This is a genomic window from Corallococcus silvisoli (genome assembly GCF_009909145.1).
Taxonomy (GTDB): domain Bacteria; phylum Myxococcota; class Myxococcia; order Myxococcales; family Myxococcaceae; genus Corallococcus; species Corallococcus silvisoli.
In genome coordinates, this window is sequence record NZ_JAAAPJ010000007.1 from 56,615 (window position 1) to 281,653 (window position 225,039).

Genomic DNA, 225,039 nt, shown 5'->3' on the forward strand with positions numbered 1-225,039 from the left:
GCTCCCATCCACCCAAGGAACGCACGCCGTCCCGCCAACACGCGCGGCGAGGTTTGAAGGGATGCGGGGAGAAGCCTCACGCCAGGAAGCATAGCAACCGCGCCCCGCACCCCGGTGTCCCCCAGCGCATCCGGCGGCCATGAGAGGAATCTTCAATCCCTATTTAAATTGCCTTAATGCGTTAAACGTCAATTTCGTGAAAAGCGAGAACTTCACTTGACGTATGAGTGCCTTTGGCCGTATCCAGAACAGACAACCCTCCCGCCTTCCCTGGCGCTTGGCGTGTCTTCGCCAGCGTCTCCAGAGGTGTCGCATGGTGACTGTCGAGCTGGATATCTTCTCGGGGCGTCCCAATCCGCGGTGGGCGTTGACGGAGCGGGAGGCACGGCAGTTGACCGAACGCATCCGCGCGGACCCCGGGCTGTTGTTGCCATTGGGTGCTGACACGGGGGGTCTGGGTTACAGGGGCTTCATCGTCCGCGCCGAGGACACCGGCATGGCGGACGACTGGAAGCGTCTGGGATTGCCGCCGGTGGTGCGCCTGGGCGGCGCGTTCCAGCCGGAGGCCGCGGAGAGCTCGCGCTTCCTCCTGCACTCCGCGGAGAGCGCGCGGCTGGACCTGCGCGACCCGGGCCCGGTGCTGGCGGAGGCCGAGTCCGTCATCCTCCAGTCCCTGGACGTGCAGGGCGTGATGACCCTCTGCAGCCCGGCGGCGCTGACCAGCGACACGGACTTCAGCTTCTGGAACGGCGCGGCGAACCTCGCCTACAACAACTGCTACAACTTCGCGAGCAACCTGCGCACCAACACCTTCGCGCAGCCGGGCCGCGCGTCCGGGTCCATGTACACCAGCATCGACTGCGCGGCGGTGGGCGGCGGGGCGGTGCGCGACGGGTGGCTGACGACGTGCCGGGCGGATGCCAATTACAATGTCTGTCTGGTCATCTGGCCGAACTATGACTACCACTGGTATCGCTACTGCGCGAACAGCCACTGGTGCCACAAGCCGGGCCAGACGGCGGCGCGCAACTACGACAACTCCAACCAGCTCATCCTCAACCCGGAGACGTGCAACCGGGGCGGCTACACGGTGTTCTGCGGTTACTACCGCGGCTACAACGTGACGGTGTCGTGAAGCGGGCATCGCGAGGCGCGTGGCTGGCGGCGGGCCTGGGACTCCTGGGAGGCTGGGCGTGCGCGACGGGCGGCGCTCCGTCCGACCCGCCGGTGGCGGAGGAGCGGTCCATGGCTTCAGCGGCACGGGCGAGCGTGGATGTCTTCAGCGGCCGCGAACCGCCCAACTGGGCGCTGTCCGCGGACGAGTCGCGCGCCCTGCGGGAGGCGGTGGACGCCCTGCCCGCGGGGACGCGGCCCCTTCCTGACGTGGGCCTGGGCTATCGGGGCTTCACGGTGACGTGGGCGGACGGCGCGAAGGCGACGGTGTACCGCGACGTCGTGGAGCTCGCGGTGGGGGGCCGCACGCAGCTGCGTGAGGACGCGTCGCGGGCGGTGGAGGAGCGGTTGTTGTTGGGGTCCAAGGCTCACCTGGACCCGGAGCTGTTCACGGTGGTGGCGTCACAGGTGCAGGCAGCGCAACCCTGAAGCCCGCGAGGGCGGGACTCTTCAAGCGAAGGAGCGTGTCATGTCGGGAGACTCGAACCGCCGGAACTTCCTCAAGGCAATGGGTTTGACCGCCGTCGCGTCCGTGGTGCCCGTGAGCCTGGGCGCCGCAGGCGTGGCGGTGGCGACCCCGGCTGCGTCCGGTGGCTCGGGCGCGCTGGAGCTGTGGCTGCTGGACACTGGCGCGGGCGCGCTGGACGCGGGCCTCTACGGCTCCGCGCGCCAGGGCCTGGTCACGTCCATCCAGGAGCGCGGCCAGTCGCTGCCGTACTGAGCGGGGCGCGAGGCGCCGCTCACAGCGCCATGTACGCGCGGGCTGCCGGCACGGAGTAGAACTTCCCTTCCGGCAGCACGTACGCGGTGAGCTTGCCGCCGTAGACGCAGCCGGAGTCCAGGCCCACCGCGAAGGGATGCCTTTGCAGGCCGCGCATGGCGTCGTGGCCGAAGATGACCAGCTCGGGGCCCTTCCACAGGCTGCCCCAGGGCTCGCCTGCCTCCAGCCGCTTCGACGGCGTCCCATCCGCGGAGATGCTGCGCAGGTTGAGCAGGAACTCCTCCCGCTGCTCCGCCAGCGGCACCCCTGGCACCAGCCCCGCGTGCACCGCGAGCACCTTCAGGTCCGGGAAGTGCGCGTAGGCGGGCAGCGTCTCCAGATAGGCCCAGTCCTCCGCCGTCAGCGTGTCCATCACCTGCCGGTGCTCCGGCTTGAGCTTCTTGCCCTTGGCGGCCCGGCCCGCGTGCCAGCGCAGCACGTGCGCGTCGTGGTTGCCCTTCACCGCCAGGAAGCCGTGTTCGCGCGCGCGGCGCACCACGCCCGCCGAGTCCGGCCCCTTCGCCACCAGGTCGCCCACCAGCACCACCCGGTCCGCGGGCGTCCAGCCACACGCCTTCAGGAGCGCATCCAGCTCGCTGGAACAGCCGTGCACATCCCCGATGAAGAGCGTTCGCATCTCCCCACTCTTTAACGCACTGTCCGCGAATGCCCTGCCGGGATTCTCGGGCTCCTCGCGGGCGGACGGGGCCTCGCGCGCCGCGTTACTCGGAATGCGTGCGCAAAAGCCGGCTCAGGCTCACGTCCAACTGACTGGAGATGAGCCGCAGCACGCTGTCCAGCTGTGAGCGCGTCAGCCGCAGCCGCTCCGTCAGCCGCTGCCGCGTGCCCTCCAGCAGCTCCTCCTGCGCGCCCACCACCCACCGCGCCGCCGTGGAGCGGTGCACGCCGTAGAGCGCGCCCAGCTGGTCGATGCCCAGCCCGTCCAGGTACTTCAGCCGCAGGAAGTTGCGCTGCCGCGCGGACAGGGCCGCCAGCGCCGCCTGGAAGGACGCGGTGAACTCCGCGCGGTACGTCTGCTTGAGGTACGCCAGCTCCGGGTCATCCCCCGGCGCCACCAGCATGGACAGGTCGCCGTCCTCCGACTGGGCCTGCCCCGAGCGCTGCCGCTGCCAGTCCAGCGCCAGCCACAGCGCCGCCGCGCGCACCCAGCCCGCCAGCGGACCCGTGCCCGGGTACGCCGCCAGCCGCGCCGGGGCCTCCGCGCTGCCCACCAGCATCCGCTGCCGCAGCGCCTGACGGACCTCGTCCAGCCCGGCCGGCGGCAGCTTCAGGCGCGCCACCGCCGCGTCCACCTCCGGCATCAGCCGCTGCTCGAACGTCGCCAGCGCCGCGGGCAGCCCGTCCGCCGCCGCGCGCGCCAGGTAGACGTCCGTCATGTGCAGCCGCCCCCACGTCTCCTCGTTGCCGTCCGCGGGCACCAGCCGCGCCAGGTGCGCCGCGAAGCGCGGGCCCTCCAGCGCCACGCCGGGCCACGATTGACGCGCTGTCTCCAGGGCCGTGGCCAGCCGCTCCTGGAGGATGGAGAGGGCGCCTGCCGGCTCCGCTCCTCCTCGGGCGGTCATGAAGGCCTGGGCTAGGGGCAGATCCGGGGCGGCCACGAGGAAGGACACTAGCACCGGCCCCTGTCGCGCCGCCGTGTCACCCTTCACGTCGCGGCCGTGCTCCCACCTGTCAGGTGTCCCCCGGGATACGCTCCGGCCCGCGCGTGTCCACCCGCGCACGCCCCCCTGGCCGTGCGGGGCGCCCGGCCTCCACCTCGTCCGCCCGAGCGGCGAACGGCCCACTGTGGCTCTCCAGCCACGGCCGCCCATGGCCCACGCTTTGCTGGTAGAGGCGGATGGACGCAGGAAGGCGCGGAGGTGTGAACGTGGAGCAAGTCGGTGGCGGGCCTGGGGACGCGGTGCACTCCTCGTGGTTGGAGGTGAGCGCGTCCCACCTCCAGCACAACGTGGCGGCGTTCCGCGCGCTGGAGTCATCCGGCCCGGTGCCCCGGGCGCTGGGCGTGGTGCTCAAGGGCAACGCCTATGGCCACGGGCTCGCGCAGGTGCTGCCCCTGGTGCACGCGGGCGTGGACGTCCTCTACTTCATCGCGCCCCAGGACGCGCTCCAGGTGCGCGCGCACGAGGCGGCCCATGGGCTGCCGGCGCGGCAGGTGCTGGTGCTGGGCGCCGTGTCGCCGGAGGAGGCCGTCGTGCTGGCGCGCGAGGGCATCGACGTGGTGGTGGCGGACCGCTCCTGGGCGGACGCGGTGCCGGGCCTTCGCGCCGCGAGGCTCCCGCGCCCCCTGCGCGTGCACGTGCACGTGGACACGGGCCTGGGCCGCGAGGGCTTCACGTTGGATCAGCTGCCCAGGGAGACGGCGTTCCTCGCGGACGCGCCGGACGTGTTCGAGCCGGTGGGCGTGCTCAGCCACTTCGCCAACACGGAGGACGTGACGGAGCAGGGGTACGCGCTCGCGCAGCTGGACGCGTTCGAGACGGCGCTCAAGCACCTGGACGCGCAGCTGAAGCCCGCGAAGCCGCTGCAGCGCCACATCTCCGCGAGCGCCGCGGCGCTGGTGCTGCCCCGGGCGCGCTACGAGGCGGCGCGGGTGGGCATCTCGCTGTATGGCCTGTGGCCCTCTCCGGAGACGCGGCTGTCCGCGCGGCTGGTGCTGGGCGAGCTGCCGGTGCTCAAGCCGGTGCTGTCATGGCGGTGCCGGAGCCAGGTGGTGAAGTGGCTGCCCGCGGGGAGCTACGTGGGCTACGGCTGCACGTACCGCTGCCCGGAGCCCACGCGCCTCGCGGTGCTGCCGGTGGGCTACTACGACGGCTATCCGCGGCTCGCGTCCGGCAAGGCGCACGTGCTGGTGAACGGGCGGCGGTGCGCGGTGCTGGGCCGCGTGATGATGAACCACCTGATGGTGGACGTGACGCGCGCCGCGTCCGACGAGCGCCCGGTGACGGCCACGCTCCTGGGCCGCGACGGCGAGGAGTCCGTGTCCGCCGAGTCCCTGGCCGGCTGGGCCCAGACCCTCCACTACGAGCTGCTCACCCGCCTGGGCGCGCACCTGCGCCGCGTGGTGGTGGAGTAGCGCGCTCCTTCGGCGCCGGGCCCTCGGTGAGGCCGGGCGCCGGAGGCTGCACCTTCCAGCGGCGGTGCAGCCACAGCCACTGCTCCGGGTGCCGGCGGATGGCGCGCTCGAGCGCCGCCGTCACGCGCGCGGTGTGCTCGGTGATGGGGTCCGCGCACTCGCCGGGCGCGGGGGGGAGGATGGGGCCCTCCATCTCCAGCTTGAAGCGGGCGCCCGGGCCGGGCGGACGCACGCCCATCACCACGAACACCGGCACGCCCGTGCGCTCGGCGGCCACCGCCATCGCGGGCGTCGTGGAGGCGGGCCTGCCGAAGAAGGGCACGAACACCGCGGACTTCGCCGGCAGCGCCTGGTCCAGCAGCATGTACGCGGACTCGCCCCGGTTCACCGCGTCGGTGATCTCCTGGATGGCGCCCTTCGGGTAGATGAGCCCCGCGCCCGCGCCCAGCCGGTTCACCGCGATGCGCGTGTTCAGCGCGCCCTTCAGCGGACGCACCAGCGCGTTGAGCGGCACGCCCCAGCGGATCAGCATCTGGCCCACCAGCTCCCAGTTGCCGAAGTGCGCCGTCACCAGCAGCGCGCCCTTGCCCGTGGCCACGTGCGCCTTGAGCGCGGCCCACGCCTCCTCGCCTTCGATGCCCTGCTGGTCCCAGTCCGGCGTCATCCGGTCTCCGGACGGAAGGGACTCCACCACCACGCGCGCCATGGTGATGTACGCGCCGCGCGCGATGTCGCGGCGCTCCTGCTCGCTCTTCTCCGGCAGCGCGTGCGCCAGGTTGTCCAGCGCCACCCGGCGGCGGATGCCCAGCGTGTACGCCAGGTTGCCCACGAAGCGCGCCAGCGCGTCCCGCGCGCGGGGCGACATCGCCGTGAGCAGCGCCCAGACGCCGCGCGTCAGGAATGACACGAGGGGACCTGGCGGCGAACCGATGATGCGGCGCAGGTGCTCTGGCGGCTTCCTTCCCTCGGGAGGGGTGTTGGTTTGCGGTGGGGACGGATGCGAGGAGAGGGGGGCGGACACGGCGGCGCACTCCATCGCGAACACGACCTGACAGCAAGGCCACGCATCGCATGCGGGTCGCTACCTTGCCCGGCTGCTCTGGTCCACACTGCGCGGCCATGCCCAACCTGCTCCGTCCGGTGGCGCTGGCCACCGTTACCTTCCTCGCGGCATGTGGTGCCCGTCAGGGCAACGCCCCCGCTCCCGGTGCTGCGGAAACGCCCCCTGTCGCCGCCGCGCCCGCCGCGCCCACGCCGCCGGAGCTGCGGCTGCCCGGCGACGTGCGTCCCACGAACTACTCCCTCGTGTTGAAGATGGATCCGAAGGTCGCGGCCTTCGAAGGCACCGTCGACATCACGCTGGACGTGGCGAAGGTGACGAGCGTCATCTGGCTGCACGGCAAGGACCTCATCGTGAAGGAGGCCACCGTCGAACAGGCCGGCGTCACGCGGGCGGTGAGGCCGTCCTCCGCGGGCGAGGACTTCCTGGGCCTGTCGCTGGACAAGCCCCTGGCCGTGGGCGGCGCGAAGCTGCGCATCGCGTACACGGGCACCGCCTCCGAGCGCGAGGTGTCCGGCGCCTTCCGCGTCAACGAGGACGGCGACTGGTACGTCTACACCCAGTTCGAGGCGCTGGGCGCCCGCCGCGCCTTCCCGTCCTTCGACGAGCCCGGCTTCAAGGTCCCCTTCCAGCTCACCTTCCACGTGCCGGATGGCAACGTGGCCGTCACCAACACGCCGCAGCTGGCGGAGGAGAAGGGCGCGGACGGCTGGCACATCCACCGCTTCGCCCCCACGCAGCCGCTGCCCAGCTACCTGGTGGCCTTCGGCGTGGGCCCCTTCGACTTCCTGCCCGCGCGCGACGCGGGGCAGAAGCACGTGAAGACGCGCATCATCACGCCGCGGGGCCGCGCCAGCGAGGGCGCCTGGGCCGCGAAGGTGACGCCCGAAATCCTGGAGCGCCTGGAGCACTACTTCGGCATCCCGTACGCGTTCGAGAAGCTGGACGTGCTCGCGGTGCCGCTGCTGGGCGGGGCCATGGAGAACCCGGGCCTGGTGACGTTCAACTCGCGCCTCATCCTGTCGAAGCCGGAAGAGGACACCGTGCTCCGGCAGCGCGCGTTCGCCGACGTGCAGGTGCACGAGCTGGCGCACCAGTGGTTCGGCGACCTGGTCACCATGGCGTGGTGGGACGACCTGTGGCTCAACGAGTCCTTCGCCTCGTGGATGACCCCGCGCATCGTGGAGTCGTGGCAGCCCACGTGGGACGCGCCGGTGGAGCGCGTGCAGGAGCGCAACGGCGCGCTGGACTCGGACAGCCTGGTGTCCGCGCGCTTCATCCGCCAGCCCATCCACGACTCCGGTGACATCCAGAACGCCTTCGACGGCATCACCTACGGCAAGGGCAGCGCCGTGCTGGCGATGACGGAGACGTGGCTGGGCCAGGACGTCTTCCAGAAGGGCATCCAGCGCTACCTGCGCGCGCACGCGGGCAAGAACGCCACCGCGAAGGACTTCCTGGACGCGCTGTCCGCCGAGTCCGGCAAGGACGTGGCCCAGGTGATGAACAGCTTCCTGGACCAGACGGGCGCGCCCTTCATCACCGCCGCCCTGACGTGCGACGGCGGCGCGCCGCGCGTGGCCCTCACCCAGCAGCGCTACCTGCGCCTGGGCTCCCAGTCCCCTGGCGCGCAGCTGTGGAAGGTGCCGGTGTGCGTGAAGTACCCGGACGCGGCCGGCAAGAACGCCACCGCGTGCACGCTGATGACGGAGGAGAAGGCGGAGGTCGCGCTGAGCGGGGCGAAGGGGTGCCCGGCGTGGGTGTTCCCCAACGCGGAGGGCGCGGGCTACTACCGCGTGCGGCTGTCGGATGAGACGCGCAAGAAGCTGATGAAGGCGGGCCTGTCGAAGCTGTCGCGCGCGGAGCGCGTGGTGCTGCTGGGGGACTCACTGGCCCTGGCGCAGGCGGGCCTGCTGCCCGCGACGGAGGCCCTGCCGCTGCTCACGGGCGTGGCGGAGGACCCGGACCGGCAGGTGCTGGAGGCCGGCCTGGACCTGCTGGACCTCGTGTCGCGGCGGCTGCTCACGGAGGCCCAGGACCCGGCGCGCTCCCGCTACATCCGGGACACCTTCGGCCCGCGCGCGCGCAAGCTGGGCTTCAAGCCGAAGGCCGGGGAGAGCGAGGACCTGCGCCTGCTGCGGCCGCGCCTGCTGGAGCTGGCCGGCAACGAGGGCGACGACCCGAAGCTCGTCGCCGAGGCGCGCACCCTGGCGGACCAGTGGCTGAAGGACCGCAAGGCGGTGTCCCCGGACGTGGTGACCGTGGTGCTCTCCATCGCCATGGAGCACGGGGACGCGGCCTTCCAGGCGAAGCTGCTGGGGGCGCTGCGCGCGGAGAAGGACCGCTACCATCGCCAGCAGCTGCTGGGCGGCCTGTCCCACGTCACCGACCCGAAGCTCGTGACGGCGAACCTGGACCTGCTGCTGGACCCGGGTCAGGACGCGCGTGAGAACCTGTGGCTGCTCTTCGGGGCGTCGCGCAACCCGGCCACCCGCGACACCGCTGTCGACTTCGTGAAGGCGCACTACGACACGCTGGTGGGCCCCGACGGCAAGTCGGGCCTGATGCCGGAGGGCATGGGCGCCCGGCTGGCGTTCATGGGCGCCGGCTACTGCGACGCGGCCAAGCGCCAGGAGGTGGCCGCCTTCTTCGAGCCGCGCGCCAGCAAGGTGCCCGGCTCCGAGCGCGTGCTCCGGCAGGTGCTGGAGGTCGTGGACCAGTGCATCGCGCTGAAGCAGGCCCAGGGCGCGAGCATCGGGGCGTTCCTCACGGGCGGCGGCGCGAAGGCCCCCCAGGCGCTGCCCGCGCCCCGCTAGGGCGCTGAAAACGGCACCGGGCCCGCGAGACATCCCGCGGGCCCGGTGGAGGGACTTCGGCGACGGGGGCGGAGGGCTACTTCCGGCCGCGCGACATGAAGGACATGAAGGCTTCCTTCGCCTCGTCCGAGTGCAGGCGCTGGATGAACTCGGCGCCTTCGTGCTTGAGGGTGGCCTCCACCTGCTCCCGCAGGGGGCCGCGGATGAGGCGCTTGGTCACCTTCAGCGCTTCGGCCGGACGCTGCGCCAGGGCGCGGGCGCGCTCGGTGGCGAACTCCTTCAGCTGCGCCTCCGGGACGGCCTTGTTGATGATGCCGGCGCGCAGCGCGGTGGCGGCGTCGAACGGGTCTCCGAACAGCAGCAGCTCCGACGCCAGCGCGAAGCCCGCCATGCGCGGCAACAGCAGGCTGCTGGCGCCCTCCGCGCACAGGCCCAGGTTGACGAAGGGCATGCTGAAGCGCGCCTTCTCCCCGGCCACCACGTAGTCACAGTGCAGCAGCATCGTGGTGCCGATGCCCACCGCCGCGCCCTCCACCGCGGCGAGCACGGGCTTGGCCATGCCGGACAGGGTGCGCAGGTACTGGAACACCGCGCTGTCCTCGCCCGCGGGCGGGTGCTCCAGGAAGTCGCCAATGTCGTTGCCCGCCGTGAACGCCCCGCCCGCGCCAGACAGGAGCACCACCCGGATGTCGTCGCGGCGGTCCGCCTCCAGGAGGGCCGCGGTGGCGGCCTCGTACATGGCGTGGGTGAAGGCGTTCTTCTTCTCCGGCCGGTTGAAGGTGACGGAGAAGACCCCCGCGTCGAGCTGCGTCAGAAGCGTGTCGGACATGGCCGGACAGCCTAACGCGCGTCGGGCCGGAGTGCGCGCAAGAGCAGCGGGGCCAGCGTCACCACCTGGTGGGGAAAGGGCAGGCCCTGTCGGGGCTCCACGCTGTCCGTGCTGACCAGCCGCTGGACGGGCACGCCGCGCAGGCGCTCCAGCGCGGGGCCCACCAGCAGGGCGTGCGTGGTGGCGAGGATGAAGTCGTCCGCGCAGCCCTCGCCCTTGAGCTCCTTCGCCGCCGCCGCCAGCGTGCCGCCGGTGGACACCATGTCGTCCACCAGGATGGGGCGCATGCCGCGCACCTGGCCCAGCAGGCCCAGCGTCTCCACGTCGTTGCCGCTCAGCCGCGCCTTGTGCACCACGGCCCACGGGCGGCCGAGCAGCTTCGCCAGCGCCTCCGCGCGCTTCACCGCGCCCAGGTCCGGCGCCACCACCACGGAGGTGTCGGAGACGTAGGGGCGCAGGGCCTCCGCCAGCAGCGGCAGCGCGGACAGGTGCTCCAGCGGGGCGCCGAAGCAGCCCTCCAGCGCCGGGTTGTGCAGGTCCACGGTGAACACGCGCTCGAAGCGGCCATGGGACAGCAGGTCGGCCACCAGCCGGCCGCCCAGGGGTTCGCCCGCGCGGGCCCGCCGGTCCTGCCGCGCGTAGCCCACGTAGGGAATCACCGCCTCCAGCGACGCCGCGCCCGCCCGCCAGCACGCGTCCGCGAGCAGCAGCAGCTCCAGCAGGTGCTCCCCCACGGGCGGCGTGGAGGTCTGGAGGACGACGACGCGGCGGCCCCGGATGGCCTCCGGGGGCACTTCGATGTGCAGTTCTCCATCCGGGAAGCGCTCCAGCTTCACCTCCACCGGGGCGGTGCCGAACGCCTGGGCGAGCGCGCGGCCGAGGTGGGGACTGGCACTGCCGACGACGAGGGCGGGTTCCGTCATGGGGCCCCACCCTAGCCCGGGACGCGCTCACGGTGCCCTGGCCTCCCGGGCATCCCGCCAGGGGAGCCGCTGTCCGCGTCTTCGCCGCCACATCCCGAGGGGACGACCACCTTCCGGGGGAGGGAGGCTGGCGATGCGTTTCCGGGACAGGGCGGAGGCCGGGCAGAAGCTCGCGGGGGTGTTGGCGCCCTACCGCTCCGGGGACGTGTGCGTGCTGGGGCTGGCGCGCGGGGGGCTGCGCGTGGCGCTGGAGGTGGCTCGGGCGCTGGAGGCCCCGCTGGACCTGTGGCTGGCGCGCCGGGTGCGCGTCCCCGGGCAGCGGGCCACGCTGGGCGCGGTGGCGGAAGGGGGCGGGCGCTACGTGGACCCCCAGGCCGCGCGCCAGGCCCAGCTGTCGTCGGACGCGCTCCAGCGCTTCGTGGACGCGGAGGCGGAGGACGTGGAGCAGCAGGCCCGGCAGCTCCGCGGCGGCCCCACGCCCCAGGTGCGCGGGCGCGTGGTGCTGCTGGTGGACGACGGGATGGTGACGGGCGCCACGGCGGCCGCGGCGCTCCTGGCGCTCAAGACGCAGGACGCCCGCCAGCGCATCGTGGCGGTGGGCGTGGCGACGCCGCGGGCGCTGGAGCTGAGCCGGAGCCGGGCGGACGCGGTGCACGCGCTCACGCTGTCGCCCTCGCTGCGGGAGGTCTCCGAGGCCTACGAGACCTTCCCCGCGCTGACCCAGGACGAGCTGCGGCGCTGGCTCACGCGCGCCCGGGAGGGCGTGCCCGCGCGGGCCCTGGGCGTGGCGCCCGACGTGGGCGGCGGGTGGTGGTTCTAGCGCGCCCCCGGGGCAGCGGGGCGCACGAACGGCAGGACACAGGAGAGGACCCATGGACGTTGAGTCAGTGCATGCGGAAGACCGCAGGCCCCGGGCGCACTGGGAGCACTTCACGCGCGAGGAGCTGCTCGGGGTGCGGGGCGTGGGCCGCTCCATGGAGCAGGCCTTCGAGATGGCGGCGCTGGCGCTCTCCGCGCTGGTGACGGACCCCGCCTCGGTGGAGATCCACGAGGAGCTGGAGGTGTCCTGCCAGTCGGTGGACCACGACACGCTGCTGGCGGACTGGCTGCGCGCCGTGGTGGGCGCGATGGCCGGACGGCGCCTGCGCTTCCAGAGCTTCGGGGTGCGCCTGGACGGGCTGAACCTCTTCGGCCACGGCTTCGGGGAGCGCGCCGGGGCCGCGCGCCACGGCGCCAACGTGGCGGTGACGGGCGCGGCGCTCACCCAGGTGTCCGTGCGTCAGGGGCCGGACGGGGTGTGGACCGCCGAGGCGCTGGTGGACTTCTAGGATGCCGGCCCGCGAGGTCGCGCTCCCCGGGGGCGAGGGGCGGCTGGAGCTGCCCCCCGGCGCTCCCGCGGCCAGCGCCGTGCTGGTGTCGTGCTTCGCGTGCCTGGGCCACTCGCCCGGGCCGGAGCGCCTGGCGCGCGCGCTGGTGTCGCGAGGCTTCGCGGTGCTGCGGCTGGACTTCACGGAGGTGCCCGAGAGCGCCCGCGCGCGGGGGCACCCGGACACGACGCCCAGCGTGGACACGGTGGTGGCCGCGTGCGCCTGGCTCGGCGCGCACGCGCCGGCGCCCCGGCTGCTGGTGGGCCACAGCCTGGGAGGCACGGCGGTGGCGGCGGCGCTGCCCCGGCTGCCGGACGTGGCGGCCGTGGCGCTGGTGAACGCCCCCGCGGGCGCGAAGGACGTGCTCGCCCTGCTGTCCCCGCGCGAGCGCGCCGCGGGGGAGGGCTCGCTGCGCCTGGAGCCCGGCCGGCTCAGGCTCCAGCGCGGCTTCGTCGCCGCCATCGACGGGGCGGCGGTGGCGAAGGCGCTGGGCGCGTTCCCGGGCGCGCTGCTGGTGATGCACGCGCCGGAGGACCGCTACGTGGGGTTGGACAACGCGCGCCGGCTGGTGACGTGCGCCCGCCGGCCCGCGAGCCTGGTGATGCTGGACGGGGCGGACCACTTCCTCGCGCGCAAGGAGGACGCGGCCTTCGCGGCGGACGTGCTGGGCCCGTGGGCCGCGCGGCACGTGGCGCGGGTGCGCGAGCGCGAGGAGCCGCTGCCGGAGGGACAGGTGGAGGTGCGCGAGGCGTCCGAGGGCGGGCTGGCCCAGGACATCCGCGTGGGGCCGCACTGGCTGCGCGCGGACGAGCCGCTGGCGCTGGGCGGGCAGGACTCGGGGCCCACGCCGTACGGACTGCTGGAGGCGGCGCTGGGGGCGTGCACGTCCATGACGGTGCGGATGTACGCGGACCGTCAGGGTTGGCCCCTCACGCGGGTGCGGGTGCGGCTGTCCCACGACCAGGTGCACGCGAAGGATGGCGCGGAGTGCGAGTCGCGGGTGGGGCGGGTGGAGCGGCTGGAGCGGCTCGTCCGGCTGGAGGGGCCCCTGACGGAGGAGCAGCGCGCGCGGCTGCTGCACATCGCGGAGCTGTGCCCGGTGCACCGCACGCTCGAATCCAAGGTGGACGTGCGGACGCGGCGGGACGATTCGTCCACGGAGTGAGTGCTCCGGGGCCCGGGGCTGCTATAGGGGCCTCTCCTCTCTTCGCGACCAGGATTCTTCGGACATGCATTCCCGTGACACCCGCCTTGTGTGGCTCGACCTGGAGATGACCGGCCTGGACCCCGAGTCCTGCGGCATCATCGAGGTGGGCGTCATCATCACCGGCCCGGACCTGCGCCCCATCGCGGAGTTCGAGCGCGTCATCTGGCAGCCGGAGGCGATGCTCCAGCGCATGGAGCCCGTCGTGCGCGACATGCACACGAAGAACGGCCTGCTGGAGAAGGTGCGCGCGTCCAACGTGTCCCTGCGCGTGGCGGAGCGCGACGTGACGTCCTTCATCGCGGACCACTGCGAGCTGGGCGAGGGCATCCTCGCGGGCAACTCCATCCACACGGACCGGCGCTTCCTCATCAGCCACATGCCCCTGCTGGACCGCTACCTGCATTACCGCATGGTGGATGTGACGAGCCTCAAGGTCCTGGTGCGCGCCTGGTATCCGGCGCTGGTGGAGCCGCGCAAGCCGCCCAGCGGCCACACCGCGCTCGCGGACCTGCGCTCCAGCATCAGCGAGCTGCAGTACTACCGGGACATCCTCTTCCGCGCGACGCCGGGCTGAGGGCGGGCCTCAGGCGCGGGGCCCGTCAGGGGGCAGCTGCTTCGCGAGGGTGCCGAGCAGGTCGTCCAGCTCGAAGGGCTTGGCGAGGAAGTGCGAGCTGGCGCGGCGCTCTTCCTCGGTGAGGCGGCCCGCGCTCATCACCACCACGGGCAGGTCGCGCAGGTCCGGGTGGGCGCGGATGCGGCGCAGCAGCTCGCCGCCATCCATCACCGGCATCATCAAGTCCAACAGCACGAGGTCCGGCTTCGAGGCCAGGAGCCGCTGGAGGCCCTCGTCCCCGTTGTACGCGGTGATGATGTCGTAGCCCTCCAGCGACAGGATGTCCTGGAGCGCCTCCACGATGGCGAGCTCGTCGTCGACGATGAGCAGCCGCTTCATTCCGTCCCCACCTCCGCGGTGCGCACGACGCACGCCTTCCCGTCCTGCCAGGAGGCAGGGGGCGCGTCGTTCAGGATGCGGACGGGGTGACACTTCACACGGGGCTCCCAAGTCTCTTGCCGCCAGAAGGTAGGTCCGCGCGCCACTTCGGCCAGGGGACGATGTGGGTTTTGTTGAGCGGGTGGCGGCGCGTGTGTTCTACGAAGCGGACAAGCGCTCCTTGAGGACATGCTTCTGGACCTTGCCCAGGGCATTGCGGGGCAGGGCGTCGGTGAAGACGACGCGGCGGGGCTTCTTGAAGGCGGCCAGGCGTTCGCGGCACCAGTCCACCAGGGCCTGGGCGTCGGTGGGGGCGCCGGGCGCGGGGACCACGACGGCGACGACCTGTTCACCGAAGTCCGCGTCGGGCAGGCCCAGCACGGCCGCTTCGGCGACGGCGGGGTGGGCGGTGAGGACCTCTTCGACTTCCCGGGGGTAGATGTTGAAGCCGCCGCTGATGATGAGCTCGCGGGCGCGGCCGGTGATGCGCAGGAAGCCGTCGGCGTCGTACTCGCCCAGGTCGCCGGTGCGGAACCAGCCTTCGGGGTCGAAGGCTTCGGTGGTGGCGTCGGGGCGGCGCCAGTAGCCGGTGAAGACGTGGGGCCCGCGCACCTCGATTTCGCCCGTCTCGCCGCGGGGCAGGGGCTGGCGGGAGCGCACGTCCACGACGCGGGCCTCCTGGCCGGGGAAGGGCATTCCCACGGTGCCGGGGCGGCGCTCGCCGTCGTAGGGCTGGGTGGTGTTCATCAGCGTCTCGGTCATCCCGTAGCGCTCCAGGATGCGGGCGCCGAAGCGCGCCTCGATGTCCAGGCACAGCTGGGGGCTCAGCGGAGCGGATCCGGAGACCCACAGGCGCAGCGCGCGCGGGGTGAGGCCGGCGCGGCGGGACTCCTCCAGCAGGCGGCCGTACATGGTGGGCACGCCGAAGAAGAGGGTGAGGGAGGGGTCGTCGTGGAGGGCGGTGAGCGCTTCGGAGGCGACGAAGCGGCGGCGCAGGTCCACGCTGGCGCCGGTGAAGAGCGTGCCGTGCAGGCCCACCATGAGGCCGTGGGTGTGGAAGAGGGGCAGGGTGAGGAGGAGGCGATCCGCGTCGGTCCAGCGCCACGCCTCGGTGACGGCGCGCACGTTGGCGAGCAGCTGGCGGTGCTGGAGCATGGCGCCCTTGGAGCGGCCGGTGGTGCCGGACGTGTAGCCCAGGACGGCGAGGTCCTCCGCGCGAGGGAGCGGCAGGGCCACGGTGGAGGCGGCGCCCTGTTCGAGCAGGGTGTCGAAGGCCACGGTGGGGAGGGACGCGGGGAGGTCCGGGGGCGGCGGCTCCACGGTGATGAGCCACCGCAGGGCGGGGAGCGAGTCGCGAAGGGGCGCGAGCTCGGCCGCGCCGGAGGTGCCGGTGACGCAGACCTGCACCTCCGCGTCGGAGAGGATGTGGGCCAGCTCCACCTGGCGGTACGCGGTGTTGACGAGCACGGCGACGCAGCCCGCGGCCTGGACGCCCAGCCACGTGACGACGAACGCATCGCTGTTCTCCAGGAAGAGGGCCACGCGCTCACCGGGCGCGAGCCCCCGGGCCTTGAGCCCGCGCGCGAACGCGGTGACTCGCTCCGCCAGCTGCCCGCGCGTGTAGGAAGCGCCCTCGAAGGAGAGCAGCGGGCGCGCGGGTGCGTGACGGGCGTGGTCCAGGAACACTTCGAGCAGGGAGGCCGGCATGGCGCGCGAGCCTAGCTGGGACGGGCTACGCTCGGCGCATGTCCGTGTGTCTGCGGGTCCTGCGGGTGTCAGGGGTGGTCGTGAGCATGTCCTGTTCCGCACCCCAGCCCACTCCAGGGGTGGTCCGGGGCAGGCCCGGCGAGAGACTGACCCGCCTCCCAGGTCCGATGCCTGGCTTTGGCCCGTTCGACAGCTTCTCCGACGCGTTGATCGCCGCGTGCCCCGTGATTCTGTCCAAGCCCCACGCGACCGCGGGCCGTCAGGGCCTCCAGGATTTCGATGTCCGCTGGCGCGTCTCGAAGGAGTACTGCGCCTGGCTGTATTACACGCCGGCTGGCAGGTATGAGATGAGCATGCTGACGGACCAGTCGGCGCAAGACGACCTGGACCGCCGGAGGAGCTGCCTGCTGCCAGAGACCGTCGACGACGCACGGTTTCCCGCAGGGAGCCTCAAGTACGTCTTCGCCCTGCACAACCATCCCTACGAGGGGCATCTCTCGGATGGGGACCTCCGGATGATTGTCTCCATGGGCCGGGTCCACGGGTGGGTCGTCGAAGCAGGCGGGATGAAGGTTCCCCTGTCGATTGTCGCGTTCTTTTCCAACTCAGGTGACCTGGAGCATCCCTCGTGCGACGGCTTCTTCCAGTACATCCCGGTGACAGGTGAACTGAAGAAGTGGACGGAGAGGGACCCGGGGAGCTGGCGCCAGGAGCTGCTGGGCACTGTCACCTGGCAGGATGAAGAGCACTACCGCATCGATGCGAAATAGCGTGCCCGGCCCCTTGAGTCCTGCCAGGAGTGAGGCGTGAAGAGGAACCCTTTCATCCTGGTGTCGGCGTTCTGGGTCGTGAGCTGCGTGAGAGCCGCCGCGCCCGCTCCCGTGAAGGTCGACGAGGATTCATCCATTGTCTTCCCCCCGTTCTTCGCGCAGCCCGCTGTCTCGGTGGGAACGGAAGGCACGGTGTACGAACTGGATGGCGACACCCTGCGCGCGCTCTCCATCGCGACACGGGACCTGCTTCCACCCCAGGACAAGCCCGTGTCCTGTGGAAGCCGCTGGGAGTCCCAGCGGTACCGGGTCGTCCGCCAGGGCGAAGTCATCTTCATTCGCATCGAGGAGGACCCCGGCGCCTGTGGCCGAACGCATCCCGCCCTGGACTCTGGCGCCAGCTACGCCATCCACCGGGACGGCAGGATCTTGCGGCGGCTCATCGATGGTCAGGCCGATGTCTCGGCTCCTGCGGATGCGGGCACGCCTTCCATTCCGGGTGACCCCGGGACTGCATCCCCAGAGGGACTGGGTGAAGGGCCCTCGCCGTTCCTCCCCCAGGCCTGGCAGGACGCGGGCCCGCCTGGCCCCGCGCCTGCCCCGGCGCGCCGTTAGAACAGCGACATGCCCAGCGTGATGCTGGTCAGGAAGCCGCCGTGCTGGGTCAGGTTCAGCGCGGTCCTCGTGAGGATGTCCTGCGGTCCGCCGTCGCGCACCGTCCAGTTGTCCTCACGCAGCCGGAAGCCCCAACCCACGCGCAGGCCCAGGTACATGGGGCCCATCGCCTGACGCAGACCCATGGCCACCGTCGCCACCGGCGTGAGCAGCCGGTCCGTGAACCGGACATCGCCTCCGTCGATCTCCGTGGTCGTCTCACCGCCCAGGTTGAAGCTCACGCCTCCCTCCAGGAAGGGGCTCGTGCGCACCTCGCCCAGCGGATACAGCCGCGCCAGTGGCCCCACGCGCCAGCCCCACGCGCCAGCGCCGGCGCTCAGGTTGAGCCCCAGCCACGGCGCCGCCCGGTACTCCAGCTCGCCGCCGAAGATGCCCGAGGGGCTGTTGAACCCCAGCGCCACGCCCAGGTCCAGGTTCGTCCGGCCTCCCCGGCGGCGCGGCCGCGAGTCCTCCCGGTCGCGCCCCACCGAGTCCTGGCCCAGGCCCTCCGCCTCCTGCGCGTCCTCCACCGCCCCCCCGCCCGCCGCCGTGGCTACCTCCGGGTTCGACGCCTCCTGGAGCAGCGCGTGAGCCATCGCCACCGAACCCCTGTCGCTCAGGGGCTCGAGGCCATAGCGCGTCCCCTCCGCCACCTTGGCCGCCGCGAGTCCGGTGGCCTCCACTTCACTCCCGACCTCCGTGAGGTGGAGGTGCACGGTGTCGGCCAGGGCGGAGAAGGGCAGAAGGGTGGCGGCCAGCAGCATGCTGGCGCGCACCCGCGAAGTGGTGGGGCGCATGGGATTCCTAGAAGTTGTGCGGGAAGTGAAGCGAGCAGGCAGACGGACCGACGCTGTTCCTATTCACCCCCAGCGCACCTTTCCGCGGTGTCCGTTCCTGGGACGCGCCTTTCGCGCAAGCGGTCAACGCCGCTCCGTCCCTCGAACCGTTCCCCCTGTTTCCAGGCGGTTGTCTCCGCTCCAGTCCCTGGCACGCGGCTCGCTATGGAGGCGACCCGTGGACATCCCCAAGGCTCGTGCACCTCGCCGCAAACCCTATCTCCTGGCCGCCCTGGGCCTGGGCCTGCTCGTGGCCGTGACGGTGGGCCTCGGCCGGCTGCGCCCCGCCGCCCCCACGGTGGAGCGAGCCTCGGTGTGGCTGGACACGGTGAAGCGCGGCCCGCTGGTGCGTCAGGTGAAGGGGACCGGTTCGCTGGTGCCCGAGTCCATCCGCTGGCTCACCGCCGACACCGCCGGCCGCGTGGAGCGCATCCACGTGCGCCCCGGCGCCACCGTGACCGCGGGCACGCTGCTCCTGGAGCTGTCCAACCCCGACGTGCAGCTCCAGGCCCTGGAGGCCGAGCGCCAGCTGGCGAGCGCGGAAGGCGACTTCCTGGAGCTGCGCGAGCTGCTCCAGACGCAGCGCCTGTCCCAGCAGGCCACCGTGGCCGCCCTCGCCGCCGAGGCCGCCGACGCCACGCGCCGCTCCCAGGCCAACGTGGCCCTGTTCGAGAAGGCCTTCGTCGGCGACCTGGAGACGCGGCAGGCGCGGGAGAAGGCGGAGGCGTCCGACCAGCGTCTGGAATTGGAGCGCCAGCGCCTGGACGTCATGACCCAGAGCCTGCGCCAGCGCCTGGCCTCCCAGCAGGAGCAGGTGGAGCGCCTGAAGGCCGTGGCGCGCTTCCGCCGCCAGCAGGTGGAGTCCATGAAGGTGCTGGCGGGCGAGGACGGCGTGCTCCAGGAGCTGCCCCTGGAGCTGGGCCAGTGGGTCACGCCCGGCGTGCTGCTGGCCAAGGTCGTGAAGCCCGAACGGTTGAAGGCGGAGCTGCGCATCGCGGAGACGCAGGCGCGCGACATCCTGCCGGGCCTGAAGGTGCAGGTGGACACGCGCAACGGCGTCGTCGAAGGCACCGTGGCCCGCGTGGCGCCCGCGGCCAGCCAGGGCACGGTGCGCGTGGAGGTGTCGCTGCCGGCCACGCTGCCCAAGGGGGCCCGGCCGGACCTCACCGTGGAGGGCACGGTGGAGCTGGAGCGGCTGGATGACGTGCTGTCGGTGGGCCGCCCGGCGGGGGCCCAGGCGGACAGCTCGCTGGCGCTCTTCCGGCTCGTGCCTGGAGGCGACGAGGCGGTGCGCATCCCGGTGAAGCTGGGCCGGGGCTCGGTGAACGCGGTGGAGGTGGTGCAGGGGTTGGTGGAGGGTGATCAGGTGGTGCTGTCGGACATGACCGCGTGGGACGCGGTGGAACGCGTGAGGCTGCGATGATGACGACGATGACGAACGACCTCGAGGCGAAGGTGGTGGCGCCCGGAGCGGTGCCGGGGAAGGCCCTGCTCCAGCTCGACGGGCTCACGAAGGTGTTCGAGACGGAGGAGGTGGAGACGCACGCGCTGTCCAACATCCACCTCACCATCCGCCAGAACGAATGGGTGGCCATCGTGGGCCCGTCCGGCTCCGGCAAGTCCACGCTGCTCGCGGTGCTGGGGCTCCTGGACACGGCCACGCGCGGCAGCTACCTGCTGGACGGACGCAGCGTGCTGGAGCTGTCGCCCACGGACCGGGCGAAGGTGCGCAACCAGCACATCGGCTTCATCTTCCAGAGCTTCAACCTCATCGGCGACCTCACCGTCTTCGAGAACGTGGAGCTGCCGCTCACCTACCGCGGCCTGCCCGCGGCGGACCGCAAGCAGCGCGTGGAGCGGGCCCTGGAGCGCGTGGGCATGGCGCACCGGGCGCGGCACCTGCCGGGGCAGCTCTCCGGCGGTCAGCAGCAGCGCGTCGCGGTGGCGCGCGCCGTGGCGGGGGATCCGCTCATCCTCCTGGCGGACGAGCCCACGGGCAACCTGGACTCGAAGAACGGCGAGGCGGTGATGCAGCTCTTGTCGGACCTGCACAAGGCGGGCTCCACGCTGTGCATGGTGACGCACGACCCGGCGCACGCGCGCATCGCCACGCGCACGGTGAGCCTCTTCGACGGCCGCGTCGTGCAGGACGAGCAGCTTCGCTAGGGCCCGGGAGCGCCATGGAACGCCTGCTCAACGACCTGCGCTACGCGTGGCGCTCCCTGCGCAACGCCCCCGGCTTCGTGGGGGTGGCGGTGCTGACGCTGGCGTTGGGCATTGGCGCGAACAGCGCGGTGTTCAGCGTGGTGAAGGGCGTGCTCCTGACGCCGCCGCCCTTCGCGCGGCCAGAGCAGCTGGTGCACCTGTCGAACAACTTCGACGCCTTTGGCCTCAAGGAGGTGTCCACCTCGTTGCAGGAGTACCGGGAATACGTCACGCACGCGCGGGCCTTCGCGTCGCTGGCGGCCTTCCGGCCCGACGACGTGACGCTCACCGGCACGGAGTCGCCCCGGCGCTTCCGCGTCGTCATCGCCACGGCCTCGTTCCTGACCACGCTGGGCGTCGCGCCAGTGCTCGGCCGCGACTTCACCGCGGAGGAGGAGACGCCGGGGCGGGACAAGGTGGTCCTCCTCACGGACTCCGCGTGGCGCACGCACTTCGCGAAGGATCCGGAGGTGCTGGGGCGAACGCTGCGGCTCGACGGGGAGTCGCGCACGGTGGTGGGCGTGCTGCCTCCGGGCGTGGCGTATCCGGAGGGCACGGAGCTGGTGCTGCCCTTCGCGCCCACGCCAGCGCAGCAGGAGGCGTCCCGGCGCGGCAACCGCTTCCTGTCCGTGCTGGCGCGGCTCAAGCCCGGGGTGACGGTGGACGCGGTGCGGGCGGACCTGGTGCGCCTGGGCAACGAGCGCGAACCCGACGTGGTGTCCCAGTATCGGGAGGCGGGCTGGTCCATCAGCGTGAAGACGCTGGAGGAGCAGGTGGTGGGCGGGGTGCGGGAGACGCTGTGGCTGCTCTGGGGCGCGGTGGGCTTCGTGCTGCTGGTGGCGTGCTCCAGCGTGGCCAACCTGCTGCTGGCGCGGGCGGTGGCCCGGAGCCGCGAGGTGTCCATCCGCGCGGCGCTGGGCGCGGGGCGGGGGCGGCTGGTGGCGCAGTTCCTCACGGAGAGCGTGGTGTTGTCGCTGGTGGCGGGGGCGCTGGGGTTGCTCCTGGCGCTGTGGGGCACGGACGCCCTGGTCGCGATGGTGGGCGAGGGCCTGCCGCGCGCCCACGGGGTGCGGCTGGACGTTCCCTCCGTGCTCTTCACGCTGGCGGTGTCGCTCTTCACGGGCGTGCTCTTCGGGCTGGTGCCCGCGCTCCAGGCGAGCCGCGCGGACCTGCACGTGGCGATGCGCGAAGGGTCCCGGTCCACGGGAGGACACCGCACGGGCCGGCTGCGCGCGGCGCTGGTGGTGGCCCAGGTGTCGCTCGCGCTGGTGCTGTTGGTGGGCGCGGGCCTGTTCGTGAAGAGCTTCCTCGCGCTCCAGGGCGTGGAGGCCGGCTTCCGCTCCGAGGGTGTGCTCACCGGACAGCTCGCGCTGCCCACGGTGACGTACCCGGACCGGGCGCGGCAGTCCGCCTTCCTGCGAGCCCTGCTGTCGAGGCTCCAGGGGCTGCCCGGCGTGGAGTCCGCGGGGCTCACGAACGTGCTCCCGCTGGGGGGCGCCATGGACAACAGCTTCGACATCGAGGGCCGCGCGCGGCAGCCCGGCGAGCTGTGGAAGGCGGTGGAGTTCCGCGCCGTCACGCAGGGCTACCTGCGGGCGTTGCGCGTCCCGCTGAGGCAGGGCCGGCTGCTGGAGGACGCGGACGGACCGGACGCGCCCTGGGCGGTGGTCATCAACCGGACCTGCGCGAACATCTTCTGGCCGAACGGCGACGCGGTGGGACACCGGATGAAGCTGCACGGCCAGGACATGCAGTGGGCCACGGTGGTGGGCGTGGTGGAGGACCTGCGCGAGTGGGGTCTGGACGCCCCGGTGCGCCCGGCCGCGTACTACGCCCTGTCGCAGCTTCCCTCCGGGTACCTGGGGCTGGCGGTGCGCGCGAAGTCGGGGGACCCGGAGTCGCTGCGCGCGCAGGTGGAGGCGGAGGTGCGCGCGGTGGACGGGGACCTGCCGCTGTTCGACGTGCGGCCCCTCACGCATCGGATGGATGAAGCCACGGGGCCCCGGCGGCTGTCGGCGCTGTTGATGGGGTTGTTCGCGGCCGGCGCGCTGCTGCTCGCGGCGCTGGGGTTGTCGGGCGTCATCGCCTTCTCGGTGGCGCAGCGCACGCGGGAGCTGGGCATCCGCATGGCGCTGGGCGCGGCGCGAGGGGACGTGCTCCGGCTGGTGTTGGGGCAGGGGTTGCGGCTGTCGCTCACGGGCGTGGCGGTGGGGCTCGTCCTGTCGCTGGGCCTGTCGCGGCTGCTGGGGTCGCTGTTGTACGGCGTGTCGGCGGACGACCCGTGGACCTTCGGCGGCGTGGCGCTGCTCCTGACGGGGGTGGCGCTGGGGGCGTCCTGGCTGCCTGCCCGCCGGGCGACGCGCGTGGACCCCATCATCGCGCTCCGGGCCGACTGACTCGCTTTCTGGCACATTCCTCCACCGTGGTGTCCCCCGTGTTCGATCCCGTTACCGCCCCGCCCCGCCCCGCCCGCATCCTCGTGGCCGACGACCAGCCGGACGTGCTGGAGGCGCTGCGGCTGCTCCTCAAGCGCGACGGCTACACCGTGGTGAGCGCCCAGTCCCCCGCGGGCGTGAAGGCCACGCTGGACGCCGAGGACGTGGAGCTGGTGTTGATGGACCTCAACTACGCGCGCGACACCACGTCCGGGCGCGAGGGCCTGGACCTGCTGGGGGAGCTGCGGGCGCGGGACGCGCTGTTGCCCGTGGTGGTGATGACGGCGTGGGGCAGCGTGGAGGGCGCGGTGGAGGCGATGCGCGCCGGGGCGCGCGACTACGTGCAGAAGCCGTGGGACAACACGCGCCTGCTGGCGACGCTGCGCACGCAACTGGAGCTGTCCCGTTCGTTGCGGCGCACCCGGCGGTTGGAGGAGGAGAACCAACACCTGCGACGCGAGCAGGGCGTGCGCTCTCCGCTGGTGGGCGAGTCGCGGGCGATGCAGCCGGTGCGCAGGCTCATCGAACGGGTGGCGCCGTCGGCCGCGCCGGTGCTCGTCACCGGGGAGCACGGTACGGGCAAGGAGGTGGTGGCGCGGATGCTCCACGCGGCGAGTCCCCGCGCGGACCGGGCCTTCGTCGCGGTGAACTCCGGGGGCCTGTCCGAGGGGGTCTTCGAGAGCGAGCTCTTCGGCCATGTGAAGGGGGCCTTCACGGACGCGAAGGCGGACCGCATCGGCTGCTTCGAGCTGGCGGACGGAGGCACGCTCTTCCTGGATGAGATTGGCAACATGCCGCTCACGCAGCAGGCGAAGCTGCTGCGGGTCCTCCAGACGGGGGAGCTGCACCCGGTGGGGTCGTCGCGCACGCGGCGCGTGGACGTGCGCGTGGTGAGCGCCACCAACGTGGACCTGGGCCGGGCGGTGATGGAGGGGCGGTTCCGCGAGGACCTGCTCTACCGGCTCAACACGGTGGAGGTGCAGCTGCCGCCGCTGAGGGCGCGGCGCGAGGACATCCCGCTGCTGGCCGCGCACTTCCTGGCGGCGCAGGGGCAGCGCTATGGCCGCTCCGGCATCCAGCTGGCGCCGGACGCGCTGGAGGCGCTGCTCGCGTATGCGTGGCCGGGCAACGTGCGCGAGCTGGAGCACGCGGTGGAGCGCGCGCTGCTGATGGCGGCGGGGGACCGGGTGGAGGTGGAGGACCTGCTGCTCAAGCGCTCGGGGCCCGCGGGGGTGGGGGCCGTGCGTCTGGAGGAGATGACGCTGGAGGAGGTGGAGCGCTACCTCATCGAGCGGTCGCTGGGCCGGCATGACGGCAACGTGAGCGAGGCGGCGAAGGCGCTGGGGTTGTCGCGCAGCGCGCTCTACCGGCGCCTCCAGTACTACGGAATCAAGGGCGCGCGGTGAAGCGCGGGTCACCAACGCCGCAGGGCCCAGGCGTCACGGAGACCGAGGTGGATCCCCGGCCATCAGCGCCGCAAGGCCCTGGCGTCACGGAGACCGAGGTGGATTCCCGGCCATCAGCGCCGCAAGGCCCTGGCGTCACGGAGACCGAGGTGGATCCCCGGCCATCAGCGCCGCAAGCCCCAGGCATCACAGCGCCCGATGTGGATCCCCACCCGCCCGCGCCGCAAGCTCCAGGCCTCACGGAGGTTGCGGTGGATCCCCGGCCATCAGCGCTGCAAGGCCCAGGCGTCAAGGAGTCCGCGGGGGCGCGCGGAGCCGGAACACCGACCGCCCCCGATGGCACGGACCGCCCAATGACGTGGAGGCTCCACGTCCCTCATGACCTACGGGTCACGGGTCTCGCGATCCTCGCGGGACTGCCCGCGGTCATCGTCGCGCTCTCGGTGCTGTGGACGGGGGACTTCGCCGCGAAGGTGCGCTGGACCCTGTCCGTGCTCGTGCTGGGCGTGCACGCGGGCGCCTGTCTGGCGATTCGCGAGCGCGTGGTGCGGCCGCTGCACACCGTCGCGGGCCTGCTGGCCGCGCTGCGCGAAGGTGACTACTCCGTGCGCGGCAAGGGCGAGCGCGCGGGCGACGCGCTGGGCGAGGTCCTCCTGGAGGTCAACGCCCTGGGCGACACCCTGCGCGAACAACGCCTGGGCGCGCTGGAGGCAGGCGCCCTGCTGGGCCAGGTGATGGAAGCCATCGACGTCGCCGTGCTGGCCTTCGACGCCTCCGGCACCCTGAAGCTGGTGAACCGCGCCGGCGCCCGCCTCGTCGGCCTCCCTCGCGCGCAGCTCCTGGGCCAGCCCGCGCGAGCGCTCGGGTGGAGCGACCTGCTCGAAGGGCCCGCGCCCCGCCGCCTCACGCGCGTCTTCGCGCAGCAGGACGGCGGCCCCTATGAGCTGTGGCGCGGAACCTTCCGCGAGGGCGGACAACCCCACCAGCTGGTCGTGCTCACCGACCTGCGTCTGGCCTTGCGCGAGGAGGAGCGCGAAGCCTGGCGCCGGCTCGTGCGCGTCCTCAGCCACGAAATCAACAACTCCCTCACCCCCATCCAGTCCATCGCGGATGCCCTCCGCGACACCGTGGCGCAGGTGCCGCGTCCCTCGGACTGGGAGGAGGACACCCGGCACGGGCTGGGCATCATCGCCCGCCGCGCCGAGGCCCTGGCGCGCTTCATGTCCGCGCACGCGAGGCTGGCCCGCCTGCCTCCGCCCATGCTCGGCCCGGTGGAGGTGGAGCCCTGGGTCCGGCGCGTGGTGGCGCTGGAGCCGCGCCGCTCCGTCGCCGTGCGTCCCGGCCCCGGCCTCACCCTGTCCGGCGACGGAGACCAGCTGGAGCAACTGCTCATCAACCTGGTCCGCAACGCGGTGGATGCCGTCCTGTCGAATGACGGAGGCACGGGCGGTGTCTGGGTCTCCTGGGCGGTGCACGTCCCCGGCGCCGTGGAGGTCTGGGTGGAGGATGAAGGCCCGGGCCTCGCGGACACCGCGAACCTCTTCGTGCCCTTCTTCACCACCAAGCCTCAAGGCAATGGCATCGGCCTCGCGCTCAGCCGGCAGATCGCCGAAGCCCACGGAGGCAGCCTGCGACTGGAGAACCGCACCGACGGCAGGGGCTGCCGCGCACGCCTCAGGCTCCCGCTGGACGCTCCTCGCGCGTGAAGTCCTTCTTCGCGTCCGCGGGCTCGGACGCCTCCGCCCCCGTGCAAGCACCCTCCAGCTCCGGGACGGGCGCGGCCAGCCGGTAGAGCAGCGCCGTGGCCGACCAGAAGAACAGCACGGTGAAGCCCACGTGCACCCAGCGCATCCCCGGCCACTGCTGGAGCGCGGAGGGCAAGACCTCCGCCGTGACGAAGCTCCCCAGCCACTGTCCCAGCCAGCACAGCGCCGTGACCCACGCCACCCGTTGCCAAGAGGCCACCCGCGAGGGCCCGAAGGCATACCGGTGCAGCGCCCACAACACGCCCACCCCGCAGCCCCACAGTCCCAGGCGGACGAGCGAGAACCCCTGGCGTGCAGACCCCAGGGGGTTGTGTTCCAACACCCCCAGGCTCGGCGCCAGGATGAGCACCTGCACCAGCAGCACCCGGCGCACCCGCTCCGTCAGTCCCTTGAGGAGCTGCCCATACGTCCAGGTCAGCGCAATCATGGGCCCTCCTCGGGCACACGTGGTGCGGTGCTGCACGAGAAGAACGGTGTAGCCTTTATTTCTTGATTTATTTGATTGGGAGGGTGGCCTGGGCTCCGCTCAACCCAAGCAATCTCCAGGGTTTGGCTGGGACCCTGCAAAGACTATTCAAAAATGGACACCTCGGAGAGTGTATAGAACTCAGCGGGTTGGGTGCTGCCATCGTAGGTAAGGGTTTCCACGGAGAGCCGGACGAAGCGCGTGGGGCCCGCATCCTCAAGCGTCACGTCCTTGAAGACAGGCGCCTTGGGACCCAGGCCCAGCGGGCCGTCGCCATAGGGGGAATCCCCACCGGTGGATTCGACGTAGGCGCTGTACTGCGCGGAGCGCAGGAGCTTCTCCCGCGAATCCAGGTCCCGCAGGACGACGCGCGCCAGCCGCTGCCAGTGCTCGCCGTCCGGGCTCCCCTCCAGGACGAGCCAATCCTTGCCTTCAAAGCCTTGCAGGTACTTGAGCCCCCGCACCACCGCGTGGCGGGGCCGTGCGGGGCGGGGGAGGGTGATGACGAGGCTGAACGCTCGGGGGTCGGTCTCCTTCTCGAAGAAGTCCACCGGGGTGAGCCGGCCATCGGTCCAGGGGCAGACGTCCGGGAAGGACGGCTCGCACGTGGCGTCGCGGCTGATGGGGCGCAGGCTTCCCTCGGGCAGGGGGGCGGCGCCGGTGCGCCACTCCAACTGGAACTGCACGGAGCTGTTCTCTCCGCCCAGGGGGGAGAACAGCCAGGAGCCCACGCTGGCGGCGCGCAGCTGGACCTGGGGCGCGGTGAAGTCCTCCAGCACGTAGGGGCCCGGCGACCACGGTGACGTCATGCCCGCCTCGCGCCACAGCAGCGCGCCGCCGGACGTGAGCCACAGCAGGGGCTCCGGGACGGTGGGCAGGAGGGGCTCCTCGTCTTCGAGGTTGTCGCCGACGCCCACCTTCAAGACCGTCGCCGTCTCGGGCAGCGGGAGCGCGGGGGGCGCGGGAGGGAAGGCCACGGCGGGGCCCTGGGCGCCGTCCTCCACGCGCGGGTGGGCGTCCCAGGGCTGGAGCGTGGGCAGCTCCACGTCGTCGTCCATGAAGAACGCGAGCGAGGCGCCGCTTCCATCCGGCTCCAGCGGCAGCGCCAGCCGCAGCCGGCTGTATTGCCAGGAGTCGCGCGCCGTGCCCACGGCGTCGCCGTAGAGCATCTCGAGCGCGTAGTCGCCGGTGGACTCGGTGGTGGTGGTGCTCAGGGGGGCGAAGCCGTCGCCGCCCTGGCGTTCGAGCGTCAGCGTCGCTCCGGCGCGCGGCGCGCCGTCCCGCTGGAGCGCGCGGCCATAGGCGAAGACGGGGTCTTCGGGATAGCGCTCGCAGCCGGCGGTGACGAAGGCCAGGAGCCCCAGGGAGGTGACGAGTGAGCGGCGCATGTCAGTAGGTCGCCTTGAGCCCGAGCAGCGGGAGGATGACGGGGATGCGGATGGGGTCCTTCACCGGTGTTTCACCCAGGCCATCGTCGGACCCGCCGCCCTTCGTCAGGTAGTCGTAGGCGATGACCTCCTGCTGCGCGGACAGGTTGAGCACGTCGAGCGACGCGTCCAGCGTGAAGTCCTGGTAGGCCCATGACTTCGCGATGCGCGCGTCCACGCGGAAGAACGGCGCCAGCCGGCCCGTGCGGTCCAAGTCCTGCCGCACCCATTCGTGCGAGCCGTCGTCGTTCGTCACCCAGCGCTGCGTCTGCGAGGTGCTCTGCCCCGTCTCCGGCCGGCCGGTGTTGAAGTGCACCACCGTGCCCACGGTCCAGTTGTTGCCGAACTTGTAGCTGAGCGCGGCGTTGAACGTGTGGGCCTGTTCGAAGGCGAAGGGCAGCGTGCCGTCCACCATGCCCTGCACCTGGTTGTCGTCACCGACGCGGGCGAAGCGCGCCTTCCGCTTGCTCTGCAGGAAGCTGTAGGACACCCAGCCGAACCAGTGGCGCCCCAGCGGGTGGCGGGCCATCAGGTCGAAGCCGTAGGCGTAGCCGGTGGTGGCGGGATCCGAGCCCAGGCTGCCCCGGCGCCGGCGGTTCTCCGCCACGTCCGCCAGGTCGAACTCCACCGCGCGGGACAGCGGGTTGAAGTACGCGTCCGCGCTCAGCTCCAGGCCCTCGAAGGCCCTCCACTCCGCGCCCACGTCGAGCTGCGCGCCGGACTGGAGGCCGTACCGCAGGCTCGCGGTGTCCACGGCGGGCACGTGCACCAGCACGGTGGGCGGCTGGTGGTACAGGCCCGCGCCACCCTTGAGCGTGAGCGTGTCCGTCAGCGTGTGGCGCACGGCGAGGCGCGGCTCCACCGCGGTGAACGTCATGCCCGGCACCAGGTGGTACGCGTCCACGCGCAGGCCCGGCGTCACCACCCACCGGTCGGAGGGCTTCCAGGTGACGGACGCGTACGCGCCGGAGAAGGTGGCGAGCGCGCTGGGCTTCTTGAGCGGATCCGCGTCGTCATCTCCGGGACGCCAGCCCGGCGGCCGCGCGGTGCCGGTGAGGGTGGTGGCGGAGCGGCGGTGCTCCACGTCCGCGCCCACGGCCACCTCCAGCGTGGCATCCAGCGCGCGGCGCCACCCGGTCCGCGCCGCGACGCTCACCTGGGTCAGGCCGTATTCGCCCACCTCCCGGCGGACCAGGGCGTTGCCCACGCGCTGGGTCTGCTCGCCGGTGAGGCCCAGCCCGTCCCAGCCCAGCGTCACCCCGACCTCGCCCTCGCCCTGGGCCACCGGGTGCGTGCCGCGCAGGTCGACGCGGTGGAAGCGCGAGGTGACGCCGCCGCCATCCGCGCCCAACGTCTCGGGGGGAGAGATGCCCACGTCGTCGGAGCTGCCCAGCGCGAACAGGCGCAGCCGGCCCTGGCCCACCTTCTGTTCGATGCGCGCCTGGTAGTCCCAGAAGCCCGCGCGCAGCCGCTCCGCGTCCGGGCGCTGGAGCGCGTTCGCCGCCAGCGCGATGAGCAGCGCGGAGTAGCTGAAGCGGCCGGCCAGGCTGACGCTGGTGCCGGTGGAGGCGAAGGGCTGCTCGATGAAGCCGCCCGCGTTGAGCAGGTCCGCGTACGCGGTGAAGTGCAGCCGGTCCTCGCGCGGACGGCTGAGGCGGCCCTCCACCGCGCCGCCCAGCACGCGGCCGTACTGCACCGGCGGCGCGCCCGGGTAGAAGTCCACGGTGTCGATGAAGTCCGGGTGCACCACCGCGGGCCCGAGCAGCAGGTGGTACAGCATCGGGATGCGCACGCCGTCCAGGAAGAAGCCGGTGGCGGCGGGCTGGCTGCCGCGCACCACCGGGTAGCTGATGCCCGACGCGAGGCTGCCCACGCCCGGCATCAACATCACCACGCGGAAGGGGTCGCCCAGCGTGCCGGGCACCTCGCGGATCTCCTGCTCGTGCAGGCTGATGCGGGTGACCTCGGTGCGCGGGCGCTCGTCGCGCACCACCGTCTCGTAGGGGTTCACCTCGCGCGGCTGGAGCCGGTAGACGACCTGGAGGGTCTGGCCTCGCGCCAGCGTCTCTTGGAACACCGTCGTCGCGTGGCCCGGCGCGCGGACCTCCAGCGCGTGCGCGCCCGGCGTCACGTCCACCGCGAAGAGGCCTCGCGCATCCGTGGTGGCCGCGGGCTCCTGCGCGCCGTCCAGGAAGAGGGCCGCGTCGGGCAGGGGCCTGCGCGTGCCGCGGGCGCGCACCTCGCCGGAGAGGCGCGTCGTGGAGGCGGGGACCTGCACCGGCGGCGTGAAGCGGTAGACGAAGGGCAGGCGCACCGCCACCGGGACACCGCCCAGCGTGGCCGGGGTGAAGCGAAGGCCCGGGGCGGCGGCGAGCGCCGCATCCGTGAGGCGCGGCTCGGCGGCGGCGCGCACCACCTGGAGCTCCGCCACGCGGCCCTCCACGTCCACCAGCAGCTCCAGCGCCACCTCGCCCGGCGTGCCCTCCAGCCCCTCCGGCCACGCGGCGGGTGCGTCGGCGGTGAGGGTGGGGGGCACGAGCGTCGCGTCGCCCGCGTCCGGGGAGAGGCCCAGGCGGGCGGCGTCCTCGGCGGAGAGGGTCGTCCCCGCGTCGGTGACGTGGACGTCCGCCTCCCACTGGCGGGGTTCGCTGGTGGCGGAGGGCACGCCCTGTGCGAGCGCGGAGGTCCCGAGCAGCAACACGAGGGCCGGCAGCACGAGACCGGCACGGGAGAATGACATGGGTGTCTGCTTCAACACCTGCCCCCCACGAAGCTGTCACCGGGGGCTCCCGGGGAGATGGCGCCGCTGTGCGGATTCATGGCTTCGGCTCGTGCCGTCTCGGAAAGGTCCCCCGGCCCAGGGTCGAAGACGGTCCGACGACTCCATACGGCCCGTGAGGGCGCTTCGCGCAGTGTTTTTTCGAACGAGGTGCCTGGGACCAGGGGCCCGCTGACGCCAGCGCCTGGCCGTCCTCGGCATTCCTCGCATGTTTCACCAGTCCGTCCGCGAGTGCGGCAGCGCTGTGCACACGCTCACGCGGAGGAGGGACCGAGGTGCCTCCCCCTGGAGCCGCGAACGGAGCGGTCGTTACACTTTTTCATGTCGAATGGAAGCCATGGCCAGGCTTCACGGGGGAGGGCGCATGCGCACGCCGAAGGATGAACTGCTGCTCCAGGCGATGGATCATGCGTTGTCAGCGCGGACGGTGGAGGCGGTGGAGACGCTGGCGACGCTCTACCGGTTGCTGGATGTGGAGCGGGTGCGCGAGGACGAAAGCTACGCGGTCTTCGCCACGGCGCTGTCGCGCAGGTTGGAGGGCGCGACGGGCGCGCTGCATCCGTACCGGGCCTCGGAGGTGGATGGAGGCGCGCCGCAGATTGAGTTGTTCCGGCGGTTGATGAAGCACCTGCCGCTGGCGTCGGCGGCGGACGCGGTGGCGAACACGCTGCTGGCGGACTTCCTCCGGGGTCACGCGGAGGCGACGCTGCTGGATGTGGGCATCGGCCAGGGGCGCCAGGAGTGCGGCCTGCTGCGCGCGCTGGCGAAGGCGGGGGCGCTGCCGAGACACCTGACGGTGGTGGGCGTGGAGCCCAGCGGGAGCAGCCTGAGGGAGGCGCGCGGCGCGGTGCTGGCGGTGGCGGAGGAGGTGGGGCTGTCGCTGGAGTTCGTGGCGGTGGAGTCGCTGGTGGAGGACCTGGATCCGGCGATGTGGGCGGCGCTGCGCGGGGTGCGCCGGCCGCTGGTGGTGAACGCGGCGTTCGCGCTGCACCACGTGGCGGAGCGGGAGCCCTGGGCGGGCGAGGCGCGCGACGCGGTGCTGGCGTCGCTGGCGTCACTGGCGCCCGTGGGGGTGGTGTTGTGCGAGCCGCACGTGGACCATCACCGCGCCCCGGCGCGTGAGCGGCTGGTCAACGCGTGGCATCACTTCTCCCGCGTGTTCCGGTTGCTGGATACGCTGGAGGTGCCGAGCGCGGAGCGGCGCGCCATCAAGCGGTTCTTCGGCCGGGAGGTGGATGACATCGTGGGCACGGTGAACGAGTCGGAGCGCTGCGAGCGCCACGAGCTCTCCACGGCCTGGTGGGAGCGGCTCTTGCGCGCGGGCTTCATGCCGCGAGGCGGGATGGGGGCGGTGCGTCCCGAAGGCATCCACCCGGCGGTGGGGCTGCGCGCGGAGGCGGGCACGGTGGGCATCACCTTCCAGGGCGACGTGCTGGTGGCGGTGCTGGGGGCGGTGCCCCGGGAGTGGCCATGAGCGAGCTGGAGGAGCTGGCGCCGCGGGTCATCGCGCGCTGCCGGGAGCGGGAGGTGCGGCTGGTGTTCGCGGAGGCGTGCACGGGCGGGCTGATGACGGCGGCGCTGACGGAGGTGCCGGGGGCGTCGGCGGTGGTGGAGCGCGCGTTCGTGCCGTACTCGAACGAGTCGAAGGGCGAGCAGCTGGGGGTACCGCTGGCGCTGCTCCAGGCGCACGGGTCGGTGAGCGCGGAGGTGGCGGGGGCGATGGCGGCGGGGGCGCTGGAGCGCTCGTGGGCGGACTGGGCGGTGGCGGAGACGGGCATCGCGGGGCCCGGAGGCGGCACGGAGGCCAAGCCGGTGGGGCTGGTGTTCATCGCGGTACAGCGGCGGGGGAGGGCGCCGGTGGTGGAGCGCCACCAGTTCAAGGGAGACCGGCGGCAGGTGCGTCAGGCCGCGGCGGCGCGGGGCCTGGCGGTCCTTCTGGCGCGGCTGGGCGTGGAGTCCTGAACAGGGGGCTCGTTCCGTGGGCCGTTGGCACGTGCGAGCCGGATGCGCGAAAACGGATTGCCGCAGCCTCACCAAGGGGGGGCCCGATGTATCGAATCGACGTGGACCGAGCAGCGTCCATCGTGAGCTTCGCGTTGGAGGGCTACATCCGGTTGGAGGAGATGGAGCGGTTCGTGGTGGACCTGCGGGCGGCGACGGATGCGGTGGCGGGGCATGCCATCAAGATCGAAGCGGACCTGCGCACGTTCCGTCCCGCGTCACCGGAGGCCGCGGACCTCATCCGCCGGGTGCAGGAGTACGGCCTGCGCTCCGGGGTGACGCGGGTGGCGGAGCTGGTGGAGAACCAGATCGTCGCGCTGCAGCTGAACCGGGTGGCGTCGGGAAGCGGGACGGACAAGATCCTCCGGCGCTTCTGGCAGGAGGGCGCGGCGCGCAGCTGGCTGCTCTACGGGGACGTGGGCATGAGCGCGGCGCTCCCGAGCTGAGCGGCGCCGCGGACGTCGCCGTCACCGCATCCCCAGCACCAGCAGCACGGCGAGCGCCGCGTACAGCGGCACGTTGAGCGCCAGCGTGAGCCGGTTGATGCGGCGGAAGCGCGCCTGCTCCGCGTCCGCGAACCACACGCCATCCTCGCCCGTGGTGCGTCCCTCCACGGCCCGGTGGAACAGCGCCGCGTAGGCCACCTCCACCCCCAGGCTCACCAACACCAGCCCCACGAGCCCCAGCGCCCACGCATCCCGGCCCGTGAGCGCCCCCGCCCACTTCTCGCCCGTGAGCATCAGCCCCACCCCCACCAACCCGATACACCCCAGGTCGTGGCCCACGCCGTACGGAGGCCGCCAGTTGCGCGACACATAGAGCATGTAGAGCTCCGCGCCCCCGCGCAGCCACATGGACACCGCGAAGGCCCCCAGCACGATGCGCGCCTCCGCCGGCACCGCCGGATCCAGCGCCACCAGCGGGCACACCAGGAACCAGAGGAAGACCGCGTACAGCAGCCACGCCAGCTTGGGCCCGGAGATGCGTCCTCCCCGCCCGCCCCCCGCGTTCTGCCGGCGCCGGAACCCCACCGCCGCGCCCGCGCACGCGAGCAACGCCAACACCAGACACACACGGGTCGAGGCAGAGAGCATCAGGAGGCGCGGGTCCGGGGATAGTGGTCGGGAAACCGCTCGACGTACCACGCGCGAAGCCGCGGCAGGTGCGTGAGCGCGACATGCGGATGCAGGTGATGCACCACGTGCAGCCCCACGTGCCGCGGCGCCAGGCCCAGCCGCCCCAGCCAGCCGAGCCCGTGGTCCCGTGTGCACGCGAACACGTCCTCCAGCGAGCGGCCGTGCGCGGGCACGGCGGTGTGCTCGGCGAGCAGCCGGTACGCGTTGAACCCCGACGCCACCAGCAACGGCAGCCCATATCCCCACAGCACCTGGGAGGGCCACCGCACCGCCAGCGCCACCACGCCCAGGTGGAACAGCACCTGCCCCACCTCCGCGCGAGCGCACGCGAGCACCTCCGCGTCCCGCGTGAGGTCCCGCCCGGAGCGGTCCTGGAGGAACACGCGCGCATACCGCGTGCGCAGCGCGGGCACGGCCCACGCGCAGAGCCCCACCGGCCCGCGCAGCACCCAGCCCGGAATCACGCCCAGGAGCAGCAGCCACCGCCACGCCGTGCGCAGCCGGCCGCCATCCGGAGGCTTGCGGTAGGGGTCCGTGGGCAGGCCCGCGTCGCGGTGGTGGCGCAGGTGGTGGTAGCGCATCGCCGCCAGCGTGGAGGCGATCGGGTATCCCGCCACGGCCTCCAGCAGACACAGTCGCCACTCGCGGGTTCGCACGGGCAGGTGGACCGCGTCATGAAGCAGCACGCCCAGCGCGTGCAGCCGTCCCGCGACGACGAGCACCGCCAGCGGCGCGAGCACCGGAGCCCACGCCATGACTCCCCACCCCAGGGCCATCCCCGTCCACTCCTGCGCCGCCAGGCGAAGCAGCCCGGCGGGCGTGGACGCGACGAGCAGCGCACGCGGCACCGCCGCGCGGCGTGGCAGGGAAGGGGACGGGTGGGCGCTCACGAGGGACCAGGACTCCACGCATGGGCGCTGGATGCAACCCTCGTGGAGATTGGACACCCGGAGACGGGCGCGGCACGCTCCGCGCGTGCACCGGGACGGTCAATCATGAGTGTGGATGCGCCGACGACGCCGGCCCTCGCGGGCACGCGCGTGGAGTGGGGCGGCTGGACGTTCCCCCGCTGGAACGACCCGAGGCTCCCCTTCGCGGCGCTGCTCACCCTCTACGGCGTGCTGGGCTTCACCTTCTTCGGCTTCAACCGGAGCCCCGGGCAGATGGCCTTCCTGGTCGTCTCCGGCACGCTGCTGGACGCGGCCCTGGGCTGGGTGCTCAAGCGCCAGAAGGTGGTGCCGCTCTCCGCGTACATCTCCTGCTGCTCGCTGGCGCTGCTGCTGAACTACTCGCACGCGAGCACGCTCTTGTGGCTGCCGGTGTGGCTGGCCATCGGCTCCAAGTACGTGCTGACCTTCCAGGGGCGGCACGTCTTCAACCCGTCGATGTTCGCGGTGGCGGTGTCGCTGCTCGTCACGCGCGAGCTCATCACCGCGGCGCCCGCCTACCAGTGGGCCAACGGCGAGGTGGCGCTGTCGGCCTTCATCGTGATGGCGGCGCTGGTGCTGTTCTTCTTCCGCGTGGGCCGGGGCTGGCTGGTGGTCAGCTTCCTGGGCTTCTACGCGCTCCAGACGGCGCTGCGCGCGTTCATCCTCCGCCACCACCTGCCGCCGGAGGTGCTGTTCCTGGGCACGCTGGGCGCGCCCTCGTTCTTCATCTTCGTCTTCTACATGCTCACCGACCCGGCCACGTCCCCGGGGACGCGCAAGGGGCAGGTGCTGCTCGCGCTGGCCATCACCTGCGTGGACCTGGTGCTGCACCTGAAGGAGAGCGTCTATACGTTCTTCTACGCGGCGCTCACCGTGGCCACCTGCCGCTTCGTGTTCATGCACGCGCGCGAGCTGTGGCGCACCCGGGGCGCGTCCGCGCGCCAGCTCCTGTCCCCGGACCGGCTCCGGCGCGTGGGCGTGGTGGGCGGGCTCGGCGCGGTGTTGGCCCTGGGCCACGGGGTGCTGGCGGCGCAGGGGCAGCGCTCGGCGCCGCTCGCGTTCCACCTGGACGCGCAGGACGTCACGCGGGCGGGGCTGTCCTCCACGATGGGGCACACGCTGGAGGAGCTGGATCCGCGCGTGGCCCACGTCGCCAAGTGGCTGGTCGCGGTGGGGGACGCGGTGGCCACCGGGGACTTCGACGGGGACGGCCGGCTGGACCTGTTCCTCACCCACCCGCTGGGCACGCCGGAGCACCACGCGGGCCTGTACCGCAACCTGGGCGACCTGCGCTTCGAGCGCGTCGACGTGCCCGCGCTGGAGCGCTTCGCCACCCGCTACAAGGAAGAGGGGCTGGCGGGCGGTGGGACGTTCGTGGACTGGGACGGGGACGGCGACCTGGACCTCGCGGTGGCGGTGGCCTTCGGGCCGGTGCGCCTCTTGCGCAACATGCTGCGCGAGACGGGCACCGCGAGCTTCGAGGACGTGACGGAGGCGGCGGGCGTGACGGACCACGCGGTGAGCCTGGGGCTCACCTTCCTGGACTACGACCGGGACGGGCACCTGGACCTGCTGGTGCTCAACGCGATGACGACACACCTGCCGGACTACCCGGCGCCCACGCCGCTCAACCTCTTCCAGCTCCCCGCGCCGGAGTACGAGGGCGACCGGCGGATGCTGCGCTTCATGCATGACGGCTGGCACAACGCGAACAACGGCGGGCGCAACGCGCTCTATCGGGGGCGCGGCGACGGCACGTTCGAGAAGCAGGATGTGGAGGCGCTGGGCCTGGGTGAGACGCACTGGTCGCTCGCGGTGAGCACGGTGGACCTGAACCACGACGGGTGGACGGACCTCTACGTGGCCAACGACTTCGGGCCGGACGACATCTACCTCAACGAGGGCGGGCGCCACTTCCGCCACCTCGTGGGCCAGCGCTTCGGGGAGATTGGCCGCGACACGTACAAGGGGATGAACGCGAGCGTGGCGGACTTCGACCGCAACGGCTGGCTGGACGTGTACGTGTCCAACGTGCACCACGCGCTCCAGGCGGAGGGCAGCCTGCTGTGGATGGTGGGCCCGGGCGAGGACGCGTTCGTCCCCAGTTTCAAGGACGAGGCCACCTTCCGGGGCGCGTTGAACGAGCGGCGCTTCGGATGGGGCGCGGCGGCGGGGGACCTGGATGACGACGGGTGGCCGGACCTGGTGCAGGCCAACGGCATGGTGGACGCGCGCCTGGACGCGCCGAAGTGGCGCATCCCGGAGGGTCAGCGCAACGACTACTGGTACGTGAACCACAAGCTGATGCAGTCCGGTCCGGAGGTGCACACGTACGCGGACAAGTGGGGCGACATCCGGGGCCGGGTGCTCTATCCGAACGAGGCCCGCCGCGTGTACCTCAACCTGGGGGACGCGCGTCCGGGGCACTTCGTGGACGTGGCGAAGGAGGCCGGCATCGAGGCGCCGGACAACTCGCGCGGCGTGCTGATGGCGGACCTGGACGACGACGGGGACCTGGACGTGCTCATCACCAACCAGCACGCGCCGGTGTCGCTGTACCGCAACACGCTGCGCGCCAGCGCCACGGACTCGAAGCCGGACGCGCACTTCGTGGGCCTGTCGCTGGTGGGCGACGGCCAGCGCACGCACCGGAGCGCGGTGGGCACGCGCGTGGTCCTCTCCTACGACGAGGACGGCAAGCGCGTGGAGCAGGTGCGCGAGGTGGGGTTGATGGGCGGCTTCTCCGCGTCCGCCGACCCCCGGCTGCACTTCGGGTTGGGCCGCCACGCGGGGCCGGTGAAGGCCACCATCCACTGGTACGGCGCACCGCCGCAGGAGGTGACGTTGGAGGTGGATCGCTACCAGGAGGTGCGGCAGCCGCCCGCGCCCACGGCGTCGCGGGGAGGGCCCTGAGCCGATGTTCTCCGCGATGAAGGGCACCACGGTGCGGCGCGAGGCCCTGGACGCCGGCACGCGGGCGCGGATGCTGGCGCTGATGCAGTGCTGCTACGTGGGCGTGAGCGCGGACCGCTTCCAGGCGGACCTGGACGCGAAGCAGTGGGTGTTCCTGCTGCGCGCGCGGCGCACGGGGGAGCTGGTGGGGTTCAGCACGGTGCGGGTGGCGGAGGAGGAGGGCGTGGAGGTGCTGTACTCGGGAGACACGGTCATCCACCCGGACTGGTGGGGCCACAAGACGTTGCAGGTGGTGTTCGGCCGACTGCTGCTCGCGCGCAAGCTGCGGCGGCCATGGAAGCCGCTGTACTGGTTGCTGCTGTCCGGCGGTTACAAGACGTACCTGCTGGCGGTGAACTACTTCCCGCGCACGCATCCCCGGAGGGACTGGACGCCACCGGAAGGGCGAGCCGCGTTCCTGCACGCGCTGGCGGCGCGGTGGTTCGGCGCGCAGTACGACGCGGCGCGAGGCACGCTGCGCTTCGACGGGGCGCACTACCGGGTGCGCGATGGTGTCTCGCCCATCGACCGCGACGCGGCGGCGCACCCACACATCGCCTACTTCGCGGAGCGCAACCCGGGCCACGGCGAGGGCGAGGAGCTGGTGTGTCTGGTGGAGATCCGCGGCTGGGACCTGGCGAGGGCGCTGGGGCGCAGCGTGTGGGGGCAGCTTCGGCGCTGGGCCCGCCGCGAGCGCGACGCGTCGCGGATCCGCGTGGGGACGTGACATGCGAAGGCTCGCACGCGCTGCCCACCGCGAAGGGGCGAGGGGCCATGGGGATGCGTGACGTGCGCGCTCCGGCCGTGAAGCCAGGGGCTTCCTCGGAGGCTGCGCGGTGCTGACCTCGCGAGGAATGCTCACGGCGACGATGGCCGCGCTGTCCCCGTCCGCGCTGCGCTTCCGTCACGCGCTGCGGAAGCCGGAGGCGGCCCAGGCGGAGTGCCTGACGCGTGTCCTCGGCGCGGTGGGCGGCACGGCGCAGGCGGACCGGGTGGCGGGCTTCGGACGCATCCGGACCGCACGGGAGTTCCAGGACGCGGTGCCGGTCTCCACGCCGGATGCCCTGGCGGCGGATGTGGAGCGCATCGCGAGGGGCGAAGCGCGGGTGCTCACGCGCGAACCCGTGCTGCGCTTCGAACTCTCGGGCGGCTCCTCCGGCGCATCCAAGCCGGTGCCCATCACCCGGGGGCTGCTGGGCGAATTCCAGAGCGCGCTCGCACCCATGCTGCACGAAGTGCTCCTGCGCCGCCCCGCCGTGCGCGAGGGCCCCAGCTACTGGTCCATCTCCCCCCTGGGCCGCGAACAACACCGGACGTCCGGAGGCATCCCGGTGGGCTCGGCGGAGGACAGCGCGTGGTTCCCGCGTCCATTGCAGCCGCTGCTCTCGCGCGTCTTCGCGGTGCCGGGCGCGGTGGGGCAGGCCCCGCATGTGGAGACGTGCCGCTACGTGACGCTGTGGTTCCTCGTGCGGTGCGCGAACCTGTCGTTGATCAGCGTGTGGAATCCCAGCTTCCTCACGTTGCTGCTGGATGCGCTGGAGCGGCACGGGGATCGGCTGGTGGAGGACCTGGAGCAGGGCACCTTGCGTCCCCCTGGCCATGTGGAAGGGCTGGGCCCATCCGCCTGGGACGCGCTCGTGCGAGGGCTCCAGGGCACACGGGACGCTCCCCGGGCCCGGGTGCTGCGCGCCGTCCTGCGAGAGGGATTGTCTTCCGCGCGCCCGCTCTGGCCGGGGCTCGCGCTCTTGAGCATGTGGACGGATGCCCAGGCGGCGCACGCCGTGGCCGCCGCATGCCAGCGCTTCGAGGGCGTGGAGGTGCAGGGCAAGGGGCTGCTCGCCACGGAGGGCGTCATCACCCTGCCGCTCTTCGAGGCACCCGCGCCGGTGCTCGCGGTGCGGAGCCACTTCCTCGAGTTCGCGGATCCAGAGCGTCCGGCCGCGCGCCCGCTCCTGGCGCACGAGCTGACGGTGGGCCGCACCCATGCGGTACTCCTCTCCACGTCCGGTGGGCTGCTGCGCTACCGGCTGGGGGACCTCGTCCGCGTGGAGGGGTTCGTGCACGCGACGCCCTGCCTGCGCTTCATGGGGCGCGCGGACGCGGTGACGGACCTCGTGGGCGAGAAGCTCTCCGCCGCGCGAGCGGGCACGGTGCTGGATGCCGCGCTGGGCACCCCGCGTCCGGTCTTCGCCATGCTCGCACCGGAGTGGGGGAGCCCGCCGGCCTACCGCCTCTTCCTGGAGTCGGACGCGCCGGACGCGCGGCTGGAGGCCACGGCGGTGGCCGTGGAGCGCGCGCTGGGCGAAGGCCACCATTACCGCTATGCGCGCGAGCTGGGGCAGCTCGGCCCGGTGCGCGCCGTGCGCGTGACGCACGGGGCCCGGCGCTACGAGGCCCGGTGCATCCACCTGGGACAGCGCGCGGGGAACATCAAGCCCGTGGACCTGCACCGCGAGCCGGGCTGGACGGACTGGTTCGCCAGGGGGACGCCGTGAACCACTCCACCGGGCCGCGTCGCACGGCCCCACTCATGACACGCGGGGACTCCCTCCGATGAGACAGCCTCACGACCGTGCCCCGGTGCCCGCGGTGGACCTGGAGTCCGAGGCGGACCTCTCCCGCTGCGGGGCGCTGAAGGACTTCTGGTACGTGGCGTGCCTGTCCACGGAGCTGCCCGCGAACCGGCCCCTGGCGCGCACCGTGTTCGGCACGGGGCTGGTCCTCTTCCGGGGGCCGGAGGGTGTGCCCACCGCGCTGCGCGACCGCTGTCTCCATCGCAACGCGCGGCTGTCGAAGGGCGACGTGTTCGGCGGGCGCCTCGGCTGCCCGTACCACGGCTGGGTATACGACGCGTCCGGCGCGGTGGTGGAGGTCCCCGCCCTGGGCCCTCCTCAGCGGGGAGAGAAGCTGGACGCGGGCGCCTGCGCGCACGAGGGCCTGAAGCCCGCGCCGTGCGACCTGGGGCGGCTCGCGCGCTTCCCCACGCGAGAACAGGATGGGCTCGTCTACGTCTACCTGGGCGAGGAGGTCGAGCGGGCCCGCGCGGAGCCCTTCCGCGTCCCGTACTGGGGCGAGCGCGGCTGGACCGTCTACTTCATGGTGACGCGCTTCGCGAACGGGGTGACGAACCTGGTGGAGAACTTCATGGACGTGCCGCACACGTCCTTCGTGCACCGGGGCTGGTTCCGGAACCCCACGCGCAAGCGGGTCCCCTCCACGGTGAAGCGCCACGCGGGCCGCGTGCGGATGACCTATCACCAGGAAGAGGACGCGCTCACGGGGCTGGGGCGCCTGTTCAACCCGCGCGGCCTGCCGCTGGTGCACACGGACGAGTTCATCGTCCCCAACGTCACCCGCGTGGACTACCGGTGGGGCGACAGCGGCTTCGCCATCAACTCGCAGTGCACGCCCATCGGGCCCACGGACACGCTCGTGTACACGGCGATCAGCTACCGGCTGCCGGTGGACGTGCCGGGCGCGTGGGTGGGCCGGGCGCTGACGCCGCTGGTGCGCTGGTACACGCGGCAGGTCATCCAGCAGGACGTCGTCATCATGGAGACGCAGCGCCAGGGCCTCATGGATGGCCCCGGAGGCGGCGTGTACTCCGGCACGGAGGCGGACCTGCACCACGCGGACATCGAGGCGTATCGCCGCTGGCTGCGCGAAGGCGCGCGGGGCCCCGGTCCCGAGGACGCGGAGCGCGACGTGGTCTTCTGGGTCTAGGCCGGGCCGACCTGCCCATCCTCCTCCGACGAGGACGAAGGCAGGTTCGCCAGCAAGTACCCGCAGAGGAAGGTCGCCACCAGGAAGGCGCCATGGAGCAGCCCCGGCGTGAGCGGGATGCGCGGCAGGCTGATGTGCTCCTGCAACCACTTCAGCGTCACCGGTGCATTCACGTCATGGCACGCCGCGGCCACGGCCAGGGACACGCCGATTTGCAGGACGATCAGGAACGCGTTCGCGGGGCTGTTCACCCACGCGGCCATGCTCCCCGCCCATCGAAGCACCTGGGGGTACACGGTCTTCCGGAAGAGAGCGCCACACAGGAGGCCCAACAGCAGGGGCCCTGCGATCTCAACCACCGAATCAACCGGACTCATGGCGCGTGACGATGCCCCAGCGCCTCCGGCCAATCAAACACCCCTCACCCCATCCGCCGCAGGCCCGGCAGGTCCTCCGGACGCAGCACCCAGCGGGGCGGCTCCGGCGGCGACGTGCGCGTGCCCACCAGCGTGGCCGGGAAGCCCTCCACCAGCGCGTAGTCCGGGAACACCGCGCGCGCCTTCACCAGGCTGCCGGCGCCCACGTGGCACCCCTTCCCCAGGTGGCTGCCCTCGCAGAGGATGGCGCCGGGCTCCACCACCGTGCCCGCGCCCAGCTGGCACGCGTGCAGCACGCAGCCCGGCCCCACGACTACGCCCTCCTCCAACACCAGCATGGTGTCCGGCAGCAGGTGCAGCACCGTGTTCTCCAGGATCTGCACCCGCGCGCCAATGCGGACCGGGCCGTTCATGTCGCCGGTGATCTTCACCCCCGCGCCAATGATGGCCCCCGCGCCGATGACGACGTCGCCGGACACCTCCGCGGAGGAGAAGAGGGTGGCGGTGGGGTGGACGAAGGGGTGACGGTCGCGGAAGGCGTACAGCTGTCCCATGGGGGCGTCCTCGGCGCGGTCCCGCGCGGAGAAGGAGGTCAGTGGAGGCGCGGAGAGGCTGAGGTCTCCGCCCCGGCGCTGCTGGAGGTGGGCCAGGTCCTCGGTGGAGAGCATCCGCAGCACCTGGCCGGGCCGGCCCAGCACCACGGATTGATCCGGCACCGTCATGCCCGGGGGCAGCACCGCGCCATCCCCCACCAGGCAGCGGTCGCCCAGCGTCACGCCGGGCATGAGGATGGCCCCGGCGCCGATGTCGCACAGCGCCCCCACCCGCGCACCCATCACCAGCGCGCGGGGGGCCAGCACGGTCTTCTCGCCGATGAAGGCGGGCCGCTCAGGGGTGCCCACCACCACCGCGTCCTCGCGCAGCGTGGAGAACGCTCCCAGCGTCACGGAGCCTCCCACCGAGCGCACGACCGCCCCCCGGGAGATGACGGCGCCGGGCCCCACCTGCGTGGTGCCCAGCAGGCGCGCGGATGAGGCCAGCGTGAAATGAGGACCCACCGCGGTGGGCGGGGACGGAGCGGTCGCGGACGAGGGACTCATCGGGATGCAGCAAGCTACTCCTCGCTCCCCCAAGGGCATGTTGTCCCCAGGCACGACGCCGCCGTCCTGCATTCGACGCTCGCCCGCCGGGCGACCGGGGGTGGGTGTGGCACCTCCTGATGTCAGGGGGCGTGGGGAGAGGACGTAGGAAGCCGCGCCAGTGGGCGGCGTCCGCCTCGGCGTTGCTGTAGGAAGTCCCCTCGCATCTGGAGGCTGTACCCCGTGCAAGAGACACCCCTGGTGGACAGGACCGTCGAAACCCCCGCGCCTCCGTCGAAGGGGCCGTGGGCGCTGGTGAAGGAGGCCCTGCACGGCACGGAGCTGGACCTGACGCAGCTGCCCCTCCGGCGCGCCATCTTCCTGCTCGCCGTGCCCATGGTGCTGGAGATGTGCATGGAGTCGGTGTTCGCCGTGGTGGACGTCGCCTTCGTCGGCCGGCTCGGCGCGGAGGCGGTGGCCACGGTGGGCCTCACCGAATCCATCCTCACCCTCATCTACGCGGCCGGCATGGGGCTGAGCATCGGCGCCACGGCGATGGTGGCCCGGCGCATCGGAGAGAAGGACTCGGAGCGGGCGGGGCGCACGGCGGTGCAGGCCATTGGCCTGGGCCTGGTCCTCTCCACGGTGCTGGCCGTGGCGGGCATCGTCTTCGCCCGGCCGCTGCTGGCGGCGCTGGGCGGCTCGCCCTGGGTGTTGGAGCACGGCGTGGGCTACACGCGCGTGATGATGGGCGGGGTGGTGAGCATCCTGCTGCTCTTCCTCATCAACGCCATCTTCCGGGGCGCGGGCGACGCGGCCATCGCGATGCGCGTGCTGATGCTGGCCAACGGCCTCAACATCGTGCTCGCCCCGTGTCTCATCTTCGGGTGGGGGCCCTTCCCGCAGATGGGGGTGGTGGGCGCGGCGTGGGCCACCACGCTGGGGCGCAGCGCGGGCGTGGTGTACCAGCTCTTCCGGCTGGCGCGGGCGAACGGACGGCTCCAGGTGCGGCGCGAGCACGTGGCGCTGGAGCCCGCGACCATGCTCGCGATGCTCCGGCTGTCGGGCGCGGGGATGGTGCAGGCGCTGGTGAGCACGTCCAGCTGGGTGGTGCTGGTGCGCATCGTGTCGTCGTTCGGCAGCACGGCGCTGGCGGGCTACACCATCGCCATCCGCATCACGCTGTTCGCGCTGATGCCCGCGTGGGGCCTGGGCAACGCGGCCTCCACGCTGCTGGGCCAGAGCATGGGGGCGGGGGACCCGGACCGGGGGGAGCGGGCGGTGTGGCTCGCGGGCCGCTACAACCTCATCGTGCTGGGCAGCATCGGGCTGGGGTTCTTCCTCTTCGCCACGCCGCTTTTGGGGGCCTTCACGACGGACCCGGCGGTGGTGGAGGCGGGGGCCACGGCGCTGCGCATCTTCAGCCTGAGCTTCCTGTCCTGCGCGTACGGCATGGTCATCACGTCCGCGTTCAACGGCGCGGGGGACACCCGGACGCCCACGCTCATCGACCTGGGCTGCCTCTGGGCGCTGGAGCTGCCGCTGGCGTGGGTGCTGGCGGAGCCGCTGGGCCTGGGCGCGGTGGGCGCGTACATCGCGGTGCCGGTGGCCTTCGCGGCGATGTCCGTGCTGGGCATCGTGCTGTTCAAGCGCGGCCGTTGGAAGACGCGCGTGGTGTAGCGCTCAGGGCAGGCAGATCTCAAAGCCGGTGCGTCCCCCCGGAAAGGTCCTGGGGGGGCGCGACGCGGGCGTGACGGCGTAGAGGTGGAAGTCCAGCCGCCGCTGGAGGAAGCCCTCGAGCGCGGGCGCCAGCGGGTCGCTGGCGTCCTGCTGCACGGTGAAGAAGTGGAAGCCCTGGCCGTGGAACGCGGCGTAGACGGCGTCGAGCAGCGCGCGGAAGACGGCGGGGTCCTCCGTGGGGACGCTGGTGTTGCAGAGGTAGAAGTAGCGGAAGTCGCCGCCGGGCGCGGGCAGGCGCGGCGCCCCGGTGACGGTGGCCAGCGCGTTGAAGCCCCGGCGCACCCACTTCATGGCGCCCCGGTACGCGAGCACGCGGTAGCGCTTCACGGCGGCGGGGTCCCACGCGGAGGTGCACCCCACCAGGCGCCCGGACGCATCGAACGCGAGGAACGCGTCCTCCACGCGGAGGCCCGGCCAGTGCGCGAAGCGGTGCTGCAGCTCCCCGGCGTCGTAGCGGTAGCCGAAGGGGCGCGAGCGGTGGTCCGCGTCCAGCAGCGCGGCCATGGCGGGCACGTCCGCGGCGGTGGCCCGGCGCACGGAGTAGGGGCTGGGGCGCGGCCGGCGGCGCAGGACGAACTGGAGGGAGACGGCGGAGAACGCGCGCATCAGGTGGTAGTGCGGCTGCGCGTCGCGGGAGGGGGCCCGGCGCACCAGGGCCTGGAGCGCGGCGGCGTTGGAGGCCATCACGGCGGTGAGGAAGACGTCCACGCCCAGGCGCTGGGAGGTCTCCTCCAGGACGGGGCCATAGAACCGGGCGAGCCCCCGGGCGCGTCGCGCGGAGAAGCGGGTGCGCAGGTCGCCCAGGTACCCCACCCGGCAGGGCCGGCCCTCCAGCCACCCGTCGCGGATGTGGATGGCGCCCATGCCGTCCAGCCGGGAGGCCTCCCCATGCGCCCAGACCTCCGCCTCGCCGCGCTGCATGGCGAAGAGGCCGAAGTAGTCCGGCGAGCGCTGGGTGCTGAGCACCAGGTCCCCGGTCATGGGCACGTCGCCGAACAGGTCCAGCAGCGCGGCGTTGTCGTCCCGGGTGGCACGTCTCAGGAGGCTCATGGCTTGCGCGACAGCGTATGCGACACGCAGACGGACTTCCGCCCCAACGCGCCCTGCGCCAGATTGCGGGCTCACCCGAAGCACGGGGAGGTCGTCATGGGCTTGTTGGGGTGGATCATCTTCGGCTTCTTCGCGGGCCTCATCGCCCGGGCCGTGCTGCCGGGGAACCAGCGCATGGGGTGCATCGGCACCACGCTCCTGGGCGTGGCGGGCGCCTTCGTCGGCGGCTTCCTCACGTCCCTCTGGCGGGGCACCAACTGGCGGGACCCCGAGCCCACCGGGTTCCTGGGCGCCATCCTGGGCGCCATCGTCCTGCTCCTGGTCTCCCACGCCGCCTTCGGCGGACGCTCCTCCCGGTAGGGCCCCACCTCCCGGCTTTCCCCGCCGGGAATCCCCGGCCGTCCCACGGGTTGAGGGGCAGGCAGCCGGTTGTCCTACCTGCCCGGGACCCCTTCCGGGGAAAGCACGGTTCCCAAGAGGATGCCGGGCGCGTTCTGTAGTACACCGCGCCCCGGGCATGCAGCGGGCGGTCGGCTGCCGCTGAGCCAAAGGAAAGGCGACGACATCATGAAGAAGACGATCCTGATTGCGGCAATGTTGAGCCTGACGGCGTGTCAGGGCCAGGGCGCCAAGCCGGGCGAGACCAGCGCCACGGGCTCCACCACGGCGGTCACCGCCGGCGCTCCTCAGACCGAGGAGCAGAAGACGTTCTACGCGCTGGGCCTGTCCATCGGCCGCAGCATCGGCGTCTTCGACATGACCCCGCAGGAGCTGGAGTTCGTGAAGGCGGGCCTCACCGCGCAGGTGACCGGCCAGAAGTCCGACGTGGACCTGGACACCTACGGTCCCAAGCTCCAGGAGCTCGCCCGCGAGCGTTCGCTCCGCAAGGCCACCGCGGAGAAGGAGAAGTCCGCCAAGTTCCTGGAGGAGAAGGCCAAGGAGCCCGGCGCCCAGAAGACCGAGTCCGGCCTCGTCTACAAGGAGACCCAGGCGGGCACCGGTCCCCAGCCCCAGGCCACCGACATCGTGAAGGTGCACTACAAGGGCACGCTCGCGGACGGCAAGGAGTTCGACTCCTCCTACAAGCGCGGTGAGCCCACGCAGTTCCCGCTCCAGGGCGTCATCAAGTGCTGGACCGAGGGCCTCCAGAAGATGAAGGTCGGCGGCAAGGCGGAGCTCACCTGCCCCTCCGACATCGCCTACGGCGACCGCGGCGCGCCCCCGAACATCCCCGGCGGCGCCGCCCTGGTGTTCGACGTGGAGCTGCTGGAGATCGTGAAGCCCCCCGAGACTCCTCCGGGCATGCCCGGTGGCATGGGCGCGACCCCGCCCCCCGGCTCCAAGGCGCCCCCGACCGCCAAGCCGCCTCCGGCCGCGAAGCCGCCCCCGGCGACCAAGTAGTCAACACTTCCTCCATCGCGCCCGCTCCCCGGGCGCGGTGAACCCAGGGCCGGACGCGAGGAGCACTTCCTCGCGCCGGCCCTCTTCGCGTTCAAGGGGACCGCTCGCCGCGCTGGCGCCCCCGCCCCCGCCGCGCTACGCCCGCGCGAAGGCACGCAGGCGGGTCCCCATGCCCGGACCCGGAAGGGACACGGACGACGATGAGGCCAGACATGAAGCGGCTCACGTGGGTGTTGGCGGCGGCGCTGATGCTGGGCGCCTGCGCGACGAGCAAGCCTTCGGAGGTGGCGCGCGCGCCGTCCCCCACGGGCGCCGTCTCCGAGGAGGAGTTCAAGGCCATGCACACCCTGCGCACGGACGCCGCGCCCGCGCGCAAGGGCCAGGAGGTGACGCTGTCCGACGGCTCCAAGGCCTACCTGAGCCTGCCGGAGAACGCGACGGGGCCCCTGCCCGGCATCATCGTCATCCACGAGTGGTGGGGCCTCAACGAGCACGTGCAGCACTGGACGGACCGGCTGGCGGCGGAGGGCTACGCGGCGCTCGCGGTGGACCTCTACCACGGCAAGGTGGCCACCAACTCCACGGAGGCGCTCGCGCTCGTGAAGGCGGTGGATGACGCCCAGGCCTCGAAGACGGTGCTCGCCGCGCACGCGTTCCTCAAGGGCGACCCGCGCATCCAGGCCCCTCGCACCGGCAGCATCGGCTGGTGCTTCGGCGGCGGCTGGTCGCTGGAGACCGCCATGCTGGTGCCGGAGCTGAGCGCGGCGGTCCTCTACTACGGCCACCCGGTGACGGACCCCGAGAAGCTCTCCACCATCAAGGCGCAGGTGCTGGGCATCTTCGGCACGAAGGACAAGTCCATCCCCCAGGAGACGGTGCGCGCCTTCGAGAAGGCGCTGGAGGAGGCGGGCGTGCGCAGCCGCATCGTGGAGTACGACGCGGACCACGCCTTCGCCAACCCATCCGGTCCCCGCTACGACGAGCGCGCCGCCGCGTCCGCCTGGGCGGAGACGTCCGCGTTCCTCGCGCGAACGCTCAAGCGCTGAGGCCCTGAGGTCCCGAGGCCGGCGTCCCGAAGCTCAGTAGGGGCGCTGGCCCACGTAGTTGCCCGGCGGCGCGTAGTTGCACACCCAGAAGTCCCAGGTGCCCGACCCGCCGAAGGGCGAGCCCGTGGTGCAGCGCTTCGTGGCGCAGCCCAGGCGGCTGCTGTTGCGCCACACCACCTGCGTGTAGTGGCCGCAGACCTGTCCCGACGCGCAGGTGTTCTTCGCGTAGTCGTAGTCCGCCGCCTCATCCACCCAGATCTTCACCGCGCCCTTCGTGTCCCAGACGCCCGGCGTGGCGGCGGCGATGTTCTCCCCCGCGTTGCCCCGGCCGGCGTTGTGCTCGAACTTGCAGTTGTCCGCCCACTTCCGCGCGACGTCCGCCACGGCCGGGTCCCACGTGAGCGGGCTGAGCGCGGGCGACGGCGTGGGCTGCGCGGCGGCGCGGGCCGCGTTGTGGGCCTCCAGCATGTCGGTGGCGAACGGGGTCAGCGTCCCCGCGTCGTCAGCGGCTCCGCCGTCGCCCTGGGTGCCCGCGTCGTCCTGCGCGCCCGCGTCCGGGGGCTGCTCGCCCGTGTCCCCGTCAGGGATGCAGGCGAGCAGGAGGAACGGCGTGAGCAGGAGGGCGGCGGACACGGGACGCAGGACGGGAGGGCGGCGCATGGGCGGGATTATCCGCGTGCGGATGGGTGTGCGGGCAAGCGGACACGGGGGCAGGGTGGATGGGGAGGCGTTGCCGCACCGTGCTAGGGTGCGGTGTTCGGTCAGGAGACGCGACATGAGCCATGACGAATCCCGCGCGCGGAAGGTCCAGACGGCGTTGGAGGGCAATGACGAGTTCAGTACCTTTTCAATCGACCCGGACATCAAGAAGCTGAAGATGAAGCTGGACCTCCAGGCGGAGGCGCAGCATCAGCAGTCCGGGCGCCCGGAGACGGCACCCAAGTCGGGCATGTTCATGCGGCTGTTCCACAAGATGTTCCGGGGTTGAGGGCACGATGGTGAAGGAGTCCTACCGCGCGCAGTGGGATCGCTCGCGGGCGTATCTGGAGACGGGGGACCTGGGCCTGGCGCTCCAGGAGCTGCGGGACGCGCTGACGCTGGCGCCGGACGACGCGGTCCTCTGGGAGGAGATCTTCAACCTCTCGCTCATCGGCGGGCTCCCGCAGAACGCCCTGGCCGCCGCGCTGCGGCTGCGCCAGCTGGCGCCGGAGAACCCCAACTTCATCGGCTTGCACGCCATGGCCGCGCTGCTCGCCGGCAAGCTGACGGAGGCCGTGCCCCTCTTCGAGGAGGTCCTCCAGCGGGAGCCGGAGTCGGTGGAGGCGCGCCGGCAGCTCGCGCGGGCGCTGGACATCGCGGGCCAGCGCACCCGGGTGCGCACGCTGCTGGAGGAGGCCGTCGCGCGGGCGCCCACGGAGACGGGCGCGGCCAACGACCTCGCGGTGCACTACCTGGACCACGTCCCCACGGAAGGCCCGGCGCTCGCGGCGCGCGTCCTGGCGCCGGTGCTGGAGGCCCATCCCGCGGACCCCACCACGCACTTCAACCTGGCGCTGGCGCTGCGCGTGAGCGACCCGGCCCAGGCACGCCACCACGCGGAGCGGGTCCTCCAGGGGGACGACAAGGCCCTGCGCGCCCAGGCGCAGCAGCTGCTCACCCTGCTTCCCGCCTGAGTCCCCCGGCGCGCGGGTGTCAGGGCGCCGGGGCGGAGGCCGTCCCGGCGCCATGGATTTCCATCAACAGACCCTGAAGACCCCCTGCGCCGTGTCCTCCCTCTGCTGGAGCGGCGACGCGCTCGTGGACCCGGTGGGGGGCGCCGTGCGCTACCACCTGGACGGTACGGTCTTCGACCCGCACGTCCGCTTCGCCTACCGCTTCGACCGCGCGGTGATGTCCCCGGACGGGCGCTTCAGCGTGCTCTACGAATCGCTGGGGACCACGGGGCTCCTGCTGGAAGGCACGCGCGTGGTGCGGCAGCTCACGCGCGACTTCTATCAGGCGCACGTCTACGACTACCCCGTCGCGCTGCACACCCTGCCCAGCGGCCGCACGCTGCTGGCCCACTGCCCGGAGTCATACTGCGTGCTGGAGCTGGAGGACGCCGCCACGGGCGAGCGCCTCACGAAGCGCGCCAACGACCCCGTGGACATCTTCCACTCGCGGCTCCAGTTCAGCCCGGACGGGCGCTACCTGTCGAGCGCGGGGTGGATCTGGCACCCGGTGGACGCGGTGAAGGTGTTCGACGTGGCCCGCGCGCTGGAGGTGCCCGCGTCGCTGGACCAGGACGCGCTGATGGACGCGGAGGACGGGGGCATCTTCTACCTGTCCGCGGCCTTCGTCGCGCGCGACACGCTCGCCTTCGTCCGCGTGGACGAGTCCCGCGACGGTGACACGTTCTATCTGGGGACGTACTCGCTCGCGGAGCGCAAGGTGCTGTCGGAGGTGGCGCTGGAGGACGCCGCGGGCCCGCTGATGGTCGTGGGTCCGGAGCACGTCGTGGACTTCCACCGCCACCCCAAGCTCCTGGAGCGCGCCACCGGCCGCGTCGTCCAGCGCTGGGAGGCCCTGGACACGGGGCTGGCGCTGGGCAGCATCCGCCACCACCTGCCGGCCCCGCCCCCGTTCGCGATGGACCCCGCGAACCGCCGCTTCGCGGTGGGCACGGCGGACGGCATCCAGGTCATCACGCTCGCGGCTCAGTAGGGCTTCTCACCCACCCAGTTGCCCGGCGGCGCGTAGTCGCACACCCACAGCTGCCACGTGCCCACGCTCGCGCCAAAGGGCGAGTTCTTCGTGCACAGCCGCGTCGCGCAGCCCACCGCCTTCGTGGTGCGCCACACCACCTGCGTGTAGTGGCCGCACATCTTCCCCGGCTTGCAGGTGCCGCGCGCGAAGTCGTAGTCGGCGGACTCGTCCGCCCACCCCTTCACCACCTGCGCCGTGGTCCAGGTGTCCGGCGTCGCGGCGGCCAGGTTCTCTCCAAAGGCGCCCCGGTTCGGGTTGTGCTCGAAGCGGCACTCCTTCGCGTACGCCTCCGCCTTGCGCGCGGCCTCGTCGGACCAGGTGAGCGCGGGCAGCGCGGGCTTCGGCGTGGGGCGCGAGGCCTGGGCGCGCGCCGCGTTGTGCGCGGCCACCATGTCGCGCTTCAGCTCCGCGGCGGACGGCACCGGCTTGCGGGCGCCCTCCGCCGGCGCGGGCGTGGAGGCCTTGCGCGCGGCGGCGGTGGCGGAGGCCTTCGTGGAGGCGGACACCGGGCGCTGCGCGCTCGCGCTGGAGCCACACCCGGTGAGCAGGGCCAGCAGCAACGCGGCGGGCCCGCGGCGGAACAGAGGAAGAGCCATGCGCGACATCATCGCCGCACCGGACGCCGCCGCGCAGCCGGGGTGGGCGGGGCAGGCGGCCTGGCCCTAACCGTCCAGGCCGGTCAGGGGGCCCGTGCCGTCGTCGCCAAAGGTGGTCGTGGGCACGCCGAGCATGGTGAGCAGGGACGCGTAGAGGTTCGCGAGCGGCACCCCCGGGTAGCGCACGTGCCGGCCCGGGGAGATGGCGCCTCCCGCGCGGCCCGCGAGCAGGATGGGCAGGTTCTTGTGCTCGTGCATGTTGCCGTCGGCGATCTCACTGGAGAAGTACGCCACGCTGTGGTCCAGCAGCGTCCCGCCCTCCTCCAGCACGCCCTTCATCCGCTGGAGGAGGTAGGAGAACTGCTCCACCTCCCACTTGTCGATCTTCGCCAGCGCGTCGTAGTTGGCCTGGGCCCGCTGGTGGTGCGAGTACGCGTGGTGCTCGCCGGAGAGCCCCAGGAACGAATACACGCGCTCGCTGCGCGCGTTGCCCAGCATGAAGGTGCACGTGCGGGTCAGGTCGCACTGGAACGCGAGCACGATGAGGTCCAGCATCGCCTTCGTCTTCTCGCGCACGTCCACGGTGTCCGCGGGCGCCGCCACCGCGCCGCACTGCGGACCGATGCCGTCCATCGCGTTGACGCGCAGCTCCAGCTCGCGCACGCCGGTGAAGTACTCGTCCAGCTTGCGCCGGTCGGTGGTGCCCAGCTTCCCCTCGAGCGCCTTCGCGTCGGAGCGCACGGTGTCGATGATGCTCAGGCCATACGCCTTGCGCTTCGCCAGCTCCGCCTGGGTGGCGCCCGGATCGAAGTCCGCGAAGAGCCGGTCGAAGGCGGCGCGGGGCTTCGTCTCCTTGGGCACGGGCGTGGCCGGCCCCGCCCACGCGATGTTGTTCGCGTACGGGCACGCGTAGCCGGAGTCGCAGTTGCCAATGCCCTTGCCCTGGTCGATGCCCAGCTCCAGCGACGGGAAGCGCGTGGCCTTGCCCACGGAGTTCGCCAGCACCTGGTCCATGGAGATGCCGGTGCGGATGTTGGTGCCTTCGGTCTTGTAGGCCTTGCGGCAGCTGAGGAACGCGGCCGTCGCGGCGGCGTGGTGTCCGTCACCGTCCGGCTTCCCCGGCAGGTTGTTCAACCCGCTCAGCACCAGCACGTCGTTCTTCACCGGCGCCAGCGACGCCAGCGTGGGCGTCAGGCCCCAGCCCGCGCCCTCCGCCTCCGGGGTCCACTTGGGCATGTGGATGCCGCAGGGCGTGTAGAAGGTCACGAAGCGGCGGGGCGCGGGCGCGGCGGCGCGGGCCACCCGGGGACGCATGACGTCCAGCAGGGGCAGCGCCAGCAGCGTGCCCATGCCCCGCAGCACGGTCCGGCGGGACAACACAGGGATGCGGCTCATGGCTTGGAAACCTCCGCCTCGCCATGCCGTTGCAGGAACGCGCCGCTGCGGACGATGGCGAGAATGTAGTCAGTGAAACGGCCCCCCTGGGCCTCGGCTTGCTGGGAGATGTCGCGCACGGTGCAGCGGTCCGCGGCCTCCGCGCCGCGCCCCAGGGCATAGGTGAGCAGGTGGCGCGTCATGCAGGCGGACAGGTCCGGGTCCTGCTTCACCACCCCGCGCAGCTCCACCACGCCGGTGAACGTCTTGCCCCCGGGCAGCTCGCCGCTGGAGTCCACCGCCGCGCCGCCTTCCTCCTTCGTGCGCCAGCGGCCCACCGGGTCGAAGTTCTCCATGCCGAAGCCCAGCGGATCCATCAGCGTGTGACAGCCCGCGCAGGTGGGGTTCGCGCGGTGCTGCGCCATGCGCGCCTTGATGTTGAGCGTGGGGTCCACCGTCGGGGCCAGCCCGCCCGCGTCGGGCGGCGGCGGCGGCGGCGCCTTGCACAGCAGCTGCTCCAGCACCCACACCCCGCGCTTCACCGGGGAGGTGCGATCCGGGTTGGCGGTGACGGTGAGCAGCGCGCCCTTCCCGAAGAGGCCCGCGCGCTCCGGGTGGCCCTGCAGGTCCACGCGCGTCATCGCGTTGGTGCCGGGCAGCGGCAGGCCGTAGTGCGCGGCCAGCCGGTCGTTCACGTAGGTGAAGGGCGCGTCCAGCAGGTCCTTGAACCGGTGGTTGCCGCTGACGAACTCCTGGAAGACGAGCTGCGTCTCCTGGCGCATGGCCTGCCGCAGCGGCTCGTCGAAGCCGTAGCGCGGCTCCGGCTGGGAGAAGTCGAGCGCGCGCGTGTAGAGCCACTGGCCCGCGAAGTTGTCCACCAGCGCGCGAGCCTTGGGGTCCGCCAGCATGCGCCGCACCTGCGCCTCCAGGACCGAGGGCTCATGCAGGTGTCCGCCCTCCGCGGCCTGGAGCAGCGCCTCGTCCGGCATGCTGCTCCAGAGGAAGTACGACAGGCGGCTCGCCAGCTCCACGTCGCCAATGGGGTGCGGCGCGGTGGACGTGGGCTCCGCGTCCAGCTCCACGCGGAAGAGGAAGTGCGGGGACACCAGCACCGAGCGCAGCGCCAGCTTCACGCCCACCTCCGGCCCGTCCCCTTGCTGTCCGGCCCGCGCGATGAACGCGACCAGCCCCTCCACCTCCTGCTCCGTCACCGGGCGGCGCCAGGCCTTGCGCGCGAAGTCCCGCAGCAGCTTGCGGGCGCACGGCTCCGGCTGGGCGGGGTTCAGCGCGCAGGCGGAGAACCGGCCCTTCGCCCACGCGGTCTCCACCAGCACCTGGGCCGCGTGCGAGTACTTCTCCATCAGCAGCGGAGACATGCTGAGCACGTCCGCGTTGTTGTCGAAGCCGAAGCCGTGGTCGTCAGGCGGGAAGTCGCGCGCGGGCGTGCTGGTGTCCCCCAGCAGGTCGCGCACGGTGTTGTCATACTCGGCGCGGTTGAGGCGGTGCAGGGTCACGCGGCCCGGGTCGCGCGACTCGGAGCGACACAGCGTGTCCTGCGGATCCACGGAGGTGTTCGGCTCCTCGGGAGCCTCCGGTCCCGGCAGCACCCGGGCCCTGGGCGGTGAGTCGTTGCACCCCAGGAGCAGCAATACCGCGAGGCCCATCCCCTGCCATCCCCGACTGCAGGCTGTCACGTCTCGAGCGCCTCCCCCGGGCCCCCCCACGAGGCCTCGGCGGCGACGCTCGAAGCAAGTCTCACTCCAGCCCGGTCGTGGACACGGGCCGACGCCGCGCTCAGCCCCGGGGGTAGGGATGAGCCCTCGTGGGGGATGGAGAGGAGAAGAGAAGTTCCGCGACCGACGACGCCCGTGGGCCGGGAGGGGCGCCGCGTGCCGACACCTTCCCCGGAGGGCGGATCAGGCAGGCGCGGGACTCCCGGAAGCAGGCGGTGCGCGCCTGCCTCCGGGATGAAGCGGGGCTACTTCGAGTCCTTCGCGGTGCCCGTCGTCTTCGAGGCGCCGTCGAGGTACGCGCGGTAGGCCTCGAAGGCGTACGGCCGGCCGAGGAAGTCCTGCACCAGCTCACCAGCGGGCTTGGAGCCGCCGGGCTCCAGCACCGTCTTGCGGTACTTCATCGCCGTGTCGCGATCCAGGTAGCCCTTCTGCTGGAACTCGGACTCCAGGTCCTTCGCGATGACGGAGGACCAGAGGTACGTGTAGTACGCGGCCGAGTACCCATCCAGGTGCCCGAAGGCGAGCTCGAAGTGGGTGCCGTCGCGGTACTCGTGGCGGAAGGGGGACAGCTTCTTCTGCAGCTCCGACAGCACCGCGGACGTGTCGAAGCCCGGCGCGCGCGAGTAGTACTGGAGGCTGACCGCGGACAGGAAGAGCTGGCGGCGCGCCCACAGGCCCAGGCCGAACTCCTTCGACGCGCGCAGCTTCTCCACCATCTCCGCGGGGATGGGCTCGTTGGTCTCATGGTGCTTGGCGAAGCTCTTGAGCACCTCCGGCTGCTCCGCCCACTGCTGGAGCAGCATGGACGGCGTCTCCACGAAGTCGCGCTCGGTGGAGATGCCGGAGATGGGCGTCCACTTCTGGTGGCCGGAGAAGACGGCGTGCATCAGGTGGCCGAACTCGTGGAAGAACGTCTCCACCTCGTCGTGCGTCATCAGGTCGCCGGGGCGCGGGAAGTTGCACACCAGCACGCCCTCCGGCAACCGCCGGCCCTCCTCGCCCGTCACCAGGTCGAACTGCGCCGCGTGCTTGTACTTGTCGTCGCGCGGGTGCATGTCCAGGTAGATGCGGCCCAGCGGCTTGCCGCCGTCCACGACGTCGTACGCCTCCACGTCGGCGTGCCACGTCTTCGCGTCCTTCACCGGCTGGAAGGCCACGCCCCACAGGCTGGACGTGATGCCCATCACGCCGTCCTTCACCCGCGCGTACTCCAGGTAGGGCCGCACCGCCTGCGAGTCGAACCCGAAGCGCTCCGCGCGCACCCGGTCCTCGTAGTAGTCCTGGTCCCACGGATCCACCGACGTGGCGCCCTTCACGTCCTTCTTCTTGCGCGCCAGGAGCTCCGCCATCTCCTTCTTCGCGCGGCCCTCGGTGGCCTGCGCCAGCTGGTCGATGAAGTCCGCGGCGGCCTGCTGCGTGCGCGTCATCCGCGTCTCGGTGGTGAAGGCCGCGTAGTTGTCGTAGCCCAGCAGCGTGGCCAGCTCGTTGCGCTTCTCGATGAGCTGCGCGAGCACCGCCTGGTTCTTGGGGAACGCGCGCTGCCGGTACGCGCGCCACAGCTTCTCGCGCGCCTTGGCGTTCTTCGCGTACGTCATGAACGGGAAGTAGTCCGGGTAGTTGCTGGTGATGACCACCTTGCCGTCCGCGCCCGGCGCGTGCGCCTTCTTGTAGTCCTCCGGCAGCCCGTCCAGCTCCTTGGCCGTGAGGGCCACGGTGCGCGTGTCCTCCGCGATGTTCTGCCCGAACTGCTGGCCCAGCTTGAGGATCTCCTCGTTGAGCGTCTTCACCTTCGCCCGCGTGGCCTCGTCCCGGTCCACGCCCGCGCGCCGGAAGTCCAGCAGCGTGCGGTCCACCCAGTGACGCGTGGGCTCGTCCGCCTTGTCCAGGTTCACCAGCGACAGCGCGTCATACACGCCGCGGTCCTGCGACAGCGCCACGCTGGTCGCGTCCACCTGCTGCTCGCACTCGCGGGACGCGTCGCGCATGGCGGCGTCCGGGTGCACCTCGTGCGTGAGGCTGGAGCGGTTGGCCGCGTTGATGATGGCCGTCTGCGCCTCGTCGTACGCCTTGAGGACGCCCATGCCGTTCGTCTTCGGATCCAACTTCTTCAGCGCCGTCACCTGCGCCTGCGCCCGCTCCAGGTCCGCCTTGCACAGGGCCTTGTAGGCGTCCGGCGTTCCCGCCAGCGGCTCCGAGCCCTTGACGGGGGCCAGCGCGGGCTTCGCCGCGGCGTTGGCCGCGACGCGGGCCATGGCCTCGCGGTTCTGCGTGATGCTGCCGTTGGAGCAACCCGTCGCGGCGAGCGCCGCCACGACGGTGAGCGCGGGGATTCTCAAGGGGACTTCCTCCACAGGGGAAACGACGTGAATCGCGGGCCCGTCATGCCACATCCCCGCCCCTCTTCGCCTGTCCACCGTGAACAGCCAGGCGGCCTCCTCGCGCCGTCCGGATGCTTGTCCTCCCACCGTGACGCACCTCGACTTGTGTCTCCAACCACCCCCCGGTAATCCCGCACTCGCCTCGAATTCTTGGAAGATGTCCTGGTCGGAGGATGCAAGCGGATGCGCAAGGCACTGGGTGGTGCGGTCGCGGCGTTGCTGATGTGGGGCTGTGGTGGCGCGGGGACGGAGGCTCCGCCCGCTGCTCCGGAGGGACTGTCGCTGAGCTCGGAGGCGGGGGTGACCCAGGGCACCTGGGGACGGGACGGGCAGACGGTGTCCTTCGCCTCGCGGGAGGTGGAGCCCGGGGTGTACCGCCTGGAGGTGCGGATGCACGGCATGACGCTCACGGGCCTGATGGACCCGGCGTCGGGCGTGTCGTCGCTGGACGGCTTCGCGGACGCGAACGCGCAGGACACGCAGGTGGTGGAGGCGGACCGCGAGGTGCTGGGCGCGCTCTACGGGGCGCTCAACCAGGGGCTGCCCGCGGGTGACGCGGCGGCGCCGGAGGCCATGTACCTGCGGCGCGCGGTGGGCCTGTGGGCGCAGCACCCCACGAGCGTGGCGCTGAAGCGCACGGTGATGGGCGAGCAGGGCCGCGGCTACACCATGCTGTGCAGCTACGCGAAGTGCGGCGGCAAGAACACGGGCAGCTGCGGCGGCACGTACAACTGGTACTCGTACGCGAAGCACGACTGCAACAATGGTGGCTTCGACAACCCGAAGAACCAGCAGATCGCCCAGCTGGGAGACCACACGTCGTGCAACGGCGACGAGTACTACATGAACGGCAGCACCTGGGTGTGCGGCGAGCCGGACCACTGGTCGCGCCCCAAGGTGATGGGCAACTGCTTCGGCCGCTGCGGCGGGGGCTGCGGCGGCGACACGCAGTACACGGTGGACGCGACGAACCACGACGGCTGCGTGCGCAACGGCCACGTGCTGGCGAGCGCCTATTGCGACGACCAGTTCCTGTCCGCGACGGACGACGAGCTGTTCGCCCCCAACTGCTACTGATGCGGCTGGGGCGCGTGGTGCGGGGCGCGGTGGGGGCGGCGGGGCTGTGGCTCGCCGCGCTCGGCTGCACGTCGACGACCTCCTCGCGGGCGGAGGCGGGGGAGGCGGTGGTGCGCCGCTTCTTCCAGGCCCTGCCCTCCGGGGACTGCGCGGTGCTGGGCCCGCTGCTGGTGCAAGGGGCGGGCGCGTCCTCGTGCGAGGACACGCTGCGGAGCCTGCGTGAGCACGACCTGCGCCTGGTGGACATCGTCGAGGCGAAGGTGGACGGCCGGAACGCGGACGCGGTGCTCGTGCGGGCGCGCGTGTCGCAGGGAGGCGCGGAGCGCTCGGAGCCGTTCCTCTTCCGGGTGGAGCGCCAGGGCGAAGGCTGGCGCCTTCGGCTGTGAGGGGTGCGGACGATGCGGAACCGTGAGCGGGTGATGCTGGGCGGCGCGGGCGTGCTGGTGGCCGCGCTGCTCGCCGTGGCGCCGTGGCCGGCCCGGGAAGAGCGGGCCCGGCCCGCCGCCCCTGGAGCGGTCGCGCCGGCCGCGGATCCGGTGCCCGCGGCGGCGGTCGCGCCGAAGCGCGCGGTGCCGGCGCGGACGCCCGAACCCGGGCAGCCCGCCGCGACGGTGGTGCCGCCGAGCCCCGGGGACGTGCCGCCGGAGCCGGAGGTGGCCAACGCGCCGCCTCAGCAGAACGACCCCATCGCGGAGGAGCTGCCCCAGACGGCGCGCTGGAAGCTGGAGAAGACGGAGCACATCACCACGCTGCTGGGGCGGGACGTGACGCGGTTGGAAGGGGAGCGCCAGGAGGCGCGCACGCGCGGGGACAAGGCCCGCGTCGAACAGGTGGACGCGCTCCTGCGGCGTCACCGCGTCCGGCTGGATGAGCTGCGTGAGGAGGCCCGCGTCCTGACCGAGGCCGCCCGGAACGAACCGCCCGAGCCGTGAGCCTCCGCGGGCCCGCGCCCGTGAAGCGCCGCCTCGCGCGCCCGCCTCCTTGTCGGGAGGAGGACACCGCCCGCCCGCCTGCCTCCCAGGCGGCGGTCCGTCGCTCGCGGCACGTGGAGCCCGGACGCTTCGGGCTCTGAGTACGCTCGCTTCTGCTTCGCGCCACCCACCTGTCAGGCCCGCGTGACAGGCACGGCGCGTCATGCGCATAGAACAAGACGTGTCCGTTTCCTCCACCGCGACCGACTCCGCCGGGACGACTTCCGGAGCCACCTCCTCCCGAGGCTCCCGGCTGGCATCCATCGCGGTGGCCAGCGCGCTGTTCATGGAGTTCCTGGACTCCACGGCGTTGTCCACCGCGCTGCCCACGCTGTCGGTGGCGTTCGGGACGGACCCCGTCCACCTCAAGCTCGCGCTGACGTCGTACATCCTGGCCCTGGCGGTGCTGGCGCCCGCGAGCGGGTGGATCGCCGACCGCTTCGGCCCTCGCCGCGTCTTCATGACCGCGATGGTCGTGTTCCTCGTGGGCTCCATGCTGTGCGGCTTCTCCCGGTCGCTCGCGCAGCTCGTGGTCTTCCGCACCCTGCAGGGCCTGGGCGGCGCGCTGATGACGCCCGTGGGCCGGCTCATCGTCGTCAACTCGGCGCCGCGCGAGAAGCTGGTGTCCGCGATGAGCTGGTTCACCATGCCCGCGCTGGTGGGGCCGCTGCTGGGGCCGCCGCTCGCGGGCTTCATCCTGGGCGTCGCGGACTGGCCGTGGATCTTCTTCATCAACGTGCCGGTGGGCGTGCTGGGCATGTGGGCCGTGGCGCGCTTCGTGCCCCCGCTGCACCAGCCAGACCCCGGCCCGTTCGACACGAAGGGCTTCGCCCTGGCCGTCGTCGCCATCACGGCGCTGATGGGCACGGCGGAGACGGTGGGCATCGGGCTCGTTCCGGGGGGCGTGCAGGCCGGCATCGCGCTGGTGGCGGTGGGGGCGCTCGTCGCCTACGTGCGCCACGCGCTGCGCACGCCGCGCCCCGTGCTCGACGTGCGCCTGCTCCGGGTGCCCACCTTCCGCGCCAGCATGGTGGGCGGCGCGCTGGTGCGCATTGGCCTGGGCGCCACGCCCTTCCTCCTGCCGCTGCTCTTCCAGGTGGGCCTGGGCTGGGGACCGCTGGAGGCGGGGCTCGTCACCATCGGGACGGGGTTGGGGGCCTTCGCGTGCAAGCCGGTGGCGCCCGCGCTCATCCGGCGCGTGGGCTTCCGCCAGACGCTCATCGCGTCCAACCTGCTCACCGCCGCGCTGACGGCCGTGCCGGCCTTCTTCCGCGCGGGCACGCCCATCCCGCTCATCATCGGCATGCTCGTGAGCAGCGGCTTCATGCGCTCGCTGCAGTTCACCGCCACCAACACGGTGGCGTACGCGGACATCCCCCGGGAGACGGTGAGCAACGCCTCCACGATGGCGGTGGTGACGCAGCAGATGGCGCTGAGCGTGGGCATCAGCTTCGGCGGCCTGATGCTGCACGTGGCGCGCGGCGGCGGTGACGTGCGCCTCACGCCGGACCGCTTCCTGCTGCCGTTCATCGCCATTGGCGTCGTGTCGTCGCTGGCCGGGCCCCTCTTCCGCCGGCTCCCGCCCGACGCGGGCGCGCACATTGGCGGCAGGACCGTGGCGCGCGGCTGAGGCCGCGTCCGTCGTCCGCGAGGGGGGCGTGGGGCCGCCGCCGGCGCACCCGGGTCCTGCCCGGCTCGCGGGGGCAGGGTTCCCCAGGGCTTGCGTCACGCGGTGGACATGGGCGGGTCCCCGGGACGCATCCCGAGGGGCACCGCCCGTGAGCGCGTCTCCCGGTGAGGGGAGACGCGAGCGCCGTCCAAACGGCTACGTCGTCGCGGGCGCGGCGTCCTGCTCGTCGCTGTCCGTGTCGTCCGCGTCGCTGGCGCCATCGGACTCGACCGGGGCCGTGTTGGCACCGTCCGCGTTCGGGGCACCGCTGGCCGCCTGGGGCTTCTTGCCCGCGCCCGGGGGCGGGGACTTGCGGGCGGCCGCGGCGGCCTGCCGCGCCTGCTCGCGCGCCTTCTGCGCGACCTTCGCCGTGGGGGCGAGGATCATGAACATCTGACGGCCTTCCATGCGCGGAAGCTGCTCCGCCACGGCCACGTCCTTCAGGTCCTTGATGACGTCATCGAGGATGGCGCTGCCCAACTCCTTGTGCGTGATTTCACGCCCGCGGAACTGGATGACGACCTTGGCCTTGTTGCCCTCTTCGATGAACCGGCGGGTGTTGCGCACCTTGAACTCGTAGTCGTGCTCCTCCGTCTTGGGACGGAGCTTCACTTCCTTGAGCTGGATGACCACCTGCGTGCGCTTCGCGTCCGAGGCCTTCTTCTTCTCCTCGTACTTGAACTTGCCGTAGTCCATGATCTTGCAGACTGGCGGCTTGGCCATGGGGCTGACTTCAACCAGGTCGAGCGACTCGGAGCGTGCACGCTCCAGCGCTGCCTCGATGGTCATGACCCCGAGCTGCGAACCATCGGAGCCCACGACACGGACTTCCCGCGCGCGGATGCGGCGGTTGGTTCTCTGGTCCCTGTTGGGACCCCGGCTGTTGTTTCTCTGTTCGCGAATGATGTGAACATCCTCCAAAAAGGGTTTACGGACCCACCACCCGTGAAGATGTGGTGCGCCGTTCGATGTGGCAGGCCCCTACGGCGGAGACGGCAGGCAGGCAGGCCTTCCGCCCCTCGGGGCAGGGAGACGTGCAACGGACTCTATCCGGTTCACGTCCCCCGGGGGCAAGGTAACGCGGGGCACCCCCCATTCCCATGACCCCCTGTTGCCTATGATGCGCCCCATGGCGAAACGGTCCACCACGTCCGCCCGGGACCCGACAGGATGCCGACCCCCGAGGGGGGTTGCGCTCGCCGCCCTCCTCCTGCCCGCCTGCCTGCCCTCCGCCAGCCCGGCGGACGCCACCCCACCGGGGGGCTCCCGGGCATGGGGCATCGTCCAGGGGACGGACGCGCCCGGGGACGCGGCGGCCGTGGCGCTGGTGGCCCGCCGTGCGCGCTGCGGGGGAGAGGCCCCGGTGCTCCTGTGCTCCGGGGCCCTCATCGCCCCGGACGTGGTGCTGACGGCGGCGCACTGCCTGGCGGCCTTCGGGGAGGCGGGCCCCTATGAGGTCTTCCTGGGGCCCACCCTGCTCCCGGTGCCAGGGCCCGGAGGGCGGTTCGTGCGCGTCACCCGCGCGCGGGCCCACCCCGGCTACGTCCCGGCCACGCACGCCTGGGACGCGGCCCTCCTGCGGCTGGCGGTGCCGGTGACGGACGTCGCGCCCTTCCGTTTGCCCGGCGGAGGCGACGCCCCGGTGGCCCCGGGCGACACCGTGCGGGCGGTGGGCTACGGGGACACGAAGGACGCCAACCGCTCCTCGGGGCAGCGGCGCCAGGGGCACCTCCAGGTGACGGCCGTGACGGGCAACGCCTTCCAGGCCGGCCCCGCCCCGGCCATGAGCTGCGTGGGCGACAGCGGGGGCCCGGTGCTGGGGGGCCCTGCGGGGAACGAACGGCTGTGGGGCCTGACCGTGAGCGGGGACGTGGCCTGTCATGCGGAGGCGGTCCAGATCCGGGTGGATGCCCTGGCGGACTTCCTGGGCCCCTTCCTGGAAGAAACGCCGGCGCCCGCTCCCGCCGCGCCCCTGCCCCTGGACGCCCTCTGTCAGGAGGACTGCGTCGACGACGCGGACTGCCCCGCGGGCCTGCTCTGCGTCGCCGCCGGGGAGGACCCCGCCCGGTGCCTCCTGCCCTCGCTCCAGGCGGGGACCTTCGGGGCGGCGTGCACGGAGGACGCCGCGTGCGGTGCCCAGGGGGTGTGCGCCCGGCTGGAGGTGGAGGGCGACGACGCCTGCCGCTGCTTCACCCCCTGCGAGCCGACAGTGGACCCGTCAACACCTGGGGACCCGAACCCCGGCGGAAGAGGCGGGTGCGCCAGCAGCCCGGGCGCCCTGGGCGCTACACTCGCTGCCCTGCTGGGGCTTCTCTTGCGACAGCCCCAGCGGAGGATTCCAGGACGTCGGTTCAGCTCATGACTCCGGGTGAAAGCGCCTACAAAACCGCAAATGTAGGCGAAACTCCGTGAACCTTCTTCCGAGAATCTGGCATCCACGTTTTCTGCAATCGCGAGGGTTCTCCAGATGAGCGACTACCGGATCAAGTCGGGTGACACGCTGAGCGGGCTCGCGAAGCGCTTCAACACGGATGTGGATTCGCTGATGAAGGCGAACCCCAACATCACCAACAAGGACCTCATCTACGCGGACGCGAACCTCAACATCCCGGGCAGCAAGGATGAGTTCCAGGCGCAGGGCGTCCGCAACGGCCCGAACCTGACGGGCGGCGCGGACCCGGCGCAGGGCGCGCAGTCCGTGGGCGACGTGCCCCCGGGCCAGGTCGGTGATTGGATCAAGCAGGCCATGGACATCCTCAAGGCCAACGGCGTCCCCACGGACAAGATGAACGCGCAGGACATCGCGAAGATCATCGAGCACGAGTCCAGCGGCAACCCGAACGCCATCAACCTCTGGGACTCCAACGCGCAGCAGGGCACGCCCTCCATCGGCCTGATGCAGACCATCCAGCCGACGTTCGATTCGTACAAGCTCCCCGGCCACGACAACATCCGCAACCCGGTGGACAACATCATCGCCGGCGTCCGCTACTCCATCGAGCGCTACGGCTCCACGTCCAACGTCCCCGGCATCCAGGGCCTGAACAACGGCAGCGGCTACGTCGGTTACTGACCGGCGCTCTCGCACCACCCCCCCAGCAGTACCGCGCCCCGCGGTGGAAGACGGCCCTTCGCAGGAAGGGGTTTCCGTCCGCCACGCGGGGCGTCGTCGTTTCCTGGGGCCGCGGGCCGCGGCGTCTTCAGCCTCCGTGCAGCCGGGAGCGGTCGCGTGGGCCACCCGCGCGCTTGATATGGATTTGGCTGGGAGCCTTCTTGCGCCCCCGCAGTCCCGTGCCCCGGTTGTTGCGCTTGGGGCCGTGGTCGCTGGCGGCGGGGCCCAGCGTCACGCGCTTCAGTTCCTTCTGTCGCAAGAGCGCCGCTGCGTCGTCGTGGGGCAGCGTCTTGCGCCCATGGCTGGCCTGCACACTGGCCTGCGCCGCATGGGCATCCACGCGTCGCTTGTTCTTGATCCCTGCCATTCGGGTCCGCACGGACATGGAGGTCCTCCTTGAGGAAGAGGTAGGAACCCCAGGGGGGCGGTGCCATCCCTGGCGACGGGCGGGACAGGGGCCGCTCCGGGTGCATGCGGGACGCGAGCGCTCGGTGGCGAGGACGGCGCTCCTCCCCCCGGAGCGCACGGTCGCTTCAGGTGAGGTCTTCGTTATCGCGGCGGGCGCGCTTCTTCGCCTTGGGCTTGCCGGACTTGCCCGCCGGCCGGGCCTTCTGCGGGCTCATGGCCTCCAGCGGGAACAGCCAGCCGTCCTCGGGGCGGGGCGCGGCGGCGCTCACCGGCTCCACGTGCTGCCCGCGGCAGCCGCGGCACCAGGACTGCGGGCGGCGCTGGCCCTGGCTCATGATGCGGAAGCCGAAGTCCTGCGCCGTGGGCCCCACGTGGCCGCAGCGCGGGCAGCGCGTCATCGACGTGGTGCCCGTCTCCTTCGCCTTCTCGCGGCCGTGCTCCACCACCAGCGCCAGCGCGGCGGCGAACCCCAGCTTCCGCTCCGTGGCGACATGGAACTGGCGTGCGCGCTTGCGGTTGCCCCGGCCCAGCACGGGCAGGAGGTCCAGGCCTCCCAGCAGGTTGCGCTGCTCCAGGACTCGCGACGGAGACGATGGCGGGGTCGAGTGGCTCACGCGATCATTCATACGAGAGGGGTCTGACATGGCCGGTTCACGCGCCGGGTCGCCAGGTCGCCCTCCCTTCGCAGGTCTGGACACATGTTCAGTAACTCCGGGCGCTTAGGAGCGATTCCCCGGGGTTCCCGGGCGGAGGTGGGGCGCCGGGGGCCGGGGCCCGCCTGCCCGCCGGCCGCGGTCCGGCTGCCCGGTGCGCACCTTGAGGTTGCTCCCGTCCCCCTTTCCCCCAAGAGGTGCCTCCCATGGCCCAGGCCCACGAGAACGAAACCGACAAGCAGGACCGGCACGAGCGGCGGCACGAGGCCCACGTGCGCGCCACCTACGCGGCGTTCATCCGCCACCTGTGCGAGCTGAGCGCGCTGCCCCCCGCCCTGGCGGAGTGCGCCGCCGTGTCCGTGCTGGGCGCGCTGGAGCGCCGCCTCATGCCGGACGGGGCGCGCAACCTGGAGTCGCAGCTGCCGCGCCTGCTGGTGGCCTTCCTGCCTCCCGCGGAGGAGCGTCCCCCGCGCACCCGGCGCTTCGGCCGCGAGGCGCTGGTGGAGTCGGTGGCGGAGGATCTCCAGATGCCGGTGGAGCGTGCGGAGCTGGTGGTGCGCTCGGTGCTGCGCGCGTTCCAGGACCAGATTTCAGAGGGCGAGGCCGACAAGGTGGCCAGCAACCTCCCGGCGGACCTGCAGGCCCTCTGGCGCCTCACGCAGTAGGCGCCAGAGGGGAGGCCCGCTACTCCTGGGGGCCGGCGCCCGCGCCGTCGCCGGTGGTGAACACCGGGGTGCCGCCCGGGAGGCTGGGGTCGTGCGGGAGGCTGCCGCGCGGGCTGCGCAGGTAGACGAACGGGGTCGCGAAGAGGAAGTTGCTCACGCGCGACGTGTAGATGTCCGCGTAGCGCTCCACCTGCCGCGCCAGGTGGCTCTTGTCGTTGCCGGCGCGGGTGAGCAGGCCCCAGTGCGGGTTGGACAGCTCGCTGGCGGCCCGCGCCATGGGGCCCAGCTCCGCGTCCAGCGCCTCCTGCGCGGCGCGCAGCTCGGTGAGGCGCGTCACCAGCTCGCCCTCCGTGGCGTCGGTGCGCGGGCCGTACTGGTGGCGGCGGCGCTGCAGCTCCAGGCGGACCTGGCAGCTCTCCGCCTCCAGCTGCTCTTTCTTGAGCATGCGCTCTCCGATGCGCACCTCGGTGGCGCGGAAGGCGGCGATGGCGCGCACCTCGTCCTCCAGCTCGCGCAGGATGAGCGCGGTGCGCCAGCGCAGCACGTTCTTGGAGACGTGGACGTCGCCGAACATGTGGTCGCCCACGTAGAGGATTTCATCGCCGGACAGGCCCAGGTGGCGCTCCAGCTCCAGCGCGCTGCCGCCGAAGTAGGGCGTGTTCTTGTCGAGCGGTCCGGAGTGCGGACGCAGCAGCGCCTCGCCATTGGCCTCCACGACCTCGAAGAGGGTGGAGCGGGTGGTGAAGAACTCCGGCTTGCGCGCGCTGACGATGACGACGTCGAAGAGCTGGCGCCAGGTCATGCCGTCGGGCAGGTGCCGGTCGAAGGCGAAGTGCATCATGGGCTCGGTGTAGGCCCACTCGCTGTTGGTGATGAGCAGCAGCTTCTTGCCGGCGTTCTTCTGGTCCAGCAGCGCGAGCGGCGTCTCCGGGTCGTCCAGCACGTAGCGCTCGGGGTCCGCGATGATCTCCGCCTTGAGGCGCCCCTGCATGTGCGTGGCGTCCAGGTTCTTGCGGACGTGCTCATAGAGGTCCGCGTAGCCCATGGGGCCCGGGAGCTGGCCCGCGTCCAGGCGGTCCACGAGCTGCGCGTAGATGCAGGCCTCGGAGAGGGAGAAGAGCGTGTTGAGGAACACCCAGCGGCGGTCCGCCAGGTCGATGACGGTGCGGTTGTAGGCGTCGCGCTGCGCGTCGAAGCCCATGGCCTTGCTGCCGTGGAGCGCCTTCTTCACGAAGCCGAAGCGGTTGGCCTTGAGCAGGTTGCCCTTGGCGGTGTCGATGATGAGGCCGCGGATGGCGAGCATCGGGTCGAACGTCAGGTCGGCCACGGGCCAGCCCTGCTCCACCAGACGGTCGCGAATGTATTCGTAGGCGCGGCGTTCCCACGCCTCCACGCGGTAGTGGATGAGCGTGTAGTCCATGTCGTAGCCCACGGCCTTGATGGCGCGCATGTTGAGGGTGCGGTTGCAGAACAGGCCGCGCTCGGGCGGAGGACCGAAGAGGTGAGGACTCATGGGAGCAAGGCTTGCCAAGGCCGGAGGTCAATGTCGAGCGGCCCGTGCACCCGCGTCGTTTCATGGTCGGGCGCGGGTCATCCGGGTGTCGGAAAGATGGGATATGGATGACGCGCGCGACGCGAAACGCCGGAAGCGCGCGGGACCGAGGGGCAGGCGCATGTCGGGAATGACGCGGCGGTGGAGCTGGGCCATGGCGGTGGCGGCGCTGTGGGTGTCGGGCGTGGCGGGGGCGGAGGAATGGGAGACGGTGGCCACGACGCCGTTCGTGGTGAAGGTGCGTCCCCGGCCCGGGACCAAGGCGAAGGACGTGTGGGCGGAAGGCGAGCTGAAGGCCAGCGCCGCGCAGGTGCAGGCGGCGCTGGAGGACGCGGAGTCCTACCGGCTGTGGATGCCCTACGTGAAGGAGTCGCGGGTGGTGCGGCCGACGGACGACGGCGGGCGGCTCACGTACACGCGCCTGGACCTGCCGGTGGTGTCCTCGCGCGACTACATCTCACGGGTGGTCACGGAGTCGAAGGTCGCGCCGGATGGCACGGGCGTCTACCAGCAGCGCTGGCAGGCGGAGCCGGACGCGTTCCCGGCGCGGCGCGACGTGGTGCGCCTGCGGTTGAACGAGGGCAGCTGGAAGGTGGAGCCGAAGGGCGAGGGCGCCTCCTGGGCGGTCTACCGGTTCACGGTGGATCCCGCGGGGTCCATCCCGGGGTTCCTGGCCAACGTGGGGCAGAAGGACGCGGTGGTGGAGACGCTGCGCGCGGTGGAGAAGCGGGCGAAGTCGCTGTCCGTGGAGTCCGCCGCGAAGTAGGGGCCGGAGGCCTTCAGGCGGGCCTCCCGTGCCGCTCCACTCCGTGAGCGCGCGGCGGCGGCTCAAAGCGGCGGAAACCGCACCCGGGTGAGCACCAGGATGCGTTGGCCCTCCGCGTCCTGCAGCTCCAGGGTGTAGACGCCATGGGCGTCTCGGAACTCCGCTTCCGCTTCCACCACGACGCGTGTGTCGGGCTCCGTGGGCGTCGGCGCCAGCTGAAGGACGCCGAGGACCTTCAGCTCGGACCGCGGGCTCGAGGCGCGGAGGGTGGCACGGACCATCCTGCTCGCGGGCAACACCGCCTCGGGAAGTTGGATGAGCAGGGCGACCCGGCTCTTGCCGCGGAAGCTCCACGCCGCCAGGGACTCCGCGGCGTGCCCGGGAAGGCCTGGGAGATGGAGGCGCAGCCCCACGAGCCCGCGTTGATCCAACACCCCGTTGGCCAGCAGTGCGGTCAGCTCCGCGGGAGTGTCACACGTGAGGCGTGGCTGCGCCGCGGAGGCCTCGGGAGTCCCGTCGCCCGTGAGCGCGAGGAGCGGGAGAAGGAAAAGGAGCACTCGCTTCCCCTTGAATCATTCAAACCGAGTCACGGCCTGGATGGAGACGTCATTGGTGACGATGGCGGTGTTCTCGTCTCCTCCCTTGTTCCGAGGCACACCGCGCTGACGGTCCTCCAGGGTCCAGAGCTCGATGCAGACCGGATAGATCTCATCGTCATCCTTCATGCGGAGCTGGGTGAAGCGGCCGTAGACCCGCTGGGCGCCGATGTAGATGTTCCCGCTGAACATGGAGGCCCGCCTCGCCAACCCTTGGCTGTTCGTCGAATAGACGTTGGCCCGTCCCTCGCGAACCGTCACGAACTCGTCGTCGGATCTGTAGATGAACCGCCCACCCCACTGGAAGTCATAGATGTTCAGCTTCCGCATGGTCGCGATGGCGACCTCGGGGCAGTCCTCGGCTGGGGGCGTGGGGCGATCCACGTAGGGCGCGCCGCTGGCGCACGCCACGCCCATGCACGACGCGAGCGCGGCGGCCTTGAGGGGACGGCTGGGCTTCGGGGAAGACGGAGCAGGGGGCTTGGGGGTCACGGTGGCGTGTTCCTCGGGAGGCGCCGCCACGGAGGCGACGGTCGCCGGTGGAGGCCCCGGAGGCTGCGGGGCGGCGACAGGAACACTGTGCGGGCGGTCCGGCGCGCTGGCCAGTTTATGACCAGTGGAGGAGGATTCACTCTCAATGACCTGTGGGGTTGGATGGCGAGTCCAGCCGCGCAGCAGGACCTCCCAGGTCCTCGGCCCCGCGACCAGCAGCCCCAGGCCCACCGCCAATCCCACCCAACCCCACGCCGGCCACCGGCCCCGCGCGGGGGGCACGGGAGTTGTCCGCGGCCGGGGCGCTGACTTCACGTAGGGCCGCGTGGGCCAGGCCGGACGCTGGATCTGGTTGGGCGTGCCGGGGACCTCATCGAACAGGCGTGCCTCGAACGCCTCCGCCCCGCTGGAGAGCAACCCCCGCATGAGCTCCGAATGCGCGGCCTCTCCCGTGCGGGGCCGCTCCTCGGGCTCCTTCTCCAGCAGCCGCAGGATGGCCCGGGCCAGCGGCTCCGGCACCTGCGGGTTGATGTCCCGGGGAGAGGGCGGCAGCCGCTCCGTGATGGCCACCGTGAGCAGCTCCGGCGTCAGCTCCGGTGAGAACGGATAGTGCCCCGTGGCCGCGCGATACAGGCACACGCCCAGGGCATACAGGTCATCCGCCGCGGAGGACGGATAGCGCAGCTCGGGCTGCCGCCAGTGGAGCTGCTGGAAGCGGATGGCCTCCGGGCTGCGCAGGTGCAGCGTGCCCGGGGGCAGGGTGGTGGTCGTGAGCGTGGTGGCCCCCGCCTGGTCCCCCGCGCCGAAGTCGATCAACACCGGCACGTTGCCCCGCGCGCGCACCAGGATGTGCTCCGGCTTCAGGTCGCGGTGCAGCACGCCCCGGGCATGCAACACGCCCAGCGTCATCGCCACCGAGCCCCCCACCAGCGCCAGCTGCCGGAAGGTGGGGTTCTCCGCCTCCGCCCAGCCGTGGAGCGCCAGCCCCTCCACGCAGTCCATGACGAAGTAGGGCAGTCCCTCCACCGGGTCAGGCCACCGCCCCACCGCATGCACCCGCACGACGTTCGGATGCCATGCCCGGTCCAGCAGCAGCGCCATCTCCCTCAACGCCCGCGCAGGCTCCGGATGCAGCGAGAGCTTGAGCGCGAACATCCTCCCTGGCTCCTCCAGCGGCTCCACCCGGTAGACCGCTCCGTATCCGCCCACTCCCAGTGTCCCCAGCACCCGCCAGCGCCCCACCAGCACACCCGGCTGGAGCGCCCCGGGAAAGACTTGTGACGCTTCAGGAGTCATGGACCTTCAGAGTCCCACGAACACAATTCAACCTGGAAGGTCTACTCGCCGGAGACCCGCCCCCACAGCCATGTGCTCCGACGTCAGGAATCCTCACCCCGCGTCCTGGCGGAGGGATGCTCACAGCGGAACAAGTCGGGGGTTGCTGAAACGTGACACGCACGGGCCGTGGAACGAGCGGGGTGTGTCAGACGGATTTGGTGTATTCAGCCGCGTCACATCGCAGTTTCTCCCCCCTAATCAGGAGTTCCTGATGCGTCGCCTTGGTTCAACTCTTCTCGCCTTGAGCGTGTTCGCCGGTTGTGGCGGTATCGAAGCCGAAACCGCCTCCGAGTCCGCTCCGTCCGTCGCGCAGCAGCAGGCGCCCGTCCTCACGCAGACGAACGTGGACGTGGCCGAGGACTGCTCGGGCATCCTCCAGTTCGCGAACACGGCGTCGTACCAGGTCCTGGACAGCATCCTGCCCAGCAACGTCGTCACCAACATCGTGAACCGCCGCGCGACGGCGCAGTTCACCTCGCTGGCGGACCTGTCCTCCGTGCCGCTGGTGGGCCCGACCCGGCTGAAGCAGCTCGAAGGCGGCGCCCGCAGGCTGGAGTACATCGACGCGGCCTGTGTCGGCATCATCGATGGCCTCGCCATCTCCCGCGACGACCAGACCGCCATCGTGGCGCTGGTGAACAGCATCGACGACTCGGAGCTGCACGACGTCCTGCCGAACGCGTGGAACGGCGCCGTGAACCTGCTGGGCCACCGTCCCTTCACCACCGCGCAGCAGATCGCGGACACGACCGGCATCGGTGACGTGAGCTTCCGCAACATCCGGAACGCGGCCACGCTGAGCCGCCCCCTGGAGGCGCTCTTCGCCGCGGTGAATGCCATCCCCAGCAATGGCTCCACTGGCGTCACCACCCTGCGCCACTTCGACTGGTGGAAGATCGCGACCGCCTCCCACGGCTATGGCGACGACAAGGAGTGCTTCGGCCTGGAGCCGAAGAGCGTCCCTCGCTACGCCAGGATCCGTCCGAACCTGGCCGACTCCGCCGAGGTCATCGCCGCGGTCGAGCGCTCCATCACCGGCATCAACGGTGACGTCACGATCTCCGCGCCGGTGCTGAAGGCGGGCCGCGACAACCTGGCGGCGCTGACCGCGGGCCGCTCCTTCAAGGGCTGCATCCTCAGCTACTCGGATGACCCGTGGAGCCGCCACAACATCTCCATCTACGTGGACACCACGACCGGCTTCAGCGTGCTGGCCGAGACCTGGTGGGCGGAGTAGTCCCCGGCTGACGTCGCCGCGGTCTGAAGCCCCGGGTGCCACAGGCTCCCGGGGCTTCGTCGTTTCCAGGAGCGGACAGGCCCCTGGCCGCCCGCCCGCGCCGGGGAAGGAATCCGTGCATCCGCGCGTGTCTACGGGTATAGACACCGCCCATGTGCCCCCTGGTGAATACGAAGGACCTGATTGATGCCCAGGAGGTGGCGGGCCTGCTGCGCCTGCGCCACCCCAACAGCGTCAGCACGTACCTGCGCCGCTACCCGGACATGCCCCGTCCGGTGCTCGACCTGGGCGCCGGGCGTCCGCGCCTCTGGCTCAAACCCCAGATGCTCCGCTGGGCCCGCGCCCGCCAGGCCGCCACCACCGAAATCCGCTCCGGAGGCTCCCGATGACCACCGCTACCCCTCGAACCGCCCCCGCCGTCCTGCCCGGGCCCAATGACGCCTGCTGGTGCGGCAGTGGCTCCAAGTACAAGAAGTGCCACCGCGGCGCCGACACCGTGGAGGCCCGCAAGAAGGGCACGGACACCGCCGCCCGCAAGGGCGTCCGCCCCGGGCTCGTCAGCCCGCGCCGCGTCGTGCCGCTGACCATTGGCCGGCCGGACTACGCGGACTCCGTCAGCGGCCGGCCCTCGCGCTCGCGGAACGAACCGGACGTGAAGTCGCCGGACGTCATCGCCCGCATGCGCCGCGCCTGTCAGGCCGCCGCCCAGGTGCTGGTGGAGACCGCCCAGCACGTGCGCGTGGGCATCACGACCGACGAGCTGGACGCCATCGCCCACGAGGCCTACCTCAAGCGCGGCGGCTACCCCAGCACGCTCAACTACCACCGCTTCCCCAAGTCGCTCTGCACCTCCGTCAACGAGGTCATCTGTCACGGCATCCCGGACAGCCGCGCCCTGGAGGACGGGGACATCGTCAACCTGGACATCACCATCTACCTGGATGGCGTCCACGGCGACTGCTCGGCCACGTACCTGGTCGGCAACGTGGAGCCGCAGCACCAGCGGCTGGTGCAGATCGCCAGGGAGTGCCTGGACATCGGCATCGCGGCCGTGAAGCCCGGCCGCCCCATCAGCGACATTGGCCGCGCGGTGGAGGCCCACGCCGTCAAGAACGGCACCAGCGTCGTGCGCGCCTACTGCGGCCACGGCATCGGGGAGACCTTCCACACCTCGCTCCAGGTCCCGCACTACTACGAGCCGGAGGCCGACACGGTGATGCAGCCGGGGATGATCTTCACCGTCGAGCCGATGATCAACCAGGGCCACTGGGACCACCGCACCTGGAACGACGACTGGACCGTCGTCACCGCGGACGGGATGCGCAGCGCCCAGTTCGAGCACACCCTGCTCGTCACCGACACGGGCGCGGAGATCCTCACCTTGCCGTGAGGCCCCCTCGCCCCTGAAACAGCTCGGGCCCCGGACGCGCGCACCTGCCGCCTCTGGGGCCCGCTTCATTTCCAGGCGGTGACTACGCCCGGCGGCGGCGCAGCTTCAGCGCCAGACCGCACAGCATCAGCAGGCTGACGGCGCCCAGCGGGCCGGGCACCGTGCTCTGGCAGCCGCAGCCGTCGGACTTGTCCGGGTCCTGCGGCTCCTGCGGGTCCCCTGGATCCGGATCCACCACCTTGTCCTCGGAGACGAACACCGCGGTGGTGCGCGCGGGCACCGTGAAGCCGCCGGTGGCCGCGTCGTACGCGGAGGTGCGCACCACCGGGTCCGTGGACGCCTGCTGCACCGGGTGCAGCTTCAGCTTCAGCGACTTGTAGCCGTCCGCCTTGAACGTCTGGGCCGCGTTCGTGCCGTTGAACAGCACGATGGCGCGCTTGCCCTCCTCGTTCGTGCCGTGGTCCTGCATCGCCATCACGATGAGGCCGGGGATCTGGTTCGGGCCGGTGTTCTCGAAGCGCACCAGCTGCGTCACCTCCGCGCCCGTGCGCAGGCGGAACAGCCGCGAGCTCTTGCGGATGGCCAGCAGCTCCTCGAAGTGGTCGCGCGCCCGGAGGATGTCCGCGGGCGACGGCTTCAGCGCCGCGTCCGCCAGCATCGGCTTGAAGAGCTGCCAGTTGCCCTCGTTGTCCGCCGCCGGCGGCAGGCCCACGCCCCAGTTGTTGGACTGGTACGTCCAGTCCAGCTTGTTGAACCAGTCACCGGAGTTGTAGCTGTTGCGGTCCAGCGACTTGGAGCGCAGCAGCTCGTCGCCCGCGTGGAAGAACGGGATGCCCTGGCTCAGCGCCACCAGCGACAGCCCCAGGTTCTGCATCCGCACGCGCTCGGCCATGGTCAGGTCGCGCGGCGCCTTCAGCTGGATGGCGTCGAACAGCGTCTCGTTGTCGTGCGCGGAGACGTAGGTGATGACCTCCTGCGGGTCCAGCGTGTAGCCGGCCTTGGCGCCGTTGTAGTCCACGCCCTCGCCCGTCACGGTCTTGCCGGTACGGTCCACCAGCGGGTAGTCCTTCAGGTTGCCCGTCAGGCCCACGCGGATCCAATCCCCGTAGACGAGCAGCCGGTCCTTCTGCGCCGCCTCCGTGCCCTGGTTCGTGTTGTTCGGGGCGGAGAGCAGGCCGCTGATGAAGCCCTGGTCCTGGAGCCCGCTGAAGGGGCCACCGCCGCGGGCCGCGTCGCGCAGGCGGTCGTTGAACGTGCCGATGCCCGTGCCCGCCATGTTGGCCTGCGTGGCGTTGACGCCGCGCGCGTTGTTCTTCACCTCTTCGAAGTCCCAGCCCTCGCCGTAGACGTAGATGGCCTTGCCGTCCACGCCGTCCTTCTCCACGGTGAGCGCGTCCAGCGTGGCGCGCAGCTTCACCATGTTGGACTTCATGTGGTGGCCCATCAGGTCGAAGCGGAAGCCGTCCACCTTGTAGGCCGTGGCCCACGTCATGACGGAGTCGATGAGCAGCTTCTCCATCATCGCGTTCTCGGACGCGGTGTTCTGGCAGCAGGTGCTCGTCTCCACGTTCCCGTCGTCGCTGAGGCGGTGGTAGTAGCCCGGCACGATGCGGTCCAGCACGCTCCTGGCGTTCTGCCCGGAGGCGTTGGTGTGGTTGTAGACCACGTCCATCACCACGCGCAGGCCGTGCTGGTTGAGCGACTGGACCATCTCCCGGAACTCCACCGTGCGCGTGGGGCCCTGCGCGTTCGTGGAGTAGCTGCCCTCCGGCACCGTGTAGTGGTACGGGTCATAGCCCCAGTTGAAGCCGTCCAGGTCCGCCACGGCCTTCACCGCGGCCTGCTGCTGGTCGGAGTCCGGCGGCAGCGACACCAGGTCGCCCGCGGGCTTCTGCTGCTGCGCGCGGTCCTCGTTGATGGTCGCGATGTCGAACACCGGCAGCAGGTGCACGTGCGTCAGGCCCGCCTTCGCCAGCCGCGTCAGGTGCTTCATGCCGTCCGAGTCCCGCGTGAACGCCTTGAACGTGCCGCGCTCGTTCTCCGGCACCGTCAGGTCGTTGATGCTGAAGTCGCGCGCGTGCAGCTCATAGAGGACGATGTCCTCCGGGGCCTCCAGCTTCGGCTTCGCCAGCGCGCTCCAGCCCTGCGGCGCGAGCGTGGCGTCCGCCAGGTCCACCACCTGGCTGAGCTCGCTGTTGATGGACAGGGCCACCGAGTACGGGTCGGTGACGCGGTTGGTGACCACCCGGCCTTCCCTGCGGGCGTAGACCTCCACCTCGTACAGGTAGAAGCGGTTCTTCCACGTCGCGTCGCCGGTCGCGCTCCACACGCCCTTGGCCCCGGCCGTCATGGCCACGCGGGAGAAGGTCCCCGCGGGGTTGGCCCCGTCGAACAGGAGCACGTTCACGCTCTTCGCGGTGGGCGCCCAGACGCGCAGCGTGGGGATGCCGGCCGCGAACGTCACGCCCAGCGCGCCGTCATACGTGTCCAGGTCGTCCAGCGCGCCCGCCAGCTGCGCGCTGGTGGCGTCCAGCAGCACGCCCGCCGCGCTCGTCGCGGACAGGGCCACCTGGCCCTTGAGCCACGTGGCCGCGTTCGCCACGTCCGCCTGCGAGAGCTTGAGCACCTTGCGGCCCACGAGGTTCGGGAAGCGCGCCGCCTGCGCCGCGCTGAGGCCCGCGGCGTCCAGCGTCAGCGTCACGGCGCCGCCGCCCTGCACGCCGGTGCTGTCGAGCGTCATGCCCCCCGTGGGAGCCGTGTGCAGCTTGAACACCGTGCCTTCGGGCACCGCGACCTCCGGGCTCCACACCACCGTGTCGCGCGCGATCCAATGCGCCCGCGCCAGCAGCAGGTTGCCCGCGGGCGCGCCCGCGGCCCGGATGGTGACCTTCTTGGATTCGCCGGAGTCGAAGGTGAACACCATCTCCTGGCCGTCCTCCTCCACGGTGAACGTGGCGTTGCTGCTGGGGTAGGCCGTGGTCCAGTTCTCGTCGAGCGCGACCTTGCACTCGTAGTTGCCCTTCGTCAGCGCCTTCGTGGTGAAGGTGTAGATGCCGTCGCCGTCCGGGTCCTGCATCATCGTGCGCAGGCAGTCCGGCGACCAGTCACCCGGACAGCCCAGCTGTGCCTGGAGCGTGCCCGCCACCGTCGCGATGGTGCTGGAGCGGTTGCTCGTCACGTACAGCGTCGTGGCGTCGAAGTAGAACTTCACCGCCCCCGCCGTCGTCTGCTTCAGCACCACGTCCGCGCCGCCGGGGCCGCCGTGCGTCTGGGCCAGGGTGCCGTCCAGCGCGACCTTGAAGTGCCACGTGCCCACCGGCACGTTGAACGAGCCCTGCCACTTGTCATCCGCCGCGTCGTACGTCAGCGCCGTCTGCGCGCAGGTCGGGTCGTTGTCCGCCGCGCAGCCCGCTTCGGTCTGCAGGTCGCCAATGACTGTCACGGACGTGGGCGCCGCCAGCGACGAGAGGGGAATCAGCGCGGCGAACAGCCCGCCGAACGCGAGCGCGCGCACCGCGCGGGGAACTCTGAATGGAACTCTCAGAAGAAGCCTCCAGGTGTGGAAATCTCTGGCCAGGGTAGCAGTCAGCTCCCCCACAAGTGGCCTTCGGAGGTTTTTCCAGTCTTACCGGACCCGTTGGATGGCCGGGTTGGGGCTGGAGGAGCCACCCTCCCAGGTTGGGTGGGGAGGGGCGCTGGGATGAGACGCGGTGCGGTAGGAGTCACGCGCTCCGTCGAAGTCGCTCACGCCCTGCGTCACGCGGGTGTGCAGAGGACGACATCCGGGACATGCCGCGTTGCGGCATCAGCCGATTGTTCCGACGACCCTTCACCCATTCTCAGACTGTTGGATACAGTGCCGCGCCCAGATGTTCTTTCGTCCCCCCTGCCGACAATCGAACGCTGCCCCCCACCGTGGTTGGTGGCACCCGTGGTTCCAGGGACTTGCTGCTTTGTGTCTGGCGGGGTGCGCCACGGCGCCGGAGACGCCGACCCGCCCCGCGACGGAGGCCGTCGCGACGCAGCCCGCCGCGCCCGTGACGGAGGCCGCTCCGGCCCCCGCGGCCCCCCCGGCGCCGGTCGTACAGGTCCCGGAGAACAAGGAACCCGCGCGGCCTTGGGGCGACGAGGTGCTGTACTTCGTGGTGGTGGATCGCTTCGCGGACGGCGACCCCACGAACAACGAGCCGGGCGACGTGAAGGCGCCGGGCACCTTCCACGGCGGCGACCTGAAGGGGCTCACCGCGAAGCTGGAGGAGCTGTCCTCGCTGGGCGTGACGGCGCTGTGGGTGACGCCGCTCTTGAAGCAGATCCCCGGCTTCGTCACCGGCTCTGGCTTTCCGGACTGGGGCTACCACGGCTATTGGGCGGATGACTTCCACGCGTTGGATCCGCGCTTCGGCACGGAGGCGGACTTCAAGGCGCTGGTGGACGCGGCGCACGCGCGCGGCATCCGCGTGCTGTTGGACGTCGTCTACAACCACCCGGGCTACAACTCGCGCTACCTGAAGGACCACCCGGACTGGCTGCGCTCCGAGGACCAGGGCACCTGCGGCCAGGACGACCTGACGTCGTGCGTGGCGGGCCTGCCGGACTTCAAGACGGAAGTACCGGAGGTGGCGAAGTACCTGCTGGACGCGCAGCTGGACTGGGCGAAGCGCTCCGGCGTGGATGGCTTCCGGCTGGACACCGTGAAGCACGTGTCCCACGACTTCTGGAAGGAACACCGCCGCCGCACGCGCGCGGAGGTGTCCCCGGACTTCTTCCTGCTGGGCGAGGTGTGGGGCGGCGACGTGCAGGTGCTGGAGCCCTACTTCACCCCGGATGAGATGGACGCCGGGTTCGACTTCGCCTTCCAGGGCAACACGCTGGGCTTCCTCCAGGGGCGTGGCCGCACGGTGGCGTTCGACCGCTACCTCCAGTCGCGCGCAAAGGTGACGCCGGGGCACCACCTGGCGCACTTCCTGTCGTCGCACGACGTGGACGGGGCGCTGCACCAGTTGCAGGGCAACGTGACGCTCTTCCGCCTGGCCGCCACGCTGCAACTGACGACGAGCGGCATCCCGGTCATCTACTACGGCGAGGAGGTGGGCCGCGCGGGCGGGGACTGGCCGCGGAACCGAAGCGACATGCCGTGGGGCAGGCAGGCGGTGAAGCCCGGGGCCGGAAAGAAGCGCGACGAGGCCCTGCGCGAGTACTACAAGCGCCTCATCTCCATCCGCCGTGCGCACCCGGCGCTGTCGCGCGGCACGCATGAGCCGCTCTCCACGGAAGGCGACGTGTATGTCTTCCAGCGCAAGGACGCGGGTTCGGGCGACACGGTGGTGGTCGCGGTGAACCGCGGCAAGACGAAGGGCGCGGCGTCGGTGCCGTGGCCGGAAGGTTGGACGGGCGTCGCGGAGGTGGAGGACCTGCTGAACGGAGGGCGGACGAAGGCTGGCGCCACGCTGGAGCTGGCGCTTCCGCCGCAGTCCGCGCGCATCCTCGGGCGCGTGAAGTGAGGCACCCGGAGGACGCGCAGAACCTGACCCGGACGTGCTGCTGTCACCGGCGCGAGCGGGGCTCTTGCTGGAGGGCCTGATGGCCGGCGTGTCGTTCAAGGACGTGGCGAAGCGGTACGGAGACGTGTCGGTCATCGAGGGGCTCAACCTCGATATCCGCGACCATGAGTTCATGGTCCTCGTGGGGCCGTCCGGTTGCGGCAAGTCCACGGCGCTCCGGATGATCGCCGGCCTGGAGGAGATCTCCGGAGGCACCATCTCCATCGGTCCGCGCGCGGTGAACGCGCTGCCGCCGAAGGACCGGGACGTCTCCATGGTGTTCCAGAACTACGCGCTCTATCCGCACATGACGGTGCGGCAGAACCTGGAGTTCGGCCTCAAGATCCGCAAGACGCCCAAGCCGGAGATGGACAAGCTGGTGGACGAGGCGGCGGAGATCCTGGGCATCTCGCACCTGCTGGACCGCAAGCCCAAGCAGCTGTCCGGCGGTCAGCGCCAGCGCGTGGCCCTGGGCCGCGCCATCGTGCGCAAGCCCGCGGTGTTCCTCTTCGACGAGCCGCTCTCCAACCTGGACGCGAAGCTGCGCGTGCAGATGCGCTCGGAGATCAAGAAGCTCCAGAACCGGCTCCAGGTCACGTCCGTCTACGTCACGCACGACCAGATTGAAGCGATGACCATGGGCCACCGCATCGCGGTGATGAAGGACGGCAAGCTCCAGCAGCTGGGCACGCCGCTGGAGGTCTACGAGAAGCCGGTCAACGTCTTCGTGGCGCAGTTCATCGGCACGCCGCCCATCAACATGCTCGGCGCCACGCTGGACGCGGACGGCACGTCGCTTTCGGGCGACGGCTTCACGCTGCCGGTGCCCCAGGCGCTGCGCGCGGCGACGGCGGGCAAGGGCGGCCGCAAGCTGAAGGTGGGCCTGCGCCCGGACAACATCCTGCCCCAGGGCGCGTCCGCGCGCGGCGAGTCCGCGCCCACCGAGGCGCGCGTGGAGCTGGTGGAGCCCCTGGGCAACGAGCTCATCGTGCACGCCCGGTTGGGAGACAACCCGCTGGTCTTCCGCCTGCCACCCCAGGCCACCCCAGAGCCGGGCGCCTCCGTGCCCGTGAGGGTGGAGCTGGAGTCCTTGCACCTCTTCGACGCTGATTCCGAGCTGCGGCTGTCCGTTTGATATCCCGGAGGCTTTCCCCCATGACCCACCTGCGAACGTTGCTCGCGGCCCTCTGTCTGTGCGCAGTCGGCCTGTTGCCCGTCCCGTCCTTCGCCGCCACGGAGCTGGTGCTCTGGCACGCCTACCGCGCGGAGGAGAAGGCCGCCCTGGAGAAGGTGGTCGCCGAGTACAACAAGGCCAACGAGGGCAAGGTCAAGGTCACCACGCTGGCGGTGCCCTACGACGCCTACGCGGACAAGATCTCCGCCACGGTGCCGCGCGGCAAGGGCCCGGACCTCTTCATCTTCGCGCAGGACCGGCTGGGCGGCTGGATTGAAGCGGGCAACACGGTGGAGCCCATCGACTTCTTCCTGGATGACGCGACGAAGAAGCGCTTCATCCCCACGACGATGGAGGCGATGACCTACCGCGGGACCGCGTACGGCCTGCCGCTGAACTACAAGGTCATCACGCTCATCTACAACAAGAAGCTGGTCCCCACGCCGCCCAAGACGTCCGGCGAGATGGTGACGATGGCGAAGAAGCTCACCGACGCGAAGGCGGGCCGCTTCGGCCTCGCGTACGCGTACAACGACTTCTACTACCACGCGGCGGTGATGAACGGCTTCGGCGGCGGCGTGTTCGACGCGAAGAACGCCCCCACGATGAACTCGCCCGCCAACGTGAAGTCGGTGGAGCAGGTGCTCAAGTGGAAGAACAAGGACGGCATCCTGCCCGCGGAGCCTTCCAGCGCGCTCATCACCTCCCTCTTCAACGAGGGCAAGGCCGCGATGGTGTTCTCCGGCCCGTGGTTCCTGGGCGAGGTCTCCAAGGACGTGGACTATGGCCTCGCGCGGCTGCCCACGCTGGATGAGAACAAGGGCACGCCGATGAAGCCGTGGATGACGGTGGAGGGCGTGTACGTGGCCGCCCCGTCGAAGAACAAGGAAGCGGCGTACGACTTCGCGAAGTTCCTCACGGACGCGGCCCCTGGCAGGACGCTGGCCCTGGAGGGCCGCCAGAGCCCCGCGAACCAGGCGGTGTACCAGGACGCGAAGGTGGCCGCGGATCCGCTGCTCAAGGCGATGAAGGACCAGGTGGACGTGGCCGTGCCCATGCCCAACCTGCCGGAGATGTCCATGGTCTGGACCCCCGCGACCAGCGCCATGAACACCGTGTTCAAGAACACCGCCACGCCCAAGGCGGCGCTGGACGCGGCCCAGAAGAGCGTGGCGAAGGACGTCGCCGGTCTGCGCAAGAAGTAAGCGAGGAGCCGAAGTGAGCCAGAACGCCCCCCAGGAGTCCTCTTCCCCGGCCGGTGCCTCCCAGGCGCCAGGCCGCGGCTCCCCGAACAACGCCGCGACGGACCCCGCCACTCCGGGGCCCTCGGGCCGCGCGGGAGGCATGAGGGGGCGCGTCCTGGTGGGGCTCGCGCTCGCGCTGGGCGCGTCCCTGTTCCTGGCGCACGGGCTCCTGGTCCGCGCCCAGGCCGAGCGCGGCCAGGAGCGCGCGCAGCGCAAGTCCGCCGTGGCCCTGCTGGGCCTGGCGGACCTGGTCCAGCGCGCGGAGGGCCACGGCGACGCCGTGAAGGCGGTGGTCTCCGCCTGGCCCGGGACGCCGGGGAGCGCCGCGCGCGTCATCGCCTTCAGCGGCATCCGCCTGGAGGCGTCCACCTTCCCGGACGACACCGGGGACAAGGCCGCGCCGCGCCGGCTGTCGCGCGAGGAGAAGCCGCTGTACGACCGCGGCCAGCGCCTGCGCGCCGCGGTGGAGACGAACCGCGAGGAGGAGGGCGCGCGCAAGGCGGAGGTGGAGTCGGAGATGCGCCCCACCGGGGGCCAGCTGCTGGCCGCGCCGGTGGAGGTGGACGGGCAGGTGGTGGGGTCGGTGGAGTACTTCACGCCGGTGCTGACGGAGGCGGAGGCGCCGTCGTGGACGCCGGTGCTGCTGGCCCTGCTGCTGCCGCTGGCGGCGTGCGCGGGCGCGGTGTACGCGCTGTCGCGTCAGGGCGCGCGCGTGGCGGTGGCGGCGGCGCTCTTCCTGGCGGGCCTGGGCGGCTACACCGTCTATTCGCTGCGCGCGCTGGACGCGGAGCTGCGCGAGACAGAGGACGCCGTGAGCGCGGAGCTGCGCACGCGCGGCGAGCTGGCGCGGGCCCTGGTCGCCGCGAACCACTTGAAGGAGGACCCCGCGCTGAAGCCGGGCGCGTGGGACGCGGACGCGATGCGCCGCCCGCTGGGCCGGCTGACGGACTCCGGCGCGCCGGACGCGGACAAGCTCGCGGCGCGCGGCGCCCAGGTGCGCGGTGACGCGGGCAAGGCGCTGGGCGCGCTGGGCGCGCTGGGGCTGGCGGTGCTGCTCTTCATCGGCCTGGGCGCGCTGCACCGGATGGTGGCGACGGCGGTGGAGCACCGGCAGGCGTACGTCTACGTGGCGCCGGCGATGGTGGGGATGGTGCTGCTGGTCTTCTTCCCCTTCGCCTACGGCATCACGCTGTCGTTCACCGACGCCAACCTCTACAACAGCAGCCAGCCGCTGTCGGAGCTGTGGATTGGCCTGCGCAACTACACGGACATCCTGGGCGACTTCAGCTTCGCGAAGACGGCGGCGGACGGCTCGCTGGTCTTCAACTACCTGAACTTCTACTACACGCTGCTCTTCACCATCCTCTGGACGGTGACGAACGTGACCATCGGCGTGACGGTGGGCCTGCTGCTGGCGCTGGCGCTCAACGTGCCCAACCTGCGGATGCGGCCGGTGTACCGCGTGTTGCTCATCCTGCCGTGGGCCATGCCCAACTACATCACCGCGCTCATCTGGAAGGGCATGTTCCACCAGCAGTTCGGCGTGGTGAACCACGTCATCCGGATGTTCGGCGGCGAGGGCCTGGCGTGGTTCGACTCGCCCGTCACGTCGTTCCTCACCGCGCTGGCGACGAACGGCTGGCTGTCCTTCCCCTTCATGATGGTGGTGTCGCTGGGCGCGCTCCAGTCCATCCCCGGGGAGCTGTACGAAGCGGCGCGCGTGGACGGGGCCAACCGGTGGCAGCAGTTCACCGCCATCACGCTGCCCGCGCTGAAGCCCGCGCTGGTGCCGGCGGTCATCCTGTCGGTGGTGTGGACCTTCAACATGTTCAACATCATCTTCCTGGTGACGGGCGGCGACCCGGGCGGCTCCACCGAAATCCTGGTCACCCAGGCGTACAAGTTCGCCTTCGAGCGCTACCGCCACGGCTACGCGGCGGCGTACTCCACCGTCATCTTCGGCATCCTGCTGCTCTACAGCCTGGTGCAGAACCGCATGAGCCGCGCCACGGAGGCCGCGTAACCCATGGCGCTCTTCTCGGAACGTCGCGAAGGCTTCTCCCACCTGCCGCTGCACGCGGTGCTGGTGGCCTTCACCCTCTTCACCATCTACCCCATCCTCTGGGTGGTGAGCCTGGCCTTCTCCGGCAAGCAGAGCCTGGCCATCGCCACGCTGCCGGAGAACCCCACCTTCTGGGACCGGCTGCGCGCGGTGACGCCGTGGCCGGAGACCTTCTCCACGTCCAACTTCGCGTCGGTGATGACGGACCAGCCGTTCGCGAAGTGGATGCTCAACAGCGCCATCGTGGCCATTGGCACCACGGTGCTGGGCGTGTTCCTGGCGTGCACCGCGGCGTATGCCTTCAGCCGCTTCAAGTTCCCCGGCCAGCGCGCGGGCATGATGGCGTTCCTCGTGTCCCAGATGTTCCCGGGCACGCTGATGCTCATCCCGCTCTACATCATCCTGGTGCAGTGGCTGGGCCTGGGCAGCAGCCGGCTGGGCCTCATCATCGTGTACGCCACCACGTCCATCCCGTTCAGCGTGTGGATGCTCAAGGGCTACTTCGACACCATCCCCAAGGACCTGGAGGAGGCGGCGCTGATTGAAGGCGCGTCCGTGGGGCGCATCTTCTGGAGCGTCATCCTGCCCCTGGCGAAGCCCGCGGTGGCGGTGACGGCGCTCTTCAGCTTCATGACCGCGTGGAACGAGTTCATCCTCGCGGCGACGTTCATGGACCAGGAAGCCATGTACACGGCGCCGGTGGGCCTGCGCTTCTTCGTGGGTGGCTTCAGCCAGCAGTGGGGCTACTTCGCCGCGGGCTCCATCATCGTGTCCGTGCCCGTCGTGTTCCTCTTCCTCTTCCTCCAGAAGTACCTCGTCTCCGGGCTCACCGCCGGTGGCGTGAAGGGTTAGTCGCGCCGTTCTTCGCAGTCCCCCCGTCTGTCGTTGCAAGGAGCCGCATCCCATGATCAACCCCCGCATCGCAGTCCTGACGTTGGCCGCCTCGCTGTCCGCGGCCCCGGCCCTGGCCGACAAGGTGTCGTTCAAGGACCCCACCGGTGATGACAAGGGCCCGGGCAAGTACACCTACCCGACGGACCCCGTGTACAAGCCGGGCTCGTTCGACCTGACGGGCTTCACGCTGGACCAGGGCGGCAACAAGACCGACATCACCATCCAGCTGAAGGCGTCGCTGGAGAACCCCTGGAAGATGGCGGACGGCTTCTCCGTGCAGGAGGTCTTCGTCTTCATCGACACGGACCACAAGGTGGGCAGCGGCTTCACGGACAGCCCCCCGGGCCTCAACATCGCCTTCGCCCCGGAGGACGCCTGGGACAAGGTCATCATCATCTCCCCGCAGGGCTCCTCGCGCGTGCGCGCGGAGGCCAACAACAAGGCGGGCGCGATGAAGGGCGCCGTCGTGGTGCCCACCAAGGTGCGCGCCTCCGGCAACAAGATCACCGCCACGGTGCTGAACGCCGACCTGGGCGAGGGCGACCCGACGAAGTGGGGCTACCAGGTCGTGATGCAGTCCAACGAGGGCTTCCCGGCGGACAATGACCTGCTCACGCGCCGCGTGAACGAATACGAGGGCCAGCACCGCTTTGGCGGCGGCTCTGACTTCAACTGCGACCCGCATGTGATTGACGTGCTGGCCGGCCAGGGCAAGGGCGACAGCTCCGAGGTCAAGGCGCAGTACGACATGCTCGCCTACGAGTGCGCGAGTGACGGTTCCGCAACGAAGAAGGCCACGCTGAAGATGGTGGCCGGCCCGAACCGCCCCGCGGCGCAGGCGGGCGCGGCGACTCCTGCTCCGGCTCCCGCGGCCCCCGAGGCTCCGGCTCCGGCGCCCGCTCCGGCCGCTCCGGCTGGAACGACGGACGCTCCGGCGCCGACCACGGCCACGCCGACGAAGTAGTCGCCGGCGGACTGTTCAAAACAGTCTGTTTCAAGGTTTGATGCAACACGGGGAGGGCTGCCGCGGCGAACCCGCGGCGGCCCCGGGAGAGGGGATGACCCCCCTCTGAATCAAGTCTTCGAGAAGGGTTTTCCGAACATCATGAAGAATCGCAAGAACGTGGTGCGGGGAGCGTGTGCGCTCACCGTGGCGGCCGGCCTGATTCCTGGGGCGGCCATGGCGCAGGACAGCGGCCCCAAGCTCACCATTGGCGGCACGACCTATACCAAATACCTCTGGGGCAATCAGCGCGACCAGGGCGCGATGTACAACTTCACGACAGTTCCCGGTGAGGGCTACGGCGACAACGGTATCGGCACGGAGCTGGAGCTCCTGCTGAACGCGAAGATCTCCCCGCAGGTGGAGGTCAACGGCCGCATCCACAGCCGCTTCAACCAGAACTTCTGGACGAACTTCGGTGGCTTCGGCGGTGACCCGTCCAAGCCCTGTGTCGCGGGCGACTGCGGCGAGTTCGACCCGCGCTCCAACCAGTACATCAAGCTGCGCGGCATGGCGGTGACGCTGCGTCCGGGCTACCTCATCGACTCGGCGCTCATCGGTTCGACGGACCTGGGCCAGTTCGACCCGTTCGTCATCGGCCGCGTCCGCTATATCGACCGCGACAACGCGTCGGCCATCATGCTGCAGGGCTCCAACTTCGACCGGAAGCTCACGTGGGACGCGGCGCGCATCGCGCTCCCCCGGCTCTGGGCCGGCCCGGGCTTCAACACGGGCGCGTTCCACGCGCGTGACGCCGCCTACGGCTTCCAGGCGAAGTACACCCCCTCCGAGCTCTTCGACGTGGGCGGCATCTTCCAGTACGCCAACGACCAGGAGATCAACTCCGAGGACAACGACTTCGACAACGGCCGTGACCTCACGCCTCGCTACCGCAACGGCGTGGGCGGTCTGAAGGCGGGCCTGCACATGGGCTCGTGGCTGGACGTGCGCGGCGCCGCGTATACGTCGTACTCCAACGCGGACCCGGTGCTCTCGCCGGCGAACTTCGGCGGCATTGGTGGCTACAGCGCGGTGCTGGCGGGCCACCACACCGACCAGACGTACATGCTGAACGCGTCCCTCAACGACCCGCTGGACGTGGGCCTGTCGCTGAACTTCCAGCTGTTCAGCATTGGCGCGGACTACGTGGCGGTGATGGCCAGCCGCCGCGAGGCGGACGTGCTGCTCACCGAAGGTCACGACGGCAGCTTCGCGTTCCCCGGTCCGTCCAACGCGTCCTACGGCGTCTACAAGGGCAACCCCACCCGCATCGGCTACGGCGGCTGGACGAGCGAGGCCCAGCAGGTCGCCACCATCAACGTGGACAACGACTTCACGGACTTCGACGAGCCCATGGCGGAGACGGCCATCGGTTGGAAGGGCGTGACGGCGAACCCGGTCTACACCAACGGCGCGCTGGAGGTGGGCGGTGAGTATTCCTTCATCACCTACAACACCAACTGGCAGGCGTACGGCAACGACCAGCAGTCGCTGAACAACACCACGTACCCCGGCACGGAGCTGGATTCGGGCGTGGGCCACAACTTCCGCACCGCCTACCAGCCCTTCCAGGACAAGAAGACGCACCTGGTCGCGCTGCGCGCCAAGTACGTGGTGGACGTGCTGAAGGGCATCGATGTGTTCGGCAAGTTCAAGTACATCCACGAGTCGGACAAGCGCATGAACGACCCGCGCTTCCTGCCGTTCCAGCAGGGCGCGTGCCCGGGTGGCGCGGTGGCGTGCGACAACTCGCTCGTCAACGAGTACAGCGCTGGCAACAGCACCTCCGGCCTGTACGGCAACCCGGCGGTCATCACGAACAGCGACGGTGTCACGGGCTACCAGTTCAAGCCGTTCGACAACATCGCGGACGACGACCGCCTGCTGGACTACACGACGTTCACCGCGGGCGCGGGCTACCAGTTCACGGATGACCTGTACGTGTCCGCCAGCTACTCCAAGTTCTTCGCGGACCTGCTGGACGGCAACACGGCGTTCCAGGCGTACAACAACCATGAGATGGCGTCCGGCAAGCACAACAAGAACCAGCTGCTGGTGAAGGCGCGCTACATCCTGTCCGGCGTGGAGTTCGGTCTGGAGGGCCAGTACGCGTTCGGCACCTTCCGTCCCGACTTCGGCGACGGCTTCGTGGTGCAGTACGCGGACGACTCCATCTCGGCCGACCACGGCGTGGCGGTGGGTTCGCGCGGCTTCACCAACCGCAACGGCGGCTGGAACAGCCTGGAAGAGCGCAACTTCGAGCACGTGCGCGTCAAGGCGTTCATGAAGGCGCAGTTCTAGTCACCGCGCGCCCTGCATCCAGCGGGGCATGCGGTTGACGCAGTGGGAGCCCGGGGCGCCTGTGAAGGCACTCCGGGCTCCTTGCGTTTGGGGGCCCGCGCGATACACCTCCAGGGCCGTTCCCTCTCTTCGTGCCCGAGGTGTCCTTCCGTGCTCCCGCGCCGCCGCGTGTCCGCGCTCCTGCTCGCCTCCTCCCTGGCCGCGTGTTCCGGCGGCAAGACGCGCGAGGACGCGCTGCTGTTCCGGCTGACGGATCCGGTGGGGGATGACCACGGCGACGGGGAGCTGGTGTATCCGCGCCGGACGGACCTGGGGCGGGGCGACCTGGACATGGTGGCGGTGGCGGCGTTCGCGGATGGCGAGGCGACGCGCTTCGAGGTGACGTTCGCCCACCCCATCGCGAGGCCGTCGCGCGCGCAGGCGTTGGACCTGGAGGGCGCCACGGTCGCGGAGCGCGCGCGGCACGGCTTCTACACATTCAACGTGGACCTGTACGTGGACACCGACCGGGCGGCGGGCTCCGGGCGCACGGACACGCTGCCGGGGCGCGGGCTCACGCTGGCGCCGGACTCCGGGTGGGAGAAGGCGGTGGTGTTGACGCCGCGCCCGTACGAGGCGCGGGAGGCCCTGCGCAAGCACTGGCGTCAGGCGGCGCTGGAGGACTACGAGAAGAAGACGGGCCCCATTGGCGGCAAGGTGGAGGCGGAGCTGAACGCGGCCACGGAGCAGGCGCTGGAGGCGCGGGTGTTCTTCCCCACCATCATCCAGGTGAGCGGGCGCACGGTGATGTTCCAGGTGCCGGACCGCTTCCTGGGGGGACACGCGCGGGCGGACTGGGGTTACGCGGTGGCGGTGACGGGCGCGTCCCTCGAGCGGCGCGTGGCGCTGGGCGGGATGTTCGGCGGGGATGTCACCGCGAACCAGCGGCTGATGGCGATGGGCATCGCGCCGGGAGAGGCCACCTACGACCGCTTCGGCGGAGGCCGCAAGGGCGATGCGTCGCAGTCGCCGGTGGTGGACCTGCTGGTGCAGCCGGGCACGACGCAAGAGGAGGTGCTGGGGCCCACGAAGCCGGCGTGGAGCGCGGTGGTCCCCGCGGGCGGTAAGGTGGCCCCGGCGGCGGTGGTGGCCCCGGCGGCGGGCACGGAAGGCGCGGGTGCGCCGGAGGTCGCTCCGGCGGGCACGGAGGACATGTCGGTGCCAGGGGTGGCCGTGCCCGGTGTGGAGGATGCAAGGCGCGTGGATCCGCCGTCGCCCGCTCCGTGACGCCGGCCGCTACTGCACCCGCCAGATGCCCGTGGAGCGCGGCGGGATGCTGGTCTTCCACGCCCCCGAGGCTCCTGTCAGCGGCGCCACGCCGGGATCCACGAACAGCGGCTCCGCCGTCGTGCCCTCCACGTCGAATGGCCCCACGGCCTCCTGGGCGTTGGAGAAGTTGTGCACCACCAGCACCTGCTCGTCGTCCAGCATGCGCACGAACGCGAGCGTGCGGGACACCCCCGTCGTCGCCGTGAAGAGCCGCAGGCCTCCCGTGCGCAGCGCCTCCGAGCCCTGACGCGCGTGGATGAGCGACCGGTAGCGCGACAGCAGCGAACCCGGTGATGCGCGCTGCGCCTCCACGTTCGCCGTCTCCCGGCCGGAGGAGAAGCCGTACCACGGCGTGCCCGTGGTGAACCCTCCGCCCGGCGCGGCCGTCCAGGGCATCGGCGTGCGCTTGGCCTCGTCGTTGTTTCCGGCGCCGTTCCCCAGCCCCAGCTCCTCGCCGTAGTAGAGGAACGGCGCGCCCGGCAGCGTCAGCAGCACCGCCGCCGCCAGCCCCAGCTTCGACGTGTCGTTGGAGAACTGCGTCGCCAACCGCACCATGTCGTGGTTGGTGAGGAACGGCGCGTCCGCCACGCCCGCCGGGTAGTTGTTGCGCATCTCCAGCAGCTTCGCCGCCACGCCGCCGCTGCTGCCCGCGTTGATGCCCTCCAGCACTCGCGTCGACATGGGGAAGTTGAAGTTGAGCGGGAGCTCGTCCCCGCCCGGCACCGTCGCGGTGGAGCCGTAGTACTTGGCCACCGACGGCGTCTCGCTCCAGCTCTCTCCCACCAGCACCGCGTCCGGCTTCACCGACCGCACGTGCGCGGAGAACTCCTTCCAGAACGCGTGCGTCTCCGGCGTGTCGGACTGGCCCGCGCCTCCGCCTGTCTCGATGAGGTAGCGCGCGGCATCCAGCCGGAAGCCATCCACGCCGCGCTCCAGCCACAGCGTGGCCAGGCGCTTCACCTCTTCGCGCACCGCGGGCGTCTGGAGGTTCAGGTCCGGCATGCCGCCCCAGAAGACGCCGTAGTACCAGGCGCCGTTGCGCTCATGCCACGTGTTGGTCTGCGAGTAGGTGTCCCACGGCTGATTCCACGCCGGGTTGTTCGCGCGCCACTGGTACCAGTCGCGCTTCGCTGACTGCGGCGACGACGCCGAGTCCACGAACCACGGATGCGAGGCGCTGGTGTGGTTGATGACGAAGTCGAGGATGACGCGCATGCCCCGGCGGTGCGCTTCGTCACACAGCCGCTTCAGGTCATCCAGCGAGCCATACGCCGTCTGGATGCGCTCGTAGTCCACCACGTCGTAGCCGTGGTAGCTGGGCGACGCGAACACCGGCATCAACCACAGCGCATCCACGCCCAGGTCGTCCGTCGTCGCCGGGTTGCCGTCGTTCAGGTAGTCCAGCCGCGAGATGAGCCCCGGCAGGTCCCCCACGCCGTCGCCGTTGGAGTCCTGGAAGCTGCGGACGAACACTTCGTAGAAGACCGCGCCCCGATACCACCCGTCTCCGGCCGGCGCGGCGAGGATGACGCTTCCAGGCGCGGGCGGGTTGATGCCGGGCGACGGCGAGGAGCTCGCGCAGGCTGACAGCAGGGCCGCGCTGCACAGGGAGAGGCCGCGGAGGGGACGCATGCCTTCTTCCTCTAGCAGCGAACGTTCCGCCCCGGCCAGCGTCCGCGTCCCGTGAAGCGCGCCCACCCGGCCAGTAGGCTGGGGGACGCCATGTCCCACCCCGCGCGCCGCCTCCACTCCCTGCACATCCGGCAGGGCCACCCAGACTTCCTCGACCTCCCGTGGGAGCTGCCGCTGGAGGCGTGGCCGGAGCGTTCACCCCGCGTGGTGGAGGTGCCGCGCGGGCTGTCGCGCCACGTGGTGGTCTTCGTCAGCTACGGCGCCACCATCTACGCCTTCAAGGAGACGCCCGCGCGCGTGGCCCAGCGCGAGTACGACGTGCTGCGCGGCCTGGAGGACCGGCGCCTGCCGTCGGTGTGTCCCGTGGGGCTGGCGGTCCAGACGGAGGCGGACCAGGAGTCCGCGCCGGGGGACCGGCCCGGGATGCTCATCACGCAGTACCTGGCGTCGTCGCTGCCGTACCGCGCGCTGTTCATGCACCAGGGCCTGGAGCGCTACCGCTCGCGGCTGCTGGACGCGATGGCGGGCCTGCTGGTGCGGCTGCACCTGGGCGGCTTCTTCTGGGGCGACTGCTCGCTGTCCAACGTGCTCTTCCGCCGCGACGCGGGCGAGCTGCAGGCGTACGCGGTGGACGCGGAGACGTCCGAGCTGCACGAGCAGCTGTCCGCCGGTCAGCGGGAGATGGACCTGCAAATCATGGAGGAGAACGTCGCCGGAGGCCTGGCGGACCTGGCCGCGCGCGTGGAGCTGGCGGAGGAGCTGCCCCAGGAGCTGGAGGCCTGGCAGGAGACGGCCAGCAGCATCCGCCAGCGCTATGAGCGGCTGTGGGCCGAGATCAACCGGGAGATCATCCTCCAGCCTGACGAGAGCTACCGCATCCACGAGCGGATCCGCACGCTCAACGACCTGGGCTTCTCCGTGGGGGAGGTGGAGCTGGTCGCGAGCGGGCAGGGCAGCCAGCTGCGCATGCGCACCATCGTCACGGACCGCGAGTACCACCGGCACCAGCTGCACACGCTCACCGGCATCGTCGCGGAGGAGCGGCAGGCGAGCCTGCTGCTCAACGAGGTGCGGGAGATGAAGGCCACGCTGACGCGCAAGCTGGACCGCAGCGTGCCCCTGAGCGTGGCCGCGTTCCGCTGGCTGGACGAGCGCTACCACCCCACGCTGTCCCGCCTCCAGAAGGAGCTGGGCCGCGTCGCGGACACGGCGGAGCTCTACTGCCAGGTGCTGGAGCACAAGTGGTTCCTGTCCGAGCGCGCGAGGCGCGACGTGGGCCTGGACGCGGCCCTCCAGGACTACGTGATGCTCACCCGCAAGCAGCCCGGCATCGCGCCGCTGCTGGAGGACGCCTCGCGGGCCGCGAGCGGGAGCACGGAGGAGGAGGAGGCTCCCGCCGGCGGGCCCGGGGCCTCGCGCCCGGTGGGGTGATCAACCGCCGATGCGGATGGGCGGCTCGATGAGGAACGGCTCGGTGGCCCTGGGGTCGTCCGGGTCGAACGCGGGCGCCATGGGCCCGGCGCCCGTGGGCTTCCACTTGCGCGGCACGCGCTCCAGGCCCACGGGGTAGATGGTCAGCGCCCCGTCCTTCCCGATGCGCATGCGCAGGAAGTTCTTCCAGTCCGGCAGCGCGAGCGCGCCAAAGGCCTCGTTGGAGTGCGCGCCGAAGAAGTTCACGCACAGCCAGAGGTACACGCCGGTGATGAACGGGCCCACGAGGAAGCCGCCCACGAACGTGAGGGTGCACGAGAAGAAGAACTTGCCGGCCAGGTGCATCCACCCGTCCGTGCAGTGCGCTCCGTCCGGCATCAGCTCCGGGCAGATGCCCAGCTTGCTCACCGTGAAGTACGTGGCGCCCCACGCGACCCAGAACGCCGCCGCGATGTGCGCGGCGCCGTGCAGTCCGCCCAGCAGCGCGCGCCACCTCCCCAGCGCCGCGTCCGCCAGCCCCGCGAGCCCCCCCATCGTCACCATCCCGAGGATGAGCGTCCACGGGCGGTTGACCATGCTGTTGGCCACCGCCGACGCCACGTCCGGCAGGCGGGACAGGCCCAGCGAGCCCACCTCCGCGTACGCCGCCAGCGCGAGCAGCAGGTACCACAGCCCGGTGATGAGGCCGAACAGCGGGCTGTAGCGGATGAGGAGCAGGTTCTTGCGCGCCAGCCGCCGCGACGTGGCCTCGTCCGGGAAGCACTTGCGCAGCGTGGAGCCGTCGCGCAGCACGGGGGCCGCGGGCGCGTGCGTGGGGTGCATGAAGGCGCCGCCGCCGCCCGCGGTGATGCGGTGCTGGCCGGTGTCGTCCTCGTGCCGGCGGTAGTGGTGCAGGTCCCCCGCGAGGAAGACGCAGATGCGCCGCCCCAGCACCTTCTCCTCCAGGTACTCCAGGTTGTTCTCCAGGTAGCTGCCCTTGGCGCGGCGGGCCGCCGCGAGCACCCACGCGGGCTCCGCGTTGCAGAGGATGACGCGGTCGTCGGCGCCCATCTGCTCGGCCACCTGGCGGAAGTACTCCACCTGGGGCACGTCGATGTCGCTGTTGAGCTGCACGTCCGTGCCGATGAGCCACCACTTTCGCGGCAGCTTCAGCGCGAAGTAGCTGCGGGTCTGCCGCGTGCGTCGCCCGGCCAGCCAGCGCTGCGCGCAGAACAGCCGCATGAAGGCGGACAGCCCGTCGTACCAGTCGTGGTTGCCCGGGATGACGAACAGGTCCGGGTGGGGCGCCTGCGAGCGGCGCATGGCGGCCTCGTAGGGCTGCACCGTGCGCTCCTCGTAGGTCTCTCGGCTGGCGCCCGGGTAGACCTCGTCCCCGCCGAAGACCAGCACCCGGCCGCGCGGCGTGGCGTGGACCTTCCCGCCCTCCTCGGGGAGGTTCAGCTCCGGCAGCGCCAGCAGGCGGGCCACCGCGTAGGTGGAGTCCCAGCCGTCGCCGATGTCGGAGACGTAGTCCAGCCAGAGGTCGCCGTCCGCGCCGGCCTCCTCCGAATAGTCGAAGTAGGGCGCCTGCGGACGCACCACCGCTTCGATGAGCCGGTGGTCCGCGCGCGCGCCGAACACCGTGGCCACCACCGCGTCCAGGCCCGTGCGCAGCACCTGCGTGGGATGCAGCCAGCGCACCATGTCCGCGTGCTTCTGGGGCTTCGTGGCGGTGGCGCTGCCCCGCTCGCGCACCAGCTGCGGCGGCGGCTTGGGCCCTGGGTCCTCCCAGGGCGCGGGCGTGGTGTCTTGGCGGTCCCCCCGGGGCCGCGTGGGCTCACCCGCCATCGCGAGGACCCGGGACGGTGGAGGGGAACGGCCGGAAGGAAGGCGCCAGGGCGGACCGGAGAGCCATGAACCCCTGGCTTAGCACGCCTGGCCATGGCTCCTGGAGGGCGGGCAGGCGTGGTTTCCATTCCCCGGTGGGACGGTCCTTGCGACCATGAGGGCATGTCGAATGCGGCCCTGAAGGACTTCCCCGTCGTCGTGCCCTTCACCGTGCACTGGAGCGAGATGGACGCGTTCGGGCACGTCAACAACGCCCGGACGTTCACCTGGTTCGAGTCCGCGCGCATCGCGTACCTGGCGCGCATCGGTCTGGTGGGCCCGTCTGGCGCGGGGACGGAGCGGACGACGGCGGAGGGCGTTGGGCCCATCCTGGCCAACACGCACGCGGACTACCTCCGGCCGGTGGTGTTCCCGGTGAGCCTGGTGGCGGGGGCGCGCGTCGCTCGGGTGGGCACGTCCTCCATCACCTTCGAGCACGTGGTGGCGGGCGCGGACGACGGGGTCCTCTACACGCGCGGGGGCTCCATCATCGTGACGCTGCGCTACGCCACGCACGAGAAGGTGCCGGTCCCGCCGGCGGTGCGGACCGCCATCGAGCTGCTGGAGGGCCGTCCGGCCGCTGGACAGACGTAGTGCCGAGCGGGTGCGTGCCGCCACGCCTGGAAGTGCGAGGGGCGTGGGGTCCACGGACTGGATAGGATTGCGCAGAGGATTTCCATGAGCCCCCCGCCCCCCGCCCATCCCCACATCCGCCCCGCCCAGGCCGTCACCGCGGACGTCGAGGCCGTGGGCCGCATCGACGCCGTGAAGACGGTGCTGCGGGTGCTGACGCGCACGACGGGCCTTCGCCTGGCGGTGGTGGCGCGGGTGACGCCGGAGTCGTGGACGTGCTGCGCGGTCCTGGATGAGATGGGGTTCGGCCTGCGCCCGGGTGACACGCTGGTGGTCTCCACGACGTTCTGCAACACGGTGCGCGGGCTGGGCGGGCCGTTGCTCGTGAACCACGCGAGCAAGGATCCGCGCTTCCAGGACCATCCCGCGCCGAAGCTGTATGGCATCGAGAGCTACATCGCGGTGCCGCTGTACCGGCGCAACGGGGACTTCTTCGGCGTGATGTGCGCGCTGGACGCGAACCCCGCGGACCTCACCGAGTCCGTGCTGGAGGTCTTCCGCCACCTGGGGGACCTGGTGGGGCACCAGCTGGAGCAGGAGGAGGTGCTGAACGAGCGCGACACGCAGCTGCTGGGCGCTCGGGAGGCGTCGCTCCTGCGCGAACAGTTGATGGGCATCGTCAGCCACGACCTGCGCAACCCCCTCAACGCCATCTCGCTGGCGGCGGCGACGCTGATGCGGCGGACGGACCTGGACGACCGGGCCCGCCGGGGGCTGCGGCGCATCCTGGACTCGTCGGACCGGGCCAACCGGCTCATCCACGACCTGCTGGACTTCACCCACGTCCGCACGGGCATGGCGCTGCCGGTGAAGCCGCGGCCGGTGGACCTGTACGAAATCACCGAGCAGGTGGTGGACGAGGTGCGGCTCACCGCGCCCGGGCGCGCGTTGGACGTGGTGTGTGAGGGGGACGGGCACGGGAAGTGGGATCCGGACCGCATCGCGCAGATGCTGACCAACCTCCTCACCAACGCCGTGCAGTACAGCGAGCCGGGCGCGCACATCCGGGTGGAGGCGCGCGGGGACGCGCGGGAGGTGGTCCTGGCGGTGACGAACGCGGGGGAGCCCATCCCGCGAGAGCTGCTGCCGGTGCTCTTCGAGCCCATGACCCGAGGCACCACGGAGGGCAGCGAGCGCCGCAGCGTGGGCCTGGGGCTCTTCATCGTGAACCAGATCGCCCACGCGCACGGTGGCGCGGTGGAGGTGGTGTCCACGGTGGAGGAGGGCACCACCTTCCGGGTGCACCTGCCGCGCGGATGCTGAGGCGCCTCGTCAGGGCCCTGGTGTGTCGGGCAGGGGCCGCTTGAGCACGACGAGCGCGAGCGTGGTGGCCAGCGTGCCCGCGACGAGCGCCAGCACGTAGGGCCCCAGCGGCTGCACGGCGTTGGGGATGGCGAGCACGAAGACGCCGCCATGAGGCGCCCGCAGCGTGCAGCCGAAGCCCATGGACACGGCGCCCGCGATGGCGGAGCCGAAGACCATGGCGGGGATGACTCGCAGCGGGTCGCGTGCCGCGTAGGGGATGGCGCCCTCGGTGATGAAGGCGAGGCCCAGCACCGCGGCGGCGTTGCCGGCCTCGCGCTCCTGGAGGGTGAAGCGCTGCTTCGCGACCCGGGTGGCGAGGGACAGGCCCAGCGGCGGCGTCATGCCCGCGACCATCACCGCGGCCATGGGGGTGAAGGTGTTGGAGCCCAGCAGGCCCACGCCAAAGGCATACGCGGCCTTGTTGATGGGGCCTCCGGTGTCGACGGCCATCATCGCGCCCAGGAGCAGGCCCAGGAGCACGGCGTTCGTTCCGGACAGGCCGTGGAGGAAGCGCGTGAGGGCCCCCATCAGCGCGGCGACGGGTGCTCCGATGACGTAGGTCATCAGCAGGCCGACGATGAGCGCGGAGAGCAGGGGGAGGACGAGCACCGGCTTGAGGCCCTCCAGGTTCGCGGGCAGCCGGATGCGGTCGCGCAGCGTGCGCGCCACGATGCCCGCGAGCAGGCCCGCCGCGATGCCGCCGAGGAACCCCGCGTTGAGCTGGTTCGCCAGCATTCCGCCAATGAAGCCCGGCGCGAGCCCGGGCCGGTCCGCGATGGAGTACGCGATGTAGCCCGCGAGCGCGGGGACCATCAGGGCGAAGGCGGCGTCGCCAATGCCTTTCAGCGCGGCGGGCAGCGAGCCGGGTTGCTTGTACGCGTCGATGCCGAAGACGAACGACAGCGCCAGCAGCAGGCCGCCCGCGACGACGAACGGCAGCATGAACGACACGCCCGTGAGCAGGTGCTTGTACACGCCCGTGGGTTCGGCCCTCGCGGGAGCGCCTGGGATGGGGATGGCCGGTGTCGCGCCCGGGGGCGCGGGCAGGGCGAGGGCCTGCTCCACGACGCGGTCCGCCTGCTTCAGCGCTTCGCCGACGGAGGTCTGGAGCAGGCGCTTGCCCGCGAAGCGTTCGGTGGAGACGTGCGTGTCCGCGCCGATGATGACCGCGTCCGCCTGGGCGATCTCCTCCGAGGTCAGCGTGTTCTTCGCGCCCACGGAGCCCTGCGTCTCCACGCGGATGGAGTAGCCCTTCGCGCGGGCGGCGCGCGTCAGGGCCTCCGCGGCCATGAAGGTGTGCGCGATGCCCGTGGGGCAGGCCGTTACCGCGACCAGGGTCTTCGCGTGCGCGGTGGATGGCGGCGTGCGCGGGGGCGTTCCGTCCGCGCGGCGCGGGGGGCTGGAGGTGGTGGGCGAGGCGACGCTTGTCGTGGGTGCTTCCGCGCGGGGCGTGGCGTTGGCGGGAGACGAGGCGACACTCGTCGTGGGCGCGTCCGCGCGGGGAATGGCGGTGGAGGTGGCGGGGGACGAGGCGACGCTCGTCGTGGGGGCGTCCGCGCGGCGCGGGGCGCTGGAGGTGGCGGGGGACGAGGCGACGCTTTTCGTGGGCGCGTCAGCGCGGCGTGGCGCGAGGGATGGATGTTCCTCGGCTCCGGTGCTCGGGCGGGTGAGGTCCACCGGTACGGTTTCGGCGGCCGCCGTTGTGCGGTGCAGAGTGGCGCGGGCGATGGCCTCGTCGATGATGCGTTCGGTGTCGCGGATGGCCGTCGCCGTGGAGGTGCGGACCAGCGGCTTGCCGTGGAAGCGCGACTCGTCCACGGTGATGTCCGTCGCGAGGATGACCGCGTCCGCCTGGGCCACCGCCGCTTCATCGAGCGGCGTGCGCACGCCCTCCGCGCCGCGCGTCTCGACCATCAGGTCGTGCCCCTTGAGCTCCGCCACGCGACGAAGCGCCTCGGCGGCCATGAAGGTATGCGCGATGCCCGTGGGACAGGCGGTGACCGCCACCAGTTTCGCCATCGTCGTCGTGTCCTTGCCGTAGCGCTGTCTCAGCCCGTGCCCAGCGGGTGCATCCGCATCGCGCATACCAGCTCCGCCATCGGGGGAACCGGCCCCTCCCTTGTCTCAGCCCGTGCCCAGCGGATGCATCCGCACCGCGCATACCAGCTCCGCCACCCGCTCCGGCGTTGGAGGAACTGGTCCCACCCTGGCCAGCTTCCCCGCTGCGAAGGCCGTGCCCCTGCGGGCGCACGTCTCCAGGTCATGGCCGTCCAGCCTCGCCGCCAGCACGCCCGCCACCAGCGCGTCGCCCGCACCCACCGTGCTCGCCACCTCCACCGGCGGCGGCAGCGTGCGCCACGCGCCTTCGTGCGACACGAACAGGGCCCCCTCCGCACCCAGCGACACCACCACGAGCCCGATGCCTCCTGCGTGCAGTTCGCGCGCGGCCCGGGCCACGTCTCCCGGCGTCTTCAGTGGACGCTCGACCAGCTCTCCCAGCTCGTGCACGTTCGGCTTCACGAAGTCCGGCCTCGCGGCCACCCCGTGGCGCAGGGGCTCACCGCTGGCATCCAGCGCCACCACCACGCCCTTCGCGTGCAGCCGCTGCGTCAACGTGGCGTAGATGTTCGAGGGCACCCCCGCCGGTACGCTGCCGGACAGCACGAAGCACCCGTGGTCCTCGGTCAGTACGTCCAGCGTGGTGATCAGCGCGTCCAGCGCCTCCTCCGGCACGCGGAGCCCCGGCAGGTTCAGGTCCGTCACCGCGCCGCTCGTGCGGTCCACGACCTTGATGTTCACGCGGCTGGAGCCTGGGAGCCGGATGCAGCGGTCCTGGATGCCGCGCTCGTGGAAGAGCGCCTCGAACAGCGACACGTTGTCCGTGCCCAGGAATCCCGCCGCCGTCACGGGGCGGGGGCCCCCCGCGAGGAACGCCGCCACGTTGATGCCCTTGCCCCCCGGCGTTCGCGTCTCCGCCACCACGCGGTTGACCGCGCCCGCCGTGAACCCCGGACACTCCAGCGTCTGGTCGATGGCCGCGTTCAACGTGACCGTCACCACGCCCGGCTTCACTGGCCTCATGCCCGCGCTCCCTTCCGGTTCAGCAGCGGGCGCACCCGTTCGCGCACCTCGGCCGCGCCGCCGCACTCCAGCGCGTCCCGGGCCACGGCTTCCGCCTCCTCCATGCGGATGCCGCGCAGCAGCGCCTTCACCGACGGAATGCTGGGAATGGCCACGCTCAGCTCCGTGACGCCCAGGCCGGACAGCACCACCGCGCCGGACGGGTCGCCCGCGATGCCGCCGCACGCGCCCACCCAGATGCCCGCCTTGCGCGCCGCTCGCACCGTGAGGTCCACCATGCGCAGCACCGCCGGGTGCAGGCCGTCCGCCCGCGGCGCGAGCACCGGATGCTCCCGGTCCATCGCCAGCACGTACTGCGTCAGGTCGTTGGTGCCGATGGAGAAGAACGACACGTCCCGCGCCAGCCGCTCCGCCATCATCACCGCCGATGGGACTTCAATCATGATGCCCGTCTCCACGGGCGCCGCGCCGACCTCCTGGCGCACGGACTCGGTGATGGCGCGGGCCTTCGCCAGCTCCTCGGGCATCGCCACCATCGGGTACATGATGCGGACCGGCCCCTCCATGGACGCGCGCAGGATGGCGCGCAGCTGCGTGCGGAACAGGTCCTCCCGTTCGAAGCACAGCCGGATGCCGCGCACGCCGAGGAACGGGTTCTCCTCCGCCGGCAGCGACAGGTAGGGCACCTGCTTGTCGCCGCCGATGTCCAGCGTGCGCAGGATGAGCGGCAGCCCGTTCAGCGCGCGGACCATGGTGCGGTACGCCTGGAACTGCTCCTCCTCGTCGGGCGGGTCGTCGCGCTGGAGGAAGAGGAACTCGGTGCGCATCAGGCCCACGCCCTCGCCGCCCGCGTCCACGGCCTTCTGGGCGTCCGCGGCCTCGCTGATGTTCGCGGCCACCTCCACGCGCTTGCCGTCCAGCGTGATGGCGGGCCGGTAGCGCTCCAGCTTCTCCTCCTCGCGCCGGGCCCGGATGCGCTCGAGCTGGTGCGCGGCCTTCGCCTGGTCCCGCTCCGACGGCTCCACGACGAGCACGCCCGCGTCCCCATCCAGGATGCAGTGCTGTCCGTCGCGCAGGTCCAGCACCGACGGCCCCGCCGCCACCACCGCCGGCAGGTCCAGCGAGCGCGCGATGATGGCCGTGTGCGATGTGGTGCCGCCGCCCGCCGTGCACAGGCCCAGCACCATGGCGGGGTCCAGCTTCGCGGTGTCGGACGGAGCCAGGTCCTCCGCCAGCAGCACCACCGGGTGAACCGGAAAGGCGGCCTCGCCCTCCACCACCTTCGCCAGGGGGCGCAGCACGCGCCGGCCCACGTCCCGCAGGTCCGCGGCCCGAGCGGCCAGCACCGGCTCGTCCAGCATCGCGAGCGCCTCCGCGCGGTTCTCGAAGACGCGGCGCCAGGACGCCCCCGCGCTGAAGCCGGTGTCGATGAGGACGTGGGACTCCGACAGCATCTCCGGGTCGTCCAGCAGCTCCAGGTGCGCCTTGAAGATGGCGGCCCGCCGCGCCCCCGCCTTCGTCAGGAAGCCTTCGTGCAACTGGCGCAGCTCCGCCGCCGCGCCCGCCAGGGCCTCTTCCAGCAGGCGGTGCTCGCGGGCCGTGTCGGCGGCGCGCTCCTCCACCTCCAGCCGCTCCCGCTGGAAGGTCCACACGGGCCCGGCGGCGATGCCCGGCGACGCGGACAGCCCCGCCACCAGCGTGCCCTCGTAGTCGAGCGTGACGGCGGGCCTGGGCGTCGCGCTCGGGAGGGGCGCGGCGGGGGGCTCCTCGCCCAGCCCGGACGCGAACGCTTCGCGCAGCGCGACGAGCGCCGCGTCCGCGTCATCGCCCGTCGCGGTGAAGGTCAGGGTCGTGCCGCTCCGGGCTCCCAGGCGCAGGAGCGACAGGAGGCTGCGGGCGTTGGCCTGCCGCCCTTCGTGGTGGACGGTGACGTCCGCGCGGAAGCGCCGCACCACCTCCACCAGCACGGTGGCCGGGCGCGCGTGCAGGCCCTCCGGGGATGGGGACGCGACCTGGAGGTGGCGGCCCTCGATGACGGGGGGCGCGGCTGGAGGCTCCGGCGCGGAGTCGGTGCCGTTGAGGGCGTGGATGATGACGGCGGGGTCTCGCGTGTGGGCCAGGGCCTCGGAGCGGGCCTCGTCGCCCAGCACGCCGGTGAGGTTGGCGAGCACCTGGAGGTGTTCATCGGACTTCGCCGCGATGCCCACGACGATGCGCGCGTGGCCCTCCTGATTCCAGGCGACCCCGGCGGGGAACTGCACGACGACGACGCCCGTCTGGAGCACCAGGTCCCGCGCCGCTGGCAGGCCATGGGGAATGGCGATGCCGTGGCCCAGGTAGGTCGCGGACACCTGCTCGCGCTGGAGCATGCTGTCGACGTAGCCGGGCGCGATGAAGCCTGCGTCCACCATCACCTGCCCGACCTGCCGGATGGCCTCCGCCTTGTCGGCGGCGGACCGTCCCAGACGGACCTGCGAGGGGGTCAACATCAGCATCGGGGCTCCTTGCTTCGAGTGCGCGTGCGCTTCACGCCGGGAACGACATCCCATCCTGCCCTGGCGCCCCGAAAGCCCCGGTGAGCGCTTCGGAGCCCCGTCCTCCGGGCAACAGCTTCGCGGGAGAGAAGGCCTCCTTGCCAGGGGCAGGGCGGCCAGGCGACGTCCTGCATCGGCGCGCGTGACGGGACGTAGGAGGGTGTTAAGGAGGAAGCCGTCATGTCTGACAGCGTCCTGGATTTCTACGAAGGGCTGGCCGAGGAATACCACCTGCTCTTCGCGGACTGGGAGCAGGCGGTGGACCGGCAGGGCGCGGTGCTGGACGCGTTGCTGCGCCGCTCAGGCGCGCCGCCTCCGCGCCGGGTGTTGGACTGCGCGTGCGGCATTGGCACGCAGGCGCTGGGGCTGGCGGCTCGGGGTTACGCGGTGCACGCCACGGACCTGAGTCCCTCCGCGGTGGCCCGCGCGGAGCGGGAAGCCCGGGCCATGCACGTGAGCCTCACCACCGGCGTGGCGGACATGCGCATGCTGGACTGGCAGGTGCCGGGCACGTTCCACGTGGTGATGTCGTGCGACAACGCGATGGCGCACCTGCTGGAGGACTCGGACCTGGAGGACGCGGCGAACGCGATGGCGTCGCGACTGGTGCCGGGCGGGTTGCTGGTGGCGAGCCTGCGCGACCACTCGGCGCTCCTGGAGAAGCGGCCGCGCTTCACGGCGGAGCGGGTGCTGGACACGCCGCTGGGCCGCCGCGTCCTCTTCCAGGTCTGGGATTGGGCGGTGGATGAAAGGCAGTACACGGTGCGCCAGTTCATCCTGCGCCAGGAGTCCGGCGTCTGGCACACCACCGAGCACACCGGCATCTACCGCTTGTTGCAGCGCGTGGAGCTGGAGCAGGCGCTCACGAAGGCGGGGCTCGTGGATCCCCGCTGGTACACGCCGGAGGAGACGGGCTTCAACCAGCCGCTCATCACCGCGCGGCGGCCTTGAGCCACGGCGCGAGGGTGAGGGTTTGCGCGGAGGAGTGCCAGTCATGACGGGTTTGGATGACGGTTCCCATGGGCCCGCCGCTGCATGCCCGTGTCTCAATTCCGTCAGCGGTTGAAGCTCACCGCGAGGAAGCGGCGCACGCGGTCCGCAAGTGGCTCAGGACGCGCATCGCGCCTCCAAGCGGGCCTGCGCCGCCAGCGCCTCGTGCCACCAGGACTCCAGCTCCGCGCGCAGGAGGGGGACGGCGTGACGACGCACCGTGGCCGCGGCCTTCAACCACACGCGCGCCTGGTGGACCCGGGTGTGCAGCACGTCCAGCAGCGACGAGGAAGTGGAGGCGGTAGCCGGGAGCCACGCGTCCCACCTGGCCTGCTCGTGTGCCACTGGAGTCATGCGGATGGAGAGCGCGACCTGGAGGACCGGAAACAGCTCCGCGCGCGGCGGCCCCACCCAGATGAAGGCCAGCAGGAGCTGGATCGCCAGGATCCACCCCAGTCCCTCCCGGATGAACGGAGGGAGCGGCCGGGCTCCCCTGGAGGGGGACTCGGGAGGTCCGTCAGGGTCCACCTGTCCACGCAGCGGTCTGCTCACGGCATCCCTCCTGGCTACAGTTGTAGTCACGAGGGATATGGCATGATTACAGTTGTAGTCAAGAGGGGCGCTTCAGGCGCGCTTCGCGTCCGCGGGCGCGTTGGGGTGTCGAGCGAGCATGGCGCGGAGCTGCGGCTGGCGGCGCACCAGCTCCTGCTTGAGCAGGTGGGTGATGAGGGCGGGGGGCGCGGCGCTCCAGCGCGCGATGTTCTGCACGAGCATGGGTGAGCGGTACGTGCGCCCGCAGAGCAGCGACGTCGTCTTGCCGTCCACGGGCATGCCCACGAGCGCGCCCAGGGCCCGGCCCTCCGTGTTGAGGATGAGCTCCACCTTCTCCTCGGAGGGGCCCGTGGAGAAGCGCTGGCGCAGCAGCTCGCGCGCGGTGCGGCGGGTCTGCTCCGGCACGTCGCGGTCCACCGTGAGCTTATGGTGCTCCATCAGGCGGCGCATCGCCCACAGGCGGCGGAAGAGGGCCACGGGCAGCTGCGGGTTGCGCACGAGGAAGCGGCGCACGCCCGTGTCCGAAGCGAACGCCGCGCGGGCCACCAGCGCCTCCAGGCCCACCGGGTTGCGGTGGTGCCGCGCGATGAGCCGCGCGTGCGCGAGCCCGACGCGCGAGTTCTCCAGTACGGCCTTGATGACGGCGGGCACCGGGTCGAAGCACAGCGCGGACAGCTCTGGATCCTCCGCCCCGTGCGCGAGCGCGACCCGCTGGTCCTCCGGCAATGCGTGCAGGCGCGTCTCGAAGAGCTTGCGGTAGTCGCCCAGCACGGCCTCGGGCACGTCGTCCGCGGGCTCGGGTTCCTCGGGGGCTCCCTCCGTGGCCTCCGCTTCCGGCAGCGGCTCCAGGTCACTGGCCTCGTGCGGGACCGAGGCGGCGCCACCGGCATGCGCGCCGGAGCCGGCCGCCGCGCTCGCGGAGGTCCTCGCAGGCGACGGGGGCGGTGCACTGCTCTGGGCCGGCGCCGTGTCCTGCCTCACGGTGTTCACGGGGGAAGGCTCCACTCCGGGCAGCAACGCTCCCTGCGACACCAGCCGCGTGAGGATGTCGCGCAGCCGCTCGGGCGGCAGTCCGGTGAGCGCGGGCAGGTCGCGGGCGCGGGTATGGCCGTCCAGGCGGGACAGCACGAAGCCCTCTTCCGCGCTCAGCGGGAGGCGGCGCAGGTCCACCGTGGGGTTCAGCTTGGGCGTCCAGTCGTTCATGCGCGTCCCCGAGTCTTTCACGACACGCGCACCCCCTGCCTCCTCCCGGCCATGCCGCCCGCACCGGATTGTTCCCGGGCCGTCTGAAAACGACGGGCTGCGTCGGGCCTGGTCGCCTGCTCGCCAGTCCACGGTGCCGCCCGGGTTGCCGGGACGCGTGGGCCGACCGGTGTCGCTGCCTACACGCCGCATGCGGGAGCGGGTTGACGGGAGGCGGGGAGCTGGACACAACTTCACCTCATGTCCGACCGCATCCAGACCTATGCCGAGTTCTGGCCGTTCTACCTGCGCGAGCACTCGCATGCGTCGACACGCTGGCTGCACTTCGCGGGCACGAGCCTGGGCGTGGGCCTGGGCGTGACGGCCGCCGTCACCGGGCGTGGCGCGCTGGTTCCCGCCGCGCTGGTGGCCGCTTACGGCTTCGCGTGGGCCAGCCACTTCAAGATCGAGCACAACCGTCCGGCGACCTTCAAGTACCCGCTCTGGTCGCTCATCTCCGACTTCCGGATGGCGGCGCTCATGGCCACCGGCCAGCTGGGGCCGCACCTGGAGCGCGCCAACGCGGGCACGCCGGCCACCGCCACCCTGGCGCCGGCCTCCGCGGAGTAGGGCGCCCGTCCTTCCGCGCGCCCGCGGTGGCCGAGCTCGTGGAGCGCTTCGTCTGTGCGCCCCGCTTCGCCGCTCAACGCCATCCGCGCGCCCGTGGCGGTCGAGCTCGTGGAGCGCTTCGTCCGAGCGCTCCGCTTCGCCGCCTCGCACCGTCCGCGCGCGGGGCCCGTGTCCGCGTGGAGCGCGGGCCCCAGCGACCTCACCGCGTCCTCAGGCGCTGACGCCGACGCCAATGGGGCAGCTCACGCCGGTGCCGCCGACGCCGCAGTAACCCCCAGGGTTCTTCTGCAGGTACTGCTGGTGGTAGTCCTCGGCGTAATAGAAGGCCGGCGCGGGCAGGATCTCCGTGGTGATGTCGCCCAGGCCCTTCGCGTTCAGCGCGGCCTGATACGTCTGGCGCGTCTCCTCCGCCGCGCGCTTCTGCGCGTCGTTCGCGTAGTAGATGCCGGAGCGGTACTGGGTGCCCGCGTCGTTGCCCTGACGCATGCCCTGCGTCGGGTCGTGGTTCTCCCAGAAGAGCTTCAAGAGCTGCGCGTAGGGGACCTTCTTCGGGTCGTAGACCACGCGCACCACTTCGTTGTGGCCGGTGAGCCCCGAGCAGACCTCTTCGTAGGTGGGGTTCGGCGTCAGCCCGCCCGCGTACCCCACGGCGGTGGAGTACACGCCCGGCACCTGCCAGAACTTGCGCTCCACTCCCCAGAAGCAGCCCATGCCGAAGATGGCGGTCTCGAAGCCCTCCGGCACCGGCCCCTTCAGCGGGGTGCTCAGCACGGTGTGCTTCTGTGGAACCGGCATCTCCTGCGGGCGGCCCGGCAGCGCCTCCTGCGGAGTGGGGAGCCTCGACTTCTTCGGAGACGTGAAGAACATGCTCTAGCTTTAGCCCCGGGCGTCCCGATTTTCACGCCCGGCGCATGGCCGCCTCCCCGCCCTTCGTCCTACCTGGAATGCCCCGTCCTCTCGACGGTTCCCCAAGGACCCTCATGCGCACTTCCTTCCTCGCCACCCTCTGTCTCCTGGCGCCCGCCGCCGCCCTCGCCGCCAAGGACCCTCGCTGCGCCGGCAAGCCCGTGGCCCGGGCCGCCCGCTTCTCCGAGGCTGCCCTGAAGGGCACCCCCGCCGCGGAGCGTTACGCCGCCTACATCCAGGCCTGCGCGTTGGATGACGTGGTGTCCCTCACCCAGACGCTCGTCCGCTTCAAGACCGTGAGCAGCGAGGCCCCCGCGGCGAAGAGCCCGGAGGTGGCCGCGATGGGCCGCGCGCTGGAGTCCTGGGCGAAGGCGCACGGCTTCGGCTTCCGCACCGTGGGTGAGAACGATGTCTTCGAGCTGTCCTGGGGCGAGGGCGAGCCGCTGCTGGGGCTCGTCTTCCACGGCGACGTCGTCCCCGCGCCCGCCCACGAGTGGAAGCATTCGCCCTTCAAGCCCGTGGTGGAGAAGGGCCGCCTGTACGGCCGGGGCGTGGAGGACGACAAGGGCCCCATCGCCTCCGCGCTCGTCGCGCTGTCCATGGCGAAGGACCTGGGCCTGAAGCCGCGAGGCAAGGTGCTCGTCATCATCGGCAACGGCGAGGAGAGCGACTGGAACGGCATGAAGCGGTACGCGGACACCGAACCCACGCCCACGCACGTCATCTCCGTGGACTCCGGCTACCCGGTGATGGCCGCGCAGTCCGGCTTCGTCGCGTGGACGCTGGAGGCGCCCGTGGGCCCGGCCTCGGCCGCGCCGAAGGAGGGCTCCATCGCGCGCGCCGTGGACGTGAGCGCGGGCGAGTTCCTCACCCAGGTGCCCGGCACCGCCACGCTGAAGCTGGAGCCGGTGAAGGGCCAGACCCCCGAGTCGCTGCTCGCCGCCGTGAAGGCCGCCATCGCCCAGGAGGCGCCCGCGCGCAAGGACCTGAAGGCCGAGGCGAAGCGCGAGGGCGCCGCCGTGGTGCTCACCGCCCACGGCGTCGCGGTGCACTCGTCCACCGCGGATGAGGGCCACAACGCGCTGTGGGACCTGTCCGCCGTGGCCGCGCGGCTGCCGCTGGAGGACAACGGCATCGCGGCCCTGCTGCGCGTCGTCGCGAAGCGCTTCGACGGAGACCACCACGGCGACAAGCTGGGGCTCGCGTATCAGGACGCGCTGATGGGGCCGCTGCTCGTGGCGCCCACCGTGCTGCGCGTGAAGGACGGCAGCGTGTCGCTGGGGGTGAACATGCGCCGGCCGCAGGGCCAGGACGCGGCCGCGTTCAACGCGGCCCTGGACGCCGCCGCGAAGCGCGTGGGCGAGGACTCCGGCGGTCAGGTGAAGGAGTCCTCCGGCCGCTACCTGGGCGACCCGCACGTGGCGGACACGTCCGGCCCGCTGGTGAAGACGCTGATGGACATCTACCAGCGGCAGCGCAAGGCCCCGGACGCGGTGCCCGGCTCCATCCGCGGCGGCACCTACGCGCGGCTGTTCCCTCGCGCCGTGGACTTCGGGCCTGCCTTCCCCAACGAGCCCTACACCGGCCACGCCCCGGATGAGTCCATCGCGCTGGAGACGCTGGACCTGAGCACGCGCATGCTCGCGGAGGCCGTGCACACGCTGGCCATCACGCCGGCGCCGGAGGTGAAGGCCACGCCGTGACGGGGCTCAGGGCGGGCGGGACGGGACTCGAGGCCAGCGCACGGTGAAGGTGGTGCCGTGCTCCAGGCTGGACTCCACGTGGACGCTGCCGCCGTGCACCTGGACGATCTCGTGCACGATGTAGAGCCCCAGCCCCAGGCTGCGCCGGCTGGCGCCTTCCTCCGGCGTGCTCGACTCCTTGAACGGGTCGAACAGGCGCGGCAGCAGCGCCGCCGGGATGGGGTCGCCCTCGTTGTGCACCCGCATCACCACGTCCGGTCCCTCGTCGCTGAGCGTGGTGCGCACGGGCGTGTCGCTCTTCGCGTGCTGGAGCGCGTTCACCACCAGGTTGCCCAGCACCTGGGACACGCGGTCTGGATCCCAGTGCCCCCACAGGTCGTCACCCCGCGCCTCCAGGGCCAGCGGACGCTCCGGGTACGTCACCTGCAACTCCTCCAGCGCCCCCTGGCACAGCTCGGTCATGTCCACCCGCTCGGGCGTGACGGGGATGCCGCCGCCCAGGCGGCTGCGCGCGAAGTCGAGGATGTCGTTGATCATCCGCGCCATCCGCGCGGAGGACTTTCGGATGCGGTCCACCGCGCGGAGGGAGGCGTCGTCCAGGCCCCGCGCCCGCCCCAGGATGAAGGCCGACGCGTTCACCGCGTGCAGGGGGTTGCGCAGGTCGTGCCCCAGCACCGCGAGCAGCTCCTCGCGGAAGGCGATGGCCTGTTGGAGCGCCGCCTCCGCGCGCTTGTAGGCGTTGATGTCCACCACCGTGCCGCCCACGCCCAGCAGCACGCCCTCCGCGGTGCGCACCGGGAAGTAGTCCGCGCGCCAGTACCCCAGCCCGCCCCGGTCCGGCCCTTCGATGAGCACGTCCTGCACGGGCTGCCCCAGCTCCAGCACCTGCTTCATCGCGCGCTCGATGGGGTCCGCGGCGCCTTCGCGGACCATCTCGCGCAGCGTGCGGCCCCGGTGCGCCTCCGCGGGCTTGCGGTTGAGGGCCGCGAGCAGGCCGTTGATGCGCAGGTACCGCAGGTCCGGATCCAGGAACGCGATGCCCACGGGCACCGCGTCCAGGAGTGAGTCCAGCAGCGCCAGCGACCGCTCCGCCTCCTTGCGCGCGGCGTGCTCGCGCGCGTGCAGCTCCGTCTGGGCGATGTGCGCCGAGGACCGCTCGGCGACCGCGTGGAAGAGCAGCACATCCGAGTCGGAGAAGGCGAAGGCCGTGCGCGACCCCATGTACGCCACGCCCAGCAGCCGCTCGCCGTCCAGGAGCGGCAGGCCATACAGCGCGCGCAGCCCCGCCTGCCGCAGCGGGGCGAACAGGACGCGCGGGTCGGTGGCCGCCGAGCGGATGAAGAAGGGCCGCCGCTCCAGGGCCGCCTGCCCGGTGACGCCCCGCCCCAGCGGCACGCGCGCGCCCTTCACCTCCTGGGTGCCCAGGCCCACGGCGGCGCGCACCATGAGGGCGTCGCCCTCCAGCAGCATCACCGCCGCCGCGTCCACGGTGAGCGCGGCCTCCATCAGCCGGGTGAGCAGGCGCTCCAGGAGCGTCTCCATGTCCGGGTCATCCAGCGTCGCCTCGGCCATGCGGTTCAGCGTCTGGAGGGTGCGCTGCTTCATGGTCCAGAAGAACGTCATCGTCCGGGTCACCACCCGGTCGAGCGTCTCCTCCAGCCGCGTCAGGTCGCCGGTCCGCAGGGGCTGCTCCCGCGCCTCCAGCCGGTGGAGGATGCAGCGGCGCAGGAGGGCGTACTCCTGGGCCACGTCGCCCAGGTCGAAGCCCTCGTCCAGCCGGGCCGCGGCGTGGACCCGCTCCAGGTGCTCATCCAGCGCCTCCGGCCCGGACTCCATCGCGTCCGCCAGCGTGCTGAGCAGCTCCGGCATGTGGTCGATGAGCCACGGCGCGCGTGCCGGCACCTGTCCCCGCAGGTGCTCCAGCACCGCCTGCTGCCAGTCCTCCAGCAGCGCGTCGTGATGCGTGCGCAGGAAGTCCGCCGCGGCGAGGCGGGGCTCGCCTGCCGTGCTCGCGTTCACGGAGTGTGGATCCGGCTCCTGCATCGCCAGTCTCCCCGGGCCCTCGCCCGGTCGCGCCGCCCCCCGGGAAACGGTGCGCATGGTGTTGGCGCCCCGCCTCGTCCCTCCGTCCGGTGGAGGGCACCACCCCGAGCCCCCGGCCGTCGGCCGTGGGCCGGACCTGGGGAGGGCCGCCCGGCGCGCCGTTCACCTTCGGGCGCTCGGCGGCCTCGCGCCCATCTTCCGTCCTGCGCACCGGGGGCTCGGGGTAGGGTGGCCGTCACAGCATGCGCACCCTCCTGCTCAACCGCTCCGCCGTGGCCCGGAACCTCCAAGCGCTCCTGCTCCTGGACGACCTGCGCGAGGCCTTCCGCACCGACGCCCTGGCCCGCACGGTGGCCCCGCAGCGCGCGCGGGCGCCGCTGCACTCGGAGGGCACCGCGCTGGTGCTCTTCCCTGGCAGCGTGCCCGGCATCCCCGCGTACACCGTGAAGGTGCACGCGAAGTTCCCCGGGCAGAAGCCCGCCATCCAGGGCGTGGTGCACCTGCATGACCTGGTCTCCGGCGGGCTGCTCGCGGTGATGGACTCCGGCCACCTCACCGCCGTGCGCACCGGCGTGGTGGGCGCGCTGGCGGCGGACGTGCTCTCCCGGCCGGACGCGACGCGCGTGGCGGTGGTGGGCGCGGGCCAGCAGGGCGTGCTCCAGCTCAAGCAGCTGCGGCTGGTGCGCACGCTCAGCCAGGTGCGCGTCTTCGACACGAACATCGCGCACGCGGCGGCGTTCGCCACGCGCATGTACCAGGAGCTGAACCTGCCGGTGCGCGTGGAGACGTCCGTGGCGGACGCGGTGGAGGACGCGGACATCGTCGTGACGGCGACGTGGAGCCACCAGGCCTTCCTGCACGCGGGCATGGTGCGGCCGGGCACGCACATCACCGCGCTGGGCGCGGACGAGCCGGGCAAGGCGGAGCTGTCCCAGGACCTGCTCCAGCAGTCGCTGTTCGTCTGCGACCACCGCGGGCTCAGCGTCTCCACCGGCGCCGCGGGCGCGGCGGGCCTCACCGAGTCCGCCATCCACGCGGAGCTGGGGGAGATCCTCGCGGGCCTCAAGCCCGGGCGCACGTCCCAGGAGCAGGTGACGGTGTTCGCCGGGGTGGGCCTGCCCTTCCAGGACCTGGCCACCGCGTGGCACGTCTTCCAGTCCGCGTCCGGCGACGAGGACGTGCCCACGCTCGACTTCAACGCGTAGGCGCGCGCGGGGACGCAAGGCCCCGCGCGGGCGCGGCGCGGCTTTCAGGCCTTGGCGAGCGCCTGCGAGAGGCGCACGGCCTCCTCGTGCAGGTCGGTGTCCTCCGCCAGCGGCATGGCGAGCACCTTCTGCACCAGCTCCTTCGCCTTCTTCTCGTCGCCCAGGCGCGCCTTCGCGAGCGCCAGGTTGAGCAGCGGCTCCGGGCGCTCCGGGGCGCGGCGCACGGCCTCCTCCAGCACCGTCACCGCGCGCGGCAGGTTCGCGTTCGCCGGCTCCGCGGGGATGCGCAGCAGCAGCTGGCCCAGGTTGTTCGCGGCCCGCCAGCCGTCCGGCGCGACGCCCATGCCCTGCTCGTACGCGGTGATGGCCTTGTCGTACGCGGGCGGCTCCTGCGCCTCGAAGCAGGTGGCCTCCGCCATCTTCAGGGACTCGCTGGAGACGCCCAGCGACGCCATGGTCTGGCACAGGTGCCGGGCCTGTTCGATCTGCCCGCGCGCCAGCATCAGCTGCGCGAGGTTGGCCTGGGCGTCCGCGTCCTTCGGGCGCTGGGCCGCGAGCGCGGAGGCCGCCTGGTACGACGTGCGCAGGTCGCGCAGCGCCATGGACAGCACCGTCACGGACGCCAGCATGCGCGGCTGGTTGGGCACCGCCTTGAGGCCCTGCTCCAGCACGCGGCGGGCGTCCACCAGCTTCTCCTCGGAGGCCAGCGCGTGCGACAGGCTCAGGTACGCGGGCACGAATCTCGGCTGCTGGGTGATGACCTCGCGCAGCGTGGCGAGCCCCGCGTCCGTCTTGCCCGCCTCCAGCTGCACCTGACCCAGGCGGTAGCGGAACACCGGCTGCTGGGGCGAGAGCTTCACCGCCTGGGTGAGCGCCTCCAGCGCCTGGGGCGCCTTGTCCTGCTTGATCAGCATCATGCCCTTGCCGAAGTGGGCCTCGGCGCGGTTCGGGTCCAGCGCGAGCACGCCCTGGTAGGCCTTGAGGGCGGCGTCCAGCTGGCCCTTCTGCGCGGCGATGTTGGCGCGCACCAGGCCGGTCTCCGGCGTGGCCCCGCCGGCCTCCGCCTTGGCGAGCAGCCCTTCGGCCTGGGGAACCTTGTTCTCCACCAGCGCCAGCTTGGCCATGACCACCAGGGCGTCGCGGTGGGAGGGGTTCTTCGCGAGGAGCTTCTCGGCCTCGGCCTTGGCCTGGGCCACCTGGCCCTGCGCGAGGAGGGTTTCCAGAGAGTTCATAAGGGAAAGTCTCCCCCAGGGGCCGGGGGCTGTCGAGCAACGGGGAAAAAGGAAGGGCCTCGCCCGGATGGACGAGGCCCTGGGAAGAGCGTCGGTGCGATGCGGCGGACTACCAGCTCGTCAGCGCGTTCTTGATGCCTTCGCCGACGTTCTTGATGCCCTCGCCCACGTTCTTGATGCCCTCGCCCACGTTCTGCACCGCGTGGCCCACGCCCTCGGCGACGTTCTTCGCCGTGTCGCCGAGCTTGCCCACGTCCACGGAGAAGCCGAACTCCAGGCTGGCGCCGATGCCCAGCGCCGCGCCCACGTCGAAGTTGGCGGACAGCTTGCCGTCCTTCAGGCCGACGTTGGCCTCGAACTCCACGCCGATGCCGGCGAAGGCCTCCGCGCCCGCCGTGACGGTCGCGGGCCCGATCTCCTGGCTCACCTCCGCGCTGGCGCGGGCGCCGGCGAAGGCCTCGCCCTTCACGGAGGCCGCGGCCTGACCGTGGAGCGGATCCAACACCACCTGGCCCGTGGCGCCCGCCTCGGCGCCCACGTTGCCCTCGGCGCCCCACTGCGAGCGGCCCAGGGCGCTGTCCGCGTGGCCTTCCACGGAGCCGCGCACCAGGTCCGCCCTCGCGTCGACGGAGCCCTCCGCGCCAATCTTGCCGTGCAGCGGGTCGATGGAGACGTTGCCCTGCGCGCCCACGTCCGCCGTCAGCGCCTGGCCCTCCACCGTCGTGTGGAAGTTGCCGTTCGGGTCGCCGAAGGTGTGCTCACCGGACGCGGCGGTCCAGCTCTTGTTCCACTCGCCCTGCGCCACCGTCTGGTCGAAGCGGCTGGTCTCCAGCTGCTTCTGGATGTCCGTCGTGGTGGAGGGGTTCGCCTGGTTGCTGGTGGTGACCCGGTTGCCCTGCACGCCGCGGTTCAGGTCGATCGTCGCCTCGCCCTGCGCCCGGTTCTGCGTCTGCGCCTGGACCTCACGGCGCACGTTGGTCCCGTTGGCCGGGGGCGTCGTCGTGGGGTTCCGGAACACGGGGCGGTAGCGGTTGGTCTCGATGGACATGGCGAAGGGCTCCGGCGGCGCGAGGCGCGGTGGGAAATCTTGTGACTTGAGAGTTTATCGGGGGGGGGCCGCGGAAAGTTTCCACTCCTCTTTTTTCTCCGCTGATCCACCCGTGCCTCAGGGCTCGGATCTCCCGGGAGCCAGGATTCCCTCGGGATCGAGCGCCGCTTTCAGCCGCCGGCCCACCTCCGGGGAGTCGTCCCGCACGGGTGGTGCGGCCTCCTGCGCCTGGAGTCCGGCTCGGGTCAGGTGGTACCCGGCGTCCGCCAGTTCGCGGGAAAGGGCGCGGTAGCAGGCCTGGGCGCGGGCGTCCTCGCCGCGGGCGTCGCGATCATACGCGAGCGCGGCGACCAGATAGAGGCAGCGGGGGGAGTGGGCGAGGAGGGCCAGGTTGGGCTCGAAGCCGAAGAGGCGGGGGACGCGGTCGGCGATCTCCACGGCGCGCTTCGCCTCCTGGCCGGTGAAGGGCACGGCGACGGAGCACCAGATGAAGCCGCAGCGGTCGCGGTCGGGGTCCGGGTCCTCCGGACGCGGGGTGCGTTTGCGCCAGTACGTCATGGCGAGGTTGGCCTCGGTGGGGACGCCCTGGAAGGGGCTCTCGCCGTCGGGGGCCACCGGGCCGAAGGACAGGGGGCGGAAGGCGCCCTCCACCGCGCGCGCGAGCCGCTTCTCCAGCAGGGCGCCCATTTCGGCGTCCGGGGCGGAGAGGGCGCCGCTGATGGCCCAGCGGCCGAAGCCCTCGCGGAACTTGTCGCGGGCCCAGTCCGGCAGGGGCGTGCGGCCCACGGAGGCGTAGGGGAACTGCTGGGTGACGCTGAAGGCCTTGATGTCGTTCCAGAAGAAGAAGCTGCCCCGGAGCGTGCCGTCCAGGGCCAGCGCCTGGAGCCGGTCCACCATGTCCCAGAGCTGGGCGTCGTCGTTCACGGCGCAGAAGAACTCGCGCAGCCAGGGCTGCTTGCGCGACAGCCAGAACGTCATCCGCGTCACCACGCCCAGCGAGGACTGGCTGAAGAGGCCGTCCAGCACCGGCCCCAGGCCCCAGCGGAAGACGGGGGCGGCGCGCGACTCGGGGAACCGCGCGTGGCCCGTCTCCACCCGCTCCCCCGTGGGCAGGACGGCCTCCAGCGCGCACACGTGCTGGAAGATGTCCGCGTGGGGGCCGCGTCCGTCGCCGCGCTCCAGCGCGTTGCCCACCATGCTCGCGTCCGGCGACCCGCCGATGGTGGTGATGAACGTGGTGGAGCCGCGCTCGCGCAGCCACGCGTGGGCCTGCCGGAACGTCACGCCGGGCTCCACGGTGAGGTACGCCAGCTGCTCGTCGTGGGCGAGGATGCGGTTCATGCGCCCCAGGTCCAGCAGCACGCTGCCGTCGCCGGGGGGCACGCGCGAGCCGTAGCCCCAGTTGCGGCCGGCGCTCACCGGGTACACCGGCACGCGGTGCGCCGCCGCGATGCGCAGACAGGCCTGCACCTGCGCGGTGTCCGCGGGCCGCACGATGGCGGGGACGCGCTGGGTGGTGGCGAAGGTGGCCGTCTGGGCGGCCTCCAGCGCGTCGGGGTCCACGTTGACGTGCGCCTCGCCCACGGCCTCCCGGAACGCGGCCAGGGCCGCCTGCAAGTCGGGGGAGGGCCGGGCCTTCGCGTCGTTCTCGCTCACGGGGGCGCAGTATGCCCGCGCGGCTCCACGCTTGCTGGCCACCCGGGAGGCGAGCGGGCGGCCGGGCCCCCAGCCGGGAGGGTCGCCGGGTGGACACCTCCGATGGTCGCCCCCTCGCGCGTGTTCATCTTCGGCGTGGGGAGGTGTGCATGGTCGGCTTCATCGCGTCGCGGACGGGACGGTGGGTGCGGATTCTGGCGGGCACGGGCATGGTCCTGGGAGGCCTGCGGGCGGGCTCTCCCCGGGGCGTGGCGGTCGCGCTGGCCGGGCTGGCGCCGCTGCTGTCCGGGGCGCTGGACCTGTTCCTCCTGGGGCCGCTCTGGGGCCTGCCCGTGCGGGGCTCGGAGGTGCGGCGCGCGCTGGGGCAGCCCGAGGACGCGCGGCTCATCGACCTGGCGCACGACGGCGGGCGCTCCCCCTACGTGCCGCCCAGCACGCTGCTGCACTAGCTAGCCCTTGCTCACCTGGAAGGGGATGGCGAGCGTCCCGAACGGCTCCCCCGTCTGGGCATCCACCAGGTTCATCTGGAGCGTCACCGCGTCCTCGCGGTGGACCACGCCCTGGAAGTACAGGAAGCCCTCCAGCGTCCCCCCGGGCTCCAGCGTGCCCTCTGGCAGCGCGTTGTTGATCATGTCCGCCGTGGGCAGCGGCTCCACGTAGCGCGGGGGCCCGTAGTACAGGTACGGGTCGTAGAACGGGCTGCCCCACCACGGGCCGTACCAGCGCGGTCCCCAGCCCCGGCGAGGGCCGTAGGCGTAGGCGCCCGGGCCCACGCGCAGGCTGACCGAGGGGGCCACCACGCCGTTGTAGGACGGAGGGACCCAGGCCGGGTCCCTGGAGGACATGGCCCGCCGCAGCGACACCAGGGGCAGCGCGCTGTAGCGGAACCGGGACTGCTGGCCCACCAACGCGAACGACGGGTACTGGACCCGGAGGGGACGGTCTCCCTGGTTCTCCAGGCGGATGTAGATGGGGGTGAGGCGCCGCTCCAGGTCGTACGGGGCCCCCTGCCACGCGGAGGAGTCCGCCACCAGCCGCACGCCCTGCTGTTCCGTGATGGCGCCGCTCTTGCCGTTCTGGAGGACCCCCGCCTCCGGAGTGGGGCGCAACTTCGTCTGGGCCGCGCAGCCCGCCACCAACAACAATGCCGCGGCCCCCAACACCCGTGCTCGCATCGCAATGCCTCCTTCACCTGAAGGTAGGCGCGCGGCGTTCAGCGGCTGACATGCCCCGTCCTCCACCCCGGCGGGCGAGCGCGCGGGCAGGGGGCCTACGGTTGGGGCGTCACCGGCTCGGCGGCGGTGGCTGGCCAGGAGGGGGACGTGATGAAGCCCCAATCCTGATGGCGCGCCCAGGTCTCGAAGGTCTGCCAGGTGACGCGCGGGTAGTCGTTGCGCAGGGTGAGGATGTCCGCGTGGTAGCCCACCTTGTCCAGCCACTCGAACATGGCCGCCAGGTCCTCGCTCTGTTGGTGCAGCTGCTCCAGGGGCACCTGTTCGAAGTGGATGCGGTGTCCGCTCACCATGGAGAGCAGCGCCGCGGCCTGCTGGCCCGTCACCTCGTCGGAGGCGACGTCGATGCGCTCGCCGATGAACTTCTCCGGATCCTCCAGCACCTGCAGCGCGAAGGCCCCCAGGTCATCCACCGCCACCATCTGCAGGCCGCGCGAGGCGGGCAGCGCGACCGGAAGCTGTCCGGACGCCAGCGCGTCCCGGAGCGGCCGTTGGGTGAGGTTCTCCATGAAGTAGGTGGGGCCCAGGATGGTGAAGGGCATGTCCAGGCGCCGCAGGTACAGCTCCACCGCGTGCTTGCTGTCGAAGTGCGGGATGCCGGTGAGCTCCGACGCGCCCGCCACGGAGGAATACACGTAGTGCCGCACGCCGGAGCGCTTGGCCGCGTCCGCGAGGTTCTGGCCGTGGTGGATCTCCGCGTCCACGCCGCCGGAGCCGAAGGGCGTGCCCATGGCGTAGACGGCGTCCACGCCGCGCATCGCGCGCTCCAGGGTGCGGCGGTCCTCGAAGTCGCCTTGCGCCAGCACGACGCCCGGCTTCTGGAGGGCGCGGGCCGAGGGGGACTCCACGTCCCGCACCAGGGCCACCACGTGGTGGCCGCGGTTGAGGAGCTGGCGGATCACGGCGCCGCCCTGCTGGCCGGTGGCGCCAGTGACGAGCACGGTGATGGAGAAATCCACGGGCATGGCTTCAGACCTCCGGACGCGACGTGTCACGGAAAGCTGGAGACGCCCCCGGGCGTTGGCGAGGGCCGGAAGTCGCACTGTCCGCCCCCGAGCACAGGCTCCCGAAGCAGGCAGGCGAACGCGAGGGAGCGGGCAGCCGGCCGTGGCATCCTCCCTGCCCCATGAGCAAGCGTGACACCCCCCCGTCCTCCGAGCTGGTCTCCGCCGCCGAGGCGCTCGACGCAGAGCTGCTTCGCTTCGAATCGCTGGCGCGCCAGCTCCAGGAGGCGCCCCTGACCTCGGAGAAGCAGCTGGAGCGCGCCTCCAAGACGTTGAAGGACCTGGCGGACCTGGACGACGCGCTCCGCGTGCGCGTGGGCGCGCTGGTGCAGGCCATCACCGGGGTGCGCACCCGCCAGCAGACGCAGGCGGACGCCGTCAACGCGTGCGCGCAGGAGCTGCAGCGGCGCACGGAGGCGTTCAAGGACCTGCTCACGCGCTACGGCGCGCTGGGGCAGAGCGCGGCGGACCTCAACGGGCGCATGCAGGAGTTCGCGGCGCTCCGGCAGCAGGCCACGCGCACGGCGGAGGAGGACGCGCGGCTGACGTCCGTCTTCACGTCGCTGCAGGACCGGATGGCGGAGGTGGCGGACGAGGCGGCGACGCTGTCCCAGGCGGCGGACGCGGACCGGTTCGCGGACATCGGCCGACAGGCGGACTCGCTGCGCCAGCAGCTGCTGTCCGCGCGCAACAAGCTGGGCCTGCTGCACCAGAGCCTGTCGAGTTGAGGGGGCCACTTCCTCCGGGAGGAGGTCAGCTGAGGTAGCTGGGCTCGAAGTCGTCCGGGCTCTGGATGGGGAGGCGCCCGGAGAAGCCCGCCTTCAGGTCGTGCCAGTGGGCCACGGTGTTCTCGCCGTAGCGCCAGCACAGGTAGACGGGCTCCTCGCCGCGCCGCGCGTGGAAGTCCACCAGCCCGTCCGCGCCCTTGATCTCCAGGCCCATCTCCTGGAGCGGGACCAGCTCCACGCGGATGCGCTCCAGCAGGGCGTCGCGCTCCTCGCGTTGGGTGCGGACGTCCTCCGTGTCGGGTAGGGCCTCCGGGCCGTCCAGCACCTCCGCCAGCTTCTGCACCCGCTCCACCCAGGGGCGCACGCGCCCGAAGATGGTCGTCAGCAACGGCACCAGTCGGCTGGCCTCTTCCACACTGAAAAACCGCATCGGGGCGACAGCATGCAGTGTGCGGCCCTCGCTGGCCACCACCTTCCCAGGGGGCTGGGTGGACAGGTGGGGCCGCCTGTCGGAAACGGCTCAGCGGGGGGGCTGGCAGGTCATCCGCGCCGCAGCGAGGACAGGTTGTCCAGCAGCCAGCGCCAGGCGGACTCGCGCAGGGGGAAGGCGGCCTCGCGTTCGAGGAAGGCGGGGGTGTGTTCGGCGGCGCAGCGTCCGGTGCCGTCGTGGGCGTCCTGGGCCGCGTCGGCGGCGGCGAGGTCCGCGTGCAGCAGGGCGTGGAAGACGATGAAGTCCACGACGAAGGCGGGCACGTGGGGGCGGTCCAGCGCGGGGTGGACGCGCACCTCGCGCAGGCGCGCGTCGTAGCCGCCCAGGTGGATGGTGCGGCGGGTGCGGCGGCCGGGGCGGCGGGCCCAGCCGACCTCCACGCCCTGCACGCGCCCGTCGAACCAGGCCGCGTCCAGGCGGGCGTGGACGGCCTTGAGGTCGAAGCAGCGTCCGCGCGTGCGAAGGGGTTCGCCCGGTTCGCGTTCGCGGCGCACCTGCGCCTGGTGCGCGTGGCTGAAGGTCTCCAGCGCGTCGCGCGCGGCGGGGTCGCCGGACACGTAGAGGGCGAGGGCGCGCACCACCGGGTCCGGCGCGTCCAGGAAGAGGTGGTGCAGGCGCAGCCGGAGGCCCTCGGGGAGGCGGCGGTAGCTCACCAGGGTGGCGCGGTTGTCGGTGAGGCGCAGGTGCACGGGCATGCCCAGCAGGGCGGACACGCGGCGGGCCAGCTCGGCGGCGCGGGGCAGCGCGTCCTCGCGCGAGGGCAGCCGCGCGTGCGCCGGGGTGTTCCCGGGGGACGGGGCGTCGAACATCGCCAGTTGTCCGGGCGGCGGACGCATGACCTGCAAGCTAAGCCCTGTCCCCGCCCGCTGGCCACAAGGATGCGTCCAGAGGTGTCGGGCGTCCCACGGCCCTGGTGCACCGAGCGCTCGGCTCCCGTGCATGCGCGGGTCCGTGCTCCGAGGCGTCGATGTCCCACGGCCCCTGGCGCACCGCGCGTGGCTCCCGTGCACGGGCTCCGCGCGTGCTCGGGTCATCGGCGCGCCCCGAGGCCCCGGTGGACGCGCGGCGCTCTGGCTCGCGTGACCTCAGTCCTTCGGCTGCTTCTGGAAGCGGCCCGCGAGCGACGCGAGCACGGCGAGCAGCTCCACGGGCTCCACGGGCTTGGGCACGTGGCTCTGGAAGCCGGCGCGCAGCACGCGGGTGCGGTCCTCGGAGCGGGCATAGGCCGTGATGGCCACCGCTGGGGTGCGCCCGCCCTGCTCTTCGGGCAGCGCGCGAACGCGCTCGATGAACCCGTAGCCATCCGTGCCCGGCATGCCGATGTCGGAGACCAGCACGTCGGGGCGCTCCGCCTGGATGACCTGGAGCCCTTCCGCCGCGGAGCCGGCGGTGAGCACGCTGGCGCCGTTCTCCTCCAGGAGCGTGCTCAACAGCTCGCGCGCGTCCTCCTCGTCGTCCACCACCAGCACGCGCACTCCGTCCAGCTCCGAGGGATGCGCGGTCGCCGGGCCCGGGGCCGAGGTCCGGGGCGCCGTGGGCACCTCCGGGCCGCGCCGCTGCGTGACCGACAGGGGCAGGCGCACCGTGAAGACGGCGCCCTGGCCCTCGCCCTCGCTGGCGGCGGAGACGGTGCCGCCGTGCATCTCCACGATGTGGCGCACGATGGCCAGTCCCAGCCCCAGGCCGCCCGTCTTGCGCGTCGTGCCGCTGTCGGCCTGACGGAAGCGCTCGAAGACGTGGGGCAGGAAGGCCTCGGGGATGCCCTGGCCGGTGTCCTCGACGGTGAGCTCCACCAGGGAGTCCCGCCGCGCCACCACCAGCCGCACGTGGCCGCCGCGGGGCGTGAACTTCACCGAGTTGGACAGCAGGTTCCACACCACCTGCTGGAGCCGGTGCGTGTCGCCCATGACGCTGCTGGAGGTGTCCACCGTGGCCCCCAGCTGGACCCCCCGCGCGTCCGCCGCGGGCCGCACCGAGTCGAGCGCCTGCTGCACCACGGCCGACAGGTCCACCGGCTTCACATCCAGCCTGAGCTTGCCGGACATGATGCGGCTGACGTCCAGCAGGTCCTCGATGAGCTGACCCTGCGCGCGCGCGTTGCGCTCCATGGTCTCGAGCGCGCGTTCGCGGCGGGGCTCCGGCAGGTGGCCGGTGCGCAGCAGTTGCACCCAGCCCAGGATGGCCGTCAGCGGCGTGCGCAGCTCGTGGCTGATGGTGGCGAGGAACTCGTCCTTGAGCTGATTGGCTTCCTCCGCATCCTGGCGCGCGGCGCTCTCGCGGGCGAGCAGGGCCTCCCGCTCCACCTCCGCCTGCTTGCGGTCGGTGATGTCGATGACGCTGCCGATGTAGCCCAGGAAGTGCCCCTCCGTGTCGAAGCGGGGCGAGCCGGTGTCGACGGCCCAGCGGTACCGGCCGTCCTGGCCGCGCAGCCGGTAGTCCAACCGGAAGGGCGTGTGTCTGGCATTGGCGAGGATGAAGGTCTGCCGCGTGCGCTCCAGGTCGTCGGGGTGGACGGCGTCGAGCCAGCCGAAGCCCAGCCCCGTGGCCTCCGTCTGGCCGGTGAAGTGGTACCAGCCCCGGTTCATGTAGGTCGTGGAGCCATCCACGTCCGTCACCCAGAGCATCACGGGGGCGTGGTCCGCCATGTTGCGGAAGCGCCCCTCGCTGTCGCGCAGGGCGTCCATCAGGCGTTCGCGCTCCGCGGCGACGGCCTTCTGCTCCGTGATGTCGCGCGCGGCGGCGTAGATGAGCCCCAGCTCGGGCACGGGGCGCGCGGCCCAGGCGAGCCACCGGTACTGGCCGTCCTTGGTGCGGAAGCGGTTCTCGAAGCGCAGCGTGGGGATGCCCTGGGCCAGCTTGCCCACCTCGTCGAGCGTGGCCTGCCGGTCGTCGGGGTGGACCAGGTCCAGGAAGGGCTGCTGGTAGAGCTCCGCCTCGCTCCAGCCCAGCACGTGGAGGAAGTACACGTTCACCCGCTTGAAGTACGCGTCCAGGCCCGCGATGCAGAACATGTCCGGGGACAGCTGAAAGAAGCGCTCGCGCTCATCGGCCTCGAAGCGGCGGCGCTCGGAGCTGTCCAGCTCGAACGGGACCACGGCCTGCGCGAGCGCGGTGTCGATGCAGGCGCTGAGCAGCCGCAGCTGTGACAGCGGGGGCTCCAGGCCCTCGCGCTCCGCCCGCTCCAGGATGCAGTCGCGCAGCAGGGTGTACTCGCGCGTGACCAGGGCCACGTCGAAGCCCATGCGCAGGCGGCTGCGGCCGTGCGCCTCGGAGGTCTCCTCGTGGTGGAGCGAGTCGAAGTCCACGCCCTCGGCCTCCGCGCGCGACAGCGCTTCGCGAAGCTCGGCAAGGAACGCAGGCAGGCCGTCGATGATCTGCTCGCGCGACAGGTGCAGGGGGGCCGCGAGGGCGGCCATGCGGGCGACCCAATCGTCCGTGATGGCGTCGCGGTGGGTCTCCAGCAGCTCGGCCAGGGACGACGGGACCGCACCCGCCCTGGGCGTGCGCCCTTCCGACGAAGGGCCCCGCTCCTGTGAACCCGCCGAGGCCATGGATTCCTCAGAGGTGCGGATGCCCGGCGTGCATTGGCAGGGGCGGAACGCCGGGCGCTTCCCGTCCTGCCTGGCCGCTTGCCAGGGAGGACGCCCGTGCGTGGCTACAGCCCCAGGTATGCCAGCAGGGCGCCCAGGTCCGCGTCGGACAGCGCCTCCCGGCTGTAGGGTGGCATGTTGCCCCCCACGCCAAAGAACTGGCCGTGCCGCACCTTCTCGATGACGACCTGCGCGTGCGGGATGCCCGGGAAGAGCCGGTCGTAGTCCTGCGTCACCTCCGGCAACACGGAGGCCAGCTCCGTCAGCCGCCCCGCGCCCGTGTGCGTCGCGCCGTGGCAGTCCTGGCACGCCGCCCGGTACACCGCCTCCCCGTGCGCGGCATCGCCCCGGGGCACGTCCTCGATGTCCTTCACCACCGTGAACGGCAGCGCGGGCGCCTGCGCGTCCGGGCTGATGCGCGACAGGTATTCATACAGGGCGCGGGAGCGAGGGTCCTCCGCCTCCAGCTTCGTCACCCCGCGCATGAAGTTCACGTAGCAGAAGTTCACCGCGTCCAGCAGGTGCGTCTCGTAGCCCCCCCACCAGTTGGGCCGCGCCGCCACGTTGTACAGCGAGTAGCCCGCGTCGATGCGGCCCGCCGGCAGCGCGGGCGTCGTCACGTGGCACGTCGCGCACGAGAAGCGGTTGAACGTGCTCTCCGACAGCCGCGCGTCCTGGAACAGCGACTCCCCGTAGTCCGCGGCCGGGCGAGGCTCGCTGTCACCGCACCCGGCCAGCGCGCCCAGCCCCAGCGCGGCCACGCTCGCGAGAAGGCGCTTCATGGCGTCCCCCGCAGCAGGCTCACCGAGTCCGGGAAGAGGCCCATCTGGACCGTGGACACCACCGTGCCCTCCGCCAGGTCCACGACGTGCAACGTGCCTGGGCCAAGGTGGTCGCCTTCGCAGACCGCGAGGCCCTGACGCTCGTCGGGGGTCAGCATGAACTGGTGCACGTTGAGGCAGCCCGCCTGGGACAGCGGCAACGTGCGCGTCACCGTGGACGTCACCGGGTCGATGACCGCCACCGCGTCCTCCTGTTGGTAGGGCAGGTACAGCATGCCGCCGTCCCGCGTGAACGCGCCGAACATGGGCGAGCCGCGCAGATACACCGTGCGCGCCGGGTTCATCGTGCGCGTCCCGGGCTCCAGCACCTGCACCTGCCGGCTCGCCAGGGAGCTGACCCACACGTCCCCCGTGGTGGGCGACACGGTGAGCGCGTAAGGCTGGTGGCGGGGATTCGTCGCGGTGCCCGCGCCAGCGGCCACCTTCACGCGCGTCACCGGCGTGCCCTCCGTCGCCAGGTCCACCACCGCGACCTCGTCCGACCAGCAGGCCACGTACGCCGTGCGCTCATCCTGGGACAGGCGCACCGCGTGCGGCGCGGGGCACACCTTCACCCGCGACTTCACCTCCATCGTCGCCGCGTCCAGGATGGCCATCCGCGCCACCATGTCCTCCTCCGGGCCGCCCTGACGCGCCACGTCCGCGATGCGCAGCAGGTCGAAGTGCGTCTGGTACAGCGTGCGCCCGTCCGCGCTGACGATGACGTCTCCGGGGTTGCGGTCCACGCGCGCGGACGCGACCAGCCGGTTGTCCTTCGCGCTCAGCTTCAGGCAGTAGCCATCCGCCGTGCCGGTGCCGTGCGCGCCGTGAGGACCGGAGCCGCCGCCGGGCACGTAGTTGGAGATGCCCACGTAGTAGAAGTCCCCGCCGGGGGAGACCGCCGTGTGGTGCGGCCCCTCCAGCTCCACGGGGTTGAGCCCCACCGGCACGCGCGCCAGCTCGCCCCAGCCCGGCGTGCCCAGCCCGTCCATGTCCAGCAGGCTCACGGAGTCATCCAGGCTGTTGGTCACGAGCAGCCGCCCGGAAGGCCCCGGAGGCGGCACCGTCGCGCCCCCGCGCGTCCATGGGTTCGGATCCGCGTACGTCAGCGGAGGCACCTCCAGCGTGCCCTCCGCCCGGAGCGCCCCATCGTTGCAAGACGCGCCCAGCGCCAGCGCGCAAAGCCAGGCCACACGCCTCATTTCTCGCGCCCCAGCGTGAAGGGAACCGTGGACCCCATCGTGTAGGGCCCCTCCGTGATGCGGTTCTGCACCAGGTACGCGCTCGTCACCTGGACCGAGAACGTCGCGCCCGCGGCGTCCCGCAGCGTCCGCCAGGAGCCGTCATCCAGTTGCCACTGCAACTCCGACGTCAACAGCTGCGCGAGGGGGCACTGGCGCCCCGTCGTGTACACCTTCACCCAGTACAGGTCGCCCGTGTACGGCGGCAGGTGGGCCTCCGCGCTGGGCAGGACGAGGTCGCCCAGCCACGCGAGCATCGACCGCTTCGACTCGCGCGGGGCGGCCTCCCGGAGGGGCGTGGCGCGGCCGGGCCGCTGGAGCGACGCGCGCAGGGGGGACGTCCACCGCCACAGCGGCGCTGCCGCGTCCGGCGCGTACGTCTGCCCGGACTCCGGCGACACGAGCGTCACCGCGCGCGAGCTGTCCTCGGGCCGGCTCTGGGCGTCCACCAGCGTGCGCCAGGCCTCGTCCGTGGCGCCGCCGGCGTACAGCGGCTCACCACAGTCGGCCGTTTCGGGGTCGTCGCCGTGACAGGCCGTCAGGCCGAGCAGCGCGACGGCGGCGGTGCTCCACAGCAGGGAGGTTCTCAGCATCGTCATGGGCAAGGGTCCTCGCGCCGCCGGCCGCGGCGCCACCAGGGGAGAAGGAACAGGGGAAGGAGGGTGCCCGCGGGCGCGGCGGCGCAGCCGGAGGACGGCTTCGGGCTGGAGGGCGTCGTCCCCGCGTCGGTGGGCGGCGCGCCGGCATCGGGGGCGCCCGCGTCCGGCGTGCCGCCCTCCGGAATGCCGCCGCCATCCGGCATCCCGTCCGGGTAGAGGGGCGCGCCAATCGTCCCCGCGAGCTGGGGCCACCGCGACGGACACAGCTCTCGCACGGGCGTGCCCGCCGGACACTGGTGGCTGCCTTGGATCTGCTCCAGGCTGAAGAGCGGCTCCCAGGTGGTGCCCTCGTCGTGGCTGCGCGCCAGCGACCAGTCATGGAGCCACGGCGAGCCGCAGCCGTAGAGCACGTCGCCCACGCGCGTCACGCACGCGTTGCCGGTGGGCAGCTCCAGCTGGGTGAAGGGCCCTCCCGCCTGGCTGCGGAAGAAGGCGTTGTAGGTGGACACCCACGCGGTGCCGCCGTCGGCGGAGAGGTCCATGTTGACGAAGACGTCCTCGATGCCTCCGCCCGGGCTCGGGGGGAAGGTGCGCCCGCCATCCGTGCTGTGGAGGATGTGCGTGGTGCCCTGCGCGGACACGCGGGCCCAGACGCCGCGGGAGTCCGTGGGGTCCGTCGCCGTCACCACGAAGTCGAACGGGCGCACCAGGTCCGGGAACGCCTGGGGCAGCTCCTCCCACGTGTCGCCCGCGTCGTCGCTGCGGAACAGGTACATGCGCGCCGTGTCCCACGCGGACACGTAGAGCGTGCGAGGGTCCGCCGCCGATACGCGCACCGCGGAGAAGACGATGCCGTCGCGCTGGAGCGGCAGCGCCCGCCACGTCTCCCCGCCGTCATCCGAGCGGAACAGCCCGTTCCTCGCCGCCGTGGAGCGGCCCGTGGACGCGTACAGCACCGCGTCATCGCCGGGCTGCGCGGCGAGCCCCGTCACCCAGGTGTCCTTGAAGGCGGGGTGCGTGGACCACGAGCACGCGCCGTCCTTGGAGCTCAGGAGCGCGTTGCCGGTGGCCGCCAGCAGCGTCCCCGTCTCGCGCCAGATGAAGGACTCCGGGCGCCAGCCGCCATAGCCCATCGCATCCGGGCACACCCAGCGCCACGTCCGCCCACTGTCGCGCGAGATGATCGCTCCGAACGTGGCGCCCACGAAGACGTCCTCGGGGTGTCCCCGCCGCAGCGTGACGTTGGATGTCTCCGGGAGGCCCGCGTGCGCCCACGCCGCGCCCGAGCCCAGCAGGGCGGCCGCGGCCGCCGCCGTTCGCACATCCCCCATGATTCGTGGCTTTCGCATCCGCCGCTCCGGCGCTGGCCCCATGGCCCCCCACGATAGCGCCGGGCGCGCGCCTGCATAGGGATGCTTGCGCTCGGGAGCCCCTCCGGCCGGACCGCGCCTCCCCGCGCGCAGGGCAGGCGGCCGGTATCCCACCTTCAGGGCGTCCGAAGGCGCCGCGACCCCATCCATGTGTACTTGATGTGTACTTGTAACTGAGTTACATCTAATCGCGAACCCATGCTGGAGCCGTACGATGCTTGAAGACAAGGACACGCGCCTGCCGGTGACGGTGCTGTCGGGATTCCTGGGGGCGGGGAAGACGACGCTGCTCAACCACGTGCTCACCAACCGCGAGGGCCTGCGGGTGGCGGTCATCGTCAACGACATGAGCGAGGTGAACATCGACGCGAAGCTGGTGCGGCAGGGGGGCGCCGCGCTGCGCCGCGTGGACGAGAAGCTGGTGGAGCTGTCCAACGGGTGCATCTGCTGCACGCTGCGCGAGGACCTCTTGAAGGAGGTGTCGAAGCTGGCGAAGGCGAAGCGCTTCGACTACCTGCTCATCGAATCCACCGGCATCTCCGAACCGCTGCCCGTCGCGGAGACCTTCACCTTCGAGGACGCGGAGGGCCAGGGCCTGTCCACGCTGGCGCGCCTGGACACGCTGGTGACGGTGGTGGATGCGTTCAACTTCCTGCGGGACTGGGAGGCGTCGGAGGGGCTGGCGGAGCGCGGGCTGGCGCTGGCGGAGGAGGAGGAGCGCACGGTGGTGGACCTGCTGGTGGAGCAGGTGGAGTTCGCGGACGTGCTGGTGCTGAACAAGACGGACCTGGTGGACGCCGACGGGCTGGGGCGGGTGGAGGCGGTGCTGCGCCGGTTGAATCCCCAGGCGCGCATCCTCCGGTCGGAGCGGGGCCGGGTGCCGCTGCGGGAGGTGCTGGACACGCGCGCGTTCGACTTCGAGCGGGCGAGCCGCGCCCCCGGCTGGCTCCAGGAGCTGCGCGGCGAACACCTGCCGGAGAGCGAGTCCTACGGCATCCGCGGCTTCGTCTTCCGCAGCCGCGTGCCGCTGCACCCGAAGCGCTTCTGGGACTTCGTGCACGGAAGCTGGAAGGGGGTGCTGCGCAGCAAGGGGTTCTTCTGGCTGGCGACGCGCATGGACATCACCGGCCTGTGGGCCCAGGCGGGCGGCGCGTGCGGCTTCGAACCCGCGGGCCTCTGGTGGGCCGCGACGCCGCGCGAGGAGTGGCCCGACGACCCGGAGGTGCGCGCGGAGGTGGAGCGCGACGTGGCGGGCGGGCCCCACGGCGACCGGCGTCAGGAGGTCGTGTTCATCACCCGCGACGCGGACCACGACGCGCTGGCGGCGGCGCTGGAGCGCTGCCTGCTCACCCCCGCGGAGCTGGCGAAGGGGCCCGCGGCGTGGGCTCGGCTGAAGGATCCGTTTCCCGAATGGCGGCGGGTGGCACCGGACGAAGACCCCCTGGAGCCGCGCGCCGGCTGAGTGGAGGCGCGTTGGGTCGCGGCCCCAGGCCCCCAACCTCCCAGGTCTCGCGCACCCATGCAGGGCAGTGGAGAAAGTGTCCAACGCTTGCCTTAAGCTCCCGTGATGGCTGGCTTTCCCTGTTTCGGGATGCTACGGAATTGAGGTCCCGGACACAGGTGAGGCCACCCTTTTGTCAGCCAGGGTGTCCGGGGGGAACGACAAGGCCGTGACTCCAGTGGATTCGAACCTGAGCGATGAGGCCGGGGGCCCCGGTTCCAGTGTCACGCGAGGGGTGTGGACGCGGGTGATGCAGGGGGCGTTCGCGGAGGCGATGCGTGCCTACGAGGCGATGGGGGCCGGGCAGCGCGAGCGGGTCCTGGAGGAGGCGCTGGCGGTCCCCGCCGACACGCGTGCCCGTCTGGTGGAGGTGCTGCGGCAGGCGCGCGACTTCGCGGGCGCGGCGCGGCTGCTGGAGGCGGATGGCGACGACCTGGGGGCGGCGCCGCTGTACGAGCAGGCGGGGGCGCCGCTGCTGGCGGCGGAGGCGTGGCTGAGGGTGGGGGAGCAGGCCCGCGCGGCGGGGGCCTTCGAGCGGGCGGGCTCGCTGGAGCAGGCGCTGGCGCTGTACCAGGCGCTGGGCGCGCGCGAGTCCTTGGCGCACCTCTTGGGCCGCATGCACCGGCCTATGGAGGCGGCGCAGGTGTTCCGGGTGCTGGGCAACGCGCACGCGGAGCTGGAGATGCTGCGCGCGGTGCCCGTGGACGACGGCCAGCGGCCGGAGGCGGTGCTGCGCATGTGCGAGCTGCTGGACGCGGAGGGCGCGACGTGGCGCGCGCTGGTGCTCCTGGCGGACGGCATCAAGCACGCGACGGGGACGGGGGCGGTGCTGCTCCAGGCGGAGCAGGCGCGGCTGCTCCAGCGGCTGGGGCTCGCGTCGCCGCCGGAGGGCGCGGCCGCGGCGGAGAAGGCGCCGCCGGTGGTGGATGGGTATGGCTATCTGAAAGCCATTCCCATCTTCGATGGTCTGTCATTGGAGGACATGCGGGACCTCTACCGGCTGGCCCGGCCGGTGCTGGTGCCGGCGGGGACGACGGTGCTGGAGAAGGGCGCGAAGGGGATGGGGCTGGTGGTGCTGCTGGAGGGCATGGTGAGCGTGTCCACGGGCCCGGGCCGGGACGCGCGCCAGCTCAACATGCTGGGGCCGGGCGCGTTCCTGGGGGAGATCTCGCTCATCCTCGACGGGCCGGTGTCCGCGCACGTGCGCGCGCACACGGTGGTGCGCGCGCTGCGGGTGACGCGGACGGACTTCCAATACTTCCTGGAGACGCACGAGGCCGCGGCCCTGCGCATCTACCGCCTCTTCACGCAGAGCCTGGCGGAGCGCGTGAGGGACTTGAGCAGCTGAAGCGCCAGCGGTGGGTGTCCACCAACACCCCGCCGCGACCGCCGAACGGATGCGTGCGCCGGGCAGCTGGGTTACAGAGGCCCGCATGGCGGACACCCCACATGCTCGGTCGCTGAAGGCCCAGGCGGCGGCCCTCGCCGCCGAGGGGAAGCTGGAGGCGGCGCTGGCGGGCTACCAGGACGCCCTGCGCGCCTCACCCGGGGACGCCGAGGGCCACCAGCGCGTGGCGGAGCTGCTGGAGTGGCTGGAGCGGACCCCGGAGGCCGCCCGCGCCTACGACGACGCCGCGCTCGCCTGGACCCAGGCGGGAGACCTGCTGCGCGCGGTGGCCGCCGCCGTGCTGTCGCGCGGACTCCGGGGCGCGCGGCCGAGGACGGTCCTCACCCTGGCGGAGCGCTTCGCCCGGCCTCCCGGCGCGCTGGCCCCCACCTTCGCGTGGCTCGCGGAGCGCCCGGACACGCACGTCCCGGTCCTGTCCGGCGTGGGGCGCGAGGCCTTCGTGGCGCTGGTGGAGGCGCTGGAGGTGCGGGCCTTCTGGCCGGGCCAGCGCGTGGTGGAGGAGGGCCAGCCGGGGGCTTCGATGTTCGCGCTGGTGGAGGGGCAGGCGGAGGTGACGCGGCGGGTGGAGGGCAACGCGCGCCAGCCCGTGGCCACGCTGGGCCCCGGGGACTTCTTCGGCGAGGTGGCGCTGGTGTCCGAGGGGCCCAGGCTGGCCAGCGTGGAGGTGCGGCAGCGCTCCGTGCTGCTGGAGTTCAAGCGCGAGGCCCTGTCCCGCGTCAGCGCGGCGTACCCGGAGGTGGACGCGGCGGTGCAGGACTTCTACCAGCGGCGGCTGGTGGAGAACCTGCTGCGCACCAGCCCGCTGTTCACCCAGCTGTCACCCACCCTGAAGCAGGCGATGTCGCGCGAGTTCGACCTGCGCGCCATCCCCGCGGGCCAGGTGCTGCTCACCCAGGGCCAGCCGGGCGACGCCTTCTACCTGCTCTTGCGCGGCCAGTGTCAGCTGTCCCTGTCGCAGCCCGCGGGCCGCACCGTGGCCCTGCCCGAGCTGCGCGAAGGCGACGTGTTCGGTGAAATCTCGCTGCTGCTCGACAAGCCCGTGTCCGCCACGGTGCGCACGAAGACGGCCTGCGTGGTGCTGCGCCTGGAGCGCGCCGCCTTCGAGCGGCACGTCGTGAGTCAGCCCGGCTTGAAGGGCCTGCTGATGCGCATGGGCACGGAGCGCCTTCAGCAGACCGCGAAGGCGCTCATCGTCTAGCCCTCCGCGTCCAGCTTCACCGGGTGCTCGCGCAGCCAGTCCTGCGCGCGGTGGATGCGCTGGGCGCCGGCCGCGCGGCCCTCCTTCTCCAGCAGCAGCCGGTACGGCTCCAACTGCTCCGGCGTCCACGCGGGCAGGGCCTTCAGGTCCGCGAGCGCCACCAGCTCCTCCGCGCTCCGCCCCCGCGCCTCCTGCCGCGCCGTGAGCAGCGCCGCCAGCACCAGCCGCGCCGGCTCCGCCTCGAAGGCGATGGCCGCGTCGGTGAGCCACTCGCGCGTGGCCTCGTCCGCCGCCGGGTCCTTGGCCCCCTCGCGCAGCCGCTCCAGCATTCCTTCCAGGAAGTCCGCGTCCACCGCGCCCTTCACCGCGCGCAGCAGCGCGGCGATGACCTCCCGCCGTCCCTGCGCGTCCTTGGGCTGGGTCTTCATCGCGCGCAGGGGCTCCCACAGCACGCAGGTGAGCCACAGCTCCTCCTCCGGGGAGAAGACGGACGGCGTGGACGGCTCGCGCAACTTCGCCTCCACCCGCTGCGCGCGCTCCTTCGCCTCGCGCGAGATGCGCTCCACCAGCGCCGGGTCCGCCTGCACGTGCTTCACCAGCGCGTCCAGCTCCCCGGCCTCCGCGCGGCGCAGGGCCTCCGAGGCCTCCGGCGTCAGCGACTCCGGCTCCATGCCCGCGATGAGCGCCTCGTACTTGCGCACCCCTTCCGCGTGCTTCTGGCTCCACTCGCGGAACTGCACGTCGAACACCACGTCCAGCACCGGGTTGTCCTCCGGCCGCACCTTGCCCGTCTTCTTCGCCGCCGTGGCCAGCAGCGCGCCCACGCACAGCGCCCGGCGCTCCTCCGGCGTGCGCCCGCTCCGGGCCGCCTGCGCGAGCAGCCCCGCGCCCAGCTTCTCCTGGAAGCTCCGCGTGCCCAGCTCCCGCACCACGCCCACCCGCAGCGTGTTCCGGGCCTCCATGGCATCCAGGCCCTCCCGCGCCGCCAGCTTCGCGAGCGCCTGGCCCACGTGGTCGCTGAAGGCTGTGTCGTCGTAGCGCAGCCCCGGCTGGGGACCGGCGCTGGAGAGCAGCGCGCCCAGGTGCTCCAGCGCCTGAGACAGGCGGGACACGTCCGCGTCGCCCAGCAGGGCCATGGCGCCCTCCAGGTCCTGCTTCAGCGGATGGGCGGGGGCGGTGGGAGGCGGCGCGGCTTTGGCGCGGTCCTCGGCGGCGTGACAGGCCTTGTACTTCTTCCCGCTGCCACAGGGGCACGGGTCGTTGCGGCCGGGCTTGGAAGGGCTCACGGGCCGGCACCGTAAGCGAAAGCGCCCGGCCCTTCCACGTGGGGAAGGAGCCGGGCGCCGGGGTGCTTCAGGATGGACTTCCGACTACTCCGGCGAGAAGCCCAGCGTCAGGCCGAACACGTGCGCCGTGCCGGCGTACGTGCCGGGCATGCCCGGGGCGCTGCTCTCCTTGTCCGCCAGCGCGACGAACTGGTAGCCCAGGTCCGCGCGGAACGGCCGGAACTGGTAGCCCAGGCCCAGCGTCGCCTTGATGCGGTTGGCGTCCGGCAGGTCCGGCGTCAGCGTGTTGTTGGGGCTGGGCGACGGGTCGTACACGAAGCCCACGCGCGCCTGGAGCGCATCCGTGACGCCGTACTCGGCGCCCAGGGAGTACTTCCACTTCGCGTGCCAGCGCTTGGGCAGCGGGTTGTCGATGGAGGAGTCCTCGAAGCGGATGGCCAGCTCCGCGAAGGAGGACCAGTCCACCCAGCTCGCGTCGAACGAGACGTTCAGCCGGTCGATGGGCTGGAACGCGAGGCCCGCCGTCACCATGGACGGCAGGACCAGGTTCGCGCTCGCGGACTGGTCCTTCAGGCGGCTCTGGAACTCCGCCGGCACGTTCTGGAAGTCCGCCTTGCCCTTGAACGCGATGTCGATGGAGCTGCGGTAGTGCAGGCCCATGCTCAGGTTGTCCAGCACCCGGGCCTGCACGCCGACGTTGAAGCCGGAGCCCCAGTCCGCGCCGCCCAGGTGGATGGCACCCTCGCTGTTGACGAAGTCCAGGCCGCGCGTCAGCTCGATGGTGGCCCGCGTGATGTCCAGACCCGCGCCGAAGCGGAAGCGCGGGTGCAGCTCATACGCGAACGTCGGGTTGATGTTGTACGTCGCCAGCGAGGACTCGAAGCCGCGGAAGCGGCCGCTGAAGCCGTCTTCCCAGCGGCTGCGCGCGCCGAAGGGCGTGTACACGCCCACGCCGAACGCCGCCCGCTCGAAGGGCTTGTACACCACGAACACGTGCGGAGGCGGAGACAGGGTCGTCTTCTGCCCTTCCTGCTCCATGCCCGGCCGCTGGAACGTGATGCTCGGCAGGATGCCCGTGTCGCCCAGCGTGATGTCCAGCTTCTTCACGCCGACGATGTTGGCCGCGTTGTAATAGATGGCGGAGGAGTCCTCCAGCCAGGCCGTGGTGGCCCCGCCAACGCCGGTGGCGCGGGCGCTCTGGGTGTCAATCTGGAAGCCCGCGGCCTGGCTCGTACCGGCCGCGAGCATCGCCACGAGGGAGAGTGTCTTTTTCATGGGTGTTTGATTCCTCTCTCAGTGGTCCGGGTTACTGCGCCACGGCGCCGGTCTGCAGGAAGCCGATGATCTGGTCCTGGGCCGCGTTGCGCACGGCCTCCGGGATGGCGGGGTTGTTGAGGAACGCGTGGCGGGCGGACGCGGGGATGGTGTCGAACTTGAACATGTACGACGCCACCGTGCGCGGCGCGTCGGCGCGGTTGGCGGACGCGATGAGCGCCAGCGTGTTCGGGTTCGGGATGACCTCGTCGCCTTCGATGTACTGGATGAACGCGCGGTGCACGGCGGGGTTCGTGCCGGCCGCCGAGTTGTTCTCCAGCAGGTACGCGTAGTTGCGCGCGTCCGCCGGGTCCAGGATGGTGTTCGCCAGGCTGATGAAGGTGTCGAAGCCCGGGGAGCCCGGGGTGACGCCCGCCGAGGCGAGCTGCGCGAGGAACGCCGTCTTCTGGGCCGCGAAGGCCGGCGCGGTCAGCAGCACGCCCGCCAGGTTGCCACCGGCCACGTTGAGCACCGAGCGGCGCACGCGCGGCGACACGGCGGTGGACATGGTGCCCATGATGCCGCCCAGGCTCTGGCCCACGTAGTCCACCTGGCTGGCGTCCAGCTTGCCCACGGCCGCGGACAGCTCCGCGCTGCTCAGGACGCGCAGGAACTGGCCGAAGTCCACCACGTGGTGACGGAAGTTGTCGCGCGTGGTGAACAGGTTGCCCAGGTTGAGGAAGTTCCAGCCGGAGATGGCCGGGACGCCCGTGCTGTTGCGGAGGAAGTCCGCGCCCTCGCACTTGTTGTCCGCCATGCAGCGGCCCTGCGACGGGGACGTGATGGTGGAGCAGAACACGTCGCCCGGCACCTGGCCGCGCACCGCGGCGCTGCAGTCCGCGCGGGACGCTTCCACGCGCGCCACGCAGCGGCCGTAGGACGCGCTCCCGGGGTTGGTCTCGCAGCGCTGCGTCTGGGGGCTGGCGCACGCGCCGTCATCGGAGCCGCCGGCCACCGACGCGGAGCCCACGCAGCTGGAGCGCTCGCCGTGGTAGACGGCGTCCATCGCGACGACCGCGTAGCCCGCGCCCGTCAGCTTGTTGGCGACGCCCAGCACCGCGGTGCGGTTGCTGGTCAGGCCGTGGCCGAACACCAGCACCGGCCAGCCCGTGGCGGGCGCCGCCGTGGCGGGCACGAACAGCATGAACGGGTAGCGCGTGGGGCGCGGCTCGGCCGGGTTCAGCGTGTCGCTGGGGCCCGTGAGCAGGAACGGCGTGTTGGCCTGCACCTCGAAGACCGCGCCGATGTTGTCGGACGGCAGGCCGGAGGCGGTCATCACCTGCTTCACCTGCGTGGTGGCGGGCACCACGTAGTTCGGCGCCGTGGGCGTCGAGTACGCCGTGGGCAGCGCGTACAGCTGCTGCAGGATGGACGTGGTGCTCTGGGTGGTGAACGACCAGCCCAGGGCGATCTTCGAGCGCGGGATGCCCGCGGCGGCCAGCCCGTCGAAGTACGGCTTGTAGGCCGCGCGCACCGGCTCCAGCGCCTGCGCGAGCGAGTCCGGGACGGAGGAGATCTGGCTCTTGCCGTTGGCGAACACCGGGTTCGCCAGACGCATCAGCGCGAACGCCGTGGCCGGGGCGACGTTGCGGCCCTGGGTGTCCTTCAGGTCCGTGGTCATCACGGCGCCGTACTGGGTGGCGCCATCGAGCGGCGCCTTCGGGACGATCTGCAGCTGCTGCGGCACGGCGACGACGCCCGCGGTGCCCACGCTGGTGCCGCAGTCACCGGTGTTGTTCACCAGGCAGGTCACCACGTCCGGCTTGGTGCCCTTGTCCAGGTTGGACAGCTTGAGGAACTTCACGCCCGTGGCCAGGGTGGACGGGTCCAGCTTGGGCGCCGGGGGATCCGCCGGCGTGCGGTACATCGTGCCGTCCAGCACGCCCTGCGCATCGCCGTTCTCCGACACGATGGCGCCCGTGGTGGAGAAGCCGTCCAGGGTGTTGAGGCCCTGGAAGAGGTCCCGCTGCAGGCCCGCTTCCGCCGGGACGGGGAAGTTCAGGTGCGCCGCCGTGGTGCCGGTGGCCGGCACGCGCAGCAGGTCGTTGGGGAAGGGGATGATGGTGGGAACCCGCGCGGTGGCCGCCAGGTTGATGGTGGCCTCCGGCTGGTTCAGCACGCTGAAGGTCCACACGAGGACGACGTCCTCGCGCTTGACGCCCTTGGCGACCAGGCCCTCGATGATGGGCGCGTAGCCGCGGCGCAGCTGCTCCAGCCGCAGGGCGCTGGCGGTCTGGTCGGCCAGGCGCTTGGCGGGGTCCGTCTGCGTGGAGGGGATGATCTCCGTGGCCGGCGCGCAGTCCGGCGCGGTCAGGTCCTCGCAGGTGACCAGCGGCTTCGCGGAGCTGGCGAAGGCCCACGTGGCCGACCCGATGACCGGGTAGCCCGCGGTGGTCTTCAGGCCGTTCTCACCGCCGATGAGCGCCACCGCGTAGCGGCCGCCCTTCGGCCACGCCGGCAGGCCCGTGTTCGGATCCACCGGGGGGATGATGTTGATGAGGTCCGTGTCCTCGTTGTACGCGATCGTCGGCGTGACCGGCTTCGCCAGCGGCGTGCCCGCGTACACGTCCATGAAGACGACCGTGTGCGCGTTCACCGTGAACGCGTCCAGGTCCTTCACCTTGGTCGACGCGATGGCGGACGTCGGGAAGCCGTTGAGCGTGTTCAGGTAGTCGCGCGTGAACTCCTGCTCCGCGGCGGACGCCTGCGGGTTGATGGGCGCCGCCACCAGCTTCGTGACCGGATTGATGGCCAGGTCGTTGGGAGAGGGGACGACAGCGGGGGTGCCCGTGGGATCGAACTCCGCGAGGCCGACGTTCGTATTCGGAGCGTCCTGCGCGATCTCCGGCGTGCAGGCAACGGCTCCCAGGGCCATGGCCCCGAGGAACAGCGATTTCTTCATGGTGGGATTCCCCTCCAGCCCAAGGTGAACTGCTGGAAACAATGCAGTGAGTAGCACGCCATCTTCCGGGCACAAAGAGAGAGGGGCTTGACGCAATGAGTCAGGTATGGGGTGGCGTCTCACGCGTGCGGGTGGACGTCTCGCTGTGTGCGTGCGGGAGGGGCGCGTGACGCCCGCGGGAACGCGGTTACGCTGCCAGCCCATGAAACGACTGATGCTGGTGTTGGCGATGACGGTGGCGATGGGCGCGAGCGCGGAGGAGGCCGGAGGCCTGACGTGGAGCGCGCCCGCGGAGTGGGCCGTCCAGCCCGCGCGGCCCATGCGCGCGGCGACGTACAAGGTGCCCGCGGCGAAGGGCGACGCGGAGGACGCGGAGCTGGCCATCTTCTACTTCGGGCAGGGCCAGGGCGGCGCGGTGGACGCGAACGTGAAGCGCTGGGTGGCGCAGTTCCAGAAGCCCGACGGCAAGCCCCTGGACGACAAGGACGCGAAGACGAAGCAGGAGAAGGTGAACGGCATGCCCGTCACCACGGTGGAGGTGAAGGGCACGTACGCGGGGGGCGGTCCGATGATGGGACCCTCCGCGCCCAAGCCGAACTTCAAGCTGCGCGGCGCCATCGTGGAGGGCCCGGAGGGCGCGGTCTTCTACAAGCTCACCGGGCCGGAGAAGACGGTCAACGGCGCGGAGAAGGGCTTCCGCAAGATGGTGGAGTCGGTGAAGCCCGTGGCGAAGCCGTAGGCCGGCAAGCGGATCCTCGGGGCTCGCGGGACGTCGGCAAGCGGATTGCTAAGGCCACGGGGCACACGGCGCCCGAACGCCGAGCACCGGAGGCCTCACGTGTCGATGTGCCGCACCCCTGAGTTCCAGAACCTCCTCACCCGCGCCATCACGCTGTTCCCGGAGGACACCGTCCTGGCGGCGCTCCAACAGATGTATCGCCACGGGGTGCAGGTGCTGCCCGTGGTGGAGGGGGATGGGGGCGACCTGCTGGGCGAGGTCACGGAGGACGAACTGCACCGCGTGGCCCGCCGCCGCCCGCTGGCGCGGCTGGCTGAAATTCTGACCGTCAAGGCGCTGGCGGCGCCGGAAGAAAACACCGTGGACACCGCGGCGCCCCCGCGGCTGGCGGCCTCGAGCGGCTGGCTGCACTGAAGGGCGGGTTGGCGCCACTGGCCTTCGGGGAGGGGAGGTCCGGTGAGCCGGCTGGCTGAACGGTGGTGGACATCCCCGCTTGCGCGAAGGGCCAACAGCCAACACCTGTGCGTGTGGCTGGCGGCTGTCTGACGACTCGTACTGGCGGGCGGGCTGCAATCCCGGAAGGAGGTCAACAGCCTGTTGGCGGTGCCCCCGGCTTTTCGTCGAGGGCAAGGAGGCGGGTCATGAAGGCAGTGGCGATCATCCTGGCGGCGGGCAAGGCCCAGTCGATGGCCCACCCCAAGGCGCTCATCGAGCATGAAGGGGGCAAGAGCTTCCTTCAGTCGCTGGCGTCCACCTTCGGGAAGGCGGGGGGCGGGGTGTTGGGCGTGGTGGGCTACAACGAGGCGGAGGTTCGCGAACAGCACCCCAGCCTGGAGTTGGTGACGAGCAAGGATTGGGAGAAGAGCCTGCTGTCGTCGGTGAAGGCGGGGCTGGAGGCGGCCCTGGCCGAGGACGCGGACGTGGTGCTGCTGCACCCGGTGGACATGCCCGCGCTGCGCGACAAGACCGTCAAGTCGATGCTCAAGGAGATGGAGCGGGGCGGCACCGACGGCGTCGTGGCCCTGCGGCCGGAGTATGAGAACGCCATGGGCTGGCCGGTGGTGCTCTCGCGCGGCGCCGCGCAGAAGCTGCTCCAGGCCGAAGGGGACGACCTGAACGTGGCGCTTCGCGCGCTCAACCCGCGCCGCATGCCCATGAAGGACCCGGGCGTCATCGTCAACATCAACACGCCGGCCATCTACCGGTCGCTCTTCTCGTCGGATCCGAAGCTGGCCCCGCCGCCCAAGCGGCGCGTCAAGCGTTCCGGCGTGTCCAATGGCTCCGGGACGGAGAGCCCGGCGGTCGCGTACGGGGCGTCGTCGGACGAGCAGTAGCCCGGCGCTCCAGCTCCCGGGTCCGCGCGGCGCGCCAGGACACCGGGAGTCTTTTCTTCAGCCTTTCAGCCTTCAGAACGTGAAGCCCAGACCCAGGTAGGGGCCGGAGAAGAGGTCCGAGTGCACGACGCCGTCCAGGCGGCCGGCGTCATTGAGGTACAGCGTGCGCCAGCCGCCGCGCAGGTTGAGGACGCCCAGGTGCATCGCGAGCCCGGCCTGCATGTCCACCTGGCGGTGCGGGAAGGGCACCACCTGGATGCGCGCCTCCACGTCGAAGGGCGACGGGCCGATGCACGCCTCCAGCGAGGCGGCGAAGCTGGGGCCCACGAAGATGGCGTCCGGGGTGTGCGCGCTGGCGAGGCCGCCCTCCAGCCGGAAGCGGCCGCGCTCGGAGGACCACGGGGAGAGCGTCAGGTGCGCGTCCAGCAGCGTCAGCCGGTCGTCGAGCCGGGAACCGTCATCCGACTCCAGCGCGATGCCGGTGACGCGCGCGTCCATGCCCCAGCGCTGGCCGTCCAGCGCCATGTAGAGGCCCAGCGCGCCGCCAGTCTCACCGAAGCTGTCGCCCTGCACGTTCAGGTGCACCAGCGGGGCGGGCCGCGGCTCACGGCCCCGGGGCGCCGTCGCGGCGCGCGCGCGCCGGTGGTAGCCGCCGCCCGGCGAGCCCAGGAAGAGGAAGTCGAACCAGCCCACCCCCACGCCCACGCTGGCGGCGCGCACGTTGGAGCGCAGCGGCGCGTCCGAGGGGCGGCCCACCGGGGTGGCGCGGTGTTCATTCCCGCCGTCGTCCTTGTCCTGGGAGTCCGAGGACTTCGAGTCGGAGGCGTTCGGCTTCGAGCGCTTGCCGAAGCGAGCCTCGGCGGGCCCCGCCCCCAGCAGGACACCGACAGAGAGCGCGACACACAGCGTCTTCCAGAACCCCACGGCGACCCCTCCTCTTCACGGGCCCACGGGATGGGCCGCGGCATCTGGACGCCTGCTCGCCCGGAATATTCAACCGCCATCACCCCGTGGGACACCAGGGGCCTCGAGGAGGGGAGGGGTGTCCGGAAGGGGGCATGTGGGCCCCCGGACAGGGGCTGGCCCTAGAAGGCGAAGCCCGCGCCGCCGTAGGGGCCCATGAAGCGGTCCACGTGCTGCACGCCATCCACGAGGCCCGCGTCGTCCAGGATGAGCCCGCGCCAGCCGCCGCGCAGCATGAGGGGGCCCAGGTGCAGCGCCACGCCCGCGCTCACGTCCAGCTGCCGGTAGGGGCCGAACGTGCCCTGCGCGCGCGCCTCCACGTCCAGCGGGCCCGCCACGCAGGCCTCGACGGAGGTGGCGAAGCTTGGGGCCGTGAGGGAGAGGTCCGGTGCGCTGGCGGTGGTGAGGCCACCCTCCAGTCGCCAGCGCAGGCGGTCCGTGGAGAGGACGGCCCAGGTGAGGTGCGCGGAGCCCAGACGGATGATGTCCGTGCCCGGCGTGCCGTCGTCGGTGGGCAGCGTCAGCTGCGTGCCCTGGACGTCGAAGCCCAGCGATTGTCCCTCGATGCCCAGGAAGAGGTCCCCGGCGGAGCCACCGCCCATGGCGCCGACGTTGAGGCCCAGGCGCACGTCGAGCAGCGGGGTGGACCGCGCGCGCTCCACCGCCATGCGCGCGCGCGCCGCCGCGGCGCGGGTGACCCACAGGTCCGCGGCCAGCTCCGAGCCCGCCGCGCGCGCCTCGCTGTAGCTCGCCTCGCTGTAGTTCGCCGCGCGCGCCTCGCTGTAGCCCGCCTCGCTGTAGCTTGCTTCGCTGTAGCCCGGCGACACGTACGACGACGACGGGACGTCGCAGCAGTCGTCATCGTTGTCCGGCGGCGGTGGCGGAGTGTACGCGGAGGCCTCGTGGGGGCGGTCGGGCTGGATGGGCGTCGCGGCGTGGACCCGCGAGCCCGTGTCGTCGTCCTTCTTGTTGTCGGAGCTGTCCGGCGACTTCTTGCCGAAGCGGGCCTCCGCGGCGGGGGCGGCCAACAGCAGGCCCACGGCGACTCCGGCGCGCAGCGCAGGGGAAAAGGAAGGCACGGGTGGCTCCAGGGCAGGGGCGGACCCTCCGGCCGACGTGCGGACCCGTGGTTCTATTCAAAACACCCGCGCCTTCAGCGGCGGGCCGTCTTCTTCCCCTTGGCCTTCGCGAGGCGTTGGGTGGGCCTCGACGGCGGTTCAGTGCGGGCCACGGCCGCGCCCTCCGGCGTCACCGGCGTGGGCGACACCCTCAGCGTGACGCGCCGGTTGCTGGCGCGGTGGGGCGGGCTGTCGTTGGGGACGAGCGGCCGGTACGCGGCGTGGCCCGTGGCGCTCAGGCGCTCCGGGGCCAGCCCTTCGCGCTCGCCCAGGTGGCGCACCACCGCCACGGCCCTCGCGGCGGACAGCTCCCACGCGGTGGAGGCGGGCGCGGTGGGGAGCACCTCGTCGGTGTGGGACTCCACCGCCACGCGGTGGTCGGCGAGGAGGCCCTGGAGCACGCCCGCGGACTGCTTCAGCCACCGGGCACCCTCGGGGGTGAGCTCCGCGCTGGCGGGCGCGAAGAGGAGCCGCTCGGACAGCTCCACGCGCAGGGCGTCATCCTCCAGGTCCAGGGACACGTCCCCATCCTTGAGCGCGTCCTTCCATGTCGCGCCCAGGGCCGCCAGCGCCGCCTCGCGCCGCGTGTGCTGGGCCTCCGCGCTCCGGGCCTGGAGCTCCGCCGCGGCGCCGCCCCACTCCTGGGCCTGCTGCTGGCGCTCCAGCGCGCGCAGCCTGCGCTCCATGGCCTGCCGCAGCGTCTGCAGTTGCGCGACGTGGGCCTCGGACTCGGAGGCTTCGCGCTCCAGCTGCGCGCTCCGGGCCTCCAGCGCCTGGAGCGAGCGCGAGCCCAGCCACGCGCCCGTGGAGGCCAGTGCCACCGCGACGGCGAGCAGCCCCCAGGGCAGCCACCGCCAGCGTCTCCGCGCTGCTTCGGTCCGCGCGTCGTCCATGGCCCGCGAGGCTAGCGGTGCCCCGGGGGTGGGCGGCAAGGTGGGCGCCGTGCGACACCCCCGGAGGGCCCGCCGCGTGGCCCCACCGCGTCAGGCCGGGGCCGCTCCGGACGGTTTCTTCCACAGGGGCAGTCGCAGCACGAAGCGCGAGCCGGGGCCTTCCTCCATCGTCGGCTCCACGGACAGCTCGCCTCCGTGCGCGCGGGCGAGCTGCCGGGAGATGTAGAGGCCCAGGCCCAGGCTCGCGCGCGCGTGCGCGCCGGTGGCGCGGGTGAAGCGCTCGAAGATGCGCTCGCGGGCCTCCGGAGGAATGCCAGGGCCCCAGTCCCGCACGGCGATGACGGCCATGTCCCCGTCGCGCTCCACGTACAGCTCCACCGGCAGGCCCGGCGCGTACTTCATCGCGTTGGTGAGCAGGTTCATCAGCACCTGCTCCACGCGCGGCCGGTCCGCCTGGGCCACCACCGGCGCGTCCGCGTGCACCACCGCCACGCAGCCCGCGGTGGCCAGCGCGTCCTCCATCCGCGCCACCAGCGCGTGCACCAGCGCGGACAGCTCCACCGCGCCCAGCTCCAGCGACATCTGCCCGGTGCCCAGCCGCGCCACGTCGAACAGGTGCGTCACCAGCCGCGTCAGCCGGTCCGCCTGCCGCAGCGCGCCCGCGAGCCCCTGGCCCAGCCGCTCCGACTCCTCCATCGGCACCTTGTCCAGCGTGCGCTGCAGGGACGACAGCTGCAGGTGCAGCGCGGACAGGGGCGTGCGCAGCTCGTGCGTCGCCACCGCCACGAACTCGTCGCGCGCGGCCACGGCCTGCTCCGCCTGCCGGTACAGCCGGGCGTTGTCCACCGCGAGCGCGGCCCTCCAGGCCAGGTCCTCCAGTTGGGACAGGTCGCGCGTGTTGAAGCGCCGCGTGGGGGAGCACGTCGCGGCGCTCACGATGCCCAGCGTCCGCCCGCGCGCCACCAGCGGGACGACCATCACCGAGCGCGGCATCAACTTCTCCACGATGTCCCGGTGCTCCTCGTCCAGGGCGAAGGCCCGCACCGCGGCCTCATCCACCTCCGCCACCAGCGCCGAGCGGCCCGTCTCCAGCACCTGGCGCAGGAGCGTGTTGCTGCCGGGAGGCGGCGCGAAGGGCATCGACTTCTCCAGCTGGGCCTGGAGGGCGTCGCCCCGGGCGCGGCGCTCCACGCGCTCCAGGTGCTCGCCGTCCTCCCCCAGCATGTCCACCAGGCAGTAGTCCGCCAGCTGCGCCACCACCAGCTCCGCGACGTTGCGCACGGTGGTGCGCCAGTCCAGCGACGTGGCCAGCCGCGTGGTGGCGTCCGTGAGGAAGCGCAGGTGGTCCTCCATGCGGCGCTGGTCGGTGATTTCGCGCACCACGCCGCCCACGCCCAGCAGCTCGCGGCGGGTGCGCACGGGGAAGTACGTGGCCAGGAAGGTGCGCGGCTCCGGGCCCGCGACGTACTCCACCCGGTCGTCCACCACGGCCACCTCCGAGGTCAGCACCCGGCGCAGCAGGTCCTGGATGGGGTTTCCCGCTTCGCCCATCAGCTCGCGCGGCGTGCGGCCCAGGTGCTCCTCCAGGGGGATGCCGTTGTTCGCCGCGATGACCTTGTTGAGCCGCACGTAGCGCAGGTCCTGGTCCACGAAGCCCATGCCCACCGGCGACGCGGCGAAGAAGGACTCCAGCATGGCCGCCGACGCGTCGCGCTCGCGCAGGGCCACCTTCGCCTCGCGGTACAGCCGGGCGCTCTCCACCGCCAGCGCCGCCCGGCGCGCGAACTCCGTGGCGTACCCCAGGTCCCGCCGGGTGTAGCGCCGCGCGGGGGACACGGAGACCAGGTTGATGAGGCCGAAGCGGCGCTGCCCCACCGCCAGGGGCAGCAGCATGGTGGAGCGCGGCCCCAGCTGCTCCAGCAGCGCGCGGTGCTCGGCCGAAAGGGCCACCCGGTCCAGCCACCGGGAGGTGACGTCCGCCACCAGCACGGGCTTGCCCCGCGCGAACACGCGCGCCAGCGGCGTGTCCGAGTCCGTCCGCGGGGCGAAGGGCATCAGCCGCTCCAGCAGCTCCTGGCGCCGCGGGTCCCTGGCGCTGACCGCGAGCCGGTGCAGGTCGCCGTCGCCGTCCAGCACGTCCACCATGCAGTAGTCGGCCCACTCCACCGTGGCCAGGCGGCCCACGGCCTTGAGCGTCGTCTCCCAGTCCAGGGACTCGGCGAGCAGCCGGCTCGCTTCGCTGACGAAGAACTCCGCGCGCTCGGTGGCCTTGCGCTCCGTGATGTCCACGTTGATGTTCACCGCGCCCACCAGGTCGCCCTCCACGGAGTACAGCGGCGCCGCGGAGTTGAGGATGGTGTGCCGGGTGGCGTCGCGTCCGACGATGTCCACCTCCTCGTTGGAGACGGTCTGCCGGGTGCGCAGGGTGCGGGCCAGGGCCCACTCCTCGCCGCTCAGCCGCTTGCCCGTGCCGGGCCAGTACGCCTCGAAGAGGCCGTAGCGCTCCAGGTTCATCTCCGCCAACGCGTCCGCGCCCCACAGGGCATCCGCGGCGGCGTTGGCCGCGAGCAGCCGGCCGCCCGTGTCCGCGATGATCACCCCCACGGGCAGCAGCTGCAGCACCGTGCGCAACCACTCATGTCGCACGGGCGTGGACTCCCCCAGAAAGGTGCCGGTTGGCTCGGACATTGGGCGCGGAGCCCCCTTCCCCCGCGGGAGTCCGTACGGTGGGTGCGCGGGAGGCCCTGGACCACCCGACCCGGGGGGGATCCGGCTTTCCGGGAGTTGGCACATCCCTGCGTCCAGAAGCAGGGGAGGGGCTTGATTCGCAGCGGCCAACGGGGCGTCATTCGAGGCTTTCGTTCAAGGCCTCAAGGACAGGTGGATGGCGATTTCGTGCGTGGTGCTGGATTTCGATGGGACCTTCACGGACGTGCTGGCGGAGGGTGCGCCCTTCCTGAAGCACTTCCAGCAGGCGCTGTACCGGGTGCTGGGGCAGGACGCGACGGCCGCGTGGGACGAGGAAGTCGCCGCGCTGCATGACGGCGTGGACCGGTACGGCTGGGAAGTCGGGGGGCGCATCGTCGCGCCGGCCACGGCGGACCCCTACCTGACGGCCACCTGCACCGCGCACCGGCTGCTCCAGCGCTTCGGCGGGGGCCAGGACGAGGCGGCGCGCACGGACACGGTGCAGACGCTCTACCGGGACGCGTACCAGCACTCGGCGACGGCCTTCAAGGCGGAGGCGAAGGAGGTGCTGGAGGCGCTGCTCGCCACGGGCCTGCCGGTGTCGGTGGTGACGAACGCGCACACGGAGCTGGTGGAGGCGAAGCTCACGCAGCTGGCGCCGAAGGGCCGCGAGCGGCTGAAGGTGTTCGGCGACGCGCGCAAGTTCCAGCTGGAGGACACGCAGCCCCAGGACGCGCGCTTCGACGCGCTCCCGGAAGCGCTGCACCTGGATGGCGTGCTGGGGCGCCCGGTGTACCTGCGGCGCGGGCGCTACTTCTCCGCGCTCAAGCGCATCTGGGACGCCACGCACACGGGCCCGGAGTCCACGCTGGTCGCGGGCGACATCTTCGAACTGGACCTGGCGATGCCCGCCGCGCTGGGCGCGCACGTGCAGCTGGTGGAGCGCGCCAACGTGATGCCCTACGAGCGCGTCGCGGTGGAGCGCCTGGGCGCGCGCGGTGGCGCGGACAAGAGCCTGCGCGCCATCCTGCCCCGGCTGCGCTGAGGCGCGCGGCCCGGGAGGCGTGAGGCTTCCATCTGGAACAGGGGGTATGCGGATGCCGCGAAGCGCGAGGCTGGGGTGCTGCGTGCTCCTGGGGCTGGGAGCCCTGGGAGGTTGTGCCGGGACGCCGGAGCGGAGGGCCGAGTCCTCGCCTCCGGCGGACTGTGACTTCGCGTTCTACGAGGCGCGGGAGCCCACGCGCCCGTTCGAGGTCATTGGCGAGGTGCCGCTGACGACGAACGAGTGGATGAGCATGGACGGGCGCAAGGCGCTGCTCGCCAGGTCCGTCTGCGACGCGAAAGCGGACGGCGTCATCCTGGGGCACCCGTCGGAGCGCAAGCTCAGCGGCAGTCGCCCCCTGCGCGAGTACCGCGCGCGGCTGCTGGTGTTCCTGGACAAGCCCCGGGCGGAGGCGGCTCCGGCGCCCGTGGAGGAGCCGCTGCCCCCGGGCACCGTCCCGGTGCCGGTGATGCTCAACGGGCTGACGGACGAGCTCACCGGGACGCAAAAGCGCACGGTGGACGCGGCCCCGGCGCCCTGAGCCTTCCCGGGCAACGAAAAGCCCCGCCTCCCAGGTGAAGGGGAGAGCGGGGCTGCTCGCACTGCACCGCGCGTGGGGCGCGAATCGACGGAGGGCTAGACCTTGGCGCCCGGGGTCGCCTGGAACAGCTCGTTGAACTCGGTGAGCGCCTTGTTGATGTTCGCCTTGATGTCGGCGGTCAGCTCGCGCTTGGCGACCAGGTCCAGGACGATGTTCGGGTACTTGCTGTCCACGAACTCCAGCATCTCCTTCATCCAGCGGACCACGTCACCCACCGGCACCTGGCGGATCCACCCGCGCTTGCCGGCGTCGTCCTTGTTCGTCGCCGCGTAGATCTGGATGACCTGACGCTCGACGGACAGGGGCTCGTACTGGCCCTGCTTGAGCAGCTCCACCATGCGGGCGCCGCGCGCCAGCGTCTCCTGCGTGGCCTTGTCCAGGTCGGAGCCGAACTGGGCGAACGCCGCCAGCTCGCGGTACTGCGCCAGCTCCAGCTTCATGGAGCCCGCGACCTGCTTCATGGCCTTGATCTGCGCCGCGGAACCCACGCGCGACACGGAGAGGCCCACGTTGATGGCCGGGCGGACGCCGGAGAAGAACAGGTCCGTCTCCAGGAAGATCTGCCCGTCGGTGATGGAGATGACGTTCGTCGGGATGTAGGCGGACACGTCACCCGCCTGCGTCTCGATGATGGGGAGCGCCGTGAGGGAGCCCGCGCCCTCCTCGTCGGACAGCTTGGCGGCGCGCTCCAGCAGGCGGCTGTGGATGTAGAACACGTCGCCCGGGTACGCCTCGCGGCCCGGCGGGCGGCGCAGCAGCAGCGACAGCTGGCGGTACGCCACGGCCTGCTTGGAGAGGTCGTCGTACACGATGAGGCCGTGCATCTTGTTGTCGCGGAAGTACTCGCCGATGGCGACGCCCGCGTACGGGGCGAAGTACTGCATGGGCGCCGGGTCGGACGCGTTCGCCGCGACCACCGTCGTGTACTCCATGGCGCCGTAGCGGTTCAGCTTCTCCACCACCTGCGCGACGGTGGACTGCTTCTGCCCGATGGCGACGTAGATGCAGTAAACGCCCAGGCCCTTCTGGTTGATGATGGCGTCCACCGCGACGGCCGTCTTGCCCGTCTGGCGGTCACCAATGATGAGCTCGCGCTGCCCGCGGCCCACCGGCACCAGCGCGTCCAGCGCCTTGATGCCCGTCTGCAGGGGCTCGTGCACGGACTTGCGCTTCACGATGCCGGGCGCCTTCACCTCCAGGCGGCGGTGCTCGGTGGCCTCGATGGGGCCCTTGCCGTCCACCGGCTGGCCCAGCGCGTTCACCACGCGGCCCAGCAGGCCCTTGCCCACCGGCACGGAGGCGATCTGCCCGGTGCGCTTCACGGTGTCACCCTCGCGGATGTCCTTGAACTCACCCATGATGGCGACGCCGACGTTGTCCTCTTCCAGGTTGAGGACCAGGCCCTGCACGCCGTTGGCGAACTCCACCAGCTCGCCGGCCAGCGCGCCTTCCAGGCCGTACACGCGGGCGATACCGTCGCCCACGGACAGCACGGTGCCGGTCTCGGCGACGGTGACCTTCTTGCCGTAGTCCTTGATCTGCTCCCGGATGATTCTGCTGATCTCGTCGGCGCGGATTTCCATGGGCGTCTAGCGTCCTTGCGGAGGGGGCGGCCTGGGAAACGGGGAGGGCCGCCACGAATCTTGATGTACCGGGTGGCCCCCTATCACGCCCACCGGCCCCATCGCAACGCACCACGCGCCGGGGCCTTTTCCCACCCCGGGCCGCCCGTTATCGCGGACGTAAGCCGGTGCTCCGCGCCCCCTTGGGAGGGCGCCCTCCGGGGCCCGCCCGTCCGGCGGCTCAGGAGCCGGACGCCACCGGGCAGTCCGTCCTGGGCAGCCACACGATGAAGCGGGTGCCGTCCGCCGCCCCCGACTCCACGGAGATGCGCCCGCCGTGCGCCAGGGCGATCTGCCGGACGATGAAGAGCGACAGGCCCAGGCCGTCGTCCGCGGCGCAGACCGCGCGGTGCTTGAAGGGCTCGAAGAGGGTGCCCTGGTACTCCGGCGGCACCCGGCAGTCCGGGTCATGCACCTGGACCGTGATGCCATCCCACCGGCCCTGAAGTTGGAGCACCACGGATGACGTCACCGGCCCGTGGTGCAGGGCGTTGCCCACGAGCGAATCCATCAGCTGGGTGAGCCGCTCCGCGTCCCAGGTGCCCTGGAGGTCGCCGCCGGTGACGAGCCGCAGGTCGCGGCCCGGGTGGGCCTGGCGTCGGTCCGCCACCACGCGCTCCGCCAGCTGTCCCAGGTGGACGGAGGTGGCCTGCACGGGCAGCCCGCCGGACAGCCGGGCGCGGGTGAAGTCCAGCAGCTGGCGGATCAACCGCTCCACCCGCCGCACGCCCTGGCCCACCCGCCCCACCTGCTCCGTCAGGGACTCCGGAATCGCCGGGGCGTGCTGGAGGGCGAGCACGTCGAAGTGGAGCCGCTGGAGCGGGGCCTTGAAGCCGTCGCCCGCCGCGTCCAGGAACTGCTCGCGGAAGTGCTCCATGCGCGTCAGGCGCTCCTCGGAGGCCTTGCGGATGCTCACGTCCCACACCGCGCCCAGCCGGACCGCGCGGCCCTGATAGGTGGCCGGACGGCCCATCACCTCCACCGGGATGCGGCGCCCGTCGCGGTGGAGGACCGCCAGCTCGTACGGGGCCTCCACGCCGCGGTCCATCACGTCGCGGGCGGGGGCGCGGAACTCCGGCGCCACCCACTCCAGGATGTTCCGGCCGATCATCTCCGCCGTCTCGTAGTAGCCCAGGAGGCGCCCCAGGCCGGGGCTTATCTCCAGGAACTGCCCGCGGTCGTGGAAGAAGTACCCGTCACAGGAGATCTCCACGATGGAGCGCATGTGCTCCTCGCTCGCGCGCAGCGCCGCCTCCTCGCGAAGGCGCGAGGAGTTGTCGCGCAGCAGCAGCAGCACGCCCGCCCCTAAAGACGCCGGCAGCGCGCTCACCGTGAGGTGGCGCAGCGTGCCCACCTCGCCGAAGCGGCCCGACACCAGCTCCTCCGCCACCCGCTCGCCGGACTGCGCCCGCGCGAGCAGCGGCGACAGCGGCGGCGCCAGCCCCGGCCACGCCTCCGCCAGGAAGCGCCCCACGCACAGCGGCGACGGCCGGCCGCACAGCGACGCCAGCAGGTCGTTCATCCACAGGAAGCGGGAGTCCACGTCCAGCAGCGCCACCCCCCAACCCGGCGCGTTGAGCAACGCGCCCAGGAAGGGCAGGGTCTCCTCGGGAACCCCCGGGGTCGGAAGGGCTCCGGGAAGCCGTTGGAACACAGGCTGCGGCATGGGCGGGTCGTCTCGAAAAACGCGGGCTTGTCCGCGTTAGTGAGAAGTATACCCATTCCCGGAGCCGACGGGAAATACAGGTTTGACTAGGACTACGGGGCAACCCCGCCAACCCGGGACGTGGGCCGTACCGGGAGTGACAGCCGGCTACTTCAGCTGGCGGCGCATCTCTTCCAGCTGGGTGCGCAGGGTGCCGTCGTAGAGGGTGCCGCCGACCTGGGCGGACACGCCGCCGAGGAGGGCCGGGTCCACGCGGGTCTCCAGCACGACGTTGCGCTGGGTGAGCTGCTGGAGGGACTGCTGGAGGCGGGTGACGGCGTCGGGCGTGAGCGGGACGGCGCTGGTGACCTGACCCCGGACGCGGCCCGCGCGGGCATCCGCCATGTCGCGGTAGAGCCGGGCGATGTCGGGCAGGTAGCTCAGGCGGTTGCGGTCCACCAGCAGGCGCAGCGCGTTGGCCAGCGCGGGCTCCGCGGTGACGGGCAGCGACTGGAGGACGGCCTCCACCACGCGGCTGCGCTGGGCGCGGCTGTAGGCGGGGTTGAGCAGCACGTCCGAAAGCTCGGGGCTCTTACCGACGACGTCGGCGAAGGCGTTGAGCTGCTCGGCGACCACGTCGGTGCGGTTGCCTTCCGCTGCGACGTCGAGGATGGCGCGGGCGTAGCGGCGGGCGATGGAGACGTTCACCATGACGGTGGCGCCCTTAGCATGGGGCGTCCCCCACGGCAATCATGCCGGCTTCGCGCGGTCCGTCCGTGGGAGCCGGGCCGGCCGGCGGGGGTGGGGAGGCATCCCTGTCCCCCACTGGGGCGGGCCAGCCCCTGTCCCCATCCGCGCGGGCCAGCGCCCGCCAGCCGACGCCCTGGGAGCATGAGGACTTGGCGGAATGGGCCCGTGCCCGTAGCGTGCGCTCCACCCTCGCCATGCAAGAACCTGTCATCGGCATCGACCTGGGCACCACCAATAGCGTCGTGGCGACCGTGGAAGACGGACGTCCGCGGCTCATCCCCTCGCGCGCGGGTGGGCGCCTCACGCCCTCGGTGGTGGGCCTCACCCGGGCGGGGGACCGCCTGGTGGGGCAGCCGGCCCAGGTCCTGGCGGAGCAGCACCCGGACGCGGTGGTGTGGGCCACCAAGCGCTTCCTGGGGCGTCGCTACACGCCGGAACTGGTGCAGCAGGCGAAGGCGGTGGTGCCGTACCCGCTGGTGGCCGGCCCCACGGGGGACGTGCGCGTGAAGCTGTCCGGGCGGGTGCTGCCCACCACGCAGGTGTCCGCCTTCATCCTGGGTGAACTGCGCCTGGACGCGCAGGCGCACTTCGGGCGCGACGTGCGCAAGTGCGTCATCACCGTCCCGGCGAACTTCGACGACAACCAGCGCCAGGCCACGCGCGAGGCGGCGGCCATCGCGGGGCTGGAGGTGGTGCGGCTGGTCAACGAGCCCACCGCGGCGGCGCTGGCGTACGGCCTGTCCCGGGGCTTCGAGGGCAGCGCGCTGGTGTTCGACCTGGGCGGCGGCACCTTCGACGTGTCCATCCTGGACGTGAAGGCGGGCGTCTTCGAGGTGAAGGCCACGGGCGGCGACCACGCGCTGGGGGGCGAGGACTTCGACCAGCGCATCGTGCAGTGGCTGCTGGCGCAGGTGGAGGACTCCTTCCAGGACGCGGTCTCCAAGGACGCGCAGTCGCTGCGGCGGCTGAAGGTCGCGGCGGAGGCGGCCAAGCGCGAGCTCACCGAGGCGGAGGAGGCCACCATCTCCGTCGCCGGCCTGGGCGACCACTCGGCGGGCGGCAAGCGCTTCACCGAAATCAACACCGCCCTCACGCGCAGCTTCTTCGAGACGCTGTCGGAGCCGCTGTCGCGGCGCTGCCTGGACGTCTGCAAGAACGTGATGGCCGAGGCGCGGATGGATCCGCGCTCCGTGGACGTGGTGCTGCTGGTGGGCGGGATGACCCGCGTCCCCATGGTGCGCCGGCTGGTGGCGGACTTCTTCGGCCGCGCGCCCTCCACGGACGTGCACCCGGACGAGGCGGTGGCGCTGGGCGCCGCGGTGCAGGCGGACGAGCTCATCCGGCAGGCGGGGCAGGCGCTGCTCCTGGACGTGGCCAGCCAGAGCCTGGGCGTGGGCGTGATGGGGGGCCGGGTGAAGCGGCTCATCGCCAAGAACACGGGCGTGCCGGTGGTGGCGCGCGACATCTTCTTCCCGGGCACCTCCGGCCAGTCCGAGGCGCGCATCCCCGTGTACCAGGGGGAGAGCGAGTTCCAGGACGAGAACCACAAGCTGGGCGAGGTGGTCCTCAAGAACCTGCACGTCGCCGCGCGCGGGGAGACGCCCCTGGAGGTCGTCTTCGAGCTGTCCGGCGAAGGCACCCTCTCCGTGAAGGCCACCGACCTGACCTCCGGCAACATGGAGCTGGTGCGCCTGGAGGCCCGCGCCACCCTCCCGCAGGGCGAGGCGGAGAAGCTGGGCCAGGAGCAATCCCACTACGCCCAGGCCCAGGGCGTGGTGGACGCGCGCAAGGCGGAGGAGACCTTCCGCAAGCTCCTGGTGCGCGGAGAGAAGCTCGCCCGCCTGCTCCAGAAGAGCGCGAAGGAGAACCCCAGCCCGGAGACCGAGTCGGCCGTGGGCACCGTGCAGCAGCTGCTGGTGGGAGGCAAGGACGCGCTCGCGGCGGGAGACGCCGCCCAGTGCGCCCTCATTGCCCGCCAGCTCACGAAACTGCTGTCCGGACGCGCCGAACCGCGCGGCTGACCTCCCATGCCACCACGAGAGCCGTCCACCAGAGCACGTTGTCTCTCCGGGTCCGTGGTGCCTTTCCCGGAGTCCGCTTATCTCCGGGAGTCATGACGAACCCCGGTAATTCTCTCCGCCCGAGAGATCTGGTCTTCGTGGTGGACGACTCGCGGACGGCGCGGGACGTGATGCGGCTGCACCTGTCGCGCATGGGCTGCGACGTCGTGGGGTTGGAGGGGGCGGATGCGTGCCTGGGGGAGCTGGGGAAGCGGGTGCCCGCGCTCATCCTGATGGACCTGCACCTGGAGAAGCTCCAGGGGGACGAGGCGTGCCGGGCGGTGAAGGCGCACGCGGCCGGGCGCAACGTGCCGGTGGTGATGTTCACCGCGGCGGACGAACCGCATGAGGTGATGCACTGTGGCCGTGCGGGCGCGGACGACTTCCTGCCCAAGCCGGTGAGCCAGGACGCGCTGGCGGCGAAGGTGGCGGCGGTGCGGCTGTCGCGCGAGCGCGCCTGGACGGGCCCGCCGCGGGGCAAGGGCGTGCTGCTGGTGGAGGGCGGCCGGTTCTTGCACACCTTCCTGGGCGGCGCGTTGGAGCACGAGGGGCTGCACGTGCTCTACGCCAAGGACCTGGACGACGCGGGCGCGCAGGCGGTGGCCCACGGCGACAAGCTGGATGGCTTCGTGGTGGACGTGTCGCGGCTGCCGCGCGAGGCCCTGTCCCTGGCCGAGCGCCTGCGGGAGCAGTTCCCGCGCAAGCCGCTGGTCCTGATGTCGCGGGTGGAGGAGGCGCCGGACGTGCTGGCGCGGGCGCGGGAGCTGAGCGGCGCGCCGCTCCTCCAGAAGCGGCAGCTGGGCGCGGACGAGCTGCTGGGGCAGGTGATGGCGCGCCTGTCGCCGGGCACCGTGCCCCTGCGGGCCGCGGAGCGGGTGCCCTTCTTCACCGTGGTGGAGTTCTCCGCGCAGGGCGGGCCCGCGCTCAGCGGCTTCAGCCATGACGCCAGCCCCCAGGGCCTCTTCGTGCGCACGTTGACGCCCGCGCGCGAGGGTTCGCGGCTGTCGCTGCGGCTGGTGATGGCCGGCCATCGCACGCCCTGCGAGGCGCAGGCGGTGGTGGCGTGGTGCAACCCGCCCGGGCTGGGCAGCGCCTTCCGCTCGCAGACGGGCATGGGCCTCCGGCTGGAGGGCATGGACGCACAGCTTCAGCAGCGCTTCGTGCGCTTCGTGCCGCAGACCCTCGGTTTTCCCGCCGCGGGCCCGGCGCGCGCCTCAGGTTTCTGAGAGCATCCCGGGCCTGGGCGCGCGCCCCAAACCCCCGCAATCCCAGGCGGCCCCTGGGGGATTCCCTGCTGGCATGCGTGTCGCAAAGCGCTGCGCTCCGCAAAGCTTGAGAGGGAGGAATCGCGCATGCGCTGGAGTCATTTCGGAAGCGTGGGGCTCACGCTCCTGGCGGTGGGATGCAGTGGCGGGGACGGCACCCCGGACGGGCTGGGCAACGAGCCCGTGCAGCAATCGCTGAAGCTGGAGAGCTTCAACGACTGCGCGAAGCTGGAGCAGTACATCGAGGACACCGCGTCCAAGCAGATGCGCGCGAGCCTGGAGCAGCAGAAGCCTGGCTATTGGGAGCGCTTCGGCCGCAACCGGGGCGTGGACTTCGGCGGCCCGCCGCCCATGTCGGCGGACGGCCCCGAGACGGCGGGCGGCTCCACGACCAACTCGGGCCCGAAGGACTCCACCGGCACCAACAACCAGGTGGAGGGCGTGCACGAGTCGGACTTCGTGCAGAACGACGGCACGCGCATCTTCGTGCTGTCGGGCAACCGGCTGTACGCGCACCGCTCATGGCCCGCGGAGCAGCTGACGCTGGCGGCGTCGCTGGAGATTGAAGGCTGGCCCCGGGAGATGCTGCTGGACGAGCACGACCGGCTGGTCATCGTCTCGCAGGTGGCCCTGGGACTGCCGGGCATCCCGGCCAAGGGCTCCGCTGGCGGGACCATGGTGCCAATGCCAGACATCGCCTGCACCGCCTTCGGCTGTGGCTTCTACAACGCCGACAGCACCAAGGTGACGACGGTGGACGTGTCGGACGTGGCCCACCCCACGGTGGTGGATCAGCTCTACATGCCCGGCGTCTTCACGCAGGCGCGCCGCGTGGACAGCTCCGTGCGGCTGGTGCTGTCGGATGCGTTCCGCTGGCCGGAGGGCGTGAAGTTCTGGGTGGACTATTCGGAGGACCTCTACAAGGACACGAAGAAGCTGGAGAAGGCCATCGACGCCCTCATCGCCAGCAACGAGCAGCGGATCCGCGCGAGCACGCTGGCGCAGTGGCTGCCCGAGGGCAAGCACGTGGACGCGGCGGGCGTGACGACGGCGGTGCCGGTGTCCTGCGGTGACTTCTACCGGAGCAACGCCCCGTCCGCGCTGGGCTTCGTGACGGTGGCGTCCCTGGACCTGGATGCCCGGGCGGCGGCGCCGGGGCGCACCAGCCTGGTGGCGGAGCCGGGCACGGTGTACGCGTCGAAGGACTCGCTCTACCTGGCGCACTCGCATTACTGGTGGTGGCCGGTGCCGGGGCAGAAGGACTTCACCTACCTGCACAAGTTCGACATCCGCCAGCCGGGCCGCGCGGTGTACGTGGGCTCCGGTACGGTGGAGGGCACCCCCGTCAACCAGTTCGCCCTGGACGAGTACGAGGGCGTGCTGCGCCTGGCCACCACGGTGACCACCCGCGTGCCGGAGCCGGAGCACGAGGACTGGTGGTGGGGCCGCACCACCACGACCAGCCGCGTGACGACGCTGGGCGTGCGGAACGGGCACCTGGCGGAGCTGGGCCGCAGTGAGAACTTGGCCGACGGCGAGCGCATCTTCAGCGCGCGCTTCGTGGGCCCGCGTGGCTACGTGGTCACGTTCCTCCAGATTGATCCGCTCTTCACCTTCGACCTGAGCGACCCGGCGCACCCGCGCAAGGTGGGCGAACTGAAGGTGCCCGGCTTCTCCACGTACATGCACCCGGTGGGCGACCACCACCTGCTGACCATGGGCGTCCACCGGGACGCGGATGGCGGCTGCTGCGGGACGAGCGCGCTGAAGCTGTCGCTCTTCGACGTCAGCGACCTGGCGAACCCGAAGGAGACCGCCACGCAGCTGGTGGGCACCGCCTACGGCTGGAGCGAGGCCGTCTACGAGCACAAGGCCTTCAACTACTTCGCGGCCAAGGGGCTGGTGGCCATCCCCTTCACGGACTACACGCCGTATTACGGCTCCTATGAGGACTACTGGAGGAACTTCCGCACGGAGCTGCGCGTGTTCCGCGTGGACCTGGAGGCGGGCATCTCCCCGGTGGGCGCGGTGTCCATGGCGGACATGTACAAGCGTTCGGGGATGCCGACGTGGAGCTGGTACTACGCGCCGGACGTGCGCCGCAGCGTGATGGCGGATGATTACGTCTACGCCATCAGCGACTCGGGCGTGCGCGTGGCCAAGGTGGACAGCCTCCAGACGCCGCTGGTCACCGTGCCGTTCCTCCCCGCCACCCCCTGACGCAAAGGGCAGGCGGTCAGGCAGGGAGGGGAGGCGCGTCGCTTGCGGCAGCGCATTCCCCTCCCGAAGAGGCTATAGGCCCCGCCATGCCGCCCGAAGCCGCCGAGCCTTCCCTGTCGTCCCCCCCGTCCGGTGGCAAGCGGGGGGAGCTCCGCGCCCTGCTCGCGCTGGCGGTGCCCCTGTGCATCGCGCAGGCGGGCCAGTCGCTGATGAGCGTGACGGACACCTTCATCGTCGGACGGGCCGGCACGTCGGCCCTGGCGGCGGTGGGCCTCAGCCACGCCCTGTTCTTCGCCGTCAGCAGCTTCGGCATGGGGCTGATGATGGGCGTGGATCCGCTGGTGTCCCAGGCCATTGGCGCGGGCAGTCCGCGCCGCGCGCGCGACGTGCTCTGGCAGGGGGTGTGGCTGTCCGCGCTGGTGGGAGTGGTGCTGTGGGCGGTGCTCATCACGGTGCCTTCGGGCCTGCCGTGGGTGGGCGTGGCGGAGGAGCAGATCGTCCAGGTGCGCGCCTTCCTGCACTTCCGGGCGCCCAGCCTGCCGCTGATGCTCATCTTCCTCACGGCGCGCGCGTACCTCCAGGCCATCGGGATGCCCCGGCCGCTGGTGGTGTCCGCGGCGCTGGCCAACGTGGTCAACGTGATGCTGGTGCCGCTGTTCGTCTTCGGCGGCGCGTCCCTGCCGGAGTGGGCGGGGCCGCTCACGCGCGTGCCGGCGATGGGCGCGGCGGGCGCGGCGCTGTCCACGCTGTTGTGTACGGCGCTGGAGGTGCTCATCGTGGCGCTGGCGGTGCGAGGGATTCCCGTCCCCGGCACGTCGTCGCTCAAGCCGGTGCTGGCGGATCAGCTGCGGGCGTTCCGGGTGGGGCTGCCCATTGGCCTGCACATCGGGGCGGAGGTGGGCGTCTTCGCGCTCGCGGGCGTGCTGGCCGCGCGGCTGGGGCCGGTGAGCGTGAGCGCGCATCAAATCGCCCTCTCCTTCGCCAGCCTCACGTTCACGATGGCGCTGGGCATTGGCAACGCGGGCAGCGTGCGGGTGGGCTGGGCGGTGGGCGCGCACGACACGCCGCAGGCCCGCCGCAGCGGGCTGATGGCCTTCGCCACCGGCGCGGTGGTCATGTCGATGGGGGGGCTGGTGTTCGCGCTCTTCCCCCACGGCCTGGCGAAGCTGGCGGGCGCGCCGCCGGAGGTGCTGCCCCTGCTGCTGCCGCTCTTGATGGTCAGCGCCATCTTCCAGGTGTTCGACGGCGTGCAGGGCGTGGGCGCGGGCGTGCTGCGCGGCGCCGGGCAGACGCGCTTCACCTTCGTGGCCAACATCGTGGGCCACTACGCCGTGGGCCTGCCCCTGACCCTGCTCCTGGGCTTCCACCTGGGCATGGGCGTGCTGGGCATCTGGTGGGGCCTGTGCGCGGGCCTCATCACCGTGGCCGGGGCCGTGCTGTGGCGCTTCCTGCGCGTCAGCGCGGGCACCCTGCGGCCCCTGGAGGGCTGAGTTCGGACGGGCTGGCTGGAAGGTTACAGTTGCGTAAAAAACTCTAGGAATCTGGGAATCTCTCGCAACCTGAATCTGGATGCTCCGAGAATTGGCGCAGGAGCCCACATGTCCAACTACCGCATCCGCCCTGGCGACACCCTTTCTGCCCTTGCCCAGCGTTTCGGCACCAGCGTCTCCAAGCTGGCGCGCGACAACAACATCGCCAACCCGAACCTCATCTACTCGGGCCGCACGCTGCGCATCGGCCACTCCGGTCGTGACAGCTTCGATGCGGGTGGGGGGCGTCAGGGGCTGCGCGGCGGCGGGCACTCGGGCGGCGGGCGCTCGGGGGGCGTGGGCGGCGGCGCGGACGTGGGCGGCCCGACGGGCGCTGGCCCCAGCAACGCGTCCGCGGCGATGCGCCGGCTGGCGCAGGCGGGCCGCGCGGCGGCGATGGGCATGGGCGGCTACAACAGCCAGGGCCTGTGCGCCACGGGCGTGAGCCGGGCCCTCCGCAACGCCCTGGGCATCAGCGTGTCGGGCAACGGCAACCAGATCGACAACAACCTGCCGCGCGACAAGTTCAAGCAGGTCAACATGTCCCTGGAAGAGGCGCTGAAGATTCCGGGCCTCGTCCTCACGTGGGAGCGGACCTCGTCGGCCGCGGGCAGCATCTACGGCCACACGGCCATCACCACCGGCGACGGCCACTCGTCCGCGAGCGACTTCATCGAGCGCAACACGACGAACAACGGCCGCACGGGCTTCAAGGTCTTCATGCCCACGGTGTAGCTCCCGCCTCGGGCGGTGAAGCCGCTGACGCCCCCGGGGTCCTTGACCGGGGGCGTTGTCATGTCCGGAGTCCGGGGGTCAGGCCGGCAGGTACTGGCGGATCATCTGCCGCCACACGGGCCAGTCGTGGGTGCCGCCGTGCCAGATGGACAGGTCGTTGCGGATGTCCTTCTGCCAGAGCACCTTGGAGAGGTTCTCGTTGGAGGGGCGGCAGAAGTCGTGCTCGCCCACGGCCAGGGTCATCTCCACGCGGCGCAGGGCGCCCAGGCGCGCGGGTTCGTGGAGGCCGGGCAGCCACTGCGGCGCGGTGTGGAAGTACACCTGTTCGTCGTGGTGGCCGTCGAGGAAGTCGTCCGTCTCGAACTTGCCGCCCAGGGAGATGAGGCGCTGGAAGACTTCCGGGTGGCGCAGGCCCACGTTGTACGTGTGGAAGCCGCCCAGGCTGCACCCGGCGAGCGTGAGCCGCCCGCCGCTGGCGCGGCCTCGCACGAGCGGCACCACCTCTTGCACCACGTAGTCCTCCCACTGGGCATGGCGGGCCACGCGCACGGCCGGGGCGACGTCCTTGTTGTACCAGGACTCCTCGTCCACGGAGTCCACGCACACCACGACGTAGCGGCCCGCGGAGATGCCATCCGCGATGGCGCCAATGAGGCCGAAGTCCTCGGCCTGATAGAAGCGGCCCTTGCTGGTGGGCACCAGGATGACGGGCTCACCCGAGTGCCCGTACAGCAGCACTTCCATGTCCCGGCTCAGCCGCGGGCTGTGCCAGCGGTGGTATTCGCGGTTCATGGCCGCCACCTTAACCGGAGCGCCCGCGGCGCGAGCGCGGCCGGGCGCGGAGGCATGGCGCGCTCAGTCGGCAGTGAACACCTGACGGGGGTCCGCTCCACCCCGCCATGGGGTGAGGAAGGCATCCGCCTCCTGCGCGATGCGCTCCAGCGAGGCGGTCAGCTCATGGCCGTCGTCCACCTCCACCAGCCGCACGTGGCGTTTGCCTTGGGCCCATTCGCGCGAGTAGCGCACGTCGCAGGTGTCGTCCTTGCGACCATGGACGATGAGGGTGGGCACGCGCACGTCGGGCCAGACGCCGCGCTTCGCGTCCATGGCCTGGGCCTCCTCCACGATGCCGTGGTGCACGCGCGCGCGGCGCTTCTCCGCGTGGTCGTCCGTCTCCAGGAAGCCCGTGCGCTTCCAGTCCGCCCAGGCGGTGGGGCCCATGCGGCGCTGGAGCTGCTCCACGAAGCGGAAGGCGGGGGCCAGCAGCACCAGCGCCCCCACGCGCGCGTCCTGCTCCGCGGTGCGCGCGGCGACGAGCCCGCCCAGGCTGGAGCCGATGAGCACGGCGCGGTCCTGGGGGCCGCCCAGCGCATCCCGCACGGTGTCCAGCATCGCGTGCAGGCCCAGGTGCTCCAGGGACGGCACTCGCAGGTTCAGCCGCTGGAGGGGGATGCCTTGCTTGGCCCAGTGCGCGTCCAGCCAGACGCCCTTGGCGGAGGCGGGGCCGGAGGCGAAGCCATGCAGGTACAGCCAGCGGGGAGCGGAGGTCGGGGGCGGCGCGTTCATGGGCGCGCACTGTAGCCGCGCTAGAAGCGCAGCACGGGTCCGGCGACGATGCTCTGCAGCGGCTTGGCGCACATGCTGACGCTGACCCCGGCGCTGGCGCTGGTGTCGTCCGCGTCCTTCGTGAACTTCACGTCGCAGAACTGGAGGGCGGTGGCGATGGACACGCCCCACCGGTCGCTGATCCATCCGTCCAGGCCCACGCGGAAGGCCATGCTGGTGACGTCGAAGTCCTCGCGGCGCAGCTGGCCCAGGCTGTTGGGGGTGAAGGGCTGGGACCAGCTCTTCGCCAGCCGGGCGCCAATCCACGGCGTCACCGGCTTGTCGCCCAGGAAGCGCAGGCGGGCCTCCAGCCCCACCGCCGTGTAGTCCAGCTGCACCCGGCTCATCTGGGCGGGGTCCTGGGCTTCGGCGAACTGGCGGCCCCAGGTCTGGGTCGTTTCGAAGACCGCGCCCAGGGACAGGCCGGGCGGCGTCTCCACGCCCAGCCAGGCCTGGAGGGCGGGGCCCTTGGCGCGCCAGTCGCTGAAATGATCCAGGGTGATGCCCGCGCCCAGGGAGACATAGCCGTGCCACCCGTCCGCGACCGCTGGCCCCGCTCCCAGCACGCCCACCAATGCCAGCCACGTCCACTTCGTTTCCATGGCGCCACTGTATGCCGGACCGGGCGCGCGGCTAGGCTTGGCGCCATGTCCGTTACTTTCGAAGTCGCGGCGGCCACGGTCCGCGACGCCCTCACCGACGCGGGGCGGGGGCTGGTGGAGCGCGAGGCGATGGTGGAGCTGGTGGCGCTGTCGGCGGTGGCGGGCGAACACCTGCTCGTCGTCGGGCCGCCGGGCACCGCGAAGAGCGAGGCGGTGCGCAGGACGGCGCGCGGCCTGGGCGGCTCCTACTTCGAATACCTGCTGGGGCGCTTCACGGAGCCGTCCGAAATCTTCGGGCCGGTGGACCTGCGCAGGCTGCGCGAGGGCGTGGTGGAGACGGAGACGGCGGGCATGCTCCCGGAGGCGGAGGTGGCCTTCCTGGACGAAGTGTTCCTGGGCTCCACCGCCATCCTCAACACGCTGCTGGGGCTGCTCAACGAGCGCACCTTCCGGCGCGGGCACACGCGCATGCAGTGCCCGCTGCGGGTGTGCGTGGGCGCGTCCAACGCGCTGCCGGAGGACGACGCGCTGGCCGCGTTCGCGGACCGCTTCCTCGCGCGCATCTTCGTGGAGCCGGTCCCGGATCCCCGGCTGGAGGAGCTGCTCGCGGGAGGGGCGTCGCTGTGGACGGACGCGGTGCCGCGCGTGGCGTCGCTGGAGGCGCTGGACGTGCTGGCGAACGCCGCTCGGGGCGCGGCCCTGGAGCCGGTGCGGCCACACCTGGCGCAGGCCCTGCGGGCGCTGCGGTCCGCGGGCATTGGCCTGTCGGACCGGCGCGCGGTGAAGGTGCAGCGGTTGGTGGCGGCGGCGGCGGTGCTGGCGGGGCGGACGACGCCGGGCGTCGCGGACCTGTGGCCGCTCGTCTACGCGGTGCCCACGAAGGAAGCGCAGGCGCTGGCGCGGGACGTGCTGCGAGACGTGCTCGCCGGGTCGGAGAACGCGGCGCTGCCGGCCGCGGCGCTGGAGGCGAGCGCGGGGCCGCTCGCGCGGGCTCAGCGCATCGCGCAGGCGGGGCAGGCGTTGCTGGATTCGCGGCCTCAGGACGCGGATGAGGACGCGGTGGCCGCATGGCGGCTCAAGCTGGAGGGCGTGGCGCGCGAGATGGACGCGGGCTTCGCGCCGGAAGCGCTGCCGGAGGCCCTGCGCGCGCTGCGTGGTGAGGTGGCCGCGTTGCTGAGTGGCGCGGGGATGCGCGCGGCTTGAGGCATGCCGCGCGGCGTGAGGACGTGCGGCTTCGCGGCGTGCGTCAAGCCCCCTGTCGGGCGCGCCGCCCCCTTCGTCCGTCGTGGGAGGCGTTCTAGAGTGACCGGGTGAGCCACGGGCGTCATGGCGGTTCCTCCCGGTGCGGGATGCGCGGAGGCAGGGAGTCATGAGGCCCGCACTGGAGCCTGTCGTCGCGGATCGGCCCGTGCGCTGGCGCCCTCGTGTGCTGCCCCTGGAGCCTGTCGCCGTGGCCGGTGTGGGCCCGGTGGCGCGTGCGTTGGGACAGCGTGCTTCGCGCGCGGAGGCCGCCACGCTGGCGGCGTGGAGCGGCGTCTCGGGGCCGGGCGTGCTCGTGCTCCTGGGGGCCTCCGCGTCGCTGCCCTGGGTCGATGGCTCGGTGTACCTGGGACGGGATCCGTTGGCCCCCGCGCTCCTGTTGCCTTGCGCGCTGGAGCCGGACGTGGCGGTGTCGCTGTTGGAGCGCGCGTTGCTCGCGGGGCAGGGGGATGCGCCGCTCGCGGTGCTGCCTGCGTCCGGCCTGCTCATCCCCGTGGGTGTGGCTCAGCCCGTCGTGCGGGCCTCGCTGGCGGGCTGGTTGGCCTCGTGGGATGGCGGGGAGTCCGCGCCGTGACCGCGCTGCCCCCCGCGTTGCGTCCCTGGGCGGCCCAGCTCTCCCTCTTCCCGGAGGACCTCGCGCTGCACCTGGGCCCGTACGTGGCGCGGTTGTCGGCGGCGCTCGGGACGTTGCGGCCTCGCGGCGAGGCCGAGGGCGGTGAGCCCCAGGGCTATGACGGACTCTCCCGCCGCGGGCCCTTCGAGCGGCTGCTCGTCAGCGAATGGCTCTGGGCACTGGAGGCGCCCGAGGAGCTGGTGCGGCGCGCGGCGTTCGGAGAGCTGGCGTTCCTCAAGCCCGCCTTCCGCGCGCCCCAGGGCGCCCGGCGCACCGTGGTGCTGCTGGACGTGGGACCGGATCAACTGGGGCTCCCCCGCATCGCGCACCTGGTGTTGCTCATCGTGCTCGCGCGCCGGGCGGAGGCCGTGGGTGCCGCGTTCACCTGGGGCGCGCTCCAGTCCGACCCCGCGCGCGCCACCTGGACGGGCCTGGAGGTCCATTCACTCCTCGCGTGGCTGGGGGCCCGCTCGCCGGAGCCCGCGTCCGCGCGCCACCTGTCCGCGTGGCGCGAGGCCCTGGAGCTGCGGCATGCACCCGGCGACGCATGGCTCGTGGGCGCACCGCGCCTCGCGCGGCTGGAGGGCGCGGAGGGCCTGTCCCGCGTGGAGGTCGTCGAGCCGATGGAGCCCGGCGCGCATCGGCTCGCGGTCGACGTGCGGCCCTCGGCCCGCGCTCCTCGCTCGGTGGTGCTGGAGCTGCCGCCACCGGATGACTGCCTGCGCCTGCTGCGCAACCCGTTCGGCCCCGGACACCGCTCGCCGCCGGCGTACCCTCGCAAGGTCGACCGGCGCATCATCGGCTTCTCCTTCTCCGGGGACGGACGGCGCGTGCTGCTGTTCTCCGCGGATGGCGGCGTCGAGGGCATGGCCGTGCCTCACTCACCGCGCGCCACCGTGCCCAAGCCCCGGCGCGTCCAGGTCCCCAGCGGACAGCGGGTCGTGGCCGCTGGCTGGCGTTCCTCGGGGGGGCTGCTCGTCCTGGCGCGCCATCAGCACGAGTACGTGATGCACGGGCTGGTGCGCACGCCGGAGGGCTTCCGCAAGGCGCGCTACCAGGCGCTGGATGACTCCCAGCGGCCGGATCCTCCGCCGGGCGCGCTGCCGTTGCCGCTGATGAGCTGGGTGGATCCTCGCGGCCAGGAACACCTCTGGTTGAAGGACGGCAGGGGGCGGCTGTTCTCCCTGGCGCGTCCCAAGGAGGAGGGGACGTCCGCGCTGTTCGTGGAGGAGGAGCAGGCCTCCGCGATGGCGGAGGTGCATTCGCGCCTGGTCTGCGTCCTGCCCCCCGAGGGCGGCGAGCCGGGGCAGGCGGTCATCTCGCGGCTCAAGATGCTGGGCGAGGAGCCGGCCCGGCTCACTCCGCTCAATGCCCGCCGGGGGGAGGCCTTCTTTGGTTACTCCCCGTCCTCCGCACATCCGGACGCGGGGCTGCTCGCGGTGCGCGACCAGGACCTGGACTGGCGGCTGTTCCTGGACACGGGGGTGTCCGTCATCCTCATGCCGGAGGCGTATCGGGTGGTGGGCGTGGTGCAGCCTCCCGCGCCGGCGCCTCCCGGGCTGGTCGCGCTGGATCCGGATCAGCGCACCTTCCGACTCTTCTCGCGCCAGTCGCCCCAGGCGCTCACGGTGGCCAATGCCCCCGTCGTTCAGGCGGCGGCGAGCCACGGGCAGCAGGTGTTCGGCTGGCTGACGGACGCCGGCGAGTTCGTGTTGTGGGACCTGATGGAGAAGACCGTGCTCTACCGGGCCTTCCCGGCGGCGGCGTCATGAGTGCTTCGTCCGCGGCCTTGCGTCCCCGTGCGCACGTGCACCGGGGGACGGTGGTGGCGACGGCCTTCTGGTTCCATCCCGGGACGTTGGGGGAGCCCGAGGTCCGCCGCCGCGTGCTGGCGGCCTGGATGCCCGGGGCCTCCGTGTGGGCGCTGGCGGGAGGCCACCTGCTCAGGCTGGCGGCGCCGTGCAAGGTCGCGGTGGAGCACGCGCCGGGCTTGCCCCTGGTGATGGAGGCCGGCGTGCTGACCAGCGCGCCGCTGACGCCGAAGGAGCGCGAACGGCTGTCGCCGCCGCCCGGCTCCGTCGTGCTGGTGCACGAGGGGGTCGCGACGCTGCACACGCCAGGCGCGTTGCGGCCGGTGGATCCAGGCGCGTGGCTGGACGTGTCGGCGTGGCGTCGCGTGCGGGTGAAGGGCCTGGGGGCGCCCCCTCCGGACATGCAGGATGTGTTGCAGCCCCTGCCGCCACCCACGCGAGCGTGGTTCGGACCGAAGGTGCCCGCGCTCGCGCCCGAAGCCCAGCGCATGCTGGCGCGCATGACGGGGCTGGAGCTTCCCGTGGTGCCCGAGGGCTTCCTGGTGAAGCTGAAGCGGGCTTTCTCCAGGAAGCCGGGCGGAGCGACGCCGGTCGCGCTGCGCGAGGAGTCGCCCGCACGTCGAGGAGGGCTGCTCGCACGACTGCGACAGGCCTTCCGCGCGAGACACACGGGCTCGCGGGAGGGCGTGGCGACCTCGCGGCGCGCGGGCCTGCTGAGCCGGTGGTGGGGTGCGCTCTTCGCGGGTGCAAGCGCCTCGAAGGCTCACGTCCCGGAGGCCAGCACTCCTGGGGCGCTCACCCAGCGCGCATCCCGCCCGGGTCCGTGGCGATGGCTCTTCGGTTCAGCGGGCGCACCGGCGGGTTGGCTCTCGCGGCTGCTGGGGGGACGGCCTGACGCCGCTGGCGCCAGCACCTCGCATGACCCGGGGCCTCCACGCCCTTCCGAGTCGCGGGGGCCCGGCGCGCTCGAACGGCTGAAGAAGTGGATGCTCCAGCACACCCCGCTGGGGCAGCTGGTGGGCCAGCGCAAGGGCGACTACCTGCGCCGCCTCTTCGAACTCTTCGAGCAGGGCAACCTCGACGAGGCCCTGCGCCACGCGGTTCCCCTGGGCAAGGACATGGACGCGCGGGCGAAGCTGGCGCTCGGCATCCCCGGGCCGCGTCAGGAGCTGCGCATCCGCCCTCGCGGTCGAGGCGGCGCCGCGCAGGTGTTCGGCGGCGGCCCCGAGGTGTTCGAGGCGCTGCGCGAGCGCTACCGCGAGACCTTCCGCCTGCTGGTGCGCGCGGGCCGCATCGACGAGGCCGCCTTCGTCCTGGCGGAGCTGCTGGACGCGGCGGAGGAGGCGGTGTCGTTCCTGGAACAGCACGGCCGCCTGGTGCTCGCCGCCGAGCTCGCCGAGGGCCGCAACCTTCCCGCGAGCCTGGTGGTGCGCCAATGGTTCCTCGCGAAGGACGAGGCGCGCGCGGTGGCCATCGCCCGGCGCTCGGGCGCGTTCGCGGACGCGGTGCTGCGCCTGGAGAAGACCCATCCCCCTGAGGCCCAGGCGCTGCGGCGCCTGTGGGCGGAGTCCCTCGCGGAGGCCGGAGATTGGGCGCGCGCGGTCGATGCCATCTGGCGGGTCCCCGGCGCGCGCTCCCTGGCGCGCGCCTGGGTGGACCGGGGCATCCAGGCCGGTGGCGTGAGCGGCGCGAAGCTCCTGGCGCGGCTGGCGCTCGGGTTCGAGGACGGCTTCGGCGCCGCGCGGGCGGATGTGGAGGCCCTGCTGTCGGACGACGCCCCGGAGCGCGCCCCGGAGCGGCTGACCTTCGCCACGGAGCTGCTGCGGGACGACCCCTCCGATGCTCGGGCCACCCTCCTCGTGCCCACCCTCCGCGCGCTGATGCGCGACGCGTTCATGGAGGTCCCGCTGCCGTTGAACGCGCTGATCCACCAGCTGCGCTCCCTGAGCACTCCTGGCGTGGCCGCGCTCTACACGGACCTCCCGGCGCCGAAGGCCGTGCACGCGAAGCCGTGGGCCGAGTCCCGGGATGTGCCCTCCGTGCAGGTGGTGATGGACGCGAACGACGCGGGCGCCCACGCCGTGCACGACGCGGTGGTGCTGCCGGGGCGGCGCGTGCTGCTCGCGCTCGGCGAGGCGGGCGCGCGGCTGGTGGGCGCGGACGGACGCACGCTGGCGTGGTTCGACGTGCCGGCGTTCGCGCTGGTCATCTCCACCCAGGGGCACCGGGCCCTCGCGCTGGCGCGCCGGGGCGACCTGTGGCGCCTGTCGCGGCTGGACCTGGTGGAGCGCCGCGCCTCGCGCTGGTGCGACACGGAGCTGGACGCGTGGGCCACCACGTACGACGGGGACCGGTGGTTCACCGCCGTGCGCGACACCGTGCGGATGGTGGACACGCTGGCGATGGAGCCGCGCGCCCTCTGGCGCGTGGCGGAGCCCGGCGGCGCGGTGCTGTCGCTGGCCGTCGACGCGAAGCACCTGTCCTTCCTCGTCCTGCACCTGGCCTCGGACCAGGACTTCCAACGCCTGGAGCGCTGGACCTATGAGCTGGAGGGCGGCCCCACCTTGCGCCAGCGCGCGGACGTGCCGGACCTCACCTGGACGCCGGACGTCCACTCGCTCACGGCGGATGGAGAGGTGCTCGCGGGGCGCAGCGCGCGGCCCGAAGGCGAGGAGCCCGCGCCCTGGCCCTTCCTGCTCCCCTTCTCCTCGCGGCGCCTGCGCGAGCTGCCGTGGCGCGATCCGCGGCGCGTGGGCGTGGTGCTGGGGCGCTCCTGGAGCGTGACCCGCTGCGTCTCCGGCGAAGTCCAGCAGGCGCACCTCACCGACCTCGCGGGGCACCCTCGCGCGACGTTCCTGTTCTCCGGCGCCCCACCGCAGGTCGTGCGGCTCACCGACGACTGGTGCCTCGTCCACGACCGGTTCGGCCGCGTGGTGTGGCTGGACCTGCACTCGGGAGAGGTCCACCGCGTGCCGGTGGTGTGAAGCGCGAGCGCCGCTTCAGGCGCAGCGCAGATGGCTGGGCACGATGACGATGCTCGCCGTGAGCGCGCACGCGGCGTCGTCCACCTCCAGCACCACCCGCACCCCCTCCACCGTCACCAGCAGCGAGGGCTGCTCGCTGTGCAGCGCCATCAGCCACGACGAGGCCAGCGGCAGCTCCGTCGCCGCCAGCTCCGCGGCCCGCAGCAGGTGCACGCGCACGGAGTGGCGCACGGGGGCTGGCAGCGCATGCAGGCTGTAGAGCGAGTCGTCCGGCAGGCGCAGCGCGTACGGCATGCGCGGCGGCTCCGGCTCGCGGCTGGGCAGCTCACGCAGCCGCGCGGACAGCTCCTCCACCAGCGCCTCCGGCCGCGGCGGCTTGCGCAGGAAGCCCACCACCCCGCGCAGCGGCACGTCCGGCGGGCCACTCGCCGACGACACCATCATCACCGACAGGTGCCTCAGCCGCGTGTCCGTGCGCAGCTGGCTGTACAGCTCCCAGCCATCCAGCCGCGGCAGGACCAGGTCCAACAGGATGAGGTCCGGATGCTGTGCCCTCGGGCGATGACGCAGCCAGTCCAACGCCTCCGCGCCGTCGGACACGTGCGACACCACGAAGCCCGCTTCGCTCGCGGCGCGACCCACGCCGTCCCGCCACGTCCGGTCGTCCTCGACGAGCAGCAGGTGGTGGATCCCCAAAGCCATTCCGTGGATTCGACTCTTTTCCTTGGATTCTTGTAGCAGACCTGGGTCTGACGGGAGCCCCACCGTCACCTGTCAGACAGTGCGGGTCGGGGACTGTTCCCCCCAGGCGCTCAGCGCACGACAGCTTGGACACCGTGAAGCTGTCATCTTGCAGGGACGCTGCAAGTGCACACCCTTGCGGAGGTCATGGCCTACCGCTTCCAGTTGGAGCCGCAAGTGGTGTGCATGCTCACGGCGTGTCCGTCCGCGGTGCGCGAGCGGCTTCAGGAGGAGCTGGGCGCGCTGGTCGGGCGGATGCCGTCCATCCCGGTGCCTCGGCCGGGGCGGGAGGGGGCGGTGGTGCTCGCGAGTGGCTTCCAGGTGCGCTACCGGCTGGAGCCCACGGAGGGGCTCCTGCGGTTGACGACGCTGCGGCGGTTGGGGCTGGTCCGTTCGACTTCCTCCTGACGCCTCCGCCACGCGGTCCTTGTCGCATGAGAGGGGGGCGCCTAAGTCGGTGGAGACCTCCGCGGCCGGCGCGGGCGTCTTGCCGGACCTCCTCCCACCGCGAGCCGCACCGTGCCCCTGCCCCTGGCCGAATTCCTCTTCCAGTCCCAGGACGTCCTCCAGGACGCCTGGCTGCACGAAGCCCCGGGCTCTGGCGACCTCTTCTCCCAGGGGTTGTCCGCGGTGGCGGCCTGGATGGCGAACCCCGGGGCCCGCGTCTCCGACGCGCTCGCGCGCGACCTGTCGCTCCTGGTGCAGGGCTCCGACGGGCATCCCACGACGACGAACTTCCGGCGCCTGCGCGACATGGTGCTGCGGCTGTGGCGCGAGCAGGGAGGGCCAGCCCTGGAGGACGAGGTCGAGCGCTTCCACGACGCGGTGGACGCGGTGGAGGCCGCCGCACTGGAGGCCCACGTCCAGGCGAGGCTGCACGCGGCGCGCGAGGCGGCGGAGGAAGCGCGCGAGCGGGGCGCCCCGGCCGGGCCAGGAGGGCCCCGGCGCTGGGAGGACATCTTCATCCACCTGGGCGTGGGCGTGGCGGTGATGGACGCGGAGGACAGCGCGTTCGTGGCGGCGAACCCCGCGCTCGCGCGCATGCATGGACAGGCTCCCGAAGCGTTGAAGGGCCTGCGGCTGGAGGACCTGGTGGCGCCCGAGTCGCGCGGCGCGCTGCCCCGGCACATGGCCGCCGCCAGCTCCAAGCCATTCCACGAATACGAAGCGCTGCACCTGCGCCGCGACGGCAGCCGCTTCCCCGCGTTCGTGCACGTGACGTCCCTGCGGGACGCGACGGGCCGGCGCGTGGGCCGCGCCGCCACGGTGCTGGACATCACCCAGCGGCGCCACGGGGAGGCGGAGCGGCAGCGGCTGCTGGCCACCATCGAGGCGGAGCGCGCGCGGCTGGCGGCGGTGCTGGACCAGCTGCCCGCGGGCGTGCTCATCGCGGAGGCGCCCAGCGGCAGGCTGCTCCTGGGCAACCGCGCGCTGGAGTCGCTGTTGGGCCACCCCTTCCGGCCCGCCTCCAGCCTCGCGGACTACGAAGGGTCCCACCAGATGTTCACCGCGGACAACGTGCCGTTGGCGGACGACGCCTGGCCCATGGCGCGAGCGCTGCGCACCGGAGAGACGCGCCAGGCGGAGCCGCTCCAGGTGCGCCGCCCGGATGGCACCACCGCGCACCTGCTGGGCTCCAGCGCGCCCGTGCGCGACCGGGACGACCACATCGTCGCGGGCGTCGTCACCCTGGTGGACGTCACCGAGCGGCGGCGCGCGGAGGAGGCGGCGCGGGAAGCGGCGCAGTTCGGCGAGCGCCTCATCGCCATCGTCAGCCACGACCTGCGCAACCCCCTCAACGCCATCCAGTTGTCCGTCACCCGGCTCTTGCACGGTGACGCGCTCCAGGAGCGCGACCGCAAGGCGGTGTCCCGCATCGCCCGCTCCGGTGAGCGGATGGCGCGGATGATCTCGGAGCTGCTCGACTTCACCCGCGGCCGGCTGGGCGGCGGCATCCCCATCGAGCGGGTGTCCGGCGACGTGCGCTCCGTGGTGCGCCAGGCGGTGGAGGAGCTGGAGGCGGCGTGGCCCGAGCGCTCGCTCGCGCTCAACGTGGGGCCGGGCCGCTACGAGGGGGCCTGGGACGCGGAGCGGCTGCTGCAGGTGGTGAGCAACCTGGGGGGCAACGCGCTCCAGTACAGCCCGCCGGACTCACCGGTGCGCTTCACGCTGACGGACGCGGACGCGTTCGTGGTGCTGGAGGTGCACAACGGCGGAGAGCCCATCCCGCCGGAGCTGCTGCCGCACCTGTTCGACCCCTTCCGTCGCGGCGGCGGCAGCACGCACGGGGGCCTGGGCCTGGGGCTCTACATCGTCGAGCAGGTGGTGAAGGGCCACGGTGGCCGCATCGAGGTGCGCTCGCGCGCGTCGGAGGGCACCGTCTTCCGCGTCCTGCTGCCGCGCACCGCGTCCTAGTAGGCGGCGGCTAACTCCGACTGGGAGCGGAAGGGCTCCAGCGCGCGCATCAGGTCGTCCAGGTCCAGGGGCTTCGGGATGGACGCCCGGATGCCCTGGGGCACGGGCCGGGTGGCGCCCGCGCCCGACACGACGATGACGGGCAGGTCCGCGAGGCGCGGCTCCTTCTGCACGCGCTCCATCAGCTCCCAGCCGCTCATCACCGGCATCATCAGGTCCAGCAGCATCACGTCCGGCAGCGGCTGGCGGCGAAGGCGCTCCCACGCGTGCAGGCCGTTCCCGGCGACTTCCACCGCGAAGCCCTCCAGCGTGAGGAACTCCTCCAGCATCTCACGGCTGTCGACATGGTCTTCCACGAGGAGGATGAGGCTTCGCATGGCGGACGGAAGCCTCCTCCCGTCCGCCCCCGTCCGCAAACCCCCCGAGCGCCATGAACGTCCAACCCTGGACGAAAGGCGGTGGGCAGTGTGCGGCCCGCCTCATTCCCGTTGCCTTGGAGGGCAGGTGACGCCCCCGGTTCAGCCCCGGTACTGGTGCACGGACATGATGGGGTAGTTCGACGACGAGTAGGAGATGCGCTGAGACCCGTCGGCGTTCACGTTGTTGGAGCCGATGAACTGGGCCTTGCCGTCCTTCCAGCCCGCGAACATCACCACATGCTCGCCGCTGCCCACCTTCATGCAGACGACGTCGCCCGGCTTCGCGTTCTTCAGGTCCACGCGCTGGAAGTTCGGGTCGCGGTCCAGGTTCCCCTGGAGGGTCATCACGGAGGCGCTGTGCTGGCTGTCCTTGATCTGCCCCGCCTGCTCCAGGCACGCGGACACGAAGTTGGCGCAGTTGACGTTGTTGGGGACCCAGTCCTCCATGTCCGCGCCCACGCCGCTGCTCTCGTACTTCAGCGAGCCCGCGTTCTTGCCCAGGTGCGACACCGCGATGTCGAAGGGGCTGCCGCCAGGGCCGCGCGTGCCCGGACCCGCGCCGCCCGGAGGCGCCGTCACGTCCCCCGCGCCACGGAAGCCCTGCGAACCGCCGCCCCGCGAGCCGGAGGTGCCGGCCTCGAAGCTGTCCCGGGAGCCGGGGATGTTCAGGGTGCGCCCGGTGTAGATGAGGTCCGGGTTCTGGATCTCCGGGTTGGCCTTCATCAGCTCGCCCACGGAGGTGCCATAGCGCTGGGCCAGCGCGGAGAGGGTGTCGCCAGATTGGATGCGGTAGCTCATGGAGGGCTCCAAGAAGGGAGCAGCGACCCGACCGAGGTCACCGGCTGCGATTGTTTCCATTCTCGGTATTCAAGAACCCAGGTTGCGTCTCCTGCCTCCTTTTCACTCCAGGCACATACATCCCGGCGAGGAACGCACCCGGGGCGGATCCCCCGTCATGAAAGGGCCGCGCACCGGCGCCAGGACCGCCCCGGGGGCCGCTCGGGGTGGATGGCGCGGTGCGCAATTTCCAGCGGGATTTCCTAGCGGCTCTGGCCGTCGTGCTTCTGCCAGGCGATGCGGCGGCTGAGGGCGTCCTGCTTCGCGTCGATGCGGGCGCGCTCGGCGGCATCCAGGTGGCCGTCATCCCTGCGGTCGCGGCGAATCTCCCGCTGGATGGCGCGGTGCTGGTGCTCCAGGCGCGCGGCCTCGCGGCCCGTGAGCTCCCCGCTGCGCACGCCCTGGTTGATGCGCTGCTGCTGGTTCACCTAGCGCCGGTCCGCCTCCGCGGCCACGGCCGGCAGCGCCACCATCAGTCCCACCACCGCCGCGAGCATGCCCAGTCCGTCGCGCTTCATGGAGCTTCCTCCTCGATTCGCGCTGGCGTCAGTGCCGGCGCATCGTCCTTGGGGAGATGAACCCGGGCTTCGCGCCGCGGTTGCGGGGGCATTTTCCCGGTGGGAGGGCCCGGGGCGGCGGAAACATCCCAGGGAAATGGGTTCAAGGAGAACGGTTGATGGGGGTGGGGGGCTCTGGTGGGCGCGGGGCGCTTGAACCGGGTGGGGGCCCCGCGCATGGTGGCGGGGTGACGACCATTGCTCATCCCGACTTCACGGCGGCGCGGTTTGGCGGCTTCCCCGACGCACGCTTCACCCCGGCGCCAGCGGACGGCGTGCTGCCGGAGGGCTTCTTCACGACGACGAACCTGCCCACATACGTGCGGGTGGACGGGCGGTGGCGGATGCCGCGCGAGCCGCGCATGGACGGCGCGCTGGTGTTGGACGCGCAGGGGGAGCTGTGGGTGCGCGAGGGCCGGCGGGTGCGCGCGGGGGAGCGGGTGGTGGTGGGGCGCGCGGAGGACGGCAGCGAGGGCGTCTACGTGAACATGGCGTACCTGGCGGAGGGCGGGGACGGCGAGTTCAAGTTCATGACGAGCGAGGTGTCGCGCGAGAAGCCCATCGACTATGGGCACATGGCGCGGCTGCTGGTGGAGGAGCGGGAGCGCGGCGGCTATCCCATCTGGGTGACGGGGCCGGCGCTGGTGCACTCGCGAGCGCGCGCGGACATGACGTGGTTCGTGGAGAACGGCTTCGTGGGGGCGCTGCTCGCGGGCAACGCGGTGGCGGTGCACGACATCGAGGCGTCCATCTACGGCACCACGCTGGGGATGAGCGGCGCGGGCGAGGCGACGTCCGGTGGGCACGGGCTGCACATGCGCGCCATCAACCGGGTGCGGCAGGCGGGCTCCATCGCGAAGGCGGTGGAGGCGGGCATCATCACCAACGGCATCATGCATGCGTGCGTGGTGCACCGCGTGCCCTTCGTGCTGACGGGCTCCATCCGGGATGACGGGCCGCTGCCGGACGTGGTGACGGACAACCTGGCGGCGCAGGACGCGATGCGCCGGCACGCGGTGAAGGCGACGATGGCGGTGCTCGTGGCCACGGCGCTGCACGCCATCGCGACGGGGAACATGCTGCCGGCGTTCGTGACGGAGGAGGGCGGCGGCCTGCGGGAGCTGCCCACCATCTGCGTGGACTCGTCCGAGTTCGTGGTGAGCAAGCTGAAGGACCGGGGCACGCACCAGGCGTTCGGCGTGGTGACGAACGCGCAGGACTTCATGCACATCCTGCGGCTGTACGTGGAGCGTGAGCTGGCGGCGCGCGCGAAGGCCCCGAAGCCGGCCTGAGGGCTTCAGCGCCGGCTGAGGGCGGGCGCGGGCTTCCAGGCCATGGTGGACAGGCCGCCCTCGGTGCCGAAGAGGGCGGAGTCTCCCTCCGGGAGGACCGCGTACACGCGCGGATCCGCGAGTCCCGGCAGGGCACGCACTTCACCGGTGCCCGCGTCGAAGTAGGACGCGCCGAGCAGCGTGCCCACCAGCGCCCCGCCGGGCACGAGCGCGGTGGAGACGATGGCGGACGAGGGCAGGCCGGGCGCGGCGCGCACGCGCGTCCACTTCGCGCCGTCGAAGTAGTTGAAGCCATCCTGGCAGGTGCCCGCGATGGCGCGCCCCTCCGCGTCGGTGGACAGCGTGGTGATCCAGTTGTCGGTGAGGTCGCGCCCGTCGTGGAAGCGCTGCCAGCGCTCGCCGTTCCAGCGCAGCAGGCCCCGGTCCTCGCTGCCCATCCACAGGAAGCGGCCGGCGCCCTCGCCGACGGAGGCGTGCTTGCTCCAGCCCTCGGGCAGGGGCAGCCGCTTCACCAGGGACAGGGGCGAGCCGTCGGGCGTGACGAGGGACACGCCGCGTCCATCCACGAGCGCCATGCCGCCCTCCATCTGGGACACGCCGAGCACGGAGAGCTTGGCCAGGGCCACGGGGTTGCGGGCGCCGTACGACAGCCGCGACCAGCTCTTTCCGTCGTGGAGGCCCAGGCCGTAGGTGGTGGCGACGTAGAGGTTCTGCCCATCGCTGGTGAGGCCCAACACCTGGTCGCTGGGAAGCGAGGGCGCGCGGGTGGTGCGCCACCGGCCGTCCTCGAGCTGCCAGCACACGCCCCGGTCGAACGTCCCCACGACGAGCCGTCCCTGGTGGCGCGCGAGCGCGGTGATGTGATTGCCGCAGAGCTGTCCGGTGGGCGTGACGCGGCGCCAGCCCTTCTTCTCCCGCAGGAACACGCCCGAGGCCCGGGTGCCCGCCCAGTCCGCCTTGAGCACGGTGGCGCCGGCCGGAACGGCCGCGTTTTCGACGGGGCCCGCGTGGGTCGCGCGCGGCATGGCGGTGCTGGCAGGGGCGCTCGTCGCTCCCGCGCCCGGCGCGGCGGTGCTGGCAGGGGCGCTCGTCGCTCCCGCGCCCGGCGCGGCGGTGCCCGCATGGGCGCTCGTCGCTTCCGCACTCGGCACGGCGATGCCCTCGGGAACGCGCAGGGCCTCGGCGGAGCCGGGCGCGCCCCACGCGCGCACGTCGCCGGTGCTCCCCACGATGCGCACGCCCTGCTCGGTCACGGCGAAGGACAGGGGCCCGGTGGGCACGTTGCCCACGGCGCTCAGCCGTCCTCGCGAGTCGATGGAGAACGCTCCCTCGCTGGTGCCCACGTCCACGCCGTCGAGCGTGTCGGAGATGAAGCGCACTGGCCCGGGCAGTGACCACGCCCGCGAGGTGCCCAGCTCGAACAGCCGTCCCTCCGCGGTGCCCGCGAAGCGGGGGGAGAACGCGGTGTACGTCGCGCCCGGAGTCAGCACGGCGGCCAGGGACTCCAGCCGGCTCACGTAGTCCGGGGTGCTCGCGTCCTCGGCGGGAGGCAGGGCCTGCCAGCGCACGTCCAGCACGGGCGTCACTCGGAAGCCGGTGTCCAATGACACAAGCCCCTCGTCCGTGGCCACGAAGAGCCGGTCGCCCGTGGACTCCAGCGCGCGGCAGAAGTGGCTGGGGAGACCGTCCTCGACGGTGAGCACGCGGACGGCGCGGCCCGCGGGCGTGAACAGCTCCAGGCCGCCTTCGGTGCACGCGACGACGTGGCCGCCGAACGGCTCCAGGTCGTGCACGGCCTCGGTGTTGGTGACGGTGGCCGCGAGCGCCAGGGCCGTGAGGGTGGAGAGCATCATGCCCCACCCCCATTGCGAACCCCGGGCCAGCCCTCCGCCCCTCGGAGCGCCGGGCCGGGCCGCGCCGCGTGTCTCACCCCAGCCACATGTGTGGCCAGGGGCCAGCGGCCGGGTGCGGGGCCGCTGGCCGGTGGCGTGGGCCTAGAACGACTCTTCCGGCAGGTCCATCAGGTCCAGGTTGCCGTGCTCCACCATGCGCGCCGCGTGGGCGATGCCGGGCAGCACCTCGTGGCAGTACCAGCGGGCGCTGGCCACCTTGCCGGCATAGAACGCCTTGTCGCCGGGGTTCGCCTTCATCCGGTCCAGCGCCACGGCCGCGTGGCGCACCAGCAGCCAGCCGATGACCACCTCCGCCACGGCGAACAGCACGCGGTTGCCCTGGAAGCCCACGTGGTAGACGGACTCGCCCAGCTTGCCCATCAGCGTGCCGAGCAGCGTCTCCAGGTGCCCCAGCGCCTCCGCCAGCGCGGCGCGCTCGGTCTTCAGGTCCGCTCCGCCCTCGTCGCCCTCCGCCGTCTCACGGATGCGCCCGAGCAGCCCCTGCAGCGTCGCGCCGCCGTCGCGCGCCACCTTGCGCATCAGCAGGTCCAGGGCCTGGATGTGCGTGGTGCCCTCGTAGAGCGAGTCGATCTTCTGGTCCCGGATGTACTGCTCCACCGGGTAGTCCGTGAGGAAGCCCGAGCCGCCATGCACCTGGAGCGACAGGGACAGCAGCTCGTACGCCTTCTCCGAGCAGTACCCCTTCACCAGCGGCAGCAGCATGTCGTTGAGCACGTCCGCCTCGCCGGACGCGGTGGAGCGGTGGCCGCCCTGCAGCTCCACCTGGTCCTGCACGGACGCGGTGAACAGGGCCAGCGCGCGCATGCCCTCCGCGTGCGCCTTCTGCGCCATCAGCATGCGGCGCACGTCCGGGTGCTGGAGGATGGTCACGCGCGGCGCCGTCTTGTCGCGCGCCTTCGCCAGGTCGCTGCCCTGCTGCCGCTCCTTCGCGAACGCCAGCGCGCGGAAGTAGCCCGCGGACAGCGCGGCCATGGACTTGAGGCCCACCGCCATGCGCGCGTTCTCGATGATGTGGAACATCTGCCGGATGCCGTCGTGCACCTCGCCCAGCAGCAGGCCGCGCGTGGGCTTGCCGTCGCCGAACGTCAGCTCGCACGTGACGGACCCCTTCAGGCCCATCTTCTTCTCCAGCTTGGTGCACACCACGTTGTTGTGCGCGCCCAGGCTGCCGTCCTCGTTCACCCAGAACTTGGGCACCACGAACAGCGACAGGCCCTTGGTGCCCGGCGCCGCGCCCTCCGGACGCGCCAGCACCATGTGGATGATGTTCTCCGCGATGTCCGACTCGCCGTTGGTGATGAAGCGCTTGACGCCTTCAATCTCCCAGACGTCGCCGTCCACGTGCCGCGCCTTGGTGCGCGCGGCGCCCACGTCGCTGCCGGCGTCCGGCTCCGTGAGCACCATGGATCCGCTCCAGCGGCGCTCCACCAGGTGCGGCAGGAAGCGCTTCTTCTGAGGATCCGTGCCCAGCTTGTCGATGACTCGCGCCAGCAGGTTGCCCAGCGTGAAGAAGGCCAGCGCGGGGTTGGAGCCCAGCAGCAGCTCGAACGCCGCCCACACCAGCGACGGCGGCGCGCCCAGGCCGCCCAGGTGCGCGGGCTGCTCCAGCAGGTGCATGCCCGTGTCGTAGTAGGCCCCCATCGCCGCCTTGAGGCCGGGGGGCAGCTTCACCTCGCCGTTCACCAGCGTGGGCGGGTTGTGCTCGGACTCGTCGAAGCTCTTCGCCAGCTCCTGCGTGCACAGCTGGGAGAACGTCTCCAGCGTCTGCCGCGCCGCCGTCTCGTCCAGGTCCCCGAAGGGCGCCTTGCCCAGCGACGTGCGGCCGATGTCCAGGAACTCGAAGAGGTTGAACTCAATATCGCGGAGGTTGGGCGTGTAGTGCAGGGACGACGACGACATCGGAAGACTCCTCACGGCCAGCGCAAGAGAGACGGCCCCGCGCCGGTGAAGGCACGGGGCCGAAGCGGACCGTCAGGGTACCCGAGATTGATTCACCAGTCAGTCGCGCCGCGAGTGGATGACGCGCAGCGTCTCACGGCGTTCGAAGCGGTTGCCGGCGGCGTCGCGAGCGACGAAGACCAGCTCGTACATGCCGGCGGGAGTGCCCGCGGGGATGACCAGCGACTTCGTGAAGCGCAGGCCGTCCTGGGTGTCGAGCAGGTGCTGGTCCTCGCCGAACAGCTCGCCGTACACGCTGACCTCCTGCGTGGCCTCCACCGCGTCCACGTCCAGCGTGAGGGTGTCGCCGGGGGTCAGCTCCTTCTGGGAGAGGACGGCGTCGAAGTCGTTGCCCTTCGAGTCCAGGCGGTAGCGCACCTCGCTGCGCTCCACGCGGCCGTCGGCGAGCTCCGCGATGATGAACACGGTGTAGTAGCCGTCCTCGATGCCCAGCGGGACCAGGAAGCGGCCGCGCCAGGCGCGGGTCAGCGAGTCGAACGTGAGCGGCTTCACCAGGCCGAAGGGGAAGTAGGCCGTGACCCGGCGGGCGTTGCGCGGGGCGCGCACGGAGATGATGGGGTCGCCGGGGGGAATCTCCTCGCGGCTGAGGGTGCCCGCGACCATGCCGTCGGGCAGCTGCACGGGGACCCTCTCGCGCACCGTCTCGCCGTTGGCGTCCGTGCGGGCGACCTGCTCCACCGCGACGAAGGACGTGTAGCGGCTCATCAGGTGGTACTGGAGCGCGGTCTGGGTGATGCCCTGCACGACCTCCGGCGTCTCGCCGCGGTAGCCCTCCACGGTGAGCGCCTCGATGCGCTGGCGGGCCCAGAGGCTCTTGAGGGCGTCGTGCTCCGGGGCCACCTCCGGGAAGTGCATGGGCACGTCGAAGTGGCGGACCTCGCCGCGCACGCGGCCGGAGATGCGGAGCAGGCCGTCACCGGTGCCGGTGAACTTGCCCACGAGGAACAGGGGCTGGCCGGAGAAGAGGTCCGGCACGGACTTGGGGTACACGTCGCTGACGGGGAGGCCGTCGGTGTCCACCGCGAGCGAGGTGAGCACGGGGCCGCGCATGCGCTGCTCGAACTCACGGGCGACGTCTTCCTCGGGGCGGTTGAGGTTGACGAGGGTGGAGGCACCCCGGCCCACTTCGCCCATCTTGGTGATGAGGTAGCGGTTCACGCTGGAGCCCACGCCCGCGGAGAAGATGCGCGTCTCCTCGCGCAGGTGGGACTGGAGCGTGGAGAGGACGCTCTCGTCGCCGCCGATGAGGCCGTCCGTCATGAAGAGCACCATGCGCAGGCGCGCCGGGTCGTTGGGGGGCACCATGGCCTCCTGGGCGGCGATGCGCACGTCGGTGCCGCCACCGCCCCAGAAGTTGGCGACGTAGGGCAGGGCGTTCTGGATGTTCTCCGGCGTGGCGGGGACGGCGGTGGGCGCGAACTTGGTGACCTGCGTGTCGAAGTTGAGGACCTGGAAGGTGTCCTCGGGCATCAGGTGGTTGAGCACCTCCCGGGTGATGGCCTTGGACTTCTCGATGGCGAGGCCGGACTGCGAGCAGGACGTGTCCAGCACCATGTAGAGCTCGCGCGGGACGATCTCCTTCTGCGTGGGGGCGAGCTGCGGGTTGAGCATCACCAGGAAGTAGCCGTGGTCCGCGCCGGGGTCGCGGTGCATGAGGACGGCGGGGCGGATGAGCGCGTCCGCGACGACGTACTCCAGCGTGAAGTCCTTGTTGGGGATGCGGTCGTCGCGGCCCAGGCTGACCCTGGCGCGGGACGGGCCTTCGCGAGTCACGTCCACGCGATGGGTGGTGGAGCGCAGCGAGTGGACCGGGAGGCCCGCGTCCAGGCGCACGGTGAGCTGGATGTCATGGCCGCTGCGCACGTCGCTCAGCACCGGGGGCGTGATGCGGCTGGCGTCGGGGACGGTGGTGGTGTCGGGCTCCACGCCTTCGCCCTGGCGCGTGGGCAGGGGAGCGCCGCCGATGAAGCGGGGGCCGACGACCATGGGGAAGCTGAAGCGGTAGGTGCCCGCGTCGTAGGTGAGGCGCTCCACGTAGTGGATGCGCACGCGGATCGTCTCACCGGGGAGGATGTTGGCGACGGACTGGGTGAAGACGTTGGGGCGCTCCTGGTCGAGCAGCGCGGCCGTCTTGCCTTCGGCCTTGGCGCGCTCGTAGGTGTCGCGGGCCTGCTCGCGCGTCTGGATGACGCCCTGGATGATGCGCTCGCCGATGTGCAGCTCCATGCCATCCACCGCGGCCAGCTCCGGCAGCGGGAAGACGTAGAGCGCTTCGAGCGGCGAGGTGTAGGGGTTCTCGAACACCTGCGTCACGGTGACGGACGCGAGGAAGCCGCTGACCTCCGCGTCCACCTCCGTGCGCTTGAGGCTGAAGGTGCGGACCTCGGCGTCGGGGCACGCGGTGCTGTCCCGCGGGCGGAGGCGCGCCACGAGCGTGCCCTGGGCCACGCCGGCGGTGGGCGACGCGACGGGAGGGCAGTCAGGACTGGGTTGGGCGAAGGCCGGCAGGGCCAGCAGACAGACGAAGAGCGTGGCGAGCGTGACTCGCATGGTCGGGAACCTTGGTTTCAGGGTGTGCCCGGGGACATTGCAGCCCCCGGGCCAACCCCGTTCCCCTCGGGAACCCTCGGACGCAGGCGCTCGGGACACGGTGCGTGTGGCTGTGCGGCCACACGGCCGTGCTCAGCTGGACTTGAGCTGGAGCGTGGGCACCGCGCCCTCGCCCAGCACCAGGTGGACCTGACCCACCTTCGCGGCGAGGTCCTTGTACGCCTCCAGCTCCTTGAGCCGCACGAGCAGCGGGTTCTCCGCCAGCACCTTCGCCGTCTGTGCCATGGAGCGCGTCGCCGCCGTCTCCTCGCGCCGCAGGATGACGTTGGCCTCCGCTTCCTTCTGCGCCTGGATGACCCGGTTGAGCAGGTCCTTCATCTCCTTGGGCAGCACCACGTCCTTGATGCCGAAGCGCAGCAGCTCCAGGCCCACCTTCTCCGCTCCCGCCTTCACCTGCCCGAACAGCTCCTCCGACACGGCCTCTCGCGCCGCCAGCAGCTCATCCAGCGTGCGCGTGGACACGGCCTCTCGCGCCGCCAGCTGCATCGCCAGGTAGAGGATTTCATCCGGCGCGCGCGCCACCACCGCGAGCCGGCGCGCGTCCACGACCCGGTACGCGGCGGACAGGTTGAGCCGCAGCGTCACGCGGTCCTTCGTCATCACCTCCTGGCCGGTGACGTGGAGCAGCTTCTCGCGCAGGTCGATGACCGCGAACTGCACCTTGTGCGCGACGGTCCACGCCGCATGACGGCCCGGCGGCAGCACGGCATCCAGCACGCCGTCGACGAAGCGCAGCGCCACGGTGCCCTCCGTCGCGGTGGTCTCCACGTAGTCACTGGCCGGAAGGAGCGCGCGCACCTCGTCGCGGGGCGGCTTCGTCGCCACTCCGGACACGTCCACGCGCTCCACCTGCACGGTCGGCGTCTCGGGCCGACCGGTACGACCGGGCAGCCGCTGCGCCGTCCACACCTGATGCTGACCCCGGCCCAGCCACCGCAGCGGCTGGCCGTGGTGGAAGAGGATGGCTCGCTCGTCCGCGCCCAGCTCCACCACCTGGAGGTCCTTCTCTGGCACCAGCGCCAGCTTCGCTTCGTCCAGCCGGGTCAGCGCGGGCTCCAACGACACGCGCTCGTAGCGCACGTGCTGGAACGGTCGCACCACCCAGTGCCGTCCCGGCCCCAGGTACTGCTCCGCCCGCCCGTTCACGACCACGAACAACCGCTCGTTCTGCGCCACTTCGACCCGACCGATACCCATGACACGTCACCTCTGTGACCTCCCCGCATCAGGGGAGGGACCCGCGAAAAGTTGAGAAGAACCGGAGGCTGGAAAAAGGGACCCCGCCGCCCACGGGCGTTTCCCGCGAACAGACCGTCCGGGCCGTGCCCCGCGACCCGAGCGTTCGCACCGGATGCCGGTCACGGACGGCGACCAGGGCGTTCCGCGAGCAGCACGGAAGCCTCCAGAGGCCCTGGCGACCGGCCAGGATGCGGCGAGGGGAAGGAGGACGCGGTGGACTCGCGTTGACACCAGCGGAACGACGGGGTCCCGGCGAACGAAGGATTCGAACCTTCGACACCGAGATGGAGAATCTCGTGCTCTACCGTTGAGCTAGTTCGTGTGCGCCCGGAGTGGGCATCCGTTGCGCGCCTCGCGGTGGCGCGCGACCGGTACGGCCTTCGATGGAGGTAGGAACACATGGGCGTGATGGCCGTGAGGAACGTCCGAGCCCATGCACCGGCGCAGAGCGCCCTCGCGTGGAACCGGACGCCTCGGGACAACCCCGTGCGCCCCCTGAAGCTGCCGACGGGGCCAGCAGACGGAACGCGCGAACAATCCTGACAGCGCGCCTCAGCCCCGCGTCACGTACCACCAGCCGAACCACATGGTGCGCTCCTCCGCGAGCAGCTCCCATCCAGGCGCATGCAGGTAGAGGTCCGTGCGCAGCCCGGCCGCATCCAGCGCGCGCGCCGTCTCCGCCGCGGACCACAGGTGCAGCGTCACCTCCGTGTCCGCGGTGCCCACCGTGCGCGTGGCCTCCTCGTGCCCCTCCAGCCCCTGGCGGCGCTCCAGCACCGTGAACAACATCCGTCCGCCCGGCTTCAGCGCCCGCGACAGATGCCCCAGTACGCGCGGCAGGTCGTCACAGAAGTCCAGGCAGCCAATGGCCAGCGCCACGTCGAAGAGGCCCAGCTCCTCGGGCACCGGATCCAGGTAGCCGTGCACACGCCACGTGCCGGAGGGCCGCGCGCGCCGCGCCAGCTCCAGCATCTCCGGCGCCAGGTCCAGGCCCACCACGTCCACGGACGCGTCCAGCCCGCGCGTGTGCGGACCCGGGCCACAGCCCACGTCCAGCACGCGCATGCCCGGCTTCACGGTGTCCGCGAGGAAGCGCTCCACGCGGTCCCCGTAGCGGTGCAAGGACGGGTAGAGCACTTCGTAGGCGGCGGCGATCTCCCCGTACACCCGCGCGACGGCGGATCCACTGGACCGTGTCCCGGATCCACCGCCGTCCCCTTCGTCCGCCATGCCACGCCTCTCGTGAACCGTCCGCGCCATCACGCTATCACGGCGTGTTCGCGCTCCCGGCCTTGCGGAACACCGCCAGCGAACGCCCGGCCATCTCGAACTTCCCGGGCCGCATCTCCTCGTCGCCGCGCCGGTCATCCGCCGTGTACAGCTCCAGTCGCCACGCACCGCCCTCGCCCGGCGGCGGCACCGTGAAGGCCACCGTGTCGTGGTGCGCGTTGAGCAGCACCAAGAGCGAGTCGCCGCTGACGCGCTGGCCTCGCTCGTCCGGCGTGGGGATGGCGTCGCCCCCCAGGAGGAACGCCAGCGAACGCACGAAGGGCTTCTGCCAGTCGTCCGGCCCCATCTCCGTGCCGTCCGGGCGGTACCACGACAGGTCCTTGTGCTCGGACTCCCACAGGTGCTCGCCCCGGAAGAAGCGGCGGCGCTGCAACACCGGCTGCCGGTGGCGGAAGTGGATGAGCTTGCGCGTGAACTCCAGGAGGTCCTGTCGCGTCGTGTCCAGGTCCCAGTCCACCCACGACAGCTCGTTGTCCTGGCAGTAGGCGTTGTTGTTGCCGTGCTGCGTGCGGCCCATCTCGTCGCCCGCGACGATCATCGGCACGCCATTGGACATGAACAGCGACGCCAGCAGGTTGCGCTTCTGTCGCTCGCGCAGGGCGATGATGGCGGTGTCCTGCGTCTCTCCCTCCACGCCGCAGTTCCACGCCTGGTTGTCATCCGCGCCGTCGCGGTTGTGCTCGCCGTTGGCCTCGTTGTGCTTGCTGCTGTACGTGACCAGGTCGTGCAGCGTGAAGCCGTCGTGCGCGGTGACGAAGTTGATGGACGCCTGCGGGCGCCTGCGCGCCGCCGCGAACAGGTCCGCGCTGCCCGTGAGCCGGTAGCCCACCTCCGACGCTTGATTCTCGTCGCCCTTCCAGTACCTGCGCAGCGCGTCCCGGTACTTGCCGTTCCACTCGTGCCACGGCGACGGGAAGCCGCCTACCTGATAGCCCCCCAGCCCCACGTCCCATGGCTCCGCGATGAGCTTCACGCGGCCCAGCACCGGGTCCTGGTTGATGATCTGGAAGATGGGCGCGTTCGGGTCGTAGCCGCCCTTGCCGGTCCGGCCCAGCACCGTGGCCAGGTCGAAGCGGAACCCGTCCACGTGCATCTCCTCCACCCAGTAGCGCAGCGAGTCCACGATGAAGCGCGCCGTCTGCGGGTTGGAGGCGTTGAGGCTGTTGCCGCACCCCGTGAAGTCCAGGTAGTGCCGCGCCTCCGGCATCGTCCAGTAGTACGACGCGTTGTCGATGCCCTTGAACGACAGCGTGGGCCCCAGGTGGTTGCCCTCGCACGTGTGGTTGTAGACGACGTCGAGGATCACCTCGATGCCCGCCGCGTGCAGCGACTTCACCATCGACTTGAACTCCGCCACCGCGCCGCCCGGCGTCTTGCGGCTGGCGTAGCGCTGCACCGGGCTGAAGTAGTTGAGCGTGCTGTAGCCCCAGAAGTTCGACAGGCCCTTGTCGTTGAGGAACGAGTCGTCCGCGAACTCATGCACCGGCAGCAGCTCCACCGCCGTGACGCCCAGCTTCTGCAGGTGTTCGATGATGGCCGGTGAGCCCAGGCCCGCGTACGTCCCGCGCTGGTGCTCCGGCACGCCCGGGTGGCGCATGGTGAGCCCGCGCACGTGCGCCTCGTAGATGACCGTCTTGCGCCAGGGGATGTCCAGGCGCCGGTCATTGCCCCAGTCGAAGAAGTCGCTCACCACCACGCCCTTGGGCATGCCGGCGGCGCTGTCGCGCTCGTCGCGCATCAGGTCCTTCTTCGGATGCTCCAGCGGGTAGCCGAACACCGGCTGCTTCCAGTCCACCTCGCCGTACAGCGCCTTGGCGTAGGGGTCGACCAGCAGCTTGTGCGGGTTGCAGCGGTGCCCCTTCTCCGGCTCGTACGGGCCATGCACGCGCAGGCCGTACAGCATCCCGGGCTCCAGGTCCGGCACGTAGCCGTGCCAGACGAACTCCGTGCTCACCGGCAGGTCGAAACGTTCGATCTCCTTCGCCGGGTCCGCCTTGTCGAACAGGCAGACCTCCACCCGCGTCGCCGCCTGCGAGTAGACCGCGAAGTTGGTGCCCGACCCATCGAAGGTCGCGCCACGCGGCCAGGGCTTGCCCGGCCAGATCTCCCGCTTGCCGCTCATGCGTATCGCTCGATTCCGTGGGGACACTGCCGGCGGAATGTGGGTGCGACCCCGTGGTGCGGCAAGACGCCCGGACATGCCTAGTGTCCACCCGGGAGCGCTTCGCGCCGCCCCAGGAGGTGAAACAAACCGGACATCAGGCGGCGACGGCGTGGTCCAGCGAGCGCCAGGTGCCCAGGGCCCAGTCCTGCTCGTCCGGGTCGTCGAAGCTGACGACGCACAAGGCGCGGCGCTTGCCCGAGCGGCACAGGGCGGTCAGCCTGCATTCACCGGGACCCATCTGGAGGGAGGCCCGGCCACTGACGCGGGCGCCGTGGTGCTCCAGCTCCAGGGCGCGGCGCTCGGGGCTGGTGGGCGCCAGCGGCTCCTCCACGGAGTCCTCCAGGGGCAGCACGCGCACGGTGCGCCGGTGGTCCCGCGCCACCCAGCTGCCGTCTCCCAGGCGCGTCTCGGCGAGTGAGCCAGGGATGCGAATCTCCCAGCCCTCGGGGAGCGCCACCTGCACGGAGCCCCGCCGGTAGCCGATGGAGGGCCCGACGCCGGGCGACTCCAGGGCGCGGCGGTGGACCTCTTCGGCCACCGTCCCTCCCTGGCCCAGGTAGCCGAGCACCTCCTGCCACTCGCGCCACGGGTAGGGGAGCGTGGGGTCCTCGCGCCACGCCTGCTCCAGCAGCCGGGCCACGTCGCGCAGGCGCTGGCGCTCCTCCTCCAGGAGCGGCGGACGCCAGACGATGTCCGTCCACAGCCGGCACAGCGCGCGCGTGAAGCGCTCGCGCGCGTCCACGCCGGGGTTCCACCAGGGGAACACGTCCGTGCCCTGGCGCGGATCCTCGAACACGGTGCGCAGCCAGCGCTCGTCGCGGGCACCCAGGGGCGTGAGCAGCGCGCCGGGGTGCTGGAAGGTGTGACCGAAGCGCATGGACAGCGCGAAGCCGGAGTTGCCCAGGCTGCGCATGCGCAGCACCTGACCCACTGACTGCTGGAGCCACCCGAGGAACCGCGGCTCCACCGCGCTGGCGTCGCCCGCGTGGAAGTAGCCCGTCGCGTCTCCCACGCCCACGTCCTCGTCGGGCGGAGCCCAGCTGATGTCGTGGAGGTCGCCCAGCGCCTTGAGCAGGTCCACCAGATAGCGGTGGTAGCCAGGGCCCGCGGCGCTGGTGTCCGCGGACACGACGATGCGTTCCTGACTCGCCGCCAGCAGGGACACCTCGCCCGCCGCCGGGTGCAGGCGCAGGCGCAGCACCGGCGAGTCCTGGGGGCCGTCCTCGATGCGGCTGCCCTCCAGCACCGGCTCCGCGACCTCCTGGAACCAGGCCTCCACGCCTCGCAGCCAGGGCAGGGGCGCCTCCGGGGGAGCCAACACCGGTTCGCTTGCTCCTCGTCGGCCTGCCAGCAACAGCTTCATGCGTTGGACGCTCTCGGTTGGGGTGTGCGCAGCCTGGACCCCTTTGGATAAGCCCCCAGCTGCTCCCTGTCATCCTGGAGCGCGCTCTTCCTGGCCTGTGACGAGGCGGGGGGCATCCAGGCGGGGAGGCACCCGGTCTGGCGCGGGACGGCCGCGGGGGATGCCAGCGAGCGTCATGGCTGCCGCCTTCCTCCCTGAAGGCATGCGGAAACCCCGGAGCCACCCCACCCTGTAGGGCGAAAGGAGGCGTTCGTCATGAGCAAGAAGAAGGATGTGCTGCACATTCCCTTGGAGGGGCTGCCTCCCGCGCCCGCGCGCGAAGCCGGGACAGAGGGCGATGCGCGCGAACATCACGTGCCGTCCACCTTCGACCCGGGCGGGGGGCCCGGCAATGGACCGGGTGACAACGGGGACCCGTTGATCATCGAGCCGGTGGGCCAGCCCTGGTCTCCAGGCGTCAAGGTGACTTGAGCCTCCCTGCCGTCGCTGTCTCCAGGGCCCCGCTGACGCCATGGGTTCCCAGGTGTTGGCGGGGCCTCGTGCCTTCCGCCGCGAAGCGAAGCGCCCGCGACCTGTGGAGGTCGCGGGCGCTCACGTCCCCGCAGCCGCCGTGGAGCCCACGGCGGAGGCAGGCAGGGCCTAGCGTGAGGTGCCGTTGTTGGGCGCGAGGGTGCCCGTGGAGTCCGGCACCGGCGTGTTCATGTCGCCGCCCTTCGTCCCGGAGTTGTTCGGATCCAGGGTGGAGTCGTTGGGCAGGCTGCCGTCCTCGGGCATGGCGCTGTCATCCGGGGACGTGCCGGAGCCACCCGTGCCCGGCTCGGTCATCTCGCCGTCGTGCACGCCCGGCTCGGCCTCGCGGGTGCCCGGCGCCGCGCTGTCGCTGGGGGGCAGGTTCGGATCATCCGGCATGCCGGAGCCGCCGGTGTCCATGTCCGAAGGTGGCGTCTGCGAGTCCGGCGACGTGTTGCCCGTGTCGTAGCCGGAGCCGCCGCTGTTGCTGGGCGGCGGGGTCGCGGTCGTGCCGGTCCCGGTGGTGTCCGTCCCGGTGCCCGTGGAGTCCGTACCCATGGTGGAGTCATTGCCGCGCGTCGCGGATTGATCCGACTTGCAGCCCGCGCCGAGCGCCAGCGCGCCCGCGAGCACCGCCGTCACCGTCAATTGGGTCTTCAGGAACTTCTTCATGTGATTCCCCCGGATAGGAGTCTGAGCGCTTGAGAGGCCCTGACTGTCTGCTGGACCGAAAGTGAGCAGGCCCCGCGGTGTGTGCAGGGACGGCTCTTCCGCCTGCCTGCTCGGGGGACGTCGCGGGCGGACGGGATGACGGGGTTGCACGGCCGCGGATGTCCATCCCGGGGCATGCCCCCTGGCCCCGAGGGCGGGCGGACAGGGGGCGGCCCTTCAGGGACTCAAGGGCCCACGGGAGGCCTGGTCACGTTGCCGCCGTTGAGCGGCGTCACGGAGTTGCTGGACGTGTTGTTGTCCGGCGACAGCGTGGTGCCCGCCGCTCCCGGGGCCGTGGTGCCGGTGGCCGGAGGAAGCACCGCGCCCGTGCTGGACATGGAGCCCGTGACACCTGTCACAGGGTTGCTGTTGTTGATGGGAGACCCGAGGGTGCTCGTGCCGGTCTGGGGGCCACCCATCGTCCCCGTGGTGGGGGTGCCCGTCTGCGTGGTCGACGACGGCGGCAGCACCGCGCCCGTGGTGGCCACGGAGCCGGTGGAGCCCGGCACCGTGCTGCCCGTGCTGGGGGGCAACACCGCGCCCGCGCCGGTCACGGTGTCGGACGCGCTGCCGGTGATGGACGGCGGCGCGGTGTACGGCTGCGGGAGCACCGCGCCCGCGCCGATGCCGCCCGTGTCCGTGTTGGCGCCGGACGCCGTGTTCCCGATGGGCACGGTGGCGGGGACGCCCGTCGCGGTGTCCGTGGTCGAGGGCACGGAGCCCGCGGGGGCCCCGGGGTTCGGCTGGCCGGTGGTGATGGCGCCCGCCGAGTCGGGGTCCACCTGCGCGCTCGCGGTGCCCAGGGCGAGCGCGCTCGCCGCCAGGCTCATCCAGATCCATCGCTGAGACATGTCCCGCTCCTTGCCGGTGTGCGGCCGGGCGGACTGCGCCTCGGCCTAGTGGGTGGGCGTGGGCCGGTGAGGACCCTGGCCTTCATCCAAGAGGTGCTCACCCAGGGCCTTGGGCGGTACCGCACGGCGGCGCCGCTTGCGCAGCGAGAGCAGCAGCAGCAGCGCGGGGAAGGTCACCAACATGATGAGCAGGTTCATGCCGAAGCCCACGTTCGCCAGGGCGCCAATGGAGTTGAGCCCCGGGTGGTCCGCGAGGAACAGCGCGCCGAAGCCCACCGCGCTCGTGAGCAGGCCGCCGCAGATGGCCTTGCCCGTCTCCGAGTACACCTGCACGAAGTCGCTGCCCGGCGACGCCAGCCGCGTCACCAGGTGCACCCCCGCGTCCACCGTCGTCCCGATGAGCACCGGGATGACCAGGATGTTGAGGTAGTTGAACTCCATCCGCATGAGCGGCATCAGCCCCAGCAGCGCGAACAGCGACACCGCCGTGGGCATCAGGCACACCAGCGCGGTGCGCAGGCCGCCCAACGTCAGCCACATCGCCACCAGCACCGCGAGCGTCGTACCCACCAGGATGAGCGGCGCCTCGTGCGACACCAGGTCCAGGATGTCCGCGAGCACCAGCGCCTCACCGGCCACCACCGCGGGCCGGCCATCCGGCAGCTTCACCCCGCGCACTTCGTCCGCCAGTTGACGCATGGCCTGTCCGTCGGACTGGTTCGCGGACGGGTACACCAGCACGAAGCCGGTGCCCGGTCCTCCCCGGCCCTCGAACTGCTGGCGCACGCTGGGGGGCAGGTCCGCGGCGGTGTACGGCGTCGCCTCCACCTGCCGGCGCAGCTCCACCAGCTGCTCGCGCTGCTCCACGTCCAGCTGGCTCTCCGGGACGTTCGTCAACAACGTCCCGATGTCCTTCAGGAGCGCCTGCTTCTCCTGCTGCCGCGCCGGCACGAGGCTCTGGAGCGACGCGACGAAGTCCACCTTGGAGTCCGCGCCCAGTTGCTGCTTGCGCGCCATCAGCTCCTTCACCACCGCCGCCTCTTCCTCGCGCGAGTCGGTGAGCACCACCACGGGGGTCTGCGAATAGCCGATGAGCCGGTTGACGTCGCGGTCCAGGACGAACGAGCCCAGGCTCTCGTCCTCCAGCGAGGAGACGTTGTAGTCGAAGCGCACGCGCGGCAGCTGCGTGAGCAGCCCCGCCACGATGATCACGGACACCCCCGTGAGCACCGCGCGGCGGCGCAGGATGACGCGGCCCAGCGGGGCCTCCGCCGTCTCCGTGGAGGAGGGGCGCGGCTTCCAGCCGTGACGGGACACCAGCCCCAGCGCCGCCGGCAGCACCAGCACATAGGCCGCGATGAGCACCAGCATGCCCACGCCCGCGATGACGCCGAACTCGCGGAACGCTCGGAGGCGGGACGTGCCCAGCACGAAGAAGGTGAGCGCCGCCACCAGCGCGGACACCAGCGCCGCGCCGCCCGTGTGCGTGAAGGATTCGCGGGTCGCCTCCTCGGAGGACACCCCCTCTCCGCGCAGGTTGAGGTAGCGCCCCAGCAGGTGCATGCCGTGCTCCACGCCCAGGCCGCCCAGGATGGCGCCCAGGAACGCGGTGAGCAGGTTCACCCGCCCGTACGCCACGCCCACGAAGCCGTAGGTCCACGCCAGGCCCGCGCCCACCGGCGCCAGCACCATCCCCACCGCGAGCGCGCTGCGGAAGTGCAGGAACAGGTAGAGCAACACCAGCGCCGTGGCCACCGCCGAGGCCACCGCCACGTCGCGGGTGATCTGCGCCTGTTGATCGATCTTCTTCTGGAAGGTGCCGGTGATGGCGGTGTGGAAGTGCGGCCCGTACTTCGACAGGTCCTGCTGCTTCAGCACCCCCTCCACCTGGTCGATGAGCTTCCGGGAGTAGGTGAGGTCCGCGGACGTCGTGTCGGGCTTGGCCAGCACCACCACGCGCCGTGCCTCGGGGTCCAGGTAGTAGTCGCTGGGGTTGGTGGAGATGCGCGTCGCCGCGCCGCCGCCGTACTTCTTCTCGATGTCGCTGAAGTCCAGCGATGGCGCCGGTTCGTCCTCCAGCGACACGAAGAGCGGGTTGGCCTGCTGCTTCTCCCAGGTGAGGCGCGCGTCGATGCGGCGCCGCACCTCCTTCAAGTCTTCTGGCGACAGGAAGTAGAGCGCATGGCTCCGGAAGAAGCTGCTGGGCCGGGTGACCTCCACGTAGCGGATGCCCGGAATGGCCTCCAGTTGGGGCGCCAGGTCATCCGCGAACCGCTGGAGCTGCTCCGGGTCGCCGTCCTCGCCCACCACCACCACCCACCCCAGCGCCCCGAAGCGCTGCTCCAGGGTGTGGAGCGCCTGCACGCTCTCGAACGACTCCGGCAGCAGGTCCACCAGGTTGGCGTTGAGGGACAGGTTGCGCGCGAGCAGCAGCCCCACACCGGAGAGCAACAGCGCGCACAGCAGGGCGATGACAGGACGGCGGTGGTTGTGCGCCGCGAGCGTACCCATCGCGTGCTCCACCCGGTGCATCCACGTGCGTTCCGCTGGCGAAGAAGGGTCCGAGGCCATCACCGTGGGCGCTGCTGCCCCGGGTTCCGGAACCGACCGGCCTGTGGGTCACGCAGCGGCATCCCCTCCAAAAGGCGCCTGCTTCCCGGCAGGGCCCGTGTCGAAGCAAAAGCTGGCCATCCCGCAGTCCTCCTGCACGACGGCGCGAGAGCACGGCCTGGCCGCCCGTCCGGTGCCTCCCGCGCTGGGGCAAAATGCCTCAAGCCCTTGCGACAGGTGGATCCCCTGGCGTGCCGCACGCCGGGGCGACATACATGGGCATTTGTCCCATTCCCGGGCCGGGCATGCAGCCGGCGGAGGCCCTGGGCCGATGCCTGGACGCACGGAGGCTCGGGGCATATACGCGTGGGCGGCCCGGTTCGACCGGGCTCAAGGTTGCCTCGCCAGGTCAGGCGGGCTTTCAGCAGGAAGTCACATCCATGAGCGAGATGCGGTGGTCCGGACGGTTCGAGGCGGCGATGGGCTCCCTGGCGGCCCGAAGCCACCAGCGGCCCTGGGTGGCGTTGTTCGTGACGCTGGTCCTCACGGGCCTGGGAACGTTCTTCGCGCGCGACCTGCGGCTCAACGCGGACCTGGCGAACCTGTTGCCCAAGTCGTTCCAGTCCGTGCAGGACCTGGAGAAGCTGCGCACGCGCTTCGGCGGCATGGGCAACGTGGTGGTGGCGGGCATCGGCGCGGAGCCGGAGCAGCTCAAGCAGTTCGTGGATGACATGTCGCCGAAGCTGGCGTCGCTGTCGGAGATCCGCTTCGTCAACGCCCAGCGGCCCAGCCAGTTCTTCGAGGAGCACGGCCTCTACTACGTGGACCTGCCGGACCTGAAGACCATCCAGGACCGCATCGACGCGCGGTTCGCGTGGGAGAAGGAGCAGGCCAACCCGCTCTTCGTGCGGCTGGAGGAGTCGCCCCCGCCGTCGTTGGACTTCAGCGACATCGAGAAGAAGTACACCGGCGGCGCGAACATGCGGCTCGCGGGCCAGGGCGGCCTCTACTACCTGGATCCGCAGGAGCGCATGGTGGTGATGCTGCTCAAGGCGAAGGGGTCGTCCGCGGACCTGGGCTACTCCAAGAAGGTGATTTCGCAGGTGGAGGACTACCTGGCGAAGCAGGACCTGTCGAAGTACGGCCCCGGCTTCCACACCGCCATCACCGGCACGTTCAAGAAGAAGATCGACCAGCAGGACGTCATCACCGGCGACCTGGCGCAGGCGTCCACGCTGGCCGCCGTGCTGCTGCTGGCCTACCTCATCTTCCACTTCCGCAGCGCGCTGTCGGTGGGCCTGACCATGGCGCCGGTGTTCGCCGGCCTGGCGTGGACCTACGGCTTCGTGGGCATCGCGTACGGGCAGGTGAACCTGCTCACGGGCTTCCTGGCCGCGGTGCTCGGCGGCCTGGGCGTGGAGCACGGCATCCATCTATTGGGGCGCTGGGGCACGCTGCGCTCGGAGGGGATGACCTCGGAGGAGGCGGTGCGGGAGACGTTCCGGCACACGGGCTTCTCCGCGCTCATCTCCGCGCTGGTGGCGGCGCTCACGTTCCTGAGCCTGTCGTGGTCGGAGTTCAGGGCGTTCCACGAGTTCGGCGTCATCGCGGCGGTGGGCATGATGGTGAGCGTGGCGTCGTACCTGCTCATCCTGCCGGCGCTCCTGGGGCTGGTGTCGCGCTGGGGCTGGGTGCCGCGCGAGCACCAGGGGCAGAACGGGCCCATGGCGCTGCTGGCGCGCTTCCTGCCCCGCCGCTACCGCGCGGTGGCGGTGGGCATTGGCGTGGCGCTGGTGGGGCTCATCAGCCAAGCGTACCGCGTGACGTTCAACTACGACTCCACGAAGCTGGATGACGTGTCGCTGCCGAGCGTGCGGCTGGACCGGCGCATCGACCACATCCTGGGCTATTCGGCGACGCCGGTGGTGGTGTTGACGGACACGGAGGGGATGGAGCGCGAGGTGGTGAACCAGCTCCTGGCGCGCAAGCAGCAGTACGGCAAGGACTCCACCATCGACTTCGTGGGCGCGCTGGAGGACCTGGTGCCCCGGCAGCAGGAGGAGAAGCACGCGCTGCTCCAGTCCATCCACCAGAAGCTGGCGCGCATCGACCCGGAGCGGGTGGGCAAGGACCAGCGGGACAACCTGGTGCGCGCGGTGAGGATGACCGCGGCCAGTCCCTTCACGCGGGAGGACCTGCCGGTGGGGCTGCGCCGCCAGTTCGAGCCGGCGGCGGGCCAGAAGGGCGGCGTGGTGCTGGTCTACGCGAACGTGAGCCTGTCGGACGGCCTGGGCACGCGGCGCTTCACGAAGGAGGTGCGCAACCTCCAGATGCCGGACGGCAGCCAGGTGTCCGCGGCCGGTGAGGCGCTCATCCTGGCGGACATCCTGGACATGGTGTCGTCGGAGGGGCCGCGCATCCTGGCCGCCGCGGTCATCAGCGTGTTCCTGGCGATGTGGCTGACGCTGGGCAGCCTGCGCAACGCGGTCATCTGCATGCTGCCCACGCTCTTGTCCGTCGCGGCGCTGGTGGGCCTGATGGCCATCATGGGGTTGCAGTTCAACTACCTGAACATCGTGGTGCTGCCGGTGCTGGTGGGCACCACCGTGGACGCGGGCGTGCACCTGGTCGAGCGGTTGGGAGAGCCCGGAGCGGACTTCGTCACGGTCTACGCGGAGACGGGGCGCGCCATCTCGGGCGGCCTGCTCACCAGCGCCATCGGCTTCCTGGCGCTGGTGTTCGCCAAGCACCCGGGCCTGAACTCCATTGGCGACCTGGCGAACCTGGGCTTCGCGGTGAACATGGTCATCGTGCTGGTGGGCTTCCCGTCGCTGCTGCTGCTGGTGGACCGCTGGCGCAACAAGCACGGCGCCACGCCGCCGCCCGCGACGGAGGACGGCGAGGCGCCGCACCCCGCTCCGGAGGCGTGAGGCGGACAGGGGTGTGAAGGGCTGGGCCCCGGTGGAAGCCGGGGCCTTATTTTTTTCTGGGGGCCGTGTCGATCCCGTCAGGGGTCGGTCGTCGCCTCGATGAAGCCCTCCACTGGCGCCGACGGCGCCCGAGCGAAAGGACCCGACATGAAGGTCATGGTGATCGTGAAGGCCACGAAGACGAGCGAAGCGGGCGTCATGCCGAGCGAGAAGCTGCTCACCGACATGGGCCGCTTCAACGAGGAGCTGGTCAAGGCGGGCATCATGCTCGAGGGGGACGGCCTGCAGCCGAGCGCGAAGGGCAAGCGCATCCGGTTCTCGGGGGACCAGCGCACCGTCGTCGACGGGCCGTTCGCGGAGACGAAGGAGCTCATCGCGGGCTTCTGGGTGTGGCAGGTCCGGTCCATGGACGAGGCCGTCGAGTGGGCGCGCCGCTGCCCGCATCCGATGCCCGGCGAGGAGGGCGAACTGGAGATCCGTCCCTTCTACGAGATGGCCGACTTCGGAAAGGAGTTCACCCCCGAGCTGCGCGCGCAGGAGGAGCGCATCCGCCTGGAGATGGAGCGGAGGCAGCCCAAGGCGTAGGGGCCGGGTGGGGCTTCAGGCCGCCTGCTCGGGCACGCCCGTCCAGGCGGCCACGAAGTCCGCCAGTCCCCGCAGCTGCCGGTCGTTCAGCGTCGCCTGCCAGCGCGCGTGGCGCACCGCCCGGTACGCCTCCGGCGCGTCCCAGCCGCGCGCCACCATCACCGCGAGCCCCATCAGCGGCCCCCGGCCCACGCCGTGCTCGCAGTGCGCGTACAGCACGCCGCCCGCGTCCAGCCGGGGCAGCGCCCACCGCACGCCCCGCGACAGCTGCTCCACGGACGGCGGATAGCGGTCCGTCACCGGCAGGCTCAGCAGCTCGATGCCCAGCGCCGCCAGGGCCTCGCGGTCGTCGCGGCGCTCCGCGCGCAGGTCGATGACGCAGGTGATGCCCTGGGCCTTCAGCTCGCCGTAGCGCGCGCGGGGCACGCTGCCGCCCACGTGCAGCCAGCCATTCACCTGGGACACGTTGAGGGCGCGCTTGCCGGGGAGCTTGGTGGTCCACTCCACCCCGCGCGCCACCACCCGCAACACCTGCTTGCGCACGAACCCCCGGACGCCGGGGACATGATGCACGGACCGAAGCAGCGACTCGCTCACGGGGACCCTTCGCCTCCTGCTACTCGCCTTCCAGCGTCACTTCCATCAACCCGTCCACCGGCGCCTTGCCTGGACGCTCCATCACGCCTCGCAGCAGGTACGTCACCGGTGAGCCCACCACCGGCCGCACCAGCCCGCCCAGCATGCCCAGCGACTCCACCGGCGCGCTGCGCTGCAGGAGCGTGGTGCCGCGGAGCGTGAGCGCCGGCTTGCCGTCGCGGTCGGTGAGCTCCGCCCGCCAGGTGCTCTTCTCCTTCTCTCCGGTCCGCGTGAGCGTGAAGGACTCCAGCAGCAGCGCGGGCCCCTTGTCCTCCCAGACGTAGACGGGGGCATAGCCGCCGTCCTGCCCCTCGCGCCCCAGCACCACCGCGTTCTGCGGGCCCTTGAGCGCCCGGAAGCGCACCCAGCGCCGGGCGACCTTCGCGGGCGCCACCGTGCTGCGCGAGTGGTCCACGTACCCGCCGCCCGTCAGCGTCACCGCCTCCGTCTTGGGCACCTGGAGCGTCACCTTCACGGGGCTCGCGCCCAGCAGCACCTCGTGTCGGTAGCGGTCCTTGCCCTGCTCCACCACGGAGCCCTCTGGCGACCACGGCGAGGGCTTGCGCGCGTACTCCAGCTTCACCCGGCCGTTGTCCAGCAGCACCTCCACCGACAGGCCCTCGTCCGTCGCCCGGGCCGTGCATGCGCCCAGGGTGAGGGTGTCGGTGGCCGGCGCGTAGCTCCAGTCCTTCGCGCCCATGCGCGACTGGGGCGCCCAGGTGGGCTTGCCCGGCCGCAGCACCGTGGCGCGGCAGATGCCCGTGCGCGACCCCGGGCCGATGTTCGTCACCGACAGGGTCACCGTCACGTAGGTGCCGTCGTCCGCGTCCGCGACGAACGTGAAGCTCTCCCCGTACCGGTCGCTGGCGTCGAACGACAACCCCAGCACGCCGCCCGCCGCTACCCCCGGCAGCGTCAGCAGGGCCCCCAGGAGGAGGGCCCCCAAGCAGCGGGCACGCGCTTCACGCCGCATGGGGCCGCTGCTCCATGAGCGCTTCCGACGAGCCGTCGTTGAACACGTAGTCGCGCTGCAGGGGCAGGTTCCACGCGAAGTACACGACGCCGCGCACCACCCACCAGCCCAGCGTGTACGCCAGCTGCGGGTGCAGCGTGAGCAGCGCCACGCCGCCCGCGTTGAGCAGCGCGCTCGTCGCGCTCACCAGGGTGTAGCGCGCCAGCTGCGGCGCCACGGCGCCGTGGCTCCGGAAGGTGATGAGCCGGTTGATGGAGTAGTTCACCACGCCGCCCAGCACGCAGCCCACCACCGTGGCCAGCACCGGCGACAGCCTCGCCCACTCCACCATGCCCAGCACCGCCACGAAGTCCACCGTGGTGGCGATGGCGCCCGCCGCCGCGTTGAAGCCGAACAGCGCCATGCCCGAGCGCGGCTGCGACGGCTTCTTCGGCGTCAGCGCCGCCACCAGCGTGCGGAAGCGCGACACCGCCGTGACGTTGCTCAGGATGGCCACGAACACGAGCCCCGCCACCGCCAGCCAGTGCATGGGGTGCTTCTGCTCCGGCCAGAACAGCGCCTCCAGGATGGGCGACAGCGCCGTGCCCACGCCCAGGAACAGCACCCGCTCCAGCCGCTGCATCGCGCCGTCGCGCACGCTCACGCCCAGGCCCTCTCCCTTGGCGCGCACGTACGGCACCAGCGAGGAGCCCAGCAGCGCCCCCAGCGCGGGCAGCAGCACCCAGGTGTCCCGGTAGTACCAGGCCAGGCCCATCAACATCGCGGAGTCCACGTAGCGGTCCAGCACGGAGTCCAGCGCCGCGCCCGCGGGGTTGGCCTCCTTGCGGGTGCGCGCCACCCGGCCGTCCATCACGTCCAGCACGCCCGCCAGCAGGAACAGCCAGCCGCCCAGCGCGAAGCGGCCCGCCGCCACCGCCACGCCCGAGGACACCCCGAGCAGGCCGGACAGCATGGACAGCGCGTTGGCCGGCAGCCCCGAGCGCAGCAGCACCCGCCACAGCGGCTGGATGACCCAGAAGAAGTAGTGGCGCAGGAAGAAGCCCACCAGCACCGACTTGCCGCGCGTCAGCGTCTCCGCGTCCCGCGGGATGCCCTTGATGGCGCAGCGGATGCAAAAGAGCACCAGCCCCACCAGGAAGTAGGCGACCGCGAAGAGCGCGGGCGCCAGCGCGGTCCAGATGCGCGCCGAGGGGGACAGGTCTCCACTCAGCCAGGCCAGGACGTTGTCATGCACGGGTGTTTCCTCCAGACGGCAGGGACACGGACGCCACTCCCGGCGCTTCCTGGTCCCGTCGAGCGAATACGGCCCTCACCGCGACGAACGCCACCACGGCCGCGGTGACACCCGCGAGCACGTCGAGCACGTAGTGGTGCGTGAGGTACACAGCGGAAAAGGCGACGAGCAGCGCGAACAAGCTGGTGCCCACCCGCCAGGCGGGCCCCTTGTGCCAGAGGACCAGCACCATCATCAGCGGATAGGCCGCGTGCAGCGACGGCATGGCCCCGAAGACGTTGGGGTTGCGGCCGTAGAAGTTGGCGAAGTAGTGGATGCCGAAGAAGGCGTCGAAGCGCGCGGTGCCCGCGGGGCTGGGGAGCGCCGCCAGGTCCGCCACTCCCGGCCCGTACTTCAGCACGTACCAGGGCGGGGCCGCCGGATAGAGGACGTAGATGACCACGCCCATGGCGTTCACCAGGAAGAACGCCCAGCAGAGCTTCTCGAAGCGCGGGTCCTTGATGAAGAAGAACCAGAGGACGACGAGGAAGACCTCGTAGATGTAGGCCGCGTAGGCGAAGCCACACAGCAGGTCCAGCGCGGTGTGGGGGTGGAGCGACCACCACTCCGGCCAGTTCATGCCGCCCGGGGCGGGGAACAGGGCCTTCTCCAGGTTCCACAGGTCGCCGGTGTGGATGGCGCCGCGCACCCCCAGCCACAGCGACTGGCTGTCGAGGATCATCCCGGTGAGCCACAGCGGGAACGCACCGCGGAGGAACCGCCGCGGGCCGGGGCCGGCCCACGCCAGCACCACCAGCAGCAGGTCCGCCGCGATGTGCTCCCACCGGACCCGGCCAGTGGCGACCACCAGCGCGAGGTGGCCCGTCGCCATGACGGTGACGAGCCACTTGAACGCGGAGGGGTTCTTAGCGGGCGAGCGGGAGGTCATCCCCGTAGTAGTCCAGCCCCAGGTGGGTGATGGGCTCTTCGCCCGCGACGACGCGCAGCGTGTTCTTCAGCTTGGTCAGCTGGATGAACAGGTCGTGCTCCACCGGCAGGCCCGGGTGGGCCATGGGGCTCTTGAAGTAGAAGGACATCCACTCCTGGATGCCCCGCCACTCCAGCCGCTTCGCCAGGTCCAGGAACAGCGCGATGTCCAGGACCAGCGGCGCCGCCAGGATGGAGTCGCGGCAGAGGAAGTTGACCTTGATCTGCATCGGGTAGCCCAGCCACCCGGTGATGTCGATGTTGTCCCAACCCTCCTTCGCGTCGCCGCGGGGCGGGTAGTAGTGGATGGACACCTTGTGCGAGTACTTGTTGTACAGCTCCGGGTACAGGTCCGGCTGGAGGATGGTGTCGAGCACGCTCGACTTGGTGACCTCCTTGGCCTTGAAGGCCTGGGGATCATCCAGCACCTCGCCGTCGCGGTTGCCCAGGATGTTGGTGGAGAACCACCCCTCCAGGCCCAGCATGCGCGCCTTGAGCGCCGGCGCGATGACGGTCTTCATCATCGTCTGGCCGCTCTTGAGGTCGCGGCCCGCGACCGGCATGCCCTCCTGCTTCGCCAGCTCCTGCAGCGCCGGCGTGTCCACGCTGGCGTTCGGCGTCGCGTTGGCGAACGGCACGCCTTCCTTGATGGCCGCGTAGGTGTACAGCGCCGTCGGGTTCACGTCCGGGCTGTTGGCGTCCAGCGCCTTCTCGAAGTTGGCCAGCGACTGGAAGGCCTCCGGCAGCGGGCGGAAGGTCTCCACGCTGGAGCACACCACCATCACGGCGCGCTTCGCGTTGAGCTCCTTCTTGAAGTCGCGGATGTCCTGGCGGATGGCCTCGATGCTCTCGCGGTGCGTCTTCGTGGCCTTGATGTGGTTGGCCGCGATGCGCCGCACGAACTCCGGATCATGCACGCCCTGCTTCGGCTTGATGCCCTGCAGGAAGGGCTTCACCTGCTCCAGGTGCTTGTCATTCAGCACGCCGGAGCGCTGGGCCACCTGATAGGCGTCCTCGCTGATGATGTCCCAGGCGCCGAAGACGACGTCCTCCAGGGTGGCCAACGGAACCAGCTCGTTGAGCTTGACGGTGCGACCGTCGGTGCGCTTGCCCAGACGGGCCGTGCCCATCTGCGTGAGCGAGCCAATGGGGGCGCCCTTGCCCTGCCGCGCCAGCTCCACACCCGCCATCAGCGTGGTGGACACAGCGCCCAGGCCCGGGATGAGCACCGCCAGCTTGCCCTCGGGCTTCGCGACCTTCTTCTTGTTCTCCATCGTCCTGATTCCTTCAAAAGGCGGGAAATCGCTCCGCCCCAATGAGCGTCTCCGAGTCCGCCCCATCCGGCGCCGGCAACGCTGCCGGACGGAAGGTGGAAAATCTCGAAAGCGGATGGTTGATACTCTAAACCGTTCGTCACTTCAACGTGATGTGCAGGCGGTCTGCGCTCGTACCACGGCGCCGGTCGGGTGCATGACCCGGGCCGGGCTCCGGCTACAAGCCAGGACGAACGGCGCTGTCAGAGAAACAGCAACTGCGGGACAAAAGTCTCGCCCGCCTCGGCGCGCTCCCTCGAAAGGGTGCTGGGTGGGTCGGGGTGCCACAAGTCCGAGGCTGTCTTGCTTTAGCACACACCCTGACACGCACGTCAGCATTTTAAGAAAGAGCGAAACGCCGGGTTGCTGATCAATGGCGGCGGGGGTCGCCCCGGTCGAGCTTCTGGTTGTCACCCGGGTGGTAGCGCGCTCCGGTGAGGACGGCCTTCACGAAGCCGACCAGCTGGACCGCCTTGCTGTTGGGTGTGTCCCAGTACTCGGCCTTCTCGACGGTGACGCGCAGGAGGGCGAGGTTCGGATCATCCAGCCCTTGCGGGAACCAGGCCTTGAGGGTGGGGCTCCACAGCTCCCTGGCCTTGGCCTTGTCGCGGATCAGCTGGCAGCGTCCGCTGATGGACACATACCGGTTCCGGGCGGGGTCTGAGTAGGCGAGCCCGACGTGGTGGTCGTTCTCCAACTCGTCCACTTTGTGGGTGTGGTCGTTGGTGAAGAACCACAGCTCGCCGTCGAAGTCCTGTTCATGGGTCCACATGGGGCGGCTGCGCAGGCTGCCGTCCGTGTCCATGGTGGTCATCATCGCGACCTGGATGCCGTGGATGAGCTTGCCCAGGTGCCGCACCACGTCCTGGGGATTCTTCGTCGTCGTCATGGGCTCGCCTCCTTGGGACTTGAAGCTAGGCAGCGGGGGGACAGGGGACATCGTCGGAACTGACGGGTCGGCGCCAGGGCAGGCAGGCGTGTGATAGGGGGCGTGCCGGGTCCGCTCCCTTGCTCCGTGTCTGGAACGAGGCGTGACGGCCGGGAGTGACACGGATGCTGAAGACCGCGTGGAACGAGTGGAGCCTGAAGGCGCTGCAGCTGGAGACGGCGCTCCTGGCGTTGGAGGAGATCGAGCTGCCGGACGCGATGCACGCGCTCCAGGACGCAGCCCAGCAGAAGCTGCTGGAGCTGGCGCGGGCGTGGCATGAGACGCGACCGGCGAAGGAGCCGCGCCAGTGGAAGCGCGAGGAGGCGGCGGGTGGCACCCCTCGCGACGAGGAGCTGGCCGACCTGGTGAAGGGCTTCCGCGAGGACGGCAAGACGTGGACGCTCTACCGGCTCACCAGCGACAAGAAGGAAGTGGTGGAGACGGTGGTGTCGGAGGGGCGCGCGTGCATGGCCGCGGGCGGGGAGTACTACCTGGGCCAGTGGGACGCGGAGGAGAGCGTGCTGGAGGTGGGGCGCGACGACGAGGCGGGGGAGCCCGGCACCGGGCTGGTGCTGGAGACGGGCGGAGAGCTTCGGTACACGCCCTCGCCCGACCTGGGGGGCTGACGGCTCACGCCTGGAGCAGCTTCACCATCCTCGCCCGGGTCTTCTCGTCCGGGAGGCGCCCCAGGCCCGCCTTCACGTTGTCCTCCAGGTGGGCGGGGTCGGACGTGGCGGGGAGGGGGCAGTTCACGGCGGGGTGGCCCAGGATGAACTTGAGGAAGAACTGGGCCCAGCTGGTGCAGTCGAACTCCGCGGCCCAGTCCGGCAGGGGGCGGCCCTTCATCTTGCGGAAGAGGTTGCCCTGGTCGAAGGGCTCCATCACCAGCACGGCGACGCCGTGCTCCTTCGCGGCGGGCAGCAGGCGCGCTTCGGCGTCGCGCATCGCGAGCGAGTAGGGCAGCTGCACGAAGTCCAGGGCGCTGCTCCGGATGTGGCGCTCCAGGTCGTCGAAGGCGCTGCGCGCGTAGTGGGTGACGCCGATGTAGCGGAGCTTCTTCGCGGCCTTCAGCTCGCGCAGCGCGGGGAGGTGGACGTCCACGTCGACCAGGTTGTGCACCTGCATCAGGTCCATGCGGCCGTGGCCCATCTTCTGGAGGGAGGCCTGCATCTGGGCGGCGCCCTCCGCCTTGCCGCGCGTCCAGACCTTGGTGGCGAGGAAGGGCGTCTTGTCCTGGCCGGACTGCCTCAGGAGCTCGCCCACGACGGCTTCGGAGCGGCCGTACATGGGAGACGAGTCGATGAGGCGCGCGCCCGAGGCGAAGAACGCCTGGAGGACCTGGGCCAGGGGCGCGCGCTCGTTCGCGGCGCCGCTGACGTCGAAGGTCTGCCAGGTGCCGAGGCCGATGACGGGGAGCGCTTCGCCGGACTTGGGGATGGGGCGGGTGAGCATGCGGGGACCGGGGGTGGGGGGCGTCTGGGCGAGCGCGGAGAGGGCGAGCCCCGCCACCAGGACCTCTCGGCGGGACGGGCCCTCCGGGCGTGAGGGATGGGGCGGAGGAGCGGAGCGCACGGGGCAAGCGTAGCGGTCGGAGGCGCTGGATGCCGGGCTTCCTGGGGGGAGGCGGGCAGGTGACAGTTCCGCGAAGCGCCGGTGTTCCCTTCGCCGCGAGGGGCGGTGACGCCCCGGCATGACGGCGAGGCGCCGATTGGCGGCCCCCAATCCCATTCATGCAGGAAGGTCCAGGCGATGAAGCGCAAGGTCGCGGTGTGTGTCGGGGTGATGGTCGCGGTGGCTGCGGGAACGGCCGGAGCCGAGGTGCCCGTGGTGACTGCCGCCCCAGCCGGGACCGCGGTCACGGCGCGGACCGAAGTGGCTCCTGTGAAGGCGGGAGCGTCGCCGGAGGTGGTGGGCGCCTCGGAGCAGCGCGCGGCTCCCGTGAAGGCGGAAGCGTCGCAGGCGGTAGGTGGCGCCACGGATCCTCGTGCGGCGCCCGTGAAGGGTGCGGCCCCCGCGAAGGCAGGAGCGTCGCCGGAGGTGGTGGGCGCCTCGGAGCAGCGCGCGGCTCCCGTGAAGGCGGAAGCGTCGCAGGCGGTGGGCGGTGCCACGGATCCTCGCGTGGCTCCCGTGAAGACAGGAGCGTCGCAGGATCCGCACGCCGCGCCCGCGTCGTCGGAAGAGGCGGGTGTCCTGGACTCACGCCCTGCTTCCGCGCAAGCGGCGACGCCCCCGGACGCGAATGGATCCGTGGCTCGGACCGTCGCGGCTCCGGCCAGCGCGTTGTCGCCGGCGCCCCTCGTGGAGGCCACGACGGGCGGTGAGCCGGCGCGCGCCACGGAAACCGCCGTGGCCCAGCAGCGCTCGGAGACGGAGGAGATCCACGTCCCCGCGGTCCTGATGGTGATGCCGCACCTCAGCACGGCCGGCGCGGCCACGGAGCGGGTGGTGACGACGTTCGCGCTGGGCATGCTCGCGACGCATGCGAAGCGGGTGGACGGCCTGGCGATGGCGCTGGGGGCGAACTGGGTGGGCGCGGAGTTGTCCGGCGCGCAGCTCGCGCTCGGGGTCAACGTGGCGCGGGGCGCCGCGTCGGGCGGACAGTTCGCCGTGGGCGCCAACATCGCTACGGGCGATATGGATGGCATCCAGTCCTCGGTCGGCCTCAACGTGGCGCGGGGCGCGGCGCGGGCGGGCCAGTTCGCCGTGGGCGGCAACGTGGTGGGCGGCGCGCTGACGGGTGGGCAGTTCTCGGTGGGCGCGAACATCGCGGGCTCGGGTGGTGTCGGCGGCCAGTTCACGGTGGGCGCGAACATCGCGACCGAGTCACTGAGGGGCATGCAGGCGGCGGTGGGGCTCAACGTGGCCTCGTCGCTCACGGGCCTCCAGGCGTCCTCGGGCCTCAACTACGCGCGCCAACTGGACGGCGCGCAGTTGTCGCTGCTCAACGTGGGCGGGGATGTGTCCGGCGCGCAGGTGGGGCTCGTCAACATCGCGGGGAAGGTGGCCGGGCTCCAGCTCGGGTTGATCAACGTGGCCCGTGAGTCCGAGGGCGAGGCCCTGGGCCTCTTGAGCTTCATCGGCAACGGCCAGGCGAACGTGCAGCTGTGGGCCAGCGACATCGCGTACACCAACGTGGCGGTGAAGTTCGGGGGCCGGCACTTCCACACGCTGCTGACGGTGGGCTTCAACCCGGGCACCGACACGCACCGCCGCCGCTACGTGGGGGGCGCGGGCTTTGGCGCGCACATCCCCGCGGGCCCGGTGTTCTTCGACCTGGACGTGATGGGCAGCGCCGTCCATGCCGACAACCTCTTTCGCGAGGGCGACGGCCTGAACGTGCTCGGTCAGCTGCGGCTGGTGGCGGGCTGGCAGGTGGCGAAGCGGTTCGCGCTCATCGGAGGTGTCACCGGCAACACGCTGGTCACCTGGGACAATGGCGACCGGTGGGAGGAGTTGGGTATCGGTCCGCAATGGCGCAGCGTCTCCGATGGGGGCCGCACCACCGTGCGCGTGTGGCCGGGCGTGCTGCTGGGCGTGCAGCTCTAACGCGGCATCCGATTCGAATCGCGGGAGGGACTCATGTGGAAGCGCTTGGGAGTGGCCGTGCTCGCGGCGGGACTGATGTCCGGCTGCTACTTCACCGAAGATCTGCAGGGCAATGGCAACACCATCACGGAGGCGCGGGAGTCCCCTGACTTCCTCGTCGTGGAGAACCGGGGCTCGCTGGACGTGGTGGTGCGCGAGGGCGATGCCGCGGACGTGCGCGTCACCCTGGATGAGAACCTCCAGCACCGCGTGCGCACCTTCGTGTCCTCCGACGGCACGCTCGTCATCGAGACGGACGGCTCGTTCGCGCCGCGGGGGCCCGCGCGGGTGGACATCCAGGTGCCGCGCATGGTGGGCGCGACGCAGGATGGCTCCGGCTCCCTGCGCGTGGAGGGCTTCGAGCGGGTGAAGGAGGACGTGAGGCTGGTGGCGAAGGGCTCTGGCGCGCTGCGCTTCTGCGGCGCGGTGCGCACCCTGGAGGCGAAGCTCAGCGGCTCCGGGAGCATGGAGCTGTGCGCGGCCGGCGAGGGCCTGGCGGAGTGGGTGGACCTCTTCCAGTCCGGCTCCGGCACGCTGGCATGGTCCGGGATGGCGAGGCAGGTGCGCGCCCGCACGGACGGCTCCGGGCGCATGACGCTCACGGGGGCCACCAACCGGCTCGGGGCCCGGCTGGACGGCAGCGGCGGCATCGAGGCCCAGGGGCTCAGGGCCGTGGACGTGGACATCGTGTCGGAGGGGTCGGGGCACGTCGCCGCGTTCGTGGACGGGGGCGGGGTGGTCGTCTCGCTCGACTCGTCGGGCAGCGTGGACCTCTTCGGGCACGCGCTCTCCACCCAGGTGCGGGTCAACGGCAGCGGCCGCGTCATCTGGCACTGACTAGCTTGTCTTCAGCACCCGCGAGGGACGCGGGGGGAAGGCAGGCGGGCCATGGCAGGGACCATGCGGGCGATGGTGCTCCACGCACCGGGGCAACGCTTGCGGCAGGAGGCGCTGCCCATCCCGGAGCCCGGGCCGGAGCAGGTGTTGTTGAAGGTGCACGCCTGCGCCGTGTGCCGCACCGACCTGCACGTGGTGGACGGGGAGTTGCCCCGCCCGAAGCTGCCCCTGGTGCCGGGCCATGAAATCGTGGCCTCGGTGGTGACGGCGGGCGAGCGGGTGCGGGGCTTCTCTCCGGGAGCGCGCGTGGGCGTGCCGTGGCTGGGGTGGACCTGTGGGCACTGCCGCTTCTGTCTCTCGGGGCGGGAGAACCTCTGCGACACGGCGCGCTTCACGGGCTACGACCTCGACGGGGGCTTCGCGGAGTACACCGTCGCGGATGCGCGCTACTGCTTCCCGCTGCCGCCGTCGTACCGCGACGCGGAGGCCGCGCCGCTGATGTGCGCGGGGCTCATCGGCTTCCGCAGCCTGCGCATGGCGGGCGAAGGGCCCCGGCTGGGGCTGTATGGCTTTGGCGCCGCCGCGCACATCCTCATCCAGGTGGCGAAGCACCAGGGACGTCACGTGTATGGCTTCACGCGCGAGGGTGACGCGACGGGACAGGCCTTCGCGCGGGAGCTGGGCGCGGTGTGGGCGGGGGGCTCGGAGACGCCGCCGCCGGAGCCCCTGGACGCGGCCATCCTCTTCGCCCCCGTGGGCGCGCTGGTGCCCGCCGCGCTGCGCGCCGTGGACAAGGGCGGCGTGGTGGTGTGCGGCGGCATCCACATGAGCGACATCCCGTCCTTCCCCTATTCGGTGCTGTGGGAGGAGCGGGTGGTGCGCTCGGTGGCGAACCTCACGCGCGCGGACGCGGTGGACTTCCTGGCGCTCGCGCCGCGCGTGCCCGTGCGCACGGAGGTGCGGGTGTTTCCCCTGTCCGCCGCGAACGAGGCGCTCCAGGCCCTGCGCGAAGGGCGCGTGCGCGGGGCGGCGGTGCTGGACCTGACGCGGGCCGACGAGGGCTGACCCGGGGCAGGTGGGGTCGCGCATCCGCTCGTGACGCTCCCCGCCAGAGGCCCAGGTGCTCATCGGCGACGCGGACGTCTTTCTCGTGCGAGGCTGTTTCACCGTGGGTCGCTGACGCGTGCGGACAGGCAATGAGGTCCAGAGCCGTGCCGTAGAAGGGGCATGTCCTTCACCTTGCTCATGGGGGGCTTGCTGCTGGCCACGGCCCCTGTGCCCTCCGCTGCTCCCGTTCCGCCCGCGTCGCATGGGCCCTACCTGGAGCAGCGGCTCACGGGCGCCGCGTATTGCTACGACCCGGACAGCCCCGTGGTGCAGGAGGCCTTCCGCCGACCGAAGCCCACGCCAGAGACGCGCGTGGACAGCGCCGCCCTGGCGGACGACGTGCGCTTCCTGCATCAACTCCTGCGCACCACGTACTCCGGCTGGCCGGAGCTGCTCGCGCATCGCACGTTCGATCCGGATCGCTTCTTCCAGGACTGGAGCGCGAAGGTGGCTGCGTCCGGGCCCACCGTGTCCTTCCAGGACGGCGTGCTCGCGCCGACCATCGCCGTCCGCGAGGCGCTGCCGGACAGCCACTTCGGTCCGCACGGACTGCTGACCCTGCTCCGCGAGGAACCCCGGCTGACGTTCCACGAATACCAAACCGACGCCCCCGCGGGGCTCGAGCTGGAGTCGTGTGACGCGAACAGCGTGCCGGGAGCGCAGGCGGACACGCTGCGGGTGGCGCCGGTGCTGAAGGCGGACGGCTCTCGCGGACAGCGGCTCACCGTGTCCGCGAGAGGCGGCGGGGACACGCGGACGCTGCGGTGTGGAGCGGCGTCCATCCCCCTCGCGGTCCGGCCTCCACGTCCGTCGCGTGTGTACGAGCCGAAGGACATCTACACGTACGAGCCGAAGGGCGACGTGGGCATCATCACGATCCGCCGCTTCTCGGGCCCTCCGGAAGCCGAAGCCGGCCTGCGCCAGTTCGTCGCGGACGCGCCGAAGCACCGCAAGCACAAGCTGTTGGTGTTCGACCTCCGGGGCAACGGCGGCGGCAACAACGGCTACGTGTACGAATGGTTGGACGCGATGGTGCGCGGGCCGTGGTTCGCCTCTGGCGAGGTGTGGATGCACGGCGCGTTCTTCCCGTGCTTCGAGTGGAACACGCGCGTGCAGCGGCAGGCGGTGGATGGACGGCTGGACACGCCGGAGGCGAAGGCGGAGCGTCAGGTGCTCCGCGCGAAGTGGCCCGTGGCGCCAGAGCCGTCGCGTCCCGTGTTCGACAGCGGCCGGGTGGAGGGCCACGCGAAGACGCCGTACACGGGGCGCATCGTGGTGCTGGTGGACCGCGACTCCGTTTCGTCGGGGGAGAGCGGGGCCGAGGCGCTGCACCGCGCCACCGGAGCCCCCATGGTCGGTGAGCGCACGGGCGGCTTCCTCACCTACGGCAACGCGCCCAGCTTCGTCCTGCCGCGCACGGGCCTGCCCTGGGTGGTACCCACCAAGCGCAACTACTTCGACGCTCCGCTGGAGGGAGTGGGACACGCCGTGCAGGTGTACCTGGACGCGGAGGACTTGAGCCGTCCGGTGGTGGAGCTGCTGCCCCGCCTGCGCAAGCTGCCGTGAGGCAATGTGCCCCGATGCGGTGGGGTGCGTGTCCCGTCGTGCCCCGCCACGGCGAGGCCGTTATGGGTATTTCCAGTGGGTTCGAGTTGGCCGGACCCATGCATTGACTTGGATCCACACGGCTCCGGAGGACGGAGCCCCAGCCGAGGCGGACGATGAAGCGCGCACTGCGAATCACCTACCGGGGCATGGAGACGAGCAACACCCTCAACGAGCACATCCGCGACCACGCGGACAAGCTGGAGCAGTTCTTCGACGGCATCACCGGCTGCAACGTGGTGGTGGAGGAGCCGCACCGCCACCACGCGCAGGGCCATCAGTTCCACGTCCGGGTGGAGCTGCACGTGCCGGGCAGGGACATCGTCGCGGACCGCGAGTCGACGCAGCTCGCGACCCACGCGGATGCCTACCAGGCCGTCACCGACGCCTTCGAGGCCGCGCGGCGCCAGCTCCAGCACCACGCGGACCGGCGGCACGAGCACCACCGCTGACGGCGGTGCCCGTGCCTGGCCGCGGACGGGCCGTCAGTGCATGCTGACCGTCGTCCGCAGCAGCGCCAGATAGGTCCAGTCGCGCGTGGGCTCTTCCACGGGCGGGGTGTCGTAGTGGTTCACGTAGCCCGCGACCCCCACGCCCAGGAAGCTCGTCACCCACCAGCGCAGGGACACCGCGCCGCCCGTGGCGCCGCCGGGCACCACGTCCGCGGCGCCACGTCCCAGCCACAGCCGCTCCATGCGCGCGGCGACCTCCAGCGAGCCGGAGGGGATGCCCTCCGAACCCACGCCCGCGAGCGCCTGGGGCCACTGCGCGCCTTCGCGCGGCCTGCCTCGCACCACCCAGGAGGCCTCCACGCCCAGGCCCTGGCTGCGCAGCAGGGGCAGGGACTCGCGGGGCGTGGCCGGGTTGCCATCCGTGTCGCGTGAACGGTGCTCCCACGCGGCCGCCGCCTGCACGTCCACGCGCACGGGGCCCGCGTCGAGCCGGCCGTGGGCCTCCGTCACCGTGCGGTAGCCGGACACGGGCGGTGGCCGGTAGAAGAGGAAGCCCTGCGGCAGCCGCCCGCCGATGCCGGGCCGGTCGAAGGCGTCCTCCACGTGCGCGCCCGCGCCCACGCGCACGCCGCGGTGGTGCACGTCCAGGCGCACGTCCACGGAGGGCTGGGCGTTGTCATTCCCCAGCGGGCTGCCGGAGCCGTTGCCCAGGCGCAGCCAGCCTTCCAGGGGCAGCGTCGCGGGCGTCCACTGCGCCTCCACGCCCAGGTCGCGGCGGGGCCAGAAGGCCTGCGTCACCAGGGGCAGCTCCGGGATGGGGAGCGTCTCGATGCTCTGGTCGCGCGCGAGCGGGAACAGCGGCGTCTTCGCGTAGCCCAGCGACAGGCGCAGGCCCGTGATGACGAACAGGTCGACGTAGGCGTCGAGGATGTTGGGCTTCTCCTGCGCCCACTCCGCGGTGCCCACGGCGGCGAGCCAGGGCACGGGCTCGCCTCGCGCGCCCAACCGGAAGCGCGCCAGGTTGAACCCGTTGTGGCCTTCGATGTCGTCCGCGTGGACGCGGTAGTCCACCTCGCCCACCAGCGTGGGCGTGATGCGGGGACCCTCCGCGCGCGCGGCCGACGCGGACAGCAGGGCCAGGGTGAGGAACGGAAGGGGGCGCATCATTCGAGCGGGATGATGCGCAGCGTGTGGTTCGTGCCGTCTTCCGGGGTGCCGTCGTGGTCGGCGATGAAGAGGCGCTTGTTCTTCGCGTCGTACGCCAGGCCGTGCGGCTGCTGGAAGCCACCCGCGATCACGCTGACCTCGCCCGACTGCCGGATGCTCAGCACGGTGCCGTCGCGGCTGCCGGTGAGCAGCGTGTCGTTGGGGCCCACGGCCAGCAGGTCCGGGCTGGACAGCGTGGCGAAGGCGACCAACTGCGACGGCGCGGAGAGCGGCGAGCGGTACACCTTGCCCGCGATCTGATCGCTGATGAAGAGCGTGTCCCCCACCGCGAGCACGCCCACGGGCTTCACCAGGGCGCCCACGACCTCCTGCTCGGTGCCCTCCAGGGTGAGCCGGGCCACGCTGCCCACGTTCACGTTGTTGTTGCGCACGAAGTAGCCGTCCAGCAGCTCCCCGTCCTTCGTGACGGTGATGCCGATGCGGCGGCGCTGGGGCGGAAGGTTGGGGATGATGGCGGAGGTGCCATCCGGCCGGACGTAGACGACGTCGCCCGCGGTGCCGCCGCCAAAGCGCACCACCACCAGCGTGCCGTCCGCCAGCCGCGCCAGCGCGCCCAGGCCCGGGCCGTTGGCGGGCGCCGCGGGCAGGTTCGCCACCAGCGAGATGCCCTCGCCGTCGCGGTAGCGCAGCACGCGGTTGTTCTGGTCGTCGGCCATGTAGAGGGTCGCGCTCTCGGCGTCCCACCAGAGGCCGTTGGGGTCGCCATCCACCGCGATGGTCTTGGGGCCCCGCTCGACGGTGGGCTCGTCCGGGGGAACGGACACTTCGGGGGACGACGAGCAACCCACGACCGCCAGCGTCATGCCCACGAGGGCAAGGAAGAGGTTTCGCATGGACACTTTCCATATCCCGGATTCGGGCATGTTCCGAATGGCTGGCGCGCTGCCGGGCCCCGGACACTTCCCGGGCCCGCGGGGCGGGGAGTCGCGGGGGCTGATGCCAGTAGCGTCGTGCTGGATGGACACGTCCCAGGAGTCGCGCGGCATGAAGGCCCCTTCCCCTCGTGGATGGCTGGTGCTCGCGGGGGCGCTGTGGTTGGGCGGCATCGGCGCCGGAGTCGTGGCGCTGGCCCGATACGCGAGCACCCCTGGGGCCGTGCCCGCGACGGTGGCGATGTGGCCGGAGGGGACGCGGCTCTCACGTCCCCCGGGGCGCCCGGTGCTGGTGATGCTCGCGCACCCGAAATGCGCCTGCACGCGGGCGAGCGTGGCGGAGCTGGAGACGCTGATGGCGCACGTGGGCGGACGCGTGGACGCCTTCGTCCTCTTCCTGCGTCCGGAGGGATTGGAGGACGGCTGGGAGCAGGGGGAGCTGTGGCGTGACGCCGCGCGCATCCCGGGCGTCACGGTGCTGAGAGATCCCGATGGCTCGGAGGCGAAGCACTTCGGCGCGACGACCTCCGGCCATGTCGTGCTCTACGGCGCGGACGGGCACCTTCGCTTCAGCGGGGGCATCACCGTGGCGCGAGGCCACAGGGGTGACAGCCCGGGGCGCGAGGCGCTGGAGCGCGTGCTGCGCGAAGGTGGTGAAGGGGGCGACGCGCCCGTGTATGGCTGCGCGTTGGAGGACCCCCGGACCCGCTGAGGCCCGCCGGTGTCGGCCGGACGGCGGATGGAGAGGAATCGGTGTCTGGCTTTGGACGTCCCCTGGGAAGGAGGGTTGGCGCGGTAGGGCGTGTGGGATTGGCTCCGCGCGCTTTTCGCGCCGTGCCACCTTTTCGCGGGGGAACGCTTCCATGTCGCTCGACCACTACGTCACCTTGGGCCGCTCCGGCCTGCGCGTCAGCCCCTTCTGCCTGGGAGCCATGACGTTCGGCGAGGACCTGGGCTGGGGCAGCAGCGTGCAGACGTCCAACGCCATCATGGACCGCTTCATCGAGCGCGGTGGCAACTTCATCGACACGGCGAACGCGTACACGTTCGGGCACTCGGAGAAGATCATCGGGGACCACCTGGGCAAGGACCCCGCGAAGCGCGACCGGGTGGTCATCGCCACGAAGTTCTTCTCCAACCTCTTCGAGAAGGATCCAAACGGCGGTGGCGCGGGCCGCAAGTCGGTGATGGCGGCGTGCGAGGAGTCGCTGCGCAGGCTCCAGACGGACTACATCGACCTGTACTGGATGCACGCCTGGGACGCGAACACGCCCATCGAGGAGACGATGCAGGCGCTGGACGACCTGGTGCGCTCCGGCAAGGTCCGCTACGTGGGCTTCTCCGACACGCCCGCGTGGAAGGTGGCGCAAGCGCAGGTGATGGCGTCCTTCCGCGGGTGGGCGCCGCTGGTGGCGTTGCAGATCGAGTACTCGCTGCTGGAGCGCACGGTGGAGGGCGAGCTCATCCCCATGGCGCGGGAGCTGGGGATGGGCGTGACGCCGTGGTCGCCGCTGCGCAGCGGGGTGCTCAGCGGCAAGTACACGCGGGAGAACGCGGGCAAGCAGAAGGCGGACCGGGGCGCGTGGGCGGAGGCGTCGCTCAACGAGAAGACCTACAAGCTCATCGACGCGCTCCAGCGCGTGGCGAAGGAGCAGAACTCGACGGTGGCGCGCGTGGCGCTGGCCTGGGTGCAGAGCCGCCCGGGCGTGGCGTCCACCATCCTGGGAGCGCGCACGCTGGAGCAGCTGGACAACAACCTGGGCGCGCTGGACGTGAAGCTCACGCCCGACCAGGTGAAGGTGCTGGATGAGCAGTCCCAGCCCACGTTCAACTTCCCGACGGCCTTCCTCCAGGGCGCGCCGTCATTCATGCACGCGGGCCTGCGCGTGAACGGCGTCCAGGCCCCGCCCTGGCCCATGGCGCCCAAGAAGGGGACGCCGCGCTACTGATCCGGACAGCGGAAAGCCGGGTCTTGTCGGCACATCCGCGCACCGTGTGGAGTGCGGGGCCGTACGTTTCGGCCCCGCTCCCTGAGGAGATGCGCGCGGGAGCGTTCAAGACCCGACGCTCGCGGTAGCGCGAACCCGGGTCGTTCCTACAATCGGCTCCCTGGCGGTCGGGTGGATGGGCGGTCTGGCGCGGTACGGGCGGCGTGGAGGGTGGCGTGAGCGAGCTACTGACGGGCGATGGGCTGTCGCATGCGCGGGTGGGCGGGTCGGACTTCTCCCGAGACCCCGACACCTTCGATGCCGAGCTGGATGCGTGCCTGGAGCGCGCGCTCTTCACCGGCCCCTCCCAGGAGGACACCGACCCCGCGCCGGAGTCCGCCGCGTCCGGCCCCCTGGGCGCGCTGCTCGACCTGGCCTCCACGGAGGCGTCGTGGCTGGAGTCGCTGCTGCCGTCGAACGAAGACGCGGAGCCCGCGCTCACGCTGTCGGCCGAAGCGGCCAACGTCTTCATCCCCGAGTGGCTGCGCGCCGAGGCACCGACGACGTCCACGCGCTGGATGGCCACCTCTCTGCATGAGGCGTCGTGCGGGGCGGTGACGGAGTGGGACGCCGCGCCGCGGTCGAACGCCTGGGCCGCGCCCGGCTCGCCCGCCGAGGCCTACGCGCGGCAGCCGTGGAGCCCCTATGCCGCTCCGGTGGAGCCCGAAGCGCCGCTGCCCGGCTTCGCCGACGCCTCGACGCGCATCCTCGGCATGGGCCCGCTGTCGTTCGTCAGCGCGGTGGCGATGGGCGCGCTCACCGCGGGCCTGCTGGTCGTCGCGGGTCTGCGGTTGACGTCGAACACCGGCTCACACGCGCCCATCACGTCGTCCGCGCCGCGAGCGCTGCTCGCCCCCGTGAGTGCCCCGTCTCTCGAGGGGGCCACGTCTCCGCGATCGCAGGCCGCCTCCACGGGCACGCAGCTCAGCGGGAGCCTCACGCAAGGCACCGCGAGCGTCACGGACGCGCAGGCCCTCTCCGGTACGCAGGTCAGCGGGAGCTTCACGCAAGGCAGTGCCGCGAGCGTCGCGGACGCGCAGGGGCGCTCCGGCACGCAGCCCGCGTCCAGCCTCGCGCAGGCCATCGCGGGCAGCGTGAACACTCCCGCGCTGACGGACGCGCAGCGCGCCGCGCAGGCCCTGACGCCCAACGCGCCCGGACTCGCGGGCCCGGCGAACGCGGGCCTCACCACCGGACTGCGCACGTTGGCCCCGGACACCACGCCGGCCGCACCGACGACGAAGAAGAAGGTCGCCGCGGCCCCTCGCGCCGAGACGCTCGAAGCGCCAGAGGACCGCGGCGAGGTCCGCGAGCTGTCCTTCGGCGGTGAGCTCTCCGCCGAGGAGCTGGCCCAGGCCCGTCAGGCCGCCGAAGAAGCCGAGGCCGAGGAGGCCGCGCAGCCGGAGTCCGAAATCGACGAGGACTTCGCCCGCGAGCTGGGCTTCACCGACGACGCTCAGGCCTCCCAGGCCCGGGCTTCGAAGCAGCCCCAGGAGAAGACCGTCTACATCCCGCCGGCCCCGACCTCCGAGCGCGAGCGCCTGACGCCCGCGGACGTCACCAGCGTCGTCGTCACGAACCAGCCCGCCATCGCCGCCTGCGTCCAGGCCTTCAAGGCAGGCACCGCGCTGGAGCACGGCGGGCGCTTCCAGGTGCGCTGGTCGGTGGACACCTCCGGCGCCGTGTCCGGCGTGGCCATGGAGACGGAGGCCCTGCGCGGCTCCCCGCTCGCGGGCTGCATCGAGGACCAGGTGCGCGGCTGGAAGTTCCCCGTGCACCACGCCGCCCTGGAGGCCCCCGTGCGCTACCCCTTCGTCTTCTAGGCCGCCCGTCCTCCCGCCGGGCACGGACGGAAGGGACTGGACAGGTGTAACATCTATGGGTATGTATATACATACCAATGAATGTTGACGTCTTCGAGACCCTGGCCGACCCCACGCGTCGGCGCCTTGTCGAGGCGCTTCGGGGCGGTGAGCTGGCGGTGAACGACCTGGTCGAGCGGGTCGACATCCAGCAGTCCGGTGTCTCGCGGCACCTGCGCATCCTCCAGGAGGCGGGCTTCGTCCAGGTCCGCCCGGAGGGCACGAAGCGGCTGTATTCGCTGCGTCCGGAGCCCTTTCAGCAGCTCGATGCCTGGGTCACCGGGTATCGGAGCCTCTGGGAGGCCCGGCTCGACAGGTTCGGCGAGGCCCTGGAGCGAAGGCGTCGGACACGCAAGGCCCCACCCGAGGAGGAACCCCCATGACGAACGAGACCGAGACCCCGAAGCGCGGCACCTTCACCTTCGAGCGCACCTTCACCGCGTCGCTCGACGAGGTCTGGGAGCTGTGGACGACGAAGGATGGCATCGAGTCCTGGTGGGGCCCGGAGGGCTTCTCCGTGAAGGTCCACGAAGTCGCCGCGCGCCCCGAGGGACTGGTTCGCTACGACATGATCGCCACCGCGCCGGAGCAGATCGCCTTCATGAAGAGGGCGGGCATGCCCCTCTCCAGCCCCGCGCAGTGGACCTTCACGGAGCTGACGCCCCAGCGCCGGCTGGCGTACCGGCACGCGGTGGACTTCATCCCCGGCGTCACGCCGTACACCGTCTCCACCGTGGTGGAGTTTCATCCGCAGGGGAAGGACGTGCGGATGACGGTGACCTCCGACGCGATGCACAGCGAGGAGTGGACGCAGCGGGCGTCCGCTGGGATGCAGAGCCAGCTGGGAAAACTCACGAAGCGATTCCAGCGCTGAGCGCCCCGGCGGCGCCTATCTTCTCCGGGCCATGGCGAAGCAAGCGCCTCCGGAGACGGAGGGTCCAGACCCCATCGAGTTGCATCTGTGTCACCGCTGCCTGATGCGGCTGCCGGTGGACGCGGGCGGGGTGGACCTTCCGCGCCGCGTGCGCGAAGCGCTGAGGGCGCACGGCCTGGCGGACAGGACGCAGCTCATCCCCGCGTCCTGCCTGGGTCACTGCCCCACGGGGCGGGTCACGGTGCTCGTCGTCCCCGACGCCACGGCGCGGGGCACGCACGCGAAGCTCATCGACCCGAAGGCGGACGGCGAGGACCTGGCCGAGCACCTGTGCCAGGGGCTCGCGAAAGCCGGGCCGCCTTGAGCAGGGCCTCCATCATCGGCACGCAGCTCGCCGTGCCGGTGCCCGCGATGGCGTAGGCGGTGCCGTGGTCCGGGGACGTGCGCGGCACTGGCAGCCCCAGCGTCACGTTCACCGTGCGCTCGAAGTCCAGGGCCTTGGCGGGGATGAGTCCCTGGTCGTGGTACATGGCCAGCACCGCGTCGTAGTTCGCGCCCACCTCGTCGGGCCGGGCGAACAGGCCGTCGGCGGGGAAGGGCCCGTGCGCATCCACGCGCTTCGTCCGCGCGCGCCGGATGGCGGGCCCGATGACCTCCACCTCCTCGCGCCCCAGCATCCCGCCCTCGCCCGCATGCGGGTTGAGCCCCAGCACGGCGATGCGCGGCTTGCGGCCCACCACCGGCTCCAGGCCGCGCGACAGCAGCTGGAGCTGCGCCACCAGCTTCTCCACCGTCAGCAGCCCGGGCAGCGCGGAGATGGGCACGTGGTTCGTCGCCAGCGCGATGCGCACGCGCGGCCCGTCCATCATCATCAACACGTCCACGCCGAACGCGTCCGCCAGCACCTCCGTGTGGCCCATGAAGGGGATGCCCGCGCGGGAGATCTCCTCCTTCGACACGGGCGCGGTGCACAGCGCGTCCACCGAGCCCGCGCGCATCGCGTCGATGGCGGCCCGCACGTACGCGTACTGCGCCCGGCCGCCCTCGCGCGACGGCTTGCCCGGCACGCGGTGCTTCTCCGCGAGGCGCGTCACCTCCACCACCGCCGGCCCCGTGGTGCGGCCCAGGTCCTCCAGGGCCACGCGCGGGAAGCGGCGGAAGAGGGGGAAGGCGTCCAGCGTGGGCCCGTCCCCGAACACCACCGGCACCAGCGCGCGGCGCACCGCGGGCTTCGCCAGCGCCAGGGCCGTCACCTCCGGCCCGATGCCCGACACGTCCCCCAGCGAGATGCCCACGCGAGGCAGCGCGGAGGCCGGGGCCACCGGGGCGGGCCTCACATCTTCACTTCGACGTTGGCCTTCGAGCGCAGCTCCTGGACGTACTGCTCCAGGAACTTCTCCGTCTTCTCGTTGAGGAGCTTGGACTCCAGCTTGGGCTTCATCTCCTCGAAGGAGGCCACGGACACGTTGCGGCGCTCCTCCACCTTCAGGATGTGCCAGCCGAAGTTGGTGCGGATGGGCTCGCTCACCTCGCCCTGCTTGAGGCTGAAGGCGGCCTTCTCGAACGCGGGCACCATCACGCCGCGCTTGAAGTAGCCCAGGTCGCCGCCGTCCGACGCGCTGGGGCCCTCGCTGCGCGCGCGCGCCAGGGCCGAGAAGTCCATGCCCGGCCGGCGGGCCTCCTGCGCGATGCCCTCCGCCTTCTGCTTCGCGGCGGCCACCTGCGCCGGCGTGGCCTTGGCGTCCACCTGCACCAGGATGTGGCGGGCGTGGACCTCCACGTCCTCGCTCTCCAGGCGGGTGTACTGGGTGTAGGCGGCCTTCAGGTCCTCCTCGGTGACCTTCACCTTGGGGCCCACCTTCATGCGCAGCAGCTTGTCGCGCACCACGCGCTTGCGCAGCATGTCCCTGTAGCTGGCGAGCGTGAGGCCCTCGTTCACGAGCAGCTGCTCGAACTGGGCCATGTCGCTGACGTTGTTCTGCTTGAGCACGTCCTGCACCAGGTCATCCACCTCCGCGTCGGTGGTGGTGATGCCCAGCTGCGCGACCTCCGCCTCCATCAGCTTCTCGCCGATGAGCGTGTCCAGCGCGGTCTTCATGAGCTGCGCGCGGGCCTCGGCGCGCTTGTGCGGGTCGATCTCCGAGTTGACGCGCTGAAGCTCTGGCGCGGCGCGCTGCTGCACCTCGGACAGCGCGATGACGTCGCGGTTCACCACCGCCGCCACCTTGTCCACCAGCTCCGCGTGGGCGCGCGTACCGCCCGCCAGGAGCATCACCGCCGCCAGGAACGCCACCAGGTTCTTCATCGCAACGACCCTCTTGAACGAAACACCGGGAAGGCCAACCGCCCGCCCTCCGGAAAAGTCCTTCACTTCGCCGCCTGCGGCGCCGGCCGCCCGCGGATGGTCTGCAGCGTGGCCTCGTTCACCACCACCTGGGCCTTGTCGCGAAGGTCCTTCTCGAACGCCTCCTGCGCCGACGCCCGCTTGGCCTCCAGCAGGCGCCCCTCCACCTTCGCGCGCACCTCCGCCAGCTCCCGCTTCCTCGCCGACCTGCGCTCCAGCACCTTGAACAGGTGGTAGCCGTACTCCGTGGACACCACGTCCGAAACCTGCCCCACCCCCAGCTTGAATACCACCTCGTCGAAGGCAGGAGGCATCTGTCCGCGGGGGAAGAAGCCCAGGTCGCCCCCCACCTTGGCGTCCGCGCTGAGTGAATAGCGCCGCGCCAGGTCGGAGAACTTCTTGCCTGCCTTCAGCTGGGCCTGGAGCTTGCGCGCCTCATCCAGCCCCTTGACCACCATCTGCGCCGCGTGGACCTCCTCGGGCTCCTGGAAGTCCGCCTCGTGCGCCGCGTAGTAGGCGCGCAGCTCCTCCTCCGTCACGGCCACGCGCGAGTAGACGTGGTTCATGAAGAGCTTCTCGATGGTGAGCCGGCTGGCCTCGCGCGCGCGCAGCTCCGCCATGGACAGCTGCCCCTGGGCGAGCACCTCGTTGAAGTTGCCCGCCGGGTAGTCGCCTGACAGCCGCAGCACGCCCCGGTCCACCTCTTCGGGCGTCACCGCGATGTTGTTCTGCTTGGCGGACTGCAGGAGCAGCATCCGCTTCACCAGCGTGTCCACGAGCGCCCGCTTGAAGGGCTCCACCTCCTCGGGCGTGGGCTCGGGGCCCTCCGTGGTGGCCAGCTCGCGGGACAGCTCCTGTTCGAAGTCCGTCCGGCTGAGGGACTCGCCGTTCACGGTGGCCACCACCGCGGGGTCCGGCCCCTCCTGGGTCTGCGGCCGGCAGCCCGTCAGGCCCAGCACGCCCAACGCCAGGGCGGTGGACCACGACAGCAGGGAGGCGCGGAAGGGGACGGGACGCATGCGCGGAGGCCTCGGGGGAGGGGTCAGGGGACCTGCCACGGTGGTGCCGGGCCGCCGGGCTTTCAAGCGGGACGTCACGGCCGGGATGGGAAGCGAACGGATGGGCCCATGGGACGGCCCTCCGGGTAGCACGGCGTCGGGGCCCGGACAACCGGCGCCCCGGGGCTCGCGCCTCAGACGGGCGTGGCGTTGGAGGACAGGAAGGCCTCCACCTGGGGGAAGATCTCGTCCGGCGCCCTGCGGCCCAGCACCAGGTCCGCGTGGCCGTAGTCCTCCGCGAAGCCGTGGCCGCGCCCGGCGACCAGCATCTTCACCGGGCCCCCCAGGTGCTCCTTCGCCCGGGCCACCGCCAGCGGCGGCGCGAGCAGGTCCCGGCTGCCGGCGATGAGCAGGAAGGGGATGCGCACCCCGGCGAGCGGTTCGCGGTAGTCGAAGGCGCCGTCGAAGCTCGTGAACTGGCTGGTGGTGATCCACCGGGCGAACTGCCGCCCCACGCCCCCGGCGATGTCCGCCGGCACGTTGGCCAGCGCCCAGCGCACCACCTGCGGATCCATGTTGTCCGCCAGCATCATGTACCGGGTGAGCGGCCCCGGCGGCGCCCCGAAGAACGCGATGCTGGTGACGCGGCGGGTGGGGATGACCTTGAGCTTGAGCAAGGGCTCCACCCGCTGCACGAAGGCGCGCAGGCCCGGCTGCACCGCGAAGGTGAACGGAGCGCCCAGGGACACCGCCGCCTTCACGGGCGCCTGGGGGTTCTTCGCCAGGTGGGCGTAGAGCATCAGGCCGCCCTTGGAGTGGCCCACCCAGAAGACCTGCTGGGCGCCCGTGGACAGCACCGTGCGCAGGGCCGTCCGCACGTCGTGCTCCGCCTGGTCGTCGAAGTTCCAGTCCGCGCACGCCCCGGCGAGCCCCCGGCCGCGCAGCTCGATGACCCATGTCTCGAAGCCCGCCCGCGCCAGGTAGCGCGCCAGGCTGTATTGCTCGTTGAAGTCCATGTGGAAGCGGTTGGCCCCCAGCCCATGGCACAGCAGCACCGGCTCCGCGTACCGGCGCTCTCCGCGCGGGTGGTAGCGCCCCAGCGCGATGGCCGCCCCATCGTCGGTGGGGACCCGGTACAGCTCGTCCGGCTTGAAGCTCAGTGTCAGCAGCCCCTCCTTTCCCCGCTCGACCGCACGGGTGAAGAGGTCCGCCATCCGGCTCAACCGGGGTGCCGCTGCCTGTCGTGGTGTCACGTCCCTCAGTCTACGCCCGACCCGTGGCCGTTGCCGGGGTGTCGCACCCGGACTTTCACGGAACGGCAGGGCAGTTGCACTGAATGAGAAACCATCGAGGGGAGGTCGTGGAGATGAGGCAGGGCCGGGGTCTCAAGGAAGCGTTGTCGTCCTTCATTGCCACCGTTTTTCCCACAGACACACTGCTGGGGGCCTTGAAGGTGATGGAGCGGCACCACGTGCGGCTGGTGGGGGTGGTGGGGGCGGGGGGCGGGTTGGTGGGGGTGGTGCACGAGGCGCAGGTGCTGGCGGCCTGGCGGATGGATCCGCTGGCGCAGGTGTCGGACGTCATGGCGCGCGTGCGCAAGACGCACGCGGTGCGTTCGAGGAGACGGCGGCTCGCGCTCCTGTACGGCCGGGAACCCGGAGGGCGGATGCGCTCCTGACGGCGCGCTCCTGACGGTAGAGTGGGGGACCGTGTCAGCCGCCGCCCCCGCCGCCTGGACCGTGTACATGCTGCGCTGCCGCGACGGCACGCTCTACACGGGAGCCACCAACAACCTGGAGCGCCGCCTGGCCACGCACGGCCGCGGCAAGGGCGCCGCGTACACGCGGGCCCGGCTGCCGGTGACGCTGGTGTGGAGCGAGCCCGCGGAGGACCGGAGCGCCGCCCTGCGCCGCGAGGCCGCCATCAAGCGGCTCACGCGCGCGGACAAGCTGCGGCTCTTCACCCGGCGCGTGGGACGGCGTTGACGCCCGGCCCCGTGGCTTGTTGGTGGAGCGCCGTGCCCTCATCGCACGGGGTGTGAGGCGCGCGACAGTTGGCGCGGCGTTCCCTGCTGTTTCATCGCCTGGTGATGAATCAGCCAAGCCCCTGGATGGGTATACGGAAGAGGGGGGCTCGAATTAGGGTGGAGGACGTTCCTTGCAGGGGGAAGTCCATGCCGCGTTCTCGCTCTTACTTGTTCGTCTTGCTCGCATTGGGTCTGGGCGTCACGGGTTGCTCCGGGCCGAACCACCAGCCGGTCATCATCGCGGGGCCGCGTCCGCTCGGGTCGCCCTCCACGCCGGGGGGACTCAGGTTCGAGGAGGGCACCGTCATCCAGCTACAGCTGGAGGCGAGGGATCAGGACGGCGACGAGATCTTCTACCGCTGGTCGCAGGTCCCCGCGAACCCGGCCGGCGTGTTCAGCAGCACCACCATCGCGGCGCCCACCTGGACGGTGCCCTCGCCGCCCAGTGATCCGAACCAGTCCATCTTCCTCTACGTCGAAGTGGAGGACGGCAACGGCGGCGTGCTGGTGGGCCAGTCGCCCGCCATCTACGTCCTGCCGAAGCAGCAGTAGGGGCCGCGTCCCCCCGTCAAACGGCGGGGGACTCGGGCGGAGGCGAACCCGGGCGCTGCTTCGCGCGGCTCCGGGCGCGCAGGGAGAAGAGCGCGGCCGCCACCAGGCCCACGCCCGCGCCAATGCCCGCGCCCAGCAGCTGCGAGTGCATCAGCGACGACGTCACGCTGCGCACGACCACCGGCAGGTTGCACATGGTCTGCGTGGCGAGCGGCGTGCTGTTGTTCCACTCGATGTAGGAAGGGGCCGCCAGCGAGGCCACGAAGGTGCCCAGCAGCGTTCCGGCCAGGATGAAGATGAGGAACGTCTTGAACAGGGCCATTGCGGGGACCTCCTCGGTGGGGGGGCGGCGGGCCGTCCTTCGTAGTACGCGTCCGCCCGCCGCGAAAGAGGCGAAGGCGTGCTAAGGGGGCAGGTGTGCCGCTCTTGCCACTCGCCATCCTGTTCGGGGTCATCTCGCTCGTTTGCGCGGTCCTCCTGCTGACGCATGCCTTCCGTCGCAGCGTGGGCACGGGGGTGATGGTGCTGCTCATCCCCTGCTACATGCTCGTCTACGCCTTCAGCCAGTTCGAGCACCCCCGCAAGAACCTCATCGTCGCGGGCTTCGTGGCCAGCACCCTGCTGACGGCGGTGTTCCTGGGCATCGGCGCCCACGGCATCGCGGCGGTGGCGGCGCGCACCCCGCCCCCCGGCTTCTAGGCCGGAAAGGCACGCGCCATGGCCGGGCCCGACGGAAGCCTCCCGGGTGCCCGCTGCGCCCGGCACCCGGACGCGGCCGCGGTGGCCATGTGCGCGCGCTGTGGCGGCTTCCTGTGCGGTGCGTGCACGGAGGTCCAGGGCGAGACGGCGTACTGCGAGCCCTGCGTGGCCTGGCTCGCCCGGCACGGCAGGCCGTCCCGCGCGGTGGTGGCGTTGCTCGGCGCCAACGTCGTGGGGCTCGTGCTCCTCACCCGGCCGCCGCTGCTCACCGTGGGGACGTTGCTGGCGGGGGTGCTGGGCAGCCTCCAGGCCACGCGCGAGCTGAGGCGCATCGCGCGGGGCGAGGCGGCCCCGGGCGGACGGCTGCCGGCGTGGGTGCTGCGGTGTCTGGCGGCGGTGAACCTGCTGGGCGTGGGCGCGTGGATCGCGCTGGGCGTCTTCGCGGTGTTCTCCTTCCGCCGGCAGGGGTGACGGCGGGAGCGCGTCACACGCCGCGCGCGTTGGGGTCCCAGAGGTACTTGTGCATCTGGAGCTGGAAGCGCACCGGGAGCCGGTCCTCGATGATCCACTCGGCCAGCTCGCGCGGGTGGAGCCTGTCGAAGATGGTGGAGAAGAGGACGCTGAACGGCTTTCTGCCCAGCTGGTGTTCGCGGACGAGCGCGCGCGACCACTCGTAGTCCTCGCGCGAGCCGATGACGAGCTTGAGCTCGTCGTTGGCGTTCATCGACGTGAGGTTGCGGTAGTCATTGCGGTCGCACTCGCCGGACGAGGGCGTCTTCATGTCCACGATTTTATGGACGGCCGGGGGCACGAGCCGCACGTCGATGGCGCCGCTCGTCTCCAGCAGCACCTTGAGGCCCGCCCCGAGCAGCGACTCCATCAGCGGGTAGACGCCCGGCTGGAGCAGGGGCTCTCCGCCCGTGATCTCCACCGCGGGCGTGTTCAGCGCCAGCATCTGGGAGACGATGTCCGCGTTCTTCATGCGGTTGCCGCCGTGGAAGGCGAACTCGCTGTCGCAGTACGAGCAGCGCAGGTGGCAGCCGGTGAGGCGGATGAAGCCGCACAGCAGCCCGGCGTGGGAGGACTCTCCCTGGAGCGACAGGTAGATTTCCTTCACCACCACGGAGTCGGCGGTGGGGACGCGGCGGGGTTCGATGTGCGGGCGTGAGGCGGGCATGGCGTGCGGGAGGAGCGCATCAAGCGCACCCGGGGGCCGTGGGTCAAGCCCGGTGCGGCCAACCCGGGACGAACGTCTCCGGGCGGGCGGGGAATTCCAGGGCGGGCGCTCGGCTTCCGGCCCGGGGCCCAGGCGCTGTCCAGGCCTCAGGCGCGCCGGGCCTTCACCCGGTCGATGAAGGTGTCGATGAGGTGGCGCGCGATGCTCAGGCGGGGCGGGATGCGCGGCAGGTCGTCCACGCCGAACCAGCGGGCCTCGGCGATCTCCTTGCCGTCCACGGTGACGTCGCCGCCCGCGTACTCGGCCATGAAGCCGACCATCAGCGACCGCCCGAAGGGCCACGGCTGGCTGCCGAAGTAGACGAGGTCCTTCAGGTCCACGCCCACCTCCTCCTTCACCTCGCGCAGGACGGTCTCCTCCAGCGACTCGCCGGGGTCCACGAAGCCGGCGACGGTGCTGAAGAAGGGCTCGGGGAAGGACGCGTTGCGGGCCAGCAGCATCTGGTCGCCCCGGGTGATGAGGACGATGACCGCGGGAGAGATGCGCGGGTAGAACGGCGTGTGGTCCACCGGGCAGCGCCGGGCGCGCTCGCCCGCGACCAGCTGCGTGGCGGTGCCGCACTTGCCGCAGAAGCGGTGGCTCAGGTCCCACTCCGCGATGGACAGCGCGCGGCCCGCCACGGCGAAGGTCGCCTCGTCCACCTGCTTGTAGAGCGAGCGGGCGGGGACGAACTTCAACCCCTCCGGCGGCGCGAAGTCTCCGGGCAGCGGGGCGGCGTAGCAGTCCGTGTCGTCGAGCGCGCCCAGGAAGTGGGCGCTGGCGGCGGCCTCCGGCAGGAGCGCGCAGGTGGGCAGGCCGAGGCGGCCGTCCTGTTCGGACACGAGCAGGTCCATGCCGCGCGCGGCGAACAGGAGCGCGGCGTCGCGCGAGCGGGCGGGCGGGTCGTACCCGGGCTGGAAGCGTTTCAGGGAGCTCACGGGGGCACCTTAACGGACGGCGCGGACGGGCGCCGCGCGCTATGCTCCCGGCCGTCCGTCACCGGTCGCCGCCCGCCGGGAGTCCTTGCGTGAACGCCCTCATCCTCCGCTTCGTCTGTGGACTGCTGTTCATCGGCATGGTGCTGGGCGTGGTGACGCATCCCCCGAAGGACCTCACGCAGGGGCTGGGCATGATGCTGCCCGCGACGATGCTGCTGGGCGTGGCGCTGAAGGGCCCTCGGGGCCGCTCCACGTTGCCGAAGAAGCGCACGCCCCCGGCGCCGCCCGCGTCGGGTGGGACGCCTGGCGTCTGAGGGGCGTGCCGCGCAAGCGCGTCAGTAGAGGGCCAGCAGCTCCACGTCGAAGACGAGCACGGAGTCCGCGGGGATGGCGGGCGGGGAGCCTCGCGAGCCGTAGCCCAGGTCGGAGGGGATGACGAGCTTGCGCTTGCCGCCCACGCGCATGCCGACGAGGCCCTCGTCCCACCCGTCGATGACCTGCCCCGCGCCCACCGCGAAGACAAACGGCTCACCGCGGGTGCGGCTGTTGTCGAAGAGGGAGCCGTTGGGCAGCCACCCCGCGTAGTGCACCTGCGCGCGGCTGCCCTTGGCGGCCTCCTTGCCGGTGCCCACGACCAGGTCCTGCGTGTAGAGCCCGGACTCGCTCTTGTTCATCGCGGACAGGTCCACGCCCAGGGAGTCGGCGTAGGTCACCTTCGCGGGGTCGCCGCTGTCGTCGGAGGAGCCACAGCCCGCCAGGGCCAGCACGGCACACAGAAGAAGGGATCGAAGCATGGCCCGCAGCCTGCCCCGCGCGGGCGCCCTGGGGAAGGGGCACGCGGGGCCTGCTCGCCCGGACGGTGACATCCACGCGGGGCCCGCAGGTCCTGCTTGAAGGTCGACCGCGTGGGGCATATCCGTTCCAGCCGCCCCATGCAGACGCCTGCCCCCGCTCCCCGCTCCTCGTCCTTGAGCTCCTCGCTGGTCTGGCTGATGGCGGGAGCCGCGGCCCTGACCGCCGCGAACCTCTATTACAACCAGCCCCTGCTGGGAGACATCGGCCGGGACCTGGGCGGGGCGGGGAGCGCGCTGGGCCTGGTGCCCATGCTGACGCAGGTGGGCTACGCGGTGGGCATGCTGTTCCTGGTGCCGCTGGGCGACAGCCTGGAGCGCCGCAAGGTCATCCTCACGCTGTGTGTCTGCGTGGCCGTGGCGCTGGTGGCGGCGGCGCTCGCGCCCTCGCTGAACCTGCTGGTGGCGGCGAGCTTCGCCATCGGCGTCACCACGGTGGTGCCGCAGCTGCTGGTGCCCTTCGCGGCGCAGCTCGCGGAGCCCTCGCAGCGCGGGCGGGTGGTGGGCACGGTGATGAGCGGGCTGCTCATCGGCATCCTCCTGTCGCGCACGGCCGCGGGCTTCGTGGGCACGCACCTGGGCTGGCGCACCATGTTCTGGGTGGCCGCGGTCCTCATGGTGGTGCTGGGGGTCGTGCTGCGCTTCACGCTGCCCGCGCAGCCACCGCTGGCGGTGATGCCTTACCCCGCGCTGATGCGGTCGCTCATCCACCTGGCGCGCACGGAGCCGGTGCTGCGGCTGCACGCGCTGCTGGGCGCGCTCACCTTCGGCGCGTTCAGCGCCTTCTGGGCCACGCTGGCGCTCTACCTGCACTCGCTGCCGGCGCGCTACGACGCGCAGGTGGCGGGCCTCTTCGGCGTGGTGGGCGTGGCGGGCGCGGCCATCGCGCCGCTGGTGGGCCGCTCCGTCGACAAGGGCGCGGGCCGGCGCATCAACGCCATGGCCATCGCGGTGTTGTTCGCGTCCTTCGGCGTGCTGTGGCTCGCGGGGGAGTCGCTGTGGGGCATCGCGCTGGGCGTGGTGCTGCTGGACCTGGGCGCGCAGGCGAATCAGATCGCCAACCAGGCGCGCGTGTACGCGCTGCAGCCGGAGGCGCGAAGCCGGCTCAACACCCTCTACATGGTGACCTACTTCATGGGCGGTGCCGCGGGCGCGTGGCTGGGCACGTCCGCCTGGACGCGCGCGGGCTGGCCGGGCGTGTGCGCGGTGGGCGCGGCGATGTCGCTCACGGCGCTGGTGGCGGTGCTGTGGAGCAGCCGCCGCGCGCCGGCGCGGGTCCCCGTCACCTGAGCGCCTTCCGGACTTCCTAGAGGTCGCGCTGCATGTTCCGGTGGGGGATGCCCACCTCTTCGTATGGCTCGCCGTACAGCGCGTAGCCCAGGCGCTCGTAGAAGGGGACCACGGGCGTGCGCGCGTGCAGGTGCACGTGGCGGAAGCCGCGGCGGCGCAGCTCCTCTTCCAGGGCACGCACCAGCCTGGCGCCCACGCCCTTTCCTTGGAGCGCTGGCGACACCGCCATCTGGAAGAGCCGTCCTCCGTGCGCGTCCTCTGGATGGAAGAGGACGCAGCCCAGGACGGCGCCGCCCTCGTGGGCCACCAGGTGGAGGCTCTCTTCCTCGAAGGGGAACTTCACGTCCCCGCGCGCGTGGCCCAGGGGCTCGCGCAGCACGCGGAAGCGCAGGTCCAGCTCACCGGCGTACAGCGGATGCGCGGTGTGGATGAAGTCGAGTGCGAGGTCGGCCATGGCGGGCGAGTCTGTCAGAAGCTGCCGGTGAGCTGGAGGTTGAAGGTGCGGCCGTACTGGGGCACGGGGCCGGCGGACACGTCTTCGCTGACGATGAAGGCGTAGCGGGTGTCCAGCAGGTTGTTCACGCCGGCGAAGTAGCGCAGCCGGCCGTAGTCGCCAGACACGCCGAAGCCCACGAGCAGCGCCTCTCCGCCGGCCGCGCCAGCGACGCCGGGCACGCGGGAGCTCTGGTAGGTGGCCTGCGTGGCGATGCGCATGTCGCCGTTGCCCACGGGCAGCAGGAAGCGTCCGGAGGCCAGGTGCGCGGGCGCGGCCTCCACCACGTCCTGCGAGGCATTGCGCAGCGTCACGTAGGAATAGCTCAGGTCCACCAGCAGCCAGCGGCCCGGCTGCCAGTGCAGGCCGGCCTCCGCGCCCCACGCCAGCGTCTCACCGGAGTTGTTCGTGTACACGAGGCACTGGGTGGGGGCGTTCGTGGTGCCGCAGCCGGGCGTGGGCGCGGACTCCGTGGTGAGCGTGACGAGCTGCGAGATGCGGTTGTGGTAGCCGGCCACCGTCACGCGCAGCTCGTCGGACAGGTCGTGCGAGTGCTCCACCTCGAAGGTGGTGATGGTCTCCGGGTTCAGATGCGTCGGGCGCCGCTGGGTGAGGAGGTTGTCCTCGTAGAACAGCTCGTAGACGTTGGGCGCGCGGAAGGCGCGGCCGACGACGAGCTTCGTCAGGCCCTGCGCGTAGGGCCGGCCGATGACGGAGAGCCTGGGCGTGAGGGGCAGCGTGTCCAGGTCGGAGTACCGGTCCACGCGGAAGCCCAGCGACAGGGTCAGGCGCGGATGCAGGCGCCATTCGTCCAGCGCGTACACGGATATGAGCGAGCGCGTCGGCGCTTCCAGGGGGGCCACCACCGCCGGGCTCACGCTCTTCTGCTCCAGGCGCAGCTGGGCCTGTCCCTCCACGCCCACGGTGAGGCGGTTGCTGTCGAACAGGCCCGCCAGCAGGCGCGCCTCGGCGGTGAGCCAGTCCGCCGCGCCCGAGTCGGTGTTCGACTGCGACGTGTCACCGCCGTAGTTCCAGTGGCCCTGGTAGCGGCTGAGGTCCACGGCCCCGCGCAGGGACAGGAGGAGGTGTTCGGACAGGGGGCGCTCGTACTTGGCCTCCGCGAAGCCGCGCACGTCCTGCACGCGGGTGCCCTGCGCGCCCACCAGGGTGCCGTAGGGCGCGGTGGGCACGTCCTTGCTGCGTCCATGCAGCTGGGCCACGAGCGACAGGTTGCCCCAGCGCGCCCGCACCGAACCGGTGCCGGCCTTCTCTCCATCCAGGCCGGTGATGATGGGACCGGGGTCGCCCAGGCGGGTGGTGTCCGCGCCGTGGGACTTCATGCCCGCGAGGCTGAAGAGGATGGAGCGCTGCGAGTCCTCCCACGACGTGGTGGCATGCACCAGGGTGGAGCCCAGCGCGCCCACGGCGCCGGTGATCTCCAGCCGCCGGTCCAGGCCCAGGG

Annotated in this window: 195 protein-coding genes and 1 tRNA gene (1 of these 196 running past the window's edge); 100 read left to right on the forward strand and 96 right to left on the reverse strand. The window is 71.7% G+C overall.

Annotation, left to right across the window (positions count from 1 at the left end; translation table 11 throughout):
- The first annotated feature begins 313 nt into the window (after window positions 1-313).
- From GTY96_RS14565 to GTY96_RS14575, 3 genes are all read left to right on the forward strand, one after another.
- On the forward strand, window positions 314-1,135 hold the full coding sequence (locus GTY96_RS14565; protein ID WP_143903468.1) for a hypothetical protein: 822 nt from the start codon (window positions 314-316) through the stop codon (window positions 1,133-1,135).
- A 110-nt stretch (window positions 1,136-1,245) separates the two neighbouring features.
- Complete coding sequence (locus tag GTY96_RS14570; RefSeq protein ID WP_161665044.1) at window positions 1,246-1,602, forward strand: hypothetical protein; 357 nt, start codon at window positions 1,246-1,248, stop codon at window positions 1,600-1,602.
- A 40-nt stretch (window positions 1,603-1,642) separates the two neighbouring features.
- The gene (locus tag GTY96_RS14575; RefSeq protein WP_161665045.1) at window positions 1,643-1,894 is read left to right on the forward strand and encodes a hypothetical protein; all 252 of its coding nucleotides are present in this window, start codon (window positions 1,643-1,645) and stop codon (window positions 1,892-1,894) included.
- A 19-nt stretch (window positions 1,895-1,913) separates the two neighbouring features.
- Here the strand turns inward: GTY96_RS14575 and GTY96_RS14580 are convergent, their stop codons facing one another.
- On the reverse strand, window positions 1,914-2,570 hold the full coding sequence (locus GTY96_RS14580) for a metallophosphoesterase (protein WP_161665046.1): 657 nt from the start codon (window positions 2,568-2,570) through the stop codon (window positions 1,914-1,916).
- Between the two features lie 85 nt (window positions 2,571-2,655).
- Window positions 2,656-3,603, reverse strand: coding sequence for a sigma-70 family RNA polymerase sigma factor (locus GTY96_RS14585; protein WP_255442349.1), 948 nt, complete (start codon window positions 3,601-3,603; stop codon window positions 2,656-2,658).
- Window positions 3,604-3,791: 188 nt separating this feature from the next.
- Between GTY96_RS14585 and alr the strand changes: the two genes are divergently transcribed.
- Window positions 3,792-5,027 carry an alanine racemase gene (gene alr, locus GTY96_RS14590; RefSeq protein WP_143903476.1) on the forward strand — a complete coding sequence of 412 codons (1,236 nt, stop codon included), beginning with the start codon at window positions 3,792-3,794 and terminating at the stop codon, window positions 5,025-5,027.
- Here alr and GTY96_RS14595 read toward each other — a convergent pair.
- Window positions 4,984-6,048, reverse strand: coding sequence for a lysophospholipid acyltransferase family protein (locus GTY96_RS14595; protein WP_407926977.1), 1,065 nt, complete (start codon window positions 6,046-6,048; stop codon window positions 4,984-4,986). The genes alr and GTY96_RS14595 overlap by 44 nt on opposite strands.
- A 98-nt stretch (window positions 6,049-6,146) precedes the next feature.
- On the opposite strand from GTY96_RS14595, the gene GTY96_RS14600 reads away from it, so the two are divergent.
- Complete coding sequence (locus GTY96_RS14600) at window positions 6,147-8,903, forward strand: M1 family metallopeptidase (RefSeq protein ID WP_143903478.1); 2,757 nt, start codon at window positions 6,147-6,149, stop codon at window positions 8,901-8,903.
- 76 nt (window positions 8,904-8,979) lie between these two features.
- Here GTY96_RS14600 and GTY96_RS14605 read toward each other — a convergent pair whose 3' ends face one another.
- Together GTY96_RS14605 and GTY96_RS14610 are read right to left on the reverse strand one after the other, a co-directional pair.
- A complete protein-coding gene (locus GTY96_RS14605) occupies window positions 8,980-9,732 on the reverse strand; it encodes an enoyl-CoA hydratase (RefSeq protein ID WP_143903480.1) in 753 nt (250 codons plus the stop codon).
- An 11-nt stretch (window positions 9,733-9,743) separates the two neighbouring features.
- On the reverse strand, window positions 9,744-10,655 hold the full coding sequence (locus GTY96_RS14610; protein WP_143903482.1) for a ribose-phosphate diphosphokinase: 912 nt from the start codon (window positions 10,653-10,655) through the stop codon (window positions 9,744-9,746).
- A 133-nt stretch (window positions 10,656-10,788) separates the two neighbouring features.
- On the opposite strand from GTY96_RS14610, the gene GTY96_RS14615 reads away from it, so the two are divergent.
- From GTY96_RS14615 to orn, 4 genes are all read left to right on the forward strand, one after another.
- Window positions 10,789-11,475, forward strand: coding sequence for a phosphoribosyltransferase (locus GTY96_RS14615; protein WP_161665047.1), 687 nt, complete (start codon window positions 10,789-10,791; stop codon window positions 11,473-11,475).
- Between the two features lie 52 nt (window positions 11,476-11,527).
- Entirely contained in the window at window positions 11,528-11,983 is a 456-nt protein-coding gene (locus tag GTY96_RS14620) for an archease (protein ID WP_143903486.1), read from the forward strand.
- 1 nt (window position 11,984) lies between these two features.
- Entirely contained in the window at window positions 11,985-13,187 is a 1,203-nt protein-coding gene (locus GTY96_RS14625) for a bifunctional alpha/beta hydrolase/OsmC family protein (protein ID WP_161665048.1), read from the forward strand.
- A 64-nt stretch (window positions 13,188-13,251) separates the two neighbouring features.
- The gene (gene orn, locus GTY96_RS14630) at window positions 13,252-13,803 is read left to right on the forward strand and encodes an oligoribonuclease (protein ID WP_143903488.1); all 552 of its coding nucleotides are present in this window, start codon (window positions 13,252-13,254) and stop codon (window positions 13,801-13,803) included.
- A gap of 9 nt (window positions 13,804-13,812) precedes the next feature.
- Here the strand turns inward: orn and GTY96_RS14635 are convergent, their stop codons facing one another.
- Together GTY96_RS14635 and GTY96_RS14640 are read right to left on the reverse strand one after the other, a co-directional pair.
- Window positions 13,813-14,181 carry a response regulator gene (locus GTY96_RS14635; RefSeq protein WP_143903490.1) on the reverse strand — a complete coding sequence of 123 codons (369 nt, stop codon included), beginning with the start codon at window positions 14,179-14,181 and terminating at the stop codon, window positions 13,813-13,815.
- A gap of 198 nt (window positions 14,182-14,379) precedes the next feature.
- Entirely contained in the window at window positions 14,380-15,927 is a 1,548-nt protein-coding gene (locus GTY96_RS14640) for a class I adenylate-forming enzyme family protein (RefSeq protein ID WP_143903492.1), read from the reverse strand.
- 167 nt (window positions 15,928-16,094) lie between these two features.
- Between GTY96_RS14640 and GTY96_RS14645 the strand changes: the two genes are divergently transcribed.
- On the forward strand, window positions 16,095-16,697 hold the full coding sequence (locus GTY96_RS14645) for a hypothetical protein (RefSeq protein WP_143903494.1): 603 nt from the start codon (window positions 16,095-16,097) through the stop codon (window positions 16,695-16,697).
- Between the two features lie 36 nt (window positions 16,698-16,733).
- Complete coding sequence (locus GTY96_RS14650) at window positions 16,734-17,312, forward strand: hypothetical protein (RefSeq protein WP_143903496.1); 579 nt, start codon at window positions 16,734-16,736, stop codon at window positions 17,310-17,312.
- On the opposite strand, the gene GTY96_RS14655 is transcribed toward GTY96_RS14650, so the two are convergent.
- On the reverse strand, window positions 17,309-18,148 hold the full coding sequence (locus tag GTY96_RS14655) for a hypothetical protein (RefSeq protein WP_143903498.1): 840 nt from the start codon (window positions 18,146-18,148) through the stop codon (window positions 17,309-17,311). The two genes, GTY96_RS14650 and GTY96_RS14655, sit on opposite strands and share 4 nt — an antisense overlap.
- Window positions 18,149-18,365: 217 nt before the next feature.
- On the opposite strand from GTY96_RS14655, the gene GTY96_RS14660 reads away from it, so the two are divergent.
- From GTY96_RS14660 to GTY96_RS14680, 5 genes are all read left to right on the forward strand, one after another.
- The gene (locus GTY96_RS14660; protein WP_143903500.1) at window positions 18,366-19,610 is read left to right on the forward strand and encodes an efflux RND transporter periplasmic adaptor subunit; all 1,245 of its coding nucleotides are present in this window, start codon (window positions 18,366-18,368) and stop codon (window positions 19,608-19,610) included.
- Window positions 19,610-20,353, forward strand: coding sequence for an ABC transporter ATP-binding protein (locus GTY96_RS14665; protein ID WP_186001992.1), 744 nt, complete (start codon window positions 19,610-19,612; stop codon window positions 20,351-20,353). Before GTY96_RS14660 ends, GTY96_RS14665 begins: the two co-directional genes overlap by 1 nt.
- A 14-nt stretch (window positions 20,354-20,367) precedes the next feature.
- Entirely contained in the window at window positions 20,368-22,788 is a 2,421-nt protein-coding gene (locus GTY96_RS14670; protein WP_161665049.1) for an ABC transporter permease, read from the forward strand.
- A 26-nt stretch (window positions 22,789-22,814) separates the two neighbouring features.
- Complete coding sequence (locus GTY96_RS14675; protein WP_161665050.1) at window positions 22,815-24,233, forward strand: sigma-54-dependent transcriptional regulator; 1,419 nt, start codon at window positions 22,815-22,817, stop codon at window positions 24,231-24,233.
- 353 nt (window positions 24,234-24,586) lie between these two features.
- Window positions 24,587-25,939, forward strand: coding sequence for a sensor histidine kinase (locus GTY96_RS14680; protein ID WP_161665051.1), 1,353 nt, complete (start codon window positions 24,587-24,589; stop codon window positions 25,937-25,939).
- Here GTY96_RS14680 and GTY96_RS14685 read toward each other — a convergent pair.
- The 3 genes from GTY96_RS14685 to GTY96_RS14695 all read right to left on the reverse strand — a co-directional run bounded on the left by GTY96_RS14685 (window position 25,908) and on the right by GTY96_RS14695 (window position 30,632).
- Window positions 25,908-26,426: a hypothetical protein gene (locus GTY96_RS14685; RefSeq protein WP_161665052.1), complete on the reverse strand. Its 519-nt coding sequence runs from the start codon at window positions 26,424-26,426 to the stop codon at window positions 25,908-25,910. The two genes, GTY96_RS14680 and GTY96_RS14685, sit on opposite strands and share 32 nt — an antisense overlap.
- 143 nt (window positions 26,427-26,569) lie before the next feature.
- A complete protein-coding gene (locus tag GTY96_RS14690; RefSeq protein ID WP_161665053.1) occupies window positions 26,570-27,853 on the reverse strand; it encodes a hypothetical protein in 1,284 nt (427 codons plus the stop codon).
- A gap of 1 nt (window position 27,854) precedes the next feature.
- Window positions 27,855-30,632 carry a TonB-dependent receptor domain-containing protein gene (locus tag GTY96_RS14695; protein ID WP_161665054.1) on the reverse strand — a complete coding sequence of 926 codons (2,778 nt, stop codon included), beginning with the start codon at window positions 30,630-30,632 and terminating at the stop codon, window positions 27,855-27,857.
- Between the two features lie 403 nt (window positions 30,633-31,035).
- On the opposite strand from GTY96_RS14695, the gene GTY96_RS14700 reads away from it, so the two are divergent.
- The 3 genes from GTY96_RS14700 (at window position 31,036) to GTY96_RS14710 (ending at window position 33,118) form a co-directional block, all read left to right on the forward strand.
- On the forward strand, window positions 31,036-32,145 hold the full coding sequence (locus GTY96_RS14700) for a GRAS family protein (RefSeq protein ID WP_143903516.1): 1,110 nt from the start codon (window positions 31,036-31,038) through the stop codon (window positions 32,143-32,145).
- Entirely contained in the window at window positions 32,142-32,633 is a 492-nt protein-coding gene (locus GTY96_RS14705) for a CinA family protein (RefSeq protein ID WP_161665055.1), read from the forward strand. The genes GTY96_RS14700 and GTY96_RS14705 overlap by 4 nt, the downstream gene beginning before the upstream one ends.
- A gap of 86 nt (window positions 32,634-32,719) precedes the next feature.
- Window positions 32,720-33,118: an STAS/SEC14 domain-containing protein gene (locus tag GTY96_RS14710; RefSeq protein WP_143903520.1), complete on the forward strand. Its 399-nt coding sequence runs from the start codon at window positions 32,720-32,722 to the stop codon at window positions 33,116-33,118.
- Between the two features lie 21 nt (window positions 33,119-33,139).
- Here GTY96_RS14710 and GTY96_RS14715 read toward each other — a convergent pair whose 3' ends face one another.
- Together GTY96_RS14715 and GTY96_RS14720 are read right to left on the reverse strand one after the other, a co-directional pair.
- Window positions 33,140-33,766, reverse strand: a complete 627-nt coding sequence (locus GTY96_RS14715) for a hypothetical protein (protein ID WP_143903522.1) — start codon at window positions 33,764-33,766, stop codon at window positions 33,140-33,142.
- Window positions 33,766-34,698, reverse strand: coding sequence for a fatty acid desaturase (locus GTY96_RS14720; RefSeq protein ID WP_161665056.1), 933 nt, complete (start codon window positions 34,696-34,698; stop codon window positions 33,766-33,768). Before GTY96_RS14720 ends, GTY96_RS14715 begins: the two co-directional genes overlap by 1 nt.
- A gap of 105 nt (window positions 34,699-34,803) precedes the next feature.
- On the opposite strand from GTY96_RS14720, the gene GTY96_RS14725 reads away from it, so the two are divergent.
- The 4 genes from GTY96_RS14725 to GTY96_RS14740 all read left to right on the forward strand — a co-directional run bounded on the left by GTY96_RS14725 (window position 34,804) and on the right by GTY96_RS14740 (window position 41,412).
- Entirely contained in the window at window positions 34,804-37,650 is a 2,847-nt protein-coding gene (locus GTY96_RS14725; RefSeq protein WP_143903526.1) for an FG-GAP-like repeat-containing protein, read from the forward strand.
- Between the two features lie 4 nt (window positions 37,651-37,654).
- Window positions 37,655-38,416, forward strand: coding sequence for a hypothetical protein (locus GTY96_RS14730; protein ID WP_161665057.1), 762 nt, complete (start codon window positions 37,655-37,657; stop codon window positions 38,414-38,416).
- Window positions 38,417-38,543: 127 nt separating this feature from the next.
- Entirely contained in the window at window positions 38,544-40,184 is a 1,641-nt protein-coding gene (locus GTY96_RS14735) for a GH3 family domain-containing protein (RefSeq protein WP_161665228.1), read from the forward strand.
- Between the two features lie 58 nt (window positions 40,185-40,242).
- Window positions 40,243-41,412, forward strand: a complete 1,170-nt coding sequence (locus GTY96_RS14740) for an aromatic ring-hydroxylating oxygenase subunit alpha (protein WP_161665058.1) — start codon at window positions 40,243-40,245, stop codon at window positions 41,410-41,412.
- Here GTY96_RS14740 and GTY96_RS14745 read toward each other — a convergent pair.
- Entirely contained in the window at window positions 41,409-41,771 is a 363-nt protein-coding gene (locus GTY96_RS14745; RefSeq protein ID WP_161665059.1) for a hypothetical protein, read from the reverse strand. The two genes, GTY96_RS14740 and GTY96_RS14745, sit on opposite strands and share 4 nt — an antisense overlap.
- A 62-nt stretch (window positions 41,772-41,833) precedes the next feature.
- Window positions 41,834-42,889, reverse strand: coding sequence for a DapH/DapD/GlmU-related protein (locus GTY96_RS14750; RefSeq protein WP_143903534.1), 1,056 nt, complete (start codon window positions 42,887-42,889; stop codon window positions 41,834-41,836).
- 222 nt (window positions 42,890-43,111) lie between these two features.
- On the opposite strand from GTY96_RS14750, the gene GTY96_RS14755 reads away from it, so the two are divergent.
- Window positions 43,112-44,548, forward strand: a complete 1,437-nt coding sequence (locus tag GTY96_RS14755) for an MATE family efflux transporter (protein ID WP_328700879.1) — start codon at window positions 43,112-43,114, stop codon at window positions 44,546-44,548.
- A gap of 3 nt (window positions 44,549-44,551) precedes the next feature.
- Here the strand turns inward: GTY96_RS14755 and GTY96_RS14760 are convergent, their stop codons facing one another.
- Window positions 44,552-45,658 (reverse strand): GNAT family N-acetyltransferase, encoded by a 1,107-nt coding sequence (locus tag GTY96_RS14760; protein WP_161665060.1) that lies wholly within the window; start codon window positions 45,656-45,658, stop codon window positions 44,552-44,554.
- A gap of 3 nt (window positions 45,659-45,661) precedes the next feature.
- Here GTY96_RS14760 and GTY96_RS14765 point away from each other — a divergent pair, with 3 nt between their 5' ends.
- The 3 genes from GTY96_RS14765 (at window position 45,662) to GTY96_RS14775 (ending at window position 48,105) form a co-directional block, all read left to right on the forward strand.
- The gene (locus GTY96_RS14765) at window positions 45,662-46,018 is read left to right on the forward strand and encodes a GlsB/YeaQ/YmgE family stress response membrane protein (RefSeq protein ID WP_328700880.1); all 357 of its coding nucleotides are present in this window, start codon (window positions 45,662-45,664) and stop codon (window positions 46,016-46,018) included.
- Between the two features lie 207 nt (window positions 46,019-46,225).
- A complete protein-coding gene (locus tag GTY96_RS14770) occupies window positions 46,226-47,059 on the forward strand; it encodes an FKBP-type peptidyl-prolyl cis-trans isomerase (RefSeq protein WP_161665061.1) in 834 nt (277 codons plus the stop codon).
- Between the two features lie 212 nt (window positions 47,060-47,271).
- The gene (locus GTY96_RS14775) at window positions 47,272-48,105 is read left to right on the forward strand and encodes a dienelactone hydrolase family protein (protein ID WP_161665062.1); all 834 of its coding nucleotides are present in this window, start codon (window positions 47,272-47,274) and stop codon (window positions 48,103-48,105) included.
- 33 nt (window positions 48,106-48,138) lie between these two features.
- Here GTY96_RS14775 and GTY96_RS14780 read toward each other — a convergent pair whose 3' ends face one another.
- A complete protein-coding gene (locus tag GTY96_RS14780; protein WP_143903543.1) occupies window positions 48,139-48,765 on the reverse strand; it encodes a CAP domain-containing protein in 627 nt (208 codons plus the stop codon).
- A gap of 115 nt (window positions 48,766-48,880) precedes the next feature.
- On the opposite strand from GTY96_RS14780, the gene GTY96_RS14785 reads away from it, so the two are divergent.
- The 3 genes from GTY96_RS14785 (at window position 48,881) to GTY96_RS14795 (ending at window position 50,808) form a co-directional block, all read left to right on the forward strand.
- Window positions 48,881-49,093, forward strand: coding sequence for a hypothetical protein (locus tag GTY96_RS14785; protein WP_143903545.1), 213 nt, complete (start codon window positions 48,881-48,883; stop codon window positions 49,091-49,093).
- A 7-nt stretch (window positions 49,094-49,100) separates the two neighbouring features.
- Window positions 49,101-49,778 (forward strand): tetratricopeptide repeat protein, encoded by a 678-nt coding sequence (locus tag GTY96_RS14790; protein ID WP_161665063.1) that lies wholly within the window; start codon window positions 49,101-49,103, stop codon window positions 49,776-49,778.
- Window positions 49,779-49,869: 91 nt separating this feature from the next.
- On the forward strand, window positions 49,870-50,808 hold the full coding sequence (locus tag GTY96_RS14795) for a hypothetical protein (RefSeq protein WP_328700882.1): 939 nt from the start codon (window positions 49,870-49,872) through the stop codon (window positions 50,806-50,808).
- On the opposite strand, the gene GTY96_RS14800 is transcribed toward GTY96_RS14795, so the two are convergent.
- The 4 genes from GTY96_RS14800 to GTY96_RS14815 form a co-directional block, all read right to left on the reverse strand.
- A complete protein-coding gene (locus GTY96_RS14800) occupies window positions 50,802-51,446 on the reverse strand; it encodes a CAP domain-containing protein (protein WP_235685624.1) in 645 nt (214 codons plus the stop codon). The genes GTY96_RS14795 and GTY96_RS14800 overlap by 7 nt on opposite strands.
- A 66-nt stretch (window positions 51,447-51,512) precedes the next feature.
- Window positions 51,513-52,841 (reverse strand): DUF1552 domain-containing protein, encoded by a 1,329-nt coding sequence (locus GTY96_RS14805; RefSeq protein WP_143903554.1) that lies wholly within the window; start codon window positions 52,839-52,841, stop codon window positions 51,513-51,515.
- Window positions 52,838-54,484, reverse strand: a complete 1,647-nt coding sequence (locus tag GTY96_RS14810) for a DUF1592 domain-containing protein (RefSeq protein WP_161665065.1) — start codon at window positions 54,482-54,484, stop codon at window positions 52,838-52,840. Before GTY96_RS14810 ends, GTY96_RS14805 begins: the two co-directional genes overlap by 4 nt.
- A 314-nt stretch (window positions 54,485-54,798) precedes the next feature.
- Entirely contained in the window at window positions 54,799-56,943 is a 2,145-nt protein-coding gene (locus tag GTY96_RS14815) for a M3 family metallopeptidase (RefSeq protein WP_201756087.1), read from the reverse strand.
- A gap of 171 nt (window positions 56,944-57,114) precedes the next feature.
- Between GTY96_RS14815 and GTY96_RS14820 the strand changes: the two genes are divergently transcribed.
- From GTY96_RS14820 to GTY96_RS14835, 4 genes are all read left to right on the forward strand, one after another.
- The gene (locus GTY96_RS14820) at window positions 57,115-58,008 is read left to right on the forward strand and encodes a hypothetical protein (protein WP_143903558.1); all 894 of its coding nucleotides are present in this window, start codon (window positions 57,115-57,117) and stop codon (window positions 58,006-58,008) included.
- Entirely contained in the window at window positions 58,008-58,394 is a 387-nt protein-coding gene (locus tag GTY96_RS14825; protein ID WP_143903560.1) for a hypothetical protein, read from the forward strand. Before GTY96_RS14820 ends, GTY96_RS14825 begins: the two co-directional genes overlap by 1 nt.
- 12 nt (window positions 58,395-58,406) lie before the next feature.
- Window positions 58,407-58,940: a hypothetical protein gene (locus GTY96_RS14830; RefSeq protein ID WP_201756088.1), complete on the forward strand. Its 534-nt coding sequence runs from the start codon at window positions 58,407-58,409 to the stop codon at window positions 58,938-58,940.
- Window positions 58,941-59,265: 325 nt separating this feature from the next.
- On the forward strand, window positions 59,266-60,609 hold the full coding sequence (locus GTY96_RS14835; protein ID WP_235685646.1) for a DHA2 family efflux MFS transporter permease subunit: 1,344 nt from the start codon (window positions 59,266-59,268) through the stop codon (window positions 60,607-60,609).
- Between the two features lie 195 nt (window positions 60,610-60,804).
- Here the strand turns inward: GTY96_RS14835 and infC are convergent, their stop codons facing one another.
- The gene (gene infC, locus GTY96_RS14840) at window positions 60,805-61,554 is read right to left on the reverse strand and encodes a translation initiation factor IF-3 (RefSeq protein ID WP_161665233.1); all 750 of its coding nucleotides are present in this window, start codon (window positions 61,552-61,554) and stop codon (window positions 60,805-60,807) included.
- Between the two features lie 223 nt (window positions 61,555-61,777).
- On the opposite strand from infC, the gene GTY96_RS14845 reads away from it, so the two are divergent.
- Window positions 61,778-63,010 carry a S1 family peptidase gene (locus GTY96_RS14845; protein ID WP_201756090.1) on the forward strand — a complete coding sequence of 411 codons (1,233 nt, stop codon included), beginning with the start codon at window positions 61,778-61,780 and terminating at the stop codon, window positions 63,008-63,010.
- Between the two features lie 105 nt (window positions 63,011-63,115).
- Complete coding sequence (locus tag GTY96_RS37635) at window positions 63,116-63,721, forward strand: transglycosylase SLT domain-containing protein (protein WP_161665067.1); 606 nt, start codon at window positions 63,116-63,118, stop codon at window positions 63,719-63,721.
- A 127-nt stretch (window positions 63,722-63,848) separates the two neighbouring features.
- On the opposite strand, the gene GTY96_RS14855 is transcribed toward GTY96_RS37635, so the two are convergent.
- On the reverse strand, window positions 63,849-64,145 hold the full coding sequence (locus GTY96_RS14855) for a hypothetical protein (protein ID WP_143903568.1): 297 nt from the start codon (window positions 64,143-64,145) through the stop codon (window positions 63,849-63,851).
- A 148-nt stretch (window positions 64,146-64,293) separates the two neighbouring features.
- Window positions 64,294-64,812 carry a hypothetical protein gene (locus GTY96_RS14860; RefSeq protein WP_161665068.1) on the reverse strand — a complete coding sequence of 173 codons (519 nt, stop codon included), beginning with the start codon at window positions 64,810-64,812 and terminating at the stop codon, window positions 64,294-64,296.
- A gap of 215 nt (window positions 64,813-65,027) precedes the next feature.
- Here GTY96_RS14860 and GTY96_RS14865 point away from each other — a divergent pair, with 215 nt between their 5' ends.
- Window positions 65,028-65,486: a DUF2267 domain-containing protein gene (locus GTY96_RS14865; protein WP_161665069.1), complete on the forward strand. Its 459-nt coding sequence runs from the start codon at window positions 65,028-65,030 to the stop codon at window positions 65,484-65,486.
- A gap of 19 nt (window positions 65,487-65,505) precedes the next feature.
- Here the strand turns inward: GTY96_RS14865 and GTY96_RS14870 are convergent, their stop codons facing one another.
- A complete protein-coding gene (locus GTY96_RS14870; RefSeq protein ID WP_161665070.1) occupies window positions 65,506-66,999 on the reverse strand; it encodes an HAD-IG family 5'-nucleotidase in 1,494 nt (497 codons plus the stop codon).
- A gap of 160 nt (window positions 67,000-67,159) precedes the next feature.
- Between GTY96_RS14870 and GTY96_RS14875 the strand changes: the two genes are divergently transcribed.
- Window positions 67,160-67,804: an SRPBCC family protein gene (locus GTY96_RS14875; RefSeq protein ID WP_143903576.1), complete on the forward strand. Its 645-nt coding sequence runs from the start codon at window positions 67,160-67,162 to the stop codon at window positions 67,802-67,804.
- Between the two features lie 62 nt (window positions 67,805-67,866).
- Here GTY96_RS14875 and GTY96_RS14880 read toward each other — a convergent pair whose 3' ends face one another.
- A complete protein-coding gene (locus tag GTY96_RS14880; protein WP_161665071.1) occupies window positions 67,867-68,361 on the reverse strand; it encodes a DUF2381 family protein in 495 nt (164 codons plus the stop codon).
- 15 nt (window positions 68,362-68,376) lie between these two features.
- The gene (locus GTY96_RS14885; protein ID WP_161665072.1) at window positions 68,377-70,188 is read right to left on the reverse strand and encodes a serine/threonine protein kinase; all 1,812 of its coding nucleotides are present in this window, start codon (window positions 70,186-70,188) and stop codon (window positions 68,377-68,379) included.
- Window positions 70,189-70,477: 289 nt separating this feature from the next.
- On the opposite strand from GTY96_RS14885, the gene GTY96_RS14890 reads away from it, so the two are divergent.
- From GTY96_RS14890 to map, 3 genes are all read left to right on the forward strand, one after another.
- Complete coding sequence (locus GTY96_RS14890; protein WP_328700909.1) at window positions 70,478-71,467, forward strand: hypothetical protein; 990 nt, start codon at window positions 70,478-70,480, stop codon at window positions 71,465-71,467.
- A 164-nt stretch (window positions 71,468-71,631) separates the two neighbouring features.
- Complete coding sequence (locus tag GTY96_RS14895) at window positions 71,632-71,856, forward strand: hypothetical protein (RefSeq protein WP_328700884.1); 225 nt, start codon at window positions 71,632-71,634, stop codon at window positions 71,854-71,856.
- Complete coding sequence (map, locus tag GTY96_RS14900; RefSeq protein WP_143903586.1) at window positions 71,853-72,857, forward strand: type I methionyl aminopeptidase; 1,005 nt, start codon at window positions 71,853-71,855, stop codon at window positions 72,855-72,857. Before GTY96_RS14895 ends, map begins: the two co-directional genes overlap by 4 nt.
- 82 nt (window positions 72,858-72,939) lie before the next feature.
- On the opposite strand, the gene pulA is transcribed toward map, so the two are convergent.
- Window positions 72,940-76,371 (reverse strand): pullulanase-type alpha-1,6-glucosidase, encoded by a 3,432-nt coding sequence (gene pulA, locus GTY96_RS14905; protein ID WP_161665074.1) that lies wholly within the window; start codon window positions 76,369-76,371, stop codon window positions 72,940-72,942.
- A 439-nt stretch (window positions 76,372-76,810) separates the two neighbouring features.
- Between pulA and GTY96_RS14910 the strand changes: the two genes are divergently transcribed.
- The 8 genes from GTY96_RS14910 to GTY96_RS14945 all read left to right on the forward strand — a co-directional run bounded on the left by GTY96_RS14910 (window position 76,811) and on the right by GTY96_RS14945 (window position 88,341).
- A complete protein-coding gene (locus tag GTY96_RS14910; protein ID WP_201756091.1) occupies window positions 76,811-78,358 on the forward strand; it encodes an alpha-amylase family glycosyl hydrolase in 1,548 nt (515 codons plus the stop codon).
- Between the two features lie 79 nt (window positions 78,359-78,437).
- Entirely contained in the window at window positions 78,438-79,532 is a 1,095-nt protein-coding gene (locus tag GTY96_RS14915; RefSeq protein ID WP_161665236.1) for an ABC transporter ATP-binding protein, read from the forward strand.
- A gap of 20 nt (window positions 79,533-79,552) precedes the next feature.
- On the forward strand, window positions 79,553-80,776 hold the full coding sequence (locus tag GTY96_RS14920) for an extracellular solute-binding protein (protein WP_161665075.1): 1,224 nt from the start codon (window positions 79,553-79,555) through the stop codon (window positions 80,774-80,776).
- Window positions 80,777-80,789: 13 nt separating this feature from the next.
- Window positions 80,790-82,838 (forward strand): carbohydrate ABC transporter permease, encoded by a 2,049-nt coding sequence (locus GTY96_RS14925; RefSeq protein WP_161665076.1) that lies wholly within the window; start codon window positions 80,790-80,792, stop codon window positions 82,836-82,838.
- 3 nt (window positions 82,839-82,841) lie between these two features.
- On the forward strand, window positions 82,842-83,729 hold the full coding sequence (locus GTY96_RS14930; protein ID WP_161665077.1) for a sugar ABC transporter permease: 888 nt from the start codon (window positions 82,842-82,844) through the stop codon (window positions 83,727-83,729).
- A gap of 52 nt (window positions 83,730-83,781) precedes the next feature.
- Window positions 83,782-84,735: a glucodextranase DOMON-like domain-containing protein gene (locus GTY96_RS14935; protein WP_161665078.1), complete on the forward strand. Its 954-nt coding sequence runs from the start codon at window positions 83,782-83,784 to the stop codon at window positions 84,733-84,735.
- 141 nt (window positions 84,736-84,876) lie between these two features.
- The gene (locus GTY96_RS14940) at window positions 84,877-87,075 is read left to right on the forward strand and encodes a TonB-dependent receptor (protein ID WP_161665079.1); all 2,199 of its coding nucleotides are present in this window, start codon (window positions 84,877-84,879) and stop codon (window positions 87,073-87,075) included.
- 150 nt (window positions 87,076-87,225) lie between these two features.
- Window positions 87,226-88,341 carry a glucodextranase DOMON-like domain-containing protein gene (locus tag GTY96_RS14945; RefSeq protein ID WP_161665080.1) on the forward strand — a complete coding sequence of 372 codons (1,116 nt, stop codon included), beginning with the start codon at window positions 87,226-87,228 and terminating at the stop codon, window positions 88,339-88,341.
- A 9-nt stretch (window positions 88,342-88,350) separates the two neighbouring features.
- On the opposite strand, the gene GTY96_RS14950 is transcribed toward GTY96_RS14945, so the two are convergent.
- A complete protein-coding gene (locus GTY96_RS14950; RefSeq protein WP_161665081.1) occupies window positions 88,351-90,015 on the reverse strand; it encodes an alpha-amylase family glycosyl hydrolase in 1,665 nt (554 codons plus the stop codon).
- A gap of 90 nt (window positions 90,016-90,105) precedes the next feature.
- On the opposite strand from GTY96_RS14950, the gene GTY96_RS14955 reads away from it, so the two are divergent.
- Window positions 90,106-91,446: a DUF4032 domain-containing protein gene (locus tag GTY96_RS14955; protein WP_161665082.1), complete on the forward strand. Its 1,341-nt coding sequence runs from the start codon at window positions 90,106-90,108 to the stop codon at window positions 91,444-91,446.
- On the opposite strand, the gene GTY96_RS14960 is transcribed toward GTY96_RS14955, so the two are convergent.
- Window positions 91,447-93,273: a metallophosphoesterase gene (locus tag GTY96_RS14960; RefSeq protein WP_201756092.1), complete on the reverse strand. Its 1,827-nt coding sequence runs from the start codon at window positions 93,271-93,273 to the stop codon at window positions 91,447-91,449.
- Between the two features lie 162 nt (window positions 93,274-93,435).
- Here GTY96_RS14960 and GTY96_RS14965 point away from each other — a divergent pair, with 162 nt between their 5' ends.
- Window positions 93,436-93,906: an acyl-CoA thioesterase gene (locus tag GTY96_RS14965; protein WP_161665083.1), complete on the forward strand. Its 471-nt coding sequence runs from the start codon at window positions 93,436-93,438 to the stop codon at window positions 93,904-93,906.
- An 84-nt stretch (window positions 93,907-93,990) separates the two neighbouring features.
- Window positions 93,991-95,208, forward strand: a complete 1,218-nt coding sequence (locus tag GTY96_RS14970; protein WP_161665084.1) for a GAF domain-containing sensor histidine kinase — start codon at window positions 93,991-93,993, stop codon at window positions 95,206-95,208.
- Between the two features lie 9 nt (window positions 95,209-95,217).
- Here the strand turns inward: GTY96_RS14970 and GTY96_RS14975 are convergent, their stop codons facing one another.
- The 3 genes from GTY96_RS14975 to ptsP are packed head-to-tail and all read right to left on the reverse strand — an operon-like array spanning window position 95,218 to window position 100,820.
- Window positions 95,218-97,335 (reverse strand): PTS fructose-like transporter subunit IIB, encoded by a 2,118-nt coding sequence (locus GTY96_RS14975; RefSeq protein WP_201756093.1) that lies wholly within the window; start codon window positions 97,333-97,335, stop codon window positions 95,218-95,220.
- A gap of 39 nt (window positions 97,336-97,374) precedes the next feature.
- Window positions 97,375-98,331 (reverse strand): 1-phosphofructokinase, encoded by a 957-nt coding sequence (gene pfkB / locus GTY96_RS14980; protein ID WP_161665085.1) that lies wholly within the window; start codon window positions 98,329-98,331, stop codon window positions 97,375-97,377.
- Window positions 98,328-100,820 carry a phosphoenolpyruvate--protein phosphotransferase gene (gene ptsP / locus GTY96_RS14985; protein ID WP_235685626.1) on the reverse strand — a complete coding sequence of 831 codons (2,493 nt, stop codon included), beginning with the start codon at window positions 100,818-100,820 and terminating at the stop codon, window positions 98,328-98,330. The genes pfkB and ptsP overlap by 4 nt, the downstream gene beginning before the upstream one ends.
- A 225-nt stretch (window positions 100,821-101,045) precedes the next feature.
- On the opposite strand from ptsP, the gene GTY96_RS14990 reads away from it, so the two are divergent.
- Window positions 101,046-101,816, forward strand: a complete 771-nt coding sequence (locus GTY96_RS14990; protein WP_161665087.1) for a class I SAM-dependent methyltransferase — start codon at window positions 101,046-101,048, stop codon at window positions 101,814-101,816.
- Between the two features lie 156 nt (window positions 101,817-101,972).
- Here GTY96_RS14990 and GTY96_RS14995 read toward each other — a convergent pair whose 3' ends face one another.
- Both GTY96_RS14995 and GTY96_RS15000 read right to left on the reverse strand, forming a co-directional pair.
- On the reverse strand, window positions 101,973-102,407 hold the full coding sequence (locus GTY96_RS14995) for a hypothetical protein (protein WP_161665088.1): 435 nt from the start codon (window positions 102,405-102,407) through the stop codon (window positions 101,973-101,975).
- Between the two features lie 72 nt (window positions 102,408-102,479).
- Complete coding sequence (locus tag GTY96_RS15000) at window positions 102,480-103,610, reverse strand: hypothetical protein (RefSeq protein ID WP_201756094.1); 1,131 nt, start codon at window positions 103,608-103,610, stop codon at window positions 102,480-102,482.
- A 240-nt stretch (window positions 103,611-103,850) separates the two neighbouring features.
- Between GTY96_RS15000 and GTY96_RS15005 the strand changes: the two genes are divergently transcribed.
- Window positions 103,851-104,219, forward strand: coding sequence for a DUF962 domain-containing protein (locus tag GTY96_RS15005; protein WP_161665089.1), 369 nt, complete (start codon window positions 103,851-103,853; stop codon window positions 104,217-104,219).
- Between the two features lie 210 nt (window positions 104,220-104,429).
- Here GTY96_RS15005 and msrA read toward each other — a convergent pair whose 3' ends face one another.
- On the reverse strand, window positions 104,430-105,086 hold the full coding sequence (gene msrA / locus GTY96_RS15010) for a peptide-methionine (S)-S-oxide reductase MsrA (protein WP_161665090.1): 657 nt from the start codon (window positions 105,084-105,086) through the stop codon (window positions 104,430-104,432).
- A 113-nt stretch (window positions 105,087-105,199) separates the two neighbouring features.
- On the opposite strand from msrA, the gene GTY96_RS15015 reads away from it, so the two are divergent.
- Window positions 105,200-106,828, forward strand: a complete 1,629-nt coding sequence (locus GTY96_RS15015) for a Sapep family Mn(2+)-dependent dipeptidase (RefSeq protein WP_161665091.1) — start codon at window positions 105,200-105,202, stop codon at window positions 106,826-106,828.
- A 6-nt stretch (window positions 106,829-106,834) separates the two neighbouring features.
- On the opposite strand, the gene GTY96_RS15020 is transcribed toward GTY96_RS15015, so the two are convergent.
- Window positions 106,835-108,847 carry an ATP-binding protein gene (locus tag GTY96_RS15020; protein WP_328700886.1) on the reverse strand — a complete coding sequence of 671 codons (2,013 nt, stop codon included), beginning with the start codon at window positions 108,845-108,847 and terminating at the stop codon, window positions 106,835-106,837.
- A 266-nt stretch (window positions 108,848-109,113) separates the two neighbouring features.
- Between GTY96_RS15020 and GTY96_RS15025 the strand changes: the two genes are divergently transcribed.
- Window positions 109,114-110,076: an ornithine cyclodeaminase family protein gene (locus GTY96_RS15025; protein WP_161665092.1), complete on the forward strand. Its 963-nt coding sequence runs from the start codon at window positions 109,114-109,116 to the stop codon at window positions 110,074-110,076.
- A gap of 44 nt (window positions 110,077-110,120) precedes the next feature.
- On the opposite strand, the gene GTY96_RS15030 is transcribed toward GTY96_RS15025, so the two are convergent.
- From GTY96_RS15030 to GTY96_RS15040, 3 genes are all read right to left on the reverse strand, one after another.
- On the reverse strand, window positions 110,121-111,308 hold the full coding sequence (locus tag GTY96_RS15030) for a tetratricopeptide repeat protein (RefSeq protein ID WP_143903660.1): 1,188 nt from the start codon (window positions 111,306-111,308) through the stop codon (window positions 110,121-110,123).
- Between the two features lie 109 nt (window positions 111,309-111,417).
- Window positions 111,418-112,356 carry a hypothetical protein gene (locus GTY96_RS15035; protein ID WP_161665093.1) on the reverse strand — a complete coding sequence of 313 codons (939 nt, stop codon included), beginning with the start codon at window positions 112,354-112,356 and terminating at the stop codon, window positions 111,418-111,420.
- 117 nt (window positions 112,357-112,473) lie between these two features.
- Window positions 112,474-114,012 carry an FAD-binding oxidoreductase gene (locus GTY96_RS15040; RefSeq protein ID WP_161665094.1) on the reverse strand — a complete coding sequence of 513 codons (1,539 nt, stop codon included), beginning with the start codon at window positions 114,010-114,012 and terminating at the stop codon, window positions 112,474-112,476.
- A gap of 149 nt (window positions 114,013-114,161) precedes the next feature.
- Between GTY96_RS15040 and GTY96_RS15045 the strand changes: the two genes are divergently transcribed.
- A complete protein-coding gene (locus tag GTY96_RS15045) occupies window positions 114,162-114,461 on the forward strand; it encodes a hypothetical protein (protein WP_201756095.1) in 300 nt (99 codons plus the stop codon).
- On the opposite strand, the gene GTY96_RS15050 is transcribed toward GTY96_RS15045, so the two are convergent.
- Both GTY96_RS15050 and GTY96_RS15055 read right to left on the reverse strand, forming a co-directional pair.
- On the reverse strand, window positions 114,462-115,187 hold the full coding sequence (locus tag GTY96_RS15050; RefSeq protein ID WP_143903666.1) for a hypothetical protein: 726 nt from the start codon (window positions 115,185-115,187) through the stop codon (window positions 114,462-114,464).
- A 95-nt stretch (window positions 115,188-115,282) separates the two neighbouring features.
- Window positions 115,283-116,209 carry an NmrA/HSCARG family protein gene (locus tag GTY96_RS15055; RefSeq protein ID WP_201756096.1) on the reverse strand — a complete coding sequence of 309 codons (927 nt, stop codon included), beginning with the start codon at window positions 116,207-116,209 and terminating at the stop codon, window positions 115,283-115,285.
- A 161-nt stretch (window positions 116,210-116,370) separates the two neighbouring features.
- Here GTY96_RS15055 and GTY96_RS15060 point away from each other — a divergent pair, with 161 nt between their 5' ends.
- Window positions 116,371-116,976, forward strand: coding sequence for a hypothetical protein (locus GTY96_RS15060; RefSeq protein ID WP_161665096.1), 606 nt, complete (start codon window positions 116,371-116,373; stop codon window positions 116,974-116,976).
- Between the two features lie 25 nt (window positions 116,977-117,001).
- Here GTY96_RS15060 and GTY96_RS15065 read toward each other — a convergent pair whose 3' ends face one another.
- From GTY96_RS15065 to GTY96_RS15095, 7 genes are all read right to left on the reverse strand, one after another.
- Window positions 117,002-117,406: a DUF2203 domain-containing protein gene (locus GTY96_RS15065; protein WP_143903670.1), complete on the reverse strand. Its 405-nt coding sequence runs from the start codon at window positions 117,404-117,406 to the stop codon at window positions 117,002-117,004.
- 110 nt (window positions 117,407-117,516) lie between these two features.
- Window positions 117,517-118,302 (reverse strand): hypothetical protein, encoded by a 786-nt coding sequence (locus tag GTY96_RS15070; protein WP_235685627.1) that lies wholly within the window; start codon window positions 118,300-118,302, stop codon window positions 117,517-117,519.
- Between the two features lie 249 nt (window positions 118,303-118,551).
- Window positions 118,552-121,017, reverse strand: a complete 2,466-nt coding sequence (locus tag GTY96_RS15075) for a PAS domain S-box protein (RefSeq protein WP_161665097.1) — start codon at window positions 121,015-121,017, stop codon at window positions 118,552-118,554.
- Window positions 121,018-121,121: 104 nt separating this feature from the next.
- Window positions 121,122-121,838, reverse strand: coding sequence for a c-type cytochrome (locus GTY96_RS15080; RefSeq protein ID WP_161665098.1), 717 nt, complete (start codon window positions 121,836-121,838; stop codon window positions 121,122-121,124).
- Entirely contained in the window at window positions 121,835-123,079 is a 1,245-nt protein-coding gene (locus GTY96_RS15085) for a YncE family protein (RefSeq protein WP_161665099.1), read from the reverse strand. The genes GTY96_RS15080 and GTY96_RS15085 overlap by 4 nt, the downstream gene beginning before the upstream one ends.
- On the reverse strand, window positions 123,076-123,717 hold the full coding sequence (locus GTY96_RS15090; protein WP_143903678.1) for a hypothetical protein: 642 nt from the start codon (window positions 123,715-123,717) through the stop codon (window positions 123,076-123,078). Before GTY96_RS15090 ends, GTY96_RS15085 begins: the two co-directional genes overlap by 4 nt.
- Window positions 123,714-125,066 carry a WD40/YVTN/BNR-like repeat-containing protein gene (locus GTY96_RS15095; protein WP_161665100.1) on the reverse strand — a complete coding sequence of 451 codons (1,353 nt, stop codon included), beginning with the start codon at window positions 125,064-125,066 and terminating at the stop codon, window positions 123,714-123,716. The genes GTY96_RS15090 and GTY96_RS15095 overlap by 4 nt, the downstream gene beginning before the upstream one ends.
- 235 nt (window positions 125,067-125,301) lie before the next feature.
- Here GTY96_RS15095 and zigA point away from each other — a divergent pair, with 235 nt between their 5' ends.
- The 3 genes from zigA (at window position 125,302) to GTY96_RS15110 (ending at window position 129,194) form a co-directional block, all read left to right on the forward strand.
- On the forward strand, window positions 125,302-126,549 hold the full coding sequence (gene zigA, locus GTY96_RS15100; protein WP_143903682.1) for a zinc metallochaperone GTPase ZigA: 1,248 nt from the start codon (window positions 125,302-125,304) through the stop codon (window positions 126,547-126,549).
- A gap of 289 nt (window positions 126,550-126,838) precedes the next feature.
- The gene (locus GTY96_RS15105) at window positions 126,839-127,936 is read left to right on the forward strand and encodes a cyclic nucleotide-binding domain-containing protein (RefSeq protein WP_255442380.1); all 1,098 of its coding nucleotides are present in this window, start codon (window positions 126,839-126,841) and stop codon (window positions 127,934-127,936) included.
- 85 nt (window positions 127,937-128,021) lie between these two features.
- Window positions 128,022-129,194, forward strand: a complete 1,173-nt coding sequence (locus GTY96_RS15110; protein WP_161665101.1) for a cyclic nucleotide-binding domain-containing protein — start codon at window positions 128,022-128,024, stop codon at window positions 129,192-129,194.
- Here the strand turns inward: GTY96_RS15110 and GTY96_RS15115 are convergent.
- The 3 genes from GTY96_RS15115 to GTY96_RS15125 form a co-directional block, all read right to left on the reverse strand.
- A complete protein-coding gene (locus GTY96_RS15115; RefSeq protein ID WP_161665102.1) occupies window positions 129,191-130,480 on the reverse strand; it encodes a YecA family protein in 1,290 nt (429 codons plus the stop codon). The genes GTY96_RS15110 and GTY96_RS15115 overlap by 4 nt on opposite strands.
- An 84-nt stretch (window positions 130,481-130,564) precedes the next feature.
- Window positions 130,565-131,755: an OmpP1/FadL family transporter gene (locus tag GTY96_RS15120; RefSeq protein WP_143903690.1), complete on the reverse strand. Its 1,191-nt coding sequence runs from the start codon at window positions 131,753-131,755 to the stop codon at window positions 130,565-130,567.
- Window positions 131,756-131,786: 31 nt separating this feature from the next.
- Window positions 131,787-134,696 (reverse strand): hypothetical protein, encoded by a 2,910-nt coding sequence (locus tag GTY96_RS15125; protein ID WP_161665103.1) that lies wholly within the window; start codon window positions 134,694-134,696, stop codon window positions 131,787-131,789.
- A 202-nt stretch (window positions 134,697-134,898) separates the two neighbouring features.
- Between GTY96_RS15125 and GTY96_RS15130 the strand changes: the two genes are divergently transcribed.
- The 3 genes from GTY96_RS15130 (at window position 134,899) to GTY96_RS15140 (ending at window position 136,769) form a co-directional block, all read left to right on the forward strand.
- On the forward strand, window positions 134,899-135,435 hold the full coding sequence (locus GTY96_RS15130; RefSeq protein ID WP_186001975.1) for a hypothetical protein: 537 nt from the start codon (window positions 134,899-134,901) through the stop codon (window positions 135,433-135,435).
- Between the two features lie 105 nt (window positions 135,436-135,540).
- Window positions 135,541-135,849 carry a CBS domain-containing protein gene (locus tag GTY96_RS15135; RefSeq protein ID WP_143903694.1) on the forward strand — a complete coding sequence of 103 codons (309 nt, stop codon included), beginning with the start codon at window positions 135,541-135,543 and terminating at the stop codon, window positions 135,847-135,849.
- A gap of 227 nt (window positions 135,850-136,076) precedes the next feature.
- Window positions 136,077-136,769, forward strand: coding sequence for a nucleotidyltransferase family protein (locus GTY96_RS15140; RefSeq protein WP_143903696.1), 693 nt, complete (start codon window positions 136,077-136,079; stop codon window positions 136,767-136,769).
- A 72-nt stretch (window positions 136,770-136,841) separates the two neighbouring features.
- Here GTY96_RS15140 and GTY96_RS15145 read toward each other — a convergent pair whose 3' ends face one another.
- The 4 genes from GTY96_RS15145 to GTY96_RS15160 form a co-directional block, all read right to left on the reverse strand.
- Complete coding sequence (locus GTY96_RS15145) at window positions 136,842-137,693, reverse strand: porin family protein (RefSeq protein ID WP_143903698.1); 852 nt, start codon at window positions 137,691-137,693, stop codon at window positions 136,842-136,844.
- Window positions 137,694-137,854: 161 nt separating this feature from the next.
- Window positions 137,855-138,811 carry a hypothetical protein gene (locus tag GTY96_RS15150; RefSeq protein ID WP_161665104.1) on the reverse strand — a complete coding sequence of 319 codons (957 nt, stop codon included), beginning with the start codon at window positions 138,809-138,811 and terminating at the stop codon, window positions 137,855-137,857.
- A 74-nt stretch (window positions 138,812-138,885) separates the two neighbouring features.
- Window positions 138,886-139,743, reverse strand: a complete 858-nt coding sequence (locus GTY96_RS15155; protein WP_161665105.1) for an OmpA/MotB family protein — start codon at window positions 139,741-139,743, stop codon at window positions 138,886-138,888.
- A 90-nt stretch (window positions 139,744-139,833) separates the two neighbouring features.
- Window positions 139,834-142,389 (reverse strand): sensor histidine kinase, encoded by a 2,556-nt coding sequence (locus tag GTY96_RS15160; RefSeq protein ID WP_161665106.1) that lies wholly within the window; start codon window positions 142,387-142,389, stop codon window positions 139,834-139,836.
- Window positions 142,390-142,627: 238 nt separating this feature from the next.
- Between GTY96_RS15160 and GTY96_RS15165 the strand changes: the two genes are divergently transcribed.
- Window positions 142,628-143,476, forward strand: a complete 849-nt coding sequence (locus tag GTY96_RS15165; RefSeq protein WP_143903706.1) for an HAD family hydrolase — start codon at window positions 142,628-142,630, stop codon at window positions 143,474-143,476.
- Between the two features lie 46 nt (window positions 143,477-143,522).
- Window positions 143,523-144,014: a hypothetical protein gene (locus GTY96_RS15170; RefSeq protein WP_143903708.1), complete on the forward strand. Its 492-nt coding sequence runs from the start codon at window positions 143,523-143,525 to the stop codon at window positions 144,012-144,014.
- Between the two features lie 95 nt (window positions 144,015-144,109).
- Here GTY96_RS15170 and atpA read toward each other — a convergent pair whose 3' ends face one another.
- The 3 genes from atpA to atpH form a co-directional block, all read right to left on the reverse strand.
- Window positions 144,110-145,657 carry a F0F1 ATP synthase subunit alpha gene (atpA, locus tag GTY96_RS15175; protein WP_143903710.1) on the reverse strand — a complete coding sequence of 516 codons (1,548 nt, stop codon included), beginning with the start codon at window positions 145,655-145,657 and terminating at the stop codon, window positions 144,110-144,112.
- A gap of 220 nt (window positions 145,658-145,877) precedes the next feature.
- On the reverse strand, window positions 145,878-147,362 hold the full coding sequence (locus GTY96_RS15180) for a PAS domain-containing sensor histidine kinase (protein ID WP_161665107.1): 1,485 nt from the start codon (window positions 147,360-147,362) through the stop codon (window positions 145,878-145,880).
- A gap of 147 nt (window positions 147,363-147,509) precedes the next feature.
- Entirely contained in the window at window positions 147,510-148,052 is a 543-nt protein-coding gene (gene atpH, locus GTY96_RS15185) for an ATP synthase F1 subunit delta (protein ID WP_161665108.1), read from the reverse strand.
- Window positions 148,053-148,285: 233 nt separating this feature from the next.
- Here atpH and GTY96_RS15190 point away from each other — a divergent pair, with 233 nt between their 5' ends.
- From GTY96_RS15190 to GTY96_RS15210, 5 genes are all read left to right on the forward strand, one after another.
- Window positions 148,286-150,112 carry an Hsp70 family protein gene (locus tag GTY96_RS15190; protein ID WP_161665109.1) on the forward strand — a complete coding sequence of 609 codons (1,827 nt, stop codon included), beginning with the start codon at window positions 148,286-148,288 and terminating at the stop codon, window positions 150,110-150,112.
- 92 nt (window positions 150,113-150,204) lie between these two features.
- Complete coding sequence (locus GTY96_RS15195; RefSeq protein ID WP_143903718.1) at window positions 150,205-151,377, forward strand: TIGR02266 family protein; 1,173 nt, start codon at window positions 150,205-150,207, stop codon at window positions 151,375-151,377.
- A gap of 126 nt (window positions 151,378-151,503) precedes the next feature.
- Window positions 151,504-153,636, forward strand: a complete 2,133-nt coding sequence (locus GTY96_RS15200; protein ID WP_161665110.1) for a beta-propeller domain-containing protein — start codon at window positions 151,504-151,506, stop codon at window positions 153,634-153,636.
- Between the two features lie 86 nt (window positions 153,637-153,722).
- Window positions 153,723-155,126: an MATE family efflux transporter gene (locus GTY96_RS15205; protein ID WP_143903722.1), complete on the forward strand. Its 1,404-nt coding sequence runs from the start codon at window positions 153,723-153,725 to the stop codon at window positions 155,124-155,126.
- 108 nt (window positions 155,127-155,234) lie between these two features.
- Window positions 155,235-155,900 carry a LysM peptidoglycan-binding domain-containing protein gene (locus GTY96_RS15210; RefSeq protein WP_186001976.1) on the forward strand — a complete coding sequence of 222 codons (666 nt, stop codon included), beginning with the start codon at window positions 155,235-155,237 and terminating at the stop codon, window positions 155,898-155,900.
- Between the two features lie 78 nt (window positions 155,901-155,978).
- On the opposite strand, the gene GTY96_RS15215 is transcribed toward GTY96_RS15210, so the two are convergent.
- The 3 genes from GTY96_RS15215 to GTY96_RS15225 form a co-directional block, all read right to left on the reverse strand.
- Window positions 155,979-156,692: an esterase family protein gene (locus GTY96_RS15215; protein WP_143903726.1), complete on the reverse strand. Its 714-nt coding sequence runs from the start codon at window positions 156,690-156,692 to the stop codon at window positions 155,979-155,981.
- 63 nt (window positions 156,693-156,755) lie between these two features.
- Window positions 156,756-157,466, reverse strand: a complete 711-nt coding sequence (locus GTY96_RS15220) for a YqiA/YcfP family alpha/beta fold hydrolase (protein ID WP_161665111.1) — start codon at window positions 157,464-157,466, stop codon at window positions 156,756-156,758.
- Window positions 157,467-157,486: 20 nt separating this feature from the next.
- Window positions 157,487-158,107, reverse strand: a complete 621-nt coding sequence (locus tag GTY96_RS15225; RefSeq protein ID WP_161665112.1) for a hypothetical protein — start codon at window positions 158,105-158,107, stop codon at window positions 157,487-157,489.
- A 45-nt stretch (window positions 158,108-158,152) separates the two neighbouring features.
- On the opposite strand from GTY96_RS15225, the gene GTY96_RS15230 reads away from it, so the two are divergent.
- From GTY96_RS15230 to GTY96_RS15245, 4 genes are all read left to right on the forward strand, one after another.
- Window positions 158,153-159,310 carry an AAA family ATPase gene (locus GTY96_RS15230; RefSeq protein ID WP_161665113.1) on the forward strand — a complete coding sequence of 386 codons (1,158 nt, stop codon included), beginning with the start codon at window positions 158,153-158,155 and terminating at the stop codon, window positions 159,308-159,310.
- 166 nt (window positions 159,311-159,476) lie between these two features.
- Entirely contained in the window at window positions 159,477-159,941 is a 465-nt protein-coding gene (locus tag GTY96_RS15235; RefSeq protein ID WP_143903734.1) for a bpX5 domain-containing protein, read from the forward strand.
- Window positions 159,938-161,752: an LpqB family beta-propeller domain-containing protein gene (locus tag GTY96_RS15240; RefSeq protein WP_161665114.1), complete on the forward strand. Its 1,815-nt coding sequence runs from the start codon at window positions 159,938-159,940 to the stop codon at window positions 161,750-161,752. The genes GTY96_RS15235 and GTY96_RS15240 overlap by 4 nt, the downstream gene beginning before the upstream one ends.
- Window positions 161,749-164,775 carry a bpX6 domain-containing protein gene (locus GTY96_RS15245; protein ID WP_161665115.1) on the forward strand — a complete coding sequence of 1,009 codons (3,027 nt, stop codon included), beginning with the start codon at window positions 161,749-161,751 and terminating at the stop codon, window positions 164,773-164,775. Before GTY96_RS15240 ends, GTY96_RS15245 begins: the two co-directional genes overlap by 4 nt.
- Before the next feature lie 15 nt (window positions 164,776-164,790).
- On the opposite strand, the gene GTY96_RS15250 is transcribed toward GTY96_RS15245, so the two are convergent.
- Window positions 164,791-165,477 (reverse strand): response regulator, encoded by a 687-nt coding sequence (locus tag GTY96_RS15250; RefSeq protein WP_143903740.1) that lies wholly within the window; start codon window positions 165,475-165,477, stop codon window positions 164,791-164,793.
- Window positions 165,478-165,663: 186 nt separating this feature from the next.
- On the opposite strand from GTY96_RS15250, the gene GTY96_RS15255 reads away from it, so the two are divergent.
- Entirely contained in the window at window positions 165,664-165,924 is a 261-nt protein-coding gene (locus tag GTY96_RS15255) for a hypothetical protein (RefSeq protein ID WP_143903742.1), read from the forward strand.
- Window positions 165,925-166,035: 111 nt separating this feature from the next.
- Window positions 166,036-167,931 carry a sensor histidine kinase gene (locus tag GTY96_RS15260; protein ID WP_328700889.1) on the forward strand — a complete coding sequence of 632 codons (1,896 nt, stop codon included), beginning with the start codon at window positions 166,036-166,038 and terminating at the stop codon, window positions 167,929-167,931.
- Here the strand turns inward: GTY96_RS15260 and GTY96_RS15265 are convergent.
- The 3 genes from GTY96_RS15265 to GTY96_RS15275 form a co-directional block, all read right to left on the reverse strand.
- Window positions 167,928-168,308: a response regulator gene (locus GTY96_RS15265; RefSeq protein WP_143903744.1), complete on the reverse strand. Its 381-nt coding sequence runs from the start codon at window positions 168,306-168,308 to the stop codon at window positions 167,928-167,930. The genes GTY96_RS15260 and GTY96_RS15265 overlap by 4 nt on opposite strands.
- 141 nt (window positions 168,309-168,449) lie before the next feature.
- Window positions 168,450-169,148, reverse strand: a complete 699-nt coding sequence (locus GTY96_RS15270; protein WP_143903746.1) for a LysM peptidoglycan-binding domain-containing protein — start codon at window positions 169,146-169,148, stop codon at window positions 168,450-168,452.
- A 242-nt stretch (window positions 169,149-169,390) separates the two neighbouring features.
- Window positions 169,391-169,615, reverse strand: a complete 225-nt coding sequence (locus tag GTY96_RS15275; RefSeq protein ID WP_161665116.1) for a hypothetical protein — start codon at window positions 169,613-169,615, stop codon at window positions 169,391-169,393.
- A 317-nt stretch (window positions 169,616-169,932) separates the two neighbouring features.
- Between GTY96_RS15275 and GTY96_RS15280 the strand changes: the two genes are divergently transcribed.
- On the forward strand, window positions 169,933-171,036 hold the full coding sequence (locus GTY96_RS15280; protein ID WP_143903752.1) for a putative NPN-dependent ornithine cyclodeaminase: 1,104 nt from the start codon (window positions 169,933-169,935) through the stop codon (window positions 171,034-171,036).
- Window positions 171,037-171,041: 5 nt separating this feature from the next.
- Here GTY96_RS15280 and GTY96_RS15285 read toward each other — a convergent pair whose 3' ends face one another.
- The 8 genes from GTY96_RS15285 to GTY96_RS15320 form a co-directional block, all read right to left on the reverse strand.
- On the reverse strand, window positions 171,042-172,889 hold the full coding sequence (locus GTY96_RS15285; protein WP_161665117.1) for a ligand-binding sensor domain-containing protein: 1,848 nt from the start codon (window positions 172,887-172,889) through the stop codon (window positions 171,042-171,044).
- Between the two features lie 141 nt (window positions 172,890-173,030).
- Window positions 173,031-174,848 (reverse strand): acyl-CoA dehydrogenase, encoded by a 1,818-nt coding sequence (locus GTY96_RS15290; protein ID WP_161665118.1) that lies wholly within the window; start codon window positions 174,846-174,848, stop codon window positions 173,031-173,033.
- A 99-nt stretch (window positions 174,849-174,947) separates the two neighbouring features.
- Window positions 174,948-177,458, reverse strand: coding sequence for a VIT domain-containing protein (locus tag GTY96_RS15295; protein WP_161665119.1), 2,511 nt, complete (start codon window positions 177,456-177,458; stop codon window positions 174,948-174,950).
- Window positions 177,459-177,590: 132 nt separating this feature from the next.
- A complete protein-coding gene (locus GTY96_RS15300) occupies window positions 177,591-178,715 on the reverse strand; it encodes a slipin family protein (RefSeq protein ID WP_143903760.1) in 1,125 nt (374 codons plus the stop codon).
- Between the two features lie 292 nt (window positions 178,716-179,007).
- A tRNA-Glu gene (locus tag GTY96_RS15305) sits at window positions 179,008-179,077 on the reverse strand.
- A gap of 232 nt (window positions 179,078-179,309) precedes the next feature.
- On the reverse strand, window positions 179,310-179,987 hold the full coding sequence (locus GTY96_RS15310; protein WP_161665120.1) for a class I SAM-dependent methyltransferase: 678 nt from the start codon (window positions 179,985-179,987) through the stop codon (window positions 179,310-179,312).
- A gap of 37 nt (window positions 179,988-180,024) precedes the next feature.
- Window positions 180,025-182,169 carry a glycogen debranching protein GlgX gene (glgX, locus tag GTY96_RS15315; RefSeq protein WP_161665121.1) on the reverse strand — a complete coding sequence of 715 codons (2,145 nt, stop codon included), beginning with the start codon at window positions 182,167-182,169 and terminating at the stop codon, window positions 180,025-180,027.
- A 136-nt stretch (window positions 182,170-182,305) separates the two neighbouring features.
- Window positions 182,306-183,574, reverse strand: coding sequence for a hypothetical protein (locus tag GTY96_RS15320; RefSeq protein ID WP_161665122.1), 1,269 nt, complete (start codon window positions 183,572-183,574; stop codon window positions 182,306-182,308).
- A gap of 255 nt (window positions 183,575-183,829) precedes the next feature.
- On the opposite strand from GTY96_RS15320, the gene GTY96_RS15325 reads away from it, so the two are divergent.
- A complete protein-coding gene (locus GTY96_RS15325; RefSeq protein ID WP_143903768.1) occupies window positions 183,830-184,045 on the forward strand; it encodes a hypothetical protein in 216 nt (71 codons plus the stop codon).
- 168 nt (window positions 184,046-184,213) lie between these two features.
- Here the strand turns inward: GTY96_RS15325 and GTY96_RS15330 are convergent, their stop codons facing one another.
- From GTY96_RS15330 to GTY96_RS15340, 3 genes are all read right to left on the reverse strand, one after another.
- Window positions 184,214-184,756, reverse strand: a complete 543-nt coding sequence (locus GTY96_RS15330; protein ID WP_186001977.1) for a hypothetical protein — start codon at window positions 184,754-184,756, stop codon at window positions 184,214-184,216.
- Between the two features lie 224 nt (window positions 184,757-184,980).
- Window positions 184,981-185,646 (reverse strand): hypothetical protein, encoded by a 666-nt coding sequence (locus GTY96_RS15335; protein WP_143903769.1) that lies wholly within the window; start codon window positions 185,644-185,646, stop codon window positions 184,981-184,983.
- A 45-nt stretch (window positions 185,647-185,691) separates the two neighbouring features.
- Window positions 185,692-188,157, reverse strand: a complete 2,466-nt coding sequence (locus GTY96_RS15340) for an efflux RND transporter permease subunit (protein ID WP_186001978.1) — start codon at window positions 188,155-188,157, stop codon at window positions 185,692-185,694.
- Between the two features lie 479 nt (window positions 188,158-188,636).
- Here GTY96_RS15340 and GTY96_RS15345 point away from each other — a divergent pair, with 479 nt between their 5' ends.
- A complete protein-coding gene (locus GTY96_RS15345; protein WP_161665123.1) occupies window positions 188,637-191,126 on the forward strand; it encodes an efflux RND transporter permease subunit in 2,490 nt (829 codons plus the stop codon).
- A gap of 147 nt (window positions 191,127-191,273) precedes the next feature.
- The gene (locus GTY96_RS15350) at window positions 191,274-191,711 is read left to right on the forward strand and encodes a YciI family protein (protein ID WP_161665124.1); all 438 of its coding nucleotides are present in this window, start codon (window positions 191,274-191,276) and stop codon (window positions 191,709-191,711) included.
- A 15-nt stretch (window positions 191,712-191,726) separates the two neighbouring features.
- On the opposite strand, the gene GTY96_RS15355 is transcribed toward GTY96_RS15350, so the two are convergent.
- The 6 genes from GTY96_RS15355 to GTY96_RS15380 all read right to left on the reverse strand — a co-directional run bounded on the left by GTY96_RS15355 (window position 191,727) and on the right by GTY96_RS15380 (window position 197,722).
- A complete protein-coding gene (locus GTY96_RS15355; RefSeq protein ID WP_161665125.1) occupies window positions 191,727-192,308 on the reverse strand; it encodes a protein-tyrosine phosphatase family protein in 582 nt (193 codons plus the stop codon).
- Between the two features lie 19 nt (window positions 192,309-192,327).
- Window positions 192,328-193,320, reverse strand: a complete 993-nt coding sequence (locus GTY96_RS15360) for a hypothetical protein (RefSeq protein ID WP_161665126.1) — start codon at window positions 193,318-193,320, stop codon at window positions 192,328-192,330.
- The gene (locus GTY96_RS15365) at window positions 193,310-194,554 is read right to left on the reverse strand and encodes a GtrA family protein (protein WP_161665127.1); all 1,245 of its coding nucleotides are present in this window, start codon (window positions 194,552-194,554) and stop codon (window positions 193,310-193,312) included. The genes GTY96_RS15360 and GTY96_RS15365 overlap by 11 nt, the downstream gene beginning before the upstream one ends.
- Window positions 194,547-195,482 (reverse strand): phosphatase PAP2 family protein, encoded by a 936-nt coding sequence (locus GTY96_RS15370; RefSeq protein ID WP_143903780.1) that lies wholly within the window; start codon window positions 195,480-195,482, stop codon window positions 194,547-194,549. Before GTY96_RS15370 ends, GTY96_RS15365 begins: the two co-directional genes overlap by 8 nt.
- Window positions 195,460-196,794, reverse strand: coding sequence for an inositol-3-phosphate synthase (locus tag GTY96_RS15375; RefSeq protein WP_143903782.1), 1,335 nt, complete (start codon window positions 196,792-196,794; stop codon window positions 195,460-195,462). The genes GTY96_RS15370 and GTY96_RS15375 overlap by 23 nt, the downstream gene beginning before the upstream one ends.
- A gap of 409 nt (window positions 196,795-197,203) precedes the next feature.
- Window positions 197,204-197,722: a pyridoxamine 5'-phosphate oxidase family protein gene (locus tag GTY96_RS15380; RefSeq protein ID WP_143903784.1), complete on the reverse strand. Its 519-nt coding sequence runs from the start codon at window positions 197,720-197,722 to the stop codon at window positions 197,204-197,206.
- Between the two features lie 164 nt (window positions 197,723-197,886).
- On the opposite strand from GTY96_RS15380, the gene GTY96_RS15385 reads away from it, so the two are divergent.
- On the forward strand, window positions 197,887-198,387 hold the full coding sequence (locus GTY96_RS15385) for a P-loop NTPase family protein (RefSeq protein ID WP_143903786.1): 501 nt from the start codon (window positions 197,887-197,889) through the stop codon (window positions 198,385-198,387).
- A 4-nt stretch (window positions 198,388-198,391) separates the two neighbouring features.
- Here GTY96_RS15385 and GTY96_RS15390 read toward each other — a convergent pair whose 3' ends face one another.
- The gene (locus tag GTY96_RS15390) at window positions 198,392-199,270 is read right to left on the reverse strand and encodes an aldo/keto reductase (RefSeq protein ID WP_328700890.1); all 879 of its coding nucleotides are present in this window, start codon (window positions 199,268-199,270) and stop codon (window positions 198,392-198,394) included.
- Window positions 199,271-199,510: 240 nt separating this feature from the next.
- Here GTY96_RS15390 and GTY96_RS15395 point away from each other — a divergent pair, with 240 nt between their 5' ends.
- The 5 genes from GTY96_RS15395 to GTY96_RS15415 all read left to right on the forward strand — a co-directional run bounded on the left by GTY96_RS15395 (window position 199,511) and on the right by GTY96_RS15415 (window position 205,347).
- Complete coding sequence (locus tag GTY96_RS15395) at window positions 199,511-201,307, forward strand: LA_2272 family surface repeat-containing protein (RefSeq protein WP_201756098.1); 1,797 nt, start codon at window positions 199,511-199,513, stop codon at window positions 201,305-201,307.
- A gap of 33 nt (window positions 201,308-201,340) precedes the next feature.
- Entirely contained in the window at window positions 201,341-202,183 is an 843-nt protein-coding gene (locus tag GTY96_RS15400; protein ID WP_143903788.1) for a GIN domain-containing protein, read from the forward strand.
- A 51-nt stretch (window positions 202,184-202,234) separates the two neighbouring features.
- Window positions 202,235-203,248, forward strand: coding sequence for a zinc-dependent alcohol dehydrogenase family protein (locus GTY96_RS15405; protein WP_161665128.1), 1,014 nt, complete (start codon window positions 202,235-202,237; stop codon window positions 203,246-203,248).
- A gap of 162 nt (window positions 203,249-203,410) precedes the next feature.
- Window positions 203,411-204,856 carry a S41 family peptidase gene (locus GTY96_RS15410; protein WP_143903792.1) on the forward strand — a complete coding sequence of 482 codons (1,446 nt, stop codon included), beginning with the start codon at window positions 203,411-203,413 and terminating at the stop codon, window positions 204,854-204,856.
- Window positions 204,857-205,011: 155 nt separating this feature from the next.
- A complete protein-coding gene (locus tag GTY96_RS15415) occupies window positions 205,012-205,347 on the forward strand; it encodes an HPF/RaiA family ribosome-associated protein (RefSeq protein ID WP_143903794.1) in 336 nt (111 codons plus the stop codon).
- 33 nt (window positions 205,348-205,380) lie between these two features.
- Here the strand turns inward: GTY96_RS15415 and GTY96_RS15420 are convergent, their stop codons facing one another.
- Both GTY96_RS15420 and GTY96_RS15425 read right to left on the reverse strand, forming a co-directional pair.
- Entirely contained in the window at window positions 205,381-206,514 is a 1,134-nt protein-coding gene (locus GTY96_RS15420) for a porin family protein (protein ID WP_143903796.1), read from the reverse strand.
- Window positions 206,511-207,407, reverse strand: coding sequence for an NHL repeat-containing protein (locus GTY96_RS15425; RefSeq protein ID WP_143903798.1), 897 nt, complete (start codon window positions 207,405-207,407; stop codon window positions 206,511-206,513). Before GTY96_RS15425 ends, GTY96_RS15420 begins: the two co-directional genes overlap by 4 nt.
- Window positions 207,408-207,558: 151 nt before the next feature.
- On the opposite strand from GTY96_RS15425, the gene GTY96_RS15430 reads away from it, so the two are divergent.
- The 6 genes from GTY96_RS15430 to GTY96_RS15455 all read left to right on the forward strand — a co-directional run bounded on the left by GTY96_RS15430 (window position 207,559) and on the right by GTY96_RS15455 (window position 212,534).
- Window positions 207,559-208,158: a thioredoxin domain-containing protein gene (locus GTY96_RS15430; protein WP_143903800.1), complete on the forward strand. Its 600-nt coding sequence runs from the start codon at window positions 207,559-207,561 to the stop codon at window positions 208,156-208,158.
- Window positions 208,159-208,309: 151 nt separating this feature from the next.
- The gene (locus tag GTY96_RS15435) at window positions 208,310-209,395 is read left to right on the forward strand and encodes an aldo/keto reductase (RefSeq protein ID WP_143903802.1); all 1,086 of its coding nucleotides are present in this window, start codon (window positions 208,310-208,312) and stop codon (window positions 209,393-209,395) included.
- A 215-nt stretch (window positions 209,396-209,610) separates the two neighbouring features.
- Window positions 209,611-211,257: an AgmX/PglI C-terminal domain-containing protein gene (locus GTY96_RS15440; RefSeq protein ID WP_161665129.1), complete on the forward strand. Its 1,647-nt coding sequence runs from the start codon at window positions 209,611-209,613 to the stop codon at window positions 211,255-211,257.
- A gap of 77 nt (window positions 211,258-211,334) precedes the next feature.
- Window positions 211,335-211,679 carry an ArsR/SmtB family transcription factor gene (locus tag GTY96_RS15445; RefSeq protein WP_143903806.1) on the forward strand — a complete coding sequence of 115 codons (345 nt, stop codon included), beginning with the start codon at window positions 211,335-211,337 and terminating at the stop codon, window positions 211,677-211,679.
- Entirely contained in the window at window positions 211,676-212,170 is a 495-nt protein-coding gene (locus GTY96_RS15450) for an SRPBCC family protein (protein ID WP_161665130.1), read from the forward strand. The genes GTY96_RS15445 and GTY96_RS15450 overlap by 4 nt, the downstream gene beginning before the upstream one ends.
- 31 nt (window positions 212,171-212,201) lie before the next feature.
- Entirely contained in the window at window positions 212,202-212,534 is a 333-nt protein-coding gene (locus GTY96_RS15455) for a hypothetical protein (protein WP_161665131.1), read from the forward strand.
- Here GTY96_RS15455 and pdxA read toward each other — a convergent pair.
- The 4 genes from pdxA to GTY96_RS15475 all read right to left on the reverse strand — a co-directional run bounded on the left by pdxA (window position 212,458) and on the right by GTY96_RS15475 (window position 216,726).
- A complete protein-coding gene (gene pdxA, locus GTY96_RS15460; RefSeq protein WP_328700893.1) occupies window positions 212,458-213,507 on the reverse strand; it encodes a 4-hydroxythreonine-4-phosphate dehydrogenase PdxA in 1,050 nt (349 codons plus the stop codon). The two genes, GTY96_RS15455 and pdxA, sit on opposite strands and share 77 nt — an antisense overlap.
- Window positions 213,504-214,475, reverse strand: a complete 972-nt coding sequence (locus GTY96_RS15465) for a peptidylprolyl isomerase (RefSeq protein ID WP_143903812.1) — start codon at window positions 214,473-214,475, stop codon at window positions 213,504-213,506. The genes pdxA and GTY96_RS15465 overlap by 4 nt, the downstream gene beginning before the upstream one ends.
- A gap of 62 nt (window positions 214,476-214,537) precedes the next feature.
- The gene (locus GTY96_RS15470; protein WP_143903814.1) at window positions 214,538-215,533 is read right to left on the reverse strand and encodes a peptidylprolyl isomerase; all 996 of its coding nucleotides are present in this window, start codon (window positions 215,531-215,533) and stop codon (window positions 214,538-214,540) included.
- Between the two features lie 173 nt (window positions 215,534-215,706).
- The gene (locus tag GTY96_RS15475) at window positions 215,707-216,726 is read right to left on the reverse strand and encodes an alpha/beta fold hydrolase (RefSeq protein WP_143903816.1); all 1,020 of its coding nucleotides are present in this window, start codon (window positions 216,724-216,726) and stop codon (window positions 215,707-215,709) included.
- A 152-nt stretch (window positions 216,727-216,878) separates the two neighbouring features.
- On the opposite strand from GTY96_RS15475, the gene GTY96_RS15480 reads away from it, so the two are divergent.
- From GTY96_RS15480 to GTY96_RS15490, 3 genes are all read left to right on the forward strand, one after another.
- A complete protein-coding gene (locus GTY96_RS15480) occupies window positions 216,879-217,190 on the forward strand; it encodes a CBS domain-containing protein (protein WP_143904264.1) in 312 nt (103 codons plus the stop codon).
- Between the two features lie 67 nt (window positions 217,191-217,257).
- Complete coding sequence (locus GTY96_RS15485; protein WP_143904266.1) at window positions 217,258-217,497, forward strand: GIY-YIG nuclease family protein; 240 nt, start codon at window positions 217,258-217,260, stop codon at window positions 217,495-217,497.
- A gap of 188 nt (window positions 217,498-217,685) precedes the next feature.
- Window positions 217,686-218,090, forward strand: coding sequence for a hypothetical protein (locus tag GTY96_RS15490; RefSeq protein WP_161665132.1), 405 nt, complete (start codon window positions 217,686-217,688; stop codon window positions 218,088-218,090).
- 16 nt (window positions 218,091-218,106) lie between these two features.
- Here the strand turns inward: GTY96_RS15490 and GTY96_RS15495 are convergent, their stop codons facing one another.
- The gene (locus GTY96_RS15495) at window positions 218,107-218,412 is read right to left on the reverse strand and encodes a hypothetical protein (protein ID WP_143903820.1); all 306 of its coding nucleotides are present in this window, start codon (window positions 218,410-218,412) and stop codon (window positions 218,107-218,109) included.
- 95 nt (window positions 218,413-218,507) lie between these two features.
- Here GTY96_RS15495 and GTY96_RS15500 point away from each other — a divergent pair, with 95 nt between their 5' ends.
- Window positions 218,508-218,789 carry a hypothetical protein gene (locus tag GTY96_RS15500; RefSeq protein WP_143903822.1) on the forward strand — a complete coding sequence of 94 codons (282 nt, stop codon included), beginning with the start codon at window positions 218,508-218,510 and terminating at the stop codon, window positions 218,787-218,789.
- An 18-nt stretch (window positions 218,790-218,807) separates the two neighbouring features.
- Window positions 218,808-219,260 (forward strand): hypothetical protein, encoded by a 453-nt coding sequence (locus GTY96_RS15505; RefSeq protein WP_161665133.1) that lies wholly within the window; start codon window positions 218,808-218,810, stop codon window positions 219,258-219,260.
- Window positions 219,261-219,273: 13 nt separating this feature from the next.
- On the opposite strand, the gene GTY96_RS15510 is transcribed toward GTY96_RS15505, so the two are convergent.
- Both GTY96_RS15510 and nudC read right to left on the reverse strand, forming a co-directional pair.
- Window positions 219,274-219,966, reverse strand: coding sequence for a radical SAM protein (locus GTY96_RS15510; RefSeq protein WP_143903826.1), 693 nt, complete (start codon window positions 219,964-219,966; stop codon window positions 219,274-219,276).
- Window positions 219,967-220,112: 146 nt separating this feature from the next.
- Window positions 220,113-220,943: an NAD(+) diphosphatase gene (gene nudC / locus GTY96_RS15515; protein ID WP_161665134.1), complete on the reverse strand. Its 831-nt coding sequence runs from the start codon at window positions 220,941-220,943 to the stop codon at window positions 220,113-220,115.
- Between the two features lie 89 nt (window positions 220,944-221,032).
- On the opposite strand from nudC, the gene GTY96_RS15520 reads away from it, so the two are divergent.
- Entirely contained in the window at window positions 221,033-221,257 is a 225-nt protein-coding gene (locus GTY96_RS15520; protein ID WP_143903829.1) for a hypothetical protein, read from the forward strand.
- Window positions 221,258-221,278: 21 nt separating this feature from the next.
- On the opposite strand, the gene GTY96_RS15525 is transcribed toward GTY96_RS15520, so the two are convergent.
- Window positions 221,279-221,737, reverse strand: coding sequence for an FKBP-type peptidyl-prolyl cis-trans isomerase (locus GTY96_RS15525; protein WP_143903831.1), 459 nt, complete (start codon window positions 221,735-221,737; stop codon window positions 221,279-221,281).
- 138 nt (window positions 221,738-221,875) lie between these two features.
- On the opposite strand from GTY96_RS15525, the gene GTY96_RS15530 reads away from it, so the two are divergent.
- Window positions 221,876-223,084 carry an MFS transporter gene (locus tag GTY96_RS15530; RefSeq protein WP_143903833.1) on the forward strand — a complete coding sequence of 403 codons (1,209 nt, stop codon included), beginning with the start codon at window positions 221,876-221,878 and terminating at the stop codon, window positions 223,082-223,084.
- 16 nt (window positions 223,085-223,100) lie between these two features.
- Here the strand turns inward: GTY96_RS15530 and GTY96_RS15535 are convergent, their stop codons facing one another.
- A complete protein-coding gene (locus GTY96_RS15535; RefSeq protein ID WP_143903835.1) occupies window positions 223,101-223,538 on the reverse strand; it encodes a GNAT family N-acetyltransferase in 438 nt (145 codons plus the stop codon).
- Between the two features lie 14 nt (window positions 223,539-223,552).
- Window positions 223,553-225,039, reverse strand: partial view of a TonB-dependent receptor domain-containing protein gene (locus GTY96_RS15540; RefSeq protein WP_143903837.1) — the 3' portion only. The gene runs 1,378 nt beyond the window's last position; 1,487 of the gene's 2,865 nt are visible here — the last part of the coding sequence; its start codon lies beyond the right edge, outside the window; its stop codon occupies window positions 223,553-223,555.

What these genes read in the sequence shown, in the direction of transcription:
- GTY96_RS15470 (WP_143903814.1), bottom strand. Translation starts at nt 215,533, where the DNA reads ATGCGTCCCGTCCCCTTCCGCGCCTCCCTGCTGTCGTGGTCCACCGCC.
- GTY96_RS15245 (WP_161665115.1), top strand. Translation starts at nt 161,749, where the DNA reads ATGAGTGCTTCGTCCGCGGCCTTGCGTCCCCGTGCGCACGTGCACCGG.
- GTY96_RS14695 (WP_161665054.1), bottom strand. Translation starts at nt 30,632, where the DNA reads ATGTCATTCTCCCGTGCCGGTCTCGTGCTGCCGGCCCTCGTGTTGCTG.
- GTY96_RS14665 (WP_186001992.1), top strand. Translation starts at nt 19,610, where the DNA reads ATGACGACGATGACGAACGACCTCGAGGCGAAGGTGGTGGCGCCCGGA.
- GTY96_RS14655 (WP_143903498.1), bottom strand. Translation starts at nt 18,148, where the DNA reads ATGCGCCCCACCACTTCGCGGGTGCGCGCCAGCATGCTGCTGGCCGCC.
- GTY96_RS15485 (WP_143904266.1), top strand. Translation starts at nt 217,258, where the DNA reads ATGCTGCGCTGCCGCGACGGCACGCTCTACACGGGAGCCACCAACAAC.
- GTY96_RS14860 (WP_161665068.1), bottom strand. Translation starts at nt 64,812, where the DNA reads ATGTCAGACCCCTCTCGTATGAATGATCGCGTGAGCCACTCGACCCCG.
- GTY96_RS14805 (WP_143903554.1), bottom strand. Translation starts at nt 52,841, where the DNA reads ATGAGCCGCATCCCTGTGTTGTCCCGCCGGACCGTGCTGCGGGGCATG.
- GTY96_RS15270 (WP_143903746.1), bottom strand. Translation starts at nt 169,148, where the DNA reads ATGAGCTACCGCATCCAATCTGGCGACACCCTCTCCGCGCTGGCCCAG.
- pfkB (WP_161665085.1), bottom strand. Translation starts at nt 98,331, where the DNA reads ATGAGGCCAGTGAAGCCGGGCGTGGTGACGGTCACGTTGAACGCGGCC.
- GTY96_RS14750 (WP_143903534.1), bottom strand. Translation starts at nt 42,889, where the DNA reads ATGAGTCCCTCGTCCGCGACCGCTCCGTCCCCGCCCACCGCGGTGGGT.
- GTY96_RS15435 (WP_143903802.1), top strand. Translation starts at nt 208,310, where the DNA reads ATGTCGCTCGACCACTACGTCACCTTGGGCCGCTCCGGCCTGCGCGTC.
- GTY96_RS15170 (WP_143903708.1), top strand. Translation starts at nt 143,523, where the DNA reads ATGCGGATGCCGCGAAGCGCGAGGCTGGGGTGCTGCGTGCTCCTGGGG.
- GTY96_RS14610 (WP_143903482.1), bottom strand. Translation starts at nt 10,655, where the DNA reads ATGACGGAACCCGCCCTCGTCGTCGGCAGTGCCAGTCCCCACCTCGGC.
- GTY96_RS15375 (WP_143903782.1), bottom strand. Translation starts at nt 196,794, where the DNA reads ATGGAGAACAAGAAGAAGGTCGCGAAGCCCGAGGGCAAGCTGGCGGTG.
- GTY96_RS15230 (WP_161665113.1), top strand. Translation starts at nt 158,153, where the DNA reads ATGTCCGTTACTTTCGAAGTCGCGGCGGCCACGGTCCGCGACGCCCTC.
- GTY96_RS15225 (WP_161665112.1), bottom strand. Translation starts at nt 158,107, where the DNA reads ATGGAAACGAAGTGGACGTGGCTGGCATTGGTGGGCGTGCTGGGAGCG.
- GTY96_RS14825 (WP_143903560.1), top strand. Translation starts at nt 58,008, where the DNA reads ATGCGGCTGGGGCGCGTGGTGCGGGGCGCGGTGGGGGCGGCGGGGCTG.
- alr (WP_143903476.1), top strand. Translation starts at nt 3,792, where the DNA reads ATGGACGCAGGAAGGCGCGGAGGTGTGAACGTGGAGCAAGTCGGTGGC.
- GTY96_RS15205 (WP_143903722.1), top strand. Translation starts at nt 153,723, where the DNA reads ATGCCGCCCGAAGCCGCCGAGCCTTCCCTGTCGTCCCCCCCGTCCGGT.
- GTY96_RS14785 (WP_143903545.1), top strand. Translation starts at nt 48,881, where the DNA reads ATGAGCCATGACGAATCCCGCGCGCGGAAGGTCCAGACGGCGTTGGAG.
- GTY96_RS14940 (WP_161665079.1), top strand. Translation starts at nt 84,877, where the DNA reads ATGAAGAATCGCAAGAACGTGGTGCGGGGAGCGTGTGCGCTCACCGTG.
- GTY96_RS14915 (WP_161665236.1), top strand. Translation starts at nt 78,438, where the DNA reads ATGGCCGGCGTGTCGTTCAAGGACGTGGCGAAGCGGTACGGAGACGTG.
- GTY96_RS15140 (WP_143903696.1), top strand. Translation starts at nt 136,077, where the DNA reads ATGAAGGCAGTGGCGATCATCCTGGCGGCGGGCAAGGCCCAGTCGATG.
- GTY96_RS15085 (WP_161665099.1), bottom strand. Translation starts at nt 123,079, where the DNA reads ATGAGGCGTGTGGCCTGGCTTTGCGCGCTGGCGCTGGGCGCGTCTTGC.
- GTY96_RS14835 (WP_235685646.1), top strand. Translation starts at nt 59,266, where the DNA reads ATGGAGTTCCTGGACTCCACGGCGTTGTCCACCGCGCTGCCCACGCTG.
- GTY96_RS15055 (WP_201756096.1), bottom strand. Translation starts at nt 116,209, where the DNA reads ATGCCCGTGGATTTCTCCATCACCGTGCTCGTCACTGGCGCCACCGGC.
- GTY96_RS14935 (WP_161665078.1), top strand. Translation starts at nt 83,782, where the DNA reads ATGATCAACCCCCGCATCGCAGTCCTGACGTTGGCCGCCTCGCTGTCC.
- GTY96_RS15080 (WP_161665098.1), bottom strand. Translation starts at nt 121,838, where the DNA reads ATGAAGCGCCTTCTCGCGAGCGTGGCCGCGCTGGGGCTGGGCGCGCTG.
- GTY96_RS14970 (WP_161665084.1), top strand. Translation starts at nt 93,991, where the DNA reads ATGAGCCCCCCGCCCCCCGCCCATCCCCACATCCGCCCCGCCCAGGCC.
- GTY96_RS14705 (WP_161665055.1), top strand. Translation starts at nt 32,142, where the DNA reads ATGAGCGAGCTGGAGGAGCTGGCGCCGCGGGTCATCGCGCGCTGCCGG.
- GTY96_RS15320 (WP_161665122.1), bottom strand. Translation starts at nt 183,574, where the DNA reads ATGAAGCTGTTGCTGGCAGGCCGACGAGGAGCAAGCGAACCGGTGTTG.
- GTY96_RS14865 (WP_161665069.1), top strand. Translation starts at nt 65,028, where the DNA reads ATGGCCCAGGCCCACGAGAACGAAACCGACAAGCAGGACCGGCACGAG.
- GTY96_RS15075 (WP_161665097.1), bottom strand. Translation starts at nt 121,017, where the DNA reads ATGGCCTCGGCGGGTTCACAGGAGCGGGGCCCTTCGTCGGAAGGGCGC.
- GTY96_RS14875 (WP_143903576.1), top strand. Translation starts at nt 67,160, where the DNA reads ATGTCGGGAATGACGCGGCGGTGGAGCTGGGCCATGGCGGTGGCGGCG.
- GTY96_RS15050 (WP_143903666.1), bottom strand. Translation starts at nt 115,187, where the DNA reads ATGCGAGCACGGGTGTTGGGGGCCGCGGCATTGTTGTTGGTGGCGGGC.
- GTY96_RS15030 (WP_143903660.1), bottom strand. Translation starts at nt 111,308, where the DNA reads ATGAACTCTCTGGAAACCCTCCTCGCGCAGGGCCAGGTGGCCCAGGCC.
- GTY96_RS14690 (WP_161665053.1), bottom strand. Translation starts at nt 27,853, where the DNA reads ATGCGCCGCTCACTCGTCACCTCCCTGGGGCTCCTGGCCTTCGTCACC.
- GTY96_RS14990 (WP_161665087.1), top strand. Translation starts at nt 101,046, where the DNA reads ATGTCTGACAGCGTCCTGGATTTCTACGAAGGGCTGGCCGAGGAATAC.
- GTY96_RS15190 (WP_161665109.1), top strand. Translation starts at nt 148,286, where the DNA reads ATGCAAGAACCTGTCATCGGCATCGACCTGGGCACCACCAATAGCGTC.
- GTY96_RS15095 (WP_161665100.1), bottom strand. Translation starts at nt 125,066, where the DNA reads ATGCGAAAGCCACGAATCATGGGGGATGTGCGAACGGCGGCGGCCGCG.
- GTY96_RS15395 (WP_201756098.1), top strand. Translation starts at nt 199,511, where the DNA reads ATGAAGCGCAAGGTCGCGGTGTGTGTCGGGGTGATGGTCGCGGTGGCT.
- zigA (WP_143903682.1), top strand. Translation starts at nt 125,302, where the DNA reads ATGCTTGAAGACAAGGACACGCGCCTGCCGGTGACGGTGCTGTCGGGA.
- GTY96_RS14680 (WP_161665051.1), top strand. Translation starts at nt 24,587, where the DNA reads ATGACGTGGAGGCTCCACGTCCCTCATGACCTACGGGTCACGGGTCTC.
- GTY96_RS15400 (WP_143903788.1), top strand. Translation starts at nt 201,341, where the DNA reads ATGTGGAAGCGCTTGGGAGTGGCCGTGCTCGCGGCGGGACTGATGTCC.
- GTY96_RS14775 (WP_161665062.1), top strand. Translation starts at nt 47,272, where the DNA reads ATGAAGCGGCTCACGTGGGTGTTGGCGGCGGCGCTGATGCTGGGCGCC.
- GTY96_RS15060 (WP_161665096.1), top strand. Translation starts at nt 116,371, where the DNA reads ATGAGCAAGCGTGACACCCCCCCGTCCTCCGAGCTGGTCTCCGCCGCC.
- GTY96_RS14615 (WP_161665047.1), top strand. Translation starts at nt 10,789, where the DNA reads ATGCGTTTCCGGGACAGGGCGGAGGCCGGGCAGAAGCTCGCGGGGGTG.
- GTY96_RS15110 (WP_161665101.1), top strand. Translation starts at nt 128,022, where the DNA reads ATGGCGGACACCCCACATGCTCGGTCGCTGAAGGCCCAGGCGGCGGCC.
- GTY96_RS15530 (WP_143903833.1), top strand. Translation starts at nt 221,876, where the DNA reads ATGCAGACGCCTGCCCCCGCTCCCCGCTCCTCGTCCTTGAGCTCCTCG.
- GTY96_RS14770 (WP_161665061.1), top strand. Translation starts at nt 46,226, where the DNA reads ATGAAGAAGACGATCCTGATTGCGGCAATGTTGAGCCTGACGGCGTGT.
- GTY96_RS15465 (WP_143903812.1), bottom strand. Translation starts at nt 214,475, where the DNA reads ATGAAGAACCTGGTGGCGTTCCTGGCGGCGGTGATGCTCCTGGCGGGC.
- GTY96_RS15310 (WP_161665120.1), bottom strand. Translation starts at nt 179,987, where the DNA reads ATGGCGGACGAAGGGGACGGCGGTGGATCCGGGACACGGTCCAGTGGA.
- GTY96_RS14735 (WP_161665228.1), top strand. Translation starts at nt 38,544, where the DNA reads ATGCTCACGGCGACGATGGCCGCGCTGTCCCCGTCCGCGCTGCGCTTC.
- GTY96_RS14780 (WP_143903543.1), bottom strand. Translation starts at nt 48,765, where the DNA reads ATGCGCCGCCCTCCCGTCCTGCGTCCCGTGTCCGCCGCCCTCCTGCTC.
- atpH (WP_161665108.1), bottom strand. Translation starts at nt 148,052, where the DNA reads ATGGTGAACGTCTCCATCGCCCGCCGCTACGCCCGCGCCATCCTCGAC.
- GTY96_RS14645 (WP_143903494.1), top strand. Translation starts at nt 16,095, where the DNA reads ATGCCTGGCTTTGGCCCGTTCGACAGCTTCTCCGACGCGTTGATCGCC.
- GTY96_RS14855 (WP_143903568.1), bottom strand. Translation starts at nt 64,145, where the DNA reads ATGTCCGTGCGGACCCGAATGGCAGGGATCAAGAACAAGCGACGCGTG.
- GTY96_RS14870 (WP_161665070.1), bottom strand. Translation starts at nt 66,999, where the DNA reads ATGAGTCCTCACCTCTTCGGTCCTCCGCCCGAGCGCGGCCTGTTCTGC.
- GTY96_RS14975 (WP_201756093.1), bottom strand. Translation starts at nt 97,335, where the DNA reads ATGCGCGATGCGGATGCACCCGCTGGGCACGGGCTGAGACAGCGCTAC.
- GTY96_RS15525 (WP_143903831.1), bottom strand. Translation starts at nt 221,737, where the DNA reads ATGCTTCGATCCCTTCTTCTGTGTGCCGTGCTGGCCCTGGCGGGCTGT.
- GTY96_RS14920 (WP_161665075.1), top strand. Translation starts at nt 79,553, where the DNA reads ATGACCCACCTGCGAACGTTGCTCGCGGCCCTCTGTCTGTGCGCAGTC.
- GTY96_RS14565 (WP_143903468.1), top strand. Translation starts at nt 314, where the DNA reads ATGGTGACTGTCGAGCTGGATATCTTCTCGGGGCGTCCCAATCCGCGG.
- GTY96_RS14670 (WP_161665049.1), top strand. Translation starts at nt 20,368, where the DNA reads ATGGAACGCCTGCTCAACGACCTGCGCTACGCGTGGCGCTCCCTGCGC.
- GTY96_RS15015 (WP_161665091.1), top strand. Translation starts at nt 105,200, where the DNA reads ATGCGCACTTCCTTCCTCGCCACCCTCTGTCTCCTGGCGCCCGCCGCC.
- GTY96_RS14885 (WP_161665072.1), bottom strand. Translation starts at nt 70,188, where the DNA reads ATGACTCCTGAAGCGTCACAAGTCTTTCCCGGGGCGCTCCAGCCGGGT.
- GTY96_RS15505 (WP_161665133.1), top strand. Translation starts at nt 218,808, where the DNA reads ATGGCCGGGCCCGACGGAAGCCTCCCGGGTGCCCGCTGCGCCCGGCAC.
- GTY96_RS14715 (WP_143903522.1), bottom strand. Translation starts at nt 33,766, where the DNA reads ATGCTCTCTGCCTCGACCCGTGTGTGTCTGGTGTTGGCGTTGCTCGCG.
- GTY96_RS15325 (WP_143903768.1), top strand. Translation starts at nt 183,830, where the DNA reads ATGAGCAAGAAGAAGGATGTGCTGCACATTCCCTTGGAGGGGCTGCCT.
- GTY96_RS15475 (WP_143903816.1), bottom strand. Translation starts at nt 216,726, where the DNA reads ATGGCGGACCTCTTCACCCGTGCGGTCGAGCGGGGAAAGGAGGGGCTG.
- GTY96_RS15135 (WP_143903694.1), top strand. Translation starts at nt 135,541, where the DNA reads ATGTGCCGCACCCCTGAGTTCCAGAACCTCCTCACCCGCGCCATCACG.
- GTY96_RS15130 (WP_186001975.1), top strand. Translation starts at nt 134,899, where the DNA reads ATGAAACGACTGATGCTGGTGTTGGCGATGACGGTGGCGATGGGCGCG.
- msrA (WP_161665090.1), bottom strand. Translation starts at nt 105,086, where the DNA reads ATGTTCTTCACGTCTCCGAAGAAGTCGAGGCTCCCCACTCCGCAGGAG.
- GTY96_RS15120 (WP_143903690.1), bottom strand. Translation starts at nt 131,755, where the DNA reads ATGAAAAAGACACTCTCCCTCGTGGCGATGCTCGCGGCCGGTACGAGC.
- GTY96_RS15025 (WP_161665092.1), top strand. Translation starts at nt 109,114, where the DNA reads ATGCGCACCCTCCTGCTCAACCGCTCCGCCGTGGCCCGGAACCTCCAA.
- GTY96_RS15125 (WP_161665103.1), bottom strand. Translation starts at nt 134,696, where the DNA reads ATGAAGAAATCGCTGTTCCTCGGGGCCATGGCCCTGGGAGCCGTTGCC.
- GTY96_RS14820 (WP_143903558.1), top strand. Translation starts at nt 57,115, where the DNA reads ATGCGCAAGGCACTGGGTGGTGCGGTCGCGGCGTTGCTGATGTGGGGC.
- GTY96_RS15300 (WP_143903760.1), bottom strand. Translation starts at nt 178,715, where the DNA reads ATGGGTATCGGTCGGGTCGAAGTGGCGCAGAACGAGCGGTTGTTCGTG.
- GTY96_RS15490 (WP_161665132.1), top strand. Translation starts at nt 217,686, where the DNA reads ATGCCGCGTTCTCGCTCTTACTTGTTCGTCTTGCTCGCATTGGGTCTG.
- GTY96_RS15290 (WP_161665118.1), bottom strand. Translation starts at nt 174,848, where the DNA reads ATGTCGTCGTCGTCCCTGCACTACACGCCCAACCTCCGCGATATTGAG.
- GTY96_RS14730 (WP_161665057.1), top strand. Translation starts at nt 37,655, where the DNA reads ATGTTCTCCGCGATGAAGGGCACCACGGTGCGGCGCGAGGCCCTGGAC.
- GTY96_RS15255 (WP_143903742.1), top strand. Translation starts at nt 165,664, where the DNA reads ATGGCCTACCGCTTCCAGTTGGAGCCGCAAGTGGTGTGCATGCTCACG.
- GTY96_RS14580 (WP_161665046.1), bottom strand. Translation starts at nt 2,570, where the DNA reads ATGCGAACGCTCTTCATCGGGGATGTGCACGGCTGTTCCAGCGAGCTG.
- GTY96_RS15090 (WP_143903678.1), bottom strand. Translation starts at nt 123,717, where the DNA reads ATGACGATGCTGAGAACCTCCCTGCTGTGGAGCACCGCCGCCGTCGCG.
- GTY96_RS14830 (WP_201756088.1), top strand. Translation starts at nt 58,407, where the DNA reads ATGCGGAACCGTGAGCGGGTGATGCTGGGCGGCGCGGGCGTGCTGGTG.
- GTY96_RS15345 (WP_161665123.1), top strand. Translation starts at nt 188,637, where the DNA reads ATGAGCGAGATGCGGTGGTCCGGACGGTTCGAGGCGGCGATGGGCTCC.
- glgX (WP_161665121.1), bottom strand. Translation starts at nt 182,169, where the DNA reads ATGAGCGGCAAGCGGGAGATCTGGCCGGGCAAGCCCTGGCCGCGTGGC.
- GTY96_RS15340 (WP_186001978.1), bottom strand. Translation starts at nt 188,157, where the DNA reads ATGGGTACGCTCGCGGCGCACAACCACCGCCGTCCTGTCATCGCCCTG.
- GTY96_RS14635 (WP_143903490.1), bottom strand. Translation starts at nt 14,181, where the DNA reads ATGAAGCGGCTGCTCATCGTCGACGACGAGCTCGCCATCGTGGAGGCG.
- GTY96_RS15070 (WP_235685627.1), bottom strand. Translation starts at nt 118,302, where the DNA reads ATGCGTCCGCCGCCCGGACAACTGGCGATGTTCGACGCCCCGTCCCCC.
- GTY96_RS15335 (WP_143903769.1), bottom strand. Translation starts at nt 185,646, where the DNA reads ATGTCTCAGCGATGGATCTGGATGAGCCTGGCGGCGAGCGCGCTCGCC.
- GTY96_RS15430 (WP_143903800.1), top strand. Translation starts at nt 207,559, where the DNA reads ATGAAGGCCCCTTCCCCTCGTGGATGGCTGGTGCTCGCGGGGGCGCTG.
- GTY96_RS14800 (WP_235685624.1), bottom strand. Translation starts at nt 51,446, where the DNA reads ATGGCTCTTCCTCTGTTCCGCCGCGGGCCCGCCGCGTTGCTGCTGGCC.
- GTY96_RS15000 (WP_201756094.1), bottom strand. Translation starts at nt 103,610, where the DNA reads ATGAACGACTGGACGCCCAAGCTGAACCCCACGGTGGACCTGCGCCGC.
- GTY96_RS14950 (WP_161665081.1), bottom strand. Translation starts at nt 90,015, where the DNA reads ATGCGTCCCCTCCGCGGCCTCTCCCTGTGCAGCGCGGCCCTGCTGTCA.
- GTY96_RS15235 (WP_143903734.1), top strand. Translation starts at nt 159,477, where the DNA reads ATGAGGCCCGCACTGGAGCCTGTCGTCGCGGATCGGCCCGTGCGCTGG.
- GTY96_RS15450 (WP_161665130.1), top strand. Translation starts at nt 211,676, where the DNA reads ATGACGAACGAGACCGAGACCCCGAAGCGCGGCACCTTCACCTTCGAG.
- GTY96_RS15035 (WP_161665093.1), bottom strand. Translation starts at nt 112,356, where the DNA reads ATGTCCATCGAGACCAACCGCTACCGCCCCGTGTTCCGGAACCCCACG.
- ptsP (WP_235685626.1), bottom strand. Translation starts at nt 100,820, where the DNA reads ATGTTGACCCCCTCGCAGGTCCGTCTGGGACGGTCCGCCGCCGACAAG.
- GTY96_RS15370 (WP_143903780.1), bottom strand. Translation starts at nt 195,482, where the DNA reads ATGACCTCCCGCTCGCCCGCTAAGAACCCCTCCGCGTTCAAGTGGCTC.
- GTY96_RS14810 (WP_161665065.1), bottom strand. Translation starts at nt 54,484, where the DNA reads ATGGGCCTCGCGGTATTGCTGCTCCTGGGGTGCAACGACTCACCGCCC.
- GTY96_RS14710 (WP_143903520.1), top strand. Translation starts at nt 32,720, where the DNA reads ATGTATCGAATCGACGTGGACCGAGCAGCGTCCATCGTGAGCTTCGCG.
- GTY96_RS15105 (WP_255442380.1), top strand. Translation starts at nt 126,839, where the DNA reads ATGCAGGGGGCGTTCGCGGAGGCGATGCGTGCCTACGAGGCGATGGGG.
- GTY96_RS15005 (WP_161665089.1), top strand. Translation starts at nt 103,851, where the DNA reads ATGTCCGACCGCATCCAGACCTATGCCGAGTTCTGGCCGTTCTACCTG.
- GTY96_RS14965 (WP_161665083.1), top strand. Translation starts at nt 93,436, where the DNA reads ATGTCGAATGCGGCCCTGAAGGACTTCCCCGTCGTCGTGCCCTTCACC.
- GTY96_RS15180 (WP_161665107.1), bottom strand. Translation starts at nt 147,362, where the DNA reads ATGCCGCAGCCTGTGTTCCAACGGCTTCCCGGAGCCCTTCCGACCCCG.
- GTY96_RS14700 (WP_143903516.1), top strand. Translation starts at nt 31,036, where the DNA reads ATGCGCACGCCGAAGGATGAACTGCTGCTCCAGGCGATGGATCATGCG.
- GTY96_RS15480 (WP_143904264.1), top strand. Translation starts at nt 216,879, where the DNA reads ATGAGGCAGGGCCGGGGTCTCAAGGAAGCGTTGTCGTCCTTCATTGCC.
- GTY96_RS14640 (WP_143903492.1), bottom strand. Translation starts at nt 15,927, where the DNA reads ATGCCGGCCTCCCTGCTCGAAGTGTTCCTGGACCACGCCCGTCACGCA.
- GTY96_RS15455 (WP_161665131.1), top strand. Translation starts at nt 212,202, where the DNA reads ATGGCGAAGCAAGCGCCTCCGGAGACGGAGGGTCCAGACCCCATCGAG.
- GTY96_RS15195 (WP_143903718.1), top strand. Translation starts at nt 150,205, where the DNA reads ATGACGAACCCCGGTAATTCTCTCCGCCCGAGAGATCTGGTCTTCGTG.
- GTY96_RS15510 (WP_143903826.1), bottom strand. Translation starts at nt 219,966, where the DNA reads ATGCCCGCCTCACGCCCGCACATCGAACCCCGCCGCGTCCCCACCGCC.
- GTY96_RS14760 (WP_161665060.1), bottom strand. Translation starts at nt 45,658, where the DNA reads ATGAGCCTCCTGAGACGTGCCACCCGGGACGACAACGCCGCGCTGCTG.
- GTY96_RS14790 (WP_161665063.1), top strand. Translation starts at nt 49,101, where the DNA reads ATGGTGAAGGAGTCCTACCGCGCGCAGTGGGATCGCTCGCGGGCGTAT.
- map (WP_143903586.1), top strand. Translation starts at nt 71,853, where the DNA reads ATGACCACCGCTACCCCTCGAACCGCCCCCGCCGTCCTGCCCGGGCCC.
- GTY96_RS14625 (WP_161665048.1), top strand. Translation starts at nt 11,985, where the DNA reads ATGCCGGCCCGCGAGGTCGCGCTCCCCGGGGGCGAGGGGCGGCTGGAG.
- GTY96_RS15410 (WP_143903792.1), top strand. Translation starts at nt 203,411, where the DNA reads ATGTCCTTCACCTTGCTCATGGGGGGCTTGCTGCTGGCCACGGCCCCT.
- GTY96_RS15350 (WP_161665124.1), top strand. Translation starts at nt 191,274, where the DNA reads ATGAAGGTCATGGTGATCGTGAAGGCCACGAAGACGAGCGAAGCGGGC.
- GTY96_RS14815 (WP_201756087.1), bottom strand. Translation starts at nt 56,943, where the DNA reads ATGTGGCATGACGGGCCCGCGATTCACGTCGTTTCCCCTGTGGAGGAA.
- GTY96_RS15330 (WP_186001977.1), bottom strand. Translation starts at nt 184,756, where the DNA reads ATGAAGAAGTTCCTGAAGACCCAATTGACGGTGACGGCGGTGCTCGCG.
- GTY96_RS15385 (WP_143903786.1), top strand. Translation starts at nt 197,887, where the DNA reads ATGCTGAAGACCGCGTGGAACGAGTGGAGCCTGAAGGCGCTGCAGCTG.
- GTY96_RS14725 (WP_143903526.1), top strand. Translation starts at nt 34,804, where the DNA reads ATGAGTGTGGATGCGCCGACGACGCCGGCCCTCGCGGGCACGCGCGTG.
- GTY96_RS15065 (WP_143903670.1), bottom strand. Translation starts at nt 117,406, where the DNA reads ATGCGGTTTTTCAGTGTGGAAGAGGCCAGCCGACTGGTGCCGTTGCTG.
- GTY96_RS15495 (WP_143903820.1), bottom strand. Translation starts at nt 218,412, where the DNA reads ATGGCCCTGTTCAAGACGTTCCTCATCTTCATCCTGGCCGGAACGCTG.
- GTY96_RS15165 (WP_143903706.1), top strand. Translation starts at nt 142,628, where the DNA reads ATGGCGATTTCGTGCGTGGTGCTGGATTTCGATGGGACCTTCACGGAC.
- GTY96_RS15200 (WP_161665110.1), top strand. Translation starts at nt 151,504, where the DNA reads ATGCGCTGGAGTCATTTCGGAAGCGTGGGGCTCACGCTCCTGGCGGTG.
- GTY96_RS15220 (WP_161665111.1), bottom strand. Translation starts at nt 157,466, where the DNA reads ATGAACGCGCCGCCCCCGACCTCCGCTCCCCGCTGGCTGTACCTGCAT.
- GTY96_RS14620 (WP_143903486.1), top strand. Translation starts at nt 11,528, where the DNA reads ATGGACGTTGAGTCAGTGCATGCGGAAGACCGCAGGCCCCGGGCGCAC.
- GTY96_RS15445 (WP_143903806.1), top strand. Translation starts at nt 211,335, where the DNA reads ATGAATGTTGACGTCTTCGAGACCCTGGCCGACCCCACGCGTCGGCGC.
- GTY96_RS15215 (WP_143903726.1), bottom strand. Translation starts at nt 156,692, where the DNA reads ATGAACCGCGAATACCACCGCTGGCACAGCCCGCGGCTGAGCCGGGAC.
- GTY96_RS15425 (WP_143903798.1), bottom strand. Translation starts at nt 207,407, where the DNA reads ATGCGAAACCTCTTCCTTGCCCTCGTGGGCATGACGCTGGCGGTCGTG.
- GTY96_RS15155 (WP_161665105.1), bottom strand. Translation starts at nt 139,743, where the DNA reads ATGGACGACGCGCGGACCGAAGCAGCGCGGAGACGCTGGCGGTGGCTG.
- GTY96_RS15420 (WP_143903796.1), bottom strand. Translation starts at nt 206,514, where the DNA reads ATGATGCGCCCCCTTCCGTTCCTCACCCTGGCCCTGCTGTCCGCGTCG.
- orn (WP_143903488.1), top strand. Translation starts at nt 13,252, where the DNA reads ATGCATTCCCGTGACACCCGCCTTGTGTGGCTCGACCTGGAGATGACC.
- GTY96_RS14845 (WP_201756090.1), top strand. Translation starts at nt 61,778, where the DNA reads ATGGCGAAACGGTCCACCACGTCCGCCCGGGACCCGACAGGATGCCGA.
- GTY96_RS15535 (WP_143903835.1), bottom strand. Translation starts at nt 223,538, where the DNA reads ATGGCCGACCTCGCACTCGACTTCATCCACACCGCGCATCCGCTGTAC.
- GTY96_RS37635 (WP_161665067.1), top strand. Translation starts at nt 63,116, where the DNA reads ATGAGCGACTACCGGATCAAGTCGGGTGACACGCTGAGCGGGCTCGCG.
- GTY96_RS15250 (WP_143903740.1), bottom strand. Translation starts at nt 165,477, where the DNA reads ATGGCTTTGGGGATCCACCACCTGCTGCTCGTCGAGGACGACCGGACG.
- GTY96_RS14955 (WP_161665082.1), top strand. Translation starts at nt 90,106, where the DNA reads ATGTCCCACCCCGCGCGCCGCCTCCACTCCCTGCACATCCGGCAGGGC.
- GTY96_RS14575 (WP_161665045.1), top strand. Translation starts at nt 1,643, where the DNA reads ATGTCGGGAGACTCGAACCGCCGGAACTTCCTCAAGGCAATGGGTTTG.
- GTY96_RS14685 (WP_161665052.1), bottom strand. Translation starts at nt 26,426, where the DNA reads ATGATTGCGCTGACCTGGACGTATGGGCAGCTCCTCAAGGGACTGACG.
- GTY96_RS15285 (WP_161665117.1), bottom strand. Translation starts at nt 172,889, where the DNA reads ATGATGCTCTCCACCCTCACGGCCCTGGCGCTCGCGGCCACCGTCACC.
- GTY96_RS14605 (WP_143903480.1), bottom strand. Translation starts at nt 9,732, where the DNA reads ATGTCCGACACGCTTCTGACGCAGCTCGACGCGGGGGTCTTCTCCGTC.
- GTY96_RS15415 (WP_143903794.1), top strand. Translation starts at nt 205,012, where the DNA reads ATGAAGCGCGCACTGCGAATCACCTACCGGGGCATGGAGACGAGCAAC.
- GTY96_RS14930 (WP_161665077.1), top strand. Translation starts at nt 82,842, where the DNA reads ATGGCGCTCTTCTCGGAACGTCGCGAAGGCTTCTCCCACCTGCCGCTG.
- atpA (WP_143903710.1), bottom strand. Translation starts at nt 145,657, where the DNA reads ATGGAAATCCGCGCCGACGAGATCAGCAGAATCATCCGGGAGCAGATC.
- GTY96_RS15265 (WP_143903744.1), bottom strand. Translation starts at nt 168,308, where the DNA reads ATGCGAAGCCTCATCCTCCTCGTGGAAGACCATGTCGACAGCCGTGAG.
- GTY96_RS15295 (WP_161665119.1), bottom strand. Translation starts at nt 177,458, where the DNA reads ATGCGAGTCACGCTCGCCACGCTCTTCGTCTGTCTGCTGGCCCTGCCG.
- GTY96_RS15380 (WP_143903784.1), bottom strand. Translation starts at nt 197,722, where the DNA reads ATGACGACGACGAAGAATCCCCAGGACGTGGTGCGGCACCTGGGCAAG.
- GTY96_RS14570 (WP_161665044.1), top strand. Translation starts at nt 1,246, where the DNA reads ATGGCTTCAGCGGCACGGGCGAGCGTGGATGTCTTCAGCGGCCGCGAA.
- GTY96_RS14740 (WP_161665058.1), top strand. Translation starts at nt 40,243, where the DNA reads ATGAGACAGCCTCACGACCGTGCCCCGGTGCCCGCGGTGGACCTGGAG.
- GTY96_RS15045 (WP_201756095.1), top strand. Translation starts at nt 114,162, where the DNA reads ATGGTCGGCTTCATCGCGTCGCGGACGGGACGGTGGGTGCGGATTCTG.
- GTY96_RS15405 (WP_161665128.1), top strand. Translation starts at nt 202,235, where the DNA reads ATGGCAGGGACCATGCGGGCGATGGTGCTCCACGCACCGGGGCAACGC.
- GTY96_RS14600 (WP_143903478.1), top strand. Translation starts at nt 6,147, where the DNA reads ATGCCCAACCTGCTCCGTCCGGTGGCGCTGGCCACCGTTACCTTCCTC.
- GTY96_RS14960 (WP_201756092.1), bottom strand. Translation starts at nt 93,273, where the DNA reads ATGGCGGGTGAGCCCACGCGGCCCCGGGGGGACCGCCAAGACACCACG.
- GTY96_RS15210 (WP_186001976.1), top strand. Translation starts at nt 155,235, where the DNA reads ATGTCCAACTACCGCATCCGCCCTGGCGACACCCTTTCTGCCCTTGCC.
- GTY96_RS15360 (WP_161665126.1), bottom strand. Translation starts at nt 193,320, where the DNA reads ATGCGGCGTGAAGCGCGTGCCCGCTGCTTGGGGGCCCTCCTCCTGGGG.